The sequence below is a fragment of the Microbacterium rhizophilum genome, from assembly GCF_039605615.1.
Classification (GTDB): Bacteria; Actinomycetota; Actinomycetes; order Actinomycetales; family Microbacteriaceae; genus Microbacterium; species Microbacterium rhizophilus.
Genome location: NZ_JBCNUN010000002.1, coordinates 1 through 227868 on the forward strand (window position 1 = coordinate 1; position 227868 = coordinate 227868).

At 70.6% G+C, this 227868-nt stretch carries 206 protein-coding genes, 3 tRNA genes, 1 other RNA gene and 3 pseudogenes (1 of these 213 only partly in view); 92 read left to right on the forward strand and 121 right to left on the reverse strand.

Translation table 11 applies throughout. The annotated features are described in order from the left end of the window. Positions 1-131: 131 nt before the first annotated feature. Positions 132-728, reverse strand: a complete 597-nt coding sequence (gene coaE, locus AAD528_RS03970; protein ID WP_345750759.1) for a dephospho-CoA kinase — start codon at positions 726-728, stop codon at positions 132-134. A 57-nt stretch (positions 729-785) separates the two neighbouring features. On the opposite strand from coaE, the gene AAD528_RS03975 reads away from it, so the two are divergent. Next, positions 786-1403 (forward strand): hypothetical protein, encoded by a 618-nt coding sequence (locus tag AAD528_RS03975; protein ID WP_345750760.1) that lies wholly within the window; start codon positions 786-788, stop codon positions 1401-1403. On the opposite strand, the gene AAD528_RS03980 is transcribed toward AAD528_RS03975, so the two are convergent. Continuing rightward, positions 1388-2056 (reverse strand): HAD-IA family hydrolase, encoded by a 669-nt coding sequence (locus AAD528_RS03980; protein WP_345750761.1) that lies wholly within the window; start codon positions 2054-2056, stop codon positions 1388-1390. The two genes, AAD528_RS03975 and AAD528_RS03980, sit on opposite strands and share 16 nt — an antisense overlap. A 102-nt stretch (positions 2057-2158) precedes the next feature. Here AAD528_RS03980 and AAD528_RS03985 point away from each other — a divergent pair, with 102 nt between their 5' ends. Then, complete coding sequence (locus AAD528_RS03985; protein WP_345750762.1) at positions 2159-2521, forward strand: VOC family protein; 363 nt, start codon at positions 2159-2161, stop codon at positions 2519-2521. A 26-nt stretch (positions 2522-2547) separates the two neighbouring features. On the opposite strand, the gene AAD528_RS03990 is transcribed toward AAD528_RS03985, so the two are convergent. The 11 genes from AAD528_RS03990 to AAD528_RS04040 all read right to left on the reverse strand — a co-directional run bounded on the left by AAD528_RS03990 (position 2548) and on the right by AAD528_RS04040 (position 16262). Beyond that, complete coding sequence (locus AAD528_RS03990) at positions 2548-3090, reverse strand: CoA-binding protein (protein ID WP_345750763.1); 543 nt, start codon at positions 3088-3090, stop codon at positions 2548-2550. After that, positions 3087-4424, reverse strand: a complete 1338-nt coding sequence (locus tag AAD528_RS03995) for an O-acetylhomoserine aminocarboxypropyltransferase/cysteine synthase family protein (protein ID WP_345750764.1) — start codon at positions 4422-4424, stop codon at positions 3087-3089. Before AAD528_RS03995 ends, AAD528_RS03990 begins: the two co-directional genes overlap by 4 nt. Continuing rightward, positions 4421-6421, reverse strand: coding sequence for an acetate--CoA ligase (gene acs / locus AAD528_RS04000; protein WP_345750765.1), 2001 nt, complete (start codon positions 6419-6421; stop codon positions 4421-4423). The genes AAD528_RS03995 and acs overlap by 4 nt, the downstream gene beginning before the upstream one ends. Then, entirely contained in the window at positions 6418-7233 is an 816-nt protein-coding gene (locus AAD528_RS04005) for an ABC transporter permease (protein WP_375339591.1), read from the reverse strand. Before AAD528_RS04005 ends, acs begins: the two co-directional genes overlap by 4 nt. A 38-nt stretch (positions 7234-7271) precedes the next feature. Next, positions 7272-8312, reverse strand: a complete 1041-nt coding sequence (locus AAD528_RS04010; protein ID WP_345750767.1) for an aliphatic sulfonate ABC transporter substrate-binding protein — start codon at positions 8310-8312, stop codon at positions 7272-7274. Further along, on the reverse strand, positions 8309-9271 hold the full coding sequence (locus AAD528_RS04015; RefSeq protein ID WP_345750768.1) for an ABC transporter ATP-binding protein: 963 nt from the start codon (positions 9269-9271) through the stop codon (positions 8309-8311). Before AAD528_RS04015 ends, AAD528_RS04010 begins: the two co-directional genes overlap by 4 nt. A gap of 162 nt (positions 9272-9433) precedes the next feature. Then, positions 9434-10885, reverse strand: a complete 1452-nt coding sequence (gene rpsA, locus AAD528_RS04020; protein WP_345750769.1) for a 30S ribosomal protein S1 — start codon at positions 10883-10885, stop codon at positions 9434-9436. Between the two features lie 239 nt (positions 10886-11124). Next, positions 11125-13029 carry a glycogen debranching N-terminal domain-containing protein gene (locus AAD528_RS04025; RefSeq protein WP_345750770.1) on the reverse strand — a complete coding sequence of 635 codons (1905 nt, stop codon included), beginning with the start codon at positions 13027-13029 and terminating at the stop codon, positions 11125-11127. Beyond that, positions 13026-13883, reverse strand: a complete 858-nt coding sequence (locus AAD528_RS04030; protein WP_345750771.1) for a carbohydrate ABC transporter permease — start codon at positions 13881-13883, stop codon at positions 13026-13028. Before AAD528_RS04030 ends, AAD528_RS04025 begins: the two co-directional genes overlap by 4 nt. Then, positions 13880-14992 (reverse strand): carbohydrate ABC transporter permease, encoded by a 1113-nt coding sequence (locus AAD528_RS04035; protein ID WP_345750772.1) that lies wholly within the window; start codon positions 14990-14992, stop codon positions 13880-13882. Before AAD528_RS04035 ends, AAD528_RS04030 begins: the two co-directional genes overlap by 4 nt. Before the next feature lie 10 nt (positions 14993-15002). Further along, on the reverse strand, positions 15003-16262 hold the full coding sequence (locus AAD528_RS04040; RefSeq protein ID WP_345750773.1) for a sugar ABC transporter substrate-binding protein: 1260 nt from the start codon (positions 16260-16262) through the stop codon (positions 15003-15005). A 122-nt stretch (positions 16263-16384) separates the two neighbouring features. Here AAD528_RS04040 and AAD528_RS04045 point away from each other — a divergent pair, with 122 nt between their 5' ends. Beyond that, positions 16385-17395 (forward strand): LacI family DNA-binding transcriptional regulator, encoded by a 1011-nt coding sequence (locus AAD528_RS04045; RefSeq protein WP_375339583.1) that lies wholly within the window; start codon positions 16385-16387, stop codon positions 17393-17395. Positions 17396-17510: 115 nt separating this feature from the next. After that, on the forward strand, positions 17511-18131 hold the full coding sequence (locus tag AAD528_RS04050; protein WP_345750775.1) for a cell division FtsX domain-containing protein: 621 nt from the start codon (positions 17511-17513) through the stop codon (positions 18129-18131). A gap of 63 nt (positions 18132-18194) precedes the next feature. On the opposite strand, the gene AAD528_RS04055 is transcribed toward AAD528_RS04050, so the two are convergent. The 8 genes from AAD528_RS04055 to AAD528_RS04090 form a co-directional block, all read right to left on the reverse strand. Beyond that, complete coding sequence (locus tag AAD528_RS04055; RefSeq protein ID WP_345750776.1) at positions 18195-18542, reverse strand: TraR/DksA family transcriptional regulator; 348 nt, start codon at positions 18540-18542, stop codon at positions 18195-18197. Positions 18543-18552: 10 nt separating this feature from the next. Next, positions 18553-19044, reverse strand: a complete 492-nt coding sequence (locus tag AAD528_RS04060) for a hypothetical protein (protein WP_345750777.1) — start codon at positions 19042-19044, stop codon at positions 18553-18555. Positions 19045-19207: 163 nt separating this feature from the next. Further along, positions 19208-20236, reverse strand: coding sequence for a ketol-acid reductoisomerase (gene ilvC, locus AAD528_RS04065; RefSeq protein WP_345750778.1), 1029 nt, complete (start codon positions 20234-20236; stop codon positions 19208-19210). Positions 20237-20273: 37 nt separating this feature from the next. After that, positions 20274-20783, reverse strand: coding sequence for an acetolactate synthase small subunit (gene ilvN, locus AAD528_RS04070; protein WP_345750779.1), 510 nt, complete (start codon positions 20781-20783; stop codon positions 20274-20276). Between the two features lies 1 nt (position 20784). Beyond that, positions 20785-22614 (reverse strand): acetolactate synthase large subunit, encoded by a 1830-nt coding sequence (locus tag AAD528_RS04075; protein WP_345750780.1) that lies wholly within the window; start codon positions 22612-22614, stop codon positions 20785-20787. Positions 22615-22664: 50 nt separating this feature from the next. Next, positions 22665-24395 carry a dihydroxy-acid dehydratase gene (gene ilvD, locus AAD528_RS04080; protein WP_345750781.1) on the reverse strand — a complete coding sequence of 577 codons (1731 nt, stop codon included), beginning with the start codon at positions 24393-24395 and terminating at the stop codon, positions 22665-22667. Positions 24396-24471: 76 nt separating this feature from the next. Next, positions 24472-25260 carry a trehalose-phosphatase gene (otsB, locus tag AAD528_RS04085; RefSeq protein ID WP_345750782.1) on the reverse strand — a complete coding sequence of 263 codons (789 nt, stop codon included), beginning with the start codon at positions 25258-25260 and terminating at the stop codon, positions 24472-24474. A 31-nt stretch (positions 25261-25291) separates the two neighbouring features. After that, positions 25292-26725, reverse strand: coding sequence for an alpha,alpha-trehalose-phosphate synthase (UDP-forming) (locus AAD528_RS04090; protein ID WP_345750783.1), 1434 nt, complete (start codon positions 26723-26725; stop codon positions 25292-25294). Between the two features lie 169 nt (positions 26726-26894). Here AAD528_RS04090 and AAD528_RS04095 point away from each other — a divergent pair, with 169 nt between their 5' ends. The 3 genes from AAD528_RS04095 (at position 26895) to AAD528_RS04105 (ending at position 29040) form a co-directional block, all read left to right on the forward strand. Continuing rightward, the gene (locus AAD528_RS04095) at positions 26895-27179 is read left to right on the forward strand and encodes a hypothetical protein (protein WP_345750784.1); all 285 of its coding nucleotides are present in this window, start codon (positions 26895-26897) and stop codon (positions 27177-27179) included. Positions 27180-27502: 323 nt separating this feature from the next. Next, positions 27503-28120 (forward strand): GntR family transcriptional regulator, encoded by a 618-nt coding sequence (locus tag AAD528_RS04100; protein WP_345750785.1) that lies wholly within the window; start codon positions 27503-27505, stop codon positions 28118-28120. A gap of 161 nt (positions 28121-28281) precedes the next feature. Next, a complete protein-coding gene (locus tag AAD528_RS04105) occupies positions 28282-29040 on the forward strand; it encodes a hypothetical protein (protein ID WP_345750786.1) in 759 nt (252 codons plus the stop codon). A gap of 232 nt (positions 29041-29272) precedes the next feature. Here the strand turns inward: AAD528_RS04105 and AAD528_RS04110 are convergent. Beyond that, a tRNA-Lys gene (locus AAD528_RS04110) sits at positions 29273-29348 on the reverse strand. A gap of 211 nt (positions 29349-29559) precedes the next feature. On the opposite strand from AAD528_RS04110, the gene AAD528_RS04115 reads away from it, so the two are divergent. Further along, positions 29560-31245: a GspE/PulE family protein gene (locus tag AAD528_RS04115; RefSeq protein ID WP_375339584.1), complete on the forward strand. Its 1686-nt coding sequence runs from the start codon at positions 29560-29562 to the stop codon at positions 31243-31245. 48 nt (positions 31246-31293) lie between these two features. On the opposite strand, the gene AAD528_RS04120 is transcribed toward AAD528_RS04115, so the two are convergent. Continuing rightward, positions 31294-32598 (reverse strand): HNH endonuclease signature motif containing protein, encoded by a 1305-nt coding sequence (locus AAD528_RS04120; protein WP_345750787.1) that lies wholly within the window; start codon positions 32596-32598, stop codon positions 31294-31296. A 216-nt stretch (positions 32599-32814) separates the two neighbouring features. Between AAD528_RS04120 and AAD528_RS04125 the strand changes: the two genes are divergently transcribed. The 17 genes from AAD528_RS04125 (at position 32815) to AAD528_RS04205 (ending at position 47430) form a co-directional block, all read left to right on the forward strand. After that, positions 32815-33999 carry a type IV pilus twitching motility protein PilT gene (locus AAD528_RS04125; protein WP_345750788.1) on the forward strand — a complete coding sequence of 395 codons (1185 nt, stop codon included), beginning with the start codon at positions 32815-32817 and terminating at the stop codon, positions 33997-33999. Next, complete coding sequence (locus AAD528_RS04130) at positions 33996-35225, forward strand: type II secretion system F family protein (RefSeq protein WP_510995855.1); 1230 nt, start codon at positions 33996-33998, stop codon at positions 35223-35225. The genes AAD528_RS04125 and AAD528_RS04130 overlap by 4 nt, the downstream gene beginning before the upstream one ends. 147 nt (positions 35226-35372) lie before the next feature. Next, positions 35373-35828 (forward strand): type IV pilin protein, encoded by a 456-nt coding sequence (locus AAD528_RS04135; protein WP_345750790.1) that lies wholly within the window; start codon positions 35373-35375, stop codon positions 35826-35828. Between the two features lie 80 nt (positions 35829-35908). Then, complete coding sequence (locus AAD528_RS04140) at positions 35909-36358, forward strand: type IV pilus modification PilV family protein (protein ID WP_345750791.1); 450 nt, start codon at positions 35909-35911, stop codon at positions 36356-36358. Then, the gene (locus AAD528_RS04145; RefSeq protein WP_345750792.1) at positions 36359-36907 is read left to right on the forward strand and encodes a PulJ/GspJ family protein; all 549 of its coding nucleotides are present in this window, start codon (positions 36359-36361) and stop codon (positions 36905-36907) included. Between the two features lie 5 nt (positions 36908-36912). Continuing rightward, positions 36913-38502: a hypothetical protein gene (locus AAD528_RS04150; protein ID WP_345750793.1), complete on the forward strand. Its 1590-nt coding sequence runs from the start codon at positions 36913-36915 to the stop codon at positions 38500-38502. Then, the gene (locus tag AAD528_RS04155; protein WP_345751249.1) at positions 38499-39326 is read left to right on the forward strand and encodes a prepilin peptidase; all 828 of its coding nucleotides are present in this window, start codon (positions 38499-38501) and stop codon (positions 39324-39326) included. Before AAD528_RS04150 ends, AAD528_RS04155 begins: the two co-directional genes overlap by 4 nt. Positions 39327-39345: 19 nt before the next feature. Beyond that, a complete protein-coding gene (pilM, locus tag AAD528_RS04160) occupies positions 39346-40350 on the forward strand; it encodes a type IV pilus biogenesis protein PilM (protein ID WP_345750794.1) in 1005 nt (334 codons plus the stop codon). Continuing rightward, positions 40347-41729 (forward strand): hypothetical protein, encoded by a 1383-nt coding sequence (locus AAD528_RS04165; RefSeq protein WP_345750795.1) that lies wholly within the window; start codon positions 40347-40349, stop codon positions 41727-41729. The genes pilM and AAD528_RS04165 overlap by 4 nt, the downstream gene beginning before the upstream one ends. Further along, entirely contained in the window at positions 41726-42424 is a 699-nt protein-coding gene (locus tag AAD528_RS04170) for a hypothetical protein (RefSeq protein WP_345750796.1), read from the forward strand. The genes AAD528_RS04165 and AAD528_RS04170 overlap by 4 nt, the downstream gene beginning before the upstream one ends. Positions 42425-42491: 67 nt before the next feature. Continuing rightward, positions 42492-43319 (forward strand): inositol monophosphatase family protein, encoded by an 828-nt coding sequence (locus AAD528_RS04175; protein ID WP_345750797.1) that lies wholly within the window; start codon positions 42492-42494, stop codon positions 43317-43319. Then, on the forward strand, positions 43316-43870 hold the full coding sequence (locus AAD528_RS04180; RefSeq protein ID WP_345750798.1) for a hypothetical protein: 555 nt from the start codon (positions 43316-43318) through the stop codon (positions 43868-43870). The genes AAD528_RS04175 and AAD528_RS04180 overlap by 4 nt, the downstream gene beginning before the upstream one ends. A gap of 83 nt (positions 43871-43953) precedes the next feature. Beyond that, a complete protein-coding gene (locus tag AAD528_RS04185; protein WP_345750799.1) occupies positions 43954-44145 on the forward strand; it encodes a hypothetical protein in 192 nt (63 codons plus the stop codon). A gap of 185 nt (positions 44146-44330) precedes the next feature. After that, the gene (locus AAD528_RS04190; RefSeq protein WP_345750800.1) at positions 44331-45233 is read left to right on the forward strand and encodes a F0F1 ATP synthase subunit B family protein; all 903 of its coding nucleotides are present in this window, start codon (positions 44331-44333) and stop codon (positions 45231-45233) included. Further along, positions 45223-45642 (forward strand): phage holin family protein, encoded by a 420-nt coding sequence (locus tag AAD528_RS04195; RefSeq protein WP_345750801.1) that lies wholly within the window; start codon positions 45223-45225, stop codon positions 45640-45642. The genes AAD528_RS04190 and AAD528_RS04195 overlap by 11 nt, the downstream gene beginning before the upstream one ends. After that, positions 45639-46214 carry a DUF3618 domain-containing protein gene (locus tag AAD528_RS04200; RefSeq protein ID WP_345750802.1) on the forward strand — a complete coding sequence of 192 codons (576 nt, stop codon included), beginning with the start codon at positions 45639-45641 and terminating at the stop codon, positions 46212-46214. The genes AAD528_RS04195 and AAD528_RS04200 overlap by 4 nt, the downstream gene beginning before the upstream one ends. Positions 46215-46356: 142 nt before the next feature. After that, entirely contained in the window at positions 46357-47430 is a 1074-nt protein-coding gene (locus AAD528_RS04205; RefSeq protein ID WP_345750803.1) for a YihY/virulence factor BrkB family protein, read from the forward strand. 8 nt (positions 47431-47438) lie between these two features. Here the strand turns inward: AAD528_RS04205 and AAD528_RS04210 are convergent, their stop codons facing one another. After that, positions 47439-47732: a DUF7882 family protein gene (locus AAD528_RS04210; RefSeq protein WP_345750804.1), complete on the reverse strand. Its 294-nt coding sequence runs from the start codon at positions 47730-47732 to the stop codon at positions 47439-47441. Positions 47733-47854: 122 nt separating this feature from the next. Here AAD528_RS04210 and AAD528_RS04215 point away from each other — a divergent pair, with 122 nt between their 5' ends. Together AAD528_RS04215 and AAD528_RS04220 are read left to right on the forward strand one after the other, a co-directional pair. Then, entirely contained in the window at positions 47855-48016 is a 162-nt protein-coding gene (locus tag AAD528_RS04215; protein WP_345750805.1) for a hypothetical protein, read from the forward strand. A 77-nt stretch (positions 48017-48093) separates the two neighbouring features. Beyond that, positions 48094-49017 carry a diacylglycerol/lipid kinase family protein gene (locus tag AAD528_RS04220; protein ID WP_345750806.1) on the forward strand — a complete coding sequence of 308 codons (924 nt, stop codon included), beginning with the start codon at positions 48094-48096 and terminating at the stop codon, positions 49015-49017. 95 nt (positions 49018-49112) lie between these two features. On the opposite strand, the gene ssrA is transcribed toward AAD528_RS04220, so the two are convergent. The 6 genes from ssrA to AAD528_RS04250 all read right to left on the reverse strand — a co-directional run bounded on the left by ssrA (position 49113) and on the right by AAD528_RS04250 (position 55924). Beyond that, positions 49113-49482: a transfer-messenger RNA gene (gene ssrA / locus AAD528_RS04225) on the reverse strand. Positions 49483-49660: 178 nt separating this feature from the next. Further along, positions 49661-50536, reverse strand: a complete 876-nt coding sequence (locus AAD528_RS04230) for an alpha/beta fold hydrolase (RefSeq protein WP_345750807.1) — start codon at positions 50534-50536, stop codon at positions 49661-49663. A gap of 39 nt (positions 50537-50575) precedes the next feature. Beyond that, positions 50576-51355, reverse strand: coding sequence for an MBL fold metallo-hydrolase (locus tag AAD528_RS04235; protein ID WP_345750808.1), 780 nt, complete (start codon positions 51353-51355; stop codon positions 50576-50578). A gap of 16 nt (positions 51356-51371) precedes the next feature. After that, entirely contained in the window at positions 51372-52211 is an 840-nt protein-coding gene (locus AAD528_RS04240) for an alpha/beta hydrolase (protein WP_345750809.1), read from the reverse strand. Between the two features lie 36 nt (positions 52212-52247). Next, entirely contained in the window at positions 52248-53072 is an 825-nt protein-coding gene (locus AAD528_RS04245) for an alpha/beta fold hydrolase (RefSeq protein ID WP_345750810.1), read from the reverse strand. A gap of 128 nt (positions 53073-53200) precedes the next feature. Continuing rightward, positions 53201-55924 carry a helix-turn-helix transcriptional regulator gene (locus AAD528_RS04250; RefSeq protein WP_345750811.1) on the reverse strand — a complete coding sequence of 908 codons (2724 nt, stop codon included), beginning with the start codon at positions 55922-55924 and terminating at the stop codon, positions 53201-53203. Between the two features lie 100 nt (positions 55925-56024). On the opposite strand from AAD528_RS04250, the gene AAD528_RS04255 reads away from it, so the two are divergent. Both AAD528_RS04255 and AAD528_RS04260 read left to right on the forward strand, forming a co-directional pair. Further along, on the forward strand, positions 56025-57404 hold the full coding sequence (locus AAD528_RS04255) for a M20/M25/M40 family metallo-hydrolase (RefSeq protein WP_345750812.1): 1380 nt from the start codon (positions 56025-56027) through the stop codon (positions 57402-57404). Beyond that, complete coding sequence (locus AAD528_RS04260; RefSeq protein ID WP_345750813.1) at positions 57401-58837, forward strand: MFS transporter; 1437 nt, start codon at positions 57401-57403, stop codon at positions 58835-58837. Before AAD528_RS04255 ends, AAD528_RS04260 begins: the two co-directional genes overlap by 4 nt. 211 nt (positions 58838-59048) lie before the next feature. On the opposite strand, the gene AAD528_RS04265 is transcribed toward AAD528_RS04260, so the two are convergent. Then, a complete protein-coding gene (locus AAD528_RS04265) occupies positions 59049-60278 on the reverse strand; it encodes a CDP-glycerol glycerophosphotransferase family protein (protein ID WP_345750814.1) in 1230 nt (409 codons plus the stop codon). Positions 60279-60446: 168 nt separating this feature from the next. Here AAD528_RS04265 and AAD528_RS04270 point away from each other — a divergent pair, with 168 nt between their 5' ends. Further along, positions 60447-61460 (forward strand): glycosyltransferase family 2 protein, encoded by a 1014-nt coding sequence (locus tag AAD528_RS04270; protein WP_345751250.1) that lies wholly within the window; start codon positions 60447-60449, stop codon positions 61458-61460. A gap of 7 nt (positions 61461-61467) precedes the next feature. Here AAD528_RS04270 and AAD528_RS04275 read toward each other — a convergent pair whose 3' ends face one another. The 3 genes from AAD528_RS04275 to AAD528_RS04285 all read right to left on the reverse strand — a co-directional run bounded on the left by AAD528_RS04275 (position 61468) and on the right by AAD528_RS04285 (position 65810). After that, the gene (locus AAD528_RS04275; RefSeq protein WP_345750815.1) at positions 61468-62904 is read right to left on the reverse strand and encodes a CDP-glycerol glycerophosphotransferase family protein; all 1437 of its coding nucleotides are present in this window, start codon (positions 62902-62904) and stop codon (positions 61468-61470) included. Further along, positions 62901-64166 (reverse strand): CDP-glycerol glycerophosphotransferase family protein, encoded by a 1266-nt coding sequence (locus AAD528_RS04280; protein WP_345750816.1) that lies wholly within the window; start codon positions 64164-64166, stop codon positions 62901-62903. The genes AAD528_RS04275 and AAD528_RS04280 overlap by 4 nt, the downstream gene beginning before the upstream one ends. Before the next feature lie 81 nt (positions 64167-64247). Then, positions 64248-65810 (reverse strand): S1C family serine protease, encoded by a 1563-nt coding sequence (locus tag AAD528_RS04285; RefSeq protein ID WP_345750817.1) that lies wholly within the window; start codon positions 65808-65810, stop codon positions 64248-64250. A gap of 152 nt (positions 65811-65962) precedes the next feature. Between AAD528_RS04285 and AAD528_RS04290 the strand changes: the two genes are divergently transcribed. Next, a complete protein-coding gene (locus AAD528_RS04290) occupies positions 65963-67165 on the forward strand; it encodes an aminotransferase class I/II-fold pyridoxal phosphate-dependent enzyme (RefSeq protein ID WP_345750818.1) in 1203 nt (400 codons plus the stop codon). Between the two features lie 203 nt (positions 67166-67368). On the opposite strand, the gene AAD528_RS04295 is transcribed toward AAD528_RS04290, so the two are convergent. The 3 genes from AAD528_RS04295 to AAD528_RS04305 form a co-directional block, all read right to left on the reverse strand. Next, complete coding sequence (locus AAD528_RS04295) at positions 67369-68172, reverse strand: carbon-nitrogen hydrolase family protein (protein WP_345750819.1); 804 nt, start codon at positions 68170-68172, stop codon at positions 67369-67371. Then, positions 68169-68663, reverse strand: a complete 495-nt coding sequence (locus tag AAD528_RS04300) for a DUF6328 family protein (RefSeq protein ID WP_345750820.1) — start codon at positions 68661-68663, stop codon at positions 68169-68171. The genes AAD528_RS04295 and AAD528_RS04300 overlap by 4 nt, the downstream gene beginning before the upstream one ends. A 336-nt stretch (positions 68664-68999) precedes the next feature. Then, entirely contained in the window at positions 69000-69749 is a 750-nt protein-coding gene (locus tag AAD528_RS04305) for a GntR family transcriptional regulator (protein WP_345750821.1), read from the reverse strand. Positions 69750-69814: 65 nt separating this feature from the next. On the opposite strand from AAD528_RS04305, the gene AAD528_RS04310 reads away from it, so the two are divergent. Beyond that, positions 69815-70519 (forward strand): alpha/beta fold hydrolase, encoded by a 705-nt coding sequence (locus AAD528_RS04310; RefSeq protein WP_345750822.1) that lies wholly within the window; start codon positions 69815-69817, stop codon positions 70517-70519. Between the two features lie 26 nt (positions 70520-70545). Here the strand turns inward: AAD528_RS04310 and AAD528_RS04315 are convergent, their stop codons facing one another. Continuing rightward, positions 70546-71556 (reverse strand): aldo/keto reductase, encoded by a 1011-nt coding sequence (locus AAD528_RS04315; protein ID WP_345750823.1) that lies wholly within the window; start codon positions 71554-71556, stop codon positions 70546-70548. A gap of 167 nt (positions 71557-71723) precedes the next feature. Between AAD528_RS04315 and AAD528_RS04320 the strand changes: the two genes are divergently transcribed. Next, positions 71724-72761, forward strand: coding sequence for a zinc-binding dehydrogenase (locus tag AAD528_RS04320; RefSeq protein ID WP_345750824.1), 1038 nt, complete (start codon positions 71724-71726; stop codon positions 72759-72761). A 79-nt stretch (positions 72762-72840) separates the two neighbouring features. Here AAD528_RS04320 and AAD528_RS04325 read toward each other — a convergent pair whose 3' ends face one another. Then, the gene (locus tag AAD528_RS04325) at positions 72841-73728 is read right to left on the reverse strand and encodes a helix-turn-helix transcriptional regulator (protein WP_345750825.1); all 888 of its coding nucleotides are present in this window, start codon (positions 73726-73728) and stop codon (positions 72841-72843) included. A gap of 118 nt (positions 73729-73846) precedes the next feature. Here AAD528_RS04325 and AAD528_RS04330 point away from each other — a divergent pair, with 118 nt between their 5' ends. Continuing rightward, positions 73847-74725: an aldo/keto reductase gene (locus tag AAD528_RS04330; protein ID WP_345750826.1), complete on the forward strand. Its 879-nt coding sequence runs from the start codon at positions 73847-73849 to the stop codon at positions 74723-74725. A 549-nt stretch (positions 74726-75274) separates the two neighbouring features. Here AAD528_RS04330 and AAD528_RS04335 read toward each other — a convergent pair. Continuing rightward, positions 75275-76261 (reverse strand): alpha/beta hydrolase, encoded by a 987-nt coding sequence (locus AAD528_RS04335; protein ID WP_345750827.1) that lies wholly within the window; start codon positions 76259-76261, stop codon positions 75275-75277. A 208-nt stretch (positions 76262-76469) separates the two neighbouring features. Here AAD528_RS04335 and AAD528_RS04340 point away from each other — a divergent pair, with 208 nt between their 5' ends. Further along, on the forward strand, positions 76470-77114 hold the full coding sequence (locus AAD528_RS04340; RefSeq protein WP_345750828.1) for a response regulator transcription factor: 645 nt from the start codon (positions 76470-76472) through the stop codon (positions 77112-77114). Here the strand turns inward: AAD528_RS04340 and AAD528_RS04345 are convergent. Beyond that, positions 77099-78193, reverse strand: coding sequence for a PAS domain-containing sensor histidine kinase (locus tag AAD528_RS04345; protein ID WP_345750829.1), 1095 nt, complete (start codon positions 78191-78193; stop codon positions 77099-77101). The genes AAD528_RS04340 and AAD528_RS04345 overlap by 16 nt on opposite strands. A 60-nt stretch (positions 78194-78253) precedes the next feature. On the opposite strand from AAD528_RS04345, the gene AAD528_RS04350 reads away from it, so the two are divergent. The 3 genes from AAD528_RS04350 (at position 78254) to AAD528_RS04360 (ending at position 80053) form a co-directional block, all read left to right on the forward strand. Continuing rightward, the gene (locus AAD528_RS04350; protein WP_345750830.1) at positions 78254-78592 is read left to right on the forward strand and encodes a response regulator; all 339 of its coding nucleotides are present in this window, start codon (positions 78254-78256) and stop codon (positions 78590-78592) included. Positions 78593-78819: 227 nt separating this feature from the next. After that, on the forward strand, positions 78820-79674 hold the full coding sequence (locus tag AAD528_RS04355) for an NAD(P)H-binding protein (RefSeq protein ID WP_345750831.1): 855 nt from the start codon (positions 78820-78822) through the stop codon (positions 79672-79674). Positions 79675-79735: 61 nt separating this feature from the next. Continuing rightward, positions 79736-80053 (forward strand): ArsR/SmtB family transcription factor, encoded by a 318-nt coding sequence (locus AAD528_RS04360; RefSeq protein ID WP_345750832.1) that lies wholly within the window; start codon positions 79736-79738, stop codon positions 80051-80053. Between the two features lie 251 nt (positions 80054-80304). Here the strand turns inward: AAD528_RS04360 and AAD528_RS04365 are convergent, their stop codons facing one another. The 4 genes from AAD528_RS04365 to AAD528_RS04380 all read right to left on the reverse strand — a co-directional run bounded on the left by AAD528_RS04365 (position 80305) and on the right by AAD528_RS04380 (position 82588). Then, positions 80305-81216: an NADP-dependent oxidoreductase gene (locus tag AAD528_RS04365; protein WP_345750833.1), complete on the reverse strand. Its 912-nt coding sequence runs from the start codon at positions 81214-81216 to the stop codon at positions 80305-80307. A gap of 76 nt (positions 81217-81292) precedes the next feature. Beyond that, positions 81293-81787: an aldo/keto reductase gene (locus AAD528_RS04370; RefSeq protein WP_345750834.1), complete on the reverse strand. Its 495-nt coding sequence runs from the start codon at positions 81785-81787 to the stop codon at positions 81293-81295. Between the two features lie 240 nt (positions 81788-82027). Next, positions 82028-82381, reverse strand: coding sequence for a winged helix-turn-helix transcriptional regulator (locus tag AAD528_RS04375; RefSeq protein WP_345750835.1), 354 nt, complete (start codon positions 82379-82381; stop codon positions 82028-82030). Positions 82382-82514: 133 nt separating this feature from the next. Continuing rightward, positions 82515-82588, reverse strand: a tRNA-Met gene (locus AAD528_RS04380). 429 nt (positions 82589-83017) lie between these two features. Between AAD528_RS04380 and AAD528_RS04385 the strand changes: the two genes are divergently transcribed. The 3 genes from AAD528_RS04385 to solA are packed head-to-tail and all read left to right on the forward strand — an operon-like array spanning position 83018 to position 85238. Beyond that, positions 83018-83275, forward strand: coding sequence for an iron chelate uptake ABC transporter family permease subunit (locus tag AAD528_RS04385; RefSeq protein ID WP_375339585.1), 258 nt, complete (start codon positions 83018-83020; stop codon positions 83273-83275). Beyond that, a complete protein-coding gene (locus AAD528_RS04390; RefSeq protein ID WP_345750837.1) occupies positions 83266-84063 on the forward strand; it encodes an ABC transporter ATP-binding protein in 798 nt (265 codons plus the stop codon). Before AAD528_RS04385 ends, AAD528_RS04390 begins: the two co-directional genes overlap by 10 nt. After that, positions 84060-85238, forward strand: coding sequence for an N-methyl-L-tryptophan oxidase (gene solA, locus AAD528_RS04395; RefSeq protein ID WP_345750838.1), 1179 nt, complete (start codon positions 84060-84062; stop codon positions 85236-85238). The genes AAD528_RS04390 and solA overlap by 4 nt, the downstream gene beginning before the upstream one ends. A gap of 92 nt (positions 85239-85330) precedes the next feature. Here solA and AAD528_RS04400 read toward each other — a convergent pair whose 3' ends face one another. Beyond that, the gene (locus AAD528_RS04400; protein ID WP_345750839.1) at positions 85331-86110 is read right to left on the reverse strand and encodes an alpha/beta fold hydrolase; all 780 of its coding nucleotides are present in this window, start codon (positions 86108-86110) and stop codon (positions 85331-85333) included. A gap of 115 nt (positions 86111-86225) precedes the next feature. On the opposite strand from AAD528_RS04400, the gene AAD528_RS04405 reads away from it, so the two are divergent. Together AAD528_RS04405 and AAD528_RS04410 are read left to right on the forward strand one after the other, a co-directional pair. Beyond that, positions 86226-87647, forward strand: coding sequence for an MFS transporter (locus AAD528_RS04405; RefSeq protein WP_345750840.1), 1422 nt, complete (start codon positions 86226-86228; stop codon positions 87645-87647). 5 nt (positions 87648-87652) lie between these two features. Beyond that, positions 87653-88141: a MarR family winged helix-turn-helix transcriptional regulator gene (locus tag AAD528_RS04410; protein ID WP_345750841.1), complete on the forward strand. Its 489-nt coding sequence runs from the start codon at positions 87653-87655 to the stop codon at positions 88139-88141. 125 nt (positions 88142-88266) lie between these two features. Here the strand turns inward: AAD528_RS04410 and AAD528_RS04415 are convergent, their stop codons facing one another. The 11 genes from AAD528_RS04415 to AAD528_RS04465 all read right to left on the reverse strand — a co-directional run bounded on the left by AAD528_RS04415 (position 88267) and on the right by AAD528_RS04465 (position 99971). After that, complete coding sequence (locus AAD528_RS04415) at positions 88267-88881, reverse strand: pentapeptide repeat-containing protein (protein ID WP_345750842.1); 615 nt, start codon at positions 88879-88881, stop codon at positions 88267-88269. Positions 88882-88986: 105 nt separating this feature from the next. After that, a complete protein-coding gene (locus AAD528_RS04420) occupies positions 88987-89553 on the reverse strand; it encodes an NADPH-dependent FMN reductase (protein ID WP_345750843.1) in 567 nt (188 codons plus the stop codon). A 124-nt stretch (positions 89554-89677) separates the two neighbouring features. Further along, on the reverse strand, positions 89678-90289 hold the full coding sequence (locus AAD528_RS04425; RefSeq protein WP_345750844.1) for a TetR/AcrR family transcriptional regulator: 612 nt from the start codon (positions 90287-90289) through the stop codon (positions 89678-89680). 157 nt (positions 90290-90446) lie between these two features. After that, positions 90447-90938, reverse strand: a complete 492-nt coding sequence (locus AAD528_RS04430) for a nuclear transport factor 2 family protein (RefSeq protein WP_345750845.1) — start codon at positions 90936-90938, stop codon at positions 90447-90449. Positions 90939-90949: 11 nt separating this feature from the next. Beyond that, positions 90950-91726, reverse strand: a complete 777-nt coding sequence (locus AAD528_RS04435) for an SDR family NAD(P)-dependent oxidoreductase (RefSeq protein WP_345750846.1) — start codon at positions 91724-91726, stop codon at positions 90950-90952. Then, complete coding sequence (locus tag AAD528_RS04440; RefSeq protein WP_345750847.1) at positions 91723-92424, reverse strand: ABC transporter ATP-binding protein; 702 nt, start codon at positions 92422-92424, stop codon at positions 91723-91725. Before AAD528_RS04440 ends, AAD528_RS04435 begins: the two co-directional genes overlap by 4 nt. Then, entirely contained in the window at positions 92421-95150 is a 2730-nt protein-coding gene (locus AAD528_RS04445; protein ID WP_345750848.1) for an ABC transporter permease subunit, read from the reverse strand. Before AAD528_RS04445 ends, AAD528_RS04440 begins: the two co-directional genes overlap by 4 nt. A gap of 71 nt (positions 95151-95221) precedes the next feature. Further along, positions 95222-96424 carry an ABC transporter substrate-binding protein gene (locus AAD528_RS04450; RefSeq protein ID WP_345750849.1) on the reverse strand — a complete coding sequence of 401 codons (1203 nt, stop codon included), beginning with the start codon at positions 96422-96424 and terminating at the stop codon, positions 95222-95224. 151 nt (positions 96425-96575) lie between these two features. After that, the gene (locus AAD528_RS04455; RefSeq protein ID WP_345750850.1) at positions 96576-97580 is read right to left on the reverse strand and encodes an alpha/beta fold hydrolase; all 1005 of its coding nucleotides are present in this window, start codon (positions 97578-97580) and stop codon (positions 96576-96578) included. 22 nt (positions 97581-97602) lie between these two features. Next, positions 97603-98754, reverse strand: coding sequence for a serine hydrolase domain-containing protein (locus AAD528_RS04460; protein WP_345750851.1), 1152 nt, complete (start codon positions 98752-98754; stop codon positions 97603-97605). Positions 98755-98768: 14 nt separating this feature from the next. Then, on the reverse strand, positions 98769-99971 hold the full coding sequence (locus AAD528_RS04465) for an FAD-dependent oxidoreductase (RefSeq protein ID WP_345750852.1): 1203 nt from the start codon (positions 99969-99971) through the stop codon (positions 98769-98771). Positions 99972-100112: 141 nt separating this feature from the next. Between AAD528_RS04465 and AAD528_RS04470 the strand changes: the two genes are divergently transcribed. Beyond that, positions 100113-101177: a maleylacetate reductase gene (locus AAD528_RS04470; protein ID WP_345750853.1), complete on the forward strand. Its 1065-nt coding sequence runs from the start codon at positions 100113-100115 to the stop codon at positions 101175-101177. 27 nt (positions 101178-101204) lie between these two features. On the opposite strand, the gene AAD528_RS04475 is transcribed toward AAD528_RS04470, so the two are convergent. Further along, positions 101205-101909: a GntR family transcriptional regulator gene (locus AAD528_RS04475; protein ID WP_345750854.1), complete on the reverse strand. Its 705-nt coding sequence runs from the start codon at positions 101907-101909 to the stop codon at positions 101205-101207. A 257-nt stretch (positions 101910-102166) separates the two neighbouring features. Between AAD528_RS04475 and AAD528_RS04480 the strand changes: the two genes are divergently transcribed. The 9 genes from AAD528_RS04480 (at position 102167) to AAD528_RS04520 (ending at position 110455) form a co-directional block, all read left to right on the forward strand. Further along, positions 102167-103039 carry an N-acyl homoserine lactonase family protein gene (locus tag AAD528_RS04480; RefSeq protein WP_345750855.1) on the forward strand — a complete coding sequence of 291 codons (873 nt, stop codon included), beginning with the start codon at positions 102167-102169 and terminating at the stop codon, positions 103037-103039. Next, positions 103029-103427 (forward strand): 4-carboxymuconolactone decarboxylase, encoded by a 399-nt coding sequence (pcaC, locus tag AAD528_RS04485; protein WP_345750856.1) that lies wholly within the window; start codon positions 103029-103031, stop codon positions 103425-103427. Before AAD528_RS04480 ends, pcaC begins: the two co-directional genes overlap by 11 nt. Continuing rightward, entirely contained in the window at positions 103420-104322 is a 903-nt protein-coding gene (locus AAD528_RS04490) for an NAD(P)-dependent oxidoreductase (protein WP_345750857.1), read from the forward strand. The genes pcaC and AAD528_RS04490 overlap by 8 nt, the downstream gene beginning before the upstream one ends. Then, positions 104319-105131: an SDR family oxidoreductase gene (locus AAD528_RS04495; protein ID WP_345750858.1), complete on the forward strand. Its 813-nt coding sequence runs from the start codon at positions 104319-104321 to the stop codon at positions 105129-105131. The genes AAD528_RS04490 and AAD528_RS04495 overlap by 4 nt, the downstream gene beginning before the upstream one ends. Before the next feature lie 40 nt (positions 105132-105171). Further along, positions 105172-106059 carry a hydroxyquinol 1,2-dioxygenase gene (locus tag AAD528_RS04500; protein ID WP_345750859.1) on the forward strand — a complete coding sequence of 296 codons (888 nt, stop codon included), beginning with the start codon at positions 105172-105174 and terminating at the stop codon, positions 106057-106059. Positions 106060-106138: 79 nt separating this feature from the next. Beyond that, positions 106139-107704, forward strand: coding sequence for an FAD-binding oxidoreductase (locus tag AAD528_RS04505; protein ID WP_345750860.1), 1566 nt, complete (start codon positions 106139-106141; stop codon positions 107702-107704). Positions 107705-107767: 63 nt separating this feature from the next. Further along, positions 107768-108772, forward strand: a complete 1005-nt coding sequence (locus AAD528_RS04510; RefSeq protein WP_345750861.1) for a VOC family protein — start codon at positions 107768-107770, stop codon at positions 108770-108772. Then, positions 108769-109413: an alpha/beta hydrolase gene (locus AAD528_RS04515; protein WP_345750862.1), complete on the forward strand. Its 645-nt coding sequence runs from the start codon at positions 108769-108771 to the stop codon at positions 109411-109413. The genes AAD528_RS04510 and AAD528_RS04515 overlap by 4 nt, the downstream gene beginning before the upstream one ends. A 19-nt stretch (positions 109414-109432) precedes the next feature. Beyond that, on the forward strand, positions 109433-110455 hold the full coding sequence (locus AAD528_RS04520; RefSeq protein ID WP_345750863.1) for an NADP-dependent oxidoreductase: 1023 nt from the start codon (positions 109433-109435) through the stop codon (positions 110453-110455). Positions 110456-110473: 18 nt separating this feature from the next. On the opposite strand, the gene AAD528_RS04525 is transcribed toward AAD528_RS04520, so the two are convergent. The 7 genes from AAD528_RS04525 to AAD528_RS04555 form a co-directional block, all read right to left on the reverse strand. Further along, the gene (locus AAD528_RS04525; RefSeq protein ID WP_345750864.1) at positions 110474-111478 is read right to left on the reverse strand and encodes a helix-turn-helix domain-containing protein; all 1005 of its coding nucleotides are present in this window, start codon (positions 111476-111478) and stop codon (positions 110474-110476) included. Between the two features lie 73 nt (positions 111479-111551). Continuing rightward, on the reverse strand, positions 111552-113087 hold the full coding sequence (locus AAD528_RS04530) for a 4-hydroxyphenylacetate 3-hydroxylase N-terminal domain-containing protein (RefSeq protein WP_345750865.1): 1536 nt from the start codon (positions 113085-113087) through the stop codon (positions 111552-111554). Between the two features lie 65 nt (positions 113088-113152). Next, positions 113153-113674: a flavin reductase family protein gene (locus AAD528_RS04535; RefSeq protein WP_345750866.1), complete on the reverse strand. Its 522-nt coding sequence runs from the start codon at positions 113672-113674 to the stop codon at positions 113153-113155. 125 nt (positions 113675-113799) lie between these two features. Beyond that, on the reverse strand, positions 113800-114252 hold the full coding sequence (locus AAD528_RS04540) for an HtaA domain-containing protein (protein WP_345750867.1): 453 nt from the start codon (positions 114250-114252) through the stop codon (positions 113800-113802). Positions 114253-114325: 73 nt separating this feature from the next. Next, complete coding sequence (locus tag AAD528_RS04545; RefSeq protein WP_345750868.1) at positions 114326-115558, reverse strand: NAD(P)/FAD-dependent oxidoreductase; 1233 nt, start codon at positions 115556-115558, stop codon at positions 114326-114328. A gap of 18 nt (positions 115559-115576) precedes the next feature. Continuing rightward, positions 115577-115900 (reverse strand): 2Fe-2S iron-sulfur cluster-binding protein, encoded by a 324-nt coding sequence (locus tag AAD528_RS04550; RefSeq protein ID WP_345750869.1) that lies wholly within the window; start codon positions 115898-115900, stop codon positions 115577-115579. Further along, entirely contained in the window at positions 115897-117108 is a 1212-nt protein-coding gene (locus tag AAD528_RS04555) for a cytochrome P450 (protein WP_345750870.1), read from the reverse strand. Before AAD528_RS04555 ends, AAD528_RS04550 begins: the two co-directional genes overlap by 4 nt. Positions 117109-117232: 124 nt before the next feature. Between AAD528_RS04555 and AAD528_RS04560 the strand changes: the two genes are divergently transcribed. After that, positions 117233-118159: a LysR family transcriptional regulator gene (locus AAD528_RS04560; protein ID WP_345750871.1), complete on the forward strand. Its 927-nt coding sequence runs from the start codon at positions 117233-117235 to the stop codon at positions 118157-118159. A 44-nt stretch (positions 118160-118203) separates the two neighbouring features. Here AAD528_RS04560 and AAD528_RS04565 read toward each other — a convergent pair whose 3' ends face one another. The 9 genes from AAD528_RS04565 to AAD528_RS04605 form a co-directional block, all read right to left on the reverse strand. Next, positions 118204-119466 carry a cytochrome P450 gene (locus AAD528_RS04565; RefSeq protein ID WP_345750872.1) on the reverse strand — a complete coding sequence of 421 codons (1263 nt, stop codon included), beginning with the start codon at positions 119464-119466 and terminating at the stop codon, positions 118204-118206. 135 nt (positions 119467-119601) lie between these two features. Further along, a complete protein-coding gene (locus AAD528_RS04570; protein ID WP_345750873.1) occupies positions 119602-120936 on the reverse strand; it encodes an MFS transporter in 1335 nt (444 codons plus the stop codon). 48 nt (positions 120937-120984) lie between these two features. Next, positions 120985-122565: an FAD-binding oxidoreductase gene (locus AAD528_RS04575; RefSeq protein ID WP_345750874.1), complete on the reverse strand. Its 1581-nt coding sequence runs from the start codon at positions 122563-122565 to the stop codon at positions 120985-120987. Between the two features lie 50 nt (positions 122566-122615). Then, a complete protein-coding gene (locus tag AAD528_RS04580; protein ID WP_345750875.1) occupies positions 122616-123452 on the reverse strand; it encodes an SDR family NAD(P)-dependent oxidoreductase in 837 nt (278 codons plus the stop codon). Between the two features lie 161 nt (positions 123453-123613). After that, entirely contained in the window at positions 123614-124582 is a 969-nt protein-coding gene (locus AAD528_RS04585) for a glycoside hydrolase family 113 (protein WP_345750876.1), read from the reverse strand. Further along, the gene (locus AAD528_RS04590) at positions 124579-127077 is read right to left on the reverse strand and encodes a glycoside hydrolase family 2 protein (RefSeq protein ID WP_345750877.1); all 2499 of its coding nucleotides are present in this window, start codon (positions 127075-127077) and stop codon (positions 124579-124581) included. The genes AAD528_RS04585 and AAD528_RS04590 overlap by 4 nt, the downstream gene beginning before the upstream one ends. Next, positions 127074-127922 (reverse strand): carbohydrate ABC transporter permease, encoded by an 849-nt coding sequence (locus tag AAD528_RS04595; protein WP_345750878.1) that lies wholly within the window; start codon positions 127920-127922, stop codon positions 127074-127076. Before AAD528_RS04595 ends, AAD528_RS04590 begins: the two co-directional genes overlap by 4 nt. After that, positions 127919-128758, reverse strand: coding sequence for a carbohydrate ABC transporter permease (locus tag AAD528_RS04600; protein ID WP_345750879.1), 840 nt, complete (start codon positions 128756-128758; stop codon positions 127919-127921). Before AAD528_RS04600 ends, AAD528_RS04595 begins: the two co-directional genes overlap by 4 nt. 232 nt (positions 128759-128990) lie before the next feature. Beyond that, positions 128991-130301: an ABC transporter substrate-binding protein gene (locus AAD528_RS04605; RefSeq protein WP_345750880.1), complete on the reverse strand. Its 1311-nt coding sequence runs from the start codon at positions 130299-130301 to the stop codon at positions 128991-128993. Between the two features lie 145 nt (positions 130302-130446). Between AAD528_RS04605 and AAD528_RS04610 the strand changes: the two genes are divergently transcribed. The 3 genes from AAD528_RS04610 to AAD528_RS04620 all read left to right on the forward strand — a co-directional run bounded on the left by AAD528_RS04610 (position 130447) and on the right by AAD528_RS04620 (position 135463). Then, entirely contained in the window at positions 130447-132591 is a 2145-nt protein-coding gene (locus tag AAD528_RS04610; protein WP_345750881.1) for an alpha-galactosidase, read from the forward strand. Between the two features lie 10 nt (positions 132592-132601). Next, entirely contained in the window at positions 132602-133645 is a 1044-nt protein-coding gene (locus AAD528_RS04615; RefSeq protein WP_345750882.1) for a LacI family DNA-binding transcriptional regulator, read from the forward strand. Between the two features lie 63 nt (positions 133646-133708). After that, on the forward strand, positions 133709-135463 hold the full coding sequence (locus AAD528_RS04620; protein ID WP_345750883.1) for an ABC transporter ATP-binding protein: 1755 nt from the start codon (positions 133709-133711) through the stop codon (positions 135461-135463). Positions 135464-135527: 64 nt separating this feature from the next. On the opposite strand, the gene AAD528_RS04625 is transcribed toward AAD528_RS04620, so the two are convergent. Next, positions 135528-137072: a glycoside hydrolase family 43 protein gene (locus tag AAD528_RS04625; RefSeq protein ID WP_345750884.1), complete on the reverse strand. Its 1545-nt coding sequence runs from the start codon at positions 137070-137072 to the stop codon at positions 135528-135530. A gap of 5 nt (positions 137073-137077) precedes the next feature. Next, a pseudogene (locus AAD528_RS04630) lies at positions 137078-138004 on the reverse strand (glycoside hydrolase family 3 C-terminal domain-containing protein); the annotation flags it as partial. Between the two features lie 31 nt (positions 138005-138035). Here AAD528_RS04630 and AAD528_RS04635 point away from each other — a divergent pair. From AAD528_RS04635 to AAD528_RS04645, 3 genes are all read left to right on the forward strand, one after another. Further along, a complete protein-coding gene (locus AAD528_RS04635) occupies positions 138036-138251 on the forward strand; it encodes a substrate-binding domain-containing protein (RefSeq protein WP_345750885.1) in 216 nt (71 codons plus the stop codon). A gap of 692 nt (positions 138252-138943) precedes the next feature. Then, on the forward strand, positions 138944-139405 hold the full coding sequence (locus AAD528_RS04640) for a phosphatase PAP2 family protein (RefSeq protein ID WP_345750886.1): 462 nt from the start codon (positions 138944-138946) through the stop codon (positions 139403-139405). Continuing rightward, a complete protein-coding gene (locus AAD528_RS04645; protein WP_345750887.1) occupies positions 139402-140166 on the forward strand; it encodes an ABC transporter permease in 765 nt (254 codons plus the stop codon). Before AAD528_RS04640 ends, AAD528_RS04645 begins: the two co-directional genes overlap by 4 nt. 85 nt (positions 140167-140251) lie before the next feature. On the opposite strand, the gene mobF is transcribed toward AAD528_RS04645, so the two are convergent. The 8 genes and pseudogenes from mobF to AAD528_RS04685 all read right to left on the reverse strand — a co-directional run bounded on the left by mobF (position 140252) and on the right by AAD528_RS04685 (position 151118). Then, positions 140252-143779, reverse strand: a complete 3528-nt coding sequence (gene mobF, locus AAD528_RS04650; RefSeq protein WP_345750888.1) for a MobF family relaxase — start codon at positions 143777-143779, stop codon at positions 140252-140254. Positions 143780-144167: 388 nt separating this feature from the next. Then, positions 144168-144449: a sulfate permease gene (locus AAD528_RS04655; RefSeq protein WP_345750889.1), complete on the reverse strand. Its 282-nt coding sequence runs from the start codon at positions 144447-144449 to the stop codon at positions 144168-144170. A gap of 1702 nt (positions 144450-146151) precedes the next feature. Beyond that, a pseudogene (locus AAD528_RS04660) lies at positions 146152-146311 on the reverse strand (translation initiation factor IF-2 N-terminal domain-containing protein); the annotation flags it as partial. Positions 146312-146426: 115 nt separating this feature from the next. Then, positions 146427-147242 (reverse strand): hypothetical protein, encoded by an 816-nt coding sequence (locus tag AAD528_RS04665; RefSeq protein WP_345750890.1) that lies wholly within the window; start codon positions 147240-147242, stop codon positions 146427-146429. A gap of 1 nt (position 147243) precedes the next feature. Then, complete coding sequence (locus AAD528_RS04670; RefSeq protein ID WP_345750891.1) at positions 147244-148158, reverse strand: hypothetical protein; 915 nt, start codon at positions 148156-148158, stop codon at positions 147244-147246. A gap of 283 nt (positions 148159-148441) precedes the next feature. Then, positions 148442-149203, reverse strand: coding sequence for a DNA-processing protein DprA (locus AAD528_RS04675; RefSeq protein ID WP_345750892.1), 762 nt, complete (start codon positions 149201-149203; stop codon positions 148442-148444). Further along, positions 149200-149391, reverse strand: coding sequence for a hypothetical protein (locus AAD528_RS04680; protein WP_345750893.1), 192 nt, complete (start codon positions 149389-149391; stop codon positions 149200-149202). Before AAD528_RS04680 ends, AAD528_RS04675 begins: the two co-directional genes overlap by 4 nt. An 80-nt stretch (positions 149392-149471) precedes the next feature. Continuing rightward, positions 149472-151118 carry a ParB/RepB/Spo0J family partition protein gene (locus tag AAD528_RS04685; protein WP_345750894.1) on the reverse strand — a complete coding sequence of 549 codons (1647 nt, stop codon included), beginning with the start codon at positions 151116-151118 and terminating at the stop codon, positions 149472-149474. A 413-nt stretch (positions 151119-151531) separates the two neighbouring features. Here AAD528_RS04685 and AAD528_RS04690 point away from each other — a divergent pair, with 413 nt between their 5' ends. The 18 genes from AAD528_RS04690 to AAD528_RS04775 all read left to right on the forward strand — a co-directional run bounded on the left by AAD528_RS04690 (position 151532) and on the right by AAD528_RS04775 (position 170238). Beyond that, entirely contained in the window at positions 151532-152632 is a 1101-nt protein-coding gene (locus AAD528_RS04690) for a serine/arginine repetitive matrix protein 2 (RefSeq protein ID WP_345750895.1), read from the forward strand. Next, the gene (locus AAD528_RS04695; protein ID WP_345750896.1) at positions 152629-153432 is read left to right on the forward strand and encodes a DUF2637 domain-containing protein; all 804 of its coding nucleotides are present in this window, start codon (positions 152629-152631) and stop codon (positions 153430-153432) included. Before AAD528_RS04690 ends, AAD528_RS04695 begins: the two co-directional genes overlap by 4 nt. A 608-nt stretch (positions 153433-154040) precedes the next feature. Then, positions 154041-154889 carry a helix-turn-helix domain-containing protein gene (locus tag AAD528_RS04700; RefSeq protein ID WP_345750897.1) on the forward strand — a complete coding sequence of 283 codons (849 nt, stop codon included), beginning with the start codon at positions 154041-154043 and terminating at the stop codon, positions 154887-154889. A gap of 584 nt (positions 154890-155473) precedes the next feature. Beyond that, positions 155474-156214, forward strand: a complete 741-nt coding sequence (locus tag AAD528_RS04705) for a hypothetical protein (protein ID WP_345750898.1) — start codon at positions 155474-155476, stop codon at positions 156212-156214. Then, entirely contained in the window at positions 156211-157263 is a 1053-nt protein-coding gene (locus tag AAD528_RS04710; RefSeq protein ID WP_345750899.1) for a ParB/RepB/Spo0J family partition protein, read from the forward strand. The genes AAD528_RS04705 and AAD528_RS04710 overlap by 4 nt, the downstream gene beginning before the upstream one ends. Continuing rightward, positions 157260-158144 (forward strand): bifunctional DNA primase/polymerase, encoded by an 885-nt coding sequence (locus AAD528_RS04715; protein ID WP_345750900.1) that lies wholly within the window; start codon positions 157260-157262, stop codon positions 158142-158144. The genes AAD528_RS04710 and AAD528_RS04715 overlap by 4 nt, the downstream gene beginning before the upstream one ends. Positions 158145-158204: 60 nt before the next feature. Further along, entirely contained in the window at positions 158205-158891 is a 687-nt protein-coding gene (locus AAD528_RS04720; protein WP_345750901.1) for a hypothetical protein, read from the forward strand. A gap of 9 nt (positions 158892-158900) precedes the next feature. Further along, the gene (locus AAD528_RS04725; protein ID WP_345750902.1) at positions 158901-160073 is read left to right on the forward strand and encodes a M23 family metallopeptidase; all 1173 of its coding nucleotides are present in this window, start codon (positions 158901-158903) and stop codon (positions 160071-160073) included. Between the two features lie 56 nt (positions 160074-160129). Then, the gene (locus AAD528_RS04730) at positions 160130-160438 is read left to right on the forward strand and encodes a DUF6112 family protein (protein ID WP_345750903.1); all 309 of its coding nucleotides are present in this window, start codon (positions 160130-160132) and stop codon (positions 160436-160438) included. Between the two features lie 123 nt (positions 160439-160561). Beyond that, positions 160562-160834, forward strand: coding sequence for a DUF6112 family protein (locus AAD528_RS04735; protein WP_345751251.1), 273 nt, complete (start codon positions 160562-160564; stop codon positions 160832-160834). 15 nt (positions 160835-160849) lie between these two features. Beyond that, positions 160850-162403, forward strand: coding sequence for a conjugal transfer protein TrbL (locus AAD528_RS04740; RefSeq protein WP_345750904.1), 1554 nt, complete (start codon positions 160850-160852; stop codon positions 162401-162403). Positions 162404-162523: 120 nt separating this feature from the next. Next, the gene (locus AAD528_RS04745) at positions 162524-163975 is read left to right on the forward strand and encodes an SCO6880 family protein (RefSeq protein WP_345750905.1); all 1452 of its coding nucleotides are present in this window, start codon (positions 162524-162526) and stop codon (positions 163973-163975) included. 11 nt (positions 163976-163986) lie between these two features. Then, positions 163987-165489 carry a putative type IV secretion/conjugal transfer ATPase gene (locus tag AAD528_RS04750; protein ID WP_345750906.1) on the forward strand — a complete coding sequence of 501 codons (1503 nt, stop codon included), beginning with the start codon at positions 163987-163989 and terminating at the stop codon, positions 165487-165489. Between the two features lie 38 nt (positions 165490-165527). Further along, positions 165528-165989: a hypothetical protein gene (locus tag AAD528_RS04755; protein ID WP_345750907.1), complete on the forward strand. Its 462-nt coding sequence runs from the start codon at positions 165528-165530 to the stop codon at positions 165987-165989. A gap of 65 nt (positions 165990-166054) precedes the next feature. Continuing rightward, a complete protein-coding gene (locus tag AAD528_RS04760) occupies positions 166055-167815 on the forward strand; it encodes a type IV secretory system conjugative DNA transfer family protein (RefSeq protein WP_345750908.1) in 1761 nt (586 codons plus the stop codon). A 90-nt stretch (positions 167816-167905) separates the two neighbouring features. Next, positions 167906-168439: a single-stranded DNA-binding protein gene (locus AAD528_RS04765; protein ID WP_345750909.1), complete on the forward strand. Its 534-nt coding sequence runs from the start codon at positions 167906-167908 to the stop codon at positions 168437-168439. 122 nt (positions 168440-168561) lie between these two features. After that, complete coding sequence (locus tag AAD528_RS04770; RefSeq protein WP_345750910.1) at positions 168562-169197, forward strand: hypothetical protein; 636 nt, start codon at positions 168562-168564, stop codon at positions 169195-169197. 3 nt (positions 169198-169200) lie between these two features. Continuing rightward, positions 169201-170238, forward strand: coding sequence for a coiled-coil domain-containing protein (locus AAD528_RS04775; RefSeq protein ID WP_345750911.1), 1038 nt, complete (start codon positions 169201-169203; stop codon positions 170236-170238). A 13-nt stretch (positions 170239-170251) separates the two neighbouring features. Here the strand turns inward: AAD528_RS04775 and AAD528_RS04780 are convergent. The 6 genes and pseudogenes from AAD528_RS04780 to AAD528_RS04805 form a co-directional block, all read right to left on the reverse strand. Next, positions 170252-171031: pseudogene (locus AAD528_RS04780) on the reverse strand (transposase family protein); the annotation flags it as partial. 283 nt (positions 171032-171314) lie between these two features. Further along, complete coding sequence (locus AAD528_RS04785; protein ID WP_345750912.1) at positions 171315-172655, reverse strand: tyrosine-type recombinase/integrase; 1341 nt, start codon at positions 172653-172655, stop codon at positions 171315-171317. After that, a complete protein-coding gene (locus tag AAD528_RS04790) occupies positions 172652-173002 on the reverse strand; it encodes a helix-turn-helix transcriptional regulator (RefSeq protein WP_345750913.1) in 351 nt (116 codons plus the stop codon). The genes AAD528_RS04785 and AAD528_RS04790 overlap by 4 nt, the downstream gene beginning before the upstream one ends. A 51-nt stretch (positions 173003-173053) precedes the next feature. Then, positions 173054-173127, reverse strand: a tRNA-Met gene (locus tag AAD528_RS04795). 165 nt (positions 173128-173292) lie between these two features. Continuing rightward, positions 173293-176211 (reverse strand): UPF0182 family membrane protein, encoded by a 2919-nt coding sequence (locus AAD528_RS04800; RefSeq protein ID WP_345750914.1) that lies wholly within the window; start codon positions 176209-176211, stop codon positions 173293-173295. Between the two features lie 122 nt (positions 176212-176333). Further along, on the reverse strand, positions 176334-177446 hold the full coding sequence (locus tag AAD528_RS04805; protein ID WP_375339587.1) for a YlbL family protein: 1113 nt from the start codon (positions 177444-177446) through the stop codon (positions 176334-176336). A gap of 160 nt (positions 177447-177606) precedes the next feature. On the opposite strand from AAD528_RS04805, the gene AAD528_RS04810 reads away from it, so the two are divergent. Continuing rightward, the gene (locus tag AAD528_RS04810; protein ID WP_345750915.1) at positions 177607-179076 is read left to right on the forward strand and encodes a zinc-dependent metalloprotease; all 1470 of its coding nucleotides are present in this window, start codon (positions 177607-177609) and stop codon (positions 179074-179076) included. 790 nt (positions 179077-179866) lie between these two features. Here the strand turns inward: AAD528_RS04810 and AAD528_RS04815 are convergent. Both AAD528_RS04815 and nudC read right to left on the reverse strand, forming a co-directional pair. After that, positions 179867-181642 (reverse strand): ATP-dependent helicase, encoded by a 1776-nt coding sequence (locus AAD528_RS04815; protein ID WP_345750916.1) that lies wholly within the window; start codon positions 181640-181642, stop codon positions 179867-179869. Beyond that, positions 181639-182550: an NAD(+) diphosphatase gene (gene nudC, locus AAD528_RS04820; protein ID WP_345750917.1), complete on the reverse strand. Its 912-nt coding sequence runs from the start codon at positions 182548-182550 to the stop codon at positions 181639-181641. Before nudC ends, AAD528_RS04815 begins: the two co-directional genes overlap by 4 nt. Positions 182551-182699: 149 nt before the next feature. On the opposite strand from nudC, the gene AAD528_RS04825 reads away from it, so the two are divergent. Further along, positions 182700-184049: a phosphotransferase gene (locus AAD528_RS04825; RefSeq protein ID WP_345750918.1), complete on the forward strand. Its 1350-nt coding sequence runs from the start codon at positions 182700-182702 to the stop codon at positions 184047-184049. Here AAD528_RS04825 and AAD528_RS04830 read toward each other — a convergent pair. The 3 genes from AAD528_RS04830 to AAD528_RS04840 all read right to left on the reverse strand — a co-directional run bounded on the left by AAD528_RS04830 (position 183977) and on the right by AAD528_RS04840 (position 191606). Continuing rightward, a complete protein-coding gene (locus AAD528_RS04830) occupies positions 183977-187504 on the reverse strand; it encodes an ATP-dependent helicase (RefSeq protein WP_345750919.1) in 3528 nt (1175 codons plus the stop codon). The two genes, AAD528_RS04825 and AAD528_RS04830, sit on opposite strands and share 73 nt — an antisense overlap. A gap of 16 nt (positions 187505-187520) precedes the next feature. Next, a complete protein-coding gene (locus AAD528_RS04835) occupies positions 187521-190778 on the reverse strand; it encodes a PD-(D/E)XK nuclease family protein (protein ID WP_345750920.1) in 3258 nt (1085 codons plus the stop codon). Positions 190779-190853: 75 nt separating this feature from the next. Beyond that, positions 190854-191606, reverse strand: coding sequence for a fructosamine kinase family protein (locus tag AAD528_RS04840; RefSeq protein WP_345751253.1), 753 nt, complete (start codon positions 191604-191606; stop codon positions 190854-190856). Positions 191607-191752: 146 nt separating this feature from the next. On the opposite strand from AAD528_RS04840, the gene AAD528_RS04845 reads away from it, so the two are divergent. Beyond that, the gene (locus AAD528_RS04845; RefSeq protein WP_345750921.1) at positions 191753-191977 is read left to right on the forward strand and encodes a DUF3107 domain-containing protein; all 225 of its coding nucleotides are present in this window, start codon (positions 191753-191755) and stop codon (positions 191975-191977) included. 5 nt (positions 191978-191982) lie between these two features. After that, entirely contained in the window at positions 191983-192273 is a 291-nt protein-coding gene (locus AAD528_RS04850; protein ID WP_345750922.1) for a hypothetical protein, read from the forward strand. A gap of 13 nt (positions 192274-192286) precedes the next feature. On the opposite strand, the gene AAD528_RS04855 is transcribed toward AAD528_RS04850, so the two are convergent. The 3 genes from AAD528_RS04855 to AAD528_RS04865 all read right to left on the reverse strand — a co-directional run bounded on the left by AAD528_RS04855 (position 192287) and on the right by AAD528_RS04865 (position 195600). After that, positions 192287-193462, reverse strand: coding sequence for a MarP family serine protease (locus tag AAD528_RS04855; protein ID WP_345750923.1), 1176 nt, complete (start codon positions 193460-193462; stop codon positions 192287-192289). Between the two features lie 107 nt (positions 193463-193569). Further along, complete coding sequence (locus tag AAD528_RS04860; protein WP_345750924.1) at positions 193570-194736, reverse strand: N-acetyltransferase DgcN family protein; 1167 nt, start codon at positions 194734-194736, stop codon at positions 193570-193572. 147 nt (positions 194737-194883) lie between these two features. Beyond that, positions 194884-195600: a ferritin-like fold-containing protein gene (locus AAD528_RS04865; RefSeq protein WP_345750925.1), complete on the reverse strand. Its 717-nt coding sequence runs from the start codon at positions 195598-195600 to the stop codon at positions 194884-194886. A gap of 167 nt (positions 195601-195767) precedes the next feature. On the opposite strand from AAD528_RS04865, the gene AAD528_RS04870 reads away from it, so the two are divergent. Further along, positions 195768-197207, forward strand: a complete 1440-nt coding sequence (locus AAD528_RS04870) for a DEAD/DEAH box helicase (RefSeq protein ID WP_345750926.1) — start codon at positions 195768-195770, stop codon at positions 197205-197207. A gap of 49 nt (positions 197208-197256) precedes the next feature. On the opposite strand, the gene AAD528_RS04875 is transcribed toward AAD528_RS04870, so the two are convergent. Then, positions 197257-198135: a PHP domain-containing protein gene (locus tag AAD528_RS04875; RefSeq protein WP_345750927.1), complete on the reverse strand. Its 879-nt coding sequence runs from the start codon at positions 198133-198135 to the stop codon at positions 197257-197259. Positions 198136-198248: 113 nt separating this feature from the next. Between AAD528_RS04875 and AAD528_RS04880 the strand changes: the two genes are divergently transcribed. Further along, positions 198249-199268 (forward strand): endonuclease/exonuclease/phosphatase family protein, encoded by a 1020-nt coding sequence (locus tag AAD528_RS04880; RefSeq protein WP_375339588.1) that lies wholly within the window; start codon positions 198249-198251, stop codon positions 199266-199268. Here the strand turns inward: AAD528_RS04880 and AAD528_RS04885 are convergent. After that, on the reverse strand, positions 199265-199642 hold the full coding sequence (locus AAD528_RS04885) for a DUF3054 domain-containing protein (protein ID WP_345750929.1): 378 nt from the start codon (positions 199640-199642) through the stop codon (positions 199265-199267). The two genes, AAD528_RS04880 and AAD528_RS04885, sit on opposite strands and share 4 nt — an antisense overlap. Before the next feature lie 40 nt (positions 199643-199682). On the opposite strand from AAD528_RS04885, the gene AAD528_RS04890 reads away from it, so the two are divergent. Then, entirely contained in the window at positions 199683-201083 is a 1401-nt protein-coding gene (locus AAD528_RS04890; RefSeq protein WP_345750930.1) for an aminopeptidase P family protein, read from the forward strand. A 58-nt stretch (positions 201084-201141) separates the two neighbouring features. On the opposite strand, the gene AAD528_RS04895 is transcribed toward AAD528_RS04890, so the two are convergent. Together AAD528_RS04895 and AAD528_RS04900 are read right to left on the reverse strand one after the other, a co-directional pair. Next, on the reverse strand, positions 201142-201801 hold the full coding sequence (locus AAD528_RS04895) for an alpha/beta hydrolase family protein (protein WP_345750931.1): 660 nt from the start codon (positions 201799-201801) through the stop codon (positions 201142-201144). Next, positions 201798-202496: a YflT domain-containing protein gene (locus AAD528_RS04900; RefSeq protein ID WP_345750932.1), complete on the reverse strand. Its 699-nt coding sequence runs from the start codon at positions 202494-202496 to the stop codon at positions 201798-201800. Before AAD528_RS04900 ends, AAD528_RS04895 begins: the two co-directional genes overlap by 4 nt. A 183-nt stretch (positions 202497-202679) precedes the next feature. Here AAD528_RS04900 and AAD528_RS04905 point away from each other — a divergent pair, with 183 nt between their 5' ends. Genes AAD528_RS04905 through AAD528_RS04915 form a run of 3 tightly spaced genes read left to right on the forward strand, consistent with a single transcriptional unit; the run spans position 202680 to position 205671 of the window. Then, entirely contained in the window at positions 202680-203972 is a 1293-nt protein-coding gene (locus AAD528_RS04905) for a magnesium transporter MgtE N-terminal domain-containing protein (RefSeq protein ID WP_345750933.1), read from the forward strand. Beyond that, positions 203972-204520: a DUF1003 domain-containing protein gene (locus tag AAD528_RS04910; RefSeq protein ID WP_345750934.1), complete on the forward strand. Its 549-nt coding sequence runs from the start codon at positions 203972-203974 to the stop codon at positions 204518-204520. Before AAD528_RS04905 ends, AAD528_RS04910 begins: the two co-directional genes overlap by 1 nt. Beyond that, entirely contained in the window at positions 204517-205671 is a 1155-nt protein-coding gene (locus AAD528_RS04915) for an Mrp/NBP35 family ATP-binding protein (RefSeq protein WP_345750935.1), read from the forward strand. Before AAD528_RS04910 ends, AAD528_RS04915 begins: the two co-directional genes overlap by 4 nt. 101 nt (positions 205672-205772) lie before the next feature. Here the strand turns inward: AAD528_RS04915 and AAD528_RS04920 are convergent, their stop codons facing one another. Then, positions 205773-206147, reverse strand: coding sequence for a twin-arginine translocase TatA/TatE family subunit (locus AAD528_RS04920; RefSeq protein ID WP_345750936.1), 375 nt, complete (start codon positions 206145-206147; stop codon positions 205773-205775). Between the two features lie 78 nt (positions 206148-206225). Here AAD528_RS04920 and AAD528_RS04925 point away from each other — a divergent pair, with 78 nt between their 5' ends. Then, complete coding sequence (locus AAD528_RS04925; protein ID WP_345750937.1) at positions 206226-206855, forward strand: O-methyltransferase; 630 nt, start codon at positions 206226-206228, stop codon at positions 206853-206855. A gap of 62 nt (positions 206856-206917) precedes the next feature. Here AAD528_RS04925 and AAD528_RS04930 read toward each other — a convergent pair whose 3' ends face one another. The 3 genes from AAD528_RS04930 to dapE form a co-directional block, all read right to left on the reverse strand. Further along, complete coding sequence (locus tag AAD528_RS04930; protein ID WP_345750938.1) at positions 206918-207088, reverse strand: DUF3117 domain-containing protein; 171 nt, start codon at positions 207086-207088, stop codon at positions 206918-206920. A gap of 121 nt (positions 207089-207209) precedes the next feature. Beyond that, positions 207210-208421 (reverse strand): hypothetical protein, encoded by a 1212-nt coding sequence (locus AAD528_RS04935; RefSeq protein ID WP_345750939.1) that lies wholly within the window; start codon positions 208419-208421, stop codon positions 207210-207212. After that, positions 208403-209476: a succinyl-diaminopimelate desuccinylase gene (dapE, locus tag AAD528_RS04940; protein ID WP_345750940.1), complete on the reverse strand. Its 1074-nt coding sequence runs from the start codon at positions 209474-209476 to the stop codon at positions 208403-208405. The genes AAD528_RS04935 and dapE overlap by 19 nt, the downstream gene beginning before the upstream one ends. 76 nt (positions 209477-209552) lie before the next feature. Here dapE and dapD point away from each other — a divergent pair, with 76 nt between their 5' ends. Continuing rightward, a complete protein-coding gene (dapD, locus tag AAD528_RS04945) occupies positions 209553-210500 on the forward strand; it encodes a 2,3,4,5-tetrahydropyridine-2,6-dicarboxylate N-succinyltransferase (protein WP_345750941.1) in 948 nt (315 codons plus the stop codon). Positions 210501-210577: 77 nt separating this feature from the next. On the opposite strand, the gene AAD528_RS04950 is transcribed toward dapD, so the two are convergent. The 13 genes from AAD528_RS04950 to AAD528_RS05010 all read right to left on the reverse strand — a co-directional run bounded on the left by AAD528_RS04950 (position 210578) and on the right by AAD528_RS05010 (position 223721). Further along, positions 210578-211876, reverse strand: coding sequence for a citrate synthase (locus tag AAD528_RS04950; protein WP_345750942.1), 1299 nt, complete (start codon positions 211874-211876; stop codon positions 210578-210580). Between the two features lie 200 nt (positions 211877-212076). Beyond that, complete coding sequence (gene dapC, locus AAD528_RS04955) at positions 212077-213186, reverse strand: succinyldiaminopimelate transaminase (RefSeq protein WP_345750943.1); 1110 nt, start codon at positions 213184-213186, stop codon at positions 212077-212079. Positions 213187-213196: 10 nt separating this feature from the next. After that, positions 213197-213523: a ferredoxin gene (gene fdxA, locus AAD528_RS04960; RefSeq protein WP_203138088.1), complete on the reverse strand. Its 327-nt coding sequence runs from the start codon at positions 213521-213523 to the stop codon at positions 213197-213199. Next, positions 213520-213966 (reverse strand): histidinol dehydrogenase, encoded by a 447-nt coding sequence (locus AAD528_RS04965; protein WP_345750944.1) that lies wholly within the window; start codon positions 213964-213966, stop codon positions 213520-213522. Before AAD528_RS04965 ends, fdxA begins: the two co-directional genes overlap by 4 nt. Before the next feature lie 9 nt (positions 213967-213975). After that, complete coding sequence (locus tag AAD528_RS04970) at positions 213976-214290, reverse strand: AzlD domain-containing protein (RefSeq protein WP_345750945.1); 315 nt, start codon at positions 214288-214290, stop codon at positions 213976-213978. After that, a complete protein-coding gene (locus AAD528_RS04975; protein ID WP_375339589.1) occupies positions 214287-215081 on the reverse strand; it encodes an AzlC family ABC transporter permease in 795 nt (264 codons plus the stop codon). Before AAD528_RS04975 ends, AAD528_RS04970 begins: the two co-directional genes overlap by 4 nt. Before the next feature lie 33 nt (positions 215082-215114). Further along, complete coding sequence (locus tag AAD528_RS04980; protein ID WP_345750946.1) at positions 215115-215582, reverse strand: NUDIX hydrolase; 468 nt, start codon at positions 215580-215582, stop codon at positions 215115-215117. Positions 215583-215713: 131 nt separating this feature from the next. Then, positions 215714-217627 (reverse strand): translational GTPase TypA, encoded by a 1914-nt coding sequence (gene typA, locus AAD528_RS04985; protein ID WP_345750947.1) that lies wholly within the window; start codon positions 217625-217627, stop codon positions 215714-215716. 110 nt (positions 217628-217737) lie between these two features. Continuing rightward, positions 217738-218316 (reverse strand): hypothetical protein, encoded by a 579-nt coding sequence (locus AAD528_RS04990; RefSeq protein ID WP_345750948.1) that lies wholly within the window; start codon positions 218314-218316, stop codon positions 217738-217740. Between the two features lie 2 nt (positions 218317-218318). Then, the gene (locus AAD528_RS04995; RefSeq protein WP_345751255.1) at positions 218319-220016 is read right to left on the reverse strand and encodes an ABC transporter ATP-binding protein; all 1698 of its coding nucleotides are present in this window, start codon (positions 220014-220016) and stop codon (positions 218319-218321) included. Between the two features lie 17 nt (positions 220017-220033). Further along, positions 220034-220969 carry an ABC transporter permease gene (locus AAD528_RS05000; RefSeq protein ID WP_345750949.1) on the reverse strand — a complete coding sequence of 312 codons (936 nt, stop codon included), beginning with the start codon at positions 220967-220969 and terminating at the stop codon, positions 220034-220036. Beyond that, entirely contained in the window at positions 220959-221888 is a 930-nt protein-coding gene (locus AAD528_RS05005) for an ABC transporter permease (protein WP_345750950.1), read from the reverse strand. The genes AAD528_RS05000 and AAD528_RS05005 overlap by 11 nt, the downstream gene beginning before the upstream one ends. Positions 221889-222089: 201 nt before the next feature. After that, on the reverse strand, positions 222090-223721 hold the full coding sequence (locus AAD528_RS05010; RefSeq protein WP_345750951.1) for a peptide ABC transporter substrate-binding protein: 1632 nt from the start codon (positions 223719-223721) through the stop codon (positions 222090-222092). A gap of 215 nt (positions 223722-223936) precedes the next feature. Between AAD528_RS05010 and AAD528_RS05015 the strand changes: the two genes are divergently transcribed. Together AAD528_RS05015 and AAD528_RS05020 are read left to right on the forward strand one after the other, a co-directional pair. Next, on the forward strand, positions 223937-224722 hold the full coding sequence (locus AAD528_RS05015) for a CPBP family intramembrane glutamic endopeptidase (protein ID WP_345750952.1): 786 nt from the start codon (positions 223937-223939) through the stop codon (positions 224720-224722). A gap of 135 nt (positions 224723-224857) precedes the next feature. Then, on the forward strand, positions 224858-225442 hold the full coding sequence (locus tag AAD528_RS05020; protein WP_345750953.1) for a hypothetical protein: 585 nt from the start codon (positions 224858-224860) through the stop codon (positions 225440-225442). Position 225443: 1 nt separating this feature from the next. On the opposite strand, the gene AAD528_RS05025 is transcribed toward AAD528_RS05020, so the two are convergent. Both AAD528_RS05025 and gcvP read right to left on the reverse strand, forming a co-directional pair. Continuing rightward, positions 225444-226028: a GNAT family N-acetyltransferase gene (locus AAD528_RS05025; protein ID WP_345750954.1), complete on the reverse strand. Its 585-nt coding sequence runs from the start codon at positions 226026-226028 to the stop codon at positions 225444-225446. Between the two features lie 14 nt (positions 226029-226042). Further along, on the reverse strand, positions 226043-227868 hold the 3' portion of the coding sequence (gcvP, locus tag AAD528_RS05030; protein ID WP_375339592.1) for an aminomethyl-transferring glycine dehydrogenase. The gene runs 982 nt beyond the window's last position; the window shows 1826 of its 2808 coding nt (coding positions 983-2808); its start codon lies off the right edge, out of view; it ends in the stop codon at positions 226043-226045.

A 227868-nucleotide genomic window follows, 5' to 3' on the forward strand; every position in this document is an offset into this window, starting at 1 on the left:
TGTCACCGATGTCCTGATGCAGGAACCGTCACCGATGTCCTGATGCAGTTCCGTCACCGATGTCCTGAGACATCACACGCGCAGAAAGGGCATGTCGCCGCTGACAACACGTGTTTTCGCGCGGGAGAAGGTCAGGCGGCCAGCGACTCCCAGAGGGCGTCGGCCTGGGCGAGGGTCTCGTCCAACGTGCCGGACGTGTCGATCACGACGTCGGCGAGCTTCAGCCGCTCCTCGTCGGAGGCCTGGTGGCCGACGCGCGCGCGGGCCTCGTCCTCGGACATCCCGCGGTGCTCCACCATGCGCGCGACGCGCACCTCGACCGGCGCGTGTGCGACCACGATCCGGTCCCACTCCCCCGCCCCCCGGGCCTCGGCGAGCAGCGGCACGTCGTAGACCACCACCGCGCGCGGGTCGGTGGCGAACGCGGCCTGGAAACGGCGCGTCGACTCGGCCTTGACGGCCGGGTGGACGACGCCGTTCAGGCGGGCGAGCCGATCCGGATGCCCGAACACGAGCGCTCCGAGAGCGGGGCGATCCAGTGCGCCGTCCGGCGTCAGCACGCCCTCGCCGAACTCGGCCGCGATCGCCGCGAGCACCGGCTGCCCCGGCCGCTGCAGCTCGCGCACCAGCGCATCGGCGTCGATCACGACGGCGCCCCGCTCCGCGAGCCGCCTCGCGATGGTGGACTTCCCCGAGGCGATGCCGCCGGTCAGCGCGATGAGAGGCATGCGCCCAGTCTTCCATTCGCGCACGGCGCTCCTCGGCCGGTGTGCTTCGATGACGGGGTGACCGACGATCAGCCGCAGCGCCCCGCAGACTCCCCCTGGCACCGCTGGGCGCCGATCGGCCGGACGCTCGACGCGAGCGGCGTCGTCGGGGGCCCCGTGCCGAGCATCGAGTCGCTGCGCCTGCTGCCGCTGGACGAGATGCTCGCGCCCGAGAGGCCCCGCCACGGCGAAGGGGATCCGTCGGAGTGCGGCCACTGCAAGCCGTCCGAGCACACGATCTGGGCGAACAACACGTGGCAGGTGGGCTCGGGATTCGCGATCCCCGGCCTGCCCTTCATCGCGTCGATCTCCCCTCGCGAGCACGTGCTGCTGGAGAGCGCGCCGCTGGAGGTGCTGGCGGAGCTGGGGCCCGTCCTGCAGCGGCTCTCGAACGCGGTCAAGCGGATCCCGGGCGTCGCGCGCTGCCACTTCATGCGCTGGAACGACGGGTCCGCGCACCTGCACCTCTGGGCCTACGCCCGCCCCGAGGGCATGATGCAGGGGCGCGGCGCGATCCTGCCCTACTGGGAGCAGGTGCTCCCCGCGATGCCGGAGGACATGGCGCGCGAGCACATCGACATCGTCGCGGAGGCACTCGCATCCAGCGGCGACGGGTCGGCCTATCCGGGGCGCTGACCGGTCTCGATCGTCAGGATGATCCGGCCGCCGTCCCGGGCGACGGACACCTGACGCAGATCGCGCACGGCGCATGTCGGGCCGTGCGCGGACGCGGTGTCGCCCACTCCGATCACGCGCATGCCCGCCGCGCGGCCGGCCTCGATGCCCGCGTGCGAGTCCTCGAACACCACGCAGTCGGCGGGATCGACGCCCAGGATCTCCGCCGCGCGCAGGAAGCCCTCGGGGTCGGGCTTGCTCGCCGCGACGTCGTCCGCGGTCACGGCGACCTCCGGCACGCGCAGCGCCGCGGCGGCCAGGCGCGCCCGGGCCAGGCCGAGGTCGGCCGATGTGACGAGCGCGTGCGGCGCGCCCTCCAGCGCCGCGAGCAGCGCCGCCGCGCCGGGGATCTCGACCACGCCGTCGGTCTCGACGGTCTCGCGCGCCAGCATCTCGCGACTCTCGGCCACATTCAGCTCCATCGCGCGGTGCGGCAGGAGCACGGCCATGCTCTCGCGCGCCTGCCGTCCGTGGATGAGCGCGAGCACGGCATCCGGATCCAGTCCCTGCCGCTCGCTCCACTCGAGCCACAGCCGCTCGACGACGGCGGTCGAGTCCACGAGCGTCCCGTCCATGTCCAGCAGCACGGCCCGGGCCTCGAGAGTGATCGTCACCCCAGCACGCTACCGGGCGTTCCCGCCGTCCCGGCTCTTGCCGGTGTCGGCGGCCGGGAATACGGTGAGCGCGTCCGCACCCGACCCACGAGGAGGCCAGTCATGGCACACGGCGACGTCACCCACCTGGAGATCCCGGTCAGCGACCTGGAGCGCGCCAAGGACTACTACGCCGACCTGTTCGGCTGGAACATCACGGCCCCGCCCGGCTTCGAGGAGTACCCGATGTGGCAGGCGCCCAACAGCGTCTCGGGCGGCGCGCTCACGCCGCGCGAGGAGGGCTTCACCCAGCCGCGGTCGATCGTGGAGGTCGACTCGATCGAGGAGACGCTCGCGAAGGCCGTCGCCGGCGGCGGCACGGTCGTCAAGGAGCGCGAGGCGATCAACGACACGAGCTGGTGGGCCCTGTTCCGCGACCCCGACGGGAACGAGATCGGCCTGTTCGAGGGCAGCTACGACGGCTGAGCGGCCGTTCGCTCGGCGACCGGAGCTCAGCGCGCGATCAGCTGTCGCTTGGAGCTGATCACGCCGGTGTCGAAGCCGGCCAGGTGCAGGCCGCCGTGGAAGCGCGCGTGCTCGATCTTGACGCATCGGTCCATCACGACCGTGAGACCGGCGCCCTCGGCCAGGGCCGCGGCCTCCTCGTTCCACGAGCCGAGCTGCAGCCACAGCGTCTTCGCCCCCACGTCGATCGCCTCCTGCGCGACGCCCGGCAGGTCCTCGTCCCGGCGGAACACGTCGACGAGGTCGGGCACGACGGGCAGGTCGGCGAGCGACGCGTACGCGGGGCGCCCCAGGATCGTCGTCGCGCGCGGGTTCACGAAGTAGACGTCGTACGGCGAGCTCGACAGCAGGTACGTGCTCACGAAGAAGCTGGCGCGGGCCGGGTTGTCGGAGGCACCCACCACCGCGATCGACTTCGTGCGACGCAGGATGTCGTACCGGTCCTGCGCTCCCGGGCCGGTCCAGGTGCGCCCCGCGACGGGCTCCTTCGCCCAGGGCAGCTCGCACGCCACCAGTCCTGCACCGCTCATCGGTTCGCTCCCGTCGCCTGCGTGAGGGCCTGATCCAGGTCCCAGATGATGTCCTCGACGTCCTCGAGGCCGACCGAGACCCGGATGAGGTCGGCCGGCACGCCCGCGGACACCAGCTGCTCGGGGGTGAGCTGCTGGTGCGTGGTGGACGCCGGATGGATGACCAGCGTACGCGCGTCGCCGATGTTGGCGAGGTGCGAGGCCAGGCGCACGGAGTCGATGAACGTCTCCCCCGCGGCACGGGCGGCGTCCGCCCGGGCGTCGTCGTCCGCGAAGTCGCCGGACGGCTTCACGCCGAACGCGAAGACCGACCCGGGGCCGAGCGGGAAGTACTTCTCGGCGCGCGGCTTGTGCGGATGTCCCTCGAGGCCGGCCCACGTCACGAACGACACGCGCGGATCCGTCGACAGCCACTCCGCGACGGTCCGGGCGTTCGCGACGTGCGCGTCGATGCGCTGCGGCAGCGTCTCGATGCCCTGCAGCAGGTTGAACGCGGCCTGCGGGCTGAGCGCGGGGCCGATGTCACGCAGCTGCTCGCTGCGGAGCTTGGTGAGGAAGCCGTACTCGCCGAAGTTGTCCCACCAGCGGATGCCGCCGTACGACGGCACCGGCTCGGTCATGGTCGGGAACCTCCCGTTGCCCCAGTCGAAGCGGCCTGCCTCGATCACGACGCCGCCGAGCGTCGTGCCGTGCCCGCCGAGGAACTTCGTGACCGAGTGGATCACGATGTCCGCGCCGTGCTCGAGCGGTCGCGACAGGTACGGCGTCGACAGGGTGGCGTCGACCACGAGCGGCACGCCCGCGGCGTGCGCCACGTCGGCGAGGCCCGCGATGTCGGCGATCTCGCCGCCGGGGTTGCCGATCGCCTCGGTGTAGACGACCTTCGTGTTCGGCCGGATCGCCGCCGCGAAGTCCGCGGGATCGCTCGAGGCGACGAACGTGGTGTCGACGCCGAAGCGCCGCAGCGTCACGTCGAGCTGCGTCACGGTGCCGCCGTACAGCTGCGCGGAGGCGACGACGTGGTCGCCCGCGCCCACGAGCGCGGCGAACGTGATGAACTCCGCGCTCATGCCGCTCGCGGTCGCGACCGCGCCGATCCCGCCCTCGAGCGACGCGAGGCGCTCCTCGAGCGCCGCGACGGTCGGGTTTCCGATGCGCGAGTAGATGTTGCCGTACTTCTGCAGCGCGAACAGGTTCGCGGCGTCCTTCGCGTCGTCGAAGACGAAGGACGTCGTCTGGTAGATCGGCACGGCGCGGGCGCCCGTCGCGGCGTCGGGCGTGTTGCCGGCGTGCAGGGCGCGGGTGCGGAACCCGAAGCGGTGCTCCTCGGTCATGACTTCTCCTTCTCTCGGGCGGTGTCTCGGGCGGACTCCACCGCGGCGCGCACGCCGTCGACGGCCCAGGGGTTCTGCAGCGAGGTGGTGTCGCCCAGCGAGTCACCCTGCCACAGCTGCGCGAGCAGCCGGCGCAGGATCTTGCCGGAGCGCGTCTTGGGCAGCTCGGGCACGAACACGACGTGGCGGGGCTTGGCGACGGGGCCGATGTCGCGCGCGACCTGGGCGCGCAGCTCGTCGGCGTCGACGCCCTCGCGCGCGGCGACGAACGCCGCGACGGCCTGGCCGGTGACCGGATCCGCGACGCCCGCCACACCGGCCTCGCCCACCGCGGGGTGCGCGACGAGGGACGACTCGATCTCTATGGTCGACAGGCGGTGGCCGGACACGTTCACGACGTCGTCGAGGCGGCCGAGGATCCAGATGTAGCCGTCCTCGTCCACGGTCGCGCCGTCGCCCGCGACGTAGTAGCCGCCGTGCTCGCCGTGCCCCGCGAACGGCGCCCAGTACGAGTCGCGGTAGCGCTCGGGGTTCCGCCACACCGTGCGGGCCATCCCGGGCCACGGGCGGCGCACGACCAGCGTGCCGGATCGTCCCGGCGCGACCGGCTCGCCGCGCTCGTCGACCACCGCCGCGTCGATGCCGGGAAGCGGCACGGTCGCGGATCCGGGCTTGAGGGTCGTGACGCCCGGCAGCGGCGCGATCATCGCCGCGCCGGTCTCGGACTGCCACCACGTGTCGACCACGGGAAGCTCATCGCGGCCGTGGTTGCGGCGGAACCACACCCACGCCTCCGGGTTGATGGCCTCACCCACCGTGCCAAGCAGGCGCAGCGTCGAGAGGTCGTGTCCCTCCGGGATCCCCTCGCCCCACCACGTCATGAACGTCCGGATGAGCGTGGGCGCCGTGTAGTAGACCGTGACGCCGTAGCGCTGGATGATCTCCAGGTGCCGCTCGCGGTGCGGGGTGTCGGGCGTGCCCTCGTAGATCACCTGGGTCAGGCCGTTGGACAGGGGGCCGTACAGCTCGTACGTGTGCGCCGTGACCCACGCGAGATCCGCGGTGCACCAGTGCACGTCGTCCGGCTTGGCGTCGAAGTGTGCCCAGTGGGCCCAGCTCGCGTGCGTCAGGTAGCCGCCGGACGTGTGCACGAGGCCCTTGGGCTTCCCGGTCGTGCCGGACGTGTAGATGATGAACAGCGGGTGCTCGGCGTCGAACGCCTCGGGCTCGTGCACCTCGGGCGCGGTGTCGACGACGTCGTGCCACCAGACGTCGCGGCCCTCCGTCCACGGCACGTCCTGGCCGGTGCGGCGCACGACCAGCACGCGCTCGAGGTGCTCCACGCCCTCGGCGGCCCGGTCGGCGGCCGACTTGACCTCGACGGCCCGGCCGCGGCGCCACTGGCCGTCGCTCGTGACGAGCAGCTTCGCGCCCGTGTCCTCGATCCGGAACCGGACGGCCTCGGCGGAGAAGCCGCCGAACACGAGCGAGTGCACGGCGCCGATCCGGGCGCACGCCAGCGCGATCACCACGGTCTCGATCAGCACGGGCAGGTACACGACCACGCGGTCGCCGGGCTCGATGCCGAGCGCGCGCAGCCCGTTGGCCGCCTGCGAGACGCGACGCTGCAGATCCGCGTACGTCACGGCGATCCGATCCCCCGGCTCGCCCTCGAAGTGCAGCGCGATCTTGTCGCCGCGACCGGCCTCGACGTGGCGGTCGACGCAGTTGTACGCGACGTTCAGGCGCCCGCCGACGAACCAGCGCGCGGCGGGCACGCCGAGCTCGCCGTCGGCGTCGCGGACCGGCGGCTCCCACTCGTGCGCCGTGTGCCAGGGCTCGGCCCAGTCGAGCCGGCGGGCGGCGTCCTCCCAGAAGCCGACCGGATCGACCGCGGCGCGGTCGTACGCGTCGGCGCCCACGTTGGCCTGCGCGGCGAACGCGGCCGGTGCGGGATACGCGCGCCTCTCGGTCAGGCGGGCCTCGTCGACGATCACAGCCACCTCCGCAGCACGGCGCGCTCGAACAGCACGAGCAGCGCGTTGGTCAGGGTGCCGAGCAGCGCGAGCAGGACGATCGCGAGCAGGATGCGGTCGACCCGCCCGGTCTGCTGGGAGTCGGTGAGCAGCCAGCCGAGGCCCATCGAGGACGCGATCAGCTCCGCCGCGACGAGGAACAGCCACGCCTGCGCCATCGCCAGGCGCAGGCCCGACACGAGCGACGGCACGACGGCGGGCAGCTGGATCGTGCGCAGCAGCGACCAGCCGCGCAGCCCGAACGACCGTCCGGCCTCGACGAGGTGCGGGTCCACGCGCCGCAGCGCGGCGGCGACGGTCGTGTAGACCGGGAAGAAGGCGCCGATCGCGATGAGCGTGATCTTCGACTCCTCGCCGATCTGCAGCCAGAGGATCAGCAGCGGCACCCACGCGAGCGACGGCACGGCGCGCAGCGCGACGAGCGTCGGGCTGAGCAGGATGTCGCCGAGCCGCGACAGGCCGACGACGGCCGCGAGGGCCAGGCCGATCGCGGCCCCGGCGAGGAAGCCGATCACGACGCGCTGCGTCGAGATCGCGATGTGCAGGCCGAGGCTGCCGTCCTCCAGCAGCTGCCCGGCCGCCTGCACCACCGACAGTGGCGCGGGAAGCCGATAGGCCGGGACGAGGCCCGTGGTCGTGGCGACGTGCCAGACGACGACCACGACGATCGGCACGAGCAGTCCGCCGACGATCACCGTCGAGCGGCGGCTCCAGAACGACCGGCCGGCGCGGGGGCGCGTGAGCGAACCGCCGAACGTCGCGGCGGACGGCACGTGGCCCCCCACCGCGACGTTCGCGTCGTGACCGTCGGTCACTTGCCCGTGGCCTGCTTCGCGAAGGTGTCGTCGACGATCGTGTCGAGCGCGTCCTGCACGGCCTGCTCGCCGCCCTGCACGTCGCCGGAGTCGACGATCACGGGGGCGATCTTCTCGAGCACCGCGATCTGATCCGCTCCGGGGACGCCCGAGACGTCGAGGTTCGAGCGCTCCTCGATCACGGTCGTGGCGACGGCCGGGTCGATCGCGGCGGCCTCGGCGAGCAGCGCGGCGGTCTCCTCGGGGTGCTCCAGCGCCCAGGCGCGGGCCTCCTCGTACGCGTCGACGACGACCTGCGCCACGTCGGCGTGGCTGTCGATGAAGTCCTCCGTGGCGTTCAGGAAGCCATAGGTGTTGAAGTCGACGTTGCGGTAGATGAGCTTCGCGCCGGATTCGACCTCGGCGGCCGCCATGATCGGGTCCAGGCCCGACCACGCGTCGACGGAGCCGCCCTCGAGCGCGGCGCGGCCGTCCGCGTGCTGCAGGTTCTGCACCTCGATGTCGCCGAGCGCGAGCCCTGCCTCGTCGAGCGCCTGCAGCAGGAAGAAGTACGGGTCGGTGCCCTTGGTGGCCGCGACCGACGTGCCCTTGAGCTGCTCGACCGACGTGATGTCGCTGTCCGCGCCGACCACGATGGCGGCCCACTCGGGCTGCGAGTAGATGTCGATCACCTTAATGGGCGATCCGTTGGCGCGTGCCAGCAGCGCGGCCGAGCCGGCGGTCGAGCCGACGTCGATGGAGCCGGAGCGGAGCGCCTCGTTGGCCTTGTTGGAGCCGGCGGACTGGATCCACTCGACGTCGACGTCGTCGCCGAGCGCCTCCTCGATCAGTCCCTGGTCCTTCACGACGAGGCTCAGCGGGTTGTAGGTGGCCCAGTCGAGGGCGAGCGAGTCGGTCGACCACTCGGCGGCCGCGGCATCGCCCTCCTCGGCGGCCGGGGCGGGGGCGTTCTCGCCGGCGACGCAGCCGGTGGCGAGCATCGCCATGGCGCCCGTGAGCAGGATCGCGGGAACGGTGCGGCGGATGACGGTGCTCATCGGGTCTCCTTGGATGAGAGCGGGTGGTGATGGGTGGACACGCCGAGTCCCTCGAGCAGGGTGGCGCGCAGGTCCGCGAGCGCGCGGTCGGCGCGGTCGCGAGGTCGGGATCCCGGCACGGTCACGACGCGGGCGACGGATCCGTCCGCGGGCGCCGCGGCGGGCGGGGCGATGTGCCGCTCGACGTTCGCGGGCAGCGCGGCGCCGGACGCGCCGATGCCGGCGCCCGAGCCGAGCGCGAGCACGCGCGCGCGGATCTCCGCGGGGGCGTCGGTCGCGGCCGCCTGCAGCGAGCGGAGCAGCAGCACGCGGTCGCCGAGGTACAGCGCCTCCTCGACGTCGTGCGTCACGAGCAGGATCGTCGTCGGCTGGGCGGCGTGGATGTCCAGCAGCAGGTCCTGCATCCGCAGGCGCGTGAGGGCGTCGAGGGCGCCGAACGGCTCGTCGAGGAGCAGCACGTCGGGGTTGCGGGCGAGGGCGCGGGCGAGCGAGGCGCGCTGCGCCATGCCGCCCGACACCTCGCGCGGACGCTGGTCGGCGGCGTGCTCGAGCCCCACGAGGTGGAGCAGCTCGCGCACGCGCTCGCGTCCGGCGCGGCGGCCCGCGCGGCCGCGCAACTCGCCGCGCGGCAGGCCGAGCTCGACGTTCTGCGCGAGCGTGCGCCACGGCAGCAGGCGCGGCTCCTGGAACGCGACGGCCGTGCGCTCGTCGGTGTCGGCGAGGGACGTGCCGTCGACCGCGATCGACCCGTCGGTCGGCGCGTCGAGGCCGGCGACGAGGCGCAGCAGCGTCGACTTCCCGCAGCCCGACGGTCCGATGACCGACAGGATCTCCCCCGGCCCGACGTCGAGCTGGATGCCGCGCAGCACCTCGCGCGGCCCCGCGGGCGCCGGGAACGTGCGTCCGACGCCCGTCAGCGTGACGGCGCCGGCGCACGCGGCGGAGGCGAGGGGGGACATGCGCACCATGCTTCCGTCAGGCCGGGATCCGGCCGAATCGCTGTGCAACATTGCGACACACATCTCCGAATCGCGCAGATCCGCGGTAGACGTGCGACGCACAGACGAAGACGGGGCCGGATCCCGAAGGATCCGACCCCGTCTCAGTCAGTCAGCTGAAGATCAGCGACCGGCCAGCTTCTCGCGCAGCGCGGCGAGGGCCTCGTCGTCGGCCAGAGTGCCGGCGCCGGCGGTCTCCGAGCTGAACGACTGGCCGGCGGCGAAGGCGTCGCCCGCCTCGGCCTCGGCCTCGGCGGCCTTGGCGACCTGCGTCTTGTGCTGCTCCCAGCGGGCCTGAGCGGCGGCGTACTCCTGCTCCCACTTCTCGCGGGCCTCGTCGAAGCCCTCGAGCCACTGGTTGGTCTCCGGGTCGAAGCCCTCGGGGTACTTGTACTCGCCGTTCTCGTCGTACTCCGTGACCATGCCGTACAGCGCCGGGTCGAACTCGGTGCCGTTGGGGTCGACCATCTCGTTCGCCTGCTTGAGCGAGAGCGAGATGCGGCGACGGTCCAGGTCGATGTCGATGACGCGGACGAAGACCTCTTCGCCCACCGAGACGACCTGCTCGGCCAGCTCGACGTGCTTCGCCGACAGCTCCGAGATGTGCACGAGGCCCTCGATGCCGTCCGCGACGCGCACGAACGCACCGAACGGAACGAGCTTGGTGACCTTGCCCGGCGTGATCTGACCGATCGCGTGGGTGCGGGCGAAGACCTGCCAGGGGTCCTCCTGCGTCGCCTTGAGCGACAGCGAGACGCGCTCGCGGTCGAGGTCGACCTCGAGGATCTCGACGGTGACCTCCTGGCCCACCTCGACGACCTCGGAGGCGTGCTCGATGTGCTTCCAGGACAGCTCGGAGACGTGCACGAGGCCGTCCACGCCGCCCAGGTCGACGAACGCACCGAAGTTGACGATCGACGAGACGACGCCCTTGCGGACCTGACCCTTGTGCAGGTTGTTCAGGAACTGCGTGCGCGTGGCCGACTGCGTCTCCTCGAGGAGGGCGCGGCGCGACAGCACGACGTTGTTGCGGTTCTTGTCGAGCTCGAGGATCTTCGCCTCGATCTCCTGGCCGAGGTACGGCGTGAGGTCGCGGACGCGGCGCAGCTCGATGAGCGAGGCCGGCAGGAAGCCGCGGAGGCCGATGTCGACGATGAGACCGCCCTTGACGACCTCGATGACGGTGCCGGTGACGACGCCGTCGTTCTCCTTGATCTTCTCCACGTCGCCCCAGGCGCGCTCGTACTGCGCGCGCTTCTTCGACAGGATCAGACGGCCTTCCTTGTCCTCCTTCTGGAGAACCAAGGCCTCGACGACGTCGCCGACGCTGACGACCTCGTTGGGGTCGACGTCGTGCTTGATGGAGAGCTCACGCGAGGGGATGACGCCTTCGGTCTTGAAGCTCACGTCCAGCAGGACCTCGTCGCGGTCGATCTTGACGATCGTGCCCTCGATGATGTCGCCGTCGTTGAAGGACTTGAGGGTCTTCTCGACCGCGGCCAGGAAGTCCTCAGCAGAGCCGATGTCGTTGATCGCGACCTGCTTGGTGGCCGGGGCGGTCGTTGCGTTAGTCATTTAGTGGGTTGTCCTTGTTGGATGTTTACTCGGGCCGCGGCCCGGCCCCTCGCCCCGGTGATCCGGACGCGCGAGACCACGGTTCGAACCGCAGCAGTTGGATTGTGTTCTTGCATCTCGCGTGGGTCCGACCCGGGAGAGCCCAGGCGACGCGCACACGCGTGACACTCCAGGGTATCAGAATCGGGCCCTCGGCCGGGAGGAGGCCAGCAGCGCCTCGAGCAGCGCCTCGCGGGGGCCTACTCCCGCGCCAGAGCACTCCGCGCCACCACGGCCGCGGCGGCCGACCAGGCCTGCGGGCGGCACGCGGCGGGATAGGGCGCTGGCACCGGGGTGTCCGCGGCCGCGTCGCCGCTGTGCAGCTCGGGCACGCGGTAGCCGAAGGCCTCCGCGGCGGCGAGCATCCCCTCGGCCGCGACGCGCGCCTCGTCGCGCAGCCCGGCACGCAGCATGCCGTGCACGGAGATGGCGGTGTCGTGCGTCCAGACGCTGCCGCCGTGGTACGACAGCGGCCAGTAGCCGCCGGCCGCGGTGGACATCGTGCGGATGCCGAACCCGGAGGACATGGAGTCCGCCAGCAGCAGCGACGCGACGTGCCGCTCGTCCTCCGGATCCAGGATGCCCGTGCCGAGCAGGTGCCCGATGTTGCTCGTCAGCGTGTCGACGGGGCGCTTGTCGCGGTCGAGTGCGACCGCCGGGTACCGCCCCTCGGGCGTCTCGACCCAGTACGCCTCCGCGAACCGGTGGCGCAGCGTCGCCGCCCACGACCGCAGCTCACCCGCGGACTCCCCGAACGCCTCGAGCAGGTCCGCGCCGGCGAGCGCGGCCTCGTACGCGTACCCCTGCACCTCGCACAGCGCGATGGGCCCTTCGCCCAGTCCGCCGTCGCGCCACTGGATCGAGTCGCCCGAGTCCTTCCACCCCTGGTTCGCCAGTCCCCGGCCGGAGCGGTCGAGGTAGTCGATGAAGCCGTCGCCGTCGCTGTCGCCGTGCTCAGTGAGCCAGCCGAGCGCCGCGCGCAGGGCCGGCAGCAGCACGCGCACCTCGTCCTGGGGCATGCCCGCGCGCCAGGCGTCGGCGAGGAGGCAGATCCACAGCGGCGTCGCATCCACGCTGCCGTAGTACCGCGGCGGCAGGACCACCTGCTCGCCGGGGATCTCGAGAACCGTCGCGCGCAGCTCGTGCAGGATCTTGCCGGGCTCCTGGGCGGATTCCGGATCGTCCGCCGCCCCCTGCAGCCGCGCGAGCACGCGCAGGGTCGAGGCCGCGACGCCGACGTCCACGGGCAGCAGCAGCCGCGCGGCCCAGATCGAGTCGCGTCCGAACAGCGTGAAGAACCACGGCGCGCCGGCGGCGTAGAAGTCGTCGGCCGGGTGATCGGGCAGCGCGAGCCGCAGGGCGTCCAGGTCGCCCAGCGCCGTCTCGAGCCAGCGCGCCAGGCGCGGCTCCGACCGCGGCGCGGACGCGGCGAGCGCGGCCGCGTCCCACGGCGCCGGGCGCTCCGGGGCCCGGACCACGAGAGTGTCGTCCGCCAGTGCCGCCGACCAGGTCGCCGCGGCCTCCCCGCGCGCGTCGACGCGCATCCGCCACTCCAGCTCGACCAGATCCTCCCTCGGGTGGACAACGCCACCGGCCGCCGTGACCTCGAAGCGCTGCGCCCCGGCCGTCACGACCGCCGACCCCTCCGCCGCGCGCACCTCGAACGGCGCCCCTCGCGCGTCCCCGGCCTTCACCGCGTGCAGCGAGGCGAACTCGGGCCGGATCCGGACGCGCAGCGTCGCCGCCACCGGTGCGTCACACCCGTTGCGCAGCACGAGCCGCTCGCGAAGGACCCCCGCGTCCACCCGACGCTCGCGCACGAGCCGGACCCGCGGATCCGGCGTCGCGTCGTCGATGCCGCGGAGAAGTCCCGAGAACGTGACGCGGGAGGCGCCGTCGCGCGCCGATCCGATCCACTCGATCGGCGACTCATCGCACGTCAGGACGAGCGAGCGGATGTGCCGCACGTCCCCGTGGAACACGCCGTCGATCGCCGCCGTGCCCAGGTCCCCGCCGGCGCCCGACCACACCTGGGTCGGCGCGCGCAGCACGATCTCCCGGTCGTGCAGCAGGGGTTGCAGGGGCGGATCGACGTGCGAGGTCATTCCTTCACGGCTCCTTCGCTGGCGTTCATGATGCGGCGCTGGAACACGAAGAACAGCACCGCGACGGGGATCGTCATGATGGCCGCGGCCGCGAGCTTCAGCGGATACTGGCTGCCCTGGCTGAGCTGGCCGCTCGCGAGCGACGCGACGCCCTTGGTCAGGGTCGTCAGCTCGGGCGACTGCGTCGACACGACGAAGTGGTTGAGCTCGTTCCATGATCCCTGAAACGACAGGATCACGATCGTGATGAGCGCGGGTCGCGCCATCGGCAGCACCACCGACCAGAACGTGCGGAACACCCCCGCGCCGTCGATGCGCGCCTGCTCCTCGACGGCCTCGGGGATCGACTCGAAGAAGTTCTTCATGATGAACACGCCCGCGGCGTCCACCAGCAGCGGCAGCACCATGCCGGTGTACGAGTCGTACATGCCGAGCTGGTTGATCACGAGGAATCTCGGGATGAGCAGCACCACGATCGGGACGGACATGACGGCGACGACGCCCGCGAACACGATCCCCCGCCCACGGAACCGCAGGCGGGCGAGCGCATAGCCCGCCAGGGAGTTGAAGAACACCCGTCCTGCCGTGACCAGCACGGTGACGATCGCCGAGTTGGTGAACCACACCGGGAAGTCCGAGTTCAGGAACAGCCGCTCGTACGCCGCCCAGGTGAACGTCGCGGGGAACAGCGAGATCGGCGAGGACGCCGCCTCCGCATCGGACTTGAACGACGTCGCCACCTGCACCAGGAACGGGTAGATGTACACCGCGGCGAGCGCGATCAGCAGCACCAGCAGCAGCGCCTGCCGCGCGATGACCGCGCGCGGCGCTCCGGCCCGGACCGTTCCGCTCATCGCACCGCTCCGCGCGTCGTGACCGCCTCGTACATCCGCATCCGCCGCCGCGACACGGGACGCTCGCGCAGCGCCCACCGCTGCAACAGCGTCATGACGACGATGATCGCGAACAGGATGAACGCGATCGCCGCGCCGCGTCCCCACTCCTGCGAGAGGAAGGCCGACTGGTAGCTCAGGTACGCGGGCGTCAGCGTCGTCTTGCCGGGCGTGCCCTGCGTGCCGGTGTAGATCTGGTCGAACACCTGCCAGCAGCCGATCAGTCCGAGCGTGAGCACCGTGAACAGCGTGGGCCGCAGCTGCGGCAGCGTGACCCGCCAGAACCGCTGCCACGAGCTCGCTCCGTCGACCATCGCGGCCTCCTGCGTCTCGCCGCCCAGGTTCTGCAGCGCCGCGAGGAACAGCAGCATGAACGTTCCGGAGGTCGTGAACACGGCCATCAGGATGTAGGCGCTCATCGCGGCGGAGGGCCCCGCGAGCCAGTCCCACCATGTCAGCCCGAGGAACTCCCCCGACGTCAGCGCGGCCGGCGGCTGCGTCACCCCGATGCCGGCGAGCGCGCCGTGCACGATCCCGCGCGGCTCGTTGAACCAGTTCGGCCCGGTAACGCCCACGAAGGACAGCACGCGGTTCACCACGCCGTTCGTCGAGAACAGGAACAGCCACAGCACGGTGATCGCGACGGAGCTCGTCACGGACGGGAAGTAGAACGCGGTGCGGAACAGTCCCCGGCCCCGCAGCGCGGCGCCGTTCACGAGCACCGCGAGCAGCAGCGCGAGCGCGGTCTGCACCGGCACGACCAGCAGCACGTACCAGGCGTTGTTGCGCAGCGCGGTGCCGAAGTCCCGCTCGGCCAGCCCGCCGCCCGCCGTCACCTCGGCGTAGTTGTCGAGCCCGACGAAGGACACGGACGACGAGAACGGGCTGCCGCGGCCGGTCCAATCGCTCAGGCTGACCCACAGGGCCATCAGCACCGGCACCAGCAGGAACACGCCCAGGATCAGCACCACCGGCAGGGTGAAGAGCCATCCGGCCGTGCCCTCGCCGCGCCGGATCCCCGAGGGGCGGGCGCGGCGAGGGCGGACCCGATCCGCGGTCGCAGCGGTCATGACGACCGGATCAGCCGAGCGCGGCTTCGAGGTTGCCCTGGACCGACTGCAGGATGGTCGCGGGGTCGGCATCGCGCAGGCCCTCGAGCTGCGCGTTGAAGTCCGTGATGATGTCGGCCGCGCCCTCGATGTTCGGCGGGAACTGCGCGCTCTCGGCGCCGTCCAGGAACGCCGCGAGCTCGGGGTTCGCTTCCTGCCAGTCCGCCGCGGCCGACTGGATCGACGGCATCGGCCCGAACGCCTCGGAGAACGCCAGCTGCTGCTCGGTGCTCGTGAGGTACTCCACGAGGTCGAGCGCCGCCTCCTGGTTCCCGCTGTCGGCCGCCAAGCCCCAGCAGTTCGTGAACTGCAGCGTGCCCTCGCCCGCCGGCCCGGCGGGAAGCGGCGCGACCGTGTACTTCACGTCCGGATAGTCGTTGGTCATGGCGCCCGTGATCCAGTTGCCCTCGACCACCATGGCCGCCGCGCCCGTGCCGAACGCCTCGCCGCCCCAGCCGGTGCCGATGTCGGACGCGAACGCGAACGATCCGTCGCCCAGGCGATCCTTCACGTACTGCAGCCCCGCCACATTGGCGTCGCTGTCGGCGACCGCCGCGCCGTCCTCGATCAGACCGCCGCCGGCCTGCGCCATGAAGACCCCGACACGCTGGTACTCGGCGCCGAACGCGAGGCCCACGTGATCGTCGGTCGTGAGCTGCTTCGCGACATCCGTGAGCTCCTCCCACGTCGTCGGGAGGTCGTCGTCCGTGAGCCCCGCCTCGGACCACATGTCCGAGTTGATGACGAGCGCGAGCGTCGAGAAGTCCTTGGGCGCGCAGTAGAACTCGCCGTCGTACGTGAAGTTCTCGACGAGCGACGGATAGAAGTCGTCCTTGTTCGAGAGCTGGTCGCCGTACGCCGCGAGCGAGCCGTTGGCGGCGTAGCCGGCGAGCGCGTCGGTGGAGAGATAGAACAGGTCCGGCGGCGACCCCGCCGCGAATCCCTGCGACAGCTGCTGCGGCAGGTCGTTCGCGACCTGCACGGTCGCTCCGACACCCGACTCCTCCGACCACGCCGCGACGGCCTCCTCCACGGCCTGCGTCTCGGCGTCGCCCGAGGATCCGATCAGCAGCGACAGCTCGCCCGAGGGGGTCTCGGTTCCGCCGCCGCCCCCGCCGCCTCCACCGCCGTCCCCTTCGTCGAAGCCGGAGCCGCAGCCCGTGGCGAACAGGGCGGTGACGGCGACGAGCGCCGCGGTGCCGAGCAGCCGGTGTGTCTGGTGGCGTGCCATGAGTCTCTTCTCCTTTGATGAGGCCTGACGGCGCCCGGGTGATTGGAACGTTCAAGGTCCCGGTGCGCGATCAGTGTATGAACGTTCCAATCGGCGTGTCAACGGGCCTTCCTCGTCCTAGGATGACTCCCACGTGCCGACCGACGAAGGGAGCGCCCGTGGCCCGCTCGCCGCGACTCGAGGACGTCGCGCTCGCCGCCGGCGTCTCTCGCCAGACGGTCTCCAACGTCATCAACTCCCCCGGCATCGTCCGCGAGGACACTCGCGAGCGCGTGAGCCGCGCGATCGCCGATCTCGGCTACCGCCCGCACGCCGCCGCGCGGAGCCTGCGCACGCGGCGCAGCTCGACCATCGCGATCCACCTCGATCCCTACGCGGGCGGCATCTCCGGCGTCGTGCTCGACCGGTTCGTGCACGCGCTCACCGACCTGGCGGGGGTACGCGGGATGCGCGTGCTGCTGTACGCCGCGCGCGATCATCGCGAGGAGATCGGGCGCCTGACCGAGCTGCTGGACGGCGGCGAGGCCGACGCGATCGTCATCACGGGCACGTTCCACGGAGACCCGCGCACGCGCTGGCTCGCGGGCCGGCAGACCCCGTTCGTGGCGTTCGGTCGCCCGTGGGGCGAGGACGACCACCACGCGTGGGTGGACGTCGACGGCGCGGCGGGCACGCGCGCGGCGACGCGGTGGGCGCTCGAGAGCGCGGGGCCGGAGGTGGCGTTCGTCGGCTGGCCGTCGGGATCGGACACCGGCGATGACCGCGAGGCCGGGTGGCGCTCGGCGCTGCCGACGGGCGACGGGCTGCGGCTCGTGTCCGAGGAGAGCGTGAGCGACGCGCGCGCGGTGGTCGCGCAGGCTCTCGCCTCGGGCACCGCGGTCGACGCGCTCGTGTGCGCGAGCGACTCCCTCGCCGTCGGGGCGCACCTGGCCGCGGTCGCGGCCGGGCGCGCGGATCTGCCGATCGTCGGCTTCGACAACACCCCCGCGGCCGAGGCGATCGGGCTCAGCAGCGTGGAGCAGCGTCCCGAGCGGGTCGCGTCGGCGGCGCTCGACCTGCTGCTCGGCCCGTCCGAGTCCTCGGGCGGCGCGTCGCGTCACGTGCTCGTCGAGCCGCAGCTGGTGCTGCGCTGAGGGCCGCGACGTCCCGCGACCCGCCGCGGTTCCGCGCTATGGTTCTCGCAGGATCGCCCTGGGGGACGTTCGGACCCCGGTCATCCGCACCAGTCCCCCAGCGCTGAGGAGCTCCATGTCCCTTCCTCCCCCCGGCAACGACGGCAACGACGGCAACGTCCCCCCGGTTCCGCCCGGGCCGACGCCTCCGCCCGCCCCGGACCACGGCTCGCCGACCTCCACGCCCCCGCAGCACACCGCACCGGAGCCGCCGGCCCCGTACGGCGCGCCGGCTCCCGGGCAGGTATACCCGGAGGCGCCGGTCCCGCCGTACGGCGCCGCGGTCCCGCCGACCCAGGCCTATCCCCCGGGGGGCGCGCCCTACGGCGGCGCCCCGTACGGCGGCGCCCCGCAGCCGCGCCCCGCGGGCAGGGGACTCGCGATCACGGGCCTCGTGCTCGGCATCCTGGGCTTCATCGGCGCCGTGATCCCGTTCGGCATCTTCTTCGCGGGTCTGCTGGTGCTCGCCGCTCTGGTGATCGGCATCATCGTGCTCGTGCGGAAGATGCCCGGCAAGGGCATGGGCATCGCGGCCGTCATCCTGGGCGGCCTCGGCCTCGTGGTGGGCATCATCAGCACGGTCCTCGCGGTGAGCTTCTTCGCGACGCAGGTCCCCGGCATCATCCAGCAGGCGTGCGAGGAGCAGGGGCTCACGCAGGAGGAATGCGACGCGTACTTCCAGGAGCAGCAGCCCTGATCCGAGGGGACGGATCCACGGAGGGCCCGGCTTCGGCCGGGCCCTTCGTCGTTCCCCGGCGGCTCAGACCGCGCAGCGCACGCAGCGCGTGGCCGTGGGACGCGCGAGCAGCCGCCCCTCGGGGATCGGCTCGCCGCACACCTCGCACACGCCGTAGGTGCCGGCGTCGATGCGCGCCAGGGCCGCGTCGATGTCGCTGAGCTCGTGCCGCGCGGCGACGCTGAGACCGGTGAGCCGCGACCACTCGCCCGACAGCGTGGCCCCCTCGGGGTCGTGCTCGTCGTCGGCCGTGGCGTCGCCGCGCGCGGCCGCGACGCCCGAGAGGTCGCTCGCGCGCGCGGCCACGGTGCGCTCGGCCTCGCGTCGTCGCTCCCGCAGGAGCTCGCGCGCGCGTTCGACGGTCCCGGACATGCGGGTCAGCCTACGCGGCGGCCGCCGGTCCCCGGCGCGCCCCCGCGTAGTCGTCGGGCGTGAGCGGGCGGATCCCGTCGTCGTGCAGCAGGAACTGCGCGCGCAGCCGCACCTCCGTCGCCTGCACCGCCTCGGCCATCGCGGCGGCCCACGCGAGCTCCTCGGCCTGGAACTCGGCGTCGCCCTCCCGCTCCCACACCAGCACGAGCTGCGTGGCGCCGACGGCCTCGCACACCAGCGGCATGCGCGCGGCAATCAGCCGCGCCGCGGTCACCGGCCCGAGGTCCTCCGCGATCGTGGGCTCGTCCGGATCGCGCGGGAAGTCATCGGTCGGCATGATGGCGTCGCTGATCCGGTCGTCCTCGTTGAGGAAGATCAGCCACAGCTGCCGCCGGATCGCGGCGGTCAGCATCAGCTCGAGCAGTTCGTGCAGGCGGGCGTCGTCGAGCGGCTCCTCGCGCAGCTGGTTCATGCGGCGCTCGGCCGCCTTCGTGTGCGTCATGGATCGAGCGTGCCGCGCTGCGGCCACCTGGATCCGGGATCCGGTCGGATGTGGACCGCAGATCTCGACGAAGAGACCTGTGGACGAACGAGCGACCGCCCGCACCTTCTGGGTGCGGGCGGTCTTGTTCCGGCTCAGGTAGAGCGGTCTGGAACGCGGAGGATCAGCGCGCGGCCGAGCCCTCCACGTAGTCCTCGTCGGTCTGCTTCCAGGCGAACAGCGAGCGCAGCTCCTTGCCGGTCGTCTCGATCGGGTGACCCTGCTCCTTCTCGCGGAGGGCGAGGAACTCCTGCGCGCCGTTGTCCTGGTCCTCGATGAAGCGCTTCGCGAACGCACCCGACTGGATGTCGCCGAGCACCTCCTTCATGCGCTCCTTGACACCCGCGTCGATGATGCGGGGGCCCGAGACGTAGTCGCCGAACTCGGCCGTGTCGGAGATGGACCAGCGCTGCTTGGCGATGCCGCCCTCCCACATCAGGTCGACGATGAGCTTGAGCTCGTGCAGCACCTCGAAGTACGCGATCTGCGGCTGGTAGCCCGCCTCGGTCAGCGTCTCGAAGCCGGCCTGCACGAGGTGGCTCATGCCGCCGCAGAGCACGGCCTGCTCGCCGAACAGGTCGGTCTCGGTCTCCTCCGTGAAGGTCGTCTTGATGACGCCCGCGCGCGTGCCGCCGATGGCCTTGGCGTACGACAGTGCGACATCCCAGGCCTGGCCCGACGCGTCGCGCTCGACCGCGATGATGTCCGGGATGCCGCGGCCCGCGATGAACTCGCGGCGCACCGTGTGACCCGGCGCCTTCGGCGCGACCAGGATCACATCGACGCCCTCGGGCGCCTCGATGTAGCCGAAGCGGATGTTGAAACCGTGCGCGAACGCGAGCGTCTTGCCCTCGCTGAGGTTCGGCGCGATCGACTCCGAGTAGATGCCGCGCTGGTGCTGGTCCGGCGCGAGGATCATGATCAGGTCGGCCCACGTGGTCGCGTCGGCGACGCTGAAGACCTCGAAGCCCTCCTCCTGCGCCTTGGCGGTCGACTTCGAGCCGTCCTTCAGCGCGATGGCGACCTCGACGCCCGAGTCGCGCAGGTTCTGGGCGTGCGCGTGGCCCTGCGAGCCGTATCCGACGATCGCGACCTTCTTGCCCTGGATGAGCGACAGGTCGGCGTCGGCGTCGTGGAAGATCTCGGTGCTCACGGTGGTGTTTCTCCTTGTGGGTGGGGGTCTGGTGGGGTCAGCCGCGCAGGACGCGCTCGGTGATGGACTTGGATCCGCGGCCCAGGGCCAGCAGGCCCGACTGCGCGATCTCGCGGATGCCGAAGGGCTCGATCGCCTTGAGGAAGGCGTCGACCTTGCCCTTGTCGCCGGTGACCTCGATCACGAGCGCATCCGGCGCGTAGTCGACGACGTTCGCGCGGAACAGGTTCACGACCTCGATCACGTTCGAGCGGGAGGAGTTGTCGGCGCGCACCTTCACGAGCATGTGCTCGCGCTGCACGCTCGACGAGGGCTCCAGCTCGACGATCTTGATCACATTGATCAGCTTGTTCAGCTGCTTCGTGACCTGCTCGAGCGGCAGCTCGTCCACGTCGACGACCACGGTGATCCGGGACAGCCCCGGCACCTCGGTCACGCCCACGGCGAGCGACTCGATGTTGAAGCCGCGGCGCGCGAACAGGCCGGCGACGCGGGTCAGCAGGCCCGGCTTGTCCTCGACGAGGAGGCTCAGCACGTGCGTCGTCATGTCAGTCCTCCTCGCTGAAAGCCGGCGCGTGGTCGCGGGCGTACTGCACGTAGCTGTTGCTGACTCCCTGGGGCACCATCGGCCACACCATCGCGTCGGCGCTCACGACGAAGTCGATCACGACCGGTCGGTCGTTCGTCTCGAGCGCCAGCTTGATCGCGGCGTCCACGTCCTCGGCCTTCTCGACGCGGATCGCGAGGCATCCGTACGCCTCCGCGAGCTTGACGAAGTCGGGGATCCGGATCGAGTCGTGGCCCGTGTTGAGGTCGGTGTTCGAGTAGCGGCCGTCGTAGAACAGCGTCTGCCACTGGCGCACCATGCCGAGCGACGAGTTGTTGATGATCGCGACCTTGATCGGGATGTCGTTGATCGCGCAGGTGGCGAGCTCCTGATTGGTCATCTGGAAGCAGCCGTCGCCGTCGATCGCCCACACCACGCGCTCGGGCTGCGCCACCTTCGCGCCCATCGCGGCGGGCACCGAGTAGCCCATCGTGCCGGCGCCGCCGGAGTTGAGCCACGAGTTGGGGCGCTCGTACTTGATGAACTGCGCCGACCACATCTGGTGCTGCCCCACGCCGGCCACGTACACGCCCTCCGGGCCCGTGAGCTCGCCGATCCGGCTGATCACGTGCTGCGGGGCGAGCAGGCCGTCGCTCGTCGGCGCGAAGCCGAGCGGGTACTGGTTCTGCAGGCCGCGCAGGTATGCCCACCACTCGGACGTGTCGGTCCTGCCGCCGACGGCGTGCAACGCGCCGTCGAGGTCGACCAGGACGTCCTTGAGGTCGCCCACGATCGGCACGTCGGCCGTGCGGATCTTGCCGATCTCCGCCGGGTCGACGTCCACGTGCACCACCTGCGCCTTGGGTGCGAACAGCGCTGCCTTGCCGGTCACGCGGTCGTCGAACCGCGCGCCGAGCGCGACGATCAGGTCGGCCTCCTGCAACGCGAGCACCGCGGGGACGGATCCGTGCATGCCCGGCATGCCGAGGTGCTGCGGGTGCGAGTCGGGGAACGCGCCGCGCGCCATCAGCGTCGTGACGACGGGCGTGCCGCTCGCCTCCGCGAGGGTCTTCAGCTCGGCCGCCGCGCGGGCGCGGATCACTCCGCCGCCCACATACAGCACGGGGCGCTCGGCCTTGGCGAGCAGCGCCGCCGCGGCCTGGATCTGCTTGCCGTGCGCCTTGGTCACCGGCCGGTAGCCGGGCAGGTCGATCTTGGGCGGCCACACGAACGGCGCCTCGGCCTGCTGCGCGTCCTTCGTGATGTCCACGAGCACGGGACCGGGGCGTCCGGTCGAGGCGATCTCGTACGCGGCCGCGATCGCGCCCGGGATGTCGGCGGCGTTCTTCACGAGGAACGAGTGCTTCGTGATCGGCATCGTGATGCCGACGATGTCCGCCTCCTGGAACGCGTCCGTGCCCATCAGCGTCGAGAACACCTGTCCGGTGATCGCGAGGATCGGCACCGAGTCCATGTAGGCGTCCGCGATGGCGGTGACGAGGTTCGTCGCGCCCGGACCCGAGGTCGCGATGGCGACGCCCACCCGCCCGCTGGCAGAGGCGTAGCCCTCGGCCGCGTGGCCGGCACCCTGCTCGTGACGCACCAGGATGTGGCGCAGCTTCTCCGCCGACATCAGCGGGTCGTACACGGGCAGGATCGCGCCGCCCGGCAGCCCGAAGACGTCGGTGACGCCCAGCAGCTCGAGCGAGCGGACGACGGCCTCGGCGCCCGTGAGGACGGGGGCGGCGGAGGCGGCGCGCGACGCGGGCGGACGCGGCAGGACCTTCGCCGCGTCGCCTGATGCCTGATGGAATGCGGGATCGGACGGCATGGTGATGCTTCCTTGCTTCGGGTCTGAGGGATCCACGGAGGGAACGCGGATCAGCCGGTCGTCGCGCCCTCCGCGGCGGAGCGCACGAGTCGCGAGTACTTCGCCAGAACGCCTCGGGTGTAGCGCGGGGGCAGGGGCTCCCAGCCGGAACGGCGGGATTCGAGCTCCGTCTCGTCGACGAGTAGGTCGAGAGAGCGAGCCGCGATATCGACCCTGATCAGATCACCATCGCGCACCAGGGCGATAGGACCACCGTCCACCGCCTCGGGTGCAACATGGCCGATGCACAGTCCGGTTGTGCCGCCTGAGAATCGACCGTCCGTCAAGAGTAGTACATCCTTGCCGAGCCCAGCGCCCTTGATGGCCGCCGTGATGGCGAGCATCTCGCGCATGCCGGGACCGCCCTTGGGGCCCTCGTAGCGGATCACGACCACGTCGCCGGCCTTCACGCTGCCCTCGGCGAGGGCGTCCATCGCGGCGCGCTCGCGCTCGAACACGCGGGCCGGGCCCTCGAACACGTCGGCGTCGAAGCCGGCCGACTTCACGACCGCGCCCTCCGGCGCGAGCGAGCCGTGCAGGATCGTGATGCCGCCCGACGCGTGGATCGGGTCGTCGAACGTGTGGATGACCTTGCCGTCGACCGGGTCGGGGTTCAGATCCGCGAGGTTCTCGGCGAGCGTCTTGCCGGTCACGGTGAGCGCGTCGCCGTGCAGCAGGCCCTCGTCGAGCATCGCCTTCATGATCACGGGGATGCCGCCGTGGCGGTCGACGTCGTTCATGACGTACTGGCCGAACGGCTTCATATCGGCCACGTGCGGCGTCTTGTCGCCGATGCGGTTGAAGTCGTGCAGCGTGAGGTCGATGTCGGCCTCGCGCGCGATCGCCAGCAGGTGCAGCACGACGTTGGTCGAGCCGCCGAGCGCCATCGCGAGCGCGATCGCGTTCTCGAACGCCTCCTTGGTCAGGATGTCGCGCGTCGTGATGCCCTGGCGGAGCAGGTTCACGACGGCCTCGCCGGAGCGGTGCGCGAAGTAGTCGCGGCGGCGGTCGGCCGACGGCGGCGCGGCCGAGCCGGGCAGGCTCAGCCCGAGGGCCTCGGCGACGGACGCCATGGTGTTGGCGGTGTACATGCCGCCGCACGCGCCCTCGCCCGGGGCGATCGCGCACTCGATGCGCTTGAGGTCCTCCTCGCTCATGAGGCCCGCGCGGCACGCGCCGACGGCCTCGAACGAGTCGATGATCGTGACCTCCTTCTCGGTGCCGTCCGAGAGCTTCACCCAGCCGGGGGCGATGGATCCGGCGTACAGGAACACGCTGGAGAGGTCGAGGCGGGCGCTCGCCATGAGCATGCCCGGGATGGACTTGTCGCAGCCGGCGAGCAGCACGCTGCCGTCGAGGCGCTCGGCCATCATGACGGTCTCGACGCTGTCGGCGATGACCTCGCGCGACACGAGCGAGAAGTGCATGCCCTCGTGGCCCATCGAGATGCCGTCGGAGACCGAGATGGTGCCGAACTGCAGCGGGTAGCCGCCGCCCGAGTGCACGCCCTCCTTGGCGCCCTGCGCGAGGCGATCCAGGCTCAGGTTGCAGGGTGTGATCTCGTTCCAGCTGGACGCGATGCCGATCTGCGGCTTGTCCCAGTCGGCGTCGCCCATCCCGACCGCCCGCAGCATGCCTCGCGAGGTGGTCGCCTCGATGCCGTCGGTGACGACGCGGCTGCGGGGCTTGATGTCGGGTGCAGTGGCCTGATCCGGACGAGACGATGTAGCGAGGTCGACCATGCTCGGCAGTCTATGCCCGCGCCGGAACGCCCTCGTCCGCCGGAGCAGAGCGCCCGACGATGCGCCGGGAGCGGTCTCAGGATGCTCGCGCGTCGGCGATCGCGGTGAGCAACTCGGCGAGCTCCAGGGGGTCGCTCACGCGCACCCGCGCGGCGGTCTCACCGCCGCCCACGCGCACGCCGAGGTCGCCGTCGCCGAGGCTCCGCAGGGCGTCCTCGTCCGTCACGTCGTCGCCCGCGAACAGCACCGCCGTCGCGCCGGTCTCGGCGCGCAGCTGCGCGACGGCGGTGTCCTTGCCCTCGTGGCGCCAGGCGTACTCGACGATGTCCTTTCCCGTGCGGCGGCGCCATTCGGGCGCGCGCTCCCCCACCAGCGCGTCGACGAGCCCCTGGGCGCGCGCGGCGCCCGTCTCGTCGGCGAGCCTGGTGTGCAGCGCGAAGCCGTACGCCTTGGCCTCGATCCAGGCGCCGTCGATGCCCTCGATCGCGCGCTCGGCGTCGGCGATGAGGGCGTCGGCGCTCGCGGTGCGCTCGACGACGTCGACCATGGGCACGTCGTCCGCGACCGCCTCGGCGCCGGTCGGACGCCAGTGCTCGGCGCCGTGCGAGCCCGCCAGCCACACCACCGAGTCGTCGGCGTGCTCGCCGATCACCCGCAGGTCGGCGAGCTGGCGTCCGGATACGAACGCCACGACGGTGTCCCTGGCCGCCGCCAGCCGGCGCACGGCCTCGGCCGTCTCCGGCAGGGCGCGCACGGCCATGGGGTCATCCCCCAGCGGCGCGAGCGTGCCGTCGAAGTCGAGCGCGACGAGCAGCCTCTCGGTGCGGGCCAGCTCGGCGACCTCGGGCGTCCAGGCGGGGGTCATCCGGATCTCCGTTCCGTTGCGGGCGCCGCGCTCAGCCGCGGCTGTTGCGCGCGACGCGGATCTTGTTGATGTCGCTGAGGAAGTCGTGCGACCAGTCCTCGACGTCGTGGTCGAGCACGCGGCGGCGCAGGGCGCGCATGCGGCGCGACTGCTCGCCGGGCGACATCTCCACGGCACGCATGATCAGATCCTTCATGCCGCCGATGTCGTGCGGGTTCACCAGCAGCGCGCTGGTGAGCTCGTCCGCCGCGCCGGCGAACTCGCTCAGTACCAGCACACCGCTGTTGTCGACGCGCGACGCGACGTACTCCTTCGCCACGAGGTTCATGCCGTCGCGCAACGCGGTGACGAGCATCACGTCGGCGGCGAGGTAGAGCGCGACCATCTCCTCGCGCGGGAAACCCTGGTGCAGGTACCGGATCGCGGTGTGGTGCATCGTGTCGTAGTCGCCGTTGATGCGGCCGACCGTCAGCTCGATCTCGTCGCGCAGGTCCGAGTACGCCTCGACGCGCTGGCGCGAGGGGCTCGCGACCTGCACGAGGGTCGCGTCGCCTACGCGCAGACGGCCGTCGGCGAGGAGCTCGCCGAACGCCTTGATGCGGTGCCGGATGCCCTTGGTGTAGTCGAGGCGGTCGACGCCGAGCAGGATCGTGCTCGGATCGCCGAGCTGCTGCCGGATCTCGACCGCGCGGGCGCGGACATCCGGTCGCTGCGCGAGCTCGATGTAGGACTGCGCGTCGATCGAGATCGGGTACGCCTTCGCGATCGCGACGCGCGAATCCTCCTGCCCGTCCTGCGGAGAGGCCACGACGATCTCGTTCGAGCGCGTGGTGTGGTGCAGCACGCGGCGCACCGAGCGCTGGAAGTTGCCCGCGTCGGCCTGGCGCTGGAATCCGATGACGTCGGCGCCGAGCAGGCCCTCGAGCACCTGGCGGCGCCAGGGCAGCTGCGAGTACAGGCCGTATGCGGGGAACGGAATGTGGTGGAAGTAGCCGATCGTGACGTCCGGGCGCAGCTCTCGGAGCATCTTCGGCACGAGCTGCAGCTGGTAGTCCTGCACCCACACGACCCCGCCCTGCTCGACCGCGTCTGCTGCGGCCTGCGCGAAGCGGCGGTTGACGTGCACGTACGACTCCCACCACGAGCGCCGGTAGACCGGCGCGGCGATGACGTCGTGGTACAGCGGCCAGATGGTGCCGTTCGCGAACCCCTCGTAGTAGGACTCGATCTCGGTCGCGCCGAGCGGCACGGGCACCAGGCGCGCGCCCTCGAAGTCGAAGGGCTCGATGTCGAGGTCGGGCTGTCCGCCCCAGCCCACCCACGCGCGATCGGGCTTGCGCATCACGGGCTCGAGCGCCGTGACGAGGCCTCCGGGCGAACGCCGCCAGCTCTCCTCGCCGTCCGGCGTGATCACCCGGTCGACAGGAAGGCGGTTGGCGACGACGACGAGATCTGCGCGAGACATTGGGGCTCCTCCTCGGGGCTCGGTTTCACGGTATCAGCGGGCAGTTTTCGGCACAGGGTCGCCGGGCGGGCTTGACGGCGCATGCCGCGCCGGTTATGGCCCGTGACACGCGCGGCCCCGGCTGCGCAAGCCCCTGCGGGGGCCGCGTCCGGCCGCTACCGTGGGTGCCATGGCTCTCCGCAAATACCTGAGTGGCACCGGACTGATCGGGACGATCACGAGCGGGTACGCGCTGCTGCGCGGCGCGAACGCGCAGAAGTTCACCTGGCGCACGGCGCTCGGCTGGCTCAGCTGGGCCGTGACGCTCGCGGTCACGATCGGCACGATCATGGACATCCGCAAGGCCAGCCGCGGCCTGAAAGTCTCCGAGGACTCGCCGATCCACGGCAAGGAGGAGAAGTACTTCTCCCTCAAGGACGCGAACAAGGAGCTCGACAAGCGCCGTCGCCGCTGATCCGCTCCTCCAGACCAAGAAAACAGGCCTTCGGCAGCTTCGCCGAGGGCCTGTTTCGATGGCGGAGGGCGCCGATTGCTATGAATCCGGCGGAACATCGCACAGCTATGCCCCGTTTTCGGGCGTGTCGGCCCTATTCTTGCTGCAACGCACGTCTGCTTGGATATCGGGATCCCCCGTCCCGCTGTCGCCCCCGCATAGCGGCGTGTCGCCGGTGACTCATCCCTGCACGCGTGCACCCACACGCCGGCCTCGCAGGAGGCCTCTCGGACGTCATCTCCCCCACCCGTCCCTGCAGGTTCGAGGAGCTCTCGATGATCGAAATGCTCGATATCCCCCCCATGCGGCTCAGTGACATGGTCGCCGAGCGCATCGCTTCGGCCATCGTGGCCGGCAGCATCCCCGCCGGTGCGCGCGTGCGCGACCAGGACCTCGCCGACCAGCTCGGAGTGTCCCGGATGCCCGTGCGCGAAGCGCTGCAGCGGCTGCAACGCGTCGGCCTGATCGAGACCGCCGCGAGCCGCTACACGCGCGTCACGAAGGTCACGCCCGAGCTCGCCGACGCCACGCGCGAGTTCGCGGGACACTACTCGATCTCGGCGGTGCGGATGGCGATCGCTCGCATGTCCGACGTGGAGCGCCTCAACGCGTCGGACACGATCGCCGCGATCGCGGCCCGCCTGGAGGGCGACCACGACATCGTCGCGGCGCGGCGGGAGCTGCACGCGCTGCTCGTCAAGCTCGCGGGCAACACCTTCATGTCGTCGCTGTCGAGCGACATCGGCATCGCGATCGAGCGCAACCTCGCGGCGACGACCCTGCCGCTCGACGACGCCGAGATGGTCGCGAGCTTCCGGGCACTCGGCGACGCCGTGCTCAACGCGGATGCGGACGAGGCCGAGCGGATCATGCGCCGCCAATACGGCATCGAAGACCACTGACCCGACGCCTCTGGGCGCAGGAACGAGAAGAGCCCCAGCTGATCAGCCGGGGCTCTTCTCGGTGGTGCGCCCAGGGACTTGAACCAGGCATCTCCGGGGACTTCCGCGAGTACTGCCTCATGCCGTTCAATGGCGTCACACGGCTGCGGAGGTGAGCGCACATGGACGGTCAACTCATCGCGGCCCTGCTCGGACTCGTGGTCGCGATCGTCGTGCCCGTCGCGATCCACAGGGCGACCCATCCGAAGCGCCAACTGTCGTATCACCTCGCGGTTCACGCGCCGCCCCCGCAGCCCGGTGTCGCGCCGGTCGCGCCGCCGCCCGGCGTGCCCGCCCACCAGCCGGTGCCAGTCACCCTGCTCGTCTGGTCCACGGGCCGGGCCGACGTCGCGACGACCGCATTCGATGCCGGTAGGCCGATACTCTTCCGGCTGGCCGGACGCGTCACGCAGCCGCCGCGCCCCCTCGACGTGCCGGACGGCTGGAGCATGTCCCTCGTCGGCAACCGCGACGTCACGCTCGGGCCCGTGCTGATCGGCCGGGGCACGGTATTCGCTGCCGAGTTGCTCGTGGAGGGTCCGATCTCCGTCCGCGTCTGGAACTCGCTCGTGGATACCGCCGTGGTCCACTCGCCCGTGCCGCCACAGTCGCGCGACCTCCGCGTCGGCGTCAAGCGCCGACTGAGCGCCATGACGATCGGGGTGAGTGCGATTGTCCTCGCGCTCGCGCTCGAAATCATCTCCATCGCAATCGTGACGGAGAACCGCGCAGCGACCGTCGCTCTCACACTGACAGCCGCGCTTCTCGGACTCGTCGGCATCGTCACGGTGATCGTCAGCGGGATCACCCGTATCACGCGCTATGTACGCGCGCGTGCCACGGCGCGCAATGTGCCAGGAAAGCAGAGAATTCACGGCTGAGTGGGGTTTCTGCACAGGGCACCAACCCCACCTGCGGGATCTCCTGGACGGAGCGCGCGACTGATCAAGGAGCGACAGGAGCCGCAGACGTGCATCGGGACCGACCGCAGCACGGGAAGTCGCTGACCTTTGGGCACGCAGAGGGCACGAATCCGAATCGCGTGCCCAGAGAGGTTCACCCTGAGAGGATCACAGACAGCAGAAAGGCCCCGGATCTCCGGGGCCTTCTCGGTGGTGCACCCCCTGGGACTTGAACCCAGAACCCACTGATTAAGAGTCAGTTGCTCTGCCGATTGAGCTAGAGGTGCATGATTCGAAGCGGATCTTCCGCTCTCGCGAACCGAGGGACTACGTTACCAGGCGACGGGGCGCGGCGCGAATCCGGGCCGGGAACCCCGCCTTCCGGGCGTGTCATCCTTTCTTCGACCGGCGGGGATAGGATGGCGGCCCGGCTTGCCGGTACGGATCCACGCCGTCTTCCCCCGAAGGCGGACGCCCTCCTCCCCCGAAGGAACACACGTGGCCGCTCTCATCCACATCCTGGTGCGGCAGGGTGCGCTGGCGCGCGAGCGCGCGCTGCAGCTGGCCGGATCCGAGCGCGACGAGATGCTGCGGCTGCGGGCGCTGCTCGATTCGGGCGAGCTGTCCGAGCAGGCGTACGCGCGGGCCCGTGCGGTGCAGTTCGGCGTGCCGTTCGTGCTGCTCGAGGACGAGCAGGGCGACCCCGAGCTGCTGTCGCGCCTGTCGGTGTCGTTCGCGCACGCCAACGAGATCGCCCCGCTGTCGGTGCGGGAGGGATCCGGATCCGCTCAGCTCGTGCTCGCGATGGCCGATCCCGAGAACGTGGTCGCGCTCGACGACGTGCGCGTCGCTTACGGCATGCCCGTCACGATCGTGGTCGCGACGGCGACCGACATCCACACCTACATCGACCGCCACCATCGGGCGGACGAGGAGCTCAGCGCGCTGTCGACGAGCTTCGAGAGCGCCGATGAGGACAAGCCGGACGACAGCACGTTCGTCGTCTCGGGCGGGGGCGGCGACGACGACGCCCCGATCGTGCGCTTCGTGAACCTCGTGCTGGGCCAGGGCATCCGCGACCGCGCGAGCGACATCCACATCGAGCCGACCGCCGACCGCGTGCGGGTGCGGTACCGCATCGACGGCGTGCTGCACGAGATGCCGAGCGCGCCGAAGTCGATCCAGTCGGGCGTGATCTCGCGCCTGAAGATCATGAGCGACATCGACATCGCCGAGCGGCGCATCCCCCAGGACGGCCGCATCTCGGTGCAGCACGAGGGGCGCAAGGTCGACCTGCGCGTGGCGACGTTGCCGACCGTGTGGGGCGAGAAGATCGTCATGCGAATCCTCGACCAGTCGGGCACCGCGATCTCGCTCGAGAGCCTCAACCTGTCGCGCCGCAACCTCGAGACCTATCGCGCCGCGTACACGAAGCCCTACGGGATGATCCTGGTCACCGGGCCGACGGGATCGGGCAAGTCGACGACGCTGTACTCGACCGTGAGCGAGCTGGCCAAGCCCGAGGTGAACGTCATCACCATCGAGGACCCGGTCGAGTACCGGATGAACGGCGTCAACCAGGTGCAGATCAACACGCAGGCAGGCCTCACATTCGCCAACGCGCTGCGCGCGATCCTGCGATCGGACCCGGACGTGATGCTCGTCGGCGAGATCCGCGACGCCGAGACCGCGAACATCGCGATCGAGTCGGCGCTCACCGGCCACCTCGTGCTGTCGACCCTGCACACCAACGACGCCCCGAGCGCCGTCACGCGCCTGATCGAGATGGGCGTCGAGCCGTTCCTCGTGGGATCGGCGCTGGACGTCGTGGTGGCGCAGCGCCTCATCCGGCGCCTGTGCGACCGGTGCAAGGAGCCGGACGGCGTCACGGACGAGGAGCTCGCCGTGAACGGCTTCGCGCGACCCATGGCGGACAACCGCACGATCTATCGCCCGGTGGGCTGCCAGCACTGCGCCGAGACCGGCTACCGCGGACGCGCCGCGATCCACGAGGTCATGGCCGTGACGGAGGAGATCGAGCGCCTCGCGGTCGCCCGCGCCTCGAGCACCGAGATCGCGCACGTCGCGCGTGCCCAGGGCATGCACACCCTCCGCGAGGACGGCTGGCTCAAGGCCCTCGAGGGCATGACCTCGATCGAGGAGATCCTGCGCGTCGTGGCTTGATCCTTTCGGCGGCGGAACGCCTCAGCCTTGCCGGGGTCGCAACCCCGGTCAGAACGGTGGTGGGTCCGCGCAGAGGTGCAGGTCCGGCATGACGACCGCGGCTTCAGCCTCGAACCGAACCACGGGCGTGGGCTTGTGGGCGTAGGTGCGGCCGGTCGGGGAGGTCCATTCGATCTCGCCGTCGGGGCCCTGCCGCATCCGCCAGGGCGAGTGATGCTTCAGGCGGTGGTGCGCTTGGCACAGGTGGGCGAGGTTCGTCACTGTCGTGGGCCCGTCGTGGGAGTGCGGCACGGTGTGGTCGGTGTCGCAGCGGCGGGCGGGTTGCCGGCAGCCGGGGAAGCGGCAGTGCTCGTCCCTCGCGGTCAGGAACCTCCGCTGCGCCGCCGTGGGCGCGTACGAGTCCACCGTCAACAGGGCGCCGGTGTCGCGGTGCTGCCAGACCCGGACCCACGTGGAGGCGTTGCCGGCGAGGCGGCGGGCCGTGTCCGCATCGATCGGCCCATACCCGGCCAGGAACGCCGCATCGTCCCCGATCCCGGTGATGGTGTCCACGGGGATGGTGACCTGGATGGTGGCGCCGATCGCGCCCAGGCCGTCCCCGGCGGCGGGGGTGCCGGTGAGGGTGAGATCGGCCAGTAGGTCGGCGCGGATCTGATCGAGCGTCCGGGTGTCGCCGGTGCCGGCGGCACGGGCGACGGCCTTCAGCTTCGTGGCGATCTGGGTGAGCCGGTCGTGGATGGCGTACCCGGCGAACGCGGGCAGCACCGCCCGGATCTCCGCCATCCCGTCCTGCAGCGGGGCGATCCACACGCCACGGTGGGCCATGACCTCCGCCTGCCGCACCGTCAACGGCACCGGGTCGATCCGCTCCGCCACCGCCCTCGCAAACGACCGCAGCTGCCCCACCGTCATGCCCTCCGCCCGCGGCACCACGATCCCGTCGTATTCGATGCGGGAGTCGTCGTCCAGCCGCTCACCCGCGGCGACGATCACCCGGGCGTGGGGGTCGCTGATCCGCCCCTCCTGCAACGCCGCGAACGTCGCCGGGAACCCGGTCACGAGGGTCACCGCGTCGCCCATCCGGACCCGGATCGTGCCGTCCGGGACCCGGGCGGCGGCTGCGAGCTCGGCGGCCATGGAACGCGTGGCGAAGTCGTACTCGGACTCCGACCCGCTCCGCTGGCCCTGTGCGACGGCGATCTGCGTAAGGGCGACCAGGGTGGCCGCCTGTCGGGCGCGGGCCTGGGCGATGACCGCCTCGTCGGCGAGGTACTGCTCCACCAGGGCGGACGTGCGGGCGCTCTCGCCGGCCGTGGGAGTCCACGGATCCGGGCAGTACGCCTGCGCTGTCATGCCCCGATTCTCCTCCGGGCCACCGACATTCGACGGCCGGGAAACCGCTGATCCGGGGGTAGAACCCGAACTGTGGACAACCCGATCCAGAGCGCCCCTGTGGACGACAGAGCGACGCCGCTGAGAGCTCCCCCAGGGCCCACCTGACGACCGGCCCGGCTCCCGCTGAGTTGCGGGGTGCGTGGCGCTGGCGCGACACGCCGATACAGTGTCCTCGTGGACTCAGCCTTCGCGTCCGAGCCCCCGATCGGACGCCACTACTCCTCGCCATTCACCGTCGTCGATGCCCTGCACCGGGTTGTCGCCGACGGAGGATCCGATCTGCACATCACGGCCGGGGTGCCGCCGATGATGCGACTTCACGGATCCCTCCGCCCGATCGACGGCGCGCCCGTGTGGACGGCCGACGACGTGCGACGCGAGGTCACCTCGCTGCTGTCCCCCGAGCAGCTCGCTCAGTTCGACTCGTCGCACGAGCTCGACTTCGCATACCCGCTGTCGCCCGGTGCGCGCTTCCGCGCGAACATCTACCAGCAGCGCGGTACGACCGGCGCGGTGTTCCGCTTCATCCCGACGAACATCAAGTCGCTCGCCGAGCTCGGCATGCCCCGCGCGATCTCGCGGTTCGCCGAGATGCCCCGTGGCCTGGTCCTGGTGACCGGCCCGACCGGATCGGGCAAGTCGACGACGCTCGCCGCGCTGATCGACCAGATCAACCGGACGCGCGCGGATCACATCATGACGATCGAGGATCCGATCGAGTTCCTGCATCCGCACCGGCGCTCGATCGTGAACCAGCGCGAGGTCGGACACGACACGGCGTCGTTCCAGACCGCCCTGCGGCAGGTGTTGCGACAGGATCCGGACGTGATCCTGATCGGCGAGATGCGAGACCTCGAGACGATCTCGGTCGCCCTCACCGCCGCCGAGACCGGTCACCTCGTGTTCGGCACGCTGCACACCCAGAGCGCGCCGTCGACGATCGACCGCATCATCGACGTGTTCCCGCCGCACCAGCAGACGCAGATCCGCACCCAGCTCGCCGCGACGCTGCGCGGCGTGGTCTGTCAGACGCTGGTGCCGGATGTCACGGGCAAGGGCCGTGTGGCCGCGACAGAGGTGCTCGTGATGACGCCGGCGGTGGCGAATCTGATCCGCGAGGAGCAGATGCACCAGATCCCGGGCGTGCTGCAGGCCGGCTCCATTCACGGCATGCACACGCTCGACCAGAACCTCGCCGATCTCGTCGACCAGGGCCGGATCAGCTACGAGGCCGCCGAGGAGCGCGCCCAGGACAAGGACGGCTTCCGCCAGCTGGCCCGCCGCTCGACTTCGGGCGGCTCCGCCACCGGCGAGCCCGACTACGGCGACATGTTCTCGCGTCGCAGCCGCCGGCAATGAGCACCGCCCAGGCGTTCGACTACGTCGGACGCGACACCACCGGCAAGCGCCGGCGCGGGACCGTGGATGCCCCCAGCCAGGCCGCCGCGATGGCGCGCGTGCGCGAGATGGGGATCGTCCCCGAGAAGATCTCCGAGTCGAGCCTCCTGACCCGCGAACTGGACTTCTCGCTGTTCCAGAAGAAGATCGGCCTGCGCGAGGTATCCATCGCGATCCGGCAGATCTCGACCATGATCGAGGCCGGTCTGACGCTGGTGCGCGGGCTGTCGATCATCGTGGGGCAGTTGGACAACGTGCGGCTGCGCGACGTCTTCACCACCGTGCAGCGCGACATCGAGAAGGGCCTCCCGCTCTCAGAGGGGTTCGCGAAGCGCCCGGACGTGTTCCCGCCCCTTCTCGTGCACCTCGTGCGCGCGGGTGAGGCGGGCGGCTTCCTGGCCGAGTCGCTCAACTCGGCCGCCGACAGCTTCGAAGCGGACCTGAAGATCCGAGACACGGTGAAGGCAGCGCTCACCTACCCGGTGATCGTGCTGTGCGTCGCGGTGCTCGCCGTCATCGCGATGCTGATCTTCATCGTTCCCGTGTTCCAGAAGATGTTCGACGACCTGGGCGGCGAACTGCCTCTTCCCACGATGATCCTCGTGGTGCTGTCGCAGAACATGGTCTGGCTGGGCCCTCTCCTGGTCGTCCTGATCTTCGGGGGGATCATCTGGTTCCGCCGATACGGGCACCAGCCGCAGGTGCGCATCGCGATCGATCGGGCGCGCAACAAGGTGCCCGTGCTGGGCCCCTTCTTCCGCAAAGTCGCGATCGCCCGGTTCACCCGAACCCTGTCGACCACGCTGAGCGCCGGCGTGCCCATCCTGCAGGCCCTCGCGATCGTGAAGCAGACCGCCGGCAGCGCCATCGTGGAGGAGGCCGTCGGCCGGATCTCCGAGGGCGTGCGGCGGGGGCGGTCGATTGCCGGGCTCATCGTCGCTGAACCGGTTTTCCCTCCCCTCGTGAGCCAGATGGTGGCTGTCGGCGAGGACACCGGAGCGCTCGACTCGATGCTCAAGAAGGTCGCGGATTTCACTGACCGGGAGGTTCAGCAGACCGCGGCGCGTCTTACTGCGATGATTGAACCGCTGATGGTAGTGCTTGTTGGAATTATCGTCGGCGGCATGATACTTTCCCTTTACCTGCCGATCTTCGGAGTATTCGACCAGATCCAGCAGACGGGTTGACGACCGACTTACCGGTATGACGGCGCAGAGAACCTCCCCCAGCTATCTCCGCCACTGGTAAGGCTTCGTCACTGCTGCTCTGGAAGATGCCCGAAGGTAGGCCGGTGTCTCACACAGTCAAGATTGTCCTGAACAGGAGCTCCCCCTATGTCCGTCGCCACCCCCCGGGCGATGAACAGCGCCATTGACGCGCTGGTTCGTCGTCGCACGGAACTCAAGAACAACAACGACCGCGGCTTCTCGCTCATCGAGTTGCTCGTCGTCGTCCTCATCATCGGCGTGCTCGCCGCTGTGGCCATCCCTGTGTACCTCAGCTCGGTGGACTCTGCGCGCTCTGAGTCGGTCAAGGCCGCGGTGACCAACGCGAAGTCCGAGTACATGTCCAAGGTCTTCGAGAACAGCGGCAAGGCACTGTCGGAGACCGCCGTCACGGCGATCGAGACGTCGAACACGACGGCCGACATCATCGTGACCATCACGCCTGGCGCGACTGCCGCGACGACCGTCGAGGACACCACCTTCAAGGCTGAGTGGAACGACGACGACAAGAAGCCCGTCGCCAACCTCGGTGGCACCAACAAGTCAGCGGTCGTCACGAAGTAGCACTGCCACGTCGGTCAGTGCCGGTGATTCCTAGAAGGGACACGCCGGCACTGACCGACATGCAATAGTGCGCTGACGTTATGAGAGCGATTGATTCTCTTGGTGATGAGCGCGGATTCGGACTCGTTGAAGCGCTAGTCTCCATGTTCCTTCTCGCTCTCATCGCGGTGGCATTTCTGCCACTCCTCGTAACTGGGCTGCAAGCGGCGACAGCGAACACGACCGTTACCACTGCCACTCAAGTCGTCAACGAACAGTTATCTCCCATTTCCGCGCACGAGTTCACGTGCACGGAGGTCAAGCAGTGGCTGCAAGAAACTCCTTCGACGCTTGAAGACTCTCGCGGCGTGACGATCTACGTTCATCGCGCCATGGGCTCGGCGAGCACCAATCCTGACGGCAGTTTGCTCTGTGCCACCGGCGGAACCGTGACCCTCCAGGTAACCGCAACCAGCGCCTCCGCTCCGGCCGCGGTCGGCGCCAGCACCTATACCTCGGCCGGAGCTATCGTCCGCATCAAAGGACCGTGAATGTCCCCGCCCGACGCCGTCCCCGCTCTGGGAGATGACAGCGGCTTCACGCTCGTGGAGTTGCTGATCTACATCGTGCTGCTCGGCTTCATCCTTGCCGCCGGCTTCGGACTGCTGTCGAACTCGTTCCGTGGGTCCAACTTGGTGATGGAATCCGCTGACGCGTCTCGAGAGGGACAGACAATCGCTCGGACGATCAACTCTTCGGTCCGCAATGCGAGCCACGTGACCGTCTCGACCGATGGTCGCTTCTTCGTCGCGGCCACCGTTGCAGGCCAGTGTCACGGGTGGTACGCGGCCAGCAGTGGTGACGTCTTCGTACGCTTGTCGACCTCCAAGATTGGTCGTCCCACCGTCGCGGAACCCGCCGGCTGGATTCATATAGGGTCCGGCGTCACTCCTGCAGCAGGGGACGCTCGGATCTTCATCCAGTCCGACGATGGGGTCGCCGTGCGGTTCACCGTTGCTACCGCCAACCAGCCGACTCTGATCGACACGCTCTCCACGCCTCGGACACCGGCCACGGGAGTGAATCCATGCGTCGTCTGAAGCTCATGCATCGCACGGACCACGGCTCCGCACTCGTCGCCGTCGTCGGCATCGTCATGGTCACGATCGTCATCGCGGTCGCCGTCTCCACCACGACGATCACCTCACTGAACCGCACCGACGAAACCCGCGACACGACCTCGGCCGACTTCGCGGCCGAGGCCGGCGTCGCCGTCGCGCAGACCGCACTCGCTCAGGGCACGTGCGCCGCAAAGGGCGGCGTCTTCCAGAGCGGGTCCACCGCGCCGCCGTACTACCGCACGGTCATCCTGAAGGTGGCGCCGACCAGCACCTCGGTCGGCTGTCCTGCCGACGCCGACGAGGTCCGCATCGTCTCCACGGGCTACTCGAGCCCCGAGGACTACACGGCGCGCAGCGGCGTCCGTCGTAGTGTCGAGGCCCGACTGACGGCGCAAGCGGCCTGGCTGCAGCCCAGCGGCGCGGCGGTGTTCGCGTACAGCTCGCAGGGCATGGGCGGCTCGGGCAAGCTCGTCGCCGAGAACGGCCTCGAGCCGAGCGTCCACGTGCGCGACGGCGACGTGATCTGCGACGGCGACAGCGGCGGCCAGGCCGACTGGGTGATCAACAACGGCAACTTCACCGCCGAGGGGTCTTGCAACGTGTCGGGCGACGTGTGGGCGTCGAAGAACGCCAACATGACGGGCAACCCCACGCTGGGCGGCAACCTGATCGCCGAGAACATCACGCTCGGCGGCGGCACGGTCGGCGGCAGCACGTGGTCGCGCGTCGACACCACGATCGACTGGGGCGCAACGCTCAAGGGCAACGTGACCTCGGCGCGCAACCTGACGTACAAGGGCGGCACCATCATCGGCAACGGGTGGATCAACGGCACCGCGACCCTGAACCCGGACAACGTCGATTTCCGCGGCCACCTCTACGCGAAGACGATCATGGGCAAGGGCTCGGGCACGGTCGACGGGGGCCAGACCGTCACCTCGGTCGTCGGCTCTCCGAAGGCCCCCGACGTGCCGGTCGTGGCCGAATGGATCGACCTGAAGTACGACACCGCCCTCTGGAAGAGTTTCACCCCCGTCGTGATGTCGGGCAACTGCGACTACAACGCGCTGAAGACCGCGATCGAATCGCTGGGCGGGAATCCGGGTCTCCTCGACGCCCGCGCCTGCCTCGGCAAGATCACGGTATCCGACTACCAGAAGCTCTCCGTCCCCGCCGATCTCGCGATCTACGCTAAGCAGTTCGAACTCGGCGGCAGCGGCGGATTCGCCGGCACGAACGGTGCGCGCATCTGGCTGATCAACCAGGACGCCACGGCCAACAAGGTCCCGGACTGCGCGAGCCAGTCGTTCGCGATCGGCGGCGCGTTCACGATCACGAACGCGACCATGATGATCTACTCCCCCTGCAAGGTCGTCATCGCGTCGGGCCTCTCGCTCCGCGGCCAGATCTTCGCCGGACAGGTGGACATCACCGGCGGCGCGACGCTCACCTACGGTCCGTCCGGTCTGCCGGGCTACAACCTCACGACCGGCCAGCCCGTGACGGGCGGTTCGTCGCGAACGCTCACGTCCTACACGAACACCACCGAGAAGTCCGAGAAGTGGATCCCATGATCCCGCTCGTCGCCACCGGATCCGGAGCCCTCGGCCTCGCCATCGGCTCCTTCCTGAACGTCGTCGCGTGGCGGGTACCGCGCGGCGAGTCCGTTGTCGCGCCCGCGAGCGCGTGCCCGAAGTGCGGGCACGCCATCCGGGCGTACGACAACATCCCCGTGCTGTCGTGGCTGTTCCTACGGGGGAGGTGCCGCGACTGCGGCGTGCCGATCTCTTCGCGTTACCCGATCGTCGAAGGGATCACCGGCGCGCTGTTCGTGCTCGTCGCGGTGATGATGGGCCCCGCCCTCGTCACCGCGGCGAGTCCCGCAGCGGCATGGTCGGCCGGCCTCGAGCTGGTCGCCTTCCTCGCGCTCGCCGGTTTCGGCGTGGTCCTCGCAGCCATCGACCTCGACCTGCACCGACTCCCCAACGCACTGGTGTACCCGCTGGCGGCGACCGGTGCGATCCTGCTCAGCGCGGCGGCGATCACGGGGGGCGAGGGCGCCGCCGCGCTGCGTTCCCTCATCGGCGCCGTCGCCATGGGCGCCGTCTACCTCGCCATCGCCGTCGTGAAGCCGGGGGGCATGGGCATGGGTGACGTGAAGCTCGCCGTCGCCCTCGGCCTCTTCCTCGGCTGGATCGGCTGGGGCGCCCTCGCGGTCGGCTTCATCGCCGCTTTCGCGCTCGGAGCGCTCGTCGGACTCGCGCTCATCCTGGTCCGGCGGATCGGGCGGCGCGGCGGCATCCCGTTCGGACCGTGGATGATCGCGGGCGGATGGGTCGGCATCGTGTTCGGCAACCCCCTTGCGGACGCATACCTCGGGTTGTTCGGGTTGTCGTAGGAACGGAAGGAGGCGCGGCATGGCGAGAATGATCGGACTCGACTTCGACAGCGAGTCGGTGCGCGCCGCGGAGGTCTCGGGCCTCGGCACCGCACAGCCCCGCATCGAGCGCTACGGCGAGGTGCGCTTGCCTCCCGGCGCCGTGGAGAACGGCGAGGTGGTCGAGCCGAACACCGTGGCCGACGCGCTCAAGCGCCTCTGGCAGGGTGCGAAGTTCTCCACCCGCGCGGTGGCGCTGGGCATCGGCAGCCACCGCGTGATCGCGCGTCCGCTGGTCGTGGAGGACGGACGGCTGGACCAGGTGCGCTCGGCCCTGCCGATGTACGCGGAGGAGCTTCTGCCGTTCCCGACGGAGGAGGCGCTCATGGACTTCTACCCGATCGCGCGCACCCCGGATCAGCCGGGCCGCGTGCGCGGCCTGCTCGTCGCCGCCGCGCGGGACGCCGTCGACGACAACGTGCGCACGGTCCGCCGGGCGAAGCTGCATCCCGAGTCCGTCGACCTCGTCCCCTTCGCCCTCGCCCGCACCCACCTGCGTGGCGAGAACGCCCGCGGCACCGTCGGCCTCGTGGAGATCGGCTCCTCGAGCACGAACGTGCTGATCGCGGTCGAGGGCATCCCGCAGTTCCTGCGCATCATCCCGAGCGGCGGCGACGAGGTCGTCCGGCAGCTCGCGACCGTGCTCGGCGTCGACGAGGACGCCGCGGCCGACATGCTGCACAGCCCCGGACCCGACCGCGAGGCATTGCTCGACGCCGCGTCCCCCCTGGTGAACGCGATCGCGAACACGCTCGACTATTACGCCAACACGCACGAGAACGGCGACCTGCAGCACATCCTGCTCGCCGGACGGTCGGCCGGCATCCCGTCCCTGCAGGACCAGTTGCAGTCTCGCATCCGCCGCATGGTGACCCCCGCCGATCCGCTGCACGGCGTGAGGGTGGGCAAGAAGGTGGATCCGCAGGCGCTCGCATACGGATCGCCGGGCGTCGCGATCGGCCTGGCCCTGGGAGCTGCATCATGAGCCCCGACGAGTCCCGGATCTCGTACCCCGTCGACACGCCCCGCCCCGAGACGGCGCCCGTGTCGGCCCGCTCGACCAGCACCGAGTCGATCCCGATCGTGTCGGGCGACATCGACATGCAGCCGGTCGAGAACCGCCGGATGCGTCGCGCTCGGCTGGTCGGCGGAGACACCGGCGAGTCGCCGATCGCTGGATCGCCTGCTGCCGAAGCCCCGCGGGACGCGGTGACGGGCGTTCCCTCGTACGCGCCGCCGGCGGCCCCCGCACCCCCGTACACGCCCGCCGACGCCCAGCCCGCGTCTGGCTACGCTCAGCCCGCGATGGCGGGCTACGCACCCTCGGCCTACGGGGCGCCGACGACGCCCGCCTTCGATGCGCCCGCCGAGACCCGGGCCGCGTGGCTGACAGCTCAACAACCGCACGAGGACCAGCGCGTGCCCGACTGGATGGCACCCGCGGAGTCGTCGACCCCGCCGGCGGCACCGTTCGAGGCGCCGACGAGCCTCGACGCTCCCATCACCGAGCCCGCCGCTCCGCCTGTTGCGGCCCCGGGCAAGGCGCCCAAGCCCGGCCGGGTGCCGAAGCCGACGAAGGCCCCGAAGGCGAAGCCCGAGAGGACCCCCAAGCCCGAGAAGGCAGGCAAGCGGCCGAAGGCACCGAAGGGCGCCCCGGCTCTGAAGCCACCGAAGGCCCCGCAGCAGCGGCCGGATCAGCTGGCCATCGGCGGCGTGCCGAAGGTCGACCTGCTGCCGCCCGAGCTGAAGGACGCGCGCGCCTGGCGTCGAGCCCGCGGTCGCGCGCTGATCATCATCCTGTGCGGCATGCTCGTGCTGCTCGCCGGCGTCCTCGCGACCACATGGCTCGCCCGCACCAGCACCGACGCGCGCGATGCCGCGCAGGCGCGCACCGACGAGCTGCTCGCCATGCAGTCGGAGTTCGTCGAGGTCAATGCGGTGCAGGGAGGCATCGCGGCGGCCGAGCAGGCGCTCGCCCAGGCGGGTGCGACAGACATCCTGTGGACTCCCACACTCGCCGATCTCCGCGCGAGCCTGCCGGCGCAGGCGCGCATCACGGCCCTCACGATCGACGCCTCCAACCCGAGCACGCCGCTCGCCGCGCCCACGGACGTACTCGAGCCCGGGGATCGCGTCGCGACCGTCACATTCACGGCGCTCACCCCGCGCGTGCCCGACGTCAGCACGTGGGTCCGCGCTGTGGAGCAGATCGGCGGCGTGGTGTTCGTCGCGCCGCGCGTGACGCAGGTGCTCGAGGACGAACCCGGATATACGGTCGAGATGACCTTCGACATCGGCGCGGAGCGGTTGCGCAACGCGCCCGCCCCCGAGGACGACGCGACCGCCGAGGAGGAGGGACAGTGAACCGGGTACGCCTGACCTACATCATCGCGACGATCCTCTGCCTCGCAGTCATCGGCGGCGGGTTCGCCATCGGCATCAGCCCTCTGCTCACCGCGGCCGCAGCCGCGAACATGGAGCGCGTGCGCATCGAGGCCGACAACAGCGTGCTGGAGACGCGGCTCACCCAGCTCGGGCAGACCCGCGACGAACTCGAGCAGCACCGCGCCCGCCTGAACGAGCTGCACCGCGCGATCCCCACCGACGGCGCGTACGATGCGTACCTCGACGAGATCTACGAGCTCGCCCGCGTCTCGGGCGTAGCGATCGACCGCGTCACGTTCGGCGACGCGGCCCCCATCGGCACCCCGGCGGGTGAAGCGCCCGCCCCCGCGGATCCTGGCGCATCCGATCCCGCGGCGGAGCCGACGGACCCTGCCGCGACGGACCCGGCGCCGACCGACACCGCAGCGCCCGCGGATCCGGCCACCGGCGCGGCGACCACGGCGGCACCGGGCGGGCTGCTGTCCATCCCGGTGCAGGTCGGCGTGACCGGACCGGGCGCCGGCGTGCAGCAGTTCGTCGACGCGGTGCAGAACGCCGACCGGTACACACTCGTGACCAAGGTGTCGCTGGCGTCCGAAGAGGACGCCGGCGACGTGCTGGGAGTCGAGGCGACGGCGCTGCTCGACGGGTTCGTGTGGGCTCTGCCGGAGTAGGACTCGGCAGAGGCGCGCGCACTTCGGACGATCGGGACCCACGATCCGGCGCCGGTATCCTGAGACGGTGACTTCCCCGGCCACGGCCACTCCCCTTCCCCACGGCGATCTCGACGCCGACCTGCAGCTGGCGCTGCGGCTGGCCGACGCCGCCGACGCGCAGACCCTGCCGCGCTTCGACGCCGCCGACCTGGACGTGTCGCGCAAGGCCGACCGCACCCACGTGACCGACGCCGACCTCGCCGCCGAGCGCGCGGTGCGCGCGCTGCTCGCGCAGCACCGCCCCGATGACGGCGTGCTCGGCGAGGAGTACGGATCCGACGCCCCCACGTCGCGGCGCTGGATCATCGATCCGATCGACGGCACCGCGAACTTCCTGCGCGGCGTGCCCGTGTGGGGCACGATGATCGGCCTCGAGATCGACGGCGGGATGCGCCTCGGCGTCGTGAGCTCCCCCGCGCTCGGCCGCCGCTGGTGGGGCGCCGAGGGCCTCGGCGCCTGGACAAGCGCCGACGACGGCGAGGCGCGCCCGATCCGGGTGTCGGATGTCGCGACGCTCGACGACGCGAGCGTCAGCTTCCAGAGCATCGCGCAATGGGATCGAGCCGGTCACCTCGGCGCGCTCGTCGCGCTGACCCGCGGCGTGTGGCGCGACCGCGCCTACGGCGACGTCTGGTCGTACATGCTGCTCGCGGAGGGGCGCCTCGAGATGGTCGGCGAGTTCGACGTCAAGGAGTACGACCTCGCCGCGGCCGCCGCGATCGTGACCGCGGCCGGCGGCCGGTTCTCCTCGTTCGAGGGCGAGCCCACGATCGCCGCCGGCTCCGCGGTCGCGACCAACGGCATCCTGCACGACGCGATCCTCGAGGTCCTGCACGCGCCGGGGACGTCATGACCCGCGCGCGTCGCGCGGCGATCCTGCGGCACCTCCGCCAGGCGGCGGCGCTGGCCGTCGCCACGACGGCGATGCTCGCGCTCTCGGCCTGCGCGCCCGACGCGCCCCAGGGCGGACCGAGCGCGCCCGCGACCCAGGCCACGGGCGAGCCGGCCGCGCCGGATGCCGAGCCGACCTGCGAGACGATCGTGCCCGCGACCCTCGTGGCCGACTTCGAGGAGTACGGCCTACAGGCGATGGAGGAGCCGTTCGCCTTCGGCGACCCCGCGACGACGACCATCCCCGACGGCATCATGTGCACGTGGGGCAACCCCGAGGTCGCGACCGACCACGGCGTGCAGCTGTTCGGCTGGGCGCCGCTCGACGCGGCGGGCCAGAAGAAGTGGACCGCGTTCCTCGCCGAGCAGGGCTGGACCCGCTCCGAGGGCGAGGGTCTGATCTACCTCAGCGACCCGTTCGAGGGCGTCGAGGGCATGACCTACGCGTTCGGGGACGGCTTCGTCGTGCTCGCCGACACCAAGCAGAGCGTCGCCCTCGTCACGCGACGCTGACGCATCCGGATCCGGTCCATTCGGATGTATCGGATCGCCGGATCGATGCTCTCTCCCTTCAGCGAGGGCGAAAGGATCCGGGGATGAGCGACGTCGACGTTGATAGCCCCTTCAGCGTCGAATACGCCTGGTTCGAGTATGCGGTGCGTCGTCCCGGCGCGGTCGGCAACGCCCTCGGGCCGCTGTCGCGGCAGGAGGCCGCGCGGCTGGCCACGGAGATCGGAGGCACGGTCATCCGTCGCCGGATCACCCACGGTGCGTGGGTGGTCGCGTGACCTCGGAGGGGCGGGTTCAGCTGGGGAGCAACCCGTTCCACCGAGGTCACGCCCGCATGCACGCCTGAATCGCTTCGCGCACTAATGGCACGGTTCTCGGACGGGGTCAAGCCACAAGCGTGATCCTCTCGCGCCGCGTTACATGGTCCTCCCAAGACCACGAGCGGTGAGGGAGAGGAAGACCGATGTCGCAGAACTATGGGGCGGTGCCGCCGTCCGAGACGACGGGCCACGGATCGGAGACCACGAGCTACGGATCGCCGCCCGACGCCGGCGGCTCCGGCACCGCGGAGGCCGCGAAGCACGAGGCCGCCGAGGTGAAGGACACCGCGAAGCAAGAGGCCGGTCACGTCGTCGACACGGCGAAGCAGGAGGCCTCGAACGTCGCACACGAGGCCAAGTCGCAGGCCAAGCACGTCTACGCGCAGACGCGCCGCGAGCTGACGGATCAGGCCGCGACCCAGCAGCAGCGCGTCGCCGAGGGGCTGCGGTCGATCGGCGACGAGCTGCAGTCGATGGCGCGCGGGTCGGAGAACCCCGGCATGGCCACGGAGTTCGTGCAGCAGGCGTCCACGCGCCTGAGCGACGCGTCCTCGTGGCTGTCGCAGCGCGATCCGGGCTCGCTGCTGAACGAGGTGAAGTCGTTCGCGCGCCGCAAGCCCGGCGTGTTCATCGCCGGCGCGCTCGTCGCGGGCCTCGCCGCGGGACGCCTGACGCGCGCGCTGGCCGAGAACGCCAAGGACGAGCACGACTCCGGCACCGGCGCCGCGAACCCGACGCCCGGCGGCGAGGGCGCCCGGGGTGCGTTCGGATCCGGCACGCCGAGCCCGGCGGGCATGTCCACGGCGGTGGACCAGACGGGCGCGGGCGCCGCGTACGGAGCCGGGGCCGCGGGTGTGGCCGCGACCTCGAGCGGCGGGTACGGCGACGCGACGTCGGAGTACCCCACCGAGGGCTACGACCCCGCGGCCTACCCGACCGCCGGCGCGGAGTCGGAGCCGACGCCGATGTACGACGAGTCGCGCGCCGCCAACCCGGCCGCCGAGCCCGGATTCACCGCCCCCGGGGAGGCCCACGATGGTCGATGACCCGACGCCGTCCGAGCAGAAGGCGGCGAGCACGTCGCTCGGCGATCTGCTGGGCGAGGTGACACAGGATCTCTCGGTGCTGATGCGCCAGGAGATCGCGCTGGCCAAGGCCGAGCTGAAGGAGTCCGCCTCCAAGGCCGGCAAGGGGGCGGGCATGATGGGCGGCGCGGGATACGCCGCTCTGATGGCCGTGTTCTTCCTGTCCGTCGCCCTGTGGTGGGGCATCGGCGACCTGATCGACAACCTCGGCTGGTCGGCCGTGATCGTCGCCCTCCTGTGGGCGGTGATCGCGGCGGTCCTGTTCTTCGTGGGCCGCAACCAGATCAAGGAAGTGAAGGGGGCTCCGCGCACCGTGGAGTCGCTCGGGAAGATCCCGGACGCCCTGAAGAGAAATGAGGAGAACCGATGACCGATTCACCGGAGGCGATCCGCGCCGAGATCGAGCGCACTCGCCGGGAACTCAGCTACGACGCCGACGCGCTGGTCGACAAGGTGACGCCCTCGAAGATCGCGCACCGCCAGACCGACAGGATCAAGGGAGCGTTCGGATCGGTCCGCGACCGGATAATGGGCAGCGCGGACGACGCCGGATCCTCGCTGCACGGCGCCGGCTCGTCCGTCAAGGACGGCGTCTCGGATGCCACCCACCGCGTGGCCGCCAAGGCGGAGGGCAACCCGCTGGCCGTGGGCGTCATGGCCTTCGCCGCGGGCCTGCTCGTCTCGTCGCTGATCCCCGCCTCCGCGAAGGAGAAGGAGCTCGCCGACGACGTCAAGGAGCAGGCGCAGCCGCTCGTGGACGAGGCGAAGCAGGTCGCCCAGCAGGTCGGCGAGGACCTGAAGGAGCCGGTGCAGGATGCGGCGACCGCCGTGAAGGACACGGCCACGGATGCCGCGTCGAACGTGCGGGACGACGCACAGGACGCCGCGGGCACTGTGCGCGACCGCGCGGACGAGGCGCGCGGCAACGTCAGCGGCGGCTGATCCGCGTCCGAGAGGGGGCGGCTGGGTGGTTCCGGCCGCCCCCTCCTCGCTGCCCGCGCCGCCGCTGCGGCGCGCCATGCCACGCGCGCGGCGCCCCGTCAAGCCGGAGGCGCCGCGCGGCCGGTTCGGGTTGCATAGGAAGATGAGCCCCGCCACCGACCACTCCGTGTCCGATCAGAAGACGGCACCGGATCCGGAGGATCCGGCCAAGCCCGACTCGCTCGGCGAGATCGAGAAGCCGTCGTGGAAGTACGTGCTGAAGAAGACCGTCCGCGAGTTCGGCGACGATCAGTGCCAGGACATCGCGGCCGGCCTGACCTACTACTACGTGCTGTCGCTGTTCCCCGCGCTGATCGCGGTGTTCTCACTGCTCGGCGTGGTCGGCCAGGGCAAGGAGGCCGCCACGGCGGTGCTCGACATCGTCACGCAGGTCGCGCCCGACGCGGCCGAAGGGCTGCAGGGGCCGATCGAGGACCTCGCCTCGTCGCAGGCCGCCGGGTTCGCCCTCATCAGCGGTATCGTCCTGGCGATCTGGACGGCATCCGGCTACGTGGGCGCCTTCAGCCGCGCGATGAACCGGGTGTGGGAGATCGACGAGGGGCGGCCGATCTGGAAGCTCAAGCCCGCCCAGCTCGCGGTGACCCTGCTCGCGATCGTATTGGTCGTCGTCGCGCTGGTCCTGCTGGTGATCTCGGGACCGGTGGCGGAGGCCGTCGGCCAGGCGCTCGGCATCGGCGAGATCGGTCTGATCATCTGGCAGATCGCGCGATGGCCGATTCTGGCGTTCATCGTCGTGTTCTTCGTGGCCGTGCTCTACTACTTCACGCCCAACGCGAAGCAGCCGAAGTTCCGCTGGGTCAGCACGGGCGCGATCATCGCGATCGTCGTGCTCGGGATCGCCTCGCTCGGCTTCGGGATCTACGTCGCGAACTTCTCCAACTACGACCGCACGTACGGCTCGCTGGCCGGCGTGATCATCTTCCTGCTGTGGGTGTGGATCGCCAACCTCGCGCTGCTGTTCGGCGCGGAGTTCGACGCGGAGCTCGAGCGCGGACGCCAGCTGCAGGGCGGGCTGGAGGCCGAGGAGCGCATCCAGCTGCCGCCGCGCGACACGAAGAAGATCGACAAGAAGGCCGAGCGCGAGGAGAAGGAGATCGCCGAGGCGCGCGCGATCCGCGAGCGGGCCGCCGCGAGCAACGGCGACGAAGGGCGCTGACCGGCGGATCAGGCGGCGTCGACACCCGAGAAGGTGATGCCGCCGAACGCGGCCTCCTCGGCGAGCTTCGCGATCCGCTGCGGGTCGAGCTCCGGCGGCTCCGGCGCGTCGAAGTCGAAGCGCATCTTGATCGCGGGGTTCAGCCACACCGTGCTGCGGCCGGTGCCGTCGCGGTGCTTCCACGACAGCGCGAAGCTCTCGTGACGCCGCAGCTTGGCGGTGATCACCATCTTGAGGTGGGCGAGCTCCACATCGTCCACGAGCACCGGGGTGTCGAATCCGTCGTACGTGAGTCTGCCCATGGGGCCAATCTATGCCGCCCCGTGCGATCGCGGGCCCGAAATGGCCCGGTACGGCGTCCAGGTCGCATGGTGGATTCGCGCTCGATCCCTCGGCCGGCGGCGAACGGGCGTACGGTGAGCGCATGTGGACTGTGCTCGTGATCCTGCTCGTGGTCTGGCTCGTCCTGGCCATCGTCGGGTTCGCCCTCAAGGGGCTGCTCTGGCTCGGCATCATCGGAATCGTTCTGTTCGTGGGGACGGTGATCTTCGGGATCCTCCGTCAGCGGAGCCGCGGTCGGTCTTGACGGCGGAGGATCCGGCCGACGACGCGAGGCCGCGTCGAGCCATCGCCCCGCCGCGCGCGGTGATCGTCGTCAATCCGGTGAGCATCGACCTGGCGAGCCTGCGAAGCGCCGTGACGGCCGAGGAGGAGCGGAGCGGATGGCTGCCGTCCATCTGGGTGGAGACGGCCGTTCGATCGGACGGCCGGGTGGCCCGCGCTGTGAGGGACCATCAGCCGGCGCTCGTGCTGATCGCCGGCGGTGACGGCACGATCCGCTCGGTCGTGGACGAGATCCACCCCAGCGCGGTGCCGGTGGCCCTCGTGCCCGGCGGCACCGGCAATCTCCTGGCCCGCAACCTCGGCCTCGTCGGCGATACCGAACTCGCCGTGCGCGACGCGTTCAGCACGGGAGCGACTCGTGCGATCGACGTCGGGAGGATCCGGCTCGACCATCCGGACGGGCACTCCCAGACGCGGGTGTTCCTCGTCATGACCGGTGTCGGGCTGGACGCGCGCATGGCGAGCGACACGAGCAGCGCCTTGAAGAAGCGCGTGGGCTGGCTCGCCTACGTCGAGCCCATCAGCCGGTCGGTGCTTCGCGGCGAGCGATTCCTGATGCGCTACCGGGTGGACGGCGACCGGGAGCGCTCGGTGCACGCGCACACCGTGATCGTCGGCAACTGCGGCACACTCACCGGGGGCATGGTGCTGCTGCCCGCGGCGGTGGTCGACGACGGACTGCTCGATGTCGTGCTCTTCCGCCCCAGGGGGTTCTGGCAGTGGCTCCGCGTCGGAACCCGGCTGGGGATCGGCGGGCTGCTGCATCGGACGCGGCGGGGGCGGGCGGTCCTGCGCGCCACCGCCGACCTGCACGTGCTCCCCTATGTGCAGGCCGCGACGCTGACAGCACGGTTCGACCGGCCGGAGAGCATCGAGCTGGACGGGGACAGCTTCGGGACCGTGCTCGGGGTCACCGTGAGCGTCCATCCCGGCGCGCTCCACGTCCGCGTGCCGCGGGTGTGAACCCCAGACGGCGCGCCCACGCCGGTCCGCGGAGACGACGGAGGCCCTGGGTCCCTTGCCGAGCAAGGGACCCAGGGCCTTCAGTGCGACAACGTCCGTGGAGCTGGGGGGAATCGAACCCCCGTCCAGCGCTGAGTCTCTGGGGATTCTCCGGGCGCAGTCTGTGAGAGCGTTCTGCTCGGCCCCGACCTTTGTCACAGACACCTAAGTCGACGGGCCCAGTCGAGGAAGAGTCCCGCGTGACGTCCCGACACCGTCACGCAGCAAGATCCCTAGATGACGCCAGGATCCGTGTCGGGATCGACCACGGTCTGACGGACTATCGGGCTCGCTTACGCAGCGAGAGCGAAGTCAGTGCGCTTGGAGTTGGCACTTATTGGTTTGCAGGGAGCGTTAACGAGATAACCCCGCATCCTCGGCCCGCTTCTCGCAGATTCGCAAGCACTGTCGAAACCGATCAGCCCCGTGAATCCTCCGCGTGAAGGAGGCGTTGTCGCACTGTGGAGTTGCCAGCCCGATCCGGAGACCCGGGCGATCCCGGTGACGAACACCGAGCATCACAGACTACAACGGATCGGCGATCGGCGCCATTCCCGGCCGGCCCGTGCCGCCTTCGCGTCGCGAGCCGGGCCGGGATGGCGGATCAGCGGGCCGCGGCCCTGATGAGCGACACGACCGCGCCGGATGCGCTGATCATCGGCACGTGCGAGGTGCGGACCTCCACCGTCGTGGCACCCGCGCGCTCGGCCATGAAGCGCTCGGCCTCGGGCGGGATGATCCGGTCGTTCTTCGCGACCATGTACCAGCTCGGGATCGTCTCCCACGCGGGGATGCCGGAGGGCGTCACGAGCGCGGCGAACGCGGCGGGCCGCTGCGAGGCGGCCATCGTCTTCGCGAGCTGCTTGGGCACGTCCTGCGCGAACAGCTCGGGGAACACGGCCGGGTCGATGTACGCATCGGCGTCGCCCTCGCCCGCACCGGGGAACGGCCGGACGACGAGGTGCTCCGTCACGGTCGAGTGTCCGCCGCCGAGCTCGCTCGACGCGGCCACCGTCTCGCCCTGGTCGGGCGCGTACGCGGCGATGTACACGAGCGACTTCACGTTCGGGCTCCCGGTCGCGCCGTTCGTGATCACGGCGCCGCCGTACGAGTGCCCGACGAGCACGATCGGCCCCGTGATGGTCGCGAGGAACTGGCGCAGGTACTCCCCGTCGAAGGCGGGGCCGCGCAGCGGGTTGGCGAACGCGAGGACCGGATAGCCCTCGGCCTGGAGGGCGGCCGCCACCTTCGACCAGCCGCTGGCGTCCGCGAACGCGCCGTGCACGAGCACGACGGTCGGCTTCGGCTTGCTGTGGCCGGGCCCGTGGCGGCCGAGCTCGGCGGCGGGCTGCGCGGTGACGCGATCGCTCGCGGCGCGCTGGTCGGCGGCCGTCGCGGGGGCCGCGATGCCCACCAGGGCGGACAGACCGAGGGCGGCGGCCGTCGCGAGGGCGACGAGACCGCGGTGTCGGCGGATCATGGGGGGTCCTTTCGGGAGGGGGTGAGGAGGGAGTGACGTTCAGACCTCGACGGGCACGCCGTCGGGGAGCCAGCGGATGAGATCGCGCACGTCGGCGGGCGCGTCCCGGACGGCGGCGCGCATGCCGTCGGGTCCGTCGCGGAAGTGACTCCAGCCGTCGTAATGCGCGGGGATCGCGACGCGCGGCCGCAGCTCGCCGATCAGCCGGACGGCATCCGATCCGGTCATCGTGTACCGGAACGGACCCGTGAGACCGAACTGCACGCCGCCCGCGTTCACGATCGCAACGTCCACGGTCAGCACCTGCACGAGCCGGTGCAGCGCGGGGGTCAGCACGGTGTCGCCGGACACCCACAGCGCCACGTCGGGGCGCCCGGCGACCCGGATCGCGAAGCCGATCACGTCCCCGACCAGGGGCCGGCTGAGCGGCGGCCCGTGGCGGCAGGGCGTGGCCGTGACCTGGAGATCGGCCCTGCCCACCCCGGCCAGCAGCGTGCTCTCCCCCGTTCGCAGCCCGCTCGCGTGGGGCAGGCTCAGGCGGCGGGCGCCGCTCGCAGTGGTGAGCACGCGACCGGCCGAGGACAGCATCGACCGGCCGCGTGCGTCCAGGTTGTCCGCGTGGTGGTCGTGGCTGACCAGCACGAGATCGACGGGCCCGATCTCGTCGGGCGTGAGCGCCGGGCCCGCGGTCTTGACCGACGACGTCCCCAGCGCGAACGCGTACCGGCGCCCCGGCGGATCGAACGTGGGATCGATCAGGATCCGCCAGGACTCCAGTTCGACGAGCACCGTGGGCCCGCCGATGCGGGTGACCAGCATGACGGGTCCGCCCGCGTCACAGCGCGGGGTTGGCGCGCGGCAGCTGCGCGTGTTCGAGCGCCCACCCGAGGGCGTAGTCGGCGACTTCCTCCCAGCCGTCCTGGCTCACGATCCGGTGCGTCCGTCCCGGGAACTCGACGCGCTCCACGAGCGCCGGCCCCTTCGCGTACTTCTTCAGCGTGGCCTTCTGGATCGCCGGCGGGGCGACGTGGTCGATCCCGCCCGAGATCAGCAGCAGCGGGGCGCGGTCGGGCTTGGCGAAGTCGACCCGGGTGATCCCGGTCCGCTCCTTCGGCAGCGACAGCACTCCCTCGAAGAACACGCGGTTCACCGAGTGCACGGCGCTCTTCTCCCACTCGCGGTCGGACTCGGCTCGGGTCAGGTCGTTGCCGAACGTGTAGTGGAAGTGGGCCTTGCTGAACGGGTTCGCCTTCCGCATCCGGAACGGATTGGACAGGATCGGCAGGCCGGTGCGCAGCGTCGAGAACGGCAGCGCGAGCACGCCGGCCGGCTGGCCGGGCTCGACGCCCACGCCGGCGATCGCGAGCCCGCGGTCGAGCAGCATCTGGATGAAGATGCCGCCGAAGGAGTGGCCCATCAGGATCGGCTGCTGCGGGAGGGCGCGGATGATCCGGTCGTACGCGTCGACGATCTCGACGATGCCGCGGTTCTCGAGCGGCTTGGGATCGCGCCGCACCTGCTGCGGCGTGCGGTCGTCGATGCCGGGCCAGCCGGGCACGATGACCTCGTGGCCCTGCGCGCGGTACCGGTTCGCCCAGGTGTCCCAGCTCGACGGGGTCATCCACAGGCCGTGCACCAGCACGATCGGGGGTTTGGTGGGGGGTGCGTCGTCCATGATGGGGTCCTCTCGGATCGGGTCGGGGCGGGCGGGTCAGGATTCGATGAACGCGAGGATGTCGGAGTGCAGCCGGGCGGGATCCGTGTCGGGCAGTCCGTGCGCGCCGCCCTCGTAGATCAGGAGCGTGGCGCCGGCGATCTGCTCGGCGGACAGTCGGCCGCTGATGTCGAACGGCACGATCTGGTCGTCGTCGCCGTGGATCACGAGGGTCGGGACGTCGATCTTCGCCAGGTCGGCACGGAAGTCTGTGGCCGAGAACGCGGCGACGCAGTCGTACGCGTTGTGCGCCCCGGCCGCCATCGACTGCAGCCAGAACGCGTCGCGGATGCCCTGCGACACGTCGCCGCCGCGGTTGTTGCCGAAGAACGGCCCGTCGGCGAGGTCGCGGTACAGCTGGGAGCGGTCGCGAGTGACGCCGGCGCGGATGCCGTCGAACACGTCGATCGGCACGCCGTGCGGGTTGTCGTCCTGCTGGACCATGAGCGGCGGCACCGCGGAGACCAGGATCAGCTTCGCGACGCGCGCGCTGCCGTGTCGGCCGACGTAGTGCGCCACCTCCCCGCCGCCCGTCGAGTGGCCGATGAGCGTCACGTCGTTCAGGTCGAGGTTGTCGAGGAGACACGCGAGGTCGTCCGCGTAGGTGTCCATCTCGTTGCCACCCCAGGTGCGGGTCGACCGCCCGTGGCCGCGCCGGTCGTGCGCGATCACGCGGTGCCCGCGGTGGCTGAGGAACAGCGCCGCCGCCTCCCACGCATCGGCGTTGAGCGGCCAGCCGTGACTGAGCAGCACGGGGCTGCCGTCGCCGCCCCAGTCGAGGTAGTGGATCTGGGCTCCGTCGTCTGTGGTCACGTACGGCATGGCGGTCTCCTGTGAGGTGGGGCGGGATCGGATAGCCGCCATGGTCCTCGCGGGCGCGGCCGGGCGCACCACGTGCGGCACGTAGTCGGAGCTCGACCGCGGCCGCACGGACTACGCGCGGCGTGCTCTCACAGGTCGACCGCGAGATCGGCGAGCTGGCGGCGGGAGTTGACGCCGAGCTTCCGGTAGATCTTGCGGAGGTGGTAGTCCACGGTGTTGGGGCTGATGAACAGCGCCGCGCCGATCTCCGCATTGGTGGCGCCCCGCGCGGCGAGCCGTGCGACCACGGCCTCCTGCCCGGTCAGGTCGGTGCGCGCGGCTTGGATCTGCTGCGGGTCCTCGCCCGAGGCCGCGAGCTCGCGTCGAGCGCGAGCCGCGAACCGCACGGCCCCGACGCGTTCGAGCAGCTCGAGCGCCGTGTGCAGCTCGTCCTTCGCGTCGCGCCGTCGACGCACGCGGCGCAGCCACTCGCCGTACAGCAGGTGCCCGCGACCGAGTTCGCCCGGCGCGTCGATCGCCGCCAGGTGGCGCAACGACGCGAGGTAGTGCGCCTCGGCGTCGGCGTCCTCGGCCAGCAGGGCGAGGCAGCGCTCGGCCATGGCCCTCGCCCACGGCTGCCCGCTCAGCCTCGCGTACTCGCACAGCTGCGCCGTCGCCCGCTCGGCGGCGGCGCGCTCACCGCAGCGTGAGGCCGCCTCGACCAGTTCCGCCAGCTGGTGGAACGTCGCCTGCAGGAACGGCTCGGCCACGAGGGCCGCGAGCCGCTCGTATGCCTGCCGGTGGCGCCCATCGGCGATGTGACCGATGGCCAGCGCGGCCTCCGCGATCCGGACCACGCCCGCCCACCCCGCCGCCGCGAGCGCCGCCACGATCTGCTCGACCAGCTCGTCCGGAGCGCCCGCCCAGGCCAGCAGCGCGGGGTTCACCACCTGCTGCTCCTCGTAGCCGACCGCCCGGCGCAGCTCGGCGGCCTGATCCATGCAGTCCTGCGCGCGCCGCATGTCCCCGAGTGTCTGGGCGACCGAGCTCAGGACCCACAGCGCCGAGTCCGCCTCGCGCAGCGCCCCGTGCTCCCTGGCGATCCGGATGGTCCGCTCGAGCAGCCGCGCCGCGCCCTCGATGTCCCACAGGCCGAGCGTCGGCGGGATCAGGACGTAGCTGAACTCCAGCAGGGTCGCGTCGTCGAGCGCCTCGAGCGTCGCCCGTGCCTCCTTCAGCCGCGGGATCGCATCCGCGTACGGCTCCAGCACGAACGCCGCGAGTGCGCGCAGGACGATCGCGTACGGGCCCTCGGCCGCCGCGGCGCCAGCGATGAACCGCCGGCCGAGCACCTCGAGTGTCACGCCTCCCGCCATGTCCAGCTCGACCGCGAGGGCGAAGTTCAGCGTGTGCAGCAGGGTGCGCTGCTCGAGCTCGGGCGCGAGGTCGTGGAAGCAGTCCGCGGCCTCGAGCAGCATCCGAGCTCCCGCGCGCAGGATCGTCGGATCCGCCATGAACAGGCCGCTGAACGCGCGCACGCACAGCAGCCGGCCGCGCTCCACCGGGCCCAGGTCGCCGACGTCGATCTCGTCCACGAGCTCCAGCGCGAGCCTCGCCGAGCCGGCGCGGACCGCCGCCTCGCCCGCGGTGATCAGCAGCGCGCGGCGCCGCGACGTGTCGCCGGCGAGATCCGCCGCGCGGGCGAGCAGACGAGCGCGCGACGCCTGTCCGCCGCGCGAGGAGGCCCTGTCCGCGAGCGCCACGAGCTCGTCCACCACCTCCCTGTCGGCCACGACGGTGGCGGCGTGCCACGAGCTGACCTCGTCCAGGCCGCGTGCGGCGGTCTCCTCGCGCAGCGCTCGGTGGACCGCACGCCGGTCGGCGTCGCTCGCGGCGTTGTAGACGGCCGCGCGCACCATCGCGTGCCGGAAGCGGATCCGGTCGTGGATCTCGACGAGCCGCGCCACCTCCGCCTCCGACGCCGCGTCGTCCGGCAGTCCCAGGCGCCGCGCCGAGGCCCGCACGACCTCCGTGTCGCCGCGCGACTCGGCGGCGGCGAGCAGCAGCCAGCGCCGCGCGGGCCCCGGCAGCCCGTCGACGCGGCCCAGGTAGTGACGCTCGAGACGGCGGCCGATCGGCACCGGCGATCCGGACAGCACGGCGCGCGTCAGCTGATGGACGTCGTGCCCCTCCCCCAGCTCGGTGAGCGCAAGCGGGTTGCCGCCGGTCTCCGCGATCACCTGCCCCGCGACCACGGGATCCAGCATGGCGCCGAGGTGCTCGCGCAGCAGTTCCGTCGCCGTCGCCGGATCCAGACCTTCGAGGCGCAGGGACGGCACTCCCGCGAGCGCGCGCACCACGCCCTCGTCCTCGCGGCAGGCGAACAGCAGTGCGAGCCGCTCGGCCGACAGCCGACGCGCGACGAACCCGAGCACCTCCAGCGTCTCCGGGTCGAGGTGGTGTGCGTCGTCCACGGCGCACACGAGGGGCTCGTGCTCGGACGCCGCGGCCAGCAGCGAGAGGGTCGCGAGCGCGACGAGCGCGAGCTCGGGCGGCGGTCCGTCGCGCAGACCCGCGGCCACCAGCAGCGCCCGACGCTGCCGGTCGGACAGGACGTCCAGCTGCGCGCCGAGCGCGCGCCCGAGCCGATGCAGACCGCCGTACGCGATGCGGGACTCCACGGCGTACCCGTCGATGCTGACGACCCGCGCGCCCGTGCCCTGGGCCGTCGCCTCGGCGAGCAGCGTGCTCTTGCCGACCCCGGGCTCGCCCACGACGACGAGCGCACCGGCGACGTGGTTGCGTGCACCGCTGATCAGGGTGTGCAGGCGGTGCAGCTCGTCGGTGCGGCCGAGGAACCGGATGGGGGGCATCACGAGAAACGTACTGCCCGGGGATCCGCGGCGGAAGCATCGGTATTCCGGTCTGCCCTGGGGTTCTTCCGGCGACCGCGCCGACCACTAATGTGAGCGCATGGCACACCCGAGCCACCTCCTTTCCTCGCGCCCCGACGACGTCCCCCGCCGCGAGGGATCCGGCGCGCGCCTGTCCCGCATGATCCGGATCCCGACGGTGAGCGCCGAGCGCGAGACCCGGGGATCCGCCCCGTTCGAGGAGTTCACGGACCTCCTCGCCGAGCTCTACCCGCGCATGCACGCGGCGCTCGAGCGCGAGCGGATCACCGACCTCGGCCTGCTCTACCGCTGGCGCGGCACGGGCGCCGCCGGCGCGCCGGTCGTGCTGATGGCGCACTACGACGTGGTGCCCGCCGACGAGGCGGACGGCTGGACGCACCGCCCGTTCGAGGGCGTGATCGCGGACGGATGGGTGCACGGCCGCGGCGCGCTCGACGACAAGGGTCCGCTCCTCGTGATCCTGGAGGCCGTCGAGGATCTCCTCGCCGCGGGGTTCGCCCCCGCGCGCGACGTGTACCTGTCGTTCGGCGGCAACGAGGAGACGTACGGCGACGCCGCGCGCGCCATCGCGGAGACCCTCCGCGAGCGCGGCGTCGTGCCGTGGCTCGTGGTGGACGAGGGCGGCGCCGTCGTGGACGCTCCCCTGCCGTTCGTCTCCGGCCGGGCGGCGATGATCGGCGTCGGCGAGAAGGGCGTGGCCACCTTCCGCATCGAGGCGCGCGGCGACGGCGGGCACGCCTCGGCGCCGCACGGGACGACCGCGATCGCGCGCATCGCGGCGGCCGTCGCGCGCCTGGACGCCCGCACCTTTCCCGCCCGCGTCCCCGCCGCGATCGCGCGCATGCTGCGCACCTTCGCGGGTCGCACGTCCGGTCCCTCCGCCGTGCTGCTGCGCATTCTCGCCGCGGTCCGGCCGCTCACGGCGCGCGCCTTCGCGCTCGCGGGCGGCGAGCCCGCGGCCCTCGTGCGCACCACGATCGCCGCGACCCTGCTGGACGGCGGATCGGCCGCGAACGTGCTGCCGGCGCGCGCGTCCGCGACGCTGAACGTCCGGATCCTCCCGGGCGAGACGGTCGCCGGCTCGCTGCGCCGCATCCGGCGCCGAGTCCGGGATCCGAAGGTGAGCGTCGAGGTACTGGAGGGGAGCGATCCGTCGCCCGAGTCGCCCGTCGACGGCCCCGAGTTCGCCGCGATCGCCGCCGCGGCGCGCGCCGCCTACCCGGATGCGCTGCCCGCGCCGTACATCATGATGCAGGCCAGCGACGCGCGGCACTTCCACCGCTTCTCCCCCGCCGTGTACCGCTTCGCACCCCTGGCGATGTCCGCGGCTCAGCGCGCGGCGATCCACGGCGTCGACGAGCGGGTCGAGATCTCCTCCCTCGAGCGCGGGCGGGACTTCCACGTCGCCCTCCTCACGAACCTCACGGAGCACAAGTGACCACCATCACGTCGACCTCGAAGGCGAGGCTCGGCGCGCTCGCCGGCGTCGTCGGGTTCCTCGCGTTCGTCGAGTTCACGAGCGGCGTGCTGCAGGGCTGGTACACGCCGATGCTCACGGACATCGCGCGGCACCTCGGCATCCACGACGCCGACGTCAACTGGCTGGAGGGCTCGCAGCTGATGCTGTCGGCGCTGGTCGTGCCGATCTTCGCGAAGCTCGGCGACATGGTCGGCCACAAGCGCATGCTGCTGACCTCCACCGCGCTCACGGCCGCCGCGTCACTCGCCCTGCCGTTCACCGACTCGTTCGCCGTGTTCCTCGTGGCGTGGACCCTGCAGGGCTTCTACGTCGTCTGGCTGCCGCTCGAGATCGCGCTGATCTGGTCGCGGGCGCGCGCGACCGGATCCGGATCCGTCCTGACCGCGCGGGCGGCGGGCCTGCTCGTGGCCGCGCTGGAGGTCGGCGCGATCACGGGCGCGCTCGTCGGCGGCGCGCTCGTGGACGCGCTGCCGCTGTGGATCGTGCTGCTGGTGCCCGCGCTCGCGGTGGTCGCGTGCTTCGCGGTCATCCTGTTCGGCGTGGCCGAGTCGCCCGTGGTGAGCGGCGGCCGGTTCGACACGGGCGGCGTGATCCTGCTGACGATCGCCCTGCTCGCCTTCACGGGCGGGCTGAGCCTGCTGCGCCTCGAGGGCGGCTGGCTCGCGTGGCTGCTGGTCGCGGGCGGCGTGGTGCTGATCTGGCCGTTCGCGGTGTGGGAGCGGCGCTCGGCCGATCCGCTCATCGACGTGCGGATGTTCGCGGATCCGGCGCTGTGGCCCGTGTTCCTGACCGCCGGCCTGTTCGGCGTCAGCGTGCTCGGCGCCCAGGCGCCGCTGTCGACGTTCGCGCGCACGGATCCCGCGGTGCACGGCTACGGCCTCGGCACCACCGGGTTCGCGACGTCGCTCATCATCGGCCTGTACCTGATCGCGATGATCGCCGGCGCGCTGCTGTATCCCGTCGTCTCGCGGCTGGCGACGCCGCGCGTCGCGCTGATCGGCGCGTCGCTGCTGGTGGGCATCGGGTACCTGCTGTTCCTGCCCTTCCACGACGCCTACGCGCTGGTCGTGACCAACATGGCCATCGCGGGCGTCGGATCCGGCGCGCTCGTCGCGGCCCTTCCCGCGGCGGCCGCGTCGGCCGCACCATCCTGGGCGACGGGCCAGGCCACGGGCCTGACGAACGCGGTCAAGACCGTCGGCGGCGCGATCGCGTCGTGCGTGTTCGGCATCGCCCTGCTGCACGGCGCGGGTGGCGTCGCCGAGTCGACCGCCGGATCCTTCGCCGGCTACCTCACGGTGTGGATCGTGTGCGGCGTCACGGCCCTCGTCGCCGCCGCCGCCCTGGTGGTCGTGCCGAAGGGCGCGTTCACCGACTCGCCCGCCCGCTGAGTCCGCCTCTCGCTCACACCAGCGGGGGTTCATCCGCGACGGCATCTCGCGAGCGCTCGCGAGGCGATCCGGCCGTCCCTCAGTCGTCGGAGCACGCGCGCGGTCGACGGGTCGCCGTTGCTCGTGTCGCCGCTCGAGCCTCAGGAGGCCACACCAGCCCCACCGACCCGACAGACGAGCGGCGGCTCCGACGACCGAGCGACCCGAGCCGTCAGCCGGCCGCGCGCGAGCGCCAGTCGTCCCAGGTGGCGAGGAGCTGCTCGATCGCGGCGTGGAAGCGGGCGGTGGCGGCGCCGGGGGTCGTGTCGCCGAAGTAGTGCGTGACCCAGTGGTGCAGGCGCGCGGCCGCCTCGGGGTCGGCCTGCACCCGCTCGACCTCCTCGGCGATGCGCGGCGCGTCCTCGGCCCGCAGCCACTCGCACGCCGACAGGTATCCGCCCTCGTCGATCTGCGCGGCCGGATCCGCCGGGCGCGTGATCAGGAGCGGCTTGCCGGCCGCGAGGCGGTCGTAGACCATCGCCGAGACGTCCGCGATCGCGACGTCGGCGGCGGCCAGCTGCCATCCGAGGTCCGGGCGGTCGTCGTACACGTGGTGGGCCCGCGGATCCGCCGCATTCGCCGCCCGGATGGCCTCGATGATCCGCTGGTTCGCCGCGCCGAACTCCGCGTCGACGACGCCGCTGCGCGGGTGCGGGCGGTAGATCACGCGGTGGCGGCCCGTCGCGAGCAGCGCCGCGACCAGCGCCTCGCCGTGCGTGCGGACCGAGCCGTAGTACGCGGCCGGGCGGTCGCCCTCCCACGTCGGGGCGTACAGGACGACCGTGCGCTCGTCGGGCGCGTACGGCAGCTCGCCCGAGTAGTGATCCGCCTGCGGCCGGCCGATCTCGATCGTGCGGCGGTCGAGATCGAAGTCCCACAGCGTGCGGCCGAGGCGCTCGCGCGCGGCCTGACCGGCGATCAGCGCGTAGTCGTACGCCTTGTACTGGTTCGTGGTCATGTACATCTTGTCGGACTCGCCGTGGTTGATGAACACGTGCCACCGCTCGCCGTAGCGGAACATCTGGAAGTTGCGGGTGTTCTGGTTCACGTACAGGACGATCCGGATGTCCTGCTCGTCCAGGAACCGCTCGATGTCGCGCACGGCGGGCACGAATGCGACCGGCAGCGCGTCGTCCTTCAGCAGCGCCGCCGCACCCGTGGCGTTGCGCGCCATCACGACGACCGGGTGCGTCTGCGCGAGCTCGGCGAGCGGGCGGTACCACTGGCGCAGCTGGTACATGTTCACCGCGCCGTCGGCGAAGTACACCGCGATGCGGAAATGCCCCGGCTTGCGGGGCGGGAGGGCCGCGATCGTGTGCCGGATCTCCTGCACGGCCTGGCGGGATGCGACAGCCTTGCGGACGAGTTCGACAGCTTTCCTCACGTCCCTGGAGATGCCCATCCGACAAGCCTAACCAGGGGTCTTGCGGGCTCCCCATGGGATGATCGACGAATGCGTAACGATCCCCCCGAGGGCCCCGGCGTGCCCTCCGGGGGGTCGCCGCGGCAGAATCAGGCGGTCCGCCGGGACACCCCGGCAGTGCCCGCCGGGTCGGGCGTCTCGTTCGTGATGCCCGTGCTCAACGAGCAGCGCTACCTTCGCCGCGCGGTCGAGACCGTGCTGGAGCAGGATGTCGACGGCCCCGTCGAGATCGTCCTCGCGCTGGGCCCGTCGACCGACGGCACCACCGAGCTCGCGCAGCAGCTGGCGTCCGAGGACGACCGGATCGTGCTGGTCGACAACCCGGCCGCGGACATCCCGGTGGGGCTGAACGCGGCCATCCGCGCCAGCTCGCACCCCACGATCGTGCGCGTCGACGCGCACTCCGAGCTCGCGCCCGGGTACACGACGCGCGCGCTGCGCACCCTCGCCCGCACGCGCGCCGGCAACGTCGGCGGCGTGATGCAGGCCTCCGGCCGCACCCCCTTCCAGCGCGCGGTCGCCCGCGCGTACAACTCCCCCGTGGGCCTCGGCGGCGGCGCGTACCACGGCGGCGACCGCGAGGGCGAGGCCGAGTCCGCCTATCTCGGCGTGATGCGCCGCGCGGTGCTCGAGGAGGTCGGCCTGTTCGACGAGTCGATCCGCCGCGGCGAGGACTGGGAGCTGAACCTGCGGATCCGCTCGGCCGGGTACCGGGTCTGGTTCGATCCGGCGCTGTCGGTGACGTACTGGCCGCGCGAGAGCTGGCATCGCCTGGCCCGGCAGTTCCTCGCGACGGGGACCTGGCGCGGCGAGCTCGTGCGCCGCTACGGCATGCGCAATTCGCTGCGCTTCTTCGCGCCGCCCGCGCTCGTGCTCGCGGTCGTGCTCAGCGTCGTCCTGGGCGCGCTGCAGCTGACCGGCGTGCTGGGAGCGGCGTGGTCGGTGCTGTACGCCCCGGTGGCGGCGTACGTCCTGCTGGTCCTTGCGGTCGCGATCGGGCCCGGCGGCGGATCCGGCCTGCGCGACAAGCTCTGGACGCTCGCCGTGCTGCCGACGATGCACCTGGCCTGGGGCGCCGGGTTCCTCGGCGGCCTCGCGCGCGGCGCGCACGACACGGTGGACACCTCCCGCCTGGCGGGCCGCAACACGCCGCTGCCGTAACCGGTTCTCAGCGGCTGACGTACCCGCGGTCGAGGATGCGGGCCACGACGCGCTCGGCCGCGCGGCCGTCGTCGCGGGCGTTGAAGCGCGCGGTCCAGGCGGCGTAGCGACCGGCGTGCTCGGCCGGATCCGCGGCGAGCGCGGCGACGAGCTCGTCCTGCGTGCGCACGAGCGGCCCCGGCGCGTGGGCGGCGAGGTCGAAGTAGAAGCCGCGCAGCTCGCCGCGGTAGTGCTCCATGTCGGGCACGAGGAAGTACATCGGCTTGCCCGTCACGCCGAAGTCGAACATGACCGACGAGTAGTCCGTGATCAGGGCGTCCGCCGCCAGCAGCAGAGGCGCGGTGTCCGGATACCCGGTGACGTCGATCACGCGCGCGCCCGCGGCATCCTGTCCCTGGTTCAGCGTGCGGGAGTGCCCGCGCACGAGCACGACGGACCCGGTCGCCGCCGCGAGCGCGGTCGGATCCAGGAAGTCCACCATCTCCTGCCGATCGTCGCGCCACGTCGGGGCGTACAGCAGCACGCGCTCGCCCGGCCCGATGCCGAGCTCGGCGCGCGCGGCGGCGGCGTCGCCGGTGGTCAGCACGTCGTTGCGCGGGTAACCCTCGACCCAGATCGGCCGCCCGAGGAAGGCGTAGGCCCTGCGCAGGATGCCGGCCGCGTATGGGTTCTGCGCGAGCAGGACGTGCCAGCGCCGCGACTCCTTGATGACGGCGCCGATCCGCCGCGGATCGAAGCCCGGACGGTGCAGCGCGAGCCGCTTGAGCGGCGTGCCGTGCCACGTCTGCAGCACCGTCTGTCCCGTGCGCCCGGCGTAGCGGCGGCGCAGCCAGTCGTTGACCACCAGCAGCTTCGCCACGCTGCGCGCGCGCCACCACTCGGGGCTGCCCTCCACCACGGGGATCGCGCCCTCGGGCACGCGCACGGAGAGGTCCACGACGCTCCAGTACCGGATGACGTCGGGGGCGACCCGCGCGAGCTCACGGTCGATCGCGAACGGGTTGCAGCCGGCGCCACGGCCGTAGAAGCTCTCGAAGAACACCGCGTTCTCGAGCGCCGAGTGGTGGTCGATGTAGCGGCGCTCCAGCGCGCCCTGCGCCTCGGCGCCGTCGTACACGGGGTCGACCGGCGGGCCGACGACCACGCGGTCGCCGCGCAGCTCGGCTCGCAGGCCCGGCAGCAGGCGCAGCGGAAGCTCGGCGTCGAGCTCGACGCCGTCGATCCGCACGCGGTACTCCCCCGACGGCAGCGGCAGCGCGGGGCCGCCCCAGCGCGCGGCGCGCAGGGGGAACCGCGCGGTCCAGGTCTTCCCGCCGCCGGTGATCCGCGCGGCGGTGTGCGCGCGCCGCCCGGTCAGCGTCGCGGTCGCGGGGCGCGGGCCCGCGCCCCGGATCACGAGCTGCGCGTCGGCGGGCTCGAACCGGGCCGTGGTCTGCGAGATCATCCGATCCCTTCCTCTCGTGCGATGCGGGCCTCGATCGCGCGGTATACGCGCTCGGCGCTGCGGCCGTCGCGGAAGGCGTGCACCCGCTCGCTCAGCGCGCGGGAGCGCCGGATGCGCTCGGCGGCGACCGCGTCGTCGCCGAGCAGGGCGTCCAGCTGCGGCACCAGCTCGCCCCAGGTCGTCGCCACATCGTCGCCGGCGACGTCGCCGTAGGCGCCGTAGAACCCGCGGCGCCGCGCGTAAGCCTCCACATCCGGTGCCAGGAACAGCACGGGCAGCGGCACGAGCGCCACGTCGTACGCGAGCGACGAGTAGTCCGTGACGAGCGCGTCCAGGCCCGGCAGCGCCGGTGTGACGTCGCCGAGCACGTCGGCGCCGAGCGCGCGCACGCGGCTCACGCCGGCGGGCGGCGCGTAGTCGCCGGCCCCGAGGCGGTGCGAGCGCACCAGCAGCACGGCGTCGTGCCGCGCGAGCGTCTCGTCGATCGCGCGCCAGTCGTCCGCGCCGGGCACGGCCGGATCCGGCTCCCCGTCGCGCCACGTCGGCGCGTACAGCACCAGGCGCGGCCCGCCCAGCAGGTCCGGGATCAGTCGGCGGAGCAGCGCCCGCGCGTGGGCGCGCCGCTCGTCCGCGGTGCCGCGTGAGAGCGCGTCGACCCGGGGCTCGCCCGTCACGACGATGCGGTCGTCGGGCAGGCCGAACGCCGACTCCAGGCGCCCGCGCACGAGGTGCGAGGCGGCCGGCAGGATGTCGATCCGGCGCGCGGACAGACGGTACAGGATGCCGATGGCCCGGCTGACGAGCGGCGCCGCGACCGGGATCGGGCTGCGCACGGTCTCGGGCGCGTCGAGCCCGACGCGCTTGAGCGGGATGCCGTGCCACAGCTGCGCGACGACCGGGCGGCCGAACAGCCCGCCGCTGATCGCGTACGGATTGACGTCGCCGAGACCGTACGCCACCACGATCACGCCCGCGCGGGCCGTCGCCCAGAAACCGGCGAGGGACGACGTGCGCAGCGCGGCGATGCCGAGCGCGGCGGCCTGGCGCGCCTCATCCGGGTCGTCGGTCAGCCAGACGGCGTCGCGCCCGCGATCCTGCGCCACGCGCCAGAGCTCGAGCGGGCCGTCGCCGATGCCGGCGCCGCAGCCGAACACCCAGCGCCGCGTCCGCGGGAGCACGAGAGTGACGAGGCGCCCCAGCGCGTACAGCGGAAGCCGCGCGATCTTCCGCGCGTTGCCCGCGCGGAAAGAGAAAGAGGCCACTCCGCGAGCCTATGACACGTTCTCCCGGGTTGCGGAGAGAGCGGGTCGGGGCTCGCGGAGTGGCCCTCGGGTGAGGCGATGCTACTGCTGCAGCTCTCCCAATGTCACGTCCACCGTGCGGGTCTGGCCGTCGCGCACGAACGTCACGGTGGCGTCGCTGCCGGCGGCGACCGCCCGCACCTGGGCCGTCAGGTCGACCGCGGTGCCGATGCGCACGCCGTTGAACTCCGTGACGATGTCGCCCTTGCGCAGGCCGGCCTTCTCGGCGGCGCCGCCGCCCGTGACCTCGGCGATCAGCGCCCCGGACGTCGTGGCGTTCTCGTCCACGCTGGAGGGCTGCACGCTCGCGCCCAGCAGGCCGTGCGTGGCCTCGCCGTTCTCGATCAGCTCGTCGCTGATGCGCTGCACGATGTTGGCCGGGATCGCGAAGCCGACGCCGATGGATCCGGACTCCTCGTTCCCGCCGGACGAGGCGATCGCGACGTTGACGCCGATCAGGCGGCCTTGCGAGTCCACCAGTGCGCCGCCCGAGTTGCCGTGGTTGATGGCCGCGTCGGTCTGGATCACCGAGATCGAGATCGACTGGCTCGGCACGTCCTGCTGCTGCGGCTGGCCGTTGTCGAAGCGGAACGGGCTGCCGCCGTCGTCCTCGGGAGACGGCTGCGTGTCGTCGCCCTCGCCGGAGTCGGGCGCGGCGGAGGACGCGATCTCGATGCTGCGGTTGAGCGCGCTGACGATGCCGGTCGTGACGGTGTTCGGCAGGCCGAGCGGGGCGCCGACAGCCGCCGTCGTGTCGCCGACGTTGAGCTTCGACGAGTCGGCGAACTCGATGGGCGTGAGGCCCTGCGCGTCCTGCAGCTTGATCACGGCGAGGTCGTAGGTCGGGTCGGTGCCGACGACCTCGGCGCGGTAGATCCTCCCGTCCGACGCGGTCACCCGGATGTCGGGCGACGCGGTCGCGCCGCCGAGCGTCACGACGTGCGTGTTGGTGACGACGTAGCCGTCCTTGCTCACGATGACGCCGGATCCGCTGCCCGCCTCGGACTCGCCGGCGACGTCGATCGTGACGACGCTCGGCAGCACCTGGGTCGCGACGGCCGTGGCCTCGTTGACCGAGCCGGGGTTGTTCACCGTGATGTTGGAGGGGCCGGTGGCGCCGCCGGCGACGCCGGGCGTGCCGTCGAACTGGTCCCACAGCGCGGAGCCGCCCACCCCCGCGGTGCCGCCGACCAGCGCGGCCGCCACCAGGAGCGCGGCCACGCGGCCCGCGCCGCCCTTGCGGCGCTGCCTGTCCGCGCCGTCGGCCTGGGGCGCGGCGGGCGCGGCCGTCCGGAACTCCGGCGACAGCGGCTCGGTGGCCTGCGTCTGCGCGTGCCCGGCGGGACCGAACGACTGGCCCTGCTGGCCGTAGTGCGCCTGCCCGCCGTAGGCACCGCCGTGCTGGCCCGGGGCGGTGAACGGCGCCTGCGGCATCGACCCGTGCGGCGCGGTGTACGGCGCCTGCGGGGCCGGGGGCCGCGGCGGCACGTGCAGGTCGTGCGGCGCGCGGTAGTCGCCGCCCTGCGGCGCCGCCGGGGGCGGGGTCTGCGGCGGGTTCTGCGGGTCCTGGCCCTGCGAGTTCTCGTCGGAACGCTGGTTGTCCATGGCTGCTCCTTCTTCCAAAGCTCCTACAGCGTCGCGCCGCATCCTTTGGACTTCCTATGACGAGCGTAAGCCGCTTGTGTGACTTCCGGGCGGGCGCCCGTGATGACCCGGCCGGCTCCGATCCGGCGACGTGTCGCCGGTAGCCTGGCCGGATGGATCACATCACGGGCGCCTGGCGCCGCACGGCCGCGGGCGCCGGGCTGCTGCGGCCCGATGGATCCGTCGCGAGCACGATCTTCGCGGAGATGACCGCGCTGGCCACCGCCACGGGCGGTATCAACCTGGGCCAGGGCTTCCCCGACGAGGACGGCCCGCGCGAGGTGCTCGAAGCGGCGCGCGAGGCGATCTCCGCCGGGGCGAACCAGTACCCCCCGGGGCTCGGCCTGCTCGAGCTGCGCGAGGCGATCGGCGAGCACCAGCGACGCTTCTACGGCCTCGACGTGGATCCGGCGACGCAGGTCGTGGTGACCGCCGGCGCGACCGAGGCGCTGGCCTCGGCCCTGCTCGCGCTCGTCGACGGCCCGGACGACGAGGTCGTCGTGTTCGAGCCGTACTACGACTCCTACGCGGCGTGCGTCGCGCTGGCGGGCGCGACCCTGCGCACGGTGCCACTGCGGTGGCCGGGCTTCCAGCCGGATCTCGACGAGCTCGCCGCGGTCGTGAACGACCGCACCCGTGTGATCCTGGTCAACGATCCGCACAACCCGACGGGCGCGGTGTTCGAGCGCGACGTGCTCGAGGAGATCGTGCGGCTCGCACACGCGCACGACGCGGTCATCCTGACCGACGAGGTGTACGAGCACCTCACGTTCGACGTGCCTCACACGCCGATCGCGACGCTGCCCGGCGCGTGGGAGCGCACGCTCACCATCTCGTCCGGCGGCAAGACGTTCCGGACCACCGGGTGGAAGATCGGCTGGATCTCGGGGCCGACCGACCTGCTCACCGCCGTGCTGACCGTGAAGCAGTACCTGACCTACACGAACGGCTCCGCGTTCCAGCCCGCGATCGCGGTCGGGCTGCGCCTGCCGGACGCGTTCTTCGCCGGGATCGCCGACGACATGAAGCGCAAGAGCGGCATCCTCGGCGCCGGCCTGCGGGCCGCGGGCCTGGCCGTGTCCGCGCCGCGCGGGTCGTACTTCACGGTCGCCGACGCGTCCTCGCTCGGCGCGGTCGACGCCGCCGACTTCTGCCGCGGACCGCTCGCCGAGGCCGGGGTGGTCGGCATCCCGATCACGGCGTTCACGACGCCCGAGCGGCGCGGCGAGTACGCGACGCTGATCCGCTTCGCGGCGTGCAAGCGCACCGAGGTCCTCGACGAGGCCGCCGCCCGCCTGGCCGCGCTCGCGCGCTGACTCCCGCAGGGGCTTGACCCCGTGCGAACGAAGCGGCCGCGCCCCGTTGCGGATCCCTGGGCGTGCCCGCTGTGCGAACGAAGTGAGCGTGCCGCGAAGCGGCCGACCAGCGCGCGGATGGAGCGTCAGCGACAGCCATCGAGCGCGAGCGCCGGCGCGGAGCGTCGGTCGAGCGATCGATCCGCGCGGCGAAGAGAAACCGCTCAGCGCGGCACGACGCGGTAGCGGCGCAGCGCGAGCGCGGGGTTGACCCGGCGCACGTTCCGGATCGTGTCGCGATCCGCCCAGCCGACCGCGACATCCGTGGCGGTGCCGATCGATGCGACCGCGACGCCCAGCGGATCGATCACGGCGGAGTGACCCACGCCGAGCGTCGGCGGGTGGTCGGCCGCCGCGACGTACATCGTGTTCTCGATCGCGCGCGCCGTGAGCAGCGTGGTCCAGTGGTGCTCCTTGAGCGGACCGCGCACCCACTCGGCCGGCACGAGCGCGACGTCGGCGCCGGCGTCCGCGAGCGTCCGCGCGACCTCCGGGAAGCGCAGGTCGTAGCAGGTCATCAGACCGAAGGTCAGGCCGCCCGCCTCGAACGTCTGCGGCTCGTCGAGCGCGCCCGCCTCGATCCAGTCCGACTCGCGCTGGCCGAACGCGTCGTACAGGTGCTGCTTGCGATACCGCGCGACGATCCCGGATCCGTCCACCGCGACGACCGTGTTACGCACGCGTCCGCCGTCGCTCGTGCGCTCGGCGAGCCCGGCGACGAGGTGCACGCCGAGCTCCGCCGCGAGGGCCGTGAGCGCCTGCACGAACGGGCCGTCCATATCCTCGGCGTTCTCGGCGAGGGTCGCGTCGAACGGATCCGTGAAGAAGCTCGAGTACTCGGGGAACAGCACGACCGACGCACCGCGCCCGGCCGCGCGGCGCGCGAGCTCGGCGATCGCCTCCCGGTTGGCGGCCGCATCCGCGGTCGGGGCGAACTGCGCGACCGCGATGCCCACGGCGCCGGTCATCGCAGGGGCTCCCCGCGGCGGGCCTTCAGCACCAGCGGCACCGCGATCCAGAGCACGACGACGACCGCCAGGAGGCCTCCCGCCGCGATCCACGCCCCGACGCCGTTCACGACCACGTCGAACACGAAGCCCACCACGCCCACCAGCAGCGCGCACACGATCACCAGCGCGGACTGCAGCGCGAGGTGCCCGTAGGCGACCGTGGTGCCCTTCGCGCCCTCGCGGAACAACACCCGGTGCAGGGCGACCGGGGCGAGCGCGATGACCGCGCTGATCGCCGACAGCACCACGAGCACGAGGTAGAAGATCTGCTGGCCGTCGCTCAGGTCGTGGAACGCGGGCTGGAAGGCGAGCGCGAGCAGGAAGCCCGTCAGGATCTGCGTGCCGGTCTGCAGCACGCGCAGCTCCTGCAGCAGCTCGTTCCAGTTGCGGTCGTAGCGCTCGGCGGGCGACTCGCCGGGCCGTGCGCTGCGGGGGATCTCGCCGGTCATGAGCCCATCCTCCCGAACGCGGGTGGAGCGGGCAAACCTCGCATCCGCCGCCGGGCACAGTGAAGCCCGGGTCCGACCTGGACGACGGGTGTGTCAGGCGGTCGGGCCCGGGCTGAGGAATCGCCGGCTCCCCCGGAGTCCCGCGATCCGATTCGGCGGATGGGCCGGCACCCTGCAGTCCCCCCCGGGACGTCATGATGCCCCTACAGGCTCGCACCATTCGGCGAGAGGTCACAGGGGTTGAACTACCCATGCAGGGATATATCAGCGGATCCATAACCGGCGCACATGCGCCGAGGCGCCCCGGGACGGTGTCCTCACGCGAGAGGCGCGGCCTCACTCCTCGTCGTCGCTGATCGCCAGCGTGTGCCAGATCTCGAACGCGGCGGACGCGGCGCTCTGCGCGTCGCCGGCGGCGATGAGGTCGATCAGGCGCTCGTGCAGGTCGACGGATGCATGCCCGCCGTCGCCGAACCGCTGGCGCTCCGCGCGGCGCACCACCGGGCCGAACTGCTCGAGGACGGCCTCCAGCGCGCGGTTGCCCAGCAGCGCGACGGGAACCCGATGCAGCGCCTCGTCCGCATCGAGGGCGCCTGAGACGTCCCCCGCCGCCATCGCGTCGGCGAACCGCGCGTTGGCCTCGCGCATCCGCATCAGGTCGTCATCCGACAGCCGCCCCGTCACCTCGCGCACGGCGAGTTCGTGCATGGCCGCGACGACGTCACGCGCGTCGCGCACCGCCTGAGCGTTCACCGCGCCGACCGTGGTGGAGCGGCCAGGCAGGGCGACCACCAGGCCGCTCCCGCCGAGCCGCAGCAGGGCCTCGCGCACGGGTGTGCGGCTCACCCCGAGCCAGGTCGCGAGTTCGACGTCCTTCAGCTGCTCCCCCGGCTGAAAGGTTCCGTCGACGATGGCGTCCCGCAGGCGCCGGTAGACGTCGTCTCGCAGCAGCGTGCGGTCGACGGCGGGTGTTCCCGTGGGAATCGGCATACCGCATATTGCACACAGGATTTCCCCAGAAAGCAATTCGGAATAGATCTGGTCGCGGACTGTTGCACGCAATACATTGCACATCAGAGCCAGCACCGGGCTGACTCGGCACAGGATCCGGGCCGGATGCTCCGCCCCGGAGAAGGAGAACCAAGGGCATCATGAGCACCAACGATCACGAGATCCGGAACGTCGTGCTGGTGCACGGCGCGTTCGCCGACGGCGCCGGTTGGCGCGGGGTCTACGACGATCTCACCGCGCGCGGCTTCAGCGTCGCGATCGTCCAGAACCCCCTGACGTCGTTCGAGGACGATGTCGCGGCGACCACGCGCGTGCTCGACCGGCAGGACGGCCCCGCCATCCTGGTCGGCCACTCGTGGGGCGGCACGGTCATCACCGAGGCGGGGGTGCACCCGAACGTCGCCGGCCTGGTCTACGTCTCGGCACTGGCCCCTGACGCCGGGCAGACCACCGGCCAGCAGTACGAGGGATTCGCGCCGACCCCCGACTTCGTGATCGAGGTCGGCGACGACGGATACGGCTTCCTCGACCCCGAGAAGTTCCAGGTCGGCTTCGCACACGACGCGAGCGACGCCGACGCCGCGTTCCTGCGTGACTCCCAGGTGCCGATCAACATGGCCGTGTTCGACGCGGCCGTGACGAACGCCGCGTGGCGCGAGAAGCCGACATGGGCCGTCATCGCCACCGAGGACCGCGCCTTCGACCGGGCGATGCTGCAGCACATGGCCCAGCGAGCCGGCGCCCAGGTCACCGAGGTCGCCGCGAGCCACGCGGTCTACCTCACGCAGGCGCGCGTCGTCGCCGACACCATCGTCACGGCCGCCCAGAACGCCGCGACGCGCTGACGCGCCGGGCCCTCCTCGGCGTGCGTTCAGCGACGGCGGGCGGTGAGTGAGAGCTCCGTGGCGCCGTAGCTGTTGTCGTCGGGGTTCACGGTGACGCCGGGCGGGACGAGGTCGTCGATGCGGTCGAGGACACCGTCGGCGAGTGCGACGCCCGCGGCCGGGAGTTGCGACTGCAGCTGCTCCATCGTCCGCGGCCCGATGATCGCGCTCGTCACGGCAGGGTGGCGGATCACGAACGCGATGGCGAGCTCGATCATGCTGAGGCCCGCCTCGTCGGCGATGTCGGCCAGCCTGGTGACGATCTCGAGCTTGCGCTGGTTCGCGGGATGGGTCATGTCGAAGCGGGCCGGCGGACGGGCGGAGGAGGTCGGGCTGGAGTCGCTGCGCCACCTGCCCGACAGCCATCCGCCGCCGAGCGGGCTGTAGGTGAGGATTCCCATGCCATGCCGCTGTGCGGTGGGCAGCACGTCCTCCTCGATGCCTCGGACGAGGACGGAGTACGGCGGCTGCTCGGTGCGGAACCGCTCGAGCCCGCGGTCGCGGGCGACCCACTGCGCCTCGACGATCTGGCTGGCCGCGTACGACGATGACCCGATGAGGCGGACTTTCCCCTGTCGCACCAGGTCACTGAGGGCGCCGAGCGTCTCCTCCACGTCCATGTCGGGACTGGGCCGGTGCACCTGGTAGAGGTCCAGGTAGTCGGTCTGCAGCCGGGTCAGGGAGGCTTCGACCTCAGAGATGATCCATCGGCGAGACCCGCCGCGGTGGTTGACCTCGTCGCCCATGGGCATGAAGAACTTCGTGGCGAGCACGACGTCGTCACGACGGCCCTTGAGTGCCTTGCCGACGATCTCCTCCGACTCGCCACCGGAGTACACGTCGGCGGTGTCGACGAAGTTGATCCCCGCGTCCAGGGCGGAATGGATGATGCGGATCGACTCGTCGTGGTCGGTGTTCCCCCACGCGCCGAACATCATGGTGCCCAGGCAGAGCGGACTGACAGCGACGCCGGAGCGCCCGAGCTTGCGGTATTCCATCGTTCTCCTCCGTGATGTCGTGGTCCGCACGCTACGCCCGACCGGCCGCGTGAGAGGGGCCCTGGCGTTACCTGGGACGACCGGTCCTCCCGCACCAGCGGGCAGCGGCGTGAACTGTTCTCGGGCCTCGCACCGGGGCCGCACCGACCCTCCTCACGAAGGACACCATGAAGGCCACGTTCATGTACGGCGCCCGCGACGTGCGCATCGAGACCATTGACGACCCGACCATCCAGCAGCCCACCGATGCGATCGTCCGGGTCACCCGAGCCTGCATCTGCGGCTCCGACCTGCACCCTTACCACTCCATGCCGCCCGGCTCCGAGGGAACCCCGATGGGCCACGAGTTCATCGGCGTCGTGGAGGACCTCGGCGCCGAGGTCACCACCCTGAGGAAGGGTGACTTCGTCGTCGCGCCCTTCGCTTTCCAGGACAACGCCTGCGTGTTCTGCCGAGAGGGGGTCCACACCTCGTGCGTCCACGGCGGCTGGTACGGCGCCGACGGCATCGGCGGCGGCCAGGCCGAAGCCGTCCGCGTCCCTCTCGCCGACGGCTCGCTCGTGAAGGTCCCCGGCGACACCGACGAGAAGCTGTTTCCCTCGCTGCTGTCGCTGTCGGACGTGTACCTCACCGGGTACCACGCGGCGCACATGGGCCGGGTCGAGGCCGGCAAGACGGTGACGGTGATCGGTGACGGCGCCGTGGGTCTGTCCGCCGTGCTCGCGTCGCAGCAGCTGGGCGCCGAGCGGATCATCCTGATGGGCCGCCACGCGTCGCGCACCGATCTCGGCCGCGAGTTCGGCGCCACGGATGTCGTCGCCGAGCGCGGCGACGAGGGCATCGCGCACGTGATGGAGCTCACCGACGGCGAGGGCAGCCACATCGTGCTCGAGGCCGTCGGCCACATGCCCGCCTACGAGCAGGCGTACGGGATCGTCCGCCCGGGCGGTGTGATCTCCCGCGTCGGGGTGCCGCAGTACGAGGACGCTCCGGTCGGGTTCGGATCACTGTTCGGCAAGAACGCCACCCTGACGGGCGGTCCGGCCCCGGTGCGCGCCTACCTCGAGCCGGCGATCCGGCAGGTTCTGAATGGAGTCATCGACCCGGGCAGGGTGTTCGATCACATCGTCGGCATCGACGACGTCCCCACCGGATACGCGGCGATGGACGCACGAGAGGTCTTGAAGGTCATGATCGCCTTCTGATCGCCCCGGCGGCGGCAGACCGCACCGCGGGCGGACAAGCCGATGGTCGTCACCGTCGAGGCGCGATCGCTGTCGGCGGTCAGCGGCCGGTCTGCGGGACGCCGTCGACGTGGCTCTGCCCCTGATCGGCCGCCCAAGACGCCAGCATCTTCAGGGCATCCGCCGACGGCGAACCGGCCGGGGCTGTGTAGACGTTCATCACCAGGCCGGGCTCGCTCGGCAGCTCCATCGACTCGAAGTTCAGGTCGAGGTCACCCACGACGGGATGGTGGAGGCGCTTCACGCCGCTGCGGTGGTACATCACATCGTGCGACGCCCACCGCTGGCGGAACAGCTCGCTCTGCGTCGAGAGCTCGCCGACGAGTCGGATCAGCTCCCGATCATGAGGGGCCCTGCCCGCCTCCAGCCGCAGCATGGCGGCGGCGTCGTTCGCGACCCGGTCGTAATCGCGCCAGAATCCGCGCGCCGCGGGATTCAAGTACGTGAAGCGGGTGGTGTTGACCGGCCGGTGCGGGTCGTCGAATACGGGGGCGTACAGGGCCCTGCCCATTCGATTGGCGGCGAGGATGTCGTGACGGCCGTTGCGCACCCACGCGGGCGCATCTGCCATAGCCTCCAGCACCTGCCGCACGGCCGGCCGCACCTCATGTGAGCTTCTCCCGCCCGCGCGATGCGGCGTCGGCCCGGCGGTGCGAGCCAGATCGAACAGGTACTGCCGCTCAGCGTCGTCGAGCATCAGCGTCCGTGCGAGCGCGTCCAGGACGCTGTCCGACGCTCCAGCGAGGTTCCCGCGTTCGAGCCGCACGTAGTAGTCCACCGACACCCCGGTCAGCATCGCGACCTCCTCGCGACGCAGCCCTGGCACGCGACGGTTGCCTCCATAGATCGGCAGCCCCGCCTGCTCAGGCGAGATACGCGCACGACGCGAGGACAGGAACTCCCGCACCTCGGATCGCACATCGCTCATGCTCCTCACGCTATGCCGACCGCGCCGACAGCGGGAGGCACTGCCGTTACCTCTCACGGGGTTGGGGGTGAATGACAGTGACTCTCACGGGATGGCACGCCGTGCCTACCGTGGGGGCATGACCACTTCGATCACCCTGAACAACGGCGTCGAGCTGCCCGCGATCGGCCTCGGCGTCTTCCAGACCCCTCCGGCCGAGACCGTCGATGCCGTCGCCGCGGCGCTGCGGACCGGATACCGTCACATCGACACCGCCGCCGCGTACGGCAACGAGCGCGAGGTGGGCCAGGGCATCCGCGAATCCGGAGTCGACCCCGCCGACGTCTTCCTCGAGACGAAGATCTGGATCAGCGACTACGGCTACGACGAGACGCTGCACGCCTTCGACAAGAGCGCGGGCAAGCTCGGCGTCGACCAGCTCGACCTGCTGATCCTGCACCAGCCGCTGCCGTCCGCGTTCGAGCGCACCATCGGCGCGTACCGGGCGCTCGAGAAGCTGCTCGCCGACGGCAGGGTGCGCGCGATCGGCGTGAGCAACTTCATGCCCGCGCACCTGACGCAGCTGCTCGAGCAGACCGAGGTCGTCCCCGCGGTGAACCAGATCGAGGTGCACCCGTACTTCCAGCAGAAGGACCTGCAGGAGCTGCACCGGGAGCACCGCATCCTCACGCAGGCGTGGTCGCCGATCGGCGGCATCACCTCGTACCGCGAGTCGGCCAGGCGCAGCTTCGACGAGCCCGTCATCCTCGCGATCGGCGAGAAGCACGGCCGCTCCGCCGCCCAGGTCATGCTGCGCTGGCACCTCCAGCACGGCATCCAGGTCATCCCGAAGTCCACCAAGCCCGAGCGGATCGCCGAGAACTTCGACATCTTCGACTTCGAGCTGACGGCCGACGAGGTCGCGCAGATCGACGCCCTCGACACGGGCGCGCGCGGTGGCCCCGACCCCGAGTCGATCACGCTCGAGACGTACGGCCGGCCGATCCCGGAGGCCTGACCAGGCGGGCGGGGCCGGCGCTCCCGCCCTCGCCCGCGCGGTTCGGTCGTGGAGGGGATGAAGCGGCGCGGCCGAGGCGCATCCCACGTGGGTGCACGGATCCGCAAAGGGCGGGGGCAGGATTTGAACCTGAGGATGTGGCGAGGTCGAGCGCGAATCCCGCCTGCAGCGGAGGTCGATCGCGGCGACCCGGAGCGGCACGCCAGAATCCCGGAGCAACAACGGAGGCCGGCCCGCTGATTCAGGGCCCGCCGAGCGGCGTGAGGGTCGCCAAGCCGCCAGCGCGGATCGGTGTAGGTGGAATCGGCCGCGAACGGCCGCGTCGCGCCCGGGTTCCCGGCCTCGAAACGACCCCCTGGTTCCGGACGCTCGCTGCAGGGATCATCGGCACCGCGACCGATGCGGCCATACGATGCACGGCCGCTGGTTCGAAGAAAGCATCATGACCGGTCGTCTTGCTCGTCAGGTTGAGGTTGCGACGCCGGCCAGAACGCCGCGTAGCGAGATGAGGACCCCTGCGTCACAGAGGCCCTCATCTCGGAGTGCGGTTCAGCGGAGGTAATGCGTCAGGTCGGCGATGGCGTGCCGGAAAGAGGCCTGGACGCCGCCGACCTTCTGGAGGGCGGTGATGGCCATCCAGTCGTGGATGAGGCCGATGTACTCGACGGTGGCGACCTCGACGCCCGCCTCCGACAGCCTGCGGCCGTAGGCGATGCCCTCGTCGCGCAGGGGGTCGTTCTCGGCGACCAGGATCACGGCCGGCGGAAGGCCCACGAGCTGATCGATGCCCGCCTTGAGCGGGGCCGCGTAGATCTCGTTGCGGGACTGCTCGTCGGGGGTGTACGTGTCCCAGCCGAAGGCCATGAAGTCCTTGGGCAGGAAGCGGCCGTCGGCGAAGTCCTGGTACGACTGCGACCCGAGATCGGAGTCGAGGGCGGGGAAGAGCAGCAGCTGCACCTTGATGTCGGGCACGTCGATCTCGGGGTGGTCCTTGACGTAGAGCGACAGCGCAGCGGTCAGGTCGCCGCCCACGCTGTTGCCCGCCACCGCGACCCGCGAGGCGTCGAGGCCGTTGCGGGCACCTTCGCGGCCGATCCACTTCAGCGCGGCGAGCGACTGCTGCAGCTGGATGGGGTAGATCGCGTCGGGGATCGGGGTGTACTCGACGAACACCACGGCGAAGCCGGTGCCCACCGAGAGGTCGCGGCTGAGGCCCTGGTGGTTGCCGAAGTCGCCGGCGATCCACACGCCGCCGTGGATGAAGAGGATCACGGGCAGGTCGCCCTGCGCGCCCTCGGGCCGCTGGATGTAGACCTTGACGGCGACGCCGTCGACCTCGATGTCCTTCTCCTCCACGGTCACGCCCGAGATGTCACGGTCGGCGGCGCCGACGACGCTCGCCAGCGTGGAGCGGACCTGGTTGCCCGGAAGCAGCCAGAACGGCGCGGCGTTCGCGTTGAGCTCGGCGAGGAAGGGACGGATGCCGGCGTCGATGCGGAGGTCGGTGGCGGCGTCGGGGATCTGGTCAGCGCTCATGTTCGTTTCCTTTCAGCTGGCCCCTGTGCGGGGCCTCGGATCCTGGGCCCGGACCTGATGGTCCGGGCTTCCCGGTCGCTCTCGGCCGGTGATTCAAGAGTCGTCGTCCCGCGACTTCACGCCCATCGAGCGGGCACCAGGATCCGCATGAGCGCAGCGTGGGGTTCTCCCCACGCCCATAGACTGAGCCGACGATGGAGGAGGTCGTGTGCGCATCCTGGTGGCCGAGGACCAGCCGCTGATCCGCGAGGGGATCGTCCGCCTGCTCGAGCAGGCCGGCATGACCGTCGAAGCGGTGCGGGATGCCGTCTCGCTGCGAGAGCGGGCAGAGGCGGATCCGCCCGACGTCGTGGTCACCGACATCCAGATGCCTCCCGGGATGGGCGACGACGGCCTCGAGGTCGCCCTGTCCCTCCGGCGCAGTCACCCGCAGGTCGGTGTCGTCGTGCTGTCGCAGTATCTGGACGATCGATACGCGCTGGATCTCGTGGGCGACCGTGCGGACGGCGTCGGGTACCTGCTGAAGGAGAAGATCGCGCGCGGCGAGGTGCTGGTCGACGCGGTGCGGCGCGTCGCCGACGGCGGCTCCGCGCTGGATCCGGACGTCGTCGCGCGGCTCGTGGGGCGCCGGCGCCCGGTCGATCCTCTGGCGTCACTCACCCCGCGCGAGCGGGAGACCCTCTCGCTGATGGCCGAGGGCCACTCCAACGCCGGCATCGCGCAGAAGCTGTTCGTGACGGTCCCCGCCGTGGAACGGCACGTCACCGGGATCTTCACGAAGCTCGGCCTCCAGCAGACCGAGTCGGGGCAGCACCGCCGTGTGCTCGCCGTGCTGCGCTACCTCGACGCCTGAGGCCCCTCCCCCGCCGGCGGCAGCGGGATCGTCGCGCGGATGCGCGTTCCCGCCCCCGGCGGGGAGTCGATCTCCACATCGCCCTCGAAGGCCCGCACGCGGTCGGTCATGCTGTGCAGGCCCGACCCGGCGCCGGCGAGATCGAGCCCGCCGATCCCGTCGTCCTCGATCTCCAGGACCAGCCGGTCGCCGAGCGAGATCTGCACCTCCACGTGGCCGGCCCGAGCGTGCTTGACGGCGTTGGTGAGCGCCTCCGCGACGAAGAAGTACGCGTTCGACTCCAGCAGCGGCGTCAGCCGCCGGCCGCCCAGGTCACCGGAGATCGTCACGGGGAACGGGCAGCGATCGGCCTGCGAGCGCACCGCCGCGACCAGGCCCCGCGACGTCAGGATCGGCGGATGGATGCCCGCGGTCAGCTCGCGCAGCTCATCGATGGCGCCCTGCGCGTCGTCGACGATGCCATCCAGAAGCTCGCGCGTGTCGTCGCGCTGAGCGCCGAGGGTCTCCTGCAGCAGCCGGGCCTGCAGCGCCACGGCCACCAGCCGCTGCTGCGCCCCGTCGTGCAGATCGCGGACGATCTGGCTGCGCGCCTCGGCGATGTTCTCCATCAACCGCAGGTGCGCCCGTCGAAGCTCCGCCCGGCGCATCTCGGCGCGCTTCCGCTCGCGCCGCTGGCGCTCCAGCTCACGGCGCTCGCTCACATCCACGAACGAGTGGATGACGCCGCGTCCGGCGGGAAGGTCGATCGGCGCGGACGACCATTCGATCGGCGCGAACGTCCCGTCCGTCCTGCGCAGCCATTCCTCGCCATGCACGGGCTCCCCCGTGTGCAGCGGCGCCAGCATCGGGCACTCGGATACGGGGTAGGGCGAGCCGTCGGGACGGGTCGCATGCATCAGCGTGTGGCTGTCGTGACCGATGACGTCTGCGCTGCTCCGGTAGCCCAGGACGGCCAGCGCCGCCTCGTTGACGTAGAGGACGGCGCCGTCTGCTCCGACGACCCAGATCGGCTGCGGCGTGGCCGAGAGGATCGCGGGGATCAGCGCCTCCGCCGCGGAGGACTCAGAAGCCTCGGTCACGACAGGCGCCGTGGGGTTTTCCACATGGTGCCGAGCCTACGACTCCACGAGAGTGGATCCATGTCCCATCGCATCGCCGTCGTCGACGACGACGCGCGCTTCCGCCGCGTCGTCAGACTCCTGCTGACACGACGCGGGTACACGGTGGTCGGCGAGGCGGGCGATATCGCCGCGGCCCTCGCGCTCGTCGATGCGATCCATCCGCAATCCCTCCTGGCGGACTGGCACCTGCCCGACGGGGACGCCCCGCTGCTGCTGGCGTGCCTGGCCGAGCGCACCGATCCCCCGCGCATCCTCCTGACCTCGTCGGATGCCCAGGCCGGCGCCGGGCTCGCCACAGCAGTGCCGTTCGTACCGAAGGAACGGCTCGCCGACGTCGATCTCGCCAGGTTCCTGTAGGCCACGCGCGCGCCGACCCACTGCCGACCCCACGGCGACGCCGACGGATCCTGGATAGGCGATCGTCGCGTTCCTGCCCGACAAGTGGGACTGCGAGGAGGAGTACCGCCTCATCTTCGAGCGCCCGTCTCCGTCCCCTGACAACAGATACGAGTTTTATCGTATGTATGATGATCGTCGCGGCCGCGTCCGGCGGTCCGTCATCCAAGGCGACAGGAGACCACCACATGACGCGCTACGTCCTCACGGGCACTTCGGGCAACCTGGGTTCCCGCATCCTCCGCAGCGTGATCGCGCGCGGTGAGATCCGGCCGTCCGACGTCGTGATCTCGACATCCAGCCCACGCTCCGTGCCCTCTTCGGTGCGAGACCGGGGATTCGAGGTGCGCCGCGGCGACTACGCCGATCCGGCCTCGCTGCGCACCGCCTTCGACGGCGCCGACGTCGTCTTCGTGATGTCGCACCCGGATCCGGGAACCCGCCGGGTCGCCCTTCACCGCAATGCGTTCGAGGCCGCATGGGCCGCGGGGGCCACCGTGGTCTACTCGAGCATGATGCTGGGCGGCGAGGCGGGCACCGACACGGTGATCGGGATCCAGCAGGGCCACGCCCAGACGATGCGCTACCTGTACGAGAACGACGGCGATCACATCATCGTCCGTCAGGGCATCTACGCCGAGGCGTGGGGTCACTATGCCGGATTCCCGCGACGAGGCGCGGGCGGTCGCGTCGAGTGGGTCGTGCCGCGTGACATCGCGGTGGCCTGGACCGCGCTGGACGAGCTCGGCGAAGGCAATGCCGCCCTCCTCGCCCGCTATGGGGACTACGTCGGGAACACGCTGCGCCTCACAGGCCCCCGAGCGACGAAGATCAGCGAGATCGCGGAGCACGTCGCGGCGCTCACCGGGCGCGAGATCGTCGTCACCGAGCTGGGCATCCGCGGATCCGACTCGTGGAACCTCATGTACCAGGGCCTGGCCGCTGGCGAAGGCTCCGTCGTCGACCCGCTGCTCGGTGAACTGCTGGGGCGCGCCCCGCGCGGCATCGAGGAGCTGCCCGACCACCTCTTCCGCGTCGCCTGACGCGGCGCGGGGTGGGGCGATGCCTAGGATCGAGGCAGCGGATCCTGACGAGAGGGAGCACGTGACCGAAGCGAAAGAGCAGCCCGCCGCGGACACGCTGGAGTTGGGCACGCTGTTCGCCGCGCTCGCCGACCCGCACCGCCGATCGATCGTTGGCGACCTGCTGGACGAACCCGCCGGCGCACGACGCAAGTGCTCGAGCTTCGGGATCGGCGTCGCGCGGTCGACCATGACCCACCACTTCAAGGTGCTGCGGGAGGCTGGGCTGATCTCCCAGTACGACTTCGGCAATCGCGCCGAGATCAGCCTGCGCCGCGCGGAGGTGGACGCCCGCTTCCCGGGACTGCTGGAGCTGGTGTCTGCCGACCGCGCTCGCTGAGCCACGCCGCATGAGCAGAGCGTCTGGATCGCGAAGCTGAGAGAAGCGCACCTCCGCTCACCGCCCACATCGTGCTCGGCCCCACCAGAGAACGAGAGTTTCTTCCGACCACCGCGCCAGATCAGCGCTGACTAGTGGGCAGCGCACCCGGCCCCTGTCCGATGCACGAGCCGCGCGGGAACTGGATCGTTTTCCGAGCCGCTCGATCTCCACCTCTGCGGATGGGTGCCGTGGGGCGCCCCCTCCCGGGGTCAGGGTTCGAGGACGATCTTGCCGCCGGGATGGCCGTCGTCGCTGATCCGGTGCGCTTCGGCTGCCTGGTCCAGCGGCAGGGTGTGCGCCACGCTGACCGTCACGTTTCCACGGGCGATGCCGTCGAGCACCGACGTGATGGCGGCGAGGTTGTGACCGCTTCCGTCGTCGGCGCTGAAACGCACCCCGAGGCCGTGGGCGGCCGGATCGGCGATCGTGATGATCCGCTCGGTGCCCCCACGCAACGCGATCGCGTCCGGCAGCGCTCCCTTGCCGGCGACGTCGAACACGGCGTCCACTCTCGGCGTGATGGAGCGAATCCGCTCGGCGAGGCCGGCGCCGTACTCGATGGCGTCCGCGCCGAGCGCGCGGACGCCATGAAGGTTGGCGGCACCGGCCGTCCCGATGACGTGCGCGCCGAGTTCGACCGCGAGTTGCGTGGCGATCGCGCCGACCGCGCCGCTCGCGCCGTTGATCAACAGCGTCTCCCCGGCGGTGACGGCCAGCTCGCCGAGGACACGCGACGCGGTGTCGGTGGCGATCGGAACCGCCACAGCCTGGCTGAAGGAGACGCCCTCGGGGATGCTCACGTAGTCGTCGCTGACGACGTACTCCGCATAGGAGCCGGTGCTGCCTGTGGCCCAGCCGACGACCCGATCGCCGACTTCGACACCGATCACGTCGTCGCCGAGCTGTCTGATGGTGCCGGCGAATTCCAGGCCGAGCACCGCAGGCAGTGGCGTGGGGAACACGGCGTTGAAGGCGCCGGAGCGGATCCGGCTGTCCATGGGGTTCACGCCGACGGCGTGAACGCGAACGAGCACCTGTCCTGCTCCGGGCCGCGGGGTGGGGGCCTCGGCGGCGTGCAGGACGTCGGGGCCACCGAATTCGGCGATGCTGACGGTCTTCATGATTCCTCTGGTTGTGCTTTGAGCCCCGACGCGACTGACGCAAGGGGAGGTGGTTCTGAGGCGGCGCGGTACGCGCTCAGCCGAAGAGTTCGGTGAGGCTGTCGGCGAGTTGGGTCGTCCAGGTGAGTTCCGTGGCTTCGCGGATGCCCTGCCAGTGCGCCTCCTTGCTGGGTCCGACGATCGGCGCGGTGACCACGGAATGGTTGACGAGCCACGCCTGCGCAAGCCCTGCAGAGCTGACCCCGTGCTCGACTGCGATCCGGTCGAACGCCCGAATCTTGCGCATCATGGCGGGGTCATCGAGCAGGACATCTGCGCGGGAGGCGACGCTGGCACGGCTACCGGGGGCGGGTCGCTCACCGTTGCTGTAGCGGCCGGCGAGCACGCCGTTGGCCACCGGTGAGTAGGGCGTGTAGGCCAGGCTTTCGGACCGCACCAGCGGCAGGACCTCTGCATCGTCGGCTCGTACGACCAACGAGTACTGGTTCTGCACCACCTCAGGGCGCGCAAGACCAAGCCGGTAGCAAGAACCGGCCGAACTGGTCTCGACGCCCAGCGGCAGTCGCGGCAACCCAAGTCATATGACCCTCTCCTCAATGCGAGTACGAAATCCGAACTGACTCACATCGCCACACTAACAGAGAGAGTTCGCTGAACGAACCGACCTCAGACGGCAGGGGACATACGCCGGTCAGAGGGCGCGTGCAGTCGACGCTCTGCCGAGCCGGCGTCATCGTGGGTGGTCACGGAGCGGCGTGCTCTCGCACGGGTCCGAGCGCGTGGGCGCGAGAGGGGTCGAGGCGTCGCGGCCTCAGCGCGCGGCGCCCACCACGGGGGTCGCGTGCCGCTCGCCCCACTTGCGCAGCTCGATGAGAACCGGGGCGATCTCCTCACCGGCATCGGTCAGGAAGTACTCGTCGCGAGGCGGGTGCTCGGAGTAGCGACGCCGCTCGACCAGCCCCGCCTCCTCCAGCTTCCGGAGACGGAGCGCGAGCGTCTCCCGCGGGGCGCCCGTGTTGACCTGAATGTCGTTGAAGCGGCGGCATCCGAACCCGAGTTCCCGCAGCACCAGGAGCGACCACCGCTCGCCCACGATGTGCAGCGCGTCCGCGATCGAGCACACCCGCGGCGCGCCCAGATTCGTCGGTTCGTTTCGCTGACTCACACGCCTACTGTACGCGCCCCCCGTCCGGACGATCCATCCTCAGCTAGGAAGCTAGATCGGAGTCCAGACCGGAGGCGGCCTCGCGAGGCAAAGGGAAAGGCCCGGAATCCGTTGGATTTCCGGGCCTTCTTTGTTGCGGGGACAGGATTTGAACCTGCGACCTCTGGGTTATGAGCCCAGCGAGCTACCGAGCTGCTCCACCCCGCGGCACCGACTCTCAGTCGAGAGTCATCCTTCGGAAAAGCTCTGATCAGGTTGAGTTTCCTCGATCGAGCTTCCTGCAATGTTCTTATCAGTGTAGCGGATCGCTCGGGGCACCTGGGCGGGGCTCGGGAAGACTTCGCGCCGAGTTTCCGCCGACCGATCAAGTCTGTCGAGCTGTCCGAACCCGATGTCCCTGCTACAGGCGGATGAGAACCCACGCCCACCCTCCAAACCCTAGTCCTCTACCCAGGTCGATCGGTCGGAAACCGCGGTCGAAGGTGGTTCCGGCGGGCGGCACCTGATGGTGGTATGGATCGTGCACGGCCAGCGCCGGGACATCAGGAGTTGCGAGCAGATGTTTCGCGCTCGGCGTGCGGGTTCTACCCCTGCGGATCGTCGTGCTGATCCTGACCTCCCCTTGTGGCTGCGACCGTGGTCTCCATCGCGGGGAGCATCGGCTTCATCGGGCTGGTCGGCCCCCACGTCGCGCGGCTGCTCGTCGGCGAGGAGCACCGCTTCTTCATCCCGGCTTCCCTTCTGACGGGCGCGATCGTCCTCTGCGGATCCTCGCTTGCCGGGAGGCTGCTCGTTCCCGGCGTCCTGCTTCCTGTCGGGATCGTCACCGCGGTCGTCGGTGTTCCCATCTTCCTCACTCTGATCCTGTCGCGCCGGAGCCCGGCATGGGCATGATCACCATGCACGTCGAGGGAGTGAGCGCCGCGTACGCCGGACGAGCCGCCGTCCGAGACGTGACGCTCCCGCCGCTGCGCAGCGGTGAGACTGTGGCGGTGATCGGTCCGGATGGCGCGGGCAAGTCGACCTTCCTGCGTCGGCTGGCCGGCTTCCAACGCGGCGCGGGCGACGTGGACGTCCGCGACGACGACAAGTCGGTGCCTCACGGCAACCGGATCCTGTATCTGCCGCAGGATCCCCCTCCTCGAAGTGGGGTCACCGTGTTCGACGTGCTCGAGGTCGCGGCGAGACTGCGACGAGGGACGGCACCCTGGATCGACGAGACCGGGATCGCACTCGTGCTCGCCGAGCTCGAGATCGAGATCGATCATCTCGCCGGACGTCGTCTGTCCGAGCTGTCCGGGGGGCAACGGCAACTCGTCGCTCTCGGGCAGGCCATCGTCCGGCGCCCCGATGTGCTGCTGCTCGACGAGCCGACAAGCAGCCTCGATCTGCGCAATCAGCTCGACGTCCTGCACACGATGGTCCGTACCGCGCGTGAGCAGCCCGCGATCGTCGTGGCGGTGGTCCACGATCTGGGGCTTGCCGCCCGGTTCGCCGACCGGGTCGTCACTCTGAGAGACGGACGGGTGCACTCGACCGGCACGCCGACGGAGGTGATCACGGCTGAGATGCTCGAGGAGGTCTACCGCGTCGAAGGGAGCGTGCACATCTCTGAGGATGGAGCTCTGAGCGTCGCCGTCGCTCGCAGTCTGCCTCGATCCACGGAGGACCTGCGCGGATGACCACCGACTACGACATCGCGGTGATCGGGCTCGGAGCCGTCGGGGCGATGGCGGCATGGCGTGCGGCTGCGGCCGGTGCGCGTGTGATCGGCTTCGAGCAGTTCCAGCCGGGCCACGCCCACGGCTCCTCGCACGGCGGCACTCGCATCTTCCGTCGCACGCTCTTCGAAGGCGTGGACTACGTACCCCTCATCGATGCATCCAAAGCGCTGTGGCTCGAGCTCGAGCGCGAAACGAGACGGACTCTCTTCACGCGAACAGGCGGTCTCGTGATCGGACCTCACGATGAAGAGGTGGTCAGGCTCGCCCTCGTCTCCGCGGAGGCGGGAGGCTTCGAACACGCGGTCCTCGACAGCGACGAACTCGCCTCTCGATACCCGCAGCATACGCCGACGCCAGGGCACGTCGCCGTATTCGAGCCAGGGGCCGGCGTTCTGGATCCGGAAGCGAGCATCCGCGCCGCCGTCGCCCTCGCTCGCGAACTGGGCGGCGCACTCATCTCCGGTGAGCGAGTCGCACGTGTCGACGGTTCCGGCGCCGACGCGGTGATCACGACGGCCCGGGGCGATACCGTGCGTGCACGACGGGCGATCGTCGCCTCAGGCGCATGGATCGGCGAGATGGTGCCGCAGCTTCGCCTTGCGCTGAGCATCCAGCGGTCGTCTCACGTCTGGTTCCGGGGAGCCGACATGTCGTCTTTCGGGGTGCAGCGCTTCCCGGTGTTCGTGCGGGAGGGCGGTGGTTTCGATTTGTGGGGGATCCCTGATGTCTCCGCATCCGGAGTCAAGATCGGTGCAGGCGCAAGCGCACCGAAACCAGCACTCGCCAGTCCCGGCGAGAACGTGCGCACCATCGACATGCGTGACACAGCCCCGGCTGAATCCGCTTGCTCGCAGGGCATTCGCGGTCTCGTCGCCCGAGCTATCCGGGCGTCCGCGTGCATGAACTCCCGGACCCCCGATGGCGACTTCATCTTGGGCGTGCATCCGGCAGCACCTGCGCTCGTGCTGGCGGGCGGCTTCTCAGGGCACGGGTTCAAGCACGCCACGGGAAGCGCGCAGCTCTGCGTCGATCTCGCGCTCGAAGGTGCCAGCCGCATCCCCAACGAGCGCTTCCACCCAACGAGATTCGACGGTTCGCTCGACGAGGACCTGAATGGTGGTAGCGTCCTGTGATCGCCGCGGCGGGCTGGATCCCGTCGCCGACGCCGACCAGGAAAGCTCAAGCGCTCTTGGGTCCCCGGCCCCGTGACATCGCGGCCCGCGCATCAGTCTCCGACGAGAAAAGGGATCGCGAGCTCAAGGACCGCATCCCGGGCGCCCAGGCTCCCCGCGTGATCGCGATCCCCGAGTCCGGCAAAGGATGCGCGGGGCATCCGGTCGGCGGCCTCGCGAGAGGCCGATGCGCGCGACTCGTCGCGATCGCCCGCAAGGAGCAGGGTCGGCGTCGTCATCTTCGTGAGGCGCGTCGGGGCCAGGCCGTTGTCGGAGTCGATCGCCAGCAACAGCGCCGACATCGCGGCGGGGTCGTTCCGTCGGAATGCGGCAGCAGTCTGCGCATCGAGTGCACCTCCTTGCGCTCGTGCCCAGCGACCGACGAACTCTGTCATCCCCCCGTGTTCGATCGCGGCGTGCCAGTCGGGGAAGAACACGTCGGCCGGACCCCCCGCCGTACTCCGGTAGGTGCCCGCCAGCGAGACGAACGACCGGATGCGGTCCGCGTGCCGATCGAGCAGGCCGAAGCCGACGCGCGCGCCCAGTGAGTATCCGAGATAGTGGGCCGAGGCGACGCCGAGCTGATCGAGGACCGCGACCGGATCGGAGGCGAGGCGATCGGCCCCGTAGCTCGTGGTATCTGCGGGCTTTCCGCTGCGGCCGTGACCACGCAGATCGATGGTGATGACCCGGAATCGGTCCGCGAGGGCGTCGACGTAGCCCGATCCTCGCCAGACGACCTGCGACAGGCCCGCCCCGTGCACCAGCAGGAGAGGCGCGCCGTGGCCGACGACATGGTAGGCGACGGGTACCCCATCCGGGGCGACTGCCACGCCTCGCTCTTGCTGCGCTCGACTCACGGCTACGAGACTACCGACGGACTAGTTGACTAGGGCAACAATCTCCTTATAGTTGATTCTGATCAACATCAGGCAGCGAGGACAGAGCATGACATCTGACGACGAATCGTCGCGGCAGCAGCACGCAGACCCGGGCACTGGGAGCGCGCCCCGCACGCGCAGCGCGCGGGAGGTGCTCACCGCGATCTCTGGCCTGATCGCCGGAATGTTCGTGGCGCTCATCTCGAGCACGGTGGTCTCCCCGTCCCTCCCCGTGATCGTGCACGACCTCGACGGCGATCAGTCGGCGTTCACCTGGATCGTGACAGTGAGCATGCTCGCGCTCATCCTGATCCAGAAGACACTCCACCTGCCCAAGCGCGCTCCGCGCCCGGTGAAGATCGACTACCTCGGTTCCACGCTCATCGCGGCCGGTGTCATCCTGCTGCTGCTGTGGGTCAGCCTCGCCGGCACCACCGATGCCGTCGCCGCGGGATCGAAGTTCTTCGAGTGGGTGTCCGTCGAGAGCGCGTGGATGGTCGGCGGCTCGCTCGTCGCTCTGGTGCTCGCCGTGATCGTCGAGCTGAAGGTCTCCGAGCCGATCATTCCCCTGCAGTTGTTCAAGGACCGCACCTTCACGCTCGCGGTGATCAGCTCGATCGCGATCGGGGTGGCGATGTTCGGCACGAGTATCTTCCTGAGCCAGTACATGCAGCTCGCCCGCGGCGCGAATCCGACCCAATCGGGCCTCATGACGCTGCCGATGATCATCGGGCAGATGGGCGGTGGCATCGTGGTGGGTCAGCTCATCAGCCGCTACGGCAAGTGGAAGGGGTACGTCGTGGCCGGCGGGATCCTCACCATCGCCGGTCTCGGCCTGATGGGCACGATCAGCTACGACACGAACTTCGCGCTCGTCTCGATCTACATGTTCCTGCTCGGCCTCGGCGTGGGCCTGGTGATGCAGAACGTCGTGCTCGCGGTGCAGAACTCTGTGGCAGCGAAGGACATGGGCGCCGCCAGCGCGGGAGTGACGTTCTTCCGCACCCTCGGCGGCACCCTCGGCGTCACGGCCCTCGGCGCTGTGCTCGCGCAGCGGATCCCCGATCTGCTGCGCGACGGACTCGCCAAGCTCACCCCGGAGCAGCTCGCCGCGAATGCGAACGAGCTGCAGGCGATGCAGAGCGGCACTCTTCCGTCGGTGTCGGAGATGGACCCCACGGATCCGATCCGCGTTGTCATCGAGAGCGCCTACGGGCAGGGGATCGCAGAGATGTTCCTGGTCGCCGTGCCACTCGCCGTGATCGCGCTCATCGCGATTGCGTTCCTCCCGAACAAGCAGCTGTCTCAGAAGACGGGCGCAGAACGTCTCGCCCAGGAGGCGGAGAGCGGTGCCATCAACCTCGCCGGGGCGATGACAGGCAACGACTCGCCGGAGGCAATCGAGGCGGAGTTCACGCTCACCGCGTCGATTCCCGTAGCCGAGCGCCCAGACGACACGACCCAGCACAGACTGAGAACGCAGGACTGACGGCCATGTCCGAGAGCGCCGCGGCGACATCCGTCGAGGGATCGCCGGAGGATGTGCTCGCCCCGGAGACCGAAGAGGCGATCGTGGAGCTGGAGCAGCAGTTCGCGCTCCTGTTCCAGCGCATCCGCAGTCGGTGGAAGGACGCCGCCCAGCAGGTGCATCCCGATCTGTCTCCGACTGGATACAAGGTGCTCTCAACCCTGGCGTGGGGCGGCGCGTCGACCGCGACGCAGCTGTCCGAACTGCTGGCCATCGACAAGAGCGTGCTGAGCCGTCAGCTCGTGTCCCTTCAACAGCTCGGCCTGATCGAACGGCATGCCGACGAGGACGACGGCCGTGTGCGAGTGCTCGCGGCCAGCGCTGCGGCGATCGCCGCGGTGAGCTCCCTGCGGCGATCGCGAGACGCCGAGCTGCGCCGGGAGCTCGCATCTTGGCCGCACGAGGACGTCTCGCGGCTCGCCCAGCTGCTCAAACGGCTCGCGACGCTCGCCTGAGTCGGCCCCGCTCGGGCGCCGGCGTGCGCGACCTGGCGACCTCCGTCTCAGGTGCCTCGCACGGCGCCTTCACCCAGGTCATCTGAGGCGAGAGACGAGACGCGTCACTCCGGAGAACCGGCAGTTCAGTCATCGACAGTAATACCGAATCGCTCGGCGAAGAGCGGCGTCAGCTCCCCCACCTGCATGCCGGTCATCGTGGTGCCGCGCAGGTCATCCAGACCCGCGAGGGATCGCAGCTCGGCCCCGCGGAGGTCGACATGTGCGAGCTTGGCGCGGCTCGTGTCGAGGGTCGAGACGCTGCTGGACACGAACGCGAGGCGCGACACGCGCGCCCCACCGAGGTCGAGTTCGTCGATGGTGCAGTTCGTGAAGAGCACATCGGTCAGCTCTGCGCCGCGCAGATTGATGTACCCCAGCTTGCTGTTGCTGATGTGCACCGCGTGCAGGTCGGCGTTGTAGAGCTCGGCCGAGCCGATCCGCGAGTGATCGATCGAGACCTCCTGCCACCGAGATCGCGGAGCCGTGAGGATCGGCGCGTTGAGCCGATCGATCGTCGTATCGGCGAACTCCGCCGACGTAAGCCCTACTTCGTGCGCAGCCACATCGGACAGCGCGCAGTCGACGAACGACGCGCCACGAAGATCCCACCCGCTGACGTCGATACCGACGTAGCGCAGCGCCTCGAACCGGCCGTGCGCGACGAGACGATCGCTGTCGCCATCCTTGTAGTCGATCACCCTGATGGGGTCGATACGGGGCGGGTGAGTCGTCGTTCTCCTGGCCATACATCCTCTGCAGTTCGTTGCGGTTGATTCCATGCGCTTCCCGCGCCCTGGGCACTGTTAGCTCGCGGCCTCGCGGACTCGCTTCAGCGCGGTCGCCCAAGATACGAGTTCGTCGAGCGTGTCGTTGACCAGCGGTTCGAAGAACGGCCGAGGAGAGAACTCCACATAGTCCTTGAAGTCGTCGGCCAGGGTGAGACCGGGGCTGGTGCGCACGGTCGCCATGCTCAGTTCGGCGGCGATCAGACGCAGATTCTCGACGGCGCGGACACCGCCCGTGGACCCGTAGCTCACGAAGCCCGCGGCCTTGTCCGCCCATTCATGGAAGAGATAGTCGATCGCGTTCGTCAGCGCCGGCGGTGCAGCGTGGTTGTATTCGGGGGTCACGAACAGGTAGCCGTCGAACGGCGAGATGACGGCTGACCATGCCTTCGTGTGCTCGTTTGCGTACGTTCCGAACGACGGCGGCAGAGGCTCGTCCAATAACGGCAGCCCCTGCTCGGCGATATCGATGAGCGCGTACTCTGCGTCGGAGCGCGACGACGCGATCGCATGCGCCCACTCAGCGACGGCGCGGGACTGCCGGTTCGGCCCGGTGCTGCCTGTGATGATCGCGATCGTCGGCATGCGACCCCCTCTCAAACGATGCGGCGCGGTCAGAAGTAGACACGTGTCTAGATACATGTCTATCACTATTCACATCATCTGGCGCCCGTCGACACGGAGATAGGCACGCAGGCTATGCCGTTTCTCAGGGGGCGGATCGCGTCGGCTGCCGCCGAAGCAGTGACCACCATTCCTCGACGAGTGCGTCGATCAGAGTGGAGCGGTCGAAGGGGAGCGCATCCCGGTTATGGAAGAAGCAGGCGCGATCGAGCTGCATGAACAGCAACCCCACTCGCGCTCGCACCACCTCGACGTCGTGTCCCTGCCAGCGGTTCGACAAGTTGGGCAGCGCGTGTACCGCGTGCTGGTTCATCGCGATCCACGTGGGTGTCGAGGCCGCATCGAGCGTGAGGACCTGCTCAGACACCTCGACGGCGTCCGCCGACGCCTGCCAGAAGGACACTGCGTCGTCGACCCACTGCCGGAGAGCGTCCCGTTCGGGGACGCCGCACAGTGCGTCGAGCCGGGCGAGAAGCTCGTCCATGGAGGGGCGCACGTCGTACCGAAGAGCCGCGGACAGCGCCTCGAGCTTGTTCCGGAAGTGGAGGTAGTAGGTCGCCCGGCTCACGCCCGCACGCGTCGCGATCGCGTCGACGGAGAGAGCGTCGTAGCCGACCTCCAGGGCCTCCGCGCGCGCCGCGAGCGCGATCCTCCGGCGAGTGCGGTCTCGGGCCGACTCGCGACGTGGCTGTGGCATGGTGACGCTCGGCCTCTCGTTCCGCGTCGCTGTCCACCGACCCTGTGCACGCCGCCGCGACGGCGACGGCGACGGCGACGGCGACCAGCGCGAGTCTACCGACTCGCGTCCACGGCCTCCGCGAAACGCGGCAGGGTTTCATCACCTGTGAGTCTCGTCACACGTCGGATCGCGGTGCCGCTTCGGCGAGCATCGCGGGGATGCCGTCCACGCGGCGCAGGCCGCCGACCGCCCAGAAGTCCTGCCAGACGCGCTCGATGATGCGCCAGCCGCCGGGGCGCCGCACGAGGCTGTCGATGTACGCGCCGTGCACCTGGAACAGCACGGGCGTGCCGTCCGCGCCGTCGAGCCCGGTGGGGTGGATCGTCTTCGACTTGACGTTCGCCCGCTCGCCGTCGGGGTCGAAGTCGATCCGGACGTCGACACAGATGTGGAAGACGTAGGGGAACAGCCGGCCCGTGATGAAGTCGCCTTCGCGCGCCTCCGCCCACGTCGTGCGCTCGCCGCCCGATGCCGTCCAGTCGAACACCGTGTCGGGTTCGAAGACGCCCTCCAGCACGCGGAGCTCGCGGTCATCGACGGCGTGTACGTAGCGGGCGTAGATGTCCTGGATCTCGAGGCGGTCCGAGATCTCCTGCAGCGACAGCATCGATGATCCTTTCAGAGGACGGCGAGGCCGCCGTCGACGCTCAGAAGTGTGCCCACGATGTATGCCGCGGCGTCGGATGCGAGGAACAGGATCGCCTGAGCGACCTCGTCCGGGGATCCGATGCGACCGATCGGCGCCGTGGATTCCAGGGACGACCGGATGCCGGGATCAGCGATGACCGGCGTGAGCATCGGCGTCTCGATGAAGCCGGGGGCGACGGCGTTGACCCGGATCCCCGACGCGATCAGGTCGAGCGCCGCCGCCTTCGTCAGGCCGGCGACGCCGTGCTTGCTCGCGATGTAGGCGGGCATGCCCGGGGCGGCGACGAGAGACTGGATCGAGGCGGTGTTCACGATCGCGGTACCGCCGGCGGCCCGCAGCGCCGGTACTTCGGCGCGCATGCACAGGAAGGTGCCGGTGAGGTTGGTGTCGATCAACTGACGCCAGTCGTCGACGTCGATGTCCTCGAAGGCGCCCCCGATCGCCGACGGGATGCCGGCGTTGTTCACCGCGATGTGCAGCCCACCGTACGCGTCGACAGCTGCCGTGACCATGTCGCCGACAGAATCCGGATCGGTGACGTCGACCGTGGCCGCTGTCGCCTCGCCGCCGTGATCGCGGATCCCCTCGGACGCTGCGAAAACGCGCTCCCGATCGCGGTCCGCCAGCACGACGCTGGCCCCCTCGCCCGCGAAAGCCCGCGCGGTCGCCAGTCCGATGCCTCCGGCGGCGCCGGTGACCAGGACCACGCGCCCGTCGAAACGGCTCCTGCGCGACCTCTCGCTCATGCCGCGGCCAGGTAGAGGTCGGTGATCGCCTCGGGGGTCGCGCGCAGTGAAGCCGCGTCCTGCTCGAGTGCGACGCGACCGCGTGCGAGCACGACCGCCCGGTCCACCATCGCGAGCGCCACGGGCACGTGCTGCTCGACGATGAGCACGGTCGCCCCCTCGTCCGCCGCGGCGCGCAGCGCCGACAGGAGACGCCGCACGATCAGCGGTGCGAGCCCGAGCGAGAGCTCGTCGGCGAGCACGACCTTCGGACGCGACGCGAGGATCCGCGCCACCGCGAGCATCTGCTGCTGTCCGCCGGAGAGCAGACCCGCGCGCCGGTCGAGGTGGTCGCGCAGCTCGGGGAAGTGCGCGAGGGCGTCGTCCACGCGTCCCTGCCCCAGCCGCAGGTTGTCGCGCACCGTCAGCGGCGCGAAGATGCCGCGGTCGTCGGTGAGCAGTGCGAGTCCCACGCGGGCCGCCTTGTAGAGCGAACCCGGATGCGGCGCGCCGCCCAGCATGATGGAACCCGCGAGCGGCCGTTGCACCCCGGCCAGCGTCATCAGTGAGGTGGTCTTGCCGGTGCCGTTGGCGCCGAACAGCCCGACCATCTCCCCCGCACGCAGCTCGAGATCCAGTCCACGCACAATCGGCTGCCCGTGATACCCCGCGTCCAGTCCTGTCGCGCGCAACAGCACCTCGTCACTCGCTACCGTCATGCCGATCGTCCTTCCTGCACCAGTTCCGCGCCGTCTTTCGTGTCCGCGGAGTCGTCATCGTTAGCCCCGAGGTAGGCCGCGATCACTGCGGGATCGTTGCGCACCTCCTGCGGCGTGCCGCGGGCGATGATGCGCCCGAAGTCCATCGCCACGATCGTGTCGGAGACGCCCATGACGAGCTCGACATCGTGTTCGATGATGAGCACCGCGATTCCCCAGTCCTTCGCCAGCGATCGCACGAGCTGCCGCAACTCGCCGCGTTCTTCCGAGCCCAATCCCGCCGCGGGCTCGTCGAGCAGCAGCACACGCGGGCGGGATGCCAGAGCCCGCGCGATCGCGAGCAGGCGCCGCTCCCCGTAGGAGAGGTCTCCCGGGGCGTCGCGCAACCGGGGTTCGAGGCCGAATGTCTTCACCGCGGCGCGGGCGGCCGCCGTCAGACGCGGCCTGCCCGGCAGGATGCCGGCGATCGCCGTCTCGTACCAGCGGTTGCGCTCGGACGCGACCAGCAGGTTGTCGAGCACCGACAGGTCCTCGAACAGCTCCAGCGCCTGGAACGAGCGGCCGACTCCAGCGCGCGCACGCGCGGCCGGCGTCAGCGTCTTCAGTTCGCGGTCGTCGAGCAGGATCTCGCACGACTCGGGGCGGTTGTATCCGGTGATCGCGTCGACGAGCGTCGTCTTGCCCGCCCCGTTCGGCCCGATCACCCCGAGCACCTCGCCCGCCTTGACGTCCACATCGACGTCGTGCAGCACGCGGTTGCCGCCAAAAGCGACGTTCAACCTGCGCACCCGCAGGGTCGCGGGCTCCACGCGATCCGCGGCGACCTCGCCCAGATCGATCGGCGACGCCGGTCGCTCGAACCGACGGATGCGCCGCCATATCCGCGAGAAGTCGCGCTGCAGGTTGGCGGCGATGCCGCTGGGCGCGGTGACCACCGTCACCAGCAGCAGCAGGCCGCCGATGAGGTTGAACCAGCTGCCCTGGGTGATGAAGCTCATCACCTGATGCACCACTGCGCCCGGCTCCATGGCGGTGCCGGCGATGGCTCCGCCGACGTAGCCGACGCCGCCCACGGTGCTCTGTGCGATCGCGGTGATCGAGTACGACGGATCGAAGCGTCCGCCGGGGTTGCCGAGCGCGACCACCAGATTCGTGAAGGCGATCAGCACGCCGCCGATGCCGGCGATCATGCCCGACACCACGAAGGCGTAGAGCTTCGTGCGGGGCACGCTGATGCCGATCGACGCGGCCGCCCGCTCGTTTCCGCGCACCGCAACGAGGCGCCGTCCGACGGCAGAACGCCGCAGGTTCAGCACCGCGAGCGCGGTCAGCACGAACACGATGATGGTGAAGACCGCGTAGCGCCGCGGGAAGAAGATCGCACTGATGTCGAGCCCGAAGATCGTCGGGTTGCCGACGTTCAGGCCGGAGATCCCGTTGGTGATCGCGCCGTTGTCGAACACCAGCGCCTGCAGGGCCACGGCCAGACCGAGCGTGACGACTGCGAGCGCCGTACCGCGGGTCCGCACGGCGGGCAGGCCGACCAGCACACCGACGGGGGCCGTGGCGAGCACGCCGACGATCGCAGCAGGCAGGAACGACCAGCCGAGGCTCGCCACGAGCTGCGCTGACACGAGGGCGGCGACGCCCGCGAGCCCGAAGGACGCGAGCGACAGCTGGCCCGCGTAGCCGGTGACCACCACGAGGGAGAGCAGCACGATGGCGGCGACGAGTCCGGTCGTGACCGCGGCGACCCAGGCCTCGGGGAGCACCCAGATCACCAGGATCAGCGTGATGCCGGTCGCGATGCCCACGGGCCACCAGGGGATCCGTCCGGAGCCGATCTGGGGCAGGGTGTCGGCGGATTCGCCGCGCTGGGGCAGCGAGCTGCCGCGCACGGCGAGCAGGATCACGATCACGAGGAACGGCACGGCCTCGGTCAGCCCGGGGATCGTGGCGAAGCGCGAGATCTGCGCCTGCGCGATGCCGATCAGCACGCCGCCGAGCAGGGTGAGCCAGAAGGCGTTGAGGTTGCCCAGCAGCGCGGCCGAGAGGATCGGAACGATCAGCATCAGCGACAGTGTCGGGCTGAGCGAGGTGATCGGCGCGAGCAGGACGCCGGCGAGGGCGGCGAGGCCTCCCGCGATGACCCAGTTCAGCAGGCTGACCCGACGCGGCTCCCACTTGCCGAGTGCCGCGAGCGTGCGCTCGTTGACCGACAGTGCCGTGGATGCGATGCCGAACGAGGTGAAGCGGTAGACGGCCCAGAGCACGGCCGTCATCACGATGCCGGTGACGAGGATGAGGAGCCGGTCGAGGCCGACGGGGATCCCCGCGATCTGGACGAGCGACGTCGGCAGCAGCGACGGCACGATGATCGGGTTGTGACCGTAGCGAATATTCAGAATCGACTGCAGCGTCAGCAGCACGCCGATGGTCGCCATCGCCTTCGTCAATGCGCTCGCGGCGCGGAGCGGCCGCATGACGAGCAAGTCGACGAGAGCGCCGATGGCGATGCCGACGACGAGAGCCAGGAGCAGCGCGAGGGGAGTCGGCAGGATCGCGAGGAACTCCTTGTAGGCGTAGGCCGCAGTCAGCGCGATGGCCGCGTGCGAGAAGTTGATCACCCGCGACGCGCGGAAGATCACGTTCACGCCCAGGCCCAGGAGCGCCAGGATCGCGCCGGCCGCCGCGCCGGTGATGGTGAAGCGGAGGATGTCGATCAACTTGGAACTCGCTTTCGAGAGATTGTCCGGGGAGGGGCGTTCCCGCCCCTCCCCGGTGCGCCGTCATCGGCCTAGAAGGTGCCGGCGAGCTCGAGCGGATCGCCGTTGGGCACGTAGACGCCGTTCTCGGCGACGTAGGGCTGGTACACACTGCCGACCGCGCGCGGAATCGGCGGGAAGAACCCGGCGTCAGCGGCGAAGTCGGTCGGAGCGAACAGGCCGGTGTCGATCGTCGTGCCCGGGGTGTTGAGCAGCTCGAGCAGCGCCGCACCGGTGATGTCGCCGTCCAGCGCTTCCGCAGCCTGGGCGAAGATGAGCACGGCGGCGTACGCGTTCACCGCGGTCTCGTCGATGACCACATCCGGATCCACAGCCTTCATGTCCTCGACGGCCTGGGTGATCGCCTCGCCCCCGGTGGACGGGAACTCGAACGGCGAGAGCACTTGGATGCCGTCCGCCGCCTCGCCGAACTGCGCGAGCGACGACTCTGGGAAGGCGATCGTGCTGAGGGCGACGTGGATGAAGTCCTCACCGGTCTGGTCGAGGGCCGTGATGAGCGCGGCCGAGTCCTGCGGCCCGCCGCCGTAGATCACGCAGTTCGTCTGGTCGGCGATGCGCGCCGCGACGCTCGAGAAGTCGGTGGTGTTCGCCGGATAGGGCACGTAGCCCGTAGGCAGCCCGATGGCTTCGGCGGACGGGACGCCGAACGAGTCGTATGCCGCCTGCGCGGTGGCTGACTCGTTCGCGGCGATCACGAAGCTCTCGCATCCCTGCTGCTGCAGAGAGACGGCGCCCGCAAAGTTCGGCCCGCCCGCCGTCATGACGGGGAACGAGATCTCACTGGTCGATTCCAACTCGCTGATCGCGGCGTTCCCGATGTAGGGAATGTCAGCGGCCTCGAGCAGCGGGACGATGGAGTCGCCAAACAGGGTGAACGCGCCGACGACCGCGGCGACATCCTCTTGCGCGGCCTGACGTCCGCAAGCGGTGGCGCCGTTGGCGCTCATCTCGTCGTCGCACGAGACCAACTCGATCGGGGTCTTCCCGCCGATGCCGCCCTCGTCGTTGATCCGCTGTACTGCCGCCTCGGCGGCGGTCTTGATCTGGGCGAGGGGGAAGGGGGGCTGCGTGAACGATCCGAACACCATGATCTTCACGCTCTCGCCGTCGGCGCCCGCGGCGCCCTCCCCCCCGCCGCCGGTTTCGGCGCAGCCGCTGAGGGCTACCACGGCGGCTGCCGCCAGAGCCGCCGGTGCGTACCACTTCCTGCTCACAAGAGCCTCCTTGCTCGTTGGTGCATTTCACAGCGGCCACATCACCGCTTGCTGGGTGTCACAGACCTTACATGTAACTGTCAGACAGCACAATCGCTGACAATGCCACTGCTGTCGTGACGCTCCGACCCGGTCTTCGCGGTCGTCCTGATCAGCGGCCGATCCGCTCCAGCCAGGTGAGAACGGGCTCGATCGTGCGCTCGCTGTTGGCCTCGAACATGAGGCCGTGCCCGTTCCCGTCGATGTCCTCATCTGCAAGCGAGAGGAAGGTCGCGTCTCCGCCTGCCTCGTTCACGAATGCGGCGACGGCGGGGCCCGCCCCCTGCCCGAACGCGGACACGGCTCCGGCGACGATGAGCACCGGGGCTGTGTCGAACCCGACGACGCGATGACCCTCGAGGCCCTGCGCGAGCTCCGACACCTCGCGCACGGGCGGGTCGACGGCGAGCGGCGTCGCCGTGATCCCCCACGGCAACGCGGGGAATCCCGGCACGTCGAAGTACGGCGGTCCCATCGGCTCGATCGCGACGATCCCGTTCACGAGCTCCGGGTGGGCGTTCAGCGCCAGCCACCCCGCGGGTGCGCCAGCCGAATGCGTGATGAGCACGGCCGGGCCCGTGCGTTCGAGCAGCGCGCCGAGGCGCTCGCCGTCGAGCCGCTGGCTCTGCTCGGCATCCTCGAGCAGGAAGGCCATGCTCGCCGCCAGCTGCTCGAGCTCGGCACTCCCGGCCTCGCCGTCCCACGGCCATTGAGTATGGCTGTCGTCCTGGGGCGAGGCGAAGAGGAACGCTGCTGCCTCACTGGTGGTTGCGCCGCCCGGAGCTCCGAGTGTGTCGGGATGGTAGGGCGAACGCCCGTGCCCGGGACGGTCCACGACGTACACCGCGTAGCCTTCGCTTGCGAAGCGGTACGCCCAGCCGGGCCGCCCGTCGGGCGTGACGAGCCAGTCCGTGCCCTGGCCGCCGCCGCCGTGTACGAGCACGAGCGGGAACGGACGGGTGACGCGTTCGGGCGCGAGCCACTCGACGTACATCTGCCCCTTCTGCACGTGCCCAGCTGGAGTGGGCTGGGGCGATCCCGCGATCCAGAGGTGGCCGCGCCGCAGCGTGAGCGCTGCCGCGTCGGAGAGGTGAGGAGGCGGGGTCGGAGACGACACGGGGGTTCCCTTCGGGTGGGCGTCAGGACAGCGCGCCGACGACGATGTCCGACAGGCGCTGAAAGCGGTCGATGTTAGGGGCTTGGGCGAGCAGGCCCGTCGAGAGTCCGACGAACGTGGCGTCGAGCTCGGGGTCGATCCAGTACACGGTGCTGCCGGCGCCGTAGTTGCCGAACGTCTCCGGGCTGGTCAGCGTGCCGAACTGGTGCGTGACGAGCGCGTCGCCACGCACGCTGAACCCGAGGCCGATGTACGCCGGCGGCGCCTCGCGGCCGGCACGGAGTGCGACCGTCTTGTAGAGCTCGTTGGGCAGAGTGCCGGTGTGATTGCGTCGCGCCAGCGCGACCATGACCGGCGACAGGATCCGCACCCCGTCGAGTTCGCCGCCGCGGCGCAGCATGTCGGCGAACCGGGTGAGATCGCGCGTGGTCGACGCCGACCCCATCCACACGGCTTCCTGCGTCTCGGCGCCGAAGATCCCGTGATCGCCGGGGTGGTTGCGTGAGAGCTCCTTGATCGGCACGATTCCGCGGAAGTCCGGGAACGCGTGTCGATCACGCATGTGGGGACGGATTCCGAGACGCGTGTCGTCCATGCCGAGCGGGATGAACAGATCCTGTTCGAGGATGTCGTTGATCGAGCGCTTGGCGGGGTCGATGCGGCGCAGCACCTCGCCGAGCAGCGCATGATTGGCCATCGGCGCGTAGTCACAGCGGGTGCCCGGCTCGCTCGCTCCGTGGATGTTCTCGATCACGGCCTCCACGATCTCCGTGAGGTCGTCGAAGTACAGACCCGGCCTGGGCTCCCAGACTCCCGGCAGCCCGTTCGTGTGCGTCAGGAAGTGGTAGATCGTCGCCCGATCACGGGGCGCGCCGCTGAACTCGGGAATGATCTCTGAGACCCGCGTCGTCAGAGCGAGCCGGCCGAGCTCCACCGCCCGGAGGATGAGGACGTTGATGAACGCCTTCGTCACCGAGAAGATCGAGAAGACCGTGTCGGTCGCGAGCGGCGTCGTCTGCGCCTCGTCCACGTGGCCGGTGGCGAAGTCCAGCACGGTCCGGCCGTGCTGGGTGATGGTGATCGCGGTGCCCCAGTACTTGCGCTGCGCGATGTCATCCTCGACGACGCCGCGAAGCAGGTCGAGCCGGTCCTGTGCGAATGCCTTGCCTGTCATCATGTCCTTCCTGTTCACGCTGTCGCGGAGGTGGCGAGCAGCGACGGGCTGCGCACGCCGTCGAGTCCCATCAGCATCGTGCGACGCCCCTCGCGTGTCGACGTCATCTCGCGCATCGGCTGGGTGAGTTCGCGGAGCTCATCGGCTCCGAGTCCGCCGTACACGATGCGCTTGAGGTGCGATGCCTGCGGCGACGAGATCTCGGAGAACACCCGGGAGCGGTCCGCGGCATACCGGTCGAGCGCCGACTCTTCGGCCTCGCCGAATGCGACGGCGGGCAGCACCTCCTCGAGCGCGAGCACGTCGTACAGGCCAGTGGTAAGCCCCAGCCCGCCCGTCGGGTTCGTGAGGTGCGCCGCGTCGCCCGCCAGCAGCACGCGCCCCGCACGCAGCGTCGTCGCGAGCCGCTGGTGCATCTTGTACGGACGGTAGGCGACGAGATCGTACGAGGCGTCCGCGCCGAGGAGGCCCCGGAAGTACTGATGGATGCGCTCCTCGACGGTCTCCTCGGGCAGCGACTCGTCTTCCTGGAAGGTGCACCGCCACAGTCCGGTGCCGTCAATCTGCGCGATGACCGCCGCGTGGGTGGGATGGACGAAGAGATTGGAGCTGAAGAATCCGAGGCTGCGGAAGTCGAAGCGCACATTGGTGGCCACGAAGCGCTCGCCCCACGTCGTCCCCTCGAGCTTCGCGCCGATGAGCTCGCGCGTCGCGCTGCGCCCGCCGTCCGCACCGACCAACCAGGCGGCGTGCAACTCGCGGCCGCCGTCGCGCGTGTCAATCGTGGCGGTGACACCTTCGTCATCCTGGGTCAGGTCCGTGAGCCGAGTCCCCCAGAGCACCTCGACGTTGTCGAGACGAGCCAGGTGATCGAGCACGATCGTCGTGAACTCCCCCTGCCCCATGTGGATGTTGAAGGGGGTCGGCGAGAGATCCTCGATGTCGGTGTTCGGCGCGGAGAGCACCTCGCCGAGCGCGACGAGGTGCATGTTGAAGCCCTCGTGATCGAGGTGTCCCTTGGTGCGCATGTCGTCGAGCACCCCGAGTCGATCGAGATCGGGCAGCAGCGGGTGCAGGTACACGATCGCGCGTGGCGACATGTTCGGTTCGGCTTCGGCGTCGAGCACGGTGACGTTCAGGCCGCGCCTCGCAAGCGCCAGCGCAGCAGTGACGCCGACGGGGCCGGCTCCGACGACGATGACGGAATCGCTCGCCATTCCTCCTCCTTGAGGTCTCGCATGGGCGCGAAACCGATCGCGCCTGATGGAGGAGACGATAGCCTGTCAGACAGCTTCCTGCCAACCTGAATGACAGGTGCGCATTGAGCGCCTGGATTCGCCGAAGAAACGGACTCGCCCATGCCTCTCGCGTTCGATCATCACACGTCTCCGCAGCGCATCGTGTTTCGCACCGGCGGAGCCCGCGAGGCGTTGAGCCATGAGGTGGCGGGCATGGGAGCCGAGCGCGTCATGCTCATCGCCAGCGTGCGCGACGAGGCCCGAGCGCGCGATGTTGCGAGCGGCGTGCCGCTCGCACTCATCGACACGGGCGTCACTCCCCACGTTCCCGTGGAACGGGGCACCGAGGCGACGGCGGCCGCGATCGCGCGCCGCGTCGATCTGATCGTCGCTTTCGGCGGCGGATCCGCGGTGGGACTGGCCAAGTTCGTCGCGCGCGAGACGGGGATCCCGATCATCGCCGTGCCGACGACCTACGCCGGCTCCGAAGCGACCAGTGTGTGGGGCCAGACAACCGCTGGCATCAAGACCACGGGAGTCGACGATCGCGTGCTGCCCCGCATGGTGATCTACGACGCCGAGTTCACGCTCAGCCTGCCGCTTGAGCTCACCGTCTCGAGCGGGATGAACGCGCTCGCGCACGGCGTCGACGCGATGTGGGCGCCGAAGACCGACCCGATCGCGCGCACGTTCGCAGAGGAGGGCATCCGCGCTCTCGCGGCGAGCCTCCCCGTTCTCGTGAACAGCCGGGCGGACATCGATGCGAGGGAGCTGTGCCTGTACGGTGCGTACATGTCGGCGGCCGCATTCGCGACGACCGGGTCGGGCCTGCACCACAAGATCTGTCACGTGCTGGGCGGCCGCTTCGATCTGCCCCATGCGCAGACGCACACATCCGTGCTGCCGCACGTGCTCGCCTTCAACGCCACCGCTGCGCCCGAAGCGGACGCGCGCATCGCGCGGGCTCTCGACGCTCCCACCGCGCTCGAGGGACTCGAGCGACTCTACGACGCCGTCGATGCTCCCCGCGCCCTCAGCACATACGGCTACACCGCTGCGCAGATCGCGGAGTCGGTCGGCCTCATCGTGCCGAGCGTTCCGGCCAGCAACCCGCGGCCCGTCACCGCCGACGATCTCGAGCGGGTGCTCACCGCAGCCCTGCACGGTCGTCCGCCGCTGCGCTGATCCGGTAAATCGCGCGCGGTCTCGGCTCTACGCAGCTCCGGCGACACTGGATGTGTGCCCGAGTGCGCTGAGCACAGTGCGCGCCGCCTGCTGCACGTGGTGGGTCGCGGCCTCCCGCGCGGCCTGCGGATCGCGACGCTCGATGGCGTCGCGGATAGCCTCGATCTCCAGCACACTCTGTGCGGGTCGACCAGGCTGGGCCAGGGTGAGCGCGCGCAACTGCGTCACTCTGCGCTGGAGGGTGTTGACCATCTGGGTGAGGATCGGGTTGCTCGCACCGCGGAACAGCACCTCGTAGGCGCGGTTCTTCGCCTGCAGCACATCGCGCGCCGCATCGGGATTACCGTCCGCGGCGGCGCCGCGCACCTCCTCGACGGCCTGACGGAACTCCGCCACCAGCGCGTCGTCCGCGCTGCGGGCGAAGAGCTCTGCAGCGAGACCCTCGAGTTCCGCGCGCACCTCGTAGACATGCTCCGCGAGTTCCGGACTCGCGATCGCGACCACCGTGCCCTTGCCGTTCATGGACTCGACGAGCCCCTCCGCTTCGAGCTGGCGCAGCGCCTCGCGCACCGACGGACGGCTCGCCTGGGTCATCTCGCACAGCTCGCGCTCGATCAGCACCTGGCCAGGCTCGAGCCGCATGTCTACGATCGCATCCCGCAGGATGTCCGCCACCTGTTCGCGGATCGGAGCATGTCGCTGCACCTGTCGTCCACCGAGGAGATCGCTCATCGTGTCCACCTGTCCTGCATGGGCCGGCCGATCCGCGCCCCTACCCGAGGATATAGCCCTGACCGCCAGTCAGCAGGTAGGTCATTGTAGGACATCGCTCAGACCCGTGACAGACGCCGGAGGCGGGCCCGTCATCTGCAGCATGCTCATGCCCGCATTGCGAGTTGCCCACGACGCTCGTCGGCTATACATTTGTCAGACAGCAGTCATCTACGGCGCGTTGCGTGAGCGACGCGGCCGCCGGACGAGGATGAGACATGACGCGAGGAAGCGTGCACGCCGGTGACAACACCGTCATCGCGGTTCGCCACGGCGACTGGCACACGACACGCTCGCATGTCTTCCTGAACTATGCCGATCTCGGCGAGCCGGATGCCGCCCAGACCGTCGCCTACTACTTCTGGGTAATCCTCGGACCGGAGCGGACGATCGTCGTCGACACCGGATTCGGGGCCGACGCCGCGACGCGCCGCGGCCGCGACGTGCTGGTGCCCCCCGCGGAGGCCTGGGTCGGGCTGGGACTGGACCGTGACGCCGAGATCGATCTGGTGCTCACCCATGCCCACTACGACCACATCGGCAACGTCGCGTGGTTCCGTCGCGCTGCCGTCTACATGGCACGCGCGGAGTACGAGTTCTGGGCCGGCCCCGCGGCGGACGCCCCCTCGTTCCGCGGACTGGTCGAGGCGGACGAGCTCGCTCACCTGCGCGAACTGCACGCTTCCGGGCGCCTGCGTCTGCTCGACTCCGAGCTGACGCTCGCGCCCGGCGTGGAGCTCATCGCCGGCCCCGGACACACTCCGGGCGAGCTCATGGTGCGGGTAGAGACGAGCGACGGCGTCGCGCTGCTCACCTCGGATGCCGTCCACTTCGACGAGGAACTCGCGCGCGACATGCCGTTCCGGCACATGTGCGACCTGGTCTCCGCGCACGACACGTTCCGTCGCATCCGCGCACTCGCGAGCGGCGGCGAGATCGCCCACGTCATCACCGGGCACGATCCGTCCATCAGCACCCGCTTCCCTCCCCTCAAGGGAGCTCTGAACCGCCACGCCGTCGTCATCGGAGGCGTTCCGACCGGGAACGGCCCCGTGTCGATCATCGAAGGAGAGGTATCCCGTGACCACTGACACCACCCGTGAAGAGGTGTTCGAGGCCGGCCAGCGCAAGCGCCGCGAGGTGCTCGGCGACGCGCATGTGGACCGCTCGTTGGCGAACTCGAGCGAGTTCGCGCGGCCGATCCAGGAGCTCGTGACCCAGTACTGCTGGGGCGAGATCTGGACGCGCGAGGGCCTCGCGCCCCGCGAGCGCAGCCTCATCAACCTCGCGATGCTCACGGCCCTCAACCGCGGGCATGAGCTGTCGGTGCACGTGCGCGGCGCGGTGAACAACGGGGTCACGCCCGCCGAGATCCAGGAGGTGTTCCTGCAGACCGCGATCTACGTCGGGGTGCCAGCGGCGCTGGAGTCGTTCCGCATCGCGGAGAAGACCCTCACGGACATGGACATCGATGTCTGACGCCTCGACGCGCATCGCCCTCATCGGGCTCGGCAACATGGGTGGCCCGATCGGATCGCAGTGGATCGCCGCCGGGACCGCCGTCACGGGCTTCGACCTGAGCGCCGATGCACGTGCGGGCTTCGAGAAGCGCGGGGGGACGACCGCGGAGACGGCCGCCGCCGCAACGGCCGGGGCGGATGTCGTCGTGCTGCTCCTGCCGGACTCCCGCATCGTCGACGCTGTGCTCGACGATCTGACCGCGTCGGGGGCGCTCGCGGCGTCGAGCGTCGTGATCGACATGAGCTCGTCGGAGCCGGAGCACACGCAGCGCAACGCGCGACGCCTCGCCGAACTCGGCATCCGCTTCATCGATGCGCCGGTATCCGGCGGAGTACGAGGCGCCGAGACCGCGGCGCTCACCGTGATGGTCGGCGGAACCGGCGAGACAGTCGAGGAGATGCGCCCGCTCCTGGAGCGGCTGGGCACCGTGATCCACGTCGGGGACGCCGGCGCAGGCCACGCCGTGAAGGCGCTCAACAACCTGCTGTCGGCCGTGCACCTGTGGGCGACGAGCGAGGCGGTCCTTGTCGCGGAGCGGTTCGGCATCGATCCCGAGACCACGCTGCGCGTCGTGAACGGGTCGAGCGGACGCAGCGGGTCGAGCGAGGTCAAGTGGCCGAAGTTCATCCTCACCGAGAGCTACGACTCCGGCTTCGCGGCGCAGCTCATGCTCAAGGACGCGCGAATCGCCACCGGACTCGCCGCCGCCGTCGGCACGCCGACCCGGCTCGGAGAGCAGCTCGTGGATGAGTGGTCGCGGGCCGTCGACGCGCTCCCGGCGGGAGCAGATCACACCGAGATCGCGCGCTTCCTGCGCGAGACCGCGGAGAAGGCACAGGAGGGCAGGTCGTGACCGACATCGCAGGACGGGTCGCCGTGATCACCGGCGGCGCCTCGGGAATCGGTCGCGGGATCGCCGAGCAGCTAATCGAGGAGGGCGCGAAGGTCGTCATCGCCGACATCAACGCGGAGGCGCTGCGGCGCACCGCGGATGAGATCGGCGCCTATGGCGTCGTCACCGACGTCACCGACATCGCGAGCGTCGCGGCGCTCGCCGCCGCGGCGATCGACAGGTTCGGACGCATCGATATCGCCGTCAACAATGCCGGGGTGGGGCCCACGGCGCTGATCGAGGACCTGACGCTGGCCGACTGGCGCTGGATGATCGACGTGAACCTGTGGGGCGTGATCCACGGGGTCCACACCTTCCTGCCGTACCTCATCGCGAACGAGCACGGCGGACACATCGTCAACACCGCGTCCATGGCGATCTTCAATCCCCTGCCGGGGCTCGGGGCATACTCTGCCGCGAAGTTCGGCGTGCAGGGCCTGTCGGAGACGCTCGCGCTCGAGCTGGCGGAGCACCACCCAAACGTGCACGTCACGATCCTGCCGCCGGGTCCCGTGCGCACGAACATCAAAGAGAGCCTGAAGGCCCGTCCGGCGAGCGAGGCCGGCGCGCTGCGCGACGTCGACCTGACGGCCGACGAGAGCGCCGCCGACCTGCGCTGGGTCGACCCGGGCACCGCGGGTCGCATCGTCGCGCGGGCGATCCGCAATGACGACCTGTACGCGCCGACGCATCCCGAGTGGTGGCCCATCGTCGACGCGCGCAACGAGCGCATCCACGCCGACTTCGAGAAGTACCCCCCGCTCGACTGAGCACACACGACGGCCTCTGCCGTCACCGAAAGGAGTGGTCATGGTCGACCACGTTCTGTCCGCCGAGCAGGATCGCGCGGAAGCCCTCGTCACTGAGAAGGTGCTCGCGAGCTTCGACGACGCGCCCGACCCGCGTCTGCGCGAGGTCATCCTCTCGCTCGTCCGGCACCTGCACGCCTTCGCGCGGGACGTGCGTCTGACCGAGGAGGAGTGGGACGCCGCGATCGCCTTCCTGACACGCGTGGGACATATCACCGACGACCGGCGCCAGGAGTTCATCCTGCTCTCCGACGTGCTCGGTCTGTCGATGCTCACCGTCGGCATCAACCAGCCGCTGCAGGGCACCGCGACGGAGGCCACCGTGTTCGGTCCGTTCTTCGTCGACGACGCCCCGCTCGTGCCGCTCGGCGGGAACATCGCCTCGGGGGCGCCCGGTGAGCCGTGCTGGGTCGAGGGCACGGTGACAGATCTCGAGGGCGAGGCGATCCCCGGTGCGCGCATCGAGGTGTGGGAGGCGGACGAGGACGGCTTCTACGACGTGCAGTACGACGACGATCGCACCGCGGGCCGGGCGCACCTCTTCTCGGACGAGAGCGGGACATACCGGTTCTGGGGCGTCACGCCGACCCCCTACCCGATTCCCCACGACGGACCGGTGGGCGATCTGCTGAAGGCCACAGGACGCTCTCCGTGGCGCGCCTCGCACCTGCACTTCATGGTCACCGCGCCCGGTTACCGCCGGCTCGTGACGCACATCTTCGTGGAGGGCGACCCGCAACTCGCGGACGACTCGGTCTTCGGCGTCAAAGAGTCGCTCGTCAAGACCTTCCGCCGGCACCCCGCCGGAGAGACGGCGCCCGACGGGCGCACGCCGGACATCGCATGGACGCATGTCCGCTTCGACATCGTCCTGCCCCCGGCACCCTGACGCACATCCGAGATCCGCGCACCCGACACCCCGCACTACCCCACCCCGCGATACGCGACATGACGAAGGAGTCATCCCCATGGCCGAACGCCCGACCCTGAACGACACGGTCATCGACCGCCTCGAGTCCGCCCTCTCCCCTGACCGGGTCATCACGGAGCCCGCGGCCGTCGACGAATTCAAGGACCCGTACTACATCCCCGGTGACGACACGTTCACCGCCTCGGCCGTCGTCGAGCCGACCACGACCGAGGAGGTGCAGGCCGTGATGCGCATCGCGAACGAGTTCCGCATCCCGGTCTGGCCGCACGGACAGGGACGCAACTACGGCTACGGCGGACCCTCGCCGCGCGTGCGCGGATCACTGCAGATCAGCCTGAAGAAGATGAACCGCGTGCTGGAGATCAACGAGGAGCTCGCCTACGCCGTCGTCGAGCCGGGCGTGCGCTGGTTCGATCTGCACGAGGCGCTTGAAGCCGGTGGCCACTCGCTGATGCTGTCGGTGCCCGACCTCGGCTGGGGCAGCGTCATCGGCAACTCGATGGACAACGGCATGACGTACCAGCCGTACGGGGCCGACTTCCAGCTGCTCTGCGGCCTCGAGGTCGTGCTCGCCGACGGCTCGCTCGTCCGCACTGGCGCGGGCGCGATCCCCGACAACAAGGCCTGGCACCTGTATCGCCGCGGCCTCGGCCCCGACATCCAGCCGCTGTTCGCCCAGTCCAACTACGGCATCGTCGTGCGCGCGGGCGTCTGGCTCAAGCGCAAGCCCGAGGGCTACATGGCCCTCGGCCTCTCGCTCGCAAGAGACGCCGATCTCGAAGTGGGCGTCGACGCGATCCGCGAGTTGCGGCTCGAGGGCATCCTCGAGGGCGTCCCCAGCATCTATACGACGCTCACCGCCGCGCCCCAGCTCATCGACGCCGACGTCGACGGCCCAGCGCTGATGACCGAGGAGCAGATCCAGGAGATCGCCGACCGCACCGGCGTCGGTCGGTGGTCGACCCGTACGGCGCTGTGGGGACGCAAGAAGATCGTCGAGTACAAGCTCGAGCGCGTCAAGGAGGTCTGGGAGGCGATCCCGGGCGCGAAGGTCACGCACTCGCCGCTGTACGCGCCCGAGGACTACGGCGCGCTGACGAACAGCTCGGAGCAGATCCAGGCCGGCATCCCCACCCTGCAACTCATCGAGGCGACGCCTCCGAACATGGGCCACATCGGCTTCTCGCCCATCGTGCCGCTGCAGGGCAAGGAGGTGCGCTTCGTCGTCGACGAGATGCGCCGTCGGGTCGAGGAGGCGGGCCTCAACTTCCTCGGCGGGGTCATGGCGTTCAACGAGCGCTCCGCCTGCGTGGTGGGCGGCATCCCGTTCGACGTCACCGACAAGGAGCAAGCGGATCGCGCCTTCGGCGTCGTGCGCCGCCTGGTCAAAGAGGTGGGCGAACTCGGCTACGGCGAATACCGCGCCCACATCGACTACATGGACGAGGCCCAGGCCGTCTACGGCTGGAACGACGGCGCCTACCGCCGCTTCGCGGAGACGATCAAGGACGCGGTCGACCCGAACGGCATCCTCTCCCCCGGCCGTCACGGCATCTGGCCGTCGTCGTACCGCCCGCAGCAGTCCGACGCCGCCGCCGGCTGAGCGGCGCCACATCATCGGCGCGTCCGCGTCGGTGCTCGCTACGAGATCGAAGGAGATCCATTCATGTCCGATACCCAGCTCACGACGGCCGAGACGAACATCCGGCCCGCCGTGAAGAAGCACATCGTCGGCTCCCACCACGTCACCCTCTCCGTGGGCCATGCGCAGGAGGACGTCGACTTCCACACCAAGATCCTCGGCCTGAGGTTCATCAAGCGCACCGTCCTGTTCGACGGCGCCGTACCGATCTACCACCTGTACTACTCCAACGCCAACGGCGACCCGTCGTCGGTCGTGACGACGTTCCCCTGGGCGCAGCTCGGCGTCCACGGCACCCGCGGCACCAACCAGGCTAGGGAGGTGCTGCTGTCCGTGCCCGACGGATCGCTGGACTGGTGGCACAAGCGCCTCGACCAGCACGGCGTCGCGGTGCACAGCATCGACGTGTTCGGCAAGCGCCGGTTGCTGTTCAACCACCCCTCGGGCATCGAGTACGCCTTCGTCCCCAACGTCGACGACCCGCGCGTGGGCTACGCCGGCAACGGTATCCCCGCCGAGTACGCCATCCACGGCATCCACGGCGTCGGCATCCACGCCCACACCCCGGAGCGGATGGTGGACTTCGCCGAAGAGGGCTTCTTCTCCCAGGGCAACATCGTCGAGGACGGCGACCGCGCCGCATTCCAGATCGGCGACGACACCCACGGCAACTACATCGAGCTGACGGGAAACCGCACGGACGAGCAGGGCACCTGGCGCTACGGTGCAGGCACTTATCACCACTTCGCCTGGAACCTGCAGACCCTCGAGAACCAGGACGCCGTGAAGTTCGAGCTGGACGGCGCGGGCTACACCGACATCTCCGAGCTCCGAGACCGCAAGTACTTCAAGTCGGTCTACGTCCGCACCCCCGGCGGCGCCCTGTTCGAACTCGCCGTCACGCACGCGGAAGGCGGCTGGGACTGCGACGAGGACCCCCGCGAACTTGGCACCAAGTTCCAGCTGCCCGAGCAGTTCGAAGACCGCCGCGAGGAGATCTTCGCCGCCCTCGAGCCCATCGAAGGGTGAGCAGCGAGATGCCGGAGGGGGCCGCCGTGCACCGATGGGGCGCACCGGTGGAGCGTGCGGCGCTCGGAATCGTCGCCGTGCACGGTCGCGGACAGGATCCAGGATTCCTGCGGGAGGCGGCCTCCTTCGGCATCGACGCGCACGTGATCGCGCCCGTGGCGCCCGGGAAGAGCTGGTACCCGCACCCGTTCCTCCAACCACTCGAGGGCAACCGAGCCGGGCTCGAAGGCGCGATCGCGGCCGTGGAGCGGTGCATCGCCGAGCTGCACCAGGTCGGGCTGCCCCCCGAGCGGATCGCACTATGGGGTTTCTCGCAGGGGGCATGCGTGCTGTCGCACCTGCTCCTCACCCGCGCCCCCTCCGTGGCAGGCGCCGCGCTGTGGACCGGGGGCTTCGTGGGCCAGGACCCGCTGCCCGCGCCGGGCCCCAGTGCGCTCGCCGGGCTCCGGATCGTGCTGCGCTCGATCTCCGACGACCCGTGGGTTCCGCGGCGCCGCGTCGAGGAGACGGCCCGCGCCCTGCTCGACGCGGGCGCCGAGGTGGATCTGCGCATCGACCCCGGCACGGATCACATCATCACCGACGAGGCCAAAGCGACGACTGCGCGGCTGTTCGCAGACCTCGCGGCGCCGACGACCTGAGCTTGTGAGGACAGCACACATGCCGACCATTCCTCCGACGAGCGGGGCGTGGGTCGTCGACCACGCCGCACTCGGCGAGTACTCGCCGGACTGCCTGCGCTGGGAGGAGCGCCCGGTGACCGCGCCCGACGGCGGCGTGCTCGTGCGCACGATCCTGCTCTCGATCGACCCCACCACCCGCAACTGGCTCACGCTCGACCGCTCGAAGCAGTTCATCCCGTTCGGCGTGGGGGACGTCATGATCGGCTCGGCGCTCGGCGTCGTCCACGTGTCCGATCATCCCGGCTTCCGCGAAGGAGACATCGTCACCGGACTGTGGGGGTGGTCTGAGTACGCAGCGGCCGATCCCGCCTTGCTGGAGCGACACGACGACGACGCGATCCCGGACGAGGCGTTCCTCTCGGTGTTCTCGCACATCGGCCGTGCCGCCGCTATCGGGCTGCTGGAGATCGCGGCGCTGCGTCCGGGCGACGTGGTCGTCGTCTCGGGAGCAGCCGGCGCCACCGGTTCGCTGGCGGTCCAGATCGCCGCCGCCCGGGGACACCGCGTGGTCGCGATCGCAGGCGGCGCGGAGAAGTGCGCCTATGCGCGCAGCATCGGCGCGGATGCCGCGATCGACCATCGCAGCGACGATGTCGCCGCGCGACTGCGCGAGGAATGCCCAGACGGCATCGACGTGTACTTCGACAATCTCGGAGGCGCAACCCTCGACGCCGTGCTCGCGACGATGGCGGTGGGATGCCGCATCGCGCTGTGCGGGGCGATGTCGCAGTACGATCTCGCCGATCCCGACGACGCCTACGGTGTGAAGAACCTGCCGCAGCTGCTCTGGCACCGGGCGCGGATCCAGGGGTACGTCGTGCCCGACTACGCCGCCCGGTACGCCGAATTCGACCGTGTTCTGCTCGATCTATGGCGCAGCGGGGCCCTGACGGCACGCGCCGACATGCTCGACGGCCTGCAGAGCGCACCCGAGGCGGTCTCGCGCAACCTCGACGGCCGCAACCGCGGCAAGCTCATGGTCCGCGTAAGCGGACGCTGAGGAACCCGCGACGACGCCTCAGTCGTCCCGCCGTGCTGCCCGTGCGGGCTCGCGGTCGACGCTCGGGTGTCGCAGCGCGCGGGCGCGCCACTGCTTCGGGCTCTCGCCGAACGCCTGCCGGAACACCCGCGAGAAGTACGCCTGATCGAGATATCCCCACCGTTCAGCGAGCTCGCCGATCGAGCGCTCCTGCAGCATCGTGTCGCCAAGCTCGCGGCGGGCGCCCGCGAGGCGCCGTTCCTTGATCCACGACGACACGGTCGTGCCGTGCTCCTGAAAGATCGCCTGCAGGTATCTGGTCGAGATGAAGTTCGCGGCGGCGATCGCCGCGGAATCGAGCTCCGCGTCCGACAGGTGCTCGGCGATATAGCCCGTGATGCGCTGGAACAGTGGCGTCGGCGTCTCGGTGTCGGCGCGTGTGTTCTCGAGATGCGCGAGGAAGCTCGTCGTGAACAGGTCGACGAGATTCTGAGCGACGCGACGGCCGACGGGTCCGCGGAGCAGGTCGGGGTCGCGCGCGACCGACAGCACGAAGGGCGACAGATGTCGGCCGAACCCGTCCTCGGGACGCAGCGCGCGTCCCAGCAGCGGCAGGAACGACTGCGGCGGGGCGTCGATGAAGGCCTGCGGGAAGCGCAGCATGAACACCGTGAAGTCCCCTTCGAAGGCCCACGAGAAGGGAACCGACGACGACGAGACCGTGTAGTCACCCGGCGACAGGCGTGCGCTGGCGCCTGCCTGGGAGAAGACGGACTCGCCCTGGATCTGGAACATCACCACGTACAACGGCTCGGGCGTGGTGCGGATGTGCTCTGCCGTGCGGTGGATGACGTGCTTGCCCGCATGGATCTCGATCAGGTGCGCGCTGATGCGGTCCAGCACCTGCCGCGACAGCGTGCCCTCGAACTCGCCGCCCTCGGGATTCTCGACGCGTTGGAACGGGGGCTGCGTGCCCGTGATCAGCACCCGCCAGCTGTCGATGTCGTCCGCGTGCCCGCGGATCTCCTCGAAATCGCCGCTCACATGCTCACGTTAGCGATCACGCGCGCGACGGGTGCCCCGCTATCAGCGGGGCACCCGATTCGCCCTCGGACGATCATCCGCGCAGTTCGGGAAGCGTCCAGCCGTCACGGTCGTACTCGCTCATCGCCTGCTCGGCGAACTCGATCAGCTGGTTGCTCGTGCCACGGCCGGCGTGGTCGCCGTAGACGAGCAGCCGCACCTGCTCGTGGCTGCCCTGGTAGTTGCGCTCGTACAGCTCGTGCCGCCCGCCGAACTCGGTACCCACGGCGTCCCACAGCATCTTGAGCGTCTTCACGCGCTCCTCGGCCGAGATCCCGCCGGAACCGCGCACGTACTGGTCCAGGTACGGGCGAATCTCGGGGTTGTCGAAGTCCTTGGCGCTCGAGGGCAGGTAGATCAGGGCGCTGCCGAGATCCTGCAGCACGATCTCCCGCACGCGTGCGTAGGCGACCATGCTCAGCCAGCGGTACGAGTTGACCGCGTCGGGGTTCGGGTTGACCGCTCCGTTGATCCACGGCTCGGGGTTGCGCGCCATCTCGTCAGTGATGGCCCAGAACGTGGAGCGCCATGACAGTACCTCGCCCACACGCGCCTGCACGCCGCGGAAGTCCTTGGTTCCTGTCATCTCGAGCGACTTGAGCAGCAGACCGGCGATGAAGTCGAGCTTCACCGCGAGACGCGTCGCGCCCTGCAGCGTCAGGCGGCTCGCAAATCCTGACTTGGGCCCGAACTGGTTGAACTGCTCGACGTCGCCGTACATGAAGACGTCCTCCCACGGCACCAACACTTTGTCGAGGATGAGGATCGCGTCGTTCTCGTCGAAGCGGCTGGACAGCGGGTAGTCGAACGGCGAGCCGTGCTCGGCGGCGGCCTGCGCGTACGAGGTGCGACTGATGAGCTTGATGCCCGGCGTGCTCATCGGGATGCCCGCGATGACAGCGAACTTCCGGTCGCGCACGGGAGCGCCCGCATGGGCGATGAACGCCATGTGGGTGGTCGCGGATCCGGTCGCGACGACCTTGGCGCCGGAGAGCACGAGGCCGTTGTCTGTCTCCTTCTCGACGTGCACGAAGACGTCGCCGATCTCGTCCGGCGGCAGGTGGCGGTCGATCGGCGGGTTGATCAGCGCGTGGTTCCAGTACAGGACCTTCTCCTGGGACTCCCGGTACCAGCGGCGCGCGTTGTCCTGGTAGTCGCCGTAGAACGCGTCGTTGACGCCCAGTGTGCCGAGGAAGGCCGCTTTGTAGTCGGGCGTGCGTCCCATCCAGCCGTAGGTCATCTTCGCCCAGTGCGCGATGGCCTCTCGCGAGTCGAGCAGATCCTCGGCGCTGCGCGCGACCTTGAAGAACGGGTGCGTGTATCCGCCGCTGCCGGTGTCGGTCGGCACGGTCTTCATACCGCTGGACGGGTCGTGCAGCGCGTCGTACAGGCGCGACATCGACCGCACGGAGGTCTGGAAGGCGGGGTGCGTGGTGACATCCTTCACGCGCTCGCCCTCGATGTACACCTCCCGCCCGTCGCGCAGGCTCTCGATGTACTCGTCGCCGGTGAGCGGACGGGTGGCCGTCGGGGTGACGGTCGTGTCGGATGTGGATTCGGTCAGGGACATCGGCGTCCTTCTTGTCTCGTCGTGTGGTGGATCGGTGGCGGCAGATCCGCGCAGCGCGGTCGGCGTCAGGAGACGCAGCTCAGCCGCTGGAACGCGCCCTGATAGAACACCAGGGCGTCGGTCTCGCTCGCCTCGTAGTGCTCGACGTGTCCGAGCACGAGGATGTGATCGCCCGCCTCGTGGATCGCCCACGGGGTGCACACGAAGGCGGCGTGCGACTCGGCGAGCCGCGGTGCCGCGTGGTCGAGGTTCCACTGCACGGGCGTCCCCGTCTGCGGCTTGCCCGCGAACTGCATCGCGGTGTCGAGCTGGTCCTGGTGAAGGACGTTGATCGCGAACGGGCGGTCAGGCAGCTTGGTCGCGGCCCGGCTGGTCGTCGCGAGCGAGACGAGCACGAGGGGCGGGTCCATGGAGACGGACGTGAACGAGTTCACCGTCGCTCCATAGTGGGCGCCCTCGTGCTCGTACGTCACAACGGTCACGCCGGTGGCGAAACGCCCGAGCGCGCGACGGAAGTCGCGCGGATCGAACGCGGGTTGCGGCTCTGAGGTGGGCGGGGTCGCGCTCTGCGCGGTCAACATCGACATGATCACTCCCTGGGCGTCGTTGCGGGGGATGGTGCTTCTCCGATTGAAGCCCTCGCATGCGCATCCGACTTGGACTCGAGCGAACTCGACTTGCAGTTCGCCGTACTTCGGCACCGGAGCGCGGATCAGCTGACGGCGGTCACGAAGAGGTGGTCCATCGACTCGCCGGCGGGGTAGGCGCGGAAGAGCTCTGCGCCGTCCTCGGTCAGCTGCACAGCCGCAGCAAGTCGTTCCCCCTCACCCGGATCGGGGAGGAGCGAGACCGTCGCGATCTCGAGCGGAGGCTCCGGGCCGGTCGAGGCCCAGGGAAAGTCGATCGCGAGTGTGCCGGCCCCTGCCTCGACGGTCACCGTGGGCCGGGTCAGCGGGAGATAGAGCAACCCGCCATGCCCGCGCAGCACGACGCTCCCCCGGGCCCGGAAGACCTGTCGGGCCCGGCCCTCGCCGGGATCGGCGACGCAGGGCCAGCGAAACGACGCGGGCCGGATCTCAGCTCCGTCGAAGGCCTCGTATGCGCCATCGGACATCGACGCCACATAGCGCAGCAGGCTCGCCTTGACGGACCACTCGATCCACAAGCGCGAGCGCCGGTCTTCGATCCCGTCGGAGTATCGTCTGATGTCTGTCATCGTGCTTCCCCGCAGCGACTGATCAACCGGCGACGGGAACGGGAAGCATGCGCGCGATCTTTCGCAGATCGAACCCGGGGGTCAGGACATCTTCGGGGGTCACGTCCGCCCCGGACTGAAGCACACGTCGCGCGGCGAGATGCTCGGCGGCCGCGCCCAGGGACTCCACGGCGATCAGCTGCCCGCTTCTGAAGTGATATACGGACGGCCTGTCCCGGGTGTAGAGCGTCACCGATCGATCCGCGCCGAGGCTGAGGCCCGCGATCTGCAGTCGGAGCTTGCCTTGATGCGACCAGAACCAGGGCAGCTGGGCGTAGGAAGAATCCTGCCCCAGCAGAATCGCCGCAACGGCCTTCGCCTGGTCGACAGCATTCTGCACGGATTCGAGCCGCACGAGAGTGCCGACATCGCCGAAAGGGAATCTGGCGCAGTCGCCGATCGCGTAGATGTCGGGAGCGCTGGTACGAAGCATCCTGTCCACGACGATCCCCCCGTCCACAGCGATCCCGGCGGCGACCGCAAGCTCGGTCGACGGAATCACCCCGATCGCGACGAGCAGCAGGTCAGCCGGCAGCCGCTCGCCGTGGGAAGTGCTCACCGCGACGACCCGGTCGTTCAGGATCTCGATGTGCGAGACGACCTCTTCGAACCGGAGATCGATGCCGTCTTCGCGATGACGCGCGGCCATGTAGGCGGACATCTCCGAACTCACCGCGCGCCCCATGGCACCGGGGGCGGCCTCGAACACCGTGACATGACACCCTTTCGCACGAGCGATCGCTGCGAACTCGAGTCCGATGAAACCGGCGCCGACGATCACGACGGAGCGCGCGGCGGCGAGCGCCACCCGGAGGCGGCAGGCGTCCTCGGCGCTGCGCAGGCTGAAGACGCCGTCGGTGCCCGCGGGTGTCAGGGCGAGATCACGGCTGACCGCACCCGTGGCGAGAATCAGTGACGAATACTCGATGGTCTCGCCGCCACGGGTGCGCACGGCCTTCGAATCCGGTCGAATCTCGACCACTTCGTCGTGCATCAGCCGCACCGCGCCCGAGAAGAACTCCGCTGAGCGCAGCGACAACGCCTCCAGATCCGTCGCCCCTGCCAGATAGTCCTTGCTCAGCGGCGGCCGGCTGTACGGAAGCCCGGCCTCGCGGCCGATCAGGGTGATGCCTCCCGTCCAACCGCCCTCGACGAGCGAGGCGGCCGCCTGACACGCTGCCTGACCGGAGCCGACGATGACGATGTGCTCGTTCATAGGGTGCAGTCCATCTGGTCAGTACTGTCTCTCGGGTGTCTGGACGCACAGCCCGTCGATGGCGTCGGAGACCCTCACCTGACAGCTCAGTCTGCTGTTGCTCCTGCGCTCCGCCGCGACCGCGTCGAGCATCTCGTCCTCGTCGTCGTCCGGCGCCGGGAGGAGCGCGGTGAACGCCTCATCGACATACACGTGGCATGTCGAGCACATGAGCGATCCTCCGCACTCGCCGACGATCCCGGGCACGCCGCGCGAGACGGCTGTCTGCATCACGCTCGCTCCGTCGGCGGCGTCGATCTCCCGGCTGTGTCCCTCAGCATCGGTGTAGGTGATTCGCGTCATGCGTCTGTTCCCTCCTTGACGTGGTCCCATGTGACGGGCAGTTCGGTGAGACCGCGGAAGCCGAAGCCCGTCCACTGCGCACGCGACGGGTCGACCGGACGCAGCCCTTCGAGCCGCTGATACAGCAACGGCCACGCGAACTGCGCGATCGCGCTGCGGGACGACCAGCTCCCGGCACAGAGATGGATGCCGGCGCCGAAGCCGAGGTGCGGCCGTCTCTCGCGGTGGATGTCGAACACATCCGGTCGATCGAAGTGCTGCGGATCGCGATTCGCCGAGGCGAGGATGGCCATCACCTGGTCGCCGGCGGCCAGATCCACGCCCTCGAGCCGCGTCGGTGCGAACACCTGCCGGGTCAGAGATTGAATCGGCGACAGCCAGCGGACGACCTCTTCGAACACGGCAGGCCAGAGTTCCGGCCTTGCGAGGACGGCGTCACGTTGCTCAGGATGGGTCGCGAGGGCCCAGACGCCGTTCGTCATCGTGTGCTGGGGCTCGTTCACGCCGCCCGCGATCGCCAGCTTGATGTTCGCTCGGATCACATCCTCGGGCAGCGGCACCGGCGAGTTCACCAGTCCCGACAACATGGACGGGTCGGGGGTGCGGCGGACGCGATCGATCGCCTCATCGAGGTGCTCGCCGATCTGCTCGTTGGCCACCCGGTTGCGCTCGCACGCGTCGGGATCGTCCGCGTGGTTCCCCACCGCACCGATGAAGGCCGCGGACCACTCGCTGATCAGCGCCGCGTCGACGTGTGCGAGGCCGACGAGTGCCGCCAGGTTCGCCGCGGCGAAGGGCTCGGCGAAATGGACCGCCAGGTCGGCGCCCGGGCCCGCGTCGATCAGGTGCCGCAGAGCGCGTTCGGCGTTGCGCGCGAAGATCGCTCCCCAGATCTCGTGCATGGCGCGCGGACGCAACGATGGGTTGACTGCGGCGCGCTCGACAGCATGGGCGGGATCGCCCTTCGTGAGCATGTTCGGGCCGATCGAGCGGAGCATCAGGCTCCGCTCGCGAGCCGGGCCGAAGACATCGCCGTCGCTCTCGACGGCACGGCAACCGGCGTAAGTGGTGACGAGGTAGCGACCGAGCGTGGGCACCCAGGCGATCGGCGCCTCTTCCCGCAATCGCGCGAACACACGAATCGGATCGGCAGTCAGGGCTTCGAGCGAGACCCAATCCGCTGTCGGCGCGGACATTGCAACGGGCATGATCTGATCCGTCCTGTCCGATGACGTCGGTGTCAATGTCGGACACTTCATGATGCGCAGAACAACAAGCCGATATAAAGTGGGGAATCCGAAGGATTATCCACTGCAAAACTGGGGAATTACGATGGCCGGCGTCCGCTATTCACTCCGCCAGCTCGAATACGTCGTCTCGGTGTCAGAGATGGGCTCCATCTCGGCAGCCGCACTCGCCCTGCACATGTCGGAGTCGGCGGTCGCGGTCGGCCTGCGTGAGCTGGAGAACGCGCTCGGCGTCCAGCTGTGCATTCGGCGGAAAGCCCGCGGTATCCAGCTCACTCCGGCAGGACGCGAGGTCACGCAGCGCGCGCGGCGCCTGCTGCGCGACGCCGAGGCACTTCAGGTCTCGTCGGACTCCGGTGCGCCCGCCGGAGCCGTGCGGCTGGGATCCCCGAACGGGATCGCGCCGTCCGTCGTGCCTTCCCTCCTCGCCGCCGCGCAGATCGCGCTTCCCCAGGTGCGCCTGGACATCGTCCTCGGCGATCAACAGGAGCTCACGACGCGGCTGTCCAGTGCCGACATCGACCTCGCCCTCCTGCCCACCGTCCGCCTCGATCTCGAGCTGGCGACGCGCGATCTCTTCGACGCGCCGGTCCACGCGCTGGTCAGCTCTGACCACCCACTCGCAGACGCGGAGGCGGTCTCACTGCGGCAGCTGCGCGACGAGCCGTTCATCATGCTCGACACGAGCCCAGCCGTCGAGCATGCACTCGAGTTGCTGACTGCCGCGGGCATCGTCCCGGACATCCGTCATCGGACGACGAACCTGGAGCTGGTGCGCGCGTTCGTCGGCCGCGGCTGGGGCTACAGTCTGCTGACGGTCCGCCCGGTCGTCGATAGAACATATGAGGGCAGGCGTGTCGTCGCGCTGCCTCTGGAGGAGGCCCCCGATCGTGATGCGATCGTCATCGCCTGGCGCCGCGAGATCACGCCGACCCCCGCGGCCGAAGCGATCGCCGATCTCGCCGTCAGGCTCTGGCAGAACAACCCGTCGCCGCTCGGGATCCGTGTGTGACGAGGAGCGGAACGGCTCGCCGCTGGGAGCGAATCGCGGGGGATTCAATCCTCGGGCAGGACGACGCGATCCCAGGTGACGGGAAGCGCCGGCAGGGACCGGAAGACCCAGCCCGTGGGCGCGACGACATGCGGATCGATCGCACGCAGGCCCGGCAGAGCCGCGTAGAGGTGCGGCCAGGCGACGCCGGCGACAGCAGCCTTGGCGACATTCGACCCGGCACAGACGTGCGGCCCGCTGCCGAAGCTCATGATCCCCTTCCGCTCGCGATCGATGTCGAACTCCGTCGGGCGGTCGTACTGCTCTGGGTCGCGATTCGCCGCGAGAAGGAAGGTCACCAGCGTGGTGTCTCCCGGAATCCACACACCGTCGAGGTCGTATCCCTCCGTGCGGGATCTCTTGCCGATCATCGAGATCGGCGGAAAGAGACGGGCGACTTCGTCGAAGGCACGAGCAAAGGTCGCAGCATCCGCATCGGCCGCGTCGACGGCGTACTTCGTGAACGCCCACACGCCGTTGACCACCATGTGCTGGGGTTCGTTCACGCCGCCCGAAATGGCCAGCTTGACGTTGGCCCGGATCGCCTCGACGGGCAGCTGGTCGTCGGCGCGCAGCATGGCCGAGAGCATCGACTCATCGGGATGGTCGCGCACGTACGGGATGGCTCCGTCGATGATCGCGTCGAGCTCGACGTTGGCCGCATCCGACGTCACCCACACGGCAGCGTCATCGAAGATGTTCGCGGATCCCGCCGTCATCGCGTGCGACCAGCGGACGACGTCTTCGTGCGTCAGATTGGGCAGGCCGACGATCGCGGCGAGGTTGTCCGCCGCGAAAGGCCGCGCGAACACCCTGTCGAGATTGGCGCCCGGGCCTGCCTCGACGAGTTCGCGGAGTCGCTTCTGCGCGTTTCTCGAGAAGACCTTGTTCCACCCGCGCTCCACGGCACTCGGTCGCAGGCTCGGCATGATCTGCTTGCGCTGTCGCACATGCTGTTCGCCCTCGCGTCGCATCAGGCTGGGACCGACGGCGCGATCCGTCGTGCCCCCGTCCGAGTTCACGACCGTATGCTTCGCCGGGTCGTTCATCATCTCCTGGATCCCGTGGTAGCTGCTGATCAGGAGACCGCCGATGAATGGCACGAAGGCGATCGGCGACTCGCGCAGAAGCCGTTCGGCGGCGCTCTCCGGATCCGCGACGAGATGGTCCATCGTGACCCAATCCGCCATGGGGGCGGGCACGGACGATTCGATATTCGTTGACATGAAGAGGCTCGTTCCTGTCGTCGGGCCCCGTTGCCCGAGCATCTGCAGCGTTCTTCCCGGTTCATCGGCGAAGCCGGGAGTGCTATCTGACTATTATCTGTCTGATAGCACTCCCGGCCCAAGCGGAAAATATCGAGGAACCTCCACTGTTCCCCTGGGATAGCCTGCTCGAGGAGATCAGATCTCGCCTTCCTTAAAGCGCTCGTGGAGCCTGCGGCTCCCGAGGACGGCGATGAACCCGACCGCGCTGAGCACGGTCACCAGCAGCGTGAGGAGCGCCGTGGAGCCGTCACCCGCGGCGACGAACCCCGTGGCCACGAGCGGGGCGAACCCGGAGGCGATCGTCGTGGTCACCTGATACGAGATCGAGACGCCCGTGTAGCGATTGCGGATCGGGAACATCTCGTTCATGTACGCCGCGAGCGGGGCCTGGATGCTCGCATGGGCGAGAGGGTTGGCGAGGATGAACGCGAGCAGCACGAGCAGGATGCTCGAGGTGCCGAGCAGCGCGAACACGGCCCAGATCGCGACGGCCATGATCGCGTAGCCGATCATCAGCGAACGGCGGCGGCCGATCCGGTCCGACAGAGCGGCCCAGCCGAGCACGGTCAGCACGTTGACGAGATTCGCGAGGGTGAGCATCCACAGCACCTCGGCCTGCGGGTTGCCGGCTCCGACGGCGTATCCCACGGCGAATGACGCGATCAGCGGTTGCACGAAGAACGGCGTCACGGCCGCGAGCATCACGAACAGCACGCTGCGCCAGTTGCTGCGCAGCGTCTCGAACAACGGCACCCGCCGCTCCAGTTCGACCCCGCGCGCCTCGCGTGCGGCGAGGAACTGCGGCGACTCGCTGACAGTCGAGCGCAGCACCAGGCCGATCACGATGAGCACCGCCGAGATCAGGAACGCCAGGCGCCATCCCCAGCTGTAGAGCTGCTCGCCCGGCAGCAGCGAGACGAGGCTCAGCACGAGGGTCGCCAGCAGGCTCCCGCTCGGCCCGCCGCTCGCGACCACGCTCGCTGCGAGACCTCGCCGGCGCGCGGAGGAGTGCTCCATGGCCATGAGGCTCGCCCCCGCCCATTCGCCGCCGACGGCGATGCCCTGGATGATCCTGAAGACGATGAGGATGATGGGCGCGGCGCCCCCGATCGTCGCGGCGTCAGGGATGAGGCCGATCCCCATGGATGCCAGTCCCATCACGAACAGCGTGATGATCAGCATCCGCTTGCGCCCGAGCTTGTCGCCGAAATGGCCGAAGAGGATCGCCCCGGCGGGCCGGGCGAGGTATCCCGCCGCGAGCGTGAGATACGAGAGGACGATGCCGGCGGCCCCGTCGACTCCTGAGAAGAACACCGTCGGGAAGATCAGCGTCGAGGCGGTGAGGTAGAGCGCGAAGTCGTAGAACTCGACTGTCGTGCCCACATAGCTGCCGATGGCGGCCTTGGTCGCCTGGCGCTTCGCGGTGCGGGTGTCATCCGCGGCGGGCGCGGTCGATGCGGGTTCGGTCATCTTCATCTCCGTCGATGTCGATTGATGTGGTGGGTGAGCGGTACGTCGTCACACGCGGTCGCGCAGCTCGCCGCCGTCACGGTACGCGGCCGGCCAGATGCCATGCCGGCCGGGCGAGAGGATGCCCTTCGGATCCACGGCGTCCTTGATCTTCTCCACGAACCGGCGGTACGCGTGGTCGTTGAACGAGTACTGGTCGGCCGCGAGGTCCATGATGTCGAGGTGCGCGCGATACTCGCCGTAGCCGAGCTTGCCGATCTCGACGATGAGGTGCTTCGCGAGGTCGAACGCGTTCTTCACCGCGGCGGCGTCGGTCTTGTCATATTGCATGCCGGCCACCACGACCGCGGAGCGCTCGCCCGTGACCATGATGCCGCCGGAGAAGTTCAGCCCGAACGCGAGGATGTGCTTGCGCATCTCGTTGATCACGTACCGGACCTCGGTGCCCTGCAGGGGCACGACCGGCGAGAACCCGATGTGGGCGACGTGCGCCGGCGTGTTCTCGATGGCCTTCTGCGTCGGGATGCCGATCATGATCCCGTCTCCGGAGTACCGGAGCTGGTCGTACTCGTCGGGCGCGAAGGTGCGCGGCGCCTCGACCTTGCCCGTCGGGATCTTCGCCCACGCCTCGCGGATGCGCCGGAGCTTGAGCTCGACCATCTCGGCGTCGCCCCAGACCGCGGCGCGCGCCGCCCAGGCGCCGACGCCGGTGCGCTCGGCGATCGCGCGCACGTCCGCCGCGGTGACCTGCGTGCGCGCGTCGAGTACGGCGTCGTCGCGGAGCATGACCGCGGCACGGAGCGTCGGGTAGAGCGTCGGCACGCCCTCGAGGTAGCCGGCGAGCTTGAGCTCCCGGATCGTGTCGATCGCCTGCTCGAGATCCTCGTCCTCGCCGATCGAGAGCATCGTCGGCGCGAAAGCCTCCGGCAGCCGCTTCAGCCACACGCCCATCCGCGTCACGATGCCGAGGTTCGACTGCACGAACAGCGGGTCGAGCGACGGGCCGAGGCTGCGCTTGTAGAGGTGCCACGCCTTGTTGCCCGGCTGCGCGCCGGCGCCGGTGCGCAGCAGATCACCATCGGGGAGGACGACCTCGAACCCGGTCGGGAACATGTAGTCCTGGCCGTAGAACTGGTACGTGATGCCCGAATCCATCGAGTTGCCGATCACGGAGCCCCAGCCGAGGTCGGGGGTCGGCGTCATCAGCTGGTACCCGGAGGTCTTCACCGCGTCGTAGAGATCGAACCAGCGGACGCCGGGCTCGACGACCGCGTAGGCCAGCTCGTCGTTGATCTCGAGGACGCGATTCATCTTCTGGAAGCCGATCTGGATCGACCCCCGCACGCGCGGCGATGCACCGCCGTAGCCGTAGTTGCGCCCCTGGCCGTGCGGCCAGACCGGGATCTCGTACCGGTTCGCGATGCGCATGATCTCCTGGATCTGCTCCGTGGAGACCGGCTGCACGACCGCGGCCGCCGCGTAGGTCTCGTCGCCGGGAATCCAGTAGGCGTCCTTGAACTCGTCGACCTTCTGGCGTTCGACGTAGACGAAGTCCTCGCCGACGACCGCGGCAAGCTCTCGGTGCAGTCCGTCGGAAATGGTCGGCAGCTCTGCGACGGTCTCGCTCACAGTTCTCTCCTTCGTTGGGGTGTGCCCGACGACGCCGTCGGGTGGGGGCTTCAGTCGAGCGGCTGCGGGGCCTCGGCGACGGGAGGGTACGCCTCGAACGCGCGCCGGATACCGTCGTGGCGCGTCTCGACGCGGTGCAGCAGCCCCGGGTGGGTGATGGCGTAGAAGTCGTCGTTGCGGATCGCGCGGGCCACGACCCTGCCCACCTGGCCCGGTGTGAGCCAGACGGCCCCGGCGGTTTTGCCGGGGTTCGCCGCGAAATCGACGTCGGTGAGCGCCTGGGCGGTGCCGGCGGGGCGGTTGCGGAGGCTCCGCGCGATGTCGGTGTGAACGCTCCCGGGCGTGAGGAGGGTGACGCCGATGTCCGGTGCGTCCTCGGCGAGCTCCGCCGCGAGCACCTCGGTCAGCGCCGCGACGCCGGCCTTCGAGGCCGCGTAGGCGCCCAGCCCCGGCATCGGAGCGAACGCCGACATGGAAGCGGTGTTGACGATGTGGCCGCCGGCCGGGTTCGCGCGCAGAAGCGGGAGGAAAGCGTGCACGCCGTGGATCACTCCGAGGAGATTGACGTCGAGGATCCACCGCCAGTCATCCAGCGTAAGGTCGGCGATCCGGCCCTGCGGCCCGACGCCCGCGTTGTTCACGACGATGTCGACCCCGCCGTGCACGCGCACGACGTGGCCGGCGAGCGCCGCGACGCTCGCGGCGTCGGACACGTCCACCCGCACCCCTTCCACGCCGAGTTCACGGGCGGCCCGGTCCAGGGCTTCCTGCTCGATGTCGGCGATCACGACGGTGGCGCCCTCGTCGCGCAGCGTCTCGGCGATCCCGCGGCCGATACCCGCTGCCCCGCCCGTGACGACCGCGATCGCTCCCGAGATCTGCGTCATCGCCCATTCCTTCCGGTGATCCTCATCGATTCACATGCCAGTCTGCCATAGATCTGTCTGACAGGAAGATACGAGATACCTTTGCAGCTCACCGGTCACCGACATGCAAGCAGGTGCGTGCCGTGACGGCACGCACCTGCTTGGCTGTTCAGCGAGGCGAGTCAGACCCTCGTGTCGTAGAACCCCTTGACCACGTGGGCACCTGGTTTGCCGAACATGCAGTAGTCGCGGTTCTCGAGCGCCTTCTCGCGGGGGTACAGCTGGGCTGGCCAGTCCCAGAGCACGAAGCCGTCGACCCAGTCGCGGAAACCTGCCTCGGCGAACATCTCGGCGAGGTAGTCGGCCTGCTCCTGCGCGTCGGCGCCGCCGCCGAAGGTCCAGTCGTTCGGGCGCGTCGCCGATCCCTCGCGGCTCGGGCAGCCGCACTCGATGAAGAGGAACGGCTTGCTGTGCTCGCGCACGACCTTCTCGATGCGGTCGAGCTGCCCCGGCCACGCGCCGCTCGGGTAGTAGCCGCTGGCTGAGATCACGTCGACCGCGTCCCACCAGGTGATCTGGTCCTCCTGGTACTTGTCGCAGTTGTAGGTGATGGGGCCGGAGTACACCTCGCGCACCCGCCGCACGAGCTCGCGCCATTCGGCCTCGCGGCGATCCGCACGCACCATCTCGCAGCCGATCACGAACAGCTCGACCGCCTCCTCCTCGGCGATCCGCGCGTGATGCAGGATGAACTCGGTGTAGCTCGTCCACCAATCGGCCCAGCCGGGTTCGCCGGGCACGTCGAACTCGAAGAAACCGATGAACGCACGCCACGTGCCGTCGGCGCAGTTCACGACCGGCTTGAGCATTACGCGCTGACCGCGATCGCGCGCGGCGCGGATCGCCCAGCGCACCTCGTCGTCGGTAACGGTCGGCTCGTCGCGCCAGTGGATCTCGGTCGATGACGGCTTGTCCTGCAGCGCCGCGTAGGTGACACAGTTCCAGCGCGCGCCCACGTCGGCGAGCGCGTCGAGCGACGCCTCAGCCGCGGGCGTCGCCCACGTGCCGCGGATGCCGGTCCACCCCCAGGTCATGCCCGTGACGAAGCCGAGGCGCTCGCGCACCCGTTCCGTATTCCAGTCGCCGCTCATGCGCGCTCCTCCGCCAGTTCCGATTCCGTGATGGTCAGGCTCGCCGCCCCCGCGACGAGGTCGTTGCCCGTGCGCACGACCCCGCGTTCTGCGAGCGCGTCCGCGGCGATCTGCTCGGACGATGCGACCACGAAGATCGCGGTCTCCCCCGGCAGGAGATGCACCAGAGCATCGTCGACGACGGCATCGGGCGCGAGGGTATCGACGAGCAGCGCCAGATCGCGCACGAGCGTGCGTGCCGTCACTTCGACCCGCAGCCCCTCGCCCGTGGTCGCGGCGAGCACGTCGAACCGGGCGGGCTCGAGACGCGCATCGCGAAGGTCGGCGAAGAACCACCAGCCGGTCCCCTCTTCGGTTCGGGCGCGCACGAGCTCGCTCGCTGGATCGCCAGGTGTTGCGATCGAGTCCGGCAGCCCGACTGTGGCGGCTACACGCGGCGCGACGTCGATCGTCACGGTCTCGGTCGCGAGCACCGCCCCCTCGGCATCGACCCGTTCGAGCACCAGCTCGCCGCTCCACGCCGTCTCGGTCTCGTTGCTCAGGATCGCCGCGAGCGCGTCGCCGCGGGGCTGGATCGTGACGAGGCGGTCGGCGAACGCGTGCCGCATCGCGTAGAGGAGCGGCTTCTCGCGGCCGTCGCCGTCGACTGCGGCCCACGACACCACCGGCCAGTCGTCGTTCAGCTGCCATACGATCGCCCCCGCGTTGAGCGGGGCGAGCGAACGGAAGTGCTCGAGCGCCGTGCCGATCGCGCGCGCCTGGTTCAGCTGCATCGCCCACACCCAGTCGCGCATGTCACGCGGCACGGGCGTATGCGCCACGAGCCCACCGGTCAGCTTCACATCGCCGTCAATGGCCTTCTGGTGCACCTGCAACCCGGGAGACACCGGAGACAGCGGGTTGTCGTGCACGCTGCGCGTGAGCGTCGCCCAGGTCGGCGGTCCCTGCCAGCCGAACTCCGCCACGAACCGCGGCCGGTACTCACGGTAGTCCGGCCAGTCGCGCCGGTTCCAGAGATCCCAGATGTGCACGCTGCCGTGCGCCGGGTCGTTCGGGCGGCTCACGCCGCCGGGTGTGAAGGGGCTGCCCGGCGTGTACGCGACGTGCGGGGCGAGCTCGGCGACGAGCGCGGGGAACAGCTCGTGGTAGTAGAACCCGCCCCAGGTCGCCCCGTCGAGCCGCGCGGGCCACCCCCACTCCTCGAAGCCCTCGAGGTTCTCGTTGTTGCCGTTGAGCACGATCAACGAAGGATGGGTTGCGAGCCGCGTCACGGCCTCGCGCGCCTCGGCTTCGATCTCGGAGCGCAGCGGATCCTCTTCGGCGTACGCGGCGCACGCGAGCAGGAAGTCCTGCCAGGTGAGCATGCCGCGCTCGTCGCAGAGGTCGTAGAAGTCCTCGCTCTCGTAGAGCCCGCCGCCCCAGACGCGCAGCAGGTTCACGTTCGCGGTCTCCGCCTGATGGATGCGCCGTTCGTACCGCGCCCGGTCGACCCGATGCGGGAACGCGTCGTCGGGGATCCAGTTGGCGCCCCGCACGTAGACGAGCCGGTCGTTCACGAGCACGCGCAGGGGGGTGCCGTCGGCATCCGGCGTCGTGTCGATGCGCACCTCGCGGAATCCGATCTGGAGCTGTCGCGCATCCCGCACCCCGGCGGAGTCCTCGACGGACACGTCGAGCGTGTAGCGGTGCGGATCTCCGAAGCCGCGGGGCCACCATCGCTGCACCTCCGGCACCCGCACGGTCACCACCGCCGCGTCCGCGCCGGCGGTGACCGGGACGATCTGCTCGACGCCGCCGACGAGAGCGATGACGCGCACGGGCTCGTTGGCGGTGCGCTCGAGCTCGACATGCACGTCGACCACGCCGTCGCCGCCGTCGATCCGCGGCACGGGCCGCACCGCCGCCAGCCGCGCGCCCGACCATGACTCGAGGCGCACAGGACGCCAGATGCCCGACGTCGCGGTATCGATGCCCCAGTCCCAACCGAACGACGACGCCATCTTGCGCAGCGCGTTGTACGGGTGATGGTTGACGTGCGGGCGCGGACCGAGCTCGAGCGCCGCACGATCGGCCGCGGGGACGGGCGCCGAGAACTCCACGCGCAGCTCGTTCGAGCCGTCGCCCAGCTGGGCGCGCACCGGCACGCGGTACGACCGGTGCTGATTTCGCACCGACAGGATCGGCTTGCCGTTCAGCGACACGGTCGCGACCGTGTCGAGTCCGTCGAAGACGAGATCCACGCGCTCGGCTCCATCGTCGTGCCACTCGAAGTCGAGGGCGTACGCGAAGTCCGTCGCCCCGATCCACGCCTGGAGCCGCTCGTTGTCGTCGAGGAACGGGTCGTCGATGAGTCCGGCGGCGAGCAGGTCGGTGGTCGCACTGCCCGGGACGGTCGCGGGGATCGCGCCAGCGGCGCGCACGGCCGCGGGGACGTTCCGCCCCTCGCCTGCCCGCAGGCTCCAGCCGTCGTGGAGCGGTCGGATGTGCACGGTCATTTGGTGGCTCCTGCGGTGATGCCGCTGTAGATGTAGCGCTGCAGCAGCACGAAGATGACGAGCGTCGGCAGGATGACGATCATCGTGCCCGCTCCGATCACCTCCCACTGCGCCCCGAAGGGTCCCGTGAACCGGAACAGCGATGTCGAGATGACGCCGAGCTTCGCCGACGGCATGTACAGGTAGGGCAGATAGAACTCGTTGTAGATCGCGATGCCCTTGATGATGCAGACCGTCACGATCGCCGGCGACAGAAGGGGAAGGATCAGCCGCCAGTAGATCGTCCACCGATTCGCGCCGTCGATCATCGCGGCCTCGTCGATGCTCTTCGGGATCGACTGCATGAACTGCATGAAGATGTAGATCGCGATGATGTCCGTCCCCATGAAGAGCACGATCGCGGCTCCGTGGCTGTTGAACAGGCCGAGGGCGTTGATGATCTGGAAGGTCGCGACCTGGGTGGTGACTCCCGGCACCAGCGAGGCGATCAGGAACAGCCCGACCACGAGCGCCTTCAGACGGAACTGGAACCGGTCGATCGCATACGCCGCCATCGTGCCGATGACGATGGTGCCGACGAGGGACACGGCGAGGATGATCGTGGTGTTCGCGAAGCCCAGCAGCATGTTGCCGCGCGTGAACGCGGTGACGAAGTTCTCGAAGTTGAACCAGTTGCTCGGCGGGGCGAGCGGGCCCGTCGTAGCGTACTCCTCACGCGACTTGAACGACGCGAACAGCACGACGACGAGCGGCACGACCGCCACGAGCGCGGCGAGCACGAGTGAGACGTACTTGACGGTCTGCGCCATCGTGCGGCGCGTGGTGATGAGAGCGATGCCGGTCATGTGAGGCTGACCTCCTCGTCGGGCACGATCTTCCGTTGGATCCAGGTGACGATCAGCACGATGAGCAGCAACACGACCGCCATCGCCGAGGCGAGCCCGACCCGGCGGAACTCGAACGCCATCTGCACGGTCTGGATCACGAACGTGGCACTGCCGTTGGCGCCGCCGGTCATGATGAACGGAATCTCGAACACGGCCAGCGCGCCCGAGATGGCGAGGATGAACGACAGGCTGATGATGCGCTTGATACCGGGCGCGATGATGTACCGGAACTGGTGCCATCGGTTCGCGCCGTCGAGTTCGGCTGCCTCGTAGAGCTCCCCTGGGATCGACTGGATCGCGCCGAGGAACAGCACGAAGTTCAATCCCATGTACCGCCAGACGCTCGTGGCGGCGAGGGCCCAGTTGACGCTCTCACGATCGCCGAGCCAATGGTGATCCTCGTTGGGGGCGCCGACCGCGGCAAGGATGCTGTCGAGCGTGCCGTCGGGCTGGAAGAGGTACAGGAAGACGAACCCGATCGCTACGCCGTTGATCAGGTAGGGGAAGAACAGCACGCCCTTGAAGAAGTTCCGGAAGCGCGTCTTGAAGCTGAGGATGGTCGCGAAGTACAGCGCGAGCAGCATCTGGATGACCGAGCCGGCCAGGTAGTAGAGGCTGACGAAGAAGACCTGGAACAGCTGCGGCCGGGTGAAGATCTCGAGGTAGTTCTCAAGGCCGACCCAGTCCTTCTGCGGGTCGAGGCCGTCCCACGAGGTCAGGCTGTACCAGATCATGTTCGCGACAGGGACGTACGTGAACACCACGAGCAGTCCCACCGGCACGAGCAGGTACAACCACGGCGTGTACCAGCGCGTGCCGCGGGCATTCCCGGGGCCACGCGTCCTCCTGCGTGCCTGTGGCGGCAGGATCAGCGTGCGTGTGGCGCCAGTGTCGGGCGGCGGGTCGCCCGCCGGCGCTCCCCAAGGGGCTTCTGTCGAGTGCGTCACTCATCGGTCCTCTCTACGACGTGCGGGGCGCGCGTGGGAGGGACGCCGCGGCGATGCGGCGGCGTCCCTCCGCGGCACGTCAGCCGGCGTCGACCTTGGCGCGGGCGTCGGCCCAGCGCTGGTTGAGCTCGGCGAAGTACGACTCCTTGGTGCCGTCGGCGGCACCGCGTGCGATGTCGACGAGCTCCTGGCGGTAGACCGCGCCGTACAGGTCGATCTCGGACGCGCTCACGATGTCGTTCTCCAGGCTCTCGGCGCCCGCAGGCGCCGGCGTCAGCTCGACGTACTCGACGCCGGCGGCATCGAAGTCGCCGAGCACCTCGGGCGTCGGCCCGTCGACCAGCGGCGACAGCCCTCCCTGATCGAAGGCGTACCCTGATTCCTCGGCGAACCACTCGATCCAAGCCCGCGCCGCGGCCTTGTTCTCGCTGTGCACGTTGATCGCGTTCTTGTAGTCGCCGCCGACCTGCGCGTAGAAGGTGCCGTCCACCTGATACGGGAACGGCATGTAGCCGATCACGTCGCGGGACGAACCGGCCGCCTCGGCGGCATCCTGCATCTGGGTGATCGCCCACGAGCCGAGCAGCATCGTGCCGACCTGTCCACTGCCGAGCAGATTCTTGGACTGCTCCCAGTTGGTGGTGAGCGGGTCGCGCTCGCTCAGCCCGTTCGCGACGATGTCGAACAGCAGGCCGTCCGAGATGCCGTGCCACTCGTCGTCCGCCCACGGGGTGTCGCTGTACGCGATGTGCTCGTTCGCATAGTCGGGATCGCCCATCGCGCCGCGGTTGCCGTCCCACTGGCTCAGCGGCCAGCCATCCGCGTAGTTCGTGTAGTACGGGATCGCGTCGGTCTTGTCGGCGATTGCCTGCAGATCGGCGAGGAACTCGTCGGGCGTGGTCGGCAGCTCGGTGACCCCCGCGTCCGCCCAGACGTCCTTGTTGTACACGAGGCCCTGCGTGTTGCCCGTGATCGAGATGCCGTAGGCCTGGCCCTCATACGCCTCCTCCGAGAGGAAGCGGTAGGTCGAGCTGAGCTCGTCGACCGTGCCCAGCGGCTCGAAGAAGTGCGGCAGCTGGGCCTGATTGACGCTGTTGGGGATGAGCAGCACGTCGCCGTAGTCGTCGGTGTTCATGCGGACGGCGATCTCGCCCTCGTAGTCGGTGATCGCCTCGAACTCGACCGTGACCTCGGGGTACTCCTCCTCGAACTGCGCCTTGTAGTCCTGGAACACCGTGTCGACGATGTCGGTGCGCTGTGTGATGACGGTGATCGTCCCCGCGATCTCATCGTCTCCTCCGCTGGGCGTGCCTCCGCCCGCGCAGCCGCTGAGCACGAGTGCTCCGGCGCCGAGCGCCGCGCCTGCGATGAGGACTCTCCTGGTGGCCATGGTGGGTATCTCCTGTCTCCGTTGACATTCCCGACTCGGCGATTGCGTCGAGCCCACTTAAGCGCTTAAGTTGGCATGAGCGTATGGACACGAAGGCGTGCCTGTCAAGAGGGGACCACGCGCCGGCATCCGAGAGGAGTCCGCGATGGACCAGGAGATCATCCGTCTCGCCGACGACGGCGTGGCCGTGCTGCTGCAGGTGCCCGCCGATGGCCTACCCCGCGTGCTGCACTGGGGAGCCGATCCGGGCGACCTCTCCCCTGATGAGCTCGCCGCAACCGCGGCCGCTCTGAGCAGGCAGACCGCGCCAGGCACGCTCGACGCCGCGTGGCAGCTCAGCCTGCTGCCTGACGAGAGCGACGGCTGGACCGGCCGGCCGGGCTTCGAGCTGACGCGAGGGCGAGGGCCCCTGCACCCGCGCTGGCGTGTGATCGCCGCTGACATCGGCCCCGCGCACGCCGTGATCGACGCCGTGGCCGACGGCGTAGAGCTGTGCACCGAGATCCGCCTCGTGCACGGCATCGTGACCGTGTCCCATGAGATCGGCAACACCGCGGATGCCGCCTTGGACGTGCACTGGTTGGAGGCCACACTGCCCGTGCCGAAGCGGGCATCTCACGCCACGACGTTCTCGGGGCGGTGGACTCGTGAGAAGATCCCGCTCACGACGCCCGTGCCGCGCGGATCCGTCGCGCGACAGAGCCGGCGGGGCCGGCCCGGGCACGACAACCCGACGCTCGGGATCCTGTCGGAGGGCGTGCCGCGCAACCGGTCGGGCGAGGTGTGGGCCGTGCACGTCGCGTGGAGCGGCGACACGACCTACCGCACCGACCGCGTGACGGACGCGGTGCAGCTGCTGGGCGCGGGTGAGCTGCTGCGCCCAGCGGAGATGCGGCTCGCGAAGGGAGAGCGCTATCGCACACCCGACACGCTGTTCGCCCACTCGGATGCGGGTCTCGACGGTCTGAGCGCGCGATTCCATACGTGGCTCCGCGCGCGTCCGCACCATCCCCGCTCCCCCCGCCCGCTCGTGCTGAACACCTGGGAGGCCGTCTACTTCGATCATGACGGCGATCGCCTGCGGCGGCTCGCGGATCGCGCCGCGCAGGTGGGCGTGGAGCGCTTCGTACTCGACGACGGCTGGTTCCAAGGCCGCCGCGACGACACCACGAGCCTGGGTGACTGGGAGCCCGACCATGCGATCTGGCCCGACGGCCTACGCGGCCTCGCAGGCTGCGTGCACGATCTCGGCATGCAGTTCGGGCTGTGGTTCGAGCCCGAGATGGTGAGCCTCGACTCCGACTTGGCCCGCGCCCATCCCGACTGGCTGCTGCACGATCCCGCGCACCTCGCGGCGGATCGAGGCCTGTCGTGGCGCACGCAGTATGTCCTCGACCTGGCGAACTCTGCCGCCTACGCCCACGTGCGCGACCAGATGAGCGCGCTGATCGCCGACCTCGGCATCGAGTTCATCAAGTGGGACCACAACCGCGACCTCGTCGAGTCCGTGCACGACGGGCGCCCCGGCACGCACGAGCAGACGCTCGCCGCGTACCGGCTCATGGACGAGCTGCGCACGACCCACCCCGGGCTCGAGATCGAGTCCTGCTCGAGCGGCGGCGCCCGCACCGACCTCGGCGTGCTCGCCCATACCGATCGGGTCTGGGCGAGCGACTCGAACGACCCGGTAGAGCGCCAAGACATCCAGCGCTGGACGCAGCTGATGCTGCCGCCCGAGCTGGTCGGCTGCCACGTCGGCCCCACCGAATCGCACAGCTCGGGACGCACGACCGATCTGTCCTTCCGCCTCACCACGAGCCTCATGGGACACGCGGGCTTCGAGTGGGATCTGCTGTCGCTCGACGACGCCGAGTTCGCCGCGATCGCAGGCTTCACCGCGCTCTATCGCGAACTGCGGACGCTGATCCACAGCGGCACCGCGGTGCATCCCGACCTCGACGATCCGGCATGGCGCGTGACCGGCGCGGTCGCGCCGGACCGCCGGGAAGCGGTGTTCACGGTGGCGACGATAGCGGCGCTCGAAGACGCCCGATCCGCGCCGATCCTCCTGCCGGGGCTCGATCCCGACGTCCGGTATCGCCTGCGCGTGCGCGAGGAGATCGGAGCGCCGAAGCACGGCTGGATCACCCCGGAATGGCTCACATCCGGCGAGGTCGTCCTGCCAGGCGCGGTGCTCGGCACCATCGGTCTTCAGTTTCCCGCTCTCTGGCCCTCTCAGGCCGTGGTGCTGCATCTGACGGCGGTCGGACCGGATACGGGCATGGCCTAAAGTCGTGGTCATGCTCGAGCCAGACGGATCGACGCCGCGCCGTGCGACGATCAGCGACATCGCGCAGCGAGCGGGCGTGTCGACCTCGGCCGTCTCGTACGCCCTCAACGACAAGCCCGGCGTGTCGCCCCGCACGCGCGAGCACATCCTCGCGATCGCCTCCGAGCTCGAGTTCGCGCCGGCGGCGGCCGCCCGCATGCTGTCGCAGGGGCGCACCGACACGGTGGGCCTCATCCTGCGCCGCGACCCGCGATTCCTCGCCAACGAGTCGTTCTTCATGGAGCTGATCGCGGGCCTCGAGATCGGGCTCGCCGAACAGCGGCGCGGTCTGCTGCTGCAGCTCGCCCCCGATCGTGCGGCCGAGAGCTCCATGTACCGGCAGTGGAAGGCCGCGCAGCGCGTGGACGCGGTGCTGCTCGTCGACTTCGAGCGCGACGATCCCCGCGTGGAGCTGGTGCGCCGCATTGGACTGCCCGCCGTCGCGATCGGCGATCCCTCCCTCACCGGCGGGCTGACGACCGCGTGGACAGACGATGCCACCGGCATCCGCAACGCCGTGCGCCATCTGCATGGACTCGGGCATCGCTCGGTCGCCCGTGTCGCCGGTGGGCCGCACTTCGCGCATGTGCACATCCGCGACGAGGCCTTCGCCGCCGAATGCGCCAGGCTCGAGCTGCGGCATCGCATCGTGCACGGCGACTTCGGCGTCACGCTGGCCGAACGCCACACGCACGAGCTGCTCGACGACGCCGAGAGCGGCTACACGGCGATCGTCTACGACTCTGGCCTCACCGCGGTCACGGGGCTGAAGACCGCACGCGCCCGGGGTGTTCACGTACCACTCGATCTGAGCATCATCGGATGGGACGACTCGCTGCTGACCACCGTGACGGATCCGCCCATCTCGGTCATGAGCTACGACGTCGTCGAGTACGGCGACGCGGCCGCACGCCTGCTGCACGGTCTTCTCGGCGGTACCCTCCCGGCCGCACATCTCGCCGGCACCCCCACGCTGCACGAGCGCGGCACGACCGGCCCCGTCCGCTCCGCCTGAGTTCGCGGTCCCGGTGCCGGCCGCAGCGCCCGCAGCTTAAGCGCTTCAGCCATAATCTGAAGCATGACGCATCACGAGCTCCAGCCGTTTTCGGTCGACCGCCCGATGGGCGGCCTCGTGCGCGCGCTGCGACCGTCTCGCTGGCGTCTGGCCCTAGCGGTGGTCGCCTACGTCGTCAAGGACTCGCCGGTGTGGGTGATCCCCGTCGTGACCGCCGCCGTGCTCGACGCCGTCGTCGACGGCGGCCCGATCTCGGAGATCGCGCTGTACGGGGCGATCGCCGGCGGACTGGTGCTCGTCAACTACCCCGCCAACCTGCTCTGGGTGCGCCTGTACAGCAGCACCGTGCGAGATCTCGGTGTGCGCATCCGCAACGCGCTCGCCCATCGCCTGCAGGAGCTCACGATCGGGTATCACAGCCGCGCGAACTCATCGATCATCCAGACGAAGGTCGTGCGCGACGTCGAGAACGTCGAGCTCATGATGCTGCAGGGCGCTCCCCCGCTGCTCAGTGCGACGAGCACGCTCACATCGGCCGTCATCGTGCTCTCGCTGCAGCTGCCGATCGCGCTCGTCGTGTTCCTGCCGGTCGTGGTCCTGTGCGCGCTGCTGGTGCGCTGGCTGCGCTCGCACACCGAGAGCCGCAACGAGACGTTCCGGCGCGATGTCGAGCAGTTCTCGTCGCGCGTCGGCGAGATGGCCTCGCTGTTGCCGATCACTCGGGCGCACGGGCTCGAGCCGACCGCGACCTCCCGGCTCGTGCGTGGTGCCGAGCAGGTGCGCGACTCGGGCCTGAACCTCGACATCATGAATGGGCGCTTCAACTCGATCGCCTGGGTGTCGCTGCAGCTGCTGTCGATCGCCGCCCTCGTCGCGTCGGCGATCGTCGCGGTGAGCGGCCTGTCGCTCGTGAGCCCCGGCCAGGTGGTACTGCTCAGCACCTACTTCATCGTCGTCACGAACGCGGTCGTCGGGTTGCTCAGCCTCGCTCCGATCATCACGCGCGGCCGCGAGTCACTGCGCTCGATCGCGGAGGTGCTCGAGGAGCCGGATGTCGAGCGCAACGCGGGCAAGATCGCACCCGCAGTCGTGCGCGGCGCGTTCCGGTTCGAGGGCGTCTCGCTCACATATCCCGAGGGCGATGCGGCGGTGAACGATCTCGACCTGGACATCCCCGAAGGCACCTCGGTCGCGTTCGTCGGCCCGTCTGGCGCCGGCAAGTCGACCGTGCTCAACCTGGTGCTCGGATTCGCCCGCCCCACCGCCGGCCGGATCCTGCTCGACGGCGTCGACACGGCCGCACTGGACCTGCGGGCGGTACGCCGCCACGTGAGCGTGGTGCCGCAGGACTCCGTGCTGTTCACGGGGTCGATCCGGGACAACGTCACCTACGGCATGGAGGACGTGCCCGACGACATCGTGCGCGCGGCACTCGCCGACGCGAACATCCTCGACGCGGTTGAATCGCTGCCGGACGGCTGGAACACCGTCGTCGGCGAACGCGGCGCTCGGCTCAGCGGCGGGCAGCGCCAGCGGCTATCGATCGCGCGGGCCCTCATCCGCGACCCGCGCATCCTGCTGCTCGACGAGGCCACCAGCGCGCTCGACGCCGAATCAGAGCGGCTCGTGCGTCAGGCGCTCGATCGACTGATGCAGGGTCGCACCACGCTCGTCGTGGCACACCGGCTCTCGACCATTCGATCGGCGGACCTCATCGTCGTACTCGAGCGCGGACGGCTCGTGGAACGCGGCACGCACGACGAGCTGGTCGCACTGCGCGGGCGCTACGCCCGCATGCACGCCGCGCAGGCGGGATGAGGGCCGCTCCCTACCGCAGCTCCGCGTGAACGTGGGCGTCGCGACGGCGCTGGAGCCCCTGGCGTCACGCGGGCGCGTAGTCGAACGCCGCGATCGTGACCTGCCCACGCGGTGGTGCACCGTGGCTCGTCGCGAACACCCCGAACCACACGCCGAGGAAACCGCCGGTTGCGACCGCGTCCAACTCACGGGCGTCGACGGCGGCCACCACGGCGTCGGCGTGCACCAGCTCGTACCGGTACCCGCGCGCGCGCACGCCGATCCGGCCAGGCTCGGAAGCCAGAGCCTCGTCATGCAGCACGCGGTCCTCACCGCCGTGCCGGTGCGTCGCACGCAGCGTCAGGCCCGCGCTCGTGCGGGCGAACGCGAGTGTCACGTGATCCTTCTCCGACTGACGGATCGCGAATCCCGCGCTCTCGCCGTCGGCGAGCGCGGCGAGATCCAGATCGGCGAACGCGTCGACGTCGGCGTGCTGCTGTCGCAGGCCGCGGAACGCCACAACCGTCGCGTCCGCGAGGGTCTCCGCGCGCGCGGGCAGCGTCCACGTGCCGCCGTCATCCTCGGACACCTCGGAGGGCAGTGCTCGCAGGGCCGTCCACCGCGCATCGTCCGGCCGCACGGTGCCCGGCACGCGGTCATCCGGCTGCCACGCGGCGGCGGGTGCGGGAGTCACAGACCAGGGCAGCTCGACCTCGCGGGGCACCCGCCCCTCGCCCGGGGCGAAGACCGGCCAGCCGTCCTCCCACGACACGGGACAGAGGAATGTCTCGCGACCGAGCGGATAGTGATGACCGTCGGCCGCGCGCATCGCGAGCAGCACGGCCCACCACGATCCATCAGCCGCCTGCACGATGTCGGCATGCCCCGCGCCGATCACGTCCGTGGCGCGCCCGAGGTGCCGGTGCGTGAGCACGGGGTTGGCGCGGTTGCCCTCGTACGGCCCGGCGATCTCGTCGGCGCGGGCGACGCTGACCGCGTGGTGGTACTCGGTGCCGCCCTCGGCCGCGACGAGGTACCAGCGCCCGTCGATCTGGTACAGATGCGGTCCCTCGGCCCACACCGCGCTGCGTACGGCACCGCGCCAGATCACGTGCTCGGGACCGACGAACGCCCGTTCGACGGGCGAGTACTCGCGCACCCACACCTCGGTCTGGTGGAAGTACTCGGGCTCGCGTGCGAGCCGGGTGCCGTGCATCCACACCCGCCCGTCGTCGTCGAACGCGACCGACGGATCGATGCCGTCGACGTCGAGCCAGATCGGATCGCTCCAGGGACCGGCCGGATCAGTCGCCGTGACGAGGAAGTTGCCGCCGCGCGTGTCGTCGTTCTGATCGACGATCGTGCACACAACCCAGAACAGCCCGTCGTGGTGCCGGATGGTCGGCGCATACAGTCCACCGGAAGACGCGATGCCCTCGTAGTCGAGCATTCCCGTGCGGTCGATCACGTGACCGATCGTCTGCCACCGCACGAGGTCGCGGGAGCGCATGACCGGCAGCCCCGGCAGGTACTCGAACGTCGAGGTGACGAGGTAGTACCACTCCCCGACCCGGCAGATCGACGGATCCGGATGGCATCCCGGCAGCACCGGGTTCGCGACGGTCGCCATGCCGATCACGCGACCCTGACCGCGACCGTGCGCGGGTCGTCCGGCGTCACCACGTGCACGTCGCCGGTCAGCGTCACGGTCGCCCGGGGGGTCGCGGAACCGGGCAGAGCGCGCCCGCCGCGCGCCTTCTCGTTCGAGATCGCGCCGCCCGTGCTGTCCGAGAGCTCGGCCGCGCGCGCCGACGCCTCGGCGTGCGCGCCGACCCAGACCTGGACGTCGCCCGGCTCGACGATGCGCACGTGATCGCGGCCCGTGAACGACAGGCGCTGCGTGGGCACCTCGAACGTCACGCGGCGCGACTCACCTGCGCCGAGCGCGACGCGCGCGTAGCCGAGCAGTTGCGCGACCGGGCGCGTGACCTGCGCCACCACGTCGCGGCCGTACAGCTGCACGACGTCGACGCCGTCGCGGGCGCCCGTGTTCGCGACCGTGACGGTCGCGGTGATCCGGCCATCCGTCGCGACCGCGTCGGAGACCTCGAGATCGGAGTACGCGAACGTCGTGTACGACAGGCCGAAGCCGAACGGCCGCAGCGGCGTCGAGTCGGTCGACGTGACATCCGACGGCCCGCCCAGGATCGGGTGCAGGTAGCTGTAGGGCGAGGATCCGGATGAGCGAGGCAGGCTCACGGGCAGGCGACCCGACGGCGCGGTCTCGCCCGTGATCACGGACGCGACGGCGGTGCCGCCCTCCTCGCCCGGGAAGAACGCCTGCAGCACGGCGGCCGGGCGTGCGGCGACGTCGCTGTCGAGCGCCCAGGCGACCGCGTACGGGCGGCCGGTGAGCAGCACCATGACGACCGGCGTGCCCGTGGCGACGAGCTGCTCGACCAGCTCGCGCTGGACGCCGGGAAGCTCGAGCGACTCGACGTCGTTGCCCTCGCCGACCGTGCCGCGCCCGAACAGGCCGGCCTGGTCGCCGACGACCACGACGATCCGCGTCGCCGAACACCGCGGCCTGCGCGTGCCCGACGACCTGTCAGTCATCGGCTTCGACGACATCCCTCGAGCGGTCACGAGCACTCCGCCGCTGACAACCGTGCGCCAGCCTCTGCATCGGATGGGCGCGTCGGCCGTCGGCCTGCTGCTCCGAATGCTCGACGGCGGCGCTGACGGCGCGCAGCACCTGCGTATGCCCGTCGAGTTGGTCGTGCGTGAATCTACCAAGCCACTCGCATGACCGGCGCATGCTTCGGCCACCGCGTGAGCGCGGGCAAGGTCACACTTACGGCGTCGGCCCGCGAGGCGCTGCGCAATCACTTGACCCGCGCGTCCTGACGCGAGACGGAGCCGGCGTCCTCTCAACGCCGAGGCTGAGCGGCTCGGCCGTCAGGCGCTCGCCCGACTAGTGCACGGCTACGTCGCGCTCGTCGTGGAGCCCCGGCTCTCGATCATCCGGTCGGTAGACGTCGTCGTGGTGCTCGAGCGATGGTGAGTCGTGAAACGCGGCTGCCTGACGATCTGGTTGCCATAGGCGCGCGGCCCAACCGCGAGTGCGCGCAGCACAGTGGAGATGATGCGGCAGCTGCCTTCTTGAGGCCAAGGCCGACACAAGCTGGGCGCTCTGCCGATTCGTGGAGGCAGACGCGCCGAGGTGGCACGCGGCGCGACAGGACTGGGAGACTCGTAGCGTGAGCGGCGGACGATTGGGAACAGAGCAGCCGGTGCGCGTAACGCGGCGCTGGCCCGTCGTCTCCGCGATTGTGGTCCTCGTGCTGGTGGCCGCGCTCGCGGCGGTGATTGTCTATCGGGAGCACAACAAGCCGTTCGGACTCGAGCTGGAGTGGATGGGGGGAGGTTCTCGAGCACCGCAGCGGATTCTGGACCGCGAGTGCTCTCGTCTTCGACTACCTCGGCGGCGGCTGGTTCGCCGTGTTCGCCGTGCCAACGGGGATAGCGATTGCCCTGCTGTGGTGGCGCCGCCCGTGGGCGGCCCTGTACGTCGTGCTCGCTATCGCCGTGAGCGCGGCGCTCGTGCAGGTCATCAAGCAGCTGATCGGTCGACCCCGGCCGGTGGACATCCTGGTCGTCGCCGACTTCGGCTCCTTTCCTTCCGGGCACTCCGCGAACGCGACAGTGACCGCGGCGGCGCTCGGGATCGTCTTCTGGCGAGTCTGGGTCTGGGCCGCCGGCGCCGTCTACACAGCCGGCATGATGCTCAGCCGCACCTACCTCGGCGCGCACTGGATCTCCGACACAATCGGCGGCTTGCTGTTGGGGGTTGGGGTCGCCGTGATTCTGTGGGCGCCATTCGCGATGCGGCTTCACCTCGAGCGGGAGGCTCCACACTCGCCGCCACGGATCCGCCAAGCCATTCGAAGGAACGACGCATGATCGAGTGGCAGGCGTGGATGTCTGGCGCCATCGCGATCGTGCTCCTGACGGGGATCGCCATCGTCGGACTGCTCGGTTTCCGGATTCCTGCCGCGCTCGAGGTGTTGATCGCTGTCGCGCGCTCCATCGCCCAGCTCGCCCTGCTCAGCATCATCCTCAGCGGCGTGATCGCGGATCTGCGATGGGTGGCGATCGCCTTGCTCGTGATGTTCGCCGTCGCGATCCTCACCGCTGCCCACCGGGCACGAGACTTCTCACCTTCGCTTCTCTGGCTCGGGTTGGCGATGGCCGCCGGCCCGACTGCGACGATGTTGATCGTGTTCCTCACGGGCGCCATCGAATTCTCGCCCCGCTATGCGCTCGCCATCGGCGGCATCGTCATCGGCAGCACCATGACCATCGCCGTTCTCACTCAGCGGATCCTGCAGACCACCATCACCGACCGTTGGGACGAGGTGGAAGGATGGCTCGCGCTCGGCGCCACGCCGCGCCAGTCCACCGCGGTCTACGCACGCGCCGCGGTGCACACCGCGCTGCTGCCCTCGATCGATCAGACTCGTACGACCGGGATCGTGGTGCTCCCCGGAGCATTCGTCGGAGCGGTGTTCGCTGGCGCCTCACCCCTCGAAGCCGGTCGCTTCCAGCTGATCGTGTTGGCTGGCATCCTCGCCGCCGGAGTGATCACGGCCACGCTGCTCGCGTTCGGAGCTCCACAGCGCCGACCCAGCCTCACACCGCGAACGACACACCGTCACCCATAAAAGCGGACGTCCCGCGCCGACGGGCCGTCAGGACTCTGGCACAGCGTACGGCGCCTCTCTCGTTCTCTTCCCGAGGACGTCTATGTCAGCGGCCGAGTGTGTCGCGCTCGTGCGTTCGCTCGCGCGTCCCCAGCAGGCGCAGTTCCTCTGTGCCAGTGATCTGCTGCGTGATCCTCAGGGCCGCCTCAGCACGCTGATAGTCGATCTGTTGGACGACCAGAGCGGGCTTCGCACCGAGCGGATCGCCGCTGGTGATGCCGTAGCGGTCGCGGTAGGCGGCGATCGCCGCTACGGCTCGCCACCACCGTCCAGCTTCAGGGCCCGGAGCGGGACCGAGGCGACGTGTCCATCCCGCGCCTGCGGCGACGTCGGTGCGTGCGAGCGCATCGGCGCGCTGGATGATGGCGCGCCGAAGTGCGCCGAGGGCTTGGCTCACATCCGCGGGCATCGGGCCGGTGGCCTCGGGGATGAGGCCTGCGATGAAGTGGGTCCGCGATGTCGCGCGGCTACCAGCGGAGCGCGCGTGGGTGAGACGGGTGATGCGGTTGCGCAGCATGCTGGCGAGATCATCGGCCCGTTCGAGCCGGCCGGCGCGGATGACCGCGGTGAGCACGGCCTGGGGTCGGCTGCCGTTCGCGGCGACGCGGCGCACCTCGGCGATGAGCGAGCCGTAGGACTCACTGCCGATCGTCTCATCGAGCAGGTCGTCGGGCAGGCCCGCCTGGGCGAGCAGACTGGCGACGTACTCGGCCTGCGCCGCCTGAGCGATCGTCTCGTACTGGTCGGCTAGGTGCGCGATCGAGGACCATGCTTCCTGCTCGGCGGTGATGTTCTCGTGCGCGGACTTCTCGGCACCTTCATGGCGGAGCACCCCGTTCAGGATCGAGGCCACGGTGGCTTCGCCGTCCTGCTGACGCTCCTCGAGGTGCGCTTGGTCGGTCGCGATGTAGGCGATGTTGCTGGACCTGCCGCGGGTCATGGCGACGTAGAAGCTCTCCCGGGTCATGGACGAAGAGTGCACGATCGCGTGCGCGGTATCCACCGTCGATCCTTGCGCCCGGTGCACAGTGACCGCGTAACCGAGATCGATGCTGGCCGCCACGTAGGCCGCAGGCAGGACGATCGTGCTCGCGAAGCGGGAGCCCGCCCGCCGCACGGTGAGGGAGCCGTCGTCGTGGGAGGCGAGCACGCGCCAGCGGTCGCCGTTCTTCACCCAGCCGCGCCCGGTGGAAAGCCGGCGGTCGTTCTCGCGGCTGATGACCAGATCCCCGGCACCGGCCCGGTTCCCGTCACGCAACAGCACACCCTCACCGGCGACCTCGCCGGCGAGGATCAGATCGTCGCGGGCGCGCGAGTTGAGGTCGCTGACGATCTCCACGGTCTCTGCGACCAGGATGCTGTTCCGTCCTGCCTCGCGATCGGCCTGCCAGGCCCGGTAGGCCGCGTCGAGCATGTCCTCCAGATCTCCGCCGGCGAGCCGGCCGTTCTCTTCGTACTCCTCGATCACATCGACATCGCCGAGGCGCAGGCGCAGGGATGCCTTCTTCTCCCAGGGCTGCGCGAAGCGGCGCACATCGAGCAACTCGGGGACGTTCTCGCGGTGCCGGGCGAGCAGCCCGAACGCTCCGCCCGCATCGACGGCGGCCAGCTGTGCCCAGTCTCCGACAAGCAGGAGCTTCGCGCCAACCTCGGCGGCGTGTGCGGCGAGCCGGTCGAGCGCCAACGTCCCGGCGAGCGACGCCTCATCCACGATGAGCAGTTGCCCGGCGGTGAGCTGCCACGCCCCGCGCTGGTGCTCGTAGAGCCACTTGCTGGTGTTCTCCGTCGCGATGCCCAGATCCCCTGCGAGCACCTCGGCGGCCGCGGCCGACGGTGCCAGCCCGACAACGCTGCCTTCCCCATGCTCGGCCTCCCAAGCGCGACGCAGGCCGCCGAGCGTGGTCGTCTTCCCCGTCCCTGCCGGGCCGACGAGCACATCGACCACCAGCCCGGAGACGGCGATCTGCTCGACGACGCGCCGCTGCTCCGGGGACAGCACGCGGCCGTCACGGTCGGGCTTGCGCAGCCTCCGTGCGATCATGGCGAGGTCGACGGTCGGCGCGGTGGTCTCGGCGCTCAGGGCGAGCAGGCGGTCTTCGGCTTCCAGCAGCTGGGCCGAGGAGTACACGGTGTGATGCCGTGGCCGGAACGCGCTGCTCCCATCGGCGCGGGTGAACGCGGCCGGCGCAGTGACGAGATCAGGTGGGGTCAGGCGCAACGAGGCGGCCTCGGCCGCCTCGACGATGATCCCGACGATCGCCTCGCGGTCCTCCGCGGAAGCGAACCGCATCCCCATCGTCTGCCGGGATGCCTCGGCATACAGGTTCCAGCGCCGCCATGTCGGGCGCCGTACCCCGATCTGCGCGACGACGGCCTCCCCGATGCCGCGCAGGTCATCCAGCGGGAGATCGTCGGCGCGAAGCAGCGGGAGCCTCGGATTGTTCGCGGTCAGATGCTGTGCCCAGGTCGGTGCATCCTCCTCGAGGACTGTGGTCGCCCGCTGTCGCCACTGCTCGGTCAGCTCCGCCAGGGAGTGCACGGTCTTGTCCGGCCGGGTCGAGAGCGTCGCCTGCTGCCGCAGCCGGATCACCGTCTGCGCTGAGGGCTGCCGTCCGTGCTCGGCGACGTACTGTTCGATCAGCCGGTCCTTCTCGTTGTTGATCGCCTCCGACCGTGACGAGAACTCCCGGATCAGCGCTTCGGGCACCCCGACGATCTCCCACGCCGGGTTGCGGTCCCGGCCCCGGTCGCGCTGTTCCCAGCCCAGCCCGAACAAGCCCGCGAGACGGTCAGCGAGCACCGCGTTGTAGTGCTCCGAGAGCGCGACCACCGCGGCGTGCATCGGCCGACCGTCGAGTGTACGCCACTTCCCGTCCGTCGCCTGCACGCGGTTCGCGATCACGACATGCGTGTGCAGCTGCGGGTCCGACGCACGCGAATCCCAATGATCGAACGCCGTCGCAACCACCCCGAGCACATCGATCTGCGCGACGCCGTTTGCGCCGACACGGGTCGCCGCGACCTCACGCTCGATCACCTCGAGCACGTCGTCGATCGCCGCATGGTGAGCCTGTGCGATGAGCGCCTGCGTGCCGCCATCAGCAACCGCCCAGAGCGCCGAGACCGACTTCGGCACGCTGAACGTGAAGTCGAACCCGGCCACGATACGCGGGCGACCCTTGCCAAGCTCGTCGGACTCGATCTGACCGATCTGCTCCGCCCGTTCGGGAGCGCTCAACTCGGTAGAGAGATCACGTACCCTCGCCTCGATCCGCTCGCTGGTGCTCCTGTACTGATAGCTCGCTCGCCCGAGAGGCTCGCCCGTCTCCGGGTCCCGAAGCTGCCCGAGCAGCCTGCGCAGCTGCACCTCCGTCACGTGGGTACCCGACTCGAGCCGACCGGTCGCGAGCCCCGGCAGGCCCGCGCCGAGCCACCTCCCTGGGGGCGTGCCATGCTCCGCGTAGTAGCGGGTCAGTGGTGAGCTCATGGAACGTTCTCCGTCGCCGGCAGCCACGGACTGCAGCAGATAGCGGAAGCCCGCACCAGCGCTCATCACCCGCATCGAGACCGTCACACCTGCAGGTGCGGGATGTATGCTGACGTCTCATCAGGTCGGCCTGGCGAAAGTAACAAACAGCCGTCCGATCTGCGACGAACACATACGAGCGCGCGTCGTGCAGGCAAAGCCGGTGCTTGGGCGGCCGATTCCGTCCGACGCGGATGCCAGAGAGCAGGCCGGTTTGGCGAGGCGTCGAAGTCTGACCGGCTTCGCTTGTGCTGCTTCACGCTGCGCCTCCGTGTCCGGCACTGCGCAAGCAGCGATCCGCTGACGATCGTCCCGCGGCACGGGCCGCGCGCCCCCAAGCTGACGCGCCGAGGTGCGTACGGTCGTCGCGCTGCCGGGCACCGCTCCGACCGTCTTTACGAGCCCGCCGCAGAGCTCAATCGCGCCGTCGGCGACCTCAGCGCACCATGGCGTGCGTGGAGGCACGCGCGGCACGTGCCTCCCGGTGGCGTGCGGCAGCGAGCAGGAATCGTGCGGAGAGGCCGCTGCTGACGAGCTTGGCCACGTTCCAGAAGCAGAGCAAGAAGCCGAGGTTCCACCAGCCGTTCGCGCCATGTTGCACGAGCAGGGCGCAGATGGTCCCGGCGGCGGCATAGAACAACCCGAGTACCGCAAGGGCGATGCCCCAGCGCAGGCCGTCGCGGCGACGCACGCGACGGATGAGGATGTTGGTGGGCATCCAACGCTGACAGAACCTGTAGAGGCGGCCTCCGGCGCGGAGAGCGAACGGCGGGATGAAGAACATGCTGGGGTCTCCGGTCTCAACCGCAGCCGCGTCCGCAGCTGCTTTGTGATGTTCGGTGGCGGACCCCACCACCCTCATCGGGCGTCCTACAACAAGAGACAATGTCCGCCGGGACGTCTCCAGGCTACACTTGCTCACGTGCAGTTTCCAGCACGGATTTCGCCCACCCGAGTCGGCCCTGTCGGCGAGCGCATACTCGGAGGAAAGTGAATTCGTCCCCCCGGGACGGACGTGGGTCTGGCGCCTCCGCGGTACTGCCAAGGGGTTCAGTGGACTTCGACGCGCTCTGCGAGTAGCAGCGGATGGTCGGCTACTCCGGCTTCGTGTTCATCGATCCAGATGACACGATGGACTTGTGCTCCGGGATACCACTGGCGACGCCAGTGCCCGCGTACGAGCCATCGGTGATTCGGGGCTCTTCGCGTCCCGATCGTCGCGTCGCCATCGGGAAGCGAATCCCTTGAGTAGTAGGCGATGACGATGTCGCGCAGTTCGGGAGCACCGCTGGCCTCATCGGATGCGACGACGCTCGGCCGTCCTGCGCGCGAGCGCTGTCGCCCGAGCGGCCGGGAACGCTGCACTGAGAATCGATTGAGGAACGAAGCCGCCTCGCCGAGGCTGGAGGCGCCATCTGGCTCCCACTCTTCGACAGCGGTTCCAAGTAACAGGAGCCCAGACGGCTTGAGGTTCGAGAGTCGGGTTGCTCTGACCAAGATGCATCGCGTGCGTCCGTCGCTGCCCGTGGACCAGAAGACAAGACTGCGGTGATGCTCGTCGTCCTCGCTCCGTGCATCGATGAGCGCCACGCCGTCTGGTGAGGGAGGAAGCGCATCGTCAGCGGCGGGTCCTGGGCTGGCTTGGGATAGGGCGATGGCGGCGTCGGCGCGCAGAAAGTAGAAGCGACGTCCAACCACCGCGCGTCCGATGAGGTCTGCCGCGGCGAGACCCGTGGTGTGCTCCGCCGCGGATCCAACAACGCCGTCACATAAGCGAGAGAGCGTTGGCCCAGCGTGCATGACACCGTGTACACGTGCATAGGCCGCGAGGAGAGGAGAGATGGTGCCGTCGCGTCGATAGGTCGCGATCTGATCCCTGAGTGCCCACTGTGCGCGAACTGCTGGCACGACCGATTGCACGATCTCCGCCGCGGCGTCGGCGAGCCTCACACTGGTGTCAGGTTGCCATGGGAGCGCTCGAAATGTCGTGCCGAGTGTCCTCGCGCCTCGTTCGGGCTGGAGCTTCGCTGAGGTCGCGAGGCGGAGCAAGTCCGGGTTGATGCCGCCGAGATCCACGCCTAGTCGAGAGGCGAGTCGTTCTTGGACTCGGAGGGAGTTCGCTCCGTCGAGAAGCGCGTCGAGAACGGTGGGGGCTGAGCGCTCCGCGCCCAGCTTTCGGCTGAGTGTCGCAGGTGCCAGCTGAGACGAGTTGGTGCCGCGCCTTTCGCTGTCGCGGCACATGGCAGCGACGTGTGCCTTGGTTTCGGGGATCCCGGCCCGCATCCAGACCGACTTCTCCTGCGGAGAGAAACCATAGGCGGGCCAGTCGGCATCGTCTCGGAGCACAATTCCGCGACGTATGCGTGCCGCGACCGCGTCCGGATGGGGCGATTCGGTATCGAGCTCGAGCTGCGTGTCAGCCTCCGCCGCAAGAGCTCCACGGAGCTTGCGGGCGACGGGAGGCTGGATGGTGGAGCTCGGCGACTTCACGAACTCGCCGAGGTCGCGGAGCTTTCGGAGAGCCACCTTTGAGTCCACGCCCATCTCACTCGCGATCTCATGTACGCGTGGTTTCGCCATCACCGTCTCCGTTGTTCTCTTTGGTCACCGTAGCGACTTGCTCGGACACGAGGTTGATCGATCGTTCGCGCGTCCTATTGGTGATGAAGACGCCGAGCCGAAGTCATTCCCGGAGTCACTCCTCTCCGACGGTTCCCGCTCGTTCGATGTGTTCGACCGCGTCGTCGCACACTCGATTGAGGGTCTGAGCGAACTGGAGCATCGTTGCGTGAAGCAGCGGGACCGTCGTGCCCGGGATTGGTGTGGTCGCCAGATGTCGCAGCATCATGAAAGAGAAGTGGCTCAAGTCGCTGAGGAACTTCCATGTAGCGAGTTCGACACTATCGGCGCCGTATTGAACCTTGATGGGCTCTCTGGTCGAAAGCTTTCTTGTCGACTCGTCCGGGTCCAGGCCTAGCTCGCCCGCCAGTCGTTTGAAGTGGGCCCGGGTTGACTCCTGCTCGGCGGTCATGTGCACAGACAACGCGTCGCCTACCTCCAGCGGCACGGCGCCAACGGCAGGAGCAGCCGCAGCGAGAAGCAGATGGTTCTCCGTGAAGTAGTGCGAGTCGGTAAACAGAGCGCGGAACATACGGATGAGGCGAGCGTTTCGACCCTCGGGAGCTTGGAACCAGACGATGGTCGTCGCGTCCTCCATGGCCGCCCGCATGAGCGGATATAGGACCGTCGCATCGAGGTGGAATCTTCCCGGTTCCGTAGCGAAGACCTGTCGATGCGCCGAGCGCAGCATCCGGGCTGAGTTCCACATTCGTTCCTGGATATACCTCGATACCGCGAGGGAGCTTTCGCCGACAGTGGCCACCTTGTTGTCTGTTCCCAGGCGCGAGACGCCTGGGAATCCCGCGTCCGCGATCTGTTCGAGCCGCTGTGCGCTGTGCTCCCACCTGTCGCAGGCGCGCCAGAGGGTCACGACGGTGTCGTCGAGATCCATCTCAACTTGCATCTGTCGATCTGTCTGCCGTGGCCAGGGTGCCACTCAATCGCGGCCCTGGACCGGCGCCGCGTTTTCCAGGAACTGCCGGGGTGAGATACCCCTCTCTGCGTGCGGCAGCGATCCAGTCTCTGACCGTTGCTTCGGGGCGGTCGAAGCGTCGTGAAAGACGCTTGAGGAGACCAACGCCCGCCGCGGCCTCGTCGAGGTAGGCGCGTGCGACGGCGTCGAGGGTGCTCTCCGGAAGAGGCGGGCGCCCTCGCCTCGTCTGCTGCGCGGCGCGGACGCCCGTCTCGAGGGCGTTCACCTCGTCAGGGGTGAGTTCGTCAGGTCCACGATCGGGGCCCATCAGGACCTGCAGCCCTTCGGCGCGCCACTCTTCTTGCAGCAGCGACTGCTGCGCCATAGCGACGATCCGTCCGAGAGGGATGCGTCGCAAGACATCAGCGGTGATGAGCTGGTCGGGCTCATTGCGTGTGCTTCGCTTGATGTCCTCACTCGGCCCGACGAAGTCTCCCCACGCGTCAAAGTATCCCCAGGAAGTGCGGAACAGCTCGAGCTCTGCAACCTCCAGCCCCCGACCACGGTCGATCAGGATGCCGTAGACGGTGACCGGGAGGTCGCGGTTGTTGTAGACGAAGTCCGACACGTAGCCCTCGCCGCGCGCTCGCTCCTTGATGTAGAGCTCCAGACGCTCTGTCTGCCAGGTGGTCTCGTCGTCGGGGTCGATACCGTCGGTCCGGTCCCAGCTTGGGTCGAAGATGGCGTCCTTATAGAGATCGTTCAGCTGGCGCATCCGGCTGCGGTCATAGGACAGGTCGCGGACCTGCGGGTGATCAGGGCGGATGCGCAGCTCGCCTTCGGGGGCGTCGGGGTCTACATAGTCGTGGTCGGTGAACTCAGGTCGGGGTGCCATGTCAACCAATTTATCGCAGTTGGTTCGCTGACATGATGGAAAACATACCGACTTGCGCCGCGTCAATACTCGGCAGGTTCCGGGTTACGAGGGCCTTCGCGGGGCAGATGCAAGACGTGTGTCTCAGCCGGTGCTGGGCTGGGGAGACTTCGGGTCAAGAGCCGGCTCGTGGCCGGTGCGGCGTGGTTCGCGGCAGCTCGATGCACGTGGTCGAAGCAGAGTTCGGGTGCGGGCCGGCTCGGCGGGCCTTGCGGAACGGCGAAGTGCCCGGATCGGCTGGCGTTCAGGTGATGAGCGCGGTGAGGTCGCTCGCCTGCGTGACGAGATGGGCCTCGCCGTCCTGGATGAGGCGGTGGCATCCGGCGCTCGCGGCGCTGGTGACTGGGCCGGGTACGGCGGCGACGATGCGCCGGAGCGCGAGGGCGCGGTAGGCGACGCCGAGCGCACCGGAGCGGTAGCCCGCTTCGGTGATGACCGTTGCTGCGCAGAGTGCGGCGATGATGCCCGCACGTTGCACGAAGCGCTCGCGCGTGGGCGTTGCACCGGGCGGTTGCGCGCTGAGGAGCAACCCGGTTGCGGCGACATCGCGCAGCATGTCGGCGTTGCCTGCCGGGTAGAGCCGGTCAAGTCCCGACGCGAGGATCGCAATGCTGGGCGCACCGCTGGGGCGCAATGCGTCGTGCACCGCCTTGTCGATGCCGTATCCGCCTCCGGTGATGAGGACGTGCCCGGTCGCGGCGAGCGACGTGCCGAGTTCCCGGGTGATGTGCTCGCCGTAGGTGGTCGAAGCTCGCGAACCCGTGATGGCGATGCGCTCTGCGGTGGGCCGGGCGAGCAAGGCGGTGTCGCCCATCCCCCACAGCATGCTCGGGGCGTCCGCGCCGAGGGCGGCGAGGGCGGCGAGGGCGGCGGGCCAATGCTCGTCGCCGGGCAGCAGCGCTGTCATGCCGCCACGCTCGGCGGCGGCGAGGAGTCCCTCGGCGGCTTGGTCGCCGCCGAGTGCCTCGGTGAGCCGGTCGTCGCGACTGAGGGTCTGCGTGGTCATGACGGGCCTCCTTCGCCCTGCGTGGTGTCCTGCGTCCGGATAGTGATGATGTCGGTGTCCTCGTGCAGGCGGGCCGAGAGGTAGTCCCAATCGAGTTGCCAGTCGAGTTCGCCGTCGTGGTCGAAGTCGTCGTCCACCTCGCAGATGGTGGTCTGCACGCGGTGGATGCTCACGATGATCTGTCGCATGGTGCGCTCTTTCTGTTGGTGTCCGGGGCGGGCCGGGTGCCGACGCAGATTGCGCGGCACCCGGCCCTGTGGGCGATGAGTCAGGCGGCGGTCAGGTGAGCGTCCGCGTCGTCGGACTCGGCGTCCTCCGGCTCGGCCTCTCCTGCGTCGTCGGTGCCACCCTGCGGCTCCTCGGCGTCGGTTGTGTCGTCGTCCTCGTCGGACTCCTCCTCGACAGGCGCGCCCTCATCCGGCCCGGTCGCCTCGGGCTCTGCCCCCTCGGGGATGCTCGTGTCGGTGGTGACCTCCACGGCCTCCTCGCCCGGCGTGGCCTCGGCCTCGTCGGGGTCGTCGGGCTGCTCGCCGGTGACGATGCGCTCGACGTCGGAGAGGTGGTAGCCCCATGCCGCGAGCCGCTGGAAGTAGCGGGCGTCACGGTCGGCGGGGTTGCGCCACGTGGTCACGCTGGTGGAGTCCTCCAACAGCCCGAGCGCGAGGGCGACGACGACGTGCCCGGCCTTCGTCGGGGTCTCCGTCGCGAGCGTGCCGAGGGGGTGCGTGGCCCACTGGTGCTCGTAGCCCATCACCTTCTCGGCGGTGGCGTGCGCGTTGCGCGACACGTCGGCCAGCAGGGTCGTCTCACTGGCGAGCACGGACGCCGCGTACGGCAGGGCATCGCTCGGAAGGCGCTTGCGGCCGAGGAACTTCGCCAGCCACTGCTTGCGCACCGTGTCCGCACTCCTCCACGCCTTGTTGTTGGCGATCAGGGTGCGGCGTGCGGCCTTCTCCTCCTCGGTCATCTTCCCGCTGACGGAGCCGCCACGGGTGATCTTGCGAAGCCCGTGCGTCTTCCAGTCGGTCACGACATGCCCGACCTCGACCCGGCCCCACCGCTCGCCCACGGCGACGGCGTAGCCGGGCTTGCCCTGATAGTTCTCCACCGTGAGCGGGGTGCCGTCGGCATCCTGCAGGTCGGTGAGGAACGCGGTGTCGCCCTCGTCGTAGTAGCTCGGGAAGTCGACCACGGTGAAGCCCTGCGCCTCGTACTGGGCGCGCAGGTCCGCGATCTGCTCCCGCGTCTCCTTGTCGTCCAGCGCCCGCTGGGCGTAGAAGTCGAAGGAGTCGGGGTTGGTGCGAGCGACCTTGGTGAGTTCCGCGAGGGTGTCGGGGTCGTCGGCGAAGTTGATCAGCCGTGCGGCCTGGTCGAGCGTGAGGTCGTACTTGGCGACCGCGTCGCTGGCGACCTCGTGCTCGGCTACCGTCAGCCCGGTCTTGACCTCCTCCCGCTTGGCTCCGGTCTGCTTGGCGATGGCGGTGACGCTCATGCCTTCCAGCGCCAACTGCCGCCAGGCGGTGGCCCTGTCCGCGTCGGTCAGGCCCTCCCGGTGCTCGTTGGTGATGATCTGCTGAACGATGCGCACCGTCTTGGCGTCGTTGGCGTCCACGACGTAGGCCGGGATGCTGGCGATGCCTGCCTCGCGGGCGGCGAGGGTGCGGCGCTGGCCGTCGCGGACGACGATCTGACCGTCCGTGTCGGGGTGGGCGAGGATGGGCACGATCACGCCGTGCAACTTCACGGAGTTCACGAACTTGCGCGGCAGGTTGACCTCCCGGCGGATGTTCTCCTCGACCACGAGCACGTTCGGGTCGATCTGCACCACCTGCGCGACCGTCTCGACCGTCGCCGTCTCCTCGACGCTCTCGGTCTGCTCGGCCTGCTCGGCGGTGCTGTTCTCGATGATGGACATTGCGGTTTCCCTTCTTCGGAAGGGGTTCGTGAACACCCGGTTGATGTTCTGTCTCGAACCCCCCATTGCCTTTCGGCAGATGCCGAAGAAAGGGGCCAGGGGTGAATGCGCAAGGCCGAAGAGTCAAAAAAGTTCCCGCCTTCACCGGGTCCGGATCGCAGCTCGGGGGAAGTTTTTTGCGTGCCTTGCGCAGAGAGGAATGGCCCCGCACAATCTCTCTGCCGCGAAAGGCAAACCAAGGGTTTGCGACAAGTGCAGTGCCGCGCAGCGGCTCCGCATGCTCGTGAAGCGCCACGGCGCAGCCACCAGATCCGCGTCTGATCGCGTGGTGCCGTCTTCGGCGTTCCCGACGCACCTGACCGGGTGACCGTCTCCTCCCGCCCCGGGAGGACGGTCCCGGGAGGTGCATCGCCGTGGCGCGCAGGAAACCGACGCCCGAGGAAGCCGCCGCGACCCGGCAGGCCAACCTCGACAAGCTCAGCGCACAGCTCGAAGAGGCCGTGGACCGGCTCACGACCAGCGACGACTGGGTTCGTGCGCTGACGTTCGCCGCGCAGTTCCGATCGCGATCGTTCAACAACACGCTGCTGATCTGGGCTCAGCATCTCGACGCCTACGAGAAGGGCCACGCCCCCGACCCCGTGCCGACCTACGTCGCCGGCTACGTCGACTGGAGCAAGCTCGGCCGGCACCCGATCGCCGGGCGCAGCTACCTGATCTACAGCCCCGTGATCGGCCGGTTCGCGAGCACGAACCCATCCGACCCAGCGTCGTGGCGACGGCTCACGCCGAAGGAGAAGCCGAAGCCGGGCGAGACGGTGCGCCGCAAGATGACCGGCGTGAAACCGGCCCACGTGTGGGAGGTCTCGCAGACGAACGGCGACCCGGTGCCGGAACGGCCGATGCCCAAGCTCCTGGAAGGCCAAGCCCCCGCCGGGCTCTGGGAGGGCCTCGGCCGGCAGGTGTCGGAAGCGGGATTCGCGCTCTCGTCCGTCGCGAGCGCCGTCGAGCTCGGCGGCGCGAACGGCATGACGGACTACTCCGCCCGCACCGTGCAGGTCCGCGCCGACATGGACGACGCCGCCCGAGTGAAGACGCTCATCCACGAGCTCGCGCACGTGCGCATGCACGAGCCCGGCGCGGAGGACCGGCCCATCCACCGCGGCATCGGCGAGGTCGAAGCAGAGTCGGTCGCGCTCATGGTCGGCGCCGCTTACGGCATGGACACCTCGCAGTACACGATCCCGTACGTCGCCTCGTGGTCGACGGCGGTGCCCGACGCAGACCCGCTGAAGGTCATCCGCGACACCGGCGAGCGGGTGCGCAGGACCGCGCTCGAGATCCTCGACAAGCTGCCAACGCCCGAGGCCGGCGACGGCTACCCGCCGGGACTTGACCGCGACGCTCCGGACCGCGAACGAAGCGCACCGAGCCGCCAACCGGCTGACGCCGTGAGGGCGCTCGCGCAGACGCCCGCGGATGTGACGCCGATCGCGGGCGGTCTGAATCGATGACCGCTGGAAGGGATCGCGAACCCCTGGCGCAGGTCGGCCAGTGGGTGATCGTCGCCGCGACCAGCGGCACGGTCTTGATAGGGCTCGGCGCGTTCTGGCTGAGCTTCACGGCGCTCGCCGATCTTGCCCGTCGATCCGGGATCGCACCGGAACTATCGTGGCTGTGGCCGCTCATCGTCGACGGCGTGATCGTGGTAGCGACGATCTCCGTCGTCGCACTGTCCCGATATGGCGCGGGCGCGACGCGCTACGCGTGGACGTTGCTCGTGGGCGGCGCCGCCGTGTCGGTCAGCGCGAACGTCACCCACGCGACCGTCGCCGCATCCGCGGAGGTGCCTGGTGCGGTGGCCGCGATGGTTGCCAGTGTCCCGCCGATCGTGCTGCTTGCGATCACCCATCTGACCGTGGTGCTGACTCGATACCGGCAAGGTCCACGAGCACCTGCCGCGTCCCTTCGACCGATCGGGGACGCAGACGACGGATTCACGCAGCTCTCCGCAGCGTCGAAGGCGCTCGAACGGCCGTCAGCGAGGCCGCCGCGAGTACAGGCGGACCAACGGCACGGCTTGCCGGCAAAAGCTCGCGTGCTGCGTACGCAGGGACTGTCCAATCGCCGCATCGCGAGCGACCTCGGGGTTCACCCGTCGACCGTGGGTCGATGGCTCGGTGCTCTGACGGAAGAACCGGTGGAAGCAGGGGTCCCCGGATGGGGCCGTGCGATAGATGAAGGAGATGATGACGGTGCCGCCCCCGTCCGAAGGCGACGAGGCGAACAAGCGCCGGGAGCTGGATCCGGATGAGACGGTGCCGGCGGAGCCGATCTCCATCCGCGAGGAAGAGACGGGCGAGTTCGCGCGTCGTGCCGACCCCTCACTGACCGAGAGCGACTGGCGGTCCGCGCTGTTGTCGCGCGCCCGGAACCGCAGGCGGATCACCTGGACTCGCGCGTCGGAGCTACTCCGGAGGGCGGGCGCGACCGCCGCGGGTCGAATGCTGGACCTGGCGGATCTCGCGCGAGCGGGAAACCGCATGCCTGTCGGACACGAGCCCGAGAGGCGAGATCGTCCCGGCCCCGCCCGCCCGCTTCGCGCACCGGGATGGGGAACGCGGTCCGAGAACAACCTGTCATCGGCCGGTACCGTATAACGTCGTGGACTATGCGGGTGCCGGTTCTGACGTCGTCTTCCCGTCCAAGTAGACACGCGCGAAGGCCACCACCTCCAGCGACCAGGCGCCAAGACGAGCAGTCACAGGGACGGTAGCCGCGGTGCGGACTTCGTCCACGACGACACCGCCTCAGGCTCTACCGGTAAACGCCAGCACGGGGGTCCCTGTCTTCGCCGTGGAGGCGCTACGCACCCGGCCGACGAGGCGGACGATCCTGCCGCACGCGAAAACGGTCGTGGTGATGAGCGGCGCGGTCGAGATCACAACTCCAAGCGGGGCACATTCGCTGAGCGCTGGCGATGTGCTGGTTCTCGGCGCGGGGATCTGGTGCAGCATGCGCCCGATTCGCGCCGTTCGAACGTGGACGGTCCACATCGACGAGGACTTCCTGCGCAACTACAGCACGTGGGTGTTGCCACCGGCGGCACGCCTGCGGCCAGGAGACCATCCGAGCGGGTGGGACGGAAGCATGCGGCTCCATCACCCAGGCGTGGAGGCGGTGCGACTGATGGACCCGCTGCTGCGCAAGATCAGCCTCGCGTTGGAGCCACACGACTGCGACTTCGTGCGGAGCACCGTGGTCAGACACTTCGCGGCCGCCGTCGAACTGATGATCCCGTCGTTGGTCGATCCTGATCAGGTGCCCGGCGACGGACGGCAACGCGAGCCGCTCGTCGGGCGACTCGCGTCACCGGTGGCGCGTTCGGAGGCCCGACGGGCAGCGGACCTGTTGTTGACGCGGATGGATGAACGATGGACGGTGGAGCTGCTCGCCGCGGAGGTATCGCTGTCCGCGTCGCACCTGCCGCGCGTGTTCCGCGACGCATTCGGCAGCTCGCCTATCCGGTATCTCAATGAGATCCGGGTGACGGCATTCGCAAGGCTCCTCGAAGAGACGGATCTGGCGATAGCTATGGCCGCGCGGCGTGTGGGCTGGCAAGATTCGAGAGTCGCGGCAACCTGGTTTCGGCGCCGATACGGAATGTCGCCCTCCGTGTACCGGCGAGACGCACAGGCCGGCCTCGACGAACCTCCGGTGCCTGCCCCGCGGATCTCCAGGGGATGCCGATGCGTCGAAACGAGCGAATGATGCGGCGCGTCGATCGGATGCCTCCCGGACGATGGCGCCGCCGTCGATCCGCTTGATACACAGGTCGGATCGTCAGGTTCAGCGATGCGCCTCGGCGCCGACTCCGCCTCCGCGAGCTCAAGGAGAAGCGACGTCCGATCGGCCAGGCTCTCGTGCCGGACGTGTCACAGGTGAACATGGCGGCCGTCGAGTCCAAGGAGCACCAGCCCCGAACGCACACTCCGCGGCCGCGCGCGCGGCAGGGCGCGGCGCGCGGCGGTAGATCCCGCGGACGGTGAGGCGAGCCCATGAGTGCTGCGCATCGCTGCGCTACATCACGGCCGAGTCCGTCCGCCCACAGGATCATCCCAACCCTCTTCGCCCGCCCGGAATCGCACCGGCCGACCTCTACCCGCGAAGCACAGGCGACCCGCATTCGGCGTTGACTCGTTCTCCGGAAACGGAGTCGTGGGGCGCGGCGACGCACCTGATCGTCCACAGACGCGAGGGAGTCGCCCATGACACACATGTTGGACTCGGTTCCATCCGAGCAGTATCCCGCGGAGCACGTCGACTTCACGACCAGCGACGGGCTCCGCCACATCTTGATCGAACTGGCCGCCGGCAGCGAGCAGGCATGGCGGACCACCCCGGTGGTGACGCCATTGCTGGCGTTCATCGTCGAGAAGTACGCACCCCTGGCGCGCGCGTGGCACCGCGAACCGGGCGACGTGATGTACGACGCCTTCAAAGCCCTGCGGGCACCGGGGACGGCCCGCGCCCGTGACCCGTGGGCGATCGTGACGCGCGCCGTCGAACTGGGACTGGCCGGCGAGGTGCACGGCGAACGACTGATGACCTCGCCCGACAAAGCCCGCCGCCCCTCGATGCGACCGGAGTTCGCGCCGATCCGATCGGGAGAGTACGAGGAGTTCTTCTACGGCGTCCTCGTCGTCGGCGACGCCGAGAGCGCCCGGGAGCGAGAGGAACGCACCGGGTCGGGACTGGTCCAGGCGGCAAGCCGGTTCCTGGTGATGACGGGCTGGTCGCCGCGGCTGGTCGAGCCGGCGGTCACCTACGTCATCGACCGGCTGTCCTCGCTGTCGTCGCCGGAGTCGGCGCTGGACGTTCTGCGCAAGGACGCGGCGATCCAGCTGCGGCTCGGCCTGAGCTCGCGCGCCTGGTCAGGCCTGCTTCGCGTGCTTCTCGGCAACCCGCGTGCGCGTGACCGGGCCCGGTACGGGGTGCTCGCCCGCGTCGCGCTCGGCGCGGACGTGCAGGAGCTGCAGCTCGACGCCGCGCTCGCGGCGACGTCGCGCCGGGCCGCGGAACGGAGCCGGCGATGAGCAGCCGCGGCCACCTCGTCCTCGAGCACCCGATCGATCAGATCGCCGACCCGCACCTGTACCGCTCCGAGCTGGGCGACCTGCGGAAGCTGCGGGACTCGATCGAGCGACTCGGCCTGCTCACCCCGGTCACCATCAGCATCGACTACGTCCTCATCTCCGGACGGCGCCGCCTGGCGGTGATGCGCGAGCTCGGCGAGACGCGCGTGCCCGTGTGGATCGCCGCGGGCGTCTCCGACGAGCTGCGCACGCTGCTGGCGATCAAGGACGAGAACACGCTGCAGAAGAACCTCACCCCGACCGAGCAAGCCGCCCTGTACGCGGAGCTGAAGGGACTGCTGGCGGAGGAGAACGCCCGCAAGCAGCGCGCGACGCGCTTCGGCGCCACTGCCGGGACCGACATCACGGACGCGGGAGACGGTGGTGGGGAATCCCAACCACCGCACCGTCGGAAATCGCGCGTGCAGGCAGCGGAGGCGGTCACCGGTCGGGACTCCTCGCAGCAGATGGAGGAAATCCTCGAACTGCAGCGTCTCGCCGCCGACGACGAGCAGGATCCGCGGGTGCGGGAGGCAGCGGCCGCCGCCGTGATCGGCGTCGACGCGGACCGGAAGGTGCACGGCCGGTACCTGGACGTGAAGAACCTCGCCGCGCAGCTGTGGCTGGAACGGATCGCCGACGACGCCGACCGCCCGCAAATGGTGCGTCAGGCAGCGGCCGCGCAGGCGCAGACGCTGCGGGGCATCCCGCACCGCGCGGAGCGTGCCCGCGAAGCCGCGCGCGGCACAACACGGATCGCCGCGCTGCTGGACACCCCGCTCGAGGAGCTGTCGGACGCGGACACCGGCCTCGGTGTGCGGGAGCGGTTCGCATGCGAGCGCGCGGCGATGCTCGTCTCCCGGGAGCCGGGCTGGTGGGCCGGGCAGGACCCCGACGTGATCGGCCGCTACGCCACCGACACCGAATGGGACCTCATCAGCTCCCATCTGGAAGGCGCGGCGGCCTTCCTCGACGCCGCCCACGCAGCGCGTCACGCCGCGCACGCATGACAGCTCCGAGCCCCGACGCGATCGGCGTGCTGCTCCGCGCCACGCGGCGGCTCCCGCTTCCGGCCGCCGCGGCGGCGTGGGCGTCGGCGGGGCATCCCGTCTTCCCGTGCGTGCCCGGCGAGAAGCAGCCGCTGACCACACACGGCTTCCAGAACGCGACAACCGATGCCCGCCGGGTCGCCAGATGGTGGCGGCGCTGGCCCCGCGCGAACATCGGCCTCGCCACCGGCACCACCCTCGACGTCGTCGACATCGACGAACGCAGCAGCGGCTCCGGATTCACCGCGGTGGCCGCAGCAGACCGAGCCGGTCTCCTCGACGGATGGATCGCCGCCGTACGCACGCCGAACCACGGCCTGCACCTGTACTACCCCGCGCAGGCCGGTGGAACGTCGTGGTCGCTGGCACGCCAGCACGTCGACTTCCGCGCCGCGGGCGGCTACATCCTCGTGCCGCCTTCCACGCTGACCGACGATTCCGGCTCCCGCCGGTACACGCTGGGCGCGCTGCGACAGTCGGGACATCCGATCGACGGTGAGCGCGTGCGCGAGTTCCTGCGTCCGCCCACGCTTGCGCGGACCCGGCCCACGGATGCCGTGATCGGCGGGATCGACATCGACCGGATCTCGACCTGGCTGACCCGTCAGCCAGAAGGCAACCGGAACCACGCCCTGTTCTGGGCCGGCTGCCGCCTGGCAGAGCACGGCGTCGCCCTGCCCGACGCGCTCGGCGCCCTCGGCCCGGCGGCCGCGACGGCCGGGCTCGGGGACCGCGAGATCGATCGCACACTCCAGTCCGCGTATCGCACCGTCGGCCACGGCTCGGCGCTGACCGGCGCCGCGGCAGGCCCCGGGGATCGGGGCACCGGCATCGCTAGGTAGCGGTGGCGGGGCGCCCACACCTTCCCGGCGACACATCCGCCGCATGAAAGGCCCGCCGCCGTGACCGCTGAGCAGCCCTCCCCCCGCCGACGACGCATCCTGATCACCCTCATCGCCGCGGGCGTCGTCACGACCACGCTCGCGGCCATCGGCGTGTACGGCCTCATCGTCGGCCCGCGCACCTCCGCGCCGAGCCCCACAGCACCGCCGAGCGCGACATCGGCGCCGTCGCCGACCGGCTCGCGCACTCCGGGCGAGCCGGAGACCCTGCCGGGACTGCCGCGCACCAGCGATCCGGTGCGGTACGCACGACTGGTCGCGGACGCGCTGTTCACCTGGGACACGCTCGCCGGGCACTCGCGGGACGAGTACCTGGGCGTGCTGCTGGCCGAGGCCGACCCGACCGGCTACGAGGCATCCGGGCTCGCCGCCGACCTACGCAGATACCTGCCCACGGCCGAGGTGTGGCAGCAGCTGCGCGAGTACGGCACCGCGCAGCACCTGGCCGACGTCACGGCCGCCGTGCCCGAATCATGGCCGGGCATCCTCGCCGACGCCGGTGACGACCTGCTGCCGGGGACCATCGCGGTCACCGTGGACGCGACCCGGGTGCGCGACGGGGTCTGGCTGGACCAGCCCGCCCACAGCGAGCACCCGGTCGCGTTCACCCTGTTCATCGCCTGCGAGCCCGCCTTCGACCGGTGCCGGCTGCTGAGGCTCTCCGCGCTCGACAACCCACTGCGCTGAGGAACCGTCGTGCTGAAGAAGACACTCGCCGGCCTCGCCGTCGCCGTCCTGCTGCTGGGCCCCTCCACCGTCCTGGTCGGCATGGGCGGGATGGTCAGCCTCACGACGCAGAGCTACTGCCTCGCCCCGAACGCGGGGCTGGTCGGGGAGGTGCCCGACTCGCTGACCGCGACGACCGCGAACGGCGCCACCGTCACGCTCAACCGCACCCAGCTCACGCATGCCCGCACGGTGCTGCTGGTCGGGATGGAGACCGAGGGCGTCACCCGGGACGGGCTGCTGATCGCGCTGATGGCCGGGCTCACCGAGTCGAGCCTGCGGATGCTCGCCAACACCGGCACCTACCCGGAGTCGGCGACGTTCCCCAACGACGGCGACGGCGGGGACCACGACTCGCTGGGAATCTTCCAGATGCGGCCCGCCGCCGGGTGGGGCACGGTCGCGGACCTCATGGACCCGGACTACCAGGCGGCGGCGTTCTTCGGCGGCCCGACCGGACCGAACCGCGGCAGCCCGCGCGGGCTGCTCGACATCCCCGGCTGGGAGTCGCTGCCGCTGGGCGCCGCCGCGCAAGCGGTCGAAGTGAGCGCGTTCCCCGACCGCTACGCGAACTACGAGCCGGTCGCGCGGGCGATCCTCGCCGCGCTCACCACCAGCGCCGGCGACGCTCCGACCTCCGGCAGCGGGGCCGGCGAAGTGCCCGAGACGTCTCACGTCGTCTTCCCCCTGCCCGAGGGCACCTGGTCCTACACCAGCAGCTTCGGGCCGCGGACCGACCCGATCACGGGCGAGCCGCGCTTCCACGCCGGATCCGACTTCGCCGCACCCGCCGGGACGACGATCGTCGCCGCCGCGGACGGCGTCGTCCGCTTCGCGGGAATGAACGGATCGACCGGGACGATCACGATCGAACACACGGTCGACGGGCAGAAGCTCACCACCGTCTACCTGCACATGTACGCCGACGGCATCAACGTCACCAGCGGTCAGGTGGTCACCGCGGGGCAGCCGATCGGGCAGGTCGGCTCCAGCGGGCACAGCACCGGCCCTCACCTGCACTTCGAGGTACGCCCCGGCGCCGCCGCCGATGCGGCGATCGATCCGATGCCGTGGCTCGGCGAGCAGGGCGCCGACCAGGTCGAGGACCCCGGCCCGGCGGCTGGCCTGTGTCTGGCCGCGTGAGCGCGGCAGCACCGCCGCACCTGATGCGGTGACCTCTCGCCGAACGGAGCACCCCCATGCCGCAGCCCTCGCCGATCCACCGCACCGGAATCCTTCGGACGGACGTGTTCCCGGACTTTGGCGCGGTAGGCGATGGCGGCACGCTCGCCGACGTCGTCGGCGCCCTGCTGACGCTCGTGCTGATCGTCGCGGTGCTGATGGTCGTGGTGTGCGCGATCGCCTGGGCACTCGCCTCCAGCGCCGGGAACTACCAGGCCGCCACGCGCGCCCGCATCGGGGTGTGGATCGCGGTCGGCTCCGCCGGGCTCGCCGGCGCCGGGCTGGCGTGGGCGAACTTCCTGATGGACGTCGGCGGAGGGCTCTGACCCCGCGGGCCGGCAGCGCGCACCTGAGCGGGGAAGCCCGCCACGTGCGGGAGAACCGCAACCCTTCAGGAGCATCCCGTGATCGTTCTCGACCTCGCCCTCTCCCTGCCCGCGGCCGTGCCGATGGACATCGACATCACCCCGAACGACTCCGGGTTGCCGGGCATCGCCGCGCTGCGCACGATCGTCGGCGCGGTGATGACGATCGGTCTCATCCTCTCCGTGCTCGCGCTGATCGCCGCCGCGGTGGTGTGGGGTTTCGGCGCCAATTCCTCCAACCCCCACCTGGCGAGCCGGGGAAAGCTGGGCGTGCTGGTCTCCTGCGGCGCGGCGATCCTCACGGGCGCGGCGGTGACCTTGATCACCTTCTTCTGGAACGTCGGACAGACGGTCTGAGGCCGGCGAGAGCTCATGGCTGTCTGCGACATTCCCGTCATCTCCGCCGTCTGCGACACCGTCGGCGAGGGAGCGGTCAACTTCATGGCCGGCTGGTTCGACATGGTCGCCCAGGCGATGGGCTCCGCGGCGAGCTGGCTGTTCGAGGGCGTGTGGTGGCTGTTCGACACCACCACCCTCGTCGACGTCACCCGACCCGAGTTCCTGGCCGTCTACAACGTGCTGTTCGGCGTCGCGATCCTGCTGATGCTGCTGTTCTTCTGCCTGCAGCTGATCACCGGCATGATCCGCCGCGACCCCGCCTCCCTGCAGAAGGCCGCGCTGGGGCTGGCCCGGGCCGTGCTCGGATCCTTCCTCGTCATCACCGGCGCCGCGCTGCTGCTCGAGGTCGTCGACCAGCTCACCGTCGGGATCGTGCAGGCCACCGGAACCACGATGGCAGAAATGGGCGACCGGCTCGCCGTGCTCGCCCTCGGGCTCGGCGCCCTGCTGGGCACCTTGACGATCACCAGCCCGGGCGCCGCGGCCATCATCGTGATCTTCCTCGCCGGGCTGATGATCGCCGCGACCGCGCTGATCTGGTTCTCCCTGCTGATCCGCAAGGCGCTGCTCCTGGTCGCGATCGTCCTCGCCCCGATCGCGCTGTCCGGTTCGGCATGGGAGGTCACGCGCGGCTGGTTCACGAAGTGGGCCTCGTTCGTCGTCGCCCTGGCGGTGTCCAAGCTCGTCGTGGTGGTGATCTTCCTCGTCGCCACCGCGCAGCTGTCGGCGCCGATGGACTTCGACCTCGCCTCGATCAGCGAACCGGTCGCGGGGATCGTGCTGCTCATGGTGGCCTCGTTCGCACCGTACCTGGCGTACAAACTCGTGTCGTTCATGGGCTACGACATGTACCACGCGATGTCCTCGGAACAGGAAGCGAAGTCGGCGATGAACGCGCCGGTGCCGATGCCCTCCGCGCCCCGCATGGACTCCGCGAAGAAGGTGCTCGACGGCGCCGACTCCTCCGGTGCACCGCCGCAGAGCGGTGGCGGCTCGCCGCCTCCTCCACCCCCACCCCCGCCCGCAGGAGGCGGCGGAACAGCGGCCGCGGCCGGTGGCGGCGCGGCGGCATCCGGCGGGACCGCTGCGGGAACCGGGGCCGCCGCCGGTGGCGGGGCCGCCGCGGGCGCAGGAGCCGCGGCCGGGCCGGTCGGCATCGCCGCCGTCGCAGGGGCTGCGGCGATCAAGGGAGCGGCCGACGCCGTCAAGAGCGCAGCCGAAGCAGGCCCGAAAGCCGGCGCCGCCGTCGGGTCGGCCGCAGAACAGGCCAGCACCTCAGCGCAGCAGACGGGCAACGGATCGACCCCGAACTCGGGGAAGCAACCCCCGGCGTCACGGCCGACCCCTCCGGAGCCGAAGCCGCCCGCCTCCGGAGCACCCGCGAGCCCGACCCCGCCCGCACAGACCGCGCCGACGACACCAGCGGACGCGCCGACGTCGCGTCGCAGCCCACGACAGGCTCCGCCCGCGGCACCGCCTCCGCAACAGCCGGCGCCGCCTCCACCGGATCCGAAACCGAAGACCTGACCCGCACACGATGGCGGGGAACCGCGCCCTCACAGGCCGGTTCCCCGCCATCGTCGTGCCCGAGGTTCCCGTCGCGCACCTGTCGCCTGCTGATTCCACGAGGGCAGGAGATGAGTGCTGATGGCATCCGAGACGTTCGATCTGAGCCCGGTGAAGTTCTCCCGGCTCGCACGCCGAGGCGTGCTACTGGCCCTGTCAGTGGCGCAGCTGGTGTCACTGGGCACCGCGATCCTCACCTTCGTCGGCGCCCTGTACGCCGGCGGCGGGATGCTGCTGGCCTGGGCGGGCGTGATCTGGGCTCCCGCGGTCGCGGTCACCTTGGTGCCCATCGGCGGCCGCCCGGCCGTCGACTGGGTGCCGCTCGCAGCCCACTGGATCGTCCGGGTCTATGCCGGGCAGCTCGCCTTCCGCACCCGCGTCACCAAGCCCCGCCCCGCGGGAACGCTCGCGCTGCCCGGGGATGCGGCCGCGCTGCGGCAGTTCGAGGACGTCGAGACCGGGGCGGTGATGATCCACGACCCGCACGCGCAGACCCTGACCGCGCTGGTCGGGGTGGAGCATCCCTCGTTCATCCTGCTCGACCCCGCCGAGCAGGAGCGCCGGGTGACGAGCTGGGCGCGGGTGCTGTCCACCGTGTGCCGGTCGGGGCGGATCGCCCGCCTCCAAGTCCTCGAACGCACCCTCCCCGACTCCGGCACCGGGCTGCAGCAGTGGTGGCAAGAGCACGGCGTGCAGGACGGCTCCTGGGTCGCGCAGACCTACGCCGAGCTGATCGACCGCGCCGGCCCCACCGGGGAACGGCACGTCTCGACGGTGTCGCTGTCGCTGGACATGAAGGCCGCCGCCCGGCCGATCCGCTCCGCCGGAGGAGGCATCCGCGGGGCCGCGCACGTGCTGCGTCAGGAGATGGCGACGCTGACGACCGCGCTGCGCACCGCGGAGCTCAAGCCCGGCGACTGGTACACCGCCGGGCAGCTCGCCGTGATGCTGCGCAGCGCCTACGACCCGCAGATCGCCGCCACCCTGGAACGCTCCGGAGACATCGGCCGAGACCTCGCCACCGCCGGCCCGGTCGCCGTGACGGAGACCTGGAGCAACCTGCGCTCGGACTCCGCCTGGCACGCGGTGCTGTGGATCAGCGAATGGCCCCGCTCGCTCGTCTACCCCGGGTTCCTCTCGCCGATCCTGCTGAGCTCCGGGATCCGGCGGGCGTTCACGCTGCTGTGCGACCCGGTGCGCTCGGACCAGGCCGCCCGCGACATCCGCAAGAAGCGCACCGAGTACGTCTCCGACGCCGCGCAACGGCAGAAGATCGGTCAGATCGAGGACGCTCAGGCGAGCGCCGAGTACGCCGACATCCTCCAGCAGGAATCCGAGCTGACCAGCGGGCACGGCGTGCTGCGCTACACCGGGCTCGTCGCCATCTCCGCAGACACACCCGACGCCTTGGAGGCGGCCGTGTCGGAGATCGAGCAGGCCGCCATCCAGGCGTCCTGCGAGACGCGGCGGCTGGTCGGCCAGCAAGCGCAGAGCTTCGTCGCCGCCGCCCTGCCGCTGTGCCGGGGAATCTGAAGCGGCCCGGCATGGACGAGCAGAGCAAGAAGCTGTACTCGAGCGTGCTGGTCGATCCCGGCACAGGACGCCGCAAGCACCGGCGGGCACGGCAGAAGGCCGCCGCCGCGCTCTACGCGAACGACGCCCGGCAACGCCGAGATGCCGCGCGGGACCGCGCCGAAGCGGAGCGGGCCGAGCAGCGCGCCACCATCTACCTGCCGCCCGGCGGCGAACCAGGCCCCGCCGCGCTGCGGTCGTGGCGGCGGCTGCGGTTGCCGGCGCATCAGGACACCAGCGCGATGCTCGGCGGCGGCTACCCGTTCCTCGCCGAGGGCGGGCTCGGGCCAGCCTCGATGTTCATCGGGCAGGACATGTACTCGGGCGGGTCGTTCACCTACGACCCGTGGCACCTCTACTCGCAGGGGCTCATCACGGCGCCGAACATGATCTTGGCCGGGATCGTGGGGGCCGGGAAGTCGGCGCTGGCGAAGTCGCTGTACGTGCGCAGCATCGCCTTCGGCAGGCGGGTCTACGTCCCGGGGGACCCCAAGGGCGAGCACACCGAGATCGCGCGGGCGGTCGGCGGCCGGGCGATCGTCCTCGGCCATGGGCTGCGCACCCGCCTGAACCCGCTCGACGAAGGCCACCGGCCCTCCGGGGACTCCGACGCCGACTGGGCGGCCTCCGTCGCCGCCCGCCGCCGTGACCTCGTCGGCGCCCTCACCGAGACCGTGCTGACCCGTCCGCTGACTCCGCTGGAGCACACGGCGATCGACGTCGCCCTGCGGGCCGCGGTCGCCGCCGCGGACGTGCCGATCCTGCCGATGGTCGTCGACCGCATCCTCACCCCGGACCGCGCAGACGACCGCGACGGACGCCTCACCGAGGACGGGCGGATGGTCGGACATGCACTGCGGCGGCTCGTCGCCGGGGACCTCGCGGGGCTCTTCGACGGGCTGAGCACGGTGACGTTCGACCCGTCGTTGCCGATGATCTCCCTGGATCTGTCCCGCGTCGCCGAGAACACGACCCTGCTGTCCGTGCTCATGAGCTGCTCGAGCGCGTGGATGGAATCCGCGCTGCTCGACCCGGCAGGCGGGCAGCGGTGGGTCGTCTACGACGAGGCCTGGCGCCTCATGTCCCACCCTGCGCTGCTGCGCCGGATGGACGCGCAGTGGCGGTTGGCGCGTCACTACGGCATCGCGAACCTGCTCGTGTTCCACAAGCTCTCGGATCTGGAGAACGTGGGCGATCAGGGCTCCGCGATGCGCGCCCTCGCCCGCAGCCTCCTCGCGAACGCCGAGACCAGGATCATCTACCGGCAAGAACCCGACCAGCTCACCAGCGCCGCCGCGGCGCTCGGCCTGACGGGCACCGAACGGAAGCTGCTGCCCACGCTCGGCACCGGCCAGGGGCTGTGGAGGATCAAGGACCGCAGTTTCGTCATTCAGCATCAACTCCACCCCGCGGAACTCGCCCTGTACGAGACAGGGACGCGGGCACGTGGGGGGCTGCCGGGAGCGTCGACATGACGGGCAGGCATCCGGCCTCGCGGCCGCCGCGCATCAACGTGCCCATCGTACTCCCGCACGTCATCGCCGTGGCATCCGGAGAGCACCGATTCGTTCTCCTGGTCCACGGTGCGCCGGAACCCGAGCCGGTGACGAGGGCCGAGCTCGGGGCGGCGCTGACCCGGATCGCCTCGGCGTTCGACGGGCCGGTGCGCGTGGAGGTCCGTGAGGCGAACGGCGTGTCCTACGCCGACATCCTCGAGCCGCCGCCGACCACCGGAGACACGGCCTCGGAACCGCGGCAGGGCGGGAACGGCTTCGCGGTCACGTACCAGGGCTTCGTGGCGGGCGAGGAGATCCTGATCGCCGTCGTCGACCGCGTCGAGCACGCGGACGCGGACGGGCATCTCACGCTGTCGACGGATGCGCGGGCCCGCAGCCGCCGCGACCGACGAGCCCGGCGCGACGTGATCGTGTTCGGCAGCACGTCGGGCACCACGATCATCGGCGCCATCGACTGACAGGCCTGTGGGCCGCGCGCGCCCACCTGCTCCACCGAGCCCGCCCTCGAGCACCCGGAGCAGCCATGTCCACTCCCGCGTCCCCACACCCCGCCAACGACGTCTTCGTCAACATCGCCCTCGGCGGCCTGGTCGCCGTCGCGGTGCTCGGACTGCTGCTGCGCGTCGCCGGCAGCATCACTGCGTTCCTGACCGGACATGAGCAGCCGGGCGGGGATCTCACCGCCGGGATCGGCGTGCTCACCTCCCCGCTGGACCCCGGCACGCCGCTGGCTGCGCCGGGCCTGAACCCGATCGTCTACTGGGTGATCGTCGTGCTGCTGCTCGCGGTGGCCGGCGCCGCCGTCGCCGCAGTGTGGCGGTTCGTGACACGGGGTCGCGGCCGGATCGATCCCCGGCAGCTTCAGGGAGCGGCGACCGGGTCGGAGATCGCCACCGTTGCCTCGCCCCGCGCACTGCTGAAGCGTGCGGGCACCTTCCGCCCATCGCTGACCGCCGCGGAACCCGGTGACGTCGGCTACCTGCTGGGCACCTCACGGGGCAGGCAGGTGTGGGCGACGGTCGAGGACTCGATCCTGCTGATCGGCCCGCCCCGCTCCGGCAAGGGTCTGCACATCGTCGTGAACAGCATCCTGGATGCCCCCGGCGCGGTCGTGACGACCTCCACCCGCCCGGACAATCTCACCGTCACCCTCCGGGCGCGCCAGAAGCGCGGCCCGGTGGCGGTGTTCGACCCGCAGCGCATCGCGCCAGGGCTTCCCGCGGGGCTGCGGTGGTCTCCGGTGCGCGGCTGCGAGGACCCTCTGACGGCGATGATCCGCGCCGCCGGGCTGTCCAGCGCGACCAGCTTCGGCTCGGTCAGCGGCGGCGACTTCTGGCAGGGCAAGACCAGCGCCGCGATCCAGGGGCTGCTGCACGCGGCCGCGCTGGATCATCGCGACGCCGCCTCCCTCTACAGCTGGGCGCTGAGCCCCACCTCCGCCGGCGACGCCGTGCGGATCCTGCAGTCCAGCCCGGACGCCGCCGAAGGGTGGGCGGAGTCGCTGGAGTCGATGCTGCAATCCGACCCGCGCACCCGCGACAGCATCTGGCAGGGCGTGTCCCTGGCGTTCTCCGCCCTCGCCGACCCGCGCGTTCTCGACGCCGTCAGCCCGCGTCCCGGCGAGGAGTTCGACCCGGAACGGTTCCTCACCGACAACGGCACCCTCTATCTCCTCGCCACCGGCGCGGGAGCGGGCGCGTCCGCGTCGCTGGTCGCCGCCTTCATCGAGGATCTCGTCGAGGTCGCCCGGAAGATGGCCGCACGCTCCCCGGGGACGCGTCTGGACCCGCCGCTGCTGCTCGCACTCGACGAGATCGGGAACCTGGCTCCTCTGCCGAGCCTGCCGACGCTGATGGCCGAAGGCGGCGGCACCGGCATCACACCGCTGCCGGTGCTCCAGTCGCTCGCGCAGGCGCGCGAGAAATGGGGCGACAACGCCGCCGCGGCGATCTGGGACTCGTCGATCGTGAAGATCATCCTCGGCGGTGCCTCCAACTCCCGCGACCTGCAAGACCTCTCCACGCTCATCGGCGACCGCGACGAGATCACCGACTCGGTGACCATCGGCGACCACGGCTCCCGCTCCTCGCAACGCTCGATCCGCCGCGTGCCGGTGCTGCCGCCGGACATCCTGCGCACGATGCCGTTCGGGCTTGGCGTCGTGCTGCTGCGCACCGCCCGGCCGATCATCACCGATCTGCGGCCGTGGCCCAAGCGCCCAGAGTCCGACCAGCTCACTGCCGGCCGGCGGGACATCGAGGCACTGCTGCGTGCCGGGTCCTGACCCCTGCCGCCCCGTCTGGCACGGCGCGCGCACCTGTTGCGCGGAGGCGGCCGGTGGTCGTCCTCGACAACACCATTGAAGGAGGTAGCCGTGGCTATCAGAACATCCCAGGCGATCACCGGGTTCATCTCCGATGACCCTCGCCTGAGCTACACGCAGGACGGGCAGGCCCGCTTCTACGCGCGCGTCGGCATCAAGCACTTCGAGCGCACCGGCGAGGGCCAGTTCAAGCGGCTGGCGAACACGTATCACGACCTGATCCAGTTCGGACGGGCCGCGGAGCTGTCCTACGAGCGGTTCTCCAAGGGCGACGAGTTCCTCGCCCAGGGCGAGGTCCGCGAGTACACGCGGCCGGTCGACGGGCAGTCCCGCACGGACGAGCAGTTCCTCGCCCGCCGGATCGGTCACGACCCGAACACCACGACGTACACCGTCGATCGGCGCCCCGCTGCCGAGCGGGAAGGCGCCGACCGTGAAGCGGCAGGCCGTCAGCCCGCCGAGCACCAGGCCGCGCAGCAGGAGGAGCCTTCCGCGGCGCGCACCAGCGAGCGCGCCCAGCAGCTCGGCGCGCCCGCACCCGTGGCCCCAGCCGAGCCCGCCGCCGCGGAGGCCGCGGCCCGCTGACCGCTGGCGGTGGCCGGACACGCCCGGCCCGCTCGACTCCCCCCGTTCACCCGTGGGACCGCGCACCCGGCCACCGCCAGCACCCCGACCCACGCACCGCCGCACGCATGAAGGACCAGACAATGACCGACGAGACCGACGACCACAACAACAATGACGCCGACGATGCCCTCCCTCTCGAGCCCGGTGACGAGCCCGACGAGGTCTCGGTCGTACCCGCGACGGAAGCCGGCGGCGAAGACGGCACGGACGATGCGTTCGGCCTCGGTGACATCCCGGCCGCCCCGCGCCCCATCAACTGGCGCACGCTCGGCTCATCAGACGCCGAGGACGAATGGCTCACGCTCAACGAATGGGTCACCTGGCTGCGCATCGAGTTCGGGTTGCCCGCCGCCGTCATCCCGCCGCTGTGGCACCGCCACCCCGAGCTCGTCTGGGAGCTGAGCGCCCTACACCTGCGCTGGCTTGGCTGCTACGACCCGCAGCAGGACGCGGCCGGCCCGCTCTCGTTCATGACCGACTTCCACGCCGCCCAGCTGCGGCTGCGCGAATGGGTCTCCATCTCCGGGACTCGCCTCGACCGAGACCGGCCGACGCGGCAGACCGTGTGGCCCGGCGAGGAGCCTTGGCCGGAGACGTCCGAGCACCCGATCGTGGATCGAGACGAGGACTTCGTCCAGTTCGTCATCGACGACGTCACCGCCCGCGCGGCCGCGGAAGAGGAGTTCCTGCGCGGTAGCGACGATGACCAGGCGTGATCGATGGTCGACCAGGCTCGCCAACGCCAGCTCGACGCGAACCGTCGCTGGCGGGAGCAGAACGCCGACCGCATCCGCGAGTACCGCGAACGCACCAAGCCGCAGCGTGCCGCATACGAGGCCGCGAACCGGGAGAAGATCCTGGAACAGAAACGGCAGGCCGAGCGGCGCCGGACAGCGCGGCTGAAGGCACAGGAAGCGCAGCGCGAGCGGGACCGCGACCGGGCCCGTGCCTGGCAGCAGGCGAATCCCGAGCGGGTGCGCGAGCGCCAACGGGAGTGGACCGAAAAGAACCGTGAGAAGGTCCGCGCAGCGCAGCGCGCCTACTACCACCGGAACCGAGAGGACCGGCTGGAGGCGATGCGCGAGCGCAACGCACAGCGGCGAAAGGATCCCATGGTGCGCGCGAAGGAGCGTGCGTATCGGCTCTCGCACCGCGACGACCTGAACGCCCAGCAGACCGCGCGCCGGTCGACGCCGGAAGGCCGCGCGAAGCACAATCTCGACCAGCGGGAACGACGACAGCGGGAGAAGCGCCGACGGGAGTTGGGGCTCCCGCCGCGGCCTCGGCATCGATCGACAATCTCCGAGCGCGCGGCGAACGCGGCCGCTGCGGCGGAGTTCTTCACGCGCGTTCGCTCCTCGCGAGAGCTACGTCGGCTACAGAGGGAACTCGCCGCCGTTCGCGCGGAGAAACACGAGGTCGAGTCACGCGACCAATTGGCCACAGACGAGCGCGCTCACGCCCGCGAGCAACTGCACCGGCAGATAGGCGCATTCCTGGAGTCTCCGGCGAGTGGTCGGCTGCGAGAAGAAGTGCGCATGGACGCGATCGCACGGACTCTCCGCGGCTTGACACCGTACGACGACCTTGAGGGGGAGACAAGAAGGCGCGCTGAGGCGTCGCTCCGCGCCCGCCGCCTCCGACCGTCCCGGCCATTGGAGGGCCGTGCAGATCGCGTCCGAGTGGTCTCGGAGATCCCGTCCGCGGGTCCGCTCGCCGTGACTGCTCTCGATCGCGACCGAGCGCTCGGCCGCTAGATGTACTCGGCAGTCACGTTGGTGACAGTCGGCTGATCGGTGGGCCTCCGATGGCGGAGTGGTGTCGTTGAGTGTTGTAGTGCTCGAGCCAGGGCGCAAGGGCTGCGGCTCGTTCGTCATTTGAGCGGAACACCTGGCACGTGCAATGCGGTCGGATGAGGACGTGCTTGGCATCCAGGGCGGTGATCGCGGCACGGACGTCACCCGAGAGTCGGTAACTGAAGTGGTTGTCCGTCATCACTCGCTCGATATGGGTGATGCCGCGACCGGCGAAGTAGTCCGCGGCGCGCAGCAGGAATGCTCCGCAGGTGGGGCCCTTCTCGTCGGGGAGGATCTCCGAGTAGGCCAACCGCGAATGGTCATCGACGAGCGAGTGGACGTAGTCGAAGCCGATCCGGGCTCGCTTCTGCGCTGAGGTCTGGCCGTGCTCGCGGCCGTTGGCTCGCCAGCCGCCGCCGTCGTGGATACGGCCGAGCTTCTTCACATCCATGTGAACCAGCTCGCCCGGCGCGGACCGCTCGTAGCGGACCGCCGTCTGCTTCGACGCGCGGATCACCATGCCCGTCAGCGGGTCGCATTCGGCCAGGCGTGGCACCTGGTTCCGCGCCAGGATCGCCCCGACCGTGCGAGCGGGAACGCCGGCGACCGGTCCGATCCGGTCCTGTCCCTGGCGCAGCTTGCGCCGCAGCGCGAGAACACGCTCTTCGACATCCGCCGGGGTCCGCCGCGGTGATGAGTGCGGTCGGGAGGAACGATCCTGCAACCCCTCGATGCCTTCGTGTGACACGAGACCTCCCGGCCGACGTGGGGAACTAGACAGCTCCACTACGCCAGGAGGTCTCCTCCTTTCACAACACCCGTGTCACCAACGTCTCCGCCGAGTACAACTAGATCGTGCGTCAACACCTCGGGTTCGTCGGCGTAGCTCGCGACGCGACGGTCGCGTTCACAATCGCCGTCCTGAATCCAAGGCCGTGCTCGAGGTCGATCACCTCGACGATGCCTCGATCGTCACCCCACGGCTGGAGGTAGCTCCGGGAGACCATGTGCGCGCGCTTGACCGCCATCGTGTGACCTCATTCCGCGCTCAAGATACCCGCTCGTCCACGGAGAGCCGCACGCACGTCATGGTCGCCGCCAGTGGCGAGAACGGGCGGCCTGCAAGATGCAGCCGTGCGGCCGATCCTGCAGGCCGCCGGCTCAACGTGATGATCGCGTGGCGCGGTCCCCGATGCCCGAGGCGCAAGCGCCTGGAGGTGGAGCGCCGGGCTGACGATCGGCGTCGGTGCCTCGGGCTCGATGTAGTGCTTCCGTGCTATGTCCTCGCTGTTGCCGAGTGCTTCTGCCGCCGTCTTCGTGTCGGTGGCGCGCGCGATCACAGTGCCGCCGGTACGTCGGAACGTGTGGGGCGACACCTTCATGTGCTCGAGGCCTGCGGCCTTCAGCATGCTCCGCAGCGTCCGACGGACGTTGTTTGGCGACAGCGGCGTGCCGTTACGCGTGAAGAAGATCAGGTGATCATCTGGCTCGTTCGCGATGAGCAGGAGTCGGCGCCGAATCACCTCCGCGGCGAAGTCCGGAACCTGAAGTGTCCGGTACGACTCCGAGGTCTTCGGGTGGTCCTGCCGGAACACCCCTCGGCCTTTGACGGTCACGAGCGTGCCCGCGACCGTGACCTGCAGTGGTTGGAGAGTGGCGTCGATGTCGAGCCTCCGGAGGGCGAGCGCTTCGCCGATGCGGTCGCTCGTCCCCAGGAGGACCTCGATCACGTCACGTACCTGCCCGTCCGGGCGGGGCCCCCGCGCGGACGTGCCTGAACGCCAGTTCCCTGCCGCCTCCCTGATGAGTTCGAGTTCATCCATCGACAGCGCCTTCGGCTGCTGTTTCGGCTGCTTGAGCCGAGTCGTGCCGGCGACCGGATTGACGTGAAGCGCGTCGTGGCGCAGGGCGAAGTTGAACATCAGGTTGAGCACGACACGGCTGTGCCGAGCGTGCGCGTAGGAGATCGCGAGCTGGCGTTTGAGGAACTGGTCGACGCGGCCCGTGGTCACCTCTCGCAGCAGGAGTTTCCTGAAGACCGGCAGCACGAGGCTGTTGAGCTCTCGTCGGTAGAGGTCTTTCGTTCCCAACGCGAGGTCGCTGCGCATCTGCACGTCTTCCAGCCACGCGGCCGCAAGATCTGCGACCGTGCTCTCGGGCGTCAGCACGGCGCCGAAGCCGGTTGCGGTGCTGCGTCGGCGAAGCTTCTCGCGCAGTGCCGCTTTCGCTGCGCGCTCAGTGGCGGCGGTGGCGGTGATCTTGCGGATCTCGCCATCCCAGTCCCGGTGTCGTGCTTCGGCCCGGATCGTTCCGGCCGCGGTGCGGGCGGTGCTGATGTCGCCGTATGTGCCGATCTCGAGCCGACTGCGCCCGCTCATCGGTCGTCTCCGTCCGCGGGAGCGCTCGGCTCTTCGAGTTCGGCGAGCCAGACCTGGACTTCGGAGACGCGGTAGCGCAGTTCCCGTCCGACGCGGAAGCCGCGCGGACCCCGCCGAGCATGGCGAAGGTCATGGATTGTCTGGACGGGGACGCCGAGGTGCGCCGCCAACTCCGACGTGGTCAGCACCGGCTCGAGGCCGGGGAAGGGTTCTGAGGTGTTGTTCATGCACGTCAGGTGCACCACGCGATCCCAGCCGGGCCGAGGCGTGGCAAGGCAGACCCGCGTGGGCAAACGAAAAATCCGGCGCAACGTGATGCTGCGCCGGATTTGTGCCGAGTTTGACATTTTTCTCTCCCTGTGAGGGACCGAGAAAAATTGTCTGATCTGGCCTTTCCGTTGCGGGGGCAGGATTTGAACCTACGACCTCTGGGTTATGAGCCCAGCGAGCTACCGAACTGCTCCACCCCGCGGCACAAGAGATAACTCTAGCACGGGATCCGAGAGGCCGCCAATCGTGCAGACACCCGTGCGTCCCGGGCGTGTCATCCGGCGTTCATCCGGTCGTCCCGGAACGCCGCGAGGGCGGGACGATCCATCCGGAGCCGTCCCGCCCTCGTGGCGTCAGTCGCGTCGGGTCACTCCCCCGCGTCCGGCGACAGCTCGAGCAGCCGCTCGAGCGCCTCCATGAGGCGCGCGTCGGCCTCGGCGTACGCCACCTGGTCGTCGGCCGCCAGCGCGGCCTGCTTGTCCTCGAGCGCCGACTGGACCTCGGCCGCGACCTCCTCGTAGGTGCCGCCGGCCGCCGGCGGGGTCTCGTCGCCCGGCTCCTCGGTCGGCGGAGGGGTCGCGCCGGGATCCGGCTCCTCGTCCGGCGGCGTCGGCGTCACGCCCTGATCGCCGGTCTCCGCTCCCGAATCGCCGCCGAACAGAGAGTCCAGTGCCTCGGCGAGCGTGTCCTCGAAGGCGAGCTGGTCGCCGAACGCCACGAGCACCTTGCGCAGCAGCGGGTACTGAGTGCCACCGGTCGACTGCACGAACACGGGCTGCACGTACAGCAGGCCGCCGCCCACGGGCAGCGTCAGCAGGTTGCCGAGCCGCACGTCGGAGTTTCCGATCTGCAGCACGTTCATCTGCGACGCGATGTTGGCATCCGAGTCGAACGCATTCTGCACCTGGCCGGGGCCCGGCACGGTGGTGTCCGCCGAGATCTCCAGCAGCCGCAGCTTGCCGTAGTCGTCGCGTTTCACCCCCGCCTCGCTGCCGGCGTCGGAGTCGACCGACAGGTATCCGGTCAGCACGTTGCGCTGACCGCCCTCCGGGATGAACGTCGTGAACATCGAGAACGTCGGCTCGTCCTGACCCGGCATCCGCATCGACAGGTAGTACGGCGGCTGCAGGACGGCGTTGTCGGCCGGATCGGCCGGCGTCGTCCACGCGTTGTCGCGCTGGTAGAACGCGCCCGCGGTGTCGACGTGGTACGTGCCGAGCATCGCGCGCTGCACCTTGAACAGGTCGGTCGGGTAGCGGACGTGGCTGATCAGCTCGCCCGACATCTCGCTGATGGGCTCGACCGTCGACGGGTAGACCTTCTGCCACGCCTTCAGGACCGGGTCCTCCTCGTCCCACGCGTACAGCTTCACGCTGCCGTCGTACGCGTCGACCGTGGCCTTGACCGAGTTGCGGATGTAGTTGATGTCGTCGATCCGCAGGTTCGGCGCCGGGTTGGTCGAGTCGCTGATCGCGCTCGACAGGCTCACGCCGGACGAGTACGGGTAGGTCGAGCTCGTCGTGTACGCGTCGACGATCCACACGATCCGGCCGTCCACGACGCTCGGATACGGGTCGCTGTCGACCGTGAGGTACGGCGCCGTCTTCTGCACGCGCGTCGCGGGATCGCGGTCGTACAGGATCTGCGAGTCCTCGTTGACGTTGTCGGAGAACAGGATCTGCTCCGACTGGAACTTCATCGCGTACAGCAGCTTGTTGAAGAAGCTGCCCACGCTCGGTCCGCCGTCACCGGTGAAGGTCGTGCGGGTCTCGCTCGCACCCTCCTGGCCGCGCGGATAGTCCAGCTCGACGGGATCCGCGTCCTCGGGGGCGCCGACGATCGAGTACGGGGGCGAGTTCTCGCCGAAGTACACGCGGGGCTCGTAGTCGAGGTCGGACAGGAAGCCCGACGAGGGGATGCTGCCCTCGATGAACACCGGCTCGCCCTCGTTGGTGCGCTCGTTGCCCTTGGCCGCGACCATGCCGTAGCCGTGCGTGTAGACCATGGTCGAGTTCTGCCAGGTCTGCGCGCTCTGGTCCAGCTGATCCAGGTCGAGCTCGCGCACGGCCACCACGGTGTCCTGCGTCTCGCCGTCGATCTCGTAGCGGTCGACGTCCAGCCGCTCCTTGAAGCCGTAGTAGGGCCGGTACTGCTGCAGCTGCCGCACGGTCGGGCTGATGATGGCCGGGTCCATGAGGCGCAGAGACGCGGTGGTGTCGGCGTCGTTGCGCAGCTGTCCGGGCTCGACCTCGGTCTCGGCGCTGAACTCGGTCTTCTCGATGCCGTCGAGGCCGTACGCGGCGCGCGTGCCGTCGACGTTGCGCTGGAAGTAGTCCATCTCGAGCTCGCGCTCGTTCGGGCGCACCTGGAACGTCTGGACCGCCCACGGGTAGCCGATGCCGACCACGAGCGACGTGACGATCAGCAGCGCGGTCGCGATCAGCGGGTAGCGCCAGCGGCCGATCACGGCCGTGATGAAGTACAGGATCGCCACGAGCGCCGCGACGACCGCCAGGATCGTCTGGCCCGGGATCACCGCGTTCACCCCGGTGTAGGCGGGGCCGGTGATCCGGCCGTCGACCGCGACGACCGTCATGAAGCGGTCGAGCCACAGGCTCGCCGCCTGGATCAGCAGGTAGACGCCGGCGATCACCGCAAGCTGGATGCGGGCGGGCTTGGAGATGCGCAGCTCGCCCTGACCGACCCGGACCGAGCCGTAGAGGTACGACACCAGGGCGGTCAGCAGCAGGCTGATCAGCACCACGGCCGAGGCGAAGCCCGCGAGCGCCGAGTAGAACGGCATCGCGAACATGTAGAAGCCGGTGTCGAGCCCGAACTCCGGATCGGTCTGCCCGGTGGGCACGCCGCTGATCCACAGCCACGTCGTCTCCCACTGCGCGGACGCGGCGAAGCCGGCGAAGAAGCCGAAGAACACCGGGATGCCCCACATCGCCAGGCGTCGCAGCGGCTCGACGACCTCCTGGTAGCGGTCGAGCTGCGAGCTCAGCCGCGCGTAGACCGGCCGCAGCCGGTACGCGAGGAAGATCGCGAGCCACAACGGCACCGCCATCCCCACGAAGCCGATGACGAACATCAGCACGCGCGCCAGCCACTGCGTCGTCAGCACGTTCTCGAATCCGAGCTGGTCGAACCAGAGGAACTCGGCGTAGAGGTTGGAGAACGCGAAGAACGCGACGACCAGCGCGGCGATCACCGCGAGCGAGATCGTGACGATGCGTCGGAAGGGGGACGGCGCGGCCGCCCTGGGCGCGGAGGTCGTGGTCACCCTTGTGAGCCTACCCAGTGCGCCTTATGGGTCTGCCGGGAAGGCGTTCGTGTTCGCCGAGGGGTGAACCCCCGACGCAGGCCGCTTCGACTCGCGAAGCCCGCTCAGCGACCAGGAAACGGTCAGCCGGTGCAGGTCGCGAGGTCGTCGACGTCGCCCGAGGAGATCCCCTCGAGCGCGGCGAGCGAGTCGTCCAGCGTCCCGACCGAGAAGACGTGCAGGCCCGCGGGGACGTGGCCCACGACCTCATTGCAGTTCGACTCCGGCGCGAGGAACCACTCCGCTCCCGCGTCGCGTGCGCCGTACAGCTTCTGGCGAATGCCGCCGATCGGGCCGACCGTGCCGTCGGCCGCGATCGTGCCGGTGCCGGCCACGGCCTCGCCGCCGTTGATCGCGCCGGGCGTGAGGACGTCGACGATGCCGAGTGCGAACATCATCCCGGCGCTCGGTCCGCCGACGTTGTCGAGCTGGATCTTCACGTCGAACGGGAAGTCGAACGCGGTCGTCAGGGTGATCCCGATCAGCCACGCCTGCTCGCCCTGGACCTCGCCCTCCTCGGGCGTGATCCGCACGGTGCCCTGCTCGCCGTCGCGCTCGTAGACGATCTGCACCGGTTCGCCGCCGCCGTCCTGGATCACCTCGCGCAGCTGCGTCGCATCCGTCACGTCCGTGCCGTTCGCGGACAGGATCCGGTCGCCCGGCTCGATCAGACCCGCCGCCGGCGCGTCGTCGCCCGCGAGATCGGCGACCTCCACCGTGGCGCCGACGTCGTAGCCGAGCTCGCTGAGCGCCGCGGCGGTCGCCTCGGCCTGCGAGTCGACCATCAGCACGGCGTTCTGCTCCTCCCGCTGCTCGGTCGTCACGCCCTGCGGGAACACGGCGTCGATGGGGACCACCGCGCGGGACGGGTCGAGCCATGCCAGCGCGAGCTCGAACCACGAGGGCGTGCGCTCGCGGTTGCCGACGACCTGCACCGTGGTGAGATCGAGCGTGCCCTCGGTCGGGAACGTCTCGGTCCCCGCGATCTCGATGAGCGGCTGCGGATCGCCGTCCGCCGACTCGGCCGTGCCGATCGTGTCGTACACCGGGCCGGGACGCTGGATGACGTACGCGGTCGGCAGGAAGGTCAGCACGACGAGCACGGTCACGGCGATCACGATCGCCCACATGCCGGCCAGCGTGCGGCGCGTCAGGGAGCGCTCGCGGACAGGCGGAGGCCCATCGAACAGCGTCACGTCTTCTCCTCGCGTTCCCGCCGCGGCGGCGCACGGATGCGTCGTCGCTCTCCGTCGTTCGCGGGCGGCGTAAGGCGACTGCGGCGAAGCCCGGGGTGGGCCGAGACGGGTGAGACTAGCGTAGAACCCCCGAGCTTCGACCGGCTGAAAGGCGGCTGACGTGGCAGATGACGACCGCTCCCCCGAAGAGGAGTTCCAGGAGCTGATGCGCCAGCTGTTCGGAGCGACCGGCAGCCAGCTGGACCCCGAGCAGTTCGCCCGGATGGACTTCTCGCGGATGGATCCCGAGCAGCTCGCCCGCATCACGGGCATGCCGATCGACCCGGCCACGCTGTCGCAGGTGATGCAGAACCTGCAGAGCGCGTTCCGCTCGTCCGGCACGGGGATCGACTGGGACGTGACGAAGCGCCAGGCGCTGCACCTCGCGAACCAGGACGGTCTGAGCGTGACGCAGGGGCAGCGCGCGGACCTCGACCAGGCGTTCCACCTCGCCGACCTGTGGCTGTCGGAGGCGACCGCGATCGCCGACCTCGCCGAGGCGCCCCGCGCGATCACGCGCGGGGACTGGGTCGAGCGCACGCTGCCCGTGTGGCAGGAGCTCGCCGAGCCCGTCGCGACGAGCGTCGCCGACGCGCTCACCGAGAGCCTCAGCCAGCAGGTGCCCGAGGACATGCAGGGCCTCGTCGCGAACGCGGGCCAGATGATGCGCGGGATCGGCGGATCGCTGTTCGCGAACCAGCTCGGTCACGTGATCGGCAAGCTGTCGCTCGAGGTGGTCAGCGGCGGCGACGTGGGCATCCCGGTCCTGCCGGCCGGCACCGCCGCGATCCTGCCGCAGAACTTCGCCGACCTGGGCAGCGGGCTCGAGATCCCGGACGACCAGCTCGCGCTGTACGTCGCGGCGCGCGAGCTCGCGCACGCGCGACTGTTCCGGCACGCGAAGTGGCTGCGCCTGCACGTGCTGTCGCAGGTGACCGAGTTCGCGCGCGGCGTGCACATCGACACCGACCGGCTCGAGGAGCTCGCGTCGCGGTTCGACGTCTCGTCGATGGATTCCGGCTCCCTCGACGAGCTGCGCGGCGCGCTCGAGAACGGCGCGCTGCTGCCGGAGCAGACCGAGACGCAGAAGCGCGCGCTCGACCGGCTCGAGAACATGCTCGCCCTGATCGAGGGCTGGGTCGACGTCGTGACCGCCGACGCGACGAGCCGCATCCCGAACCTCGACCGCATCGCCGAGGCGATCCGCCGCCGGCGCGCGGTGGGCGGCCCCGCCGAGGACGCGCTGGGCGCGCTCGTCGGCCTGAAGCTGCGCCCGCGGCGCCTGCGCGAGGCCTCGGCCATGTGGCGCGCGGTGACCGACGCGGTCGGCATCGAGGCCCGCGACGCGCTGTGGGACTCGCCCGACTTCGTGCCGGAGGCGGAGGACATCGACGACCCGTCGCGCCTGATCGCCCGCCTCGAGGCGACGGCGCGCGGCGAGGCGCCGGCGCGCGACGAGATGGACGACGCCCTGGAGCGTCTGCTCGCCGAGGCGCAGGGGTCCGACTCCGGCCACGGACCCGGCGGGACCGATGCGGACGGGCCGGACGCGGACGGCGACGACGCGCCGGAGGGCCCCCGACCGGTCTGAGCCTCGTCCACAGCCCCGGCGGCCGCGACGGATGACGCCGGGCTGTGGACAGCTCCCCCGCCGGGCTCGCGGCGCGCGCACGATGGGCGCATGACGTTCCTGCGCATCGATCCGGCCCATCCCGCGCTGTGGCGCGACGCGACGACGCTGCAGCTCGGGGCGCATCCGGTCGCGCTGGTGCACGACCCCGCGCCGTGGCAGCAGCGCGTGATCGACGCGATGGAGCGCGGCGTCGACTCCGGCACGCTCGAGCGGATCACCCGGGTGCTCGACGTGCCCGCGCCCGAGCTCGCCGCGTTCCTCGCGCAGCTGGACGGGGCGCTCGCCCGGCCGTCCGCGACGCGCGGCGTGCAGCTGCGTGCGGCGGACGGGATCGACGCGTCCACGTGCACGGATGTCGCCGAGGCGCTCGGTGCGGTCGGCATCGCGGCGACCTGGGCGGCCCCGTCCGCGCCGTCCGCGGGCGAGGCCGTGGTGCTGCTGGCCCAGCATCACGTGCCGCCGCACCTGCCGGCACGGCTGATGGCGGACGACGTGCCGCACCTGCCGGTCGTGTTCGACGGCGCGGGCGTCACGGTCGGTCCCGTGGTCGAGCCCGGGCGCACCGCCTGCCTGGCGTGCCTCGCGGCGCACGAGCGCGACCGCGATCCGGCCTGGCCCGCGATCGTGGCTCAGCTGGTGGGTCGCCGTCCGGTCGCAGTGCCGCGGGCGCGGGCGATGGAGGCGGGAATGCTCGTGGCGCGGCTGCTGCGCGACGGCGCGCGCCCGGCGGCCGGGCGCGGCGCGCGGGTCAGCGCGACGACGTCGGTGCGCTCGAGCGGGGACGCACGGCGGGCCTGGCGCTCGCACCGTCCGCACCCGGAGTGCCTCTGCCGCTCGGCGGTCGGGGCGTCCGACCCTGGGCGAGGTGCGGGCCGATCTCCGCGAGGAACCGCGACGGAGACCGCTCCCCCCGCCCCGCTTCCGATTGCCGCGCCCACGAGATCGACAGCGTTCGCGCGGCCCGCGTGATGCCCACGTAGGCCAGGCGCCGCTCCTCCTCCACGCCCTCGAGCGACGACGCGTACGAGATCGGCAGCAGTCCCTCGGACGCGCCCAGGATGTGCACGTGCGGCCACTCGAGACCCTTCGCGGCGTGCAGGGTCGAGAGCGTCACGGTGCGCATCGCCAGCTCGTGCTGATCCTTGGCGCGCGCCATCAGATCGTCCGCGAACGAGCGCAGCGTGGTGCCCTCCGGAGCCTCCTCGGCCAGACGCAGGATTGCGCTGCGCGCCTCCCACGCGTCTCGCAACGCGCCGCCCGCGGCGGGCGGCTCGTCCTGGTGGCCGAGTCCGCGCAGCGCCGTGCGCACCTCGTCCGCGAATCCGGCGCCGTGCGGGGCGACCGCCGCCGCGCGGATCGCGAGGACGGCCTGGCGCACCTCGGGCATGTCGAAGAAGCGCCGGCCGCCGAGGACGGTCGTGGCGATGCCGCGTGCCGCGAGCGCCTGCTGGATCCCGGCGGACTGCGCGTGGGAGCGGTACAGCACCGCGATCTCGTCGGCGCGGGCGGTCCGCATCCGGTGCGCGATCGCGTCCGCCACGCCCTCGGCCTCGGCCTGGTCGTCGGGGTAGGCCACGACCTCGGGCGGGGGCGAGGTGGCCTCGCCCGCGGCGGCCACGAGCGCGAGCGCGCCGGGCCGCCCGCGCATCAGGGCGTTGGCCACCTCCAGCACCGCGGCGTCCGAGCGGTAGTTGCGCTCGAGGCGCACCACCGTGGCGTCGGGGTAGCGCGTGGGGAACTCGAGCAGGTATCGCGAGTCGGCGCCCGTGAACGAGTAGATGGTCTGGCTCGCGTCGCCGACCACGCACAGGTCGCGGCGGTCGCCGAGCCACAGCTCGAGCAGGCGGTTCTGCAGCGGCGAGACGTCCTGGTACTCGTCGACCGTGAAGTGCCGGTACTGCTCGCGCACGGCCACGGCGACGCGCGGCTCGGCCTCGAGCATGCCCGCACACGCGAGCAGCACGTCCTCGAAGTCGAGCTGGCGGCGCTCGTCCTTGAGCGTCTCGTACCGCTCCATCAGCTCGATCAGCACCTCGGTCCGCAGGGTCCCGACCGTGCGCCCGAGCCGCGCGTACTGCTCGATCGAGCGCATCGTGACCTTGCGCCACTCGATCTGCGATGCCACGTCGCGCAGCGTCGCGCGGTCGGGTCGCAGGCGCAGCCCGTCTGCGGCGTGCGCGAGGAGCTTGACCTTGTTGTCCACGATGCGCGGCGCCTCGTCGCCCGCGACCTGCGGCCAGAAGAAGTTGAGCTGCGCGAGCGCTGCGGCGTGGAACGTCTTGGCCGAGACGCCCTCGATGCCGAGCGCGCGCAGCCGGCCGCGCAGCTCGCCCGCGGCCTTGGTGGTGAACGTCACGGCCATCACGCGCTGCGGCGAGTACGCGCCGGTGTCGACGCCGTGGGCGATCCGGTGCGTGATGACGCGGGTCTTGCCCGCGCCCGCGCCGGCCAGCACCGCTACCGGCCCGCGCAGCATCGCCGCGGCCCGGCGCTGATGCTCGTCGAGCCCGTCCAGGGCGCTCACACGTCACCCTCCTCGAGCCAGGTCCGGATCAGCCGGTGCGCGATCGACGCGCGGCCCGGCAGGCGGACGTCGCCCCGCCGGTCGAACGCCGCGGCGATCTCGGCGCGCGTGAACCACCGCAGCGTGAGGATCTCGGTGCCGTCGGCGTGCGCGTCATCGGGATCGATCGCGGTCGCCTCGAATCCGAGCATGAGCGAATGCGGATACGGCCACGGCTGCGAGCCCTGGTAGCGCAGGCTCGACAGGCGCACGCCCGCCTCCTCGCGCATCTCGCGGTGGATCGCGGTCTCGAGCGACTCCCCCGCCTCGACGAAGCCCGCGAACGTGGAATGCATCCGTCCGCCCCACGCCGCGTTCGCGCCCAGCAGCAGGCGCCGGCGATCCGGATCCGTGATCGCGACGATCACCGCGGGGTCGTTGCGCGGGAAGTGCTCGCGCCCGCACGCCTCGCAACGGCGCGCCCAGCCGGCCTGGCGCAGGATGGCGCGCCCGCCGCAGGCGGGGCAGAAGCGGTGGCCGGTGAGCCAGCGGCCGAGGCTCACGGCGACGATGAGCGTGTCGGCCTCGTCCGGCTCCAGCTCCGCCGCGATGTCGCGCGGACCGGCCCAGCCGCCGGGGGGATCGATGGGCGCGGCCGCATCCGGATCGAACGCCGCGACGAGCACGGCGTCGCCCTCGGCGGAGCGTCCGAGGAACCCCCACTCGGCGCCGTCCGGGACGTCGCCGGGGCCGACCACGTGCAGCCGCGGCGAGTCGCCGGCCGCGCGTGCGGCCACGGCGCCGTGCACGACGATGACGCGGGACCGGGCATCGGATCGGGCGCGGTCGGGCAGCTCGGGATCGTCGCGCTCGGCGGCGGCGCGATCCACCGCGGCACGTGCGACGGGGGCGGCTCCGGGGCGGTTCATCTCGTCTCGCTCCGCTCGCTCGATGCGACGCATCGCGGCTCCCTTCGTTCGTCGCCGCGGAGCGGGCGTTCGTCGCAGCGGAGCGCGGCGTGGGCTCTCGCGGGCGTGGCGCGGGCCGAACGCCCGGGCCGGCGACCTACCCTGAGGGCATGGCACGCTCTCCCCTCACTCTAGCGGCGGCCGCCACAGCAGCCGTCCCGGATGCCGAGGTGATCGGCGCACGTCGGCTCACGGCTCACGGCGCCGGACGATTCGACGCCGCGGTCGCGACCCTGGCCGACGGACGCGAGCTCGTGATCCGCATCGCGAACGAGGAGGGCGTCGACCAGGAGGTCGCCGCCGAGGTCATGTCCCTGCGCGCCCTGACCGCGGGCGTGCGCGAGATGCTGCCGTTCCGCGCCCCCGAGTACGTGGGAGCCGCGGGCCTCACGACCGGGCGCGCGATCGTGACGACCTTCGTGCCCGGCTACCTGATCGACTCCGAGGAGATCCCGCCCGGCGAGGGCGCCGCGACCTCCATCGGCCGGGCGCTCGCGGCCGTGCACGCCCTGCCCCCGTCCGTGGTGCGGTCGGCCGGCCTGCGCGAGCGCGGCCCCGAGCAGACGCGCGCCGACGTGCGCCGCGTGGTCGAGGCCGCGTCCCACAGCGGGCGGCTGCCGGTGCGGCTCACGGTGCGCTGGCGCGACGCGCTCGAGGACGACCGCCTCTGGGCGTTCGAGCCGGCCGTGTGCCTGGGCGGCACGCAGGCGACCTCGTTCCTGTTCGTCGACGACGAGCGCGGCGCGCCGACGGTCTCCGGCCTGCTCGACTGGCACGGCCTGTCGATCGACGACCCCGCGGTCGACCTGCGCTGGGTCGCATCGGCGCCCGACGCCGCGAAGGACATCTTCCGCGCGTACGCCGACGCCGCGCACCGCGCGCCCGACGCGGCGGTGCGCGTGCGGGCGCGCCTGCACGCCGAGCTGGAGTTCGCGCGCTGGCTCGTGCACGGACTCGAGACCCACCGGTCGGACGTCGTGGACGACGCCGCCGCGCTGCTGGAGTCGCTCGCCGAGGGAGTGAAGGACGACGTGCTGCTCGCCGAGATCGACGAGGACGGGCGCACCGACATCGACGACGCCATGACCGTGCTCGCCAAGGTGCCGCAGCGTGCCGACGCGCCCCGCGTCGACACGTCGATGCAGACCGACGCGTTCGATCCGGATGAGCTCGCGCTCGGGCCCGACGCGTCCTGGAGCGCCGAGAAGCGCGCGCGGGCGACCGCCGCGGCCCAGGAGACGCAGCCGATCGACGCGGCGGACTTCGTCGGCATCGCCGCCGGCGCCCCCGCGCCCGGCGCCGACTCGACCGACACCGACGCGATCCCGGTCGTGACGGGCGACGCGTCCGGCCGGAAGGCCGACGGCGAGAGGACCGACGGCGAGGATCAGTCGGCGGAGGACGGCCGCCGCTCGGCGCGCGCGGCGTTCCAGCGCTGGACCAGCTCCTCCTCCGAGTAGACCCGCTCGTCGCGGATGACGAGGTCGTCCGCGACGTAGAACAGCGCCACGTCGATCCGGTCGAGCGGCACGCCGTGCCGCCGGTGGTACGCGACGCGGTACAGCGCGAGCTGGAGCGAGCGCAGCTCGCGCTCCGCCGCCGTGCGCGGGGCCTTGCCGGTCTTCCAGTCGACGATCTCGATCCGGCCGTCCCGCTCGTACACCGCGTCGAGCTTGCAGATCACGATGTGCGCGGGGGCGCCGTCCGGCGCGGGCATCGCGAAGTCGATCTCGGTCTCGACCTCCAGGGGACGCAGGCCGGCCCACTCGCTGCGCAGGAAGATCTCGCGCAGCCGGGCGAGCGCGGCCTCGTCCTCCGCCGACACCTCGGTCTCGGGCCGCGGATGCGCCGGCGCGTCGTCGTCCCAGAGCTCCTCGTCGCTCTCCCACAGCGCGTCGTCCGTCGAGGATCCGGCGCCTGCGATGCCCGAGCGCTGCTCGACCCACTGGTGGAACAGGGTGCCGATGCGCGTCTGCGTGTACGGCCGCTCCGGCAGCGGGCGGTCGATCTGCGACACGGTGCCCGCGAAGTCGGTGACGTAGTCCTTGAAGCGCGATGCCGGGATGCGGGTCGGCGCCGCGAGGGCGCGCCCGCGTGAGCGCTCCTCCCGTTCGGCGAGCAGCCGCGCGGCCTGCGGCGTGGGCTCGGCGGGCACGGCCCCGCGCACGACCTCGGCGGCCTCGCCGACGCGGGAGCGCCGATGCCCGAGCGGATCCAGCGGCCACTGGCGCGTGAGCGCCGTGCCCTCGTACGGGTTGTCGTCCGTGTCGACCTCGCCGATCGGATCCAGTCCCAGCTCGTCGATCGTGTCGAGCAGGTAGGGGCTGGGCCTGCGGGGCGACTTCTGACCCGCCCAGTGCGCGCCGGTCAGCAGCAGCTCGCCGCGCGCGCGTGTCACCGCGACGTACGCGAGCCGGCGCTCCTCCTCCTGCTGGTAGTCGCGGTACGCGTCCTTGAACCGCGTGAGCGCGCCGCCGTGCGGGTAGGCCTTGGTCCTACCCGCCGCCAGTGAGTCGAGCGCCGCCTTGTGCCGCTTGACCGGGTCGTCGCCCGCCTCGGCCATCGCGCCGGCCGGGTCCCACGCGAACCGCGGCAGCGCCGCGGCATCGCCGCGCAGCGCGAAGGGCGCGACGCCGAAGCCGAACCATCCGGACGTGTCGCTGACGCGGCTGGGCAGCTCGTCGTCGACCATGCGCACGACCGCGACGGCGTCCCACTCGAGCCCCTTGGAGCCGTGGATCGTGAGCAGCTGCACGACGCCCGGCTCGGGCGGCTCGCTCCGGGGCATCAGCTCGTCGGTCGACTCGGCCTTGTCGAGCCAGGCGAGGAGGCTGCCGATCGTGCCGCGCTCGTCGGCCGAGAGGAATGCCCGCACCTCGTCGACGAACGCGCGCAGCTGCGTCGAGGCGATGCGGGCGGGGCCGCGCGTCTCGTTCGCGGCGAGCTCGATGTCGAGGCGCAGCTCGAGCTCGATGAGCCGGATCAGCTCGGGCACCGGCTGTCCGACCGCGCGACGCAGGCGCCCGAGCAGCTCGCCCGCGCGGCGCATCCGGCGTCGCCCCTCGGCGCTGATGCCCTCGAGCAGGCGGTAGTCGTCGCGCGTGGTGCGGACGAAGTCGATCGCGTCGACGATCGACACCGCCTCGTCGACGCCGGCCGAGCTGCGCAGCCGCGCCTTGAGCTCGTCGGACAGCGGAGCGAGGCCGCCGTCGCGGCGCGCGAGCTCGGTCGCGAGGTCGAACAGCGCCGCCATGTCCGCCACACCCACGCGGAACCGCGGGCCGACGAGCAGCCGGATGAGCGCCGATCCGGCGGTCGGATCGTGCAGCACGCGCAGCATCGACACGACATCGGTGACCTCGGGCGTGGACAGCAGGCCGCCGAGGCCGAGGATGCGGTGCGGGATGCCGCGGTCGCCCAGGGCCTTGGCGAAGGTCTGCATGTGCTTCTTCGAGCGGAACAGGATGGCGCCGGTGTGCGGCTTCGCCGCGGTTTCCACACCGTGCGGCCTGCCACCGGGGTGTGCCGCGCGCACCTGCGCGAACCAGTCGGCCACCGCAGCGGCCTCGTCGTCGACAGTGAGCTCGAAGCGCGTCGACACGCGCCCCTCGCCCGCGCCCGGTCGCGGCTCCAGCTCGGGGACCGTGAAGGATCCGCGCCCCTGCAGCGGCCGCAGCACGCGGTTGGCGGCGGCGAGGATGCGCCGGTCATTGCGCCAGCTCGTCATGAGGCTGAAGTGCGCGGCCGGCACCTCGCGCGCGAACGCCGCGTCGAACGCGTACAGGTTGTCGGCGCTCGCGCCGCGCCAGCCGTAGATCGACTGGTGGGGGTCGCCCACGGCCATCACGGTGCCGTCGCGGAACAGCTCGGCGAGGAACCGCGTCTGGATCACCGACGTGTCCTGGTACTCGTCCAGCAGCACGACGCGGTACTGCTCGCGCAGGTCGGCGCGCACCTGCGGCGCGTGCTCGACGATGTCGTAGGCGCCGCTCACCTGATCCGCGAAGTCCAGCACGCCCCGGCGCTCCTTCTCGGCGATGCAGTCCCGCACCAGCTGGACCAGGATCGGCATCGACAGCAGGTTCGCGGCGGCCTTTTCGACGGCGTCCTTCTCGCGGTACGGCTCGAACGCCGCGGCCTGATCGAGCGCCGTGCGCTGCAGCTCGTCGAGGTCGATGCGGTGGTCGAGCACCTCGGCCGCGAGGCGCTGCACGGCGTCGACCACGCCGTTCAGCGCGCGGTCGACGTCCTCGAGGCCCGGGATCTGCGCGCGCAGCACGACGTGCCGCGCGATCAGCCACGACGCCGACTGGCTGAGCATCGCGGCATCCGGGTCGCGCCCGATGCGGGCGGCGTGCTCGCGCACGATCGAATCCGCGAACGCGTTGTAGGTCGCCACGCGCGGCCGGATCATCAGGTCGTCGACCGTGCGGGGCGCGGCGGGGTCCCAGCCCGTGCCGCGCGCGACGGCCAGGCCGTCCAGCACCTCGCGGCGCACGGCCTCGCGCTGCGCGGGCGTCGCGGCCGCGGCGATGCGCGCGAGGGATCCGTCGCGGACGATCTCGCGCAGGTGCGGCAGCAGACCGCGGCGGCCGAACTCGTCGATCAGGGCGAGGCGCGCGCCGATGCGCTCGGTGAGCTCGCCGGCCGCCTTGCGCGTGAAGGTGAGGCCGAGGATCTCGTCGCGCCGCACATGCTCGTTCGCGACGAGCCACACCACCCGCCCGGCCATGGTCTCGGTCTTGCCGCTGCCCGCGCCCGCCACGACGAGCGCCGGGCTGGGCGGCGCCTCGATCACCCGCTGCTGCGCGGCGGTCGGCGTCGGGAGCCCCAGGGCCGCGGCGATGTCGGTCGCGGCGATGCCGTGCCCGCCGGCCCATGACGGGGCGACGAGGGTCTCGATCGGGAGGGTCACGCGCTCACCACCTCGCCTAGGCACTCACTGATTCGATGGTGTGGATCCGGCACGGCTTCACGAACATCCCCTCGGTGCAGTGCGCATCGACCTGCGCGATGAAGCTGCTGGCCGACATCCCGCGCGCGGCGTCGGCCACGCGGCGCAGGAACTCGGCGCGCGACTCGTCGGCGAGGCGGTGCTGGTGCGCGACGCGGTAGTCGCTCTTCGCGAGCGTCTGCGAGACGATCACGAGCCGCGCGCCGGCGAGCCCGCCCGCGCGCGCGCCCTCGATCAGCCCCTCCTGCACGGCCACCTGGTAGGCCGCGAGCTGCCCGTGCTGCAGCACGTCGTTGTCGCCGGGCTTCTCGTAGCGCCCGCTCTTGAGATCGACCACCACGACGTGCTCGGCGGCATCCGCGTCGGCGCAGTCCATCGCGGTCCAGCCGCGGGAGCGTCCCGGTCCGTGCTCGCCGGAGCCGGGCGGGTAGGTCTCGACACGGTCGATGACGCCGCTCACGATCGCCCGGCGCGGGCCGTCGATCTCTTCGCCGACGTACACGGCGGGCACCGGCGCATCCGGCCCTTCCCCGTCGGGCGCGGCATCCGGCGCTTCCGCGTCGACGGCCACCGCGAAGCGGAAGGCCGCCTCCGACACCACGTGGGCTCCCCCGTCGGCGCGGACGGCGCGCAGGTACGCGTGCAGCCGGTCGACGTACAGGTCGGCGCGCGCCCGCTCCTTGGCGGCGATCCACGGCGTCTCGAAGTCGAGCTCGGGCCAGCGCTCGTCGACGACCGAGCGGAGCCCGTCGAGCTCGCCGTCGGGGAAGCGCTCGAGCGCGGCGTGCAGGATCGTGCCGATGCCGGCGCTCGGCGGCGTGACCGTGCTGCCGCCGAGGCCGTCGATGACCCAGCCGAGACCGCACTCCTCGAACGCCTCCATCCGCGAGGGCGAGACGCGTGCCGGCCCCGCGTCGAGGTCGCGCAGCGGCCGGTCGGTGGAGGGCTCGAGCACGCCGTACCACTCCTCCGGCGCGGCGCCGGGCACGCCCGCCTCGGCCAGCATGCGCAGCTGGCCGGCCGCCTCCCCCGGAACGGACGATTCCGTGAGCGACCGGCGGTGCCGCGCGACCAGGCCGCGCAGCGTGAGCGGGTGCGCCGCCCGCCCGTCGCCGTCCGCGGTGGGCTCGGGAAGGAACGAGAACAGCGCGCTCGGGCCCGTGTCGTCATCGTCGACCGCCGTGACCAGCAGGCGGTGGCGCGCGCGCGACACGGCCCGCACGAACAGCCGCAGCTCGTCGTGCATGGCGGCGCGCCGGCGGTCGAGCACGCCGGCCGGCTCGGCGCCGCGCCGGCCCTCGCGATGCGCCGCGACCACGTCGGCGAGCCGCCACGAGTCGAGCAGCCCGCCGCGCAGGCGCACGTTCGGCCACACGCCCTCCTGCACGCCCGCGATCACGACCGCGTCGAACTCGACGCCCAGCGCGTTGGCCGGCGTCATCAGCGTGACCGCGCCCGCGCGATCCGGCGACGAGAGGGTGTCCTCGGGCACGTCGCTGTCGAGGATCTCGCGGACGAACGGCAGCGGTCCCTCCTCGGGGTTCCGCTCGACCGCGCGCTTGGCGGCGGCGAACAGCGCCACGAGGCCGTCGAGCGCGCGGCCCGTCTCGGCCGCGAGCGGTCCCTCCGCCTGCGCCGCCTCGTGCCACGCGCGCTCGAGGCGCCGCCCGTCTCCCGTGCGCGCGCGGTCCCACACCAGCCACAGCAGCTCGTGGATCGTCGCGCCGCGCGCGCCCTCCTCGTGCAGCAGGCGCAGGGTCTCGGCCAGGCGCCGGCCGGTGCGGGCCTCCGGCGTGTCGATCAGGTCGAAGGCGGCCGGATGGGCGAGCGCTTCGTGCAGCAGCTCGCGCGCCGGGCGGTTGCCGCCGTCCGCGAGCTCCGCGTGACGCATGTGCGCGCGGAGCCGCCGCAGCCCGACGCCGTCGAGGCCGCCGAACGGCGAGCGCAGCGCCTCGATGAGCCGCTCGGGATCGCGCGCCGCGTGATCCTGCAGGCCGAGCCGCACGATCTCGACGATGTCGTGCACCACGGCCTCGCTGCCGAGCGGTCGCTGCACGCCCGCCGCGCGGGTCGGCACCTCGCGGGCCGCGAGCTCGGCCTCGAGCATCGTCAGCTGGCGGCTGTCGTGCGCGATGACAGCCATGCGCGCCCACGGCACCTCGCCGAGCAGGTGCCAGTCGCGCAGCGTCCACGCGATCTGGTCGACCTCCTCGTACGGCGACGCCGCGACTCGCGTCTCGACCGCCGCCACGTCGTCGGCCTCGGGGCCCGGCGCGCGGCGGTGCGAGACCACGCCCGCGGCGCCGACCGCCTGGGTCACCGTGCGCGTCAGCCGCGTGAGCGCGGGGACGGCGCGGTGCGCGCCGTCGAGCACGTGGCGGGCGCCGAGGGCGCCGGCCAGGCGCGCGAACAGCTCGGGCGTCACGCCGCGGAAGGCGCCGGATCCGATGTCGGGGTCGCCAAACGCGAGCACGGCGATGCCGCGGTCGCGCAGCGCCTCGACCACCGCGATCCCGCCGCGCGTGAGCTCCTGCGCGTCGTCGATCAGGACGATCCGGAGCCGCTCGAGTCCCGCGATGACGGCGCCCGCCCGCAGCGCGGCGGACGCCTCGCCATACAGCTCCGCGACGTCGCGGTGGGGCGAGCGCATCCGGTCGAGCACGCCGCGGTACTCCCGCAGGAAGCGCGCGACGGCGGTCCACGCGGGCACGCCGAGCGACGCCAGCTCGGCGGGACCAACGCCGAGCTCGGTCAGCTCGCCGAGGAACGCGCGCAGCTCGGACCGGAATCCCTTCGAGGCGCGCACGGGCGCCCCCAGCTCGGCGGGCCAGAGCACGATGCCCTCGCGCTCGTCCTCCTCGTCGCCCGCGAGGAGGTCCGCGACGATGCGGTCCTGATCCGCGCCCGTCAGCAGCTTCGGCGGCTCGTCACCGCGGCGCACGGCGTCGGCGCGCACGACCTGGAACGCGAAGGATCCGATCGACCGCGCCAGCGGACCGGGCGTCGCCACGCGCACGCGGACGCCGAGCTCGTCGCGCAGACGCGTGGCCGACACGCGCGTCGGGGTGAGGACGACGAGCTCGTCGGCCGCGACGCCGCCGTCGAGCAGCCGCGCGACGCGCTCGACCAGCACCGCGGTCTTGCCCGTGCCCGGCGCCCCGACCACGGTGCCGGAGGCCTCGGGAGGCAGCCCGAGCACCGCGAGCTGGCCGGCGTCCCAGGCGGATGAGGTCATGGGTTCCACGCTAAACGCGGCCGCGGACATCGGCGTGCGGCGGCGCCGGTCGGCGGGGCCGCGCGGGCCCGGCGCTCACGCCAGCGCCAGCACGGCCCGGGCCGCGCGCGCGAGCCGCACGCCGTACGCGCGGCCGTGACCGGCGGCGTGCACCGCGAGCGGATGCAGCTGGTGCACGGCCACGCGCTCGCGCCATCCCTCGCGCAGCGGGCGCTCCGCCGCGTAGCCCGCCAGGATCTCCTCGAGGAACGGTGCGCCGAACAGCGCCAGCATCGCGAGATCGGTCTCGCGATGTCCGCCGTGCGCGGCCGGATCGATCAGCACCACCCCGTCGCGCGAGAACAGCACGTTCCCCGCCCAGAGGTCGCCGTGGATCCGCGCCGGCGCCTCGTCGTCGTCGAACGCGCCGTCCGCGACCGCGGCGCACGCGTCCCGCACGACCCGCGCCTCGTCCGCGGTCAGGCTGCCCGCCGCCACGGCGACGTCGAGGAACGGCAGGACGCGGTCGCGCGCGTAGAACGCGCCCCAGCGCGACTCCCGCGCATAGGGCTGGGACCGCCGTCCGATGAAGCCCGCGCCGTCCCATCCCTCGGGCGGCGAGCCGAACGCCGCGGCGCCCGCGTCGTGGGTGCGCGCCAGGGCGGCGCCGAACGCCCGCGCCGCGGCCGCGGAAGGGCGTCCCTCGCCGATGCGCTCGAGCTCGATCCGCCCGGGGCCGACGTCGATCACGCGCGCGATCCGGGCGCCGTCCTCGGGCTCGGCGAGCCAGCGCAGGCCCGCCGCCTCCGCCTCGAAGAAGCCCTCCGGCGCGCCCGCATCCTGCTTCATCACGGTCTCGGTCACGCCTCCAGTGTCCCGACGATTTCGCCCACAGCGTTCAGCCGCCTGCCGTGTCGGCGGCCTGCCATAGAGTTGACGCACGGCCCTGGTACCCATCCCGGCGGGGCCGCTGGCGCGACGAAAGGCAGTCACCCGTGGACATCCGCATCGGCATCACCAACACCGGCCGCGAGCTCAGCTTCGAGTCGTCGGAGAGCGCCGAGGACGTCAAGACCGCCATCGCCGCCGCGCTCGACAAGGGCGAGAGCCACCTGGCCTTCACCGACGTCAAGGGCAACTCCTACATCGTCCCGACCGCGAACCTGGCGTTCGTCGAGGTCGGCAGCGAGGAGACCCGCCGCGTCGGCTTCGTCGCCTGACGCCGATGTACATCGTCCTGGCCCTCGTGGCGGCGATCGCGTTCGGCGTCGGCGTGCACTTCGCGCTGCCGCGCCGATCGCTGCGCGGCGTCGCGCTCGCGCCGTCGATCGCCGGCGGCATCGCAGCGATCGTCTACGCCGTGTGCACCTGGTCGGGCCTCGGCGAGGCGAACCCGATCACGTGGCTCGTCACGCTGGTCGTGGCTGTCCTGATCTCCTGGGTCGGCACCGACGCGATCAGCCGGGCGCGCGCCGCGCGCGACGCGGCCTCCGCGAGGCGCCTCGGCCTGGTCTGAGACCGGCCGCCGCTCAGAGCGCGCAGTCGCCCGTCGGCACCGGCTCCGTCGCGCCGTCCAGCTGGTCGAGCACGGGCATCAGCTCGGCCGTCGTCATGGCGTAGCCGACGTCGTCCTGCACCTCGTCGCGGGCGAAGACGACTCCCGCCACGGCGCCGTCCGTCGTGAGCAGCGGGCCTCCCGAGTTTCCGGGGTGCACCGCCGCCGCCAACGCGTAGACCTGCCGGGGCGCGGCGGACCCGCCGTGGATGTCCGGGATCGGCGCCGGCCCCACGGCCGCGACCGTCGCGGCGACGCTGCGGAACGGCCCGCCATAGGGGAATCCCTGGATGGCGGCCGGGTCGCCGGGGACGAGGGGCTCCACCACGGGCAGCGCGGGTGCGTCCACATCCACCGCGATCACGGCGAGGTCGTCCACCGGATCGAAGTAGACGATCCGGCCGTCGCGCGCGGGCTCCCCCGGCAGCTCGACGACCGGGGTCTGCATGCCCGCGACGACGTGCGCGTTCGTCACGATGCGGTCCTCGGCCGCGACGAAGCCGGTGCCGCTGAGGCTCCGCGAGCACGCGTCGGCCACGCCCCGGATGCGCGCGACCGACTCGGCGGCCGTCAGCAGCGCCGGCGCGTTCGTGTCGACGTCGACCGCGACGTCGGTGTCCACCGCGCCCAGCAGGCCGTCGATCGTGGGCAGCACGGTGTCGCCGAGGACTGCCGCGTGCAGTCGCGCCATCGCCTCGGACACCGGGGCCGGCGTGATCCGGTCGATCGTCCGCAGCGCGCTCGAGGACGACACCGCCGACGAGACGACCGGGATGCCCGCGCTCGCGATGCCGGATCCGGTGAGCGCGATCGCGAGGGCGGCGGCGACCACGCCGAGCGCTCCGCCGAGCAGCCGCTCGATCACCTTGAGGTGCAGCCGGTCGGCTCCGCGCCGCAGCAGCGACCCGACCACCGAGCCGAGCCCCGCCCCGAGAGCGAGCAGCGCGATGGCGCCGGCGATCACGGCGAACGGGCGCCACGCCGGGTCCGTCACGACGCGGGCGAGCATCGGCAGCACCCACGGCGCCGCGAGCCCGGCCGCGACCAGTCCGCACAGCGCGCCGAGGGCCGAGAACAGCCCCACGCGCAGCCCGACGAGCAGGGCGGCGATCAGCAGCACCACGATCACGATGTCGGCGATGGGCAGCACGCGAGTCCTCCTCTGGCGAGCACATCGCCACCCCACAGGCTATGGCCCGCGTCTGCGCTCCGCCCGTGAGCGCCCGACGGTCGGCCCGGCCGCGCGCAGCGGACCGGTCAGGCGGCCGGCACCTCGACCGCCGCCCCGCGGGCGAGATGCGGGAACGCCAGCAGCACCATGTCGACCAGGCGGCCGAGGGGCCGGGTCAGCGGATCGGTCGCGGGCAGCCCGTGTTCGAGCTCGATGTCGTCGATGGCCTCGCCGATCTCGGCGTCGGTCATGCCCTCGTGGTTCACGGTGATGCCGATCACGCGCGTGTCGGCGAAGGCCTCGATCAGCTTCACCTCGCTGGCGAGGGTCGGCATCGCCACCATCGGGAAGTCGCCGAGCACCGCGCGGCGGGGGGCGTGCTGCACCACGACGCCCGCGGGGCGGCTGCCGCGCAGGATATGGGCGGAGGTGAGGTAGGCGGGATGGCTGAGAGCGCCCTGGCCCTCGACCACGATGACGTCGGGATCGTCTCCCTCGAACGCCGCGACGACCTGGTTCTCCACCTCGCCCGAGCAGAACTGCGGCACGAGCGCGTCGAGCGCGACGCCGTACCTTCCGCCCTGGATGATCATCGTCTGGCCGGTGCCGACCATCACCGCGCGGATGCCGCGGTCGTTGAGTGCCTGGACGAGGAGCGTCGCGGTGGTGCGCTTGCCGATCGCGCCGTCGGTGCCCAGCACGGCGATGCGCGGGCAGGTGACATCGAAGATCCTCCCCGAGAAGAGGTGAAGGTCCTTCGTGTCGCGAGGGCGGCGGATGTCAGTGATCGTCACACCGGCGAAGAGGCTCGCGGCCGCGAACTCTGCGTCGTCCGCCAGGAACTCGTGCAGGCCGTTGATGATGTGCATGCCGCGGGCGATGCCGTCCAGCAGCACCACGCGCTGACCGGCCGAGAGCAGCCCGTCGGCGGGAGCCACGCCGCAGATGAGGTAGTCCGGCACGCGGCCCGCGTGCGCGATCGCCTGCGCGAGATCCGCCAGGATCGGGATGTCGTGGGAGACTCCGTCCAGCAGCATGCCCGCATCGACGCCGGCGTGGCGACTGTCGATCACGCTGAGGATCTCGTACTTCTCGGAGTGGCGGACCAGGCCGTTGGCCGTCTTGCCGTCCTGCTCGCCGAACTGCCCCTCGCAGTACACGATGGCCGTCGCTCCGGAGGGAAGCGCGGCGACCGGTCCCGGAACGACCTCGGGATGCGTCAGGGGTGTGCGGGCGTGGTCGTAGGCGTGCATGGTTCTCCTAGCAGTCACACAGAGCGGGCGACTGAAAACGGAGACCCGGAGGCCGGCCGGCAGACGAGAAGTCTTCCCTGATCGCCGGCGAGGTGCCGGCTGCGCCACCGTAACAGGCGAACATGGGCGCCCGCCGGTCGGGTGGAGCTACGAGGCGAGGCCGAGAGCGTCCATGCGGCGCGCGTGCGCGGCCATGAGAGCGGTGAAGACCGGCTCGACCTTCTTCTCGTCGTCGACGCCGAGGCGCTGCGGGCGCAGGGCGGCGCGCGCGACGAGGAGCGTGTCGCCGACCAGGCGGCGCGCCCACATCGACAGCAGCGAGCGCAGCTCGTCGTCCTCGTCGATCGTGCTGCGGATGAGGTCCACGAGCAGCTCGCGGTCGCTGTCGACGTTCAGGATGCGCGCGACGCGGCGCCCCGTGTCGCCGTAGCTCGCGGCGAGCGAGCGGTAGAAGTCGTCGAGCATGCCGGCCGTGATGTGGACCGACAGCATGGTCTCGCGCGGCCGGGCGCCGATGGTCGCACGGCGGAACGCGTCGAGCTGCTCCTGGAACGGCCCCATGACGTCGGCGGGATCGTCGCCGCGATCCCGGATCACGTCGATGATCGCGCGGTGCTTCACGAGCGCCGCGCCGGCGGCGAGCGACAGCGCCTCCTTCTCGTCCAGCTCGGGAGTGGCGCGGATCAGGCGGGTCAGCGTCTCGAAGTAGCCGAGCTGCAGGTAGGCGGCCTGGCCGAGGAAGGTCTCGACGTCGGGCGCGAGCTCCTCGAAGTCGACGCGCGTCGCGTCGCCCGAGTCGCCGCGGGATCGCAGACGCAGGATGCGCGCGGGCGGGCGCCGGCGCCAGAACCTCCAGTTGACCACGGACTACAGCCTAGGGCGTGGCCGTTTCCGAGCCGGCACAGGGTGCTCCGCTAGGCTGGGGCGGTCCCCGGCGACGGATCGGGGCCGCCGCGCCCGGAGCAGATCGAAGGCGTGGATCGCATTCATCTCCCAGGCGGCGACGGCCGCCGGACAGGCTCGTGCACATCGTGACCACTTTCACCGACCTCGGTGTCGACCAGGACATCGTCGACGCCCTCGCCGCGAAGGGGATCGTCGACGCGTTCCCCATCCAGGAGCAGACCATCCCGCTCGCCCTGCCGGGCCAGGACCTCATCGGACAGGCCAAGACCGGCACGGGCAAGACCTTCGGCTTCGGCATCCCCGTGGTGCAGCGACTCGGCCGGAACCCCGAGCCCGGCGTGAAGGCGCTCATCGTGGTCCCCACGCGCGAGCTCGCCGTGCAGGTGTACGAGGACCTCGACCTGCTCACATCGAACCGCGCGACCAGCGTCGTCGCGATCTACGGCGGCAAGGCCTACGAGGGCCAGATCGACCAGCTCAAGGCCGGCGCCCAGATCGTCGTCGGCACGCCCGGACGCCTGATCGACCTCGCGGGCCAGCGTCTGCTCGACCTCTCGAACGCGACCGAGGTCGTCCTCGACGAGGCCGACAAGATGCTGGATCTCGGCTTCCTCGCCGACATCGAGAAGATCTTCCAGAAGGTCGCACAGGTGCGTCACACGCAGCTGTTCAGCGCCACCATGCCCGGCCCGATCGTGGCGCTCGCGCGCCGGTTCATGACGAACCCCATCCACATCCGGGCCACGGACCCCGACGAGGGCCTCACGCAGGCGAACATCAAGCACATCGTCTACCGCGCGCACTCGCTCGACAAGGACGAGATCATCGCCCGCATCCTGCAGGCCGAGGGCGCCGGCAAGACCGTGATCTTCACGCGCACGAAGCGCGCGGCCCAGCGCCTGGTCGACGAGCTCGGCGACCGCGGCTTCAGCGTGGGCGGGGTGCACGGCGACATGGGCCAGGAGCAGCGTGAGCGCTCGATGGCGGCCTTCAAGGCCGGCAAGGTCCAGGTCCTGGTCGCCACGGATGTCGCGGCGCGCGGCATCGACGTCGACGACATCACGCACGTGATCAACCACACGATCCCTGACGACGACAAGACGTACCTGCACCGCGCCGGGCGCACCGGTCGCGCCGGCAAGACCGGCATCGCGGTGACGTTCGTCGACTGGGACGACCTGCACAAGTGGGCCCTCATCAACCGGGCCCTCGAGTTCGGCCAGCCCGAGCCGACCGAGACCTACTCGTCGAGCCCGCACCTCTACACCGACCTGGACATCCCGGCCGGCACCAAGGGACGCCTGACGACCGCGCCGAAGGCCGAGCGCCCGCGTCCCGAGCGGCGCGAGCCGCGCGCCGGAGCCGAGGGGCGCGAGCGGCCCCGTCGCCGGCGTCCCGCCGAGGAGGTCCCCGCCGATCACGGGGCCGAGCAGCCCGCCGAGGCCGGCGAGGGCTCGGGCACGCACGACGGCGCGGGCAAGGAGCACCACGACGGCAAGCCCGCCGCGGCGCGCCGCCGCCGTCGCCGCCGTCGTTCGTCGGGCCAGACCGCCCAGGGCGCGTGATCCCCTCCCACGCCTGAGAGACCCCCGTTTCGGCGGGGGTCTCTCGTCTCTACGCCGGGTAGACCGGCGAGGTGCCCGTGGCGCGCTCGATGATGCGGGCCACCATGGCGTCGCTCGTGGTGTTCTCGCCCGGGAGGTTCGGCTTGCCGCGGCCGTGGTAGTCGCTGGATCCGGTCACGATCAGGTCGCGCTCCGCCGCGATCCGCCGCAGGATGCGCTTGCCCTCCGCGGTGTTCTCGCGGTGGTCGATCTCGAAGCCGGCGAGCCCCGCGTCGATCAGGGCGTGGAGCACGGGCTCGGGCACCATCCGACTGCGCCCGCGCGTGACGGGGTGCGCCATGACGACGACTCCCCCGGCGGCGGTCACGAGCTCGACCACGCGGAACGGATCCGGCGCGTAGTGCGGCTCGTAGTACCCCTCGCGCGGATGCAGGATGCCGTCGAACGCCTCGCCGCGGTCGCGCACGAGGCCGCGCGCGACGAGCGCATCCGCGATGTGCGGGCGCCCGACCGTGGCGTCCTCGGTCGTCTGCTCGAGCACGTCGTCCCACGTGAGGTCGTAGTCGCGCGCGATGCTGGCGACGATCCGCTCCGCGCGTCCCATCCGGTCGCCGCGGATCCGGTCGGTCTCCGCGCGCAGCGCCGGGTCGTCCGGATCGAACAGGTACGACAGCAGGTGGACGCTGCGCCACTCGTGCTTGGCGGAGAACTCCATGCCCGGCAGCAGCGTCATGCCGAGCGACGTCGCGGCCTCGGCGGCCTCGGCCCATCCGGCCGTCGTGTCGTGATCCGTGAGCGCGACGGTGCGCAGGCCGTGTCGGTGGGCGGCCGCCATCACCTCGGCGGGCGGCTCGGTGCCGTCCGAGCGGGCGGAGTGCAGGTGCAGGTCGCTCGGTCCGATGAACCGCTTGCCCCCGACGTCGCCCACAGGCCGATGGTAGTCCCGATGACCAGGCGCCTCGGTCCCGACGCTCACCCGATACACGCGCCGATTACGCCGGTTTCTCAGCGGAGCGACCTAGTGTCGGAAGAGTGCTGCGCGTGCTCGGAATCCTCGTGACGGTGCTGTTCGCCATCGCGACGGCACTCGTCAGCTGGCCGCAGCTGTTCCGTCTCGAGCAGACCGTGCCGTTGGCCCAGATCGTGTCGATGCGCGGCGTCCTGGTCGTCGCGTTCGCCCTGCTGACGCTGCTGTTCCTGCTGATGGCGCTGGCGCGTCCGATGCGCGCGTTCGCGATGTCGATGGCGCTCGTGGCGGGCCTCGGCGCCATCGTCGGCGGCGTCACGCTCGGCATGCGCGGCTACGGCGACACCCTGCCCCCGGAGACCGAGGACAGCGTCCGCGTGATGACCTGGAACACCGCGGGCGACGCGACCGGGGCGTACCAGATCGCCCAGTCGGCCGTCGCGATGGACGCCGACATCATCGCGCTCCCCGAAACCGCGCAGAGCGTGGGCGAGGACGTCGCGATCGAGATGCGCGAGCTCGGGCGCCCGATGTGGGTGCACCACGTGCAGTACAACGAGGAGGTCGAGCGCGGCCCCCAGTCGTGGGTCACGACCATCCTGATCTCCCCGGATCTCGGCGACTACTCCGTGATCGAGTCCTCGGGCGACGGCTCCAGCAACACCGAGCTGCTGCCGAGCGCGGTCGTGATGCCCGTCGACGGCACCGGCCCCACGGTCGTCGCGGTGCACGCGATCGCGCCGCGCCCGTCGTACATGGACGTGTGGCGTCAGGATCTGCGCTGGATCGCGGATCAGTGCCCGAAGGGCGAGGACGTCATCATCGCCGGCGACTTCAACGCGACGCTCGACCACATGCACCCGCTCGCCGAGGGCGGCGCCGACCTCGGCTACTGCCACGACGCCGCGGCCGCCACGGGCAACGGCGGCGTGGGCACGTGGCCGACCGATGTGCCGTCGCTGCTGTCGGCGCCCATCGATCACGTGATGCACTCGGACGCCTGGCGCGCGACCGGATCCATCGTCCTGACGAACCTCGACGGTGCGGGCAGCGACCACCGCCCGCTCGTCGTGCAGCTCGAGCCCGCGGGCTAGGAGCGCCGGCGCCGGTTCACCAGCAGCAGGATGAGCCGCCAGCCGATCAGGAACACCGCGAGCGTGATGGTCGCGACGATGATGAACGGCACGGCCGCGGTCCCACCGGACGCGACGCGCAGCACCATCCCGATCACGAGCGTCGCGAACCACGCCATGCCGCCGGCGAGGACGCTCGTCGACGGCGTGCGCGTCAGCAGGATCACCGCCCACCCCACGACGAGGCCGACCACGAACGGCCACGCGCTGCCGACGAGACCCTCGAGGAACGGCTCGCCGTGCGTGGTGCGTCCGATCAGCAGGAACACCAGCACCAGCACGAGGTCGATCGCGAAGACGGCGGCGGGATGGAGCGAGCGGGTCTGTGCGGCCATGCACTCAGACTGGCACCCGTTCGGGTGGGAGGATAGGAAGATGAGCGAGCAGACGCAGGCGACCACGGACGAGAAGACCGGCGCGACGAACCGCCGCCAGCCCTATCCCCAGGGCTTCCTCGACACGATCTCGCAGGGCTGGGCCGAGCGCCCCGAGCAGCTGCCGCCGCTGCGCGAGCAGGCGTCGTACGCCGCCGCCCGCCGCGCGGCCGTGTCCGCCGCGTTCCCCGGCAAGCGCCTCGTGGTGCCGGCCGGTCCGCTCAAGCAGCGCAGCAACGACACCGACTACCCGTTCCGCGTGCACTCGGCGTTCGCGCACCTCACGGGGTGGGCGAACGACTCCGAGCCCGTCTCCGTGCTGGTCTTCGATCCCACGGACGGCGGCCACGACATCACGCTGTACTTCCGCGAGCGCGCCGACCGGACCACCGCGGAGTTCTACTCGGACGCCACGATCGGCGAGTTCTGGATCGGCCCCCGCCCCGCCCTGCCCGGCGTGAGCGGCGAGCTCGGCCTGCCGACCGCGCACATCGCGTCCTTCGAGGCGCGCGACGGCGACCTCGTGGTGGACCAGGACGAGGAGCTCACACGCTTCGTCTCCGAGCTGCGGCTGCGCAAGGACGACTTCGAGATCGCGCAGATGCGCCTCGCCGTGCAGGTCACGGCCGACGGCTTCGACGACATCGTCCGGGAGCTGCCGCGCATCGTCGAGCACCCGCGCGGCGAGCGCGTCGTGGAGGGCGTGTTCCACCAGCGTGCGCGCAGCGACGGCAACTGGGAGGGCTACGACACCATCGCCGCCTCCGGCCCGCACGCCTGCTACCTGCACTGGACCCGCAACGACGGCGCCGTGCTGCCGGGCGACCTGATCCTGATCGACGCGGGTGCCGAGATCGACAGCCTCTACACGGCCGACATCACCCGCACGCTGCCCGTGAGCGGCACGTTCACGCCGATCCAGCGGAAGATCTACGAGACCGTGCGCGAGGCGGCCGACGCCGCGTTCGCGGCCGCGAGGCCCGGCATCAGGTTCCGCGCCGTGCACGAGGCCGCCATGGAGGTGCTGGCCCGCCGCACGGCCGAGTGGGGTCTGCTGCCGGTCACGGCCGAGGAGGCCCTCGAGGCCGACAAGGGCGGCCAGCACCGCCGCTACATGGTGCACGGCACGAGCCACCACCTGGGGCTCGACGTGCACGACTGCGCGCAGGCTCGCCGGGAGATGTACTACGACGGCGTGCTGGAGCCCGGCATGGTCTTCACGATCGAGCCCGGCCTGTACTTCCAGATCGACGACGTCACGGTGCCGGAGGAGTACCGCGGCATCGGCGTGCGCATCGAGGACGACATCCTGATGACCGAAGACGGCCCCGTGAACCTGTCGGCGGACATCCCGCGCACGGCCGACGACGTCGAGGCCTGGATCGCGCGCCTGCACGGCTGACCCCGTTGACCGAATCGGCCCGAATTCCGCGCGGAATTCGGGCCGATCGGGTCGACACTCAGCCGATGAAGCGGGACAGGATGGGCGCGAGCTCCGCGCCGATCACGTCCGCGGGGCGCCTGCGCCCCTTCACCTCGAACGAGTGATCGCCGCCCTCGATCCACTCCACCGTCGCGTCCTGGCACGTCGCCACGACGTCGCGGAACTGCTCGAGCGGATGGATGAACGCGTCGCGCGTGCCCTCGACGAACAGCTGCGGCTGCGCGATCGCCGGAAGGTGCCCGGCGCGCGGCTTCTCCGGCTTGCCGGGCGCGTGCAGCGGGTAGCCGAGGTACGCGAGGCCCTCGACCCGGAAGTCGCCCTCTGAGGCCGCCATGGACGCCATCCGGCCGCCGTACGACTTCCCCGCGGCCCACACCGGGGGCCCGGCGGTCGCCGCGTGGGCCACGAGCGCGCGCCACGTCGCGACGGCGTCGGCGGGGCGGCCCGGCATGCGCCGTCCCGCCTCGACATACGGGAAGTTGAACCGGATCACCGTGATCCCGTCGTCCGCGAGCGCGCCCGCGAGCCCCGCGAGGAACGGATGCCGCATGCCGGCGCCCGCCCCATGCGCGAGGACCAGGATCGCCCGCGCGCTCTGAGCGGGGTCGGTCGCGATCGAGACGTCGACGGATCCGCTCGCCAGCGGGACGGTCAGCGCGCTCTCGGTCGCGCTCACGCGCGGTCGGGATCCTTCGGCGACTCCCGTGGGGTGTCCTCACCCGGGCTCTCCTCCGGCGCCTCGGGCGCGGCGCCTTCGGGCGCGGCGGCCTCCGGCGCGGGAGCCACGTGCGGCTCGGGCGCGGCGGCGGGCGCGGCCGGTGCCGCCGGGGCTCCCGGCTCGACGCGCACGCCGTAGCGCGGCGGCTCCTGCGAGACGGGCGGCGCGACCGTGGTCGCGGGCGCGGCCGACGCGGCACGCGCGGGCGCCCCGGCGCCGAGGGTCTGGCGCGCCCTGCCGACGCTGCGCGAGAGCACGGTGACCTCGTAGTGCTCGGCCGAGACCTGCATCACGCTCGCGAAGTCGCGGCGGCGGCGCACCATGGCGTAGGTCACGAGCCGGAGCAGCATGCCGAACGCGATGCCGACCAGCAGGATGCCCGCGAACGTCGCCATCGGCACACCGGGAGTCCAGATGACGACCATCGCGGCGAACAGCAGGCCGAGCAGCACGCCGTTCACGGCCCCCGACCACGCGGCCTGCGCGTACCCGAGCCGACCGGTCACCTTCTCGACCGAGCGCAGCGCCGTGCCGACGATCGCGATGTCAGCGGCGGGCACCTCGGCCGTGATCAGCTTCGACACCGCCTTCTGCGCGGCGTCGTACTCCTTGAAGGTCGCCACGGTCTCGCCGACCTCGAAAGGCCTGTTCATCCCGCTCAGCATGCTCACTTCGGCTCACTCCGTTCGCTCGGTGCATCGCATGAGCGCAATTCTCGCACGCGGGATCCGCGTCCCCTCGGGCCCGCCCGCCCGATCTGAGAACCGGATCGGCGCCCGCCCGGATACGCATCGCGGGCGACTCGGGGGGACGAGGGTGCGGACTACGCTGGGAGCATGAGCACGCAGAGGGTTTTCGCGGCGCGCCTGGCCGGCTGCCCCGTCTTCGACCCCGCGGGCGACCGGCTCGGCAAGGTCCGGGACGTCGTCGTCGTGTTTCGAAGTAAGGCGGCACCCCGCGTGATCGGCCTGGTGTGCGAGATCCCCGGCCGCCGGCAGGTGTTCGTGAACATCGGCCGCGTCACCACGATCTCCTCGGGGCAGGTCATCACGACCGGCCTCATCAACGTGCGCCGCTTCCAGCCGCGCTCCGACGAGGTCCGCGTCCTGGCGGAGGTCGTCGGCCGTCGCGTGCACTTCGTCGACGGATCCGGATCGGCCGTGATCGAGGACGTCGCGATCGAGCCGAACCGGGTCGGCGAGTGGTCGATCGGGCAGCTGTTCCTGCGCAAGCCCAAGACCAGCGCGTCGCCGTTCGCGAAGGGGCCGACGACGTTCGCGACGTGGGGCGAGGTGCGCGAGCAGCACACGCCGGGCGAGTCCCAGTCGGCCGAGGCGCTCGCGGCGAGCTACGCCGAGCTGCGCCCCGCCGACCTCGCCAACACCCTGCTCGACCTCCCCGAGGACCGGATGATCGAGGTCGCCGAGGAGCTCTCCGACGAGCGCCTCGCCGACGCGCTCGAGGAGATGCCCGAGGAGGAGCAGGCGCACATCCTGGAGAAGCTCGGCGACGAGCGCGCCGCCGATGTCCTCGACGCGATGGATCCGGACGATGCGGCCGACCTGCTGGCCGAGCTCGAGCCCGAGCGCTCCGAGGAGCTGCTGCAGCTCATGGAGCCCGAGGAGGCCGAGGACGTCCGCATGCTGCTGCGCTACGGCGCGGACACCGCGGGTGGCCTGATGACGCCCGAGCCGATCATCATGTCGGCCGACGCGACCATCGCGGAGGCGCTCGCGACGATCCGCCGCCACGAGCTGCATCCGGCCCTCGCGGCGAGCGTGTTCGTCACCCTGCCGCCGTACGAGACGCCCACCGGGCGGTTCCTCGGCGCCGTGCACTTCCAGCGCATGCTGCGCTATCCCCCGCACGAGCGGATCGGGGCGATCCTGGACGACACGATCGAACCGGTGCTCGTCACGTCGAGCGCCGCCGAGGTGGCCCGCCACCTTGCGAGCTACGACCTCGTCTCGCTGCCGGTCGTGGACCAGGCCCGGCGCCTCGTGGGGGCGATCAGCGTCGACGACATGCTCGACTACCTGCTGCCCGACGACTGGCGCTCGCAGGACGCGGATGCGCCGCTGCCGCCGGCGCCGCAGACCGGATCGATCCCGACGGTGGGACGCGCGTGATGGCGGCCCGTGACATGTCGCGGCCGGACACCGTGCGCGGGCGCGCGCCCGTGCTGTCGTCGTCGTCGCCGCGCGGCCGCGACCGCTTCGGCCGCGCGACGGAGTGGATCGCCCGCGCGATGGGCACGCCCACGTTCCTCGTGGCGCTCAGCCTGTTCGTCGTGCTGTGGATGGTGTGGAACTCGGTGACGCCCGAGGGCCTGCGCTTCGACTCCGCCGACCTCGGCTTCACGGCGCTCACGCTCGCGCTGTCGCTGCAGGCGTCGTACGCGGCCCCGCTCATCCTGCTCGCGCAGAACCGTCAGGACGACCGCGACCGCGTGCAGATCGAGCAGGATCGCCAGCGCGCCGAGCGCAACCTCGCCGACACCGAGTACCTCGCGCGCGAGATCGTCGCGCTGCGCCTGGCGCTCGGCGACATGCAGGAGCGCGTGGTCAGCCGGGACGTGCTGCGCGACGAGCTCAAGGCGCTGCTCGCGGAGCTCGACTCGCGCGATGCGGAGCGCGACGCCGACGAGAGCGCCGCGCCGGCGCGAGAGGGATCGTGACGCCGGCGGAGCTCGCCGACCGGGTGCGCGACGCCGTCGGACGCGTCTCCGATCCGGAGCTGCGCCGGCCGCTGTCCGAGCTCGACATGGTGCGCGGCGTCGAGGCCGACGGCGCGGACGTGCGCGTGGGCATCGCGCTGACGATCGTGGGATGCCCGGCGGCCGACCGCATCGAGACCGACGTGCGGCGCGCGGCCGAGTCGGTCGACGGGGTCGGCGCCGTCACGATCGATGTCGGCGTGATGACCCCGGCCGAGCGCAAGGCGCTCACGTCGCGGCTGCGCCCGGCCCGCGGCATGCCGTTCGGTCCGGACTCGCTCACGCGCGTGATCGCGGTCACGAGCGGCAAGGGCGGCGTCGGCAAGTCCACCGTCACGGCGAACCTCGCGGTCGCGCTCGCGCGGCGCGGGCTCGCGGTGGGCCTGATCGACGCCGACGTGCACGGATTCTCCATCCCGCCGCTGCTCGGCCTCGCGAAGGGCGGCGAGATCGCGCAGCCCACGCGCGTGGACGAGCTGATGCTTCCGCCCGTCGCGCACGGCGTGAAGGCGATCTCGATCGGCATGTTCCTGCAGGACGACGGGACCGGCTCGGGCGCGCGCACCGGGGCGGTCGCGTGGCGCGGGCCGATGCTGCACCGCACGGTGCAGCAGTTCCTCACGGACGTGTACTTCGGCGACCTGGACGTGCTGCTGCTGGACATGCCGCCCGGCACGGGCGACGTGGCGATCTCGGTGGGGCAGCTTCTCCCCCACGCCGATGTGCTGGTCGTGACCACGCCGCAGGCCGCGGCCTCGGACGTCGCGGTGCGCAGCGGCCTCGTCGCCCGGCAGACCGGGCAGCGCGTGATCGGCGTGGTGGAGAACATGGCCGCCATGACGCTGCCCGACGGCACGGTCATGGACCTGTTCGGCGCGGGCGGCGGCGCGGAGGTCGCGACCGCGCTGTCGCAGGACGGACAGGATGTCCCGGTGCTCGCGTCCATCCCGCTCAGCCCGGCGCTGCGCGCCTCGGGCGACGCCGGCGATCCGATCGTCGTCGCGCATCCGGACGATCCCGCCGCCGCCGAGGTCACCCGCCTCGCCGAGCGCATCGCGTCGCAGCCCCGCCGCCTCGCCGGCCGCCGCCTCCCGTTCGCGCCGGCCCGCTGATCCGCCCACCCTCTCGCCGAGAACACGTCCTCTCAGCGAGCACACGCGAGATCCGCGCCGATCTGGCATGTTCTCGCTGAGAACACGTCCTTTCGGGACGGTCAGGTCGCCTCGGCGTCGAACGGCGGGGGCGCCGCGGCCGTGAAGTGCTGGCGGACCATCGGGCCCGACGGGCGCGGGGGCGCGATCACCGACGGCTCGGGCGCGCGGGCCGGGGTGTCGTCCTCGAGCAGCGCCTCGCGGATGATGCGGCGCGGGTCGTACTGCCGGGGGTCGAGCTTGCGCCAGTCGACCTCGTCGAACTCGGGGCCCATCTCCTCGCGCACGCGGCTCTGCGCGCCCTGCGCGAAGGCGCGGACGCGCTTGACGGTCTGGGCCAGCAGCTCCGCGTAGCGGGGCAGCCGCTCGGGCCCGATGAGAAGCGCGGCGATCGCGGCGATCACGAGCACCTTCTCGAAGGTGAGCCCGAAGAACATGGCCTCCAGCCTACCGGCCGCGCCTGCGCGATCCGCTCGGCTCGCGACCGTACGCTGGAGGGGATCCAGGGAGGTGCCATGAGCGATCATGACGCGATCGCGCGCTTCGCGCGGGAGACGGTCGTCGAGCCGGAGCACATCGCGCGCGCCCGCCAGCACGCACTCGAGCTCGGCGCCGCGCCCATCAGCGCGGGCGTCGGCGCGCAGTGCGCCGTGATCGCCGCCGCGACCGGTGCGCGCTCCATCATCGAGATCGGCACGGGCGCGGGCGTCTCCGGCCTGTGGCTGCTGCGCGGCGCCCCGAAGGCCGTGCTGACGACGATCGACCACGAGCCCGAGCACCTCGCCGCGGCCCGCCAGGCGTTCACGCAGTCGCGCGTCCCGGCCGCGCGCGTCCGCCTCATCACGGGCCGCGCCGCCGACGTCCTGCCGCGCATGAACGAGGCGTCATACGACATCGTGCTGGTCGACGCCGACGCCGAGAACGTCATCGACTACGTCGAGCACGGCCTGCGCCTGGCGCGTGCGGGCGGGACCGTCCTCGTGCCGCGCGTGCTCAACGGGCGCGTCGCCGATCCGGTCGCGCGCGACGCCGTCACGACCGCGTACCGCACGCTGCTGCAGGAGACGCAGGCGTCCCCGGCCGTGATCCCGGCGCTGTCCACCATCGGCGAGGGCCTGCTGCAGCTCACCACGATCGCCGAGTGACACGGCGAACGAGAAGAGGTCCGGACCCCTGCGGGATCCGGACCTCTCGAGTTCGTGGGGGCTCAGGCGCCGACGACGTCCCCGAGGACGCCGTAGAGCTGCTTGGCCTCGTCGTCGTTGACCGAGACGACCAGACGGCCGCCGCCCTCGAGCGGAACGCGCACGATGATGAGGCGTCCCTCCTTCACGGCCTCCATCGGTCCGTCACCGGTTCTGGGCTTCATGGCTGCCATCGTGGCTTCCTTTCGTCGAGGTCTCCCACCGCAAGTTTACCGGTCACAGGAGCGGTGGCCCACTTTCGAGACACTCCGAGACCCGATATCCCGGGAGATCGGAAAGCCGACCGGGCGGGAGTCAGGGCACCTGCCAGTAGGTATTCCCGCTGCCGTACATGGCGGCGATCCACAGCCACTGGCCCGCCAGGCACAGCACCAGGACGATCCCGCGCCCCCACCGCGACCGCGGCGCCGCGCCCCACAGCGGGGACAGGGGCACGAGCAGGCGGAACGTGCTCGACTGCGGGAAGAACACCGCCAGCAGGTACAGCAGATAGCTCGCCGCCCACAGGCGCACCTCCGGTCCGAGGCGACGCACCGACGGCGCGAACAGCGCCGCCGCGGCGCCCGCGATCAGCATCCCCAGCAGGACGGAGCCGACCCACTCGGGCAGCCCCCACAGCGACGCCCAGAACGGCGCGGCGCGGATCCATCCCTCGAACGGCACGAACGCGTCGATGTCGGGGATCCAGCCGCGCCGCCAGGCGAGCTCCGTCTGCAGGTACGCGTCCGGGACGCCCGTCGCGATCCCGGCCAGCACCTGCCACGAGAACCCGACGACCACGGCGAGGGCGCCGAGCGCCAGGATGTGCCCGACCTCGCGCGCCGGCAGCGGGTCGTCGCGGCGGCGCAGCCGGCGGTGGATGCCGTAGAGCCCCAGCAGCAGCGCGAACGCGAGCACGCCGGGGCGCGTGTAGCCCATGAGCGGGATCAGGAGATACAGCCACCCCCAGCGCCGCGCGCTCAGTGCGAGGAGGGCGCACATCAGCAGCGCGAGGAACAGCGACTCCGCGTAGCCGACCTGGAACAGCGCGGCCAGCGGCGCGTTCGCGAACAGCACGACCGCCCACGTCGCGGCGCTCTCGTCGATGCGGCGCCGCAGCAGCGCGTGCAGCGCGAGGCACGCGACGTACCCGGCGACCAGCGAGACGATCAGCGCGCCGACGCCCCACGATCCGAATCCGGCGAGGTTCGCGAGGTGCGCGTACACCGGCATGAACGCCCACGCGTTCTCCCCCGCGACGCCGTTCTCGCCTACGGGCAGCTCGCTCGGGTAGCCGGCGAACGCCACGGTCCAGTACCACTGCGCGTCCCACCCGAGCACGTAGTCCGCGAGCGTGGGATCGGCGCCGAACCGCGAGTCGGCGGGCGAGGACGCCGCGACGAGCAGCAGGATCGCGGTGGTCGCGAGACGCGCCAGGACGTAGATCGCGGCGATGTGCGTCGCCACGGGCCACGCGCGCCACGCGGCGCCGGCCCGCGCCGTCCGGGTCAGGGGGTGGTGAGCCACGCCCGGAGCCCTCGCTCGACCTCCTCGATCTGCGAGACCGCCACGCGCTCCTCGTCGTGATGCGCGAGCAGCGGATCGCCCGGGCCGTAGTTCACCGCCGGCACGCCGAGCTTCGAGAACCGCGCGACGTCGGTCCAGCCGTACTTCGGCTTGGGCGTGCCGCCCACGGCGCGCACGAACTCCTGGGCGAGCGGTGCATCGAGCCCCGGACGCGCGCCGCCCGAGAGATCGGTGATCTCGACTTCGAAGCCCTCGAACACCTTGCGCACGTGCGCGACCGCGTCGTCCTCCGAGCGGCTGGGAGCGAACCGGAAGTTCACCTCGACCTCGCACAGGTCGGGGATCACGTTGCCCGCGACCCCTCCGGTGATCTTCACGGCGTTCAGGCCCTCCCGGTAGTCGAGGCCGTCGACCGTGATGGTGCGCGGCCGGTGCTCCGCGAGCCGGGCCAGGATGGGCGCCGCCCGGTGGATCGCGTTCTCGCCGATCCAGGCCCGCGCGCTGTGCGAGCGCACGCCGTGGGTGCGCACGACGGCGCGCAGCGTGCCGTTGCAGCCGCCCTCCACGACGCCCGCCGTGGGCTCGCCGAGGATCGCGAAGTCGCCGGCGAACAGGTCGGGACGGTGAACCGCGAGCCGCGTGAGGCCGCTGTGCTCCGCGGCGACCTCCTCGTGGTCGTACCAGATCCACGTGATGTCGACCGCGGGATCCGCGAGCTCGGCCGCGAGCTTCAGCTGCACCGCGACGCCGGCCTTCATGTCGACCGTGCCCCGGCCCCAGATGAACGGCTCGCCGTCGATCTCGAGGTCGCGCGTGGGCACGTTGTCGTTGATCGGCACGGTGTCGATGTGCCCGGCGATCACGACGCGCTGGGCCCGGCCCAGGTCGGTGCGCGCGACGATCGTGTCGCCGTCTCGATGCACGTCGAGATGCGCGAGCGGCGCGATCGCGGCCTCGATCGCGTCGGCCAGCGCCCGCTCGTCGTCCGACACGCTCGGGATGTCGCAGATCGCGCGGGTGAGGTCGGGCGAGGACGCGGTGAGGTCGAGAGCCATGGCTCAACCCTATTGTTCCGAGCGCCCGCGATCCGGTCCGCACGGGGCCACCGGCCCACGCCCTAGGCTGGATTCCATGACGGACGAGCAGCGCTGGATCTCGGGAGTCGGACTCGCGACGGTGGCCGCGGACGGCACCGTGCTGGACACCTGGTTCCCGTCGCCGAGGACGGGCCGTGCCGGGGATCTCGCCGACGAGGTCGAGAGCCTCGACCGGCTGGCGGCCCCCGACGACCGCCGCAACGTCTCGGTCGAGGTCGTGACCCTCGAGATCGACCTCGACGTCGCCCCGGCATCGACCCCGGACGCCTACCTGCGCCTCCACGCGCTGTCGCACCGCCTCGTGCGCCCCAACGAGCTGAACCTCGACGGGGTGTTCTCGCACCTGCCGACCGTCGCGTGGACGAACGCCGGGCCCATGCACCCGGACGACGCGATCCGTCTGCGGCCCTACCTGCAGCGCGACGGCGTGCAGATCGTCTCCCTCGACAAGTTCCCGCGCCTGACCGACTACGTCGCCCCGGAGGGCGTCCGGATCGCCGACGCGTCGCGCGTGCGCCTGGGCGCATACCTGTCCCCCGGCACCACCGTGATGCACGAGGGCTTCGTGAACTTCAACGCCGGCACACTCGGCTCCTCGATGATCGAGGGCCGGATCTCGCAGGGCGTCGTGGTCGGCGACGGCTCGGACATCGGCGGCGGATCCTCGATCATGGGCACGCTCTCGGGCGGCGGCCGGCACCGCGTCTCGTTCGGCGAGCGGTCGCTGCTGGGCGCCAACGCGGGCGTCGGCATCTCGATCGGCGACGACTGCGTCGTGGAGGCGGGCCTGTACATCACGGCCGGGACGAAGATCCTGCTGGTCGACGAGGAGCCGGCGGAGGACGGATCGCCGCGCGTCGCGAAGGGCGCGCAGCTGTCGGGCTCGAGCGGCCTTCTCTACATCCGCAACTCGCTCACGGGCGCCATCGAGGCCCGCCGCCGCTCCGGCGTCGGGGTCACGCTCAACGCGATGCTTCATTAGCCTCGCACGCGAGACGATCCTGAAACGGCGGAACGGCCGCAACCCCTCAGGGTCGCGGCCGTTCTGCGTGAAGACGCTCAGGCGCCGGGGTAACCGCGCTCCGGCGAGCCCGTGTAGAGCTGCTGCGGGCGACCGATCTTGGTCTTGGGGTCCTGGTGCAGCTCGCTCCAGTGGGCGAGCCAGCCGGGCAGGCGGCCGATCGCGAACAGCACCGTGAACATGCGCGTGGGGAAGCCCATCGCCTTGTAGATCACGCCGGTGTAGAAGTCGACGTTCGGGTAGAGGCGACGCTCCTTGAAGTAGTCGTCCTCCAGCGCGATGGCCTCGAGCTCCTTGGCGAGGTCGAGCAGCGGGTCGTGCACGCCGAGCTGCTCGAGCACCTCGTCGGCCGACTGCTTGACGATCGTCGCGCGCGGGTCGTAGTTCTTGTAGACCCGGTGCCCGAAGCCCATCAGCTTCACGCCCTCTTCCTTGTTCTTCACCTTCTCGACGAAGCGCTTGACGCCCTGACCCGACTCCTGGATCTGGCCGAGCATGGTGAGGACGGCCTCGTTCGCGCCGCCGTGCAGCGGGCCCGACAGAGCGTGGATGCCCGCCGAGATCGAGGCGAACTGGTCGGCGCCGGTCGAGCCGACGAGGCGCACGGTCGAGGTCGAGGCGTTCTGCTCGTGGTCCTCGTGCAGGATCAGCAGGCGCTCGAGCGCGCGCGACATCACCGGGTCGACCTCGTACTCCTCGCTGCGGACGCCGAAGTTCAGCTTGAGGAAGTTGTCGACGAAGCTCAGCGAGTTGTCGGGGTACAGGAACGACTGGCCGACGCTCTTCTTGTGCGCGTACGCCGCTATGACCGGCAGCTTCGCGAGCAGGCGGATCATGTTGAGCTCGACGTGCTCGGGGTTGTCCGGGTCGGACTCGTTCTCGTAGTACGTCGACAGCGCGGAGACACCGGACGAGAGCACGGCCATGGGGTGCGCGGTGTGCGGCAGCGCCGTGAAGAAGCGGTCCTTCAGGTCCTCGTGCAGCAGCGTGTGGTGACGGATCTTGTCGTCGAACTCGGCCAGCTGGTCGGCCGTGGGGAGCTCGCCGTAGATCAGCAGCCAGGCGACCTCGAGGTAGCTCGAGTTGGTCGCGAGCTGGTCGATCGGGTAGCCGCGGTAGCGCAGGATGCCCTTGTCGCCGTCGATGTACGTGATGTCCGACTGGGTCGCCGCGGTGTTCACGAAGCCGTAGTCGAGCGTCGTGTAGCCGGTCTGGCGCGTCAGGGTGGACACGTCGATGCTCGACGCCCCGTTGGTCGCCGGCAGCACCGGGAATTCGGCGGTCTTGTCACCGATGGTCAGTGTGGCCTTGTCGGGCAGCTGTCCCGCGTCGCTCACGGCGCCTCCTTGCGATATGCAGTCGCGAATCGTGTCGCTGTCAAGGGGAGACGGCCCGCCGTCGTCGTTCACGCCGGCGCACCGCTAGGCGGCGCCCCGGTATGCCGGGAACACCTCGTACAGCCTATCGGCCGGGAAGGTCACCTGTGACACCCGCCGAAGTCCGGCCGGATCCGTTGACGGATCGGACAGAATCCGGGTCAGGATGCGGCGCGCAGCCGTTCGGCGGCCGCCGCGATGCGGTCGTCGCTCGCGGTCAGCGAGAGCCGCACGTGCTGCGGGAAGAACGGCCCATAGAACACGCCGGGGCCCGCCAGGATGCCGAGATCGGCCAGGCGTCCCATCGACTCCCACGCGTCGCGGCCCTCGGTCGCCCAGAGGTACAGGCCCGCCTCGCTGCGGTCGATCCGGAAGCCCGCGGCCTCCAGGGCGGGGCGCAGGATGTCGCGGCGTGCGCGGTAGCGCTCCTTCTGCTCGGCGACGTGCGCGTCGTCCGCGAGGGCCACGGCCATGGCGTGCTGGACGGGCGCGGGCGGCATCAGGCCGAGGTGCTTGCGGGCCGTGAGCAGGTCGCCCACGATGCGCGCGCATCCGGCCAGGAACGCGGCGCGGTAGCCCGCGAGGTTGGACTGCTTGCTGAGCGAGTACACGCTCAGGACGTTCGCGCGGCTGTCGCCGATCACGCGGGGATCCAGGATGCTCGGCACCGGCTCGGCGTCCCACGGGGCGTCCCAGCCGAGCTCGGCGTAGCACTCGTCGCCCGCGATCACGGCATCGAGCTCGCGCGCCCGCGCGACGGCGCGGCGCAGCTCCTCGACGTCCCACACGCGGCCGTCGGGGTTGCCGGGCGAGTTGATCCAGATCAGCTTCGTGCCCTCGGGCCACTCGTCCGGCTCGTCCGACGCGAGCGGCGTGGCGCCGGCCACGCGCGCACCGACCTCGTAGGTCGGGTAGGCGGCCCGCGGGTGCACGACGACGTCGCCCTCCCCCAGGCCCAGCAGCGTCGGCAGCAGCGCCACGAGCTCCTTCGAGCCGATCGTGGGCAGCACGTGGCGCGGCTCGAGGCCGGCCACGCCGCGACGGCGAGCGAACCACGCGACGATCGCCTCGCGCAGCTGGGGAGTGCCGACCGTCTGCGGGTACGCGTGCGCGTCGGTCGCCTCGGCCAGCGCCCGGCGCACGACCTCGGGCGTCGGATCGACGGGCGATCCGATCGACAGGTCGCAGATCCCGTCCGCGTGCGCGCGGGCGCGCTCGGCGTACGGGGCGACGGCGTCCCAGGGGTAGTCGGCGAGGTCGCGGACCGACATCAGGCCGCGCTCAGTGGGCGTCGCCCTGCGGGGGCAGGGCCGCGATGATCGGGTGGTCCTTGGGGATCACGCCGACCTTGGCGGCGCCGCCCGGGGATCCGATCTCGTCGAAGAACTCGACGTTGGCCTTGTAGTAGTCCTGCCACTCGTCGGGCAGGTCGTCCTCGTAGTAGATCGCCTCGACGGGGCACACCGGCTCGCACGCACCGCAGTCGACGCATTCGTCCGGGTGGATGTAGAGGCTGCGCTCACCCTCGTAGATGCAGTCGACCGGGCACTCGTCGATGCACGCGCGGTCCTTGACGTCCACACACGGAAGGGCGATCACATAAGTCACGGATCGAGTCTACGCGTCCCCGCGGAGTCGGCCTCGGCGCCGCCGGGTCGTGCGGCGACCGGCGCGGCGCGCAGCCGCGACAGGTCGGGCCACGCGCCGACGAGCAGCACCACGCCCGTGAGCGCGTAGGTCCAGACGATCCCGATCGGGAACTGCCCATCCGCGGGCTGCGGCACCACGACCGATCCGCCCGGTCCCTTGCCCGAGAACACGAGCAGGGTCGCGAGCATCGCCAGTCCCGCGATCCACGTGATCCACCGGTCCTCGACCAGCAGGCGCAGGCCGATCAGCAGGGCGGCGCAGCCCAGGAGCGCCAGGATCAGCCCGACGGGCAGCACGCCCAGCGTGTAGGCGTGCGCGATCGTGCCGGCGACGCCGAAGACCGCCCCCGTGACGACGGCGAGCACGGCGAGCAGGATCCGGGTGGGCCAGGGGGCGCGCATCGTCCCAGGCTACGCGGCCCAGCCGAGCAGACGCAGGACGGCGGCCACCGCCGCGGCGGCGACCACCACGACGAGGAACGACGCCCGGAGCCACAGCAGCACGCCCGCGACGAGGATCGCCGGCACGCGCGCGTCGACGACGACCGCCATGCCCGACCCGAGCGTCTGCACGGCCACGAGCGAGGCGAGGAGCGCCACGGTCAGCAGGTCGCTGATGCGCGCGGGGCGCTCGCGCTCGAGCCAGTCGGGCGGCGTGAGGTAGCCGGCGAGCTTCAGCACGGCGCACCCGATCGCGGCGATCAGGATCGCGGTCCACATCGTCATCGCGGATCCTCCTCCGCCGGCGGCCCCTGCGCGATCCGCGGTTCCTGCGTCGGATGGGGATCCTTCGGGCTCAGCGTGTGCAGATCCGTCGGCTTCCGCGCGCCGAGCCAGTCGAACCAGCCGACCGCGATGGCCACGAGCGCGGCGATCATCACCGGCAGCCCGGGCATCAGCCACGGCGTGAGCGCGGCGGCGACCACCGCCGCGGCGACGCCCACGGCGATGGCCTGGCGCGAGCGCAGCCGCGGCCACAGCAGCGCGAGGAACGCGGCGGCGGCCGCGGCGTCGAGGCCGTACGCCCGCACGTCGCCCAGCACGTCGCCGAGGAGGGCGCCGCCCAGGGTCGCGAGGTTCCAGCCGAGGTAGATCCCCAGGCCCGTGACCCAGAACCCGATGCGCCGCGCGCGCGGCTCGGTGTGCGCGAGCGCGACGGCGGTCGACTCGTCGATCGTGAACTGCGCCGCCGCGATCCGGCGCCACCACGACAGCCCCACGATCGGGTTCATCCGCACGGCGTAGGCGACGTTGCGCAGCCCGAGCAGCACGGCCGACGCGATCGCCGAGGGCGCCGCGGCGAGGCCGCCCGAGGCGATCACGCCGATGAAGGCGAACTGCGAGCCGCCCGTGAACATCAGCAGGCTCAGCGCGCACGCCTGCCAGACGTCCAGGCCCGCGAGCACCGCCAGGGCGCCGAACGAGACGCCGTATGCGCCCGTCGCGACCGACACGGCGATGCCGTCTCTCCAGGCGCTGCGCTCCTCCGCGGTCAGCGGCGCGCGGGAGGAACTCACCCGATCGAGGCTACCGCCGCCCCGCGACCGCGATCACCGCTCGAACCGGGCCACCTCGCCGCCCGTGGCCGCCTGCAGGATGCGCTCGCGCATCTCCGCGCTCAGGTCGCCCAGATCGTCCAGGCGCCGCCAGAGCGCCTCGGTGTTCTCGCCGTCGGCGGGGTGCGGCTCGCCCGAGACGTACCGGCACCGGAACACGATGTCCAGGTACTGCGCCCGATCGCCGTTGTCGTACCGCATGGGCGGCAGCGTGTGCACCCACACGAGCGCCTCGGTCTCCGCCACGATCCCGGCCTCCTCGAGCACCTCGCGCTCGGCGGCGACGGCGGGCTCCTCCCCCGGATCGACGATCCCGGTCACGGGCGTCAACCGCCCGTCGTCCGCGCGCCGCACCAGCAGCACCTCGTCGCCCCGAAGCACCACGGCGGTCACGCCGCTCAGCCACAGCGGATCCGTCCCGATCTTCGCGCGCAGGGCCAGGACGAAGTCGGGAGTCGGCATGCAGCCCAGCCTACGGATGCCCGCTGCGCCGAGACGGCAATGCCCCGCCGAGACAGCGTGTGACCACTGCTGTCTCGGCGGGGCGATGCGGGTTCGGCGGGGCGATGCGGTCTCGCCCGGCGCGACGCGGGTCAGGCGTTGGCGTCCTGGCGCTTGCGGCGGGCCGTCTCGCGGCCGCGCTCGGTCGCGTCCAGCACGACCTTGCGGATGCGCACCGCCTCGGGCGTGACCTCGACGCACTCGTCCTCGCGCGCGAACTCGAGCGACTCCTCGAGCGACAGCAGGCGCGGCGGCGTCATCGACTCGAAGGAGTCGGCGGTCGCCGAGCGCATGTTGGTGAGCTTCTTCTCCTTGGTGATGTTCACGTCCATGTCGTCGGCGCGCGAGTTCTCGCCCACGACCATGCCCTCGTAGACCTCCTCGGTGGGGCGGACGAAGAACGACATGCGCTCCTGCAGCCCGATGATCGCGAAGGGCGTGACGACACCCGAGCGGTCGGCGACGATCGAGCCGTTCTGGCGCGCGACGATCTGACCGGCCCAGTCGTCGTAGCCGTGCGAGATCGCGTTGGCGATACCCGTGCCGCGCGTGATCGAGAGGAACTCGGTGCGGAAGCCGATGAGACCGCGCGACGGCACGATGAACTCCATGCGGATCCAGCCGGTGCCGTGGTTGATCATGTTGTCCATGCGGCCCTTGCGGTTCGCCATGAGCTGCGTCACGGCGCCGAGGTGCTCCTCCGGCACGTCGATAGTGAGGTGCTCGAAGGGCTCCTGGACCTTGCCGTCCTCGCCCTTGCGCGTGACGACCTGCGGCTTGCCGACGGTGAGCTCGAAGCCCTCGCGGCGCATGTTCTCGACCAGGATGGCCAGCTGCAGCTCGCCGCGGCCCTGCACCTCCCACGCGTCGGGGCGGCCGATGTCGTTCACGCGGATCGACACGTTGCCGATGAGCTCGCGGTCGAGGCGCTCCTTCACCATGCGGGCGGTGAGCTTGTGGCCCTTGACCTTGCCGACCAGCGGCGAGGTGTTGGTGCCGATCGTCATCGAGATCGACGGCTCGTCGACCGTGATGAGCGGCAGCGGGCGCACGTCGTTCGGGTCGGCGATCGTCTCGCCGATCATGATGTCCTCGAAGCCGGCGATCACGGCGATGTCGCCGGGGCCGGCCTTCTCGGCCGGGTACCGGTCGAGCGCCTTCGTCATCAGCAGCTCGGTGATGCGCGCGCTCTGCGTCGTGCCGTCGTGGCGCACCCAGGCGACCGTCTGGCCCTTCTTCAGCTCGCCGTTGAAGACGCGCAGCAGCGCGAGGCGGCCGAGGAAGGAGGACGAGTCGAGGTTGGTGACCCACGCCTGCAGCGGCGCCTCGTCGTCGTAGGCCGGGGCGGGGACGTGCTCGAGGATCGCCTCGAACAGCGGCTCGAGGTCGTCGTTGTCCGGCAGGTCGCCGTTGGCCGGGCGCGTACGCGACGCGGCGCCCGCGCGACCCGAGGCGTAGACCACGGGGACGTCGAGCAGCGCGTCGACGTCGAGATCGGGCACGTCGTCCTGCAGGTCGCTCGCGAGACCCAGCAGCAGGTCGTGCGCCTCCTCCTCGACCTCGGCGATGCGGGCGTCGGGGCGGTCGGTCTTGTTCACCAGCAGGATGACCGGGAGCTTCGCCTCGAGCGCCTTGCGCAGCACGAAGCGCGTCTGCGGCAGCGGACCCTCGGACGCGTCGACCAGCAGCACCACGCCGTCGACCATCGACAGCCCGCGCTCGACCTCGCCGCCGAAGTCGGCGTGGCCGGGGGTGTCGATCACGTTGATCGTGATCGGCGCCTCGGTGTGCTTGCCCTTGTACGTGATCGCCGTGTTCTTGGCGAGGATCGTGATGCCCTTCTCGCGCTCGAGGTCGTTCGAGTCCATCGCGCGCTCTTCCACGTGCGCGTGCTCGCCGAACGAGCCCGTCTGGCGCAGCATCGCGTCCACGAGAGTGGTCTTGCCGTGGTCGACGTGCGCGACGATCGCGACGTTGCGGAGGTCGGAGCGGAGGGCGCGCGCCATGGATGATCCTTTGCGGAGAAGAGAGAGGGCCCGGAGCCGGGCACTTCGATACTACCGCGGGCGCGGATGCCGGCCCTGTGTGGACGCCGGTCTTCGCCGGATCGGCGCGATCAGCCCGCCAGGAGCACGGCCGCGACGCACCACGCCGCGATCGCGGCGGCCGCGACGAGCGGCGGGATGTCCCACGACGCCGAGGCACGCGCGCCGGGCTGGCGGCCCACCGATGCGTGCAGGCCGCGGATCACCTCGAGGGTCGCATCCGAGCTCATGCCCGTGCGCTCGGCCTGCATCGCGCGGCGGTCGAGGCGGGCGCGGCGCCGGCGATGCGTCACGGCCCAGGACTCCACGATGCCCTTGCGGCCGCCGACGCCCGTCGCGGCGGCGTCCGCCGTGAGGTGGAACTCGAGCTGCCAGCGCATCACGACGTCGTCGACGGTCGACCACGGCAGGTCGATCGTCCGCAGCGGGTTGTGCACGCGCACGCGGTCCTCGTCCACCGCGAGGTGCGGCGCGTACAGGAAGACGTACACGAACCACACCGGGATCAGCATCCACGGCGCGACCAGCAGGGCCTGGGCCCAGCTCCCCCGCACCACGACGTCGCCCAGCAGGAACAGCGCGACCGCCGCGACGCCCACGAGCCAGACGAGGCCCGTGGACGCGCGGAGGACGCGCGGTCGGTCGGTCACGGTCAGTGGCCGGCCAGGTTCACGGAGGCGCCGGGGATCGCGTCGAGCAGGCGCTGCGTGTACGCCTCCTTCGGCGACGCGAAGATCTCGTCGACCGTGCCCTGCTCCACGACGCGGCCCTGCTCCATGACGCACACCAGGTCGGCGGCGACGCGCACGACGGCGAGGTCATGCGTGATGAACAGGTACGTCAGCCCCAGCTCCGACTGCAGCTCGGCGAGCAGCTGCAGGATCTGGTCCTGCACGAGCACGTCGAGCGCCGAGACCGCCTCGTCGAGCACGACGATCGACGGCTTGAGCGCGAGCGCGCGCGCGATCGCGATGCGCTGGCGCTGACCGCCCGACAGCTCGTTCGGGTAGCGCCACGCGAGCTCGCGCGGCAGCGCGACCTGCTCGAGCAGCTCGAACACACGCGCCTGGCGGGACTTCTCGTCACCCACGCCGTGCACCTTGAGCGGCTCGGCGATCAGGTGGCCGATGCTGCGCAGCGGGTCGAGCGACCCGTACGGGTCCTGGAACACCGGCTGCATGCGACTGCGGAGCCCGAAGACCTCCTTGCCGGACAGCGTCGCGGTGTCCTTGCCGTCGACCAGGATCTGGCCGCTCGTGGCGGTCTCGAGCTGCAGCACCATCTTCGCGACGGTCGACTTGCCCGATCCCGACTCGCCGACGAGGGCGAGCGTCTTGCCACGCGGGATCTGGAACGAGACCCCGTCGACGGCACGGAAGGGCTCGCTGCGGAACCCGCCCTTGCGGATCCGGTAGTCCTTCACGAGATCGCGCACCTCGACGACCGGGTGGGCGTCCGCGACGTCCGCAAGGGTCTCCACGCCGCGCTCCTCCGCGACCGCCTGGATGCGCTGCGACGCGAGGCTGGGAGCCGCGGCGACGAGGCGCTGCGTGTAGGGGTGCTGCGGGTTCTCCAGGATGATCCGGCTCGGGCCGGCCTCGACGATCTCGCCCTGGTTCATCACGATGATCCGGTCGGCGCGATCCGCGGCCAGGCCCAGGTCGTGCGTGATGAAGAGCACGGCGGTGCCCTTCTCGCGCGTGAGCGAGGCGAGGTGATCCAGGATCACGCGCTGGACGGTGACGTCCAGAGCGCTCGTGGGCTCGTCCGCGATCAGGAGCTTCGGGTCGGCTGCGAGGCCGATGCCGATCAGCGCGCGCTGGCGCATGCCGCCCGAGAACTGGTGCGGGAACTGGTGCAGGCGCCGCTCGGCGTCGGCGAGGCCCGCTTGCTGCAGCACCTCGATCGCGCGGGCGCGCACCTCCTTGCGGCCGCTCGCGAGGCCGTTGGCGCGCACCGCCTCCTCGACCTGGAATCCGATCGACCACACGGGGTTGAGGTTCGACATCGGGTCCTGCGGCACGTAGCCGATCTCGCGTCCGCGGATCTGCTCCATCTCGCGGCGCCCGGCCGTCGTGAGCTCGACGCCGTCGAGCTGGATCGAGCCGCCGGTCACGGCGCCGGTGCCGGGCAGCAGGTCGATCACCGCGGCCGCGGTGGTCGACTTGCCGGATCCCGACTCGCCGACGATCGCGACGGTCTCGCCCGGGTGGATCTCCAGATCCACGCCGTGCAGCACCTCGCGGGCGTTCTTGCCGGTGCCGAACGACACCTTGAGGTCGCGGATCTTCAGAAGCGGCTCGGACACGGTGTTCTCCTTCGCGGCCGCGCGCAGCTCGGCGCGCGTCATCGAGACGTCGGACGCGCTCATCGCTGCGCCCTCGCCTTCGGGTCGAGCGCGTCGCGCAGCAGCTCTCCGAGCGTGACGAACGCGAGCACGGTGACCGTCAGCGCGAGCGACGGCCAGAACAGCGACATCGGCGAGGTGCGGATCGACGTCTGCGCCTGGCTGATGTCGGCGCCCCACGAGACGCCGCCGAGGCCGACGCCGAGGAACGACAGCGTGGCCTCCGCCACGATCGCCTGGCCGAGGCTGATCGTCGCGATGACGATGATCGGCGCGAGCGCGTTGGGCATCACGTGCACGAGCAGCGTGCGGAAGCGCGACAGCCCGAGCGAGATCGAGGCCATCACGAAGTCGGCCTGCTTCACCCGCAGCACCTCGGCGCGCATAATGCGCGCGGTCGAGGCCCACGAGAACCCGCCGATGGCGAGCGCGAGCACGAACTCGTTGCGGTACTCCTTCAGCACCGTCATGACGACGATCGCCGCGACGATGTAGGGGATCGTGAAGAAGATGTCGCCGATGCGCGACAGCAGCGAGTCGAGGAAGCCTCCGTAGAACGCCGCGAGGGCGCCCATGATCACGCCGATGACCGTGCCGATGACGGTGGCCATGATGCCGATCGCCAGCGACACGCGCGTGCCGTACACGAGGCGCGACCACACGTCGCAGCCCAGTCGGGTGAATCCCAGCGGGTGACCGGACTCGGGTCCCGCGTTCGACTTGTCCAGGAAGCAGGCGCCCTGGCCGGCCGGCGGGACCGACGTGAACATCGAGGGCCAGACCGACACGACCACGATCACGACGCACAGGACGACCGAGATCCAGAACAGCGGCCGGCGACGGAGGTCCCGCCACGCGTCCAGCCAGAGGTTGCTCTTCTTCTCACCCAGTCGGACGGCGTCGACGACGAGGTCCGTCTTGATGGGAGCGACGTAGTGAGTGGCGTTACTTGACATAGCGGATCCTCGGGTCGAGCAGGCCGTAGAGCAGATCGACGACCAGGTTGACGAGCACGTACACGACCACGAAGACCGTCACGAACGACACGACGGTCGGCGTCTCGTGCCGGATGATCGCCTGGTACAGCGTGTTGCCCACGCCCGGCACGTTGAAGATGCCCTCGGTCACGGTCGCGCCGACCATGAGGATGCCGAAGTTCGTGGCGGTGTCGGTGACCATCGGGATGAGGGAGTTGCGCAGCACGTGCACGGGGATGACGCGGCCGCGCGAGAGGCCCTTGGAGTACGCCGTGCGCACCCAGTCCTGGCCGAGCGACTCGATCATGGACGAGCGCGTGAGGCGCATGCTCGCGGCGTAGACGCTGAAGCCCAGGACGAGGGACGGCAGCCACAGGTCGCCCCAGCCGTTCTGCGCGCCCACGGTCGGCTTGAACCAGCCGAGCTGCACCGCGAGGAAGTACTGCGCGACGAAGCACAGCACGAAGATCGGCACCGCGATGAAGATGAGCGCGACGACCAGCTGGAAGTGGTCGTACCACGTGCCCTTGAAGAGGGCGGACGTGGCGCCGATCACGATCGACAGCACGAACGAGATCAGGATGGCGAGCACGGCGAGGCGCAGAGTCACGGGGAACGTGCGACCGAGGATCTCGATCACGCTCTGACCCGAGAAGGTCGTGCCGAAGTCGAAGCGCAGGATGCCCATCAGGTAGTGGAAGTACTGCACGACGAGCGGCTGGTCCAGCATGTACCGCGCGCGGATCTGCTCGAGCACGGCCTCCGGCGGCTGCTTGTCGCCGAACAGCGCCGCGATCGGATCGCCGGGCATGCCGAACACCATGAAGTAGATCAGCGCGGTGGCGCCGATGAAAACGGGGATCACCTGCAGGATCCGTCTGAGGATGTAGGTGGCCATCCTCCCCCTCCTTCCGGGGACTCAGTGCGTCGTGATCGGGTGTCGACACACGGAAGAGGGCCCCGGGATCCGGGCGCCCTCAGCGGCCAATCCTCTGCCCGTGATCCTGAGAGCACGGTGTGAGAGGCCGATCGAACATGGTGCGAGGCGGTGGCGCATGACGCCACCGCCTCGCGGGTGGGAGAAGCCTCCCTGACCGTCTTACTCGGCCTTGGTGATCTCGCTGTAGATCGGCACGGAGTTCCAGCCGAACTCGACGTTCTCGACGCCCTCAGCCCAGCCGCCGTTCACGTTCGAGTACCACAGCGGGATGGCGGGCAGGTCGGTGAACAGCACCGTCTGCGCCTCCTGGAACTTGGTGTTGGCCTCCTCGGTGTCCGTCGTGCTGATGCCCTCGGCGATCAGCGAGTCGAACTCCTCGCTCGAGTACTTGCCGTCGTTCGAGCCGGCGCCCGTCGCGTACAGCGGGCCGAGGAAGTTGTACAGGCCCGGGTAGTCGGCCTGCCAGCCGGCACGGAAGGCGCCGACCTGCTCCTGGTCACGCGCGTCGAGGTACGTGGCGAAGTCCGGGAAGGGGTTGCCCTTCGCGTCGATGCCCAGCGTGTTCGAGATCGAGTTCGCGACCGCGTCGACCCACGTCTGGTGGTCGCCGTCGGCGTTGTAGGCGATGGTGAACTCACCCTCGTACGGCTTGATGGCCTCGGCCTCGGCCCACAGCTCCTTGGCGAGCTCGGGGTCGTACTCGAGGACCTCGCTGCCGGGGACCGAGTCGCTCCAGCCGTCGATGACGGGCGAGGTGTAGTCGGTCGCCGGGGTGCGGGTGCCCTTGAAGACGACGTCCGTGATCTCCTCGCGGTTGATCGAGTGCGAGATCGCGGCGCGGCGCAGGCGGCCCTCCTCGTCGGTGGCGAAGCCCTCCTGCCACTCGGGGATGGTGATCGACTGGAAGATCGCGGCCGGCTGGTTGACCCAGCGGTCGCCCAGGTCGGACTCGTAGGTCTCCAGGGCCGAGCTCGGGATGCCGTCGATCACGTCGACGTTGCCCGACTGCAGGTCGGCGTACGCCGCGTCCTGAGTCGCGTAGAAGACGATGTCCAGGCCGCCGTTCTTCGGCTTGCGCGGGCCGTCGTAGTCCTCGTTGACCGTCAGGTCGATGCGGACGTCGTGCTGCCACGCGCCCTCGCCGTCGAGCTTGTAGGGGCCGTTGCCGATCGGGTTCTGGCCGAACGCCTCCATGTCCTCGAACGCGGCGTCCGGGAGCGGGAAGAAGGCGGAGTAGCCGAGGCGCTGCGAGAAGTCGGACGCCGGCTTGTTCAGCGTGATCGTGAAGGTGAGGTCGTCGACCTCCTTCAGACCGGTGAGCTCGGAGTCCTCGTCCCAGCTGAAGCCCTCGATGTCCTCGAAGAAGTACGAGGCGTTCTGAGCGTTCGACAGCTTGGCGCCGTAGTTCCACGCGTCGATGAAGTTGTGGGCCTGCACCGGCGTGCCGTCGGTGAACGTCAGGCCGTCGCGGATCTTGACGGTCAGCTCCGTCGGCGAGTCGACCGTGATGTTCTCGGCGACGTCGTTGACGACCGAGCCGTCGGCCTCGTACGAGATCAGGCCCGCGAAGATCGAGTCGATGATCTTGCCGCCGCCGGTCTCGTTCGTGTGAGTCGGGATCAGCGGGTTCTGGGGCTCGGAGCCGTTGGTGGTGATGACAGCAGTCGACGAGCCCTCGGCCGGCGTCTCGCTGCCGGTGGTCTCGCCGCCGCCGGTCGCACAGCCGGCGAGGAGCAGGCTGCTCGCACCGAGCAGCGTGATGCCCGCCAGGGCGATCTTGTTGCGCTTCACTAGAGGTTCCTCCTGGGGAAGGGATGGGTGATGCCCGTGTCGGGTGGACGTCTGGGCGATAGCGATGACTCTAGGCCGCTTGACGGACTGACCCAAATGTTGCGCACAACCGTTACATAGCCTTTACAGCGGGCGCGCCCGACTGGGCATTCTGTCGGACCGCCTCGGCGTTTCGCGCAGGTTACGTCCGAGGGGGGCTGTGGCAGTCTTGCCGGGTGAATGCGACCGAGCCGTTTCCGCCCGCCGTTCCGGTGTCCGCCCGGGCGCGCGTGCGCGTCGAGATCCTGCTCGTCCTCGCGGTCACGGTGGGGCAGTCCGCGCTCTACGCCGTCCTGGCCCTGGTGCGCCGCCTGCTGGACTCGCGCCCCCTCTCCGAGCAGTCCGCGCAGCTGAACACGCCACTCGACGCCGCCCTCGTGTGGGACGTCCTGTACCGCCTCCTCGACGTCTTGTTCGACCTCGCGCTCGTGGCGCTCGTGCTGTACCTGCTCTGGGATCCGGGACGCGCCGTGCTGCGCCGGCTCGGGCTCGACTTCTCGCGGTTCGGCGGCGACGCACTGCGCGGCGTCGCGCTCGTGGCGGCGGTCGGGATCCCGGGTCTCGCGGTGTACGCCGCGGGGCGCGTGCTCGGCGTGACCGTGGCCGTCGAGGCCTCCCCCGGCGCCCTCGACTGGTGGACGGTCCCCCTGCTCGTGCTGTCGGCGCTGCGCGCAGGACTCGTCGAGGAGGTCGTCGTTATCGGCTACCTCGGCGACCGGCTCTCCCGTCTGGGCTGGGGCCCGTGGCGGATCATCCTGAGCGCGGCTCTCCTGCGCGGCGCCTATCACGCGTACCAGGGCTTCGGTGCGATCCTCGGCAACGTCGCGATGGGCCTCGTGTTCGGCTGGTGCTATCGGCGCTGGGGACGGCTCATGCCCCTCGTCGTGGCGCACGCCGTGATCGACGTGATCGCGTTCGTCGGCTACCCGCTCGCGGCATCCGCGTTCCCCGACCTGTTCTGATCCTCGGCCCCAGGCCCGGTCAGCCGCCGATTCCGCGCGATCGTCCGCGTGGCGCACCCGGATCCGCCGCAGGTGGGGGAATCTGAGCGCATGTTCATGCTCGCTCGTCGTTCCGGACATGCGTTCGGACTCCTGGTGGCCGAGGAAGCCCGCCAGAACGGCTGGCTGTCGCGGCTCGAGCGCGCCGTCGCGAAGGGCGCCGTAGTCGACGTCCGGCCGGGCGTGTACCTGCCCGCCCGGCGATGGCGTGGCCTCTCCCCCGCCGACCGCGTCCTGGCCCGCATCTACGCGGCGTCGCTGACGCATCCGGACGCTGTCTTCGCCGCGCATTCGGCGGCGGCGCTGTTCCGTCTGCCGCTGCCGGAAGACGCCCGTGGCGACGTGCACGTGCTGCGCGCCCCGGCCGGCGCCGAGGGCCTCGTCGCGCACGCCGACTCGGGCGTGGGCGCCGTGGTCGAGCGCTTCGGCCTGCGCGTGACGTCGCCCGTGCAGACCGTGCTCGACATGGCCGTGCTGCTCGACTACGACGACGCGCTCGCGCTGCTGCGCGCGGCGATCCGCCCCGGCTCCGGACCGCACGATCTGTACGACGAGCCGCCGCTGTGCTCCAAGGCCGAGCTGCTTGAGGCCGCCGAGGCCGTCGCCGAGCGCACGGGCCACGGCGAGCTGGTCGAGCTGGCCCGGGCGCTCGGCCCCGAGCACCTCTCGGCGGCCGCCTGACTCAGCGCGTCGCGATCCGGTGCGCCAGCCCGGCGCGCACCGAGGGCCACTCCGTGTTCAGGATCGAGAACACCACGGTGTCGCGCACGGTGCCGTCCGGCATGATCGTGTGACTGCGCAGGATGCCGTCCTGCTTCGCCCCGAGCCGAGCGATCGCGGCGCGCGACTGGTGGTTGTGCCAGTGCGTGCGCAGCTCGATCGCGAGGCAGTCGAGCTGCTCGAAGGCGCGCTCGAGCAGCAGCAGCTTCGCGGCGGGGTTGATGCCCGCGCCCTGGGCCGCGGGGCCGAGCCACGTGGATCCGATCTCGAGCCGCCGGTTGGCCTCGTCGATCGCCATGAACGTGGTCATGCCGACCGCGCGTCCCGTGCGCGCGTCGACGACCGCCCACGGCGCCATCCCGCCCTCGGCCTGCCGTGCCAGGCGGCGGTCGATCTCGCCGGCCATGCCGTCGGGCGACGGGATCCGCGTGTACCACGTGCGCCACAGGTCCCCCACGGCCTCGGCGAGGTCGTCGCGATGGCTCTGCGACAGCGGCTCCAGCCGCACGACGTCGTTCTGCAGCAGCGGGGTGTCGGCGTAGCTCACGAATGCCAACCTACTCAGGCGAAGGCCTCGATCGGCGGGCACGCGCACACCAGGTGGCGGTCGCCGTAGGCCTGGTCGACGCGGCGCACCGGCGGCCAGTACTTCCCGGCGACGGAGCCCGTCGGGTAGACCGCGAGCTCACGCGGGTACGGGTGCGCCCAGTCCGTCGCGATCGCGGCGGCGGCCGTGTGCGGCGCGTTCACGAGCGGGTTGTCGTCGGCCGGCCACCGCCCCGCAGCGACCTGCTCGGCCTCGTCGTGGATCGCGATCATCGCGTCCACGAATCGGTCGAGCTCGGCGAGGTCCTCCGACTCGGTCGGCTCGACCATGAGCGTGCCCGCGACCGGGAACGACATCGTCGGGGCGTGGAAGCCGTAGTCGATCAGGCGCTTGGCGACGTCGTCGACCGTGATGCCGGTGCGCTCCCGCAGCGGACGCAGATCCAGGATGCACTCGTGCGCGACGAGCCCGTCCTCGCCCGTGTACAGCACCGGGTAGTGGTCCTTCAGCCGCGCGGCGACGTAGTTCGCGGCCAGCACCGCCGCGCTCGTGGCCTCCGTGAGGCCCTCGCGTCCCATCATCCGGATGTACGACCACGTGATCGGCAGGATGCCGGCCGACCCGTACGGCGCGGCCGAGACCGGGCCGATGCCCTCCGCGTGCGCGTCGCCCTGCGCGAACGCGTGCGACGGCAGGAACGGCGCCAGGTGCGCCTTGGCCGCGACCGGGCCGACGCCCGGGCCGCCGCCGCCGTGCGGGATCGCGAACGTCTTGTGCAGGTTCAGGTGCGACACGTCGCCACCCAGGTCGCCGAAGCGGGCGTGCCCGACGAGCGCGTTGAGGTTGGCGCCGTCGATGTACACCTGGCCGCCGGCGGCGTGCACGGCGGCGGTGACCTCGCGCACGTCGTGCTCGTAGACGCCGTGCGTCGACGGGTACGTGATCATGAGCGCGGCGAGCGTGTCGGCGTGCGCCTCGATCTTGGCGCGCAGATCGGCGAGGTCGACGTCGCCGCCCTCGCCGGTCGCGACGACCACGACCTTCATGCCGGCCAGCACGGCGGAGGCCGCGTTGGTGCCGTGGGCGGACGACGGGATCAGGCACACGTCGCGCTGCACGTCGCCGCGCGAGCGGTGATAGCCGCGGATCGCGAGCAGCCCCGCGAGCTCGCCCTGCGATCCGGCGTTCGGCTGCAGCGACACGGCGTCGTAGCCCGTGACGTCGGCGAGCCACGCCTCGAGCTGGTCGATCATCTCGAGGTAGCCAGGCACGTCCTCGCGCGGCGCGAACGGGTGGATGCGCCCGAACTCGGGCCACGTGATCGACGCCATCGCGGTCGCCGCGTTGAGCTTCATGGTGCACGAGCCCAGCGGGATCATGCCGCGGTCGAGCGCGTAGTCCTTGTCGGCGAGCGACTTCAGGTACCGCATCATCGCTGTCTCGCTGCGGTGGGTGTGGAACACGGGATGCGTGAGGTAGTCGTCCTCGCGCACGAGGCCGTCGGGCAGTCCGCGCACGTCGAGCGCGGCGTCGAACTCCTCCGGCGCCGTCCCGCCGAACGCCGCGATCACGAGCTTCAGGTCGTCCGTCGTGGTCGCCTCGCCGACCGCGATGCCGATCGTGTCGGCGTCCGCGCGGTGCAGCAGCACGCCGCGCTCGTGCGCCGCGGCGACGAGCTCCTCGGCGCGGCCCGGGACGCGCGCCGTCAGCGTGTCGAAGAACGCGTCATGCAGGATCTCGACGCCCGCGTCGGCGAGGGCGTCGCGCAGCAGCGCGGTCTTGGTCGCGATCTCCGTCGCGAGCGTCCGGAGCCCCTCGGGCCCGTGGTACACCGCGTACA

Bases quoted from the DNA above. Each gene is read 5' to 3' on its own strand.
- coaE (WP_345750759.1), bottom strand. From the start codon at position 728: ATGCCTCTCATCGCGCTGACCGGCGGCATCGCCTCGGGGAAGTCCACC.
- AAD528_RS03985 (WP_345750762.1), top strand. From the start codon at position 2,159: ATGGCACACGGCGACGTCACCCACCTGGAGATCCCGGTCAGCGACCTG.
- AAD528_RS03990 (WP_345750763.1), bottom strand. From the start codon at position 3,090: ATGAGCGGTGCAGGACTGGTGGCGTGCGAGCTGCCCTGGGCGAAGGAG.
- AAD528_RS03995 (WP_345750764.1), bottom strand. From the start codon at position 4,424: ATGACCGAGGAGCACCGCTTCGGGTTCCGCACCCGCGCCCTGCACGCC.
- AAD528_RS04010 (WP_345750767.1), bottom strand. From the start codon at position 8,312: ATGAGCACCGTCATCCGCCGCACCGTTCCCGCGATCCTGCTCACGGGC.
- AAD528_RS04015 (WP_345750768.1), bottom strand. From the start codon at position 9,271: ATGTCCCCCCTCGCCTCCGCCGCGTGCGCCGGCGCCGTCACGCTGACG.
- rpsA (WP_345750769.1), bottom strand. From the start codon at position 10,885: ATGACTAACGCAACGACCGCCCCGGCCACCAAGCAGGTCGCGATCAAC.
- AAD528_RS04025 (WP_345750770.1), bottom strand. From the start codon at position 13,029: ATGACCTCGCACGTCGATCCGCCCCTGCAACCCCTGCTGCACGACCGG.
- AAD528_RS04030 (WP_345750771.1), bottom strand. From the start codon at position 13,883: ATGAGCGGAACGGTCCGGGCCGGAGCGCCGCGCGCGGTCATCGCGCGG.
- AAD528_RS04035 (WP_345750772.1), bottom strand. From the start codon at position 14,992: ATGACCGCTGCGACCGCGGATCGGGTCCGCCCTCGCCGCGCCCGCCCC.
- AAD528_RS04040 (WP_345750773.1), bottom strand. From the start codon at position 16,262: ATGGCACGCCACCAGACACACCGGCTGCTCGGCACCGCGGCGCTCGTC.
- AAD528_RS04045 (WP_375339583.1), top strand. From the start codon at position 16,385: ATGACTCCCACGTGCCGACCGACGAAGGGAGCGCCCGTGGCCCGCTCG.
- AAD528_RS04050 (WP_345750775.1), top strand. From the start codon at position 17,511: ATGTCCCTTCCTCCCCCCGGCAACGACGGCAACGACGGCAACGTCCCC.
- AAD528_RS04055 (WP_345750776.1), bottom strand. From the start codon at position 18,542: ATGTCCGGGACCGTCGAACGCGCGCGCGAGCTCCTGCGGGAGCGACGA.
- AAD528_RS04060 (WP_345750777.1), bottom strand. From the start codon at position 19,044: ATGACGCACACGAAGGCGGCCGAGCGCCGCATGAACCAGCTGCGCGAG.
- ilvN (WP_345750779.1), bottom strand. From the start codon at position 20,783: ATGACGACGCACGTGCTGAGCCTCCTCGTCGAGGACAAGCCGGGCCTG.
- AAD528_RS04075 (WP_345750780.1), bottom strand. From the start codon at position 22,614: ATGCCGTCCGATCCCGCATTCCATCAGGCATCAGGCGACGCGGCGAAG.
- ilvD (WP_345750781.1), bottom strand. From the start codon at position 24,395: ATGGTCGACCTCGCTACATCGTCTCGTCCGGATCAGGCCACTGCACCC.
- otsB (WP_345750782.1), bottom strand. From the start codon at position 25,260: ATGACCCCCGCCTGGACGCCCGAGGTCGCCGAGCTGGCCCGCACCGAG.
- AAD528_RS04090 (WP_345750783.1), bottom strand. From the start codon at position 26,725: ATGTCTCGCGCAGATCTCGTCGTCGTCGCCAACCGCCTTCCTGTCGAC.
- AAD528_RS04095 (WP_345750784.1), top strand. From the start codon at position 26,895: ATGGCTCTCCGCAAATACCTGAGTGGCACCGGACTGATCGGGACGATC.
- AAD528_RS04100 (WP_345750785.1), top strand. From the start codon at position 27,503: ATGCTCGATATCCCCCCCATGCGGCTCAGTGACATGGTCGCCGAGCGC.
- AAD528_RS04105 (WP_345750786.1), top strand. From the start codon at position 28,282: ATGGACGGTCAACTCATCGCGGCCCTGCTCGGACTCGTGGTCGCGATC.
- AAD528_RS04120 (WP_345750787.1), bottom strand. From the start codon at position 32,598: ATGACAGCGCAGGCGTACTGCCCGGATCCGTGGACTCCCACGGCCGGC.
- AAD528_RS04130 (WP_510995855.1), top strand. From the start codon at position 33,996: ATGAGCACCGCCCAGGCGTTCGACTACGTCGGACGCGACACCACCGGC.
- AAD528_RS04135 (WP_345750790.1), top strand. From the start codon at position 35,373: ATGTCCGTCGCCACCCCCCGGGCGATGAACAGCGCCATTGACGCGCTG.
- AAD528_RS04140 (WP_345750791.1), top strand. From the start codon at position 35,909: ATGAGAGCGATTGATTCTCTTGGTGATGAGCGCGGATTCGGACTCGTT.
- AAD528_RS04145 (WP_345750792.1), top strand. From the start codon at position 36,359: ATGTCCCCGCCCGACGCCGTCCCCGCTCTGGGAGATGACAGCGGCTTC.
- AAD528_RS04150 (WP_345750793.1), top strand. From the start codon at position 36,913: ATGCATCGCACGGACCACGGCTCCGCACTCGTCGCCGTCGTCGGCATC.
- AAD528_RS04155 (WP_345751249.1), top strand. From the start codon at position 38,499: ATGATCCCGCTCGTCGCCACCGGATCCGGAGCCCTCGGCCTCGCCATC.
- pilM (WP_345750794.1), top strand. From the start codon at position 39,346: ATGGCGAGAATGATCGGACTCGACTTCGACAGCGAGTCGGTGCGCGCC.
- AAD528_RS04165 (WP_345750795.1), top strand. From the start codon at position 40,347: ATGAGCCCCGACGAGTCCCGGATCTCGTACCCCGTCGACACGCCCCGC.
- AAD528_RS04180 (WP_345750798.1), top strand. From the start codon at position 43,316: ATGACCCGCGCGCGTCGCGCGGCGATCCTGCGGCACCTCCGCCAGGCG.
- AAD528_RS04185 (WP_345750799.1), top strand. From the start codon at position 43,954: ATGAGCGACGTCGACGTTGATAGCCCCTTCAGCGTCGAATACGCCTGG.
- AAD528_RS04190 (WP_345750800.1), top strand. From the start codon at position 44,331: ATGTCGCAGAACTATGGGGCGGTGCCGCCGTCCGAGACGACGGGCCAC.
- AAD528_RS04195 (WP_345750801.1), top strand. From the start codon at position 45,223: ATGGTCGATGACCCGACGCCGTCCGAGCAGAAGGCGGCGAGCACGTCG.
- AAD528_RS04200 (WP_345750802.1), top strand. From the start codon at position 45,639: ATGACCGATTCACCGGAGGCGATCCGCGCCGAGATCGAGCGCACTCGC.
- AAD528_RS04205 (WP_345750803.1), top strand. From the start codon at position 46,357: ATGAGCCCCGCCACCGACCACTCCGTGTCCGATCAGAAGACGGCACCG.
- AAD528_RS04210 (WP_345750804.1), bottom strand. From the start codon at position 47,732: ATGGGCAGACTCACGTACGACGGATTCGACACCCCGGTGCTCGTGGAC.
- AAD528_RS04215 (WP_345750805.1), top strand. From the start codon at position 47,855: ATGTGGACTGTGCTCGTGATCCTGCTCGTGGTCTGGCTCGTCCTGGCC.
- AAD528_RS04230 (WP_345750807.1), bottom strand. From the start codon at position 50,536: ATGATCCGCCGACACCGCGGTCTCGTCGCCCTCGCGACGGCCGCCGCC.
- AAD528_RS04235 (WP_345750808.1), bottom strand. From the start codon at position 51,355: ATGCTGGTCACCCGCATCGGCGGGCCCACGGTGCTCGTCGAACTGGAG.
- AAD528_RS04240 (WP_345750809.1), bottom strand. From the start codon at position 52,211: ATGGACGACGCACCCCCCACCAAACCCCCGATCGTGCTGGTGCACGGC.
- AAD528_RS04245 (WP_345750810.1), bottom strand. From the start codon at position 53,072: ATGCCGTACGTGACCACAGACGACGGAGCCCAGATCCACTACCTCGAC.
- AAD528_RS04250 (WP_345750811.1), bottom strand. From the start codon at position 55,924: ATGCCCCCCATCCGGTTCCTCGGCCGCACCGACGAGCTGCACCGCCTG.
- AAD528_RS04255 (WP_345750812.1), top strand. From the start codon at position 56,025: ATGGCACACCCGAGCCACCTCCTTTCCTCGCGCCCCGACGACGTCCCC.
- AAD528_RS04265 (WP_345750814.1), bottom strand. From the start codon at position 60,278: ATGGGCATCTCCAGGGACGTGAGGAAAGCTGTCGAACTCGTCCGCAAG.
- AAD528_RS04270 (WP_345751250.1), top strand. From the start codon at position 60,447: ATGCCCGTGCTCAACGAGCAGCGCTACCTTCGCCGCGCGGTCGAGACC.
- AAD528_RS04275 (WP_345750815.1), bottom strand. From the start codon at position 62,904: ATGATCTCGCAGACCACGGCCCGGTTCGAGCCCGCCGACGCGCAGCTC.
- AAD528_RS04285 (WP_345750817.1), bottom strand. From the start codon at position 65,810: ATGGACAACCAGCGTTCCGACGAGAACTCGCAGGGCCAGGACCCGCAG.
- AAD528_RS04290 (WP_345750818.1), top strand. From the start codon at position 65,963: ATGGATCACATCACGGGCGCCTGGCGCCGCACGGCCGCGGGCGCCGGG.
- AAD528_RS04295 (WP_345750819.1), bottom strand. From the start codon at position 68,172: ATGACCGGCGCCGTGGGCATCGCGGTCGCGCAGTTCGCCCCGACCGCG.
- AAD528_RS04300 (WP_345750820.1), bottom strand. From the start codon at position 68,663: ATGACCGGCGAGATCCCCCGCAGCGCACGGCCCGGCGAGTCGCCCGCC.
- AAD528_RS04310 (WP_345750822.1), top strand. From the start codon at position 69,815: ATGAGCACCAACGATCACGAGATCCGGAACGTCGTGCTGGTGCACGGC.
- AAD528_RS04315 (WP_345750823.1), bottom strand. From the start codon at position 71,556: ATGGAATACCGCAAGCTCGGGCGCTCCGGCGTCGCTGTCAGTCCGCTC.
- AAD528_RS04320 (WP_345750824.1), top strand. From the start codon at position 71,724: ATGAAGGCCACGTTCATGTACGGCGCCCGCGACGTGCGCATCGAGACC.
- AAD528_RS04325 (WP_345750825.1), bottom strand. From the start codon at position 73,728: ATGAGCGATGTGCGATCCGAGGTGCGGGAGTTCCTGTCCTCGCGTCGT.
- AAD528_RS04330 (WP_345750826.1), top strand. From the start codon at position 73,847: ATGACCACTTCGATCACCCTGAACAACGGCGTCGAGCTGCCCGCGATC.
- AAD528_RS04335 (WP_345750827.1), bottom strand. From the start codon at position 76,261: ATGAGCGCTGACCAGATCCCCGACGCCGCCACCGACCTCCGCATCGAC.
- AAD528_RS04350 (WP_345750830.1), top strand. From the start codon at position 78,254: ATGTCCCATCGCATCGCCGTCGTCGACGACGACGCGCGCTTCCGCCGC.
- AAD528_RS04355 (WP_345750831.1), top strand. From the start codon at position 78,820: ATGACGCGCTACGTCCTCACGGGCACTTCGGGCAACCTGGGTTCCCGC.
- AAD528_RS04365 (WP_345750833.1), bottom strand. From the start codon at position 81,216: ATGAAGACCGTCAGCATCGCCGAATTCGGTGGCCCCGACGTCCTGCAC.
- AAD528_RS04390 (WP_345750837.1), top strand. From the start codon at position 83,266: ATGGGCATGATCACCATGCACGTCGAGGGAGTGAGCGCCGCGTACGCC.
- solA (WP_345750838.1), top strand. From the start codon at position 84,060: ATGACCACCGACTACGACATCGCGGTGATCGGGCTCGGAGCCGTCGGG.
- AAD528_RS04405 (WP_345750840.1), top strand. From the start codon at position 86,226: ATGACATCTGACGACGAATCGTCGCGGCAGCAGCACGCAGACCCGGGC.
- AAD528_RS04410 (WP_345750841.1), top strand. From the start codon at position 87,653: ATGTCCGAGAGCGCCGCGGCGACATCCGTCGAGGGATCGCCGGAGGAT.
- AAD528_RS04420 (WP_345750843.1), bottom strand. From the start codon at position 89,553: ATGCCGACGATCGCGATCATCACAGGCAGCACCGGGCCGAACCGGCAG.
- AAD528_RS04425 (WP_345750844.1), bottom strand. From the start codon at position 90,289: ATGCCACAGCCACGTCGCGAGTCGGCCCGAGACCGCACTCGCCGGAGG.
- AAD528_RS04430 (WP_345750845.1), bottom strand. From the start codon at position 90,938: ATGCTGTCGCTGCAGGAGATCTCGGACCGCCTCGAGATCCAGGACATC.
- AAD528_RS04435 (WP_345750846.1), bottom strand. From the start codon at position 91,726: ATGAGCGAGAGGTCGCGCAGGAGCCGTTTCGACGGGCGCGTGGTCCTG.
- AAD528_RS04440 (WP_345750847.1), bottom strand. From the start codon at position 92,424: ATGACGGTAGCGAGTGACGAGGTGCTGTTGCGCGCGACAGGACTGGAC.
- AAD528_RS04460 (WP_345750851.1), bottom strand. From the start codon at position 98,754: ATGACAGGCAAGGCATTCGCACAGGACCGGCTCGACCTGCTTCGCGGC.
- AAD528_RS04465 (WP_345750852.1), bottom strand. From the start codon at position 99,971: ATGGCGAGCGATTCCGTCATCGTCGTCGGAGCCGGCCCCGTCGGCGTC.
- AAD528_RS04470 (WP_345750853.1), top strand. From the start codon at position 100,113: ATGCCTCTCGCGTTCGATCATCACACGTCTCCGCAGCGCATCGTGTTT.
- AAD528_RS04475 (WP_345750854.1), bottom strand. From the start codon at position 101,909: ATGAGCGATCTCCTCGGTGGACGACAGGTGCAGCGACATGCTCCGATC.
- AAD528_RS04480 (WP_345750855.1), top strand. From the start codon at position 102,167: ATGACGCGAGGAAGCGTGCACGCCGGTGACAACACCGTCATCGCGGTT.
- AAD528_RS04490 (WP_345750857.1), top strand. From the start codon at position 103,420: ATGTCTGACGCCTCGACGCGCATCGCCCTCATCGGGCTCGGCAACATG.
- AAD528_RS04500 (WP_345750859.1), top strand. From the start codon at position 105,172: ATGGTCGACCACGTTCTGTCCGCCGAGCAGGATCGCGCGGAAGCCCTC.
- AAD528_RS04505 (WP_345750860.1), top strand. From the start codon at position 106,139: ATGGCCGAACGCCCGACCCTGAACGACACGGTCATCGACCGCCTCGAG.
- AAD528_RS04510 (WP_345750861.1), top strand. From the start codon at position 107,768: ATGTCCGATACCCAGCTCACGACGGCCGAGACGAACATCCGGCCCGCC.
- AAD528_RS04520 (WP_345750863.1), top strand. From the start codon at position 109,433: ATGCCGACCATTCCTCCGACGAGCGGGGCGTGGGTCGTCGACCACGCC.
- AAD528_RS04530 (WP_345750865.1), bottom strand. From the start codon at position 113,087: ATGTCCCTGACCGAATCCACATCCGACACGACCGTCACCCCGACGGCC.
- AAD528_RS04535 (WP_345750866.1), bottom strand. From the start codon at position 113,674: ATGTCGATGTTGACCGCGCAGAGCGCGACCCCGCCCACCTCAGAGCCG.
- AAD528_RS04545 (WP_345750868.1), bottom strand. From the start codon at position 115,558: ATGAACGAGCACATCGTCATCGTCGGCTCCGGTCAGGCAGCGTGTCAG.
- AAD528_RS04550 (WP_345750869.1), bottom strand. From the start codon at position 115,900: ATGACGCGAATCACCTACACCGATGCTGAGGGACACAGCCGGGAGATC.
- AAD528_RS04555 (WP_345750870.1), bottom strand. From the start codon at position 117,108: ATGCCCGTTGCAATGTCCGCGCCGACAGCGGATTGGGTCTCGCTCGAA.
- AAD528_RS04560 (WP_345750871.1), top strand. From the start codon at position 117,233: ATGGCCGGCGTCCGCTATTCACTCCGCCAGCTCGAATACGTCGTCTCG.
- AAD528_RS04565 (WP_345750872.1), bottom strand. From the start codon at position 119,466: ATGCTCGGGCAACGGGGCCCGACGACAGGAACGAGCCTCTTCATGTCA.
- AAD528_RS04570 (WP_345750873.1), bottom strand. From the start codon at position 120,936: ATGACCGAACCCGCATCGACCGCGCCCGCCGCGGATGACACCCGCACC.
- AAD528_RS04580 (WP_345750875.1), bottom strand. From the start codon at position 123,452: ATGACGCAGATCTCGGGAGCGATCGCGGTCGTCACGGGCGGGGCAGCG.
- AAD528_RS04585 (WP_345750876.1), bottom strand. From the start codon at position 124,582: ATGAGCGGCGACTGGAATACGGAACGGGTGCGCGAGCGCCTCGGCTTC.
- AAD528_RS04590 (WP_345750877.1), bottom strand. From the start codon at position 127,077: ATGACCGTGCACATCCGACCGCTCCACGACGGCTGGAGCCTGCGGGCA.
- AAD528_RS04595 (WP_345750878.1), bottom strand. From the start codon at position 127,922: ATGACCGGCATCGCTCTCATCACCACGCGCCGCACGATGGCGCAGACC.
- AAD528_RS04605 (WP_345750880.1), bottom strand. From the start codon at position 130,301: ATGGCCACCAGGAGAGTCCTCATCGCAGGCGCGGCGCTCGGCGCCGGA.
- AAD528_RS04610 (WP_345750881.1), top strand. From the start codon at position 130,447: ATGGACCAGGAGATCATCCGTCTCGCCGACGACGGCGTGGCCGTGCTG.
- AAD528_RS04615 (WP_345750882.1), top strand. From the start codon at position 132,602: ATGCTCGAGCCAGACGGATCGACGCCGCGCCGTGCGACGATCAGCGAC.
- AAD528_RS04620 (WP_345750883.1), top strand. From the start codon at position 133,709: ATGACGCATCACGAGCTCCAGCCGTTTTCGGTCGACCGCCCGATGGGC.
- AAD528_RS04625 (WP_345750884.1), bottom strand. From the start codon at position 137,072: ATGGCGACCGTCGCGAACCCGGTGCTGCCGGGATGCCATCCGGATCCG.
- AAD528_RS04645 (WP_345750887.1), top strand. From the start codon at position 139,402: ATGATCGAGTGGCAGGCGTGGATGTCTGGCGCCATCGCGATCGTGCTC.
- AAD528_RS04655 (WP_345750889.1), bottom strand. From the start codon at position 144,449: ATGCCCACCAACATCCTCATCCGTCGCGTGCGTCGCCGCGACGGCCTG.
- AAD528_RS04665 (WP_345750890.1), bottom strand. From the start codon at position 147,242: ATGGATCTCGACGACACCGTCGTGACCCTCTGGCGCGCCTGCGACAGG.
- AAD528_RS04670 (WP_345750891.1), bottom strand. From the start codon at position 148,158: ATGGCACCCCGACCTGAGTTCACCGACCACGACTATGTAGACCCCGAC.
- AAD528_RS04675 (WP_345750892.1), bottom strand. From the start codon at position 149,203: ATGACCACGCAGACCCTCAGTCGCGACGACCGGCTCACCGAGGCACTC.
- AAD528_RS04680 (WP_345750893.1), bottom strand. From the start codon at position 149,391: ATGCGACAGATCATCGTGAGCATCCACCGCGTGCAGACCACCATCTGC.
- AAD528_RS04685 (WP_345750894.1), bottom strand. From the start codon at position 151,118: ATGTCCATCATCGAGAACAGCACCGCCGAGCAGGCCGAGCAGACCGAG.
- AAD528_RS04695 (WP_345750896.1), top strand. From the start codon at position 152,629: ATGACCGCTGGAAGGGATCGCGAACCCCTGGCGCAGGTCGGCCAGTGG.
- AAD528_RS04700 (WP_345750897.1), top strand. From the start codon at position 154,041: ATGAGCGGCGCGGTCGAGATCACAACTCCAAGCGGGGCACATTCGCTG.
- AAD528_RS04710 (WP_345750899.1), top strand. From the start codon at position 156,211: ATGAGCAGCCGCGGCCACCTCGTCCTCGAGCACCCGATCGATCAGATC.
- AAD528_RS04715 (WP_345750900.1), top strand. From the start codon at position 157,260: ATGACAGCTCCGAGCCCCGACGCGATCGGCGTGCTGCTCCGCGCCACG.
- AAD528_RS04730 (WP_345750903.1), top strand. From the start codon at position 160,130: ATGCCGCAGCCCTCGCCGATCCACCGCACCGGAATCCTTCGGACGGAC.
- AAD528_RS04735 (WP_345751251.1), top strand. From the start codon at position 160,562: ATGGACATCGACATCACCCCGAACGACTCCGGGTTGCCGGGCATCGCC.
- AAD528_RS04740 (WP_345750904.1), top strand. From the start codon at position 160,850: ATGGCTGTCTGCGACATTCCCGTCATCTCCGCCGTCTGCGACACCGTC.
- AAD528_RS04745 (WP_345750905.1), top strand. From the start codon at position 162,524: ATGGCATCCGAGACGTTCGATCTGAGCCCGGTGAAGTTCTCCCGGCTC.
- AAD528_RS04750 (WP_345750906.1), top strand. From the start codon at position 163,987: ATGGACGAGCAGAGCAAGAAGCTGTACTCGAGCGTGCTGGTCGATCCC.
- AAD528_RS04760 (WP_345750908.1), top strand. From the start codon at position 166,055: ATGTCCACTCCCGCGTCCCCACACCCCGCCAACGACGTCTTCGTCAAC.
- AAD528_RS04770 (WP_345750910.1), top strand. From the start codon at position 168,562: ATGACCGACGAGACCGACGACCACAACAACAATGACGCCGACGATGCC.
- AAD528_RS04775 (WP_345750911.1), top strand. From the start codon at position 169,201: ATGGTCGACCAGGCTCGCCAACGCCAGCTCGACGCGAACCGTCGCTGG.
- AAD528_RS04785 (WP_345750912.1), bottom strand. From the start codon at position 172,655: ATGAGCGGGCGCAGTCGGCTCGAGATCGGCACATACGGCGACATCAGC.
- AAD528_RS04790 (WP_345750913.1), bottom strand. From the start codon at position 173,002: ATGTCAAACTCGGCACAAATCCGGCGCAGCATCACGTTGCGCCGGATT.
- nudC (WP_345750917.1), bottom strand. From the start codon at position 182,550: ATGAACCGCCCCGGAGCCGCCCCCGTCGCACGTGCCGCGGTGGATCGC.
- AAD528_RS04825 (WP_345750918.1), top strand. From the start codon at position 182,700: ATGGCACGCTCTCCCCTCACTCTAGCGGCGGCCGCCACAGCAGCCGTC.
- AAD528_RS04835 (WP_345750920.1), bottom strand. From the start codon at position 190,778: ATGACCTCATCCGCCTGGGACGCCGGCCAGCTCGCGGTGCTCGGGCTG.
- AAD528_RS04840 (WP_345751253.1), bottom strand. From the start codon at position 191,606: ATGAAGCAGGATGCGGGCGCGCCGGAGGGCTTCTTCGAGGCGGAGGCG.
- AAD528_RS04850 (WP_345750922.1), top strand. From the start codon at position 191,983: ATGTACATCGTCCTGGCCCTCGTGGCGGCGATCGCGTTCGGCGTCGGC.
- AAD528_RS04860 (WP_345750924.1), bottom strand. From the start codon at position 194,736: ATGCACGCCTACGACCACGCCCGCACACCCCTGACGCATCCCGAGGTC.
- AAD528_RS04885 (WP_345750929.1), bottom strand. From the start codon at position 199,642: ATGGCCGCACAGACCCGCTCGCTCCATCCCGCCGCCGTCTTCGCGATC.
- AAD528_RS04890 (WP_345750930.1), top strand. From the start codon at position 199,683: ATGAGCGAGCAGACGCAGGCGACCACGGACGAGAAGACCGGCGCGACG.
- AAD528_RS04900 (WP_345750932.1), bottom strand. From the start codon at position 202,496: ATGAACAGGCCTTTCGAGGTCGGCGAGACCGTGGCGACCTTCAAGGAG.
- AAD528_RS04905 (WP_345750933.1), top strand. From the start codon at position 202,680: ATGAGCACGCAGAGGGTTTTCGCGGCGCGCCTGGCCGGCTGCCCCGTC.
- AAD528_RS04910 (WP_345750934.1), top strand. From the start codon at position 203,972: ATGGCGGCCCGTGACATGTCGCGGCCGGACACCGTGCGCGGGCGCGCG.
- AAD528_RS04920 (WP_345750936.1), bottom strand. From the start codon at position 206,147: ATGTTCTTCGGGCTCACCTTCGAGAAGGTGCTCGTGATCGCCGCGATC.
- AAD528_RS04925 (WP_345750937.1), top strand. From the start codon at position 206,226: ATGAGCGATCATGACGCGATCGCGCGCTTCGCGCGGGAGACGGTCGTC.
- AAD528_RS04930 (WP_345750938.1), bottom strand. From the start codon at position 207,088: ATGGCAGCCATGAAGCCCAGAACCGGTGACGGACCGATGGAGGCCGTG.
- dapE (WP_345750940.1), bottom strand. From the start codon at position 209,476: ATGGCTCTCGACCTCACCGCGTCCTCGCCCGACCTCACCCGCGCGATC.
- dapD (WP_345750941.1), top strand. From the start codon at position 209,553: ATGACGGACGAGCAGCGCTGGATCTCGGGAGTCGGACTCGCGACGGTG.
- dapC (WP_345750943.1), bottom strand. From the start codon at position 213,186: ATGTCGGTCCGCGACCTCGCCGACTACCCCTGGGACGCCGTCGCCCCG.
- AAD528_RS04965 (WP_345750944.1), bottom strand. From the start codon at position 213,966: ATGCGCGCCCCCTGGCCCACCCGGATCCTGCTCGCCGTGCTCGCCGTC.
- AAD528_RS04970 (WP_345750945.1), bottom strand. From the start codon at position 214,290: ATGACGATGTGGACCGCGATCCTGATCGCCGCGATCGGGTGCGCCGTG.
- AAD528_RS04980 (WP_345750946.1), bottom strand. From the start codon at position 215,582: ATGCCGACTCCCGACTTCGTCCTGGCCCTGCGCGCGAAGATCGGGACG.
- typA (WP_345750947.1), bottom strand. From the start codon at position 217,627: ATGGCGCGCGCCCTCCGCTCCGACCTCCGCAACGTCGCGATCGTCGCG.
- AAD528_RS04995 (WP_345751255.1), bottom strand. From the start codon at position 220,016: ATGACGCGCGCCGAGCTGCGCGCGGCCGCGAAGGAGAACACCGTGTCC.
- AAD528_RS05000 (WP_345750949.1), bottom strand. From the start codon at position 220,969: ATGTCAAGTAACGCCACTCACTACGTCGCTCCCATCAAGACGGACCTC.
- AAD528_RS05005 (WP_345750950.1), bottom strand. From the start codon at position 221,888: ATGGCCACCTACATCCTCAGACGGATCCTGCAGGTGATCCCCGTTTTC.